This window comes from Candidatus Tisiphia endosymbiont of Temnostethus pusillus, assembly GCF_964264675.1.
In the GTDB taxonomy this organism is placed as follows: Bacteria; Pseudomonadota; Alphaproteobacteria; order Rickettsiales; family Rickettsiaceae; genus Tisiphia.
This window is the reverse complement of record NZ_OZ183472.1, coordinates 1,094,866-1,325,551: the sequence shown is the minus strand read 5'-3', so window position 1 is coordinate 1,325,551 and position 230,686 is coordinate 1,094,866. Positions and strand designations below refer to the sequence as shown.

Sequence of the window (230,686 nt, the reverse complement as noted above, 5' to 3'; positions counted from 1 at the left end):
ATAACAAAATTGATGATTTCATTAATGAGCTTAGTTCTATACTATCAAGAGCCATAGATGAAGGGAAAATGTAATGGCTATACAATTACCAAATTCAAACAATCAAAGATCTAGACGTAATTTAGTCAGCGAGATCAACGTTACACCACTAGTTGATGTCATGTTAGTGCTATTGATCATCTTTATGATAACCTCTCCAATGCTAGTATCCGGTATTAATGTTGATTTACCAGAAACAACTTCTACCCCCCTGTCAGGGCAAGATGAACCGTTAGTGATTAGTATTAACAATAAAGGAGAATTATATTTATTGGAATCTAAAATAGAGAGACAAAATTTAGCTACTAAGCTAACTAATATTACAAAAGAAAAAAAAGATATTAGAATTTTTGTAAGAGGCGACAAAAATGTGCCATATGGCGAGGTAGTTAGCGTTGTATCTGAAATCCATGCAGCAGGCTTTTCTAAGGTAGCACTAGTTTCAAATATTAAATATAATGAAAAATAATAATATTTTTTCTATTTCTTTTATTTGCTCCGTAGTACTTCATTTACTAATAATATATTTTTTCTTATTTGGTCTTCCATCATTGTTTAAAAAATCTCCTGAAGAACAAGTAATAGTTTTTGAAATGTTACCAATTAATACTAAATCTAATATACCCAATAAAACCAAACAACCTGAAAAAGCTATAGAAAATCAAGATGCAAAAAAAGTAGAACAAAGCAAACCTGATGATACAGAAGAGAAGAGACCCTTAGAGAAGCCTCTAGAGAAACTTCTAGAAGAAAAGAAACCTGTAGATACAAAGCCTATAGAAGAAAAGAAACCTATTGAAGACAAGCTTCCTATCGAGGAAAAGAAGATTATAGATAAAAAACCTATAGAAGAGAAGAAGCCTATAGAAACAAAGCCTATAGAAAAGAAGAAGCCTGCAGAAGAAAAAAAACCTGTAGAAACAAAGAAGCCACTCGAGAAAAAAAAGAAAATTCCTAATAAAAGTGACTTAGATTCTTTGCTTAAAAATTTAGAACAATCATCTGAAGGGTCGAGTGCAAAATCAAATAAACAAGCTAGGTCCAAAGAAAATAAAGAAACCCAAGAATCAAAAGGTCCTTACGATGATACATTGCCTCTTTCCATCAGTGAAATATCTTTAATTAAACAACAAATAGAGAGAGTATGGAGTAAACCTATTGGGATACAAAACCTTGAGCAGCTACGGGTAACTTTGTATATAGCTTTAAATCAAGATGGCAGTGTCAAAGAAGTAAAAGTCAAAGAAACAATATGCCCAAATATAACAAAAATAGCTTGTGACGCTCTATCTGACAGTGCAATGAGAGCAGTATGGCAAGCAAGTCCTATTAATAATCTAGACCCTCAGCGTTACAATAGCTGGAAAGAATTTAATTTTCTTTTTGATCCAAGTATGTAAAATATTTGCATAATTATTATATTTTTCAAGATTTATACTTAGTGCTAGTCAAATTTCCTCTATATTAGTATTAATTTTTAGATTTGGGATTAGGATAAAACCAAATAAAGAGTACGGCAAATAATAAAGATAGGTTTAGTAGTAAATTCCATTCTGTCATAGATATATCAAATAATTTAACTGCCGGTTTTGTGCAAGTCGCAATAGGTTGGCTATAAAATATTTCTTTAATATCTTGAATGGATAAGTGCTTTGGAATATGGATTAAAGTTGAACAAAGACTACTTGGTTCAAATATCCCTCTTTCCACTCCACTATGATAGCCTGCTAATATGCAAGCACCTAATAAATTTAGAACGATAAAAAATAAAGTATATTTGCTGATTTTCTTGATAAGAATCGCTACAACTGAAATCTTGATTATAAATAAATATGGGAATCTTTGATAAATACACAAAGGGCAAGGTGAAAAATGTAATATATATTCGACAAAATAAGCCAAAGATAAGGCAAAGATGCATGTGCAAATTAGGGCTATATGTAAAACTCTAAAGCTATCTTTGCGAATAAAATGGACAATAGAAAGAATAGTCATAAGTAAATACTAATTTTTAAGCGCTATTGTCTAAGAATATTAGAAAAAACTCAAGAGATAAATTTATAAATTTACAGAAACCACGTATATTATATTCAATATGCGAAATCAAACTATATGGAAATGGATATATAGATGTCAGAATTAGAAATTTTAGAAAATGTTTTAGAAAATGCCGTTAAATCAAACGCTTGGCCTTTTTTAGAAGCAAAAAAAATATTAGATCAACTGGGTAGCAAAATTCCAGCTAAAGGTTATGTATTATTTGAAACTGGTTATGGACCCTCAGGGATACCACATATAGGTACATTTGCAGAAGTTGCTAGATCTATAATGGTGCAAGAAGCATTTAAACAACTATCCAATATCCCAACTAAGATTATCTGTTTTTCTGATGATATGGATGGTTTGCGTAAAGTCCCAAATAATATCCCAAACCTTGATATGGTGGCATCACATATTGGCAAACCTTTAACATCTATTCCCGACCCTTTTGGCGAATGTGAAAGTTATGGACATTATATGAACGCTAAGCTTCGTTCATTTTTAGATAGATTTGGCTTCAAATATGAATTTTTTAGTAGTACAGAATGTTATAAATCCGGTTTATTTGATCAGATGATGCTGAAAGTCATAGACAAATATGATGAAATAATGGCTCTAATGTTACCAACTTTTCGAGAAGAACGACAGGCAACTTATTCACCTTTTATGCCAATTTGTCCAAAAACCGGTATTGTATTACAAGTACCTATTGCAAAGATCGATCGCTTAGCCGCTACTATTACCTATAAAGACAATGAAGGGAAATTTGTGGAAGTTCCTGTGACAAAGGGACATTGTAAGCTGCAATGGAAACCTGATTTGGGTATGCGGTGGGCTGCCCTGCAAGTGGATTATGAAATGTATGGTAAGGAGCATATGCCTAATGCTAGGTTATATTCTGAGATTTGTCGAATTTTAGAGGGGATTCCACCAGTACAATTTTTTTATGAATTATTTCTTAATGAAAGCGGAGAGAAAATCTCTAAATCTACAGGTAATGGCATTACTGTTGATCAATGGCTGCAATATGCACCGATGGAAAGTATGTCGTTATTTATGTACCAAAATCCAACAAGAGCCAAACGTTTACATTTTGATGTGATACCTAAAAATGTTGATGAATATATTACCTTCAATAAAAAATATCATTTAGAACTAGATCAAGTAAAGCGTTTTGCCAATCCAGTACACCATATTCATCATGGGAATGTGCCTATTATTGAAACTTTTGGTATTAGTTTTAGCTTATTGCTAAACCTTGCATCGGTTTGCAATCCTGAAGATAAATCGGTACTTTGGGGATTTATCAGTAAGTACGCCCCGAGTGCAACGAAACAAAATGCCCCGTACCTTGATCATTTGACAGATTTTGCCACTCGTTATTATAATGACTTTATTAAAACTAATAAGTGCTATTTAGTTCCTAATGATCAGCAAAAAATTATCTTACAAGAAATTATCGCTATGTTAAATGTTTTGCCGGGAGATATTACTTCCGAGCAAATCCAAGAAAAAATTTATGATATTGGTAATAAGCATGGTTATAATAATTTAAGAGATTATTTTAAAGAATTATATCAAATATTACTTGGGCAAACTGAAGGACCAAGGCTTGGGTCTTTTATTAAGCTTTTTGGTATTAACGACTCTATAAATTTAATTCAACAGAAACTAGTTTAATCTTAAGTGTCGATGTAAGACTCGATAATCAAGTTTTTTAGAATTATTAAAAGATACGTCTATTAGCGAGGAGTCCCGAAAAGCGGCGTCGTAGCAATCTTTTGAAGTAATACTTGTCCCTACTTCACAACAAAATTGCCGCGTTGGCGATTCCATCGCCTCTCCTCGCTAATAGACGTATAAAGAAGCTGTATTTACTAACTTTCAACAGTTGTGGGATGATATTGTTTTGACGATAGTACTGCAACTGTAGTAGTATAAAAGATAAATTTTATAAATTGATATCAATTTGCAACTTAATTTTGTTTTTATAATCTTTCTCAAAACATTTTGCCATAAAATATGCTAATATTGCAAAGAACATAAGATATATGATTGGCAATAATTGAAAATTTAGGTATCTCATTAATATTAAACAAACAGAATTAGCACTGCCAGACATCAACATTGACCCAATATTATGACCAAGACTTACTGCACGATAACGATCATTGACAGCAAAAGCTTTTGTCATTATACCATGCGAAAGAGCATTGAAAGGAGCAACAAAACATGCTAGCATTAAACAAGAACCCAAAGTTAAATTAACCATCTGATAGTTAACGGATATAATAAATAATAGACTAGATACAATAGTACCAAATAAGCTAAACTTAAATACTAACATTTGACTAAGCCGATCTGCTAACAAGCCAGCAATAGGCATAGGAATGGCAAAACATATGGTTATTAAAACTGAAAATGTACTAATAATGAAACTAGTTTGCGGTAGGATCATAGGCAAATATTGTTTCATAAACATAACGGATATTTGATAAGTCGCACCAAATCCACCAGCAAGAAACACTGCCATCAAAATAACTCGCCACTGCTTCTTAATTAAAATAGCTAAGCTTTGCGTCTTCGTTTTACTGTCTTGATTCTTTTTAAATTCCGGTGTTTCATCAAATGTTCGGCGAAAATATAAAACGATTAAAGCTAAAGGTAAACTAAAGAAAAAAGGAATACGCCAACTCCAATCTGGAAAAATATGGGCATTAAAAAAATTGGTTGCCCCATTCCCTAGTAATAAACCTACAACCCCAGTACAACGAGTTATTGCTGAAGCTGTATATCGGTATTTCTCCCCTAAATGTTCGATAACATAAATAGCCGCTCCATCATATTCTCCACCTATAAAAAAACCTTGCATAAAGCGACACAAAGCCAAAATTATTGCACCCCACACACCAATAGATGAGTATTCTGGCAGGAAGCCTATAACCATAGTAGGTATTCCAATACCTATGATGGTTATACTTAATGCAGTTTTACGCCCATACAAGTCTCCGATACGGCCAAAAATCAGTGATCCCATAGGTTTTGATAAATATGCTATCGCATAAATAGCAAAAACATTTATTAGATTAGTTAGATAATCAGTATTTGGAAAGAATTTTGCTGCCATAATACCAGCAGAGAAACCATACAAACCATAATCATAATATTCAACTATTGTACCTAGAAATGCTCCGATAATTTTATTTCTTGTTTTTTTTTTCACTATATACTGCTCTTTAGTACTCTGTTTAAGAGCCTTCAGTTAACAATTTATTTCTAACTGAAGGTGCTAAGTTAATATTAAGCTCTTTTAAAGCTTTTTCATCAATATAATCAGGAGCATTCATCAATAAATCTTCCGCTTGCTGATTTAGTGGGAAAGCTATTACCTCTCTAACATTAGTTGAATCAGTTAATAACATAACCATCCTATCTATTCCAGGGGCTATCCCGCCATGTGGAGGGGCTCCAAATTTAAAAGCCCTGATCATACCACCAAACTTTTTATCAACAACTTCCGGGGAGTATCCGGCAATCTCAAAAGCTTTATACATTATTTCCGGTTTATGATTCCTAATTGCACCACTAGATAACTCGATACCATTACAAACAATATCATATTGATAAGCTTTGATGGCTAGTAAATCATCTACTGTTTTGGCTGATTCTAGCACTTCCATGCCACCTTGTGGCATAGAAAATGGGTTATGGCTAAAATCTATTTTTTTGGTTTGCTCATTTAATTCATAAAATGGGAAATCTGTTATCCAACAAAACTCAAAACAATCTTTTTTAAGTAGGTCTAATTCTTCCCCTAATTTAGTTCGTAGCTTGCCAGCAAGTTTAGATGCTTTATCAGCTTTATCACTAGAGAAGAAGACAGCATCACCATTTTGTAGATTCGCTAAAGACTTTAAATTCAATAATTGCTCATCTGTTAGAAATTTAACAATAGGTCCTTTAGCTTGTCCATTTTCTAGAAACTGGATATAACCAAGCCCGCTTGCTCCCTCGGAAGTTGCAAATTCTGCCATTTTGTCAAAGAAGCTTCTAGGTAAAGCAGAAGCTTTAGGAGCTGGCACAGCTCTAACAACAGAGCCATTTTTTATATTTTCTTTAAAAATAGCAAAGTTAGAATTTCTAAATAATTCTGTAACATCTGCAATGATCAGTGGATTTCTAAGATCCGGCTTATCAGAACCATATTTTAACATTGCTTGTTCATATGGAATTTGTACAAAAGGTGTATTTGATACTTCTTTATCAGAAAATTTGCTGAATATCTCATACATTACCGGCTCAATGGTATTAAATACCTCTTCCTGCGTAACAAAAGACATCTCTACATCCAATTGGTAGAATTCGCCTGGTGACCTATCAGCCCTAGCATCTTCATCTCTAAAACAAGGTGCTATCTGAAAATAGCGATCAAATCCTGATACCATCAGTAATTGTTTAAATTGCTGAGGAGCTTGTGGTAATGCATAAAATTTACCAGGATGTAATCTGCTTGGAACTAAGAAGTCCCTAGCTCCTTCTGGTGAACTAGCTGTTAGAATCGGTGTTTGAAACTCCGTAAACCCTTTTTGTGTCATCAGATGCCGTACGTGAGCAATAACTTGCGATCTTAACATAATGTTATTATGTAATTTCTCGCGTCTAAGATCTAGGAAACGGTATTTTAACCTAGTTTCTTCGGGAGAAATTTGTTCAGAATTGACTAACAATGGTAAATTTTCAGCATTAGACTCAACTATAAACTCACTTGCCAATATTTCAATTTTACCAGTCATTAACGAGTCGTTTATTGTTTCATCACTCCTTGCTATCACTTTACCTACAACAGTTATAACTGATTCATACCTTAACCGACTAGCATCATCCATTAAACTTGGATTTTGATCAGTAAATACCAACTGGCTTATACCAAAATGATCTCTAAGATCAATAAAGACTAAATTACCGTGATCCCTTCTTCTATGTACCCAGCCGGATAATTTTACCCTTTGCCCAGCATCCTTTAATCGCAATTCATTACAATTATGCGTCCTGTATTTATGCATTCTATATCTCTTAAAATGAAAGGATTATATAAAAATATCTCCATTAAGCAATAAGCTTCTTCATCCTTGCAAGCTAAATTTCTCTTAAAACTTGTAAACAATATATCATAAAATTTGAATACACTAATACCATTTATGAAATAATTTTATAAAGATTAAAAAGAAACTTTGTGTTTTGTACCTAAATAATTAAGTTGTTTGGTTGAAGAAGTTCTAATACAAACATTACCTGGTATTTCTCCAAGAAACCTAGAAGGAGAGGATCTTATTATTTCATAAAACATAAAACGACTTTCTGCATAAGTAATATACAGGTCTTTCTTAGCTCTAGTAATACCCACATAGGCGATTCTTCTCTCTTCTTCTAGACCTTTTTCCCCCTCTCTTAGTGATCGCTGATGTGGAAACACCCCCTCTTCCCAACCTGGTAGAAAAACTAGATCAAATTCAAGACCTTTAGCAGCATGAAGAGTCATAATGCTAACAGAACCACCAAAATTTGATTCTAATTCCTCATTTTCCATTACCAAACTAGAATGTTCTATAAAATCTTGAATATTATCGAATTCCGCGATTGCTCTAAGCATTTCATTAATATTTTCAATTCTGCCAGTTGCTTCATCTGTTTTTTCTTCTTGTAGCATCTCAAGATAACCTGATTCTTCTAGTAAAGACTTAGTGACATTAATAGCTGGGTCATTTCTATATCGTAAACTCCAATTATCGATATTACTAATAAATTTGTTTAGACTATCTTTGACTTTATTTTTAAAAATTTCTGCTTGTAACATCTGACGAATGGCAGCAATAATAGGTATATTATGTTCAACCGCATAATCTTTTATTTGTTTTAATGTGGTATTACCAATTGCTCTCCTTGGAACATTTATTATGCGTTCAAGAGCAAGATTGTCACTATGATTTAAAGTGATACGTATATAGGCAAGTAGGTCACGTATCTCCATTCGTTCATAAAACTTAAGACCACCTATAATTTTGTATGGTAATGCATTACTAATAAACACTTCTTCAAATGCTCTAGTTTGGAAACCTGCTCTAACTAATATCGCAACTAATCCTGCATTATACTTTCCCTCTGTAACTAACTTGCTAATTTCAGATACAACGAATCTTGCTTCTTCTTTATCATTCCAACAAGATATAATTTTAATTTTTTCTCCATCATTTTTATCAGTCCATAATGTTTTACCGTGACGATTCTTATTATGGTTAATTACACTTGATGCAGCTAATAAAATTTTTGAACTAGATCTATAATTTTGTTCTAATTTTATTATTGTAGCATTTGGAAAATCCTTTTCAAAACGTAATATATTACCGACTTCTGCACCCCGCCAACTATATATAGATTGATCATCATCACCAACACAGCAGATATTTTTTGAGCTACTTGCCAGCATCCTTGCCCAAAGATACTGAACAGCGTTAGTGTCTTGATACTCATCAATCAGAATATATTTATATTGTTCCTGATAATACTTTAATATTATAGGGTTTTTTATAAACAATTCATTATTGTAAAGTAGTAAATCCCCGAAATCTACTACATTAGATGCTAGTAAATTTTTCTGATATTCGTCATAGACAAATTGAGCCACTTTATGAATTGGTAGCTTAATATCAGATTCAGAAAGTTTATACGGCAATAATCCCTGATCTTTCCAACACGAAATAATAATATGTAAAAGTTTGGGAACATATTTTTTGGTATCTATATTTTTCTGCTTAACTATATCTTTAACCAATTTAAGTTGATCATCAGGGCTAATAATAGTAAACCTACTATTCAAGCTAAAATTCAAATGTTCTGCTTGCTGACGCAAAATTCTTGCTGCTATAGAATGAAATGTACCTATATTTAGCCCATAACAATCAATCATTTTGTTGATTCGATCTTGCATTTCTCTAGCAGCTTTATTAGTAAAAGTAACTGCTAGAATATTTTGAGGTAGAGTTAACCCTTGCTGGATTATGTTGGCTATTCTAGTCGTTAACACTTTAGTTTTACCAGTCCCTGCTCCAGCAAGCACAAGAATAGGACCATGTACATGGGACACTGCTAGCAGTTGTTGAGGATTTAATGAGTTTAGGAAACTTTGTTGTGTCATGATCTAGTACTACAATTGTAGATTAGTGGAGTTATAGTCAGATAGTTTACCAAGTGTGCGTTTTGTTAACTTAAGCAGCTTCGGTGTTATCCATACAACTGCTAATAGACGTTTAAACCTTACAATAGCACTTCGCTAATAGACGGTTTTTTAACTTTCAACAGTTGTGGGTTCGTTAGCTACAAGAGTTAATTTTTGGATTTCCTCTCTGCTCAAACCAGTAGACTCAGCGATGATATCAATTGATAATCCAGCTTTAAGTAAATTTCTAGCTATAACAATTTTTTCTCTAGCTTCTCCTCTAGCTTCAGCAGCTTGCAATTCATCTCTATCGTTATAAAGCTTTTTTTGGTAATAGGAGTAGTTTGCCCTCTCTTCTTTGGTCATTTTGAGAATGCTCAGCTTGTCTGCTACTTGTCTCATATAAGGCGAATGATAGTTTGGTGGGACTTCATCATATTTCATGACATGTAGCCAGTCATCAATCTCTTTCTCTAAACGATCATTAAATAGAGGTACTGATATATAAAAATATTCTGGTAGGATGTTAGTAGCATCAAAAACCTCAGAAGTCTCCATATTTTTAATATGCACATTTAATCTTTCATTAGTTTCTACCTCATGAATAATAGTTTTACCATGGTAAATAACTCCATTACCATTTCCTATAGGAAAATAGAGTAGCGATATATGAAATATCTTGATTATTTGAGTATAATCTTCTCTTTGGGCAAGAGTATCAACTATAAGTCTTGAGGTATTAAAACATGCCTTATGAATAAAAGAATCCTTAACATTACGCTCGATTTCAATAATGTATTTATGGTGATCTTCGTCTTCTACAATTACATCAGCTAGACTTCTTTTGCTTTTACTATCTTCTTTGTTACTCTCGGTCTCAAGTAAGGCTACTATTTTAACGTCCTTATAACCCTTGGTCTTAAGAAGAGCTGAGATAAAACCTTCTACTATAGAATAATCGCCTTTATCTTTCAGAAGGTATTTAATAGCATAGTCAAAGGAAATTAATGGTTTATCATTATTCATAATCATTATTTATGTTATTAGGCTGTGTGAAGTTATTAAAGCTAATATAGCATAAAATCAATAGTACTACTAGCTTCATTATTAAATTAACCAATGTGGTTGAAGTTAAGCATAGTTAATTCATATGATTATCTTTTATTGCTGTCAGCAAAGAGTTTTTTAAAACAAGAGCTTTTTCATTATATTTTTTAATGAAGTCAGGTAGCTTAGAACAGATTATATCAATATTTTGTTGAACCTTTTCTATGGCATTAAATATAGTTAACGGACAGTCAACACGGTTAACCGTTAACATATCACGTAAAAATTCATCATCATAAACATCCGCTGTAGGACCGACTAAACAAGGTACTCCTAAACCTAGGCTTTCTAAAACTATCATAGGGGAACATTCCGAATTAGTAATGTATAAAGTTAAATTAGTATTTGCCATCAATTTTATTAATTCTTTATGTGGTAAATTTTCAGGAAAAACTTTAAGTTCTACATCTTCCATCATCCAAGAAGCATATTTATTGTTATCTAAAGAGAAATTAGTATAACAACAAACTCGATCTTTGAACATACTTATCGCCGCAAATTGAGGGTAGAGATTCTTGATCCATATGTTTGATGTGCTCCATATACCAATTGTAAATTTACCAGCTTCTCGGGAAATTATCTTTTTTTCTAGCAGCAATGGTATGAAGTTTTGTAATAGATAAGATTGTACACCATTGGCTATAAGAAATTGTTCTAGACCATTTTTCAGAGTGATAATAGATTTAATTTTATGCTGCTTATATAAATTCAACCATCTATAAAAAGTTTGGCAATGACCAATACCTACCCATTGGGCAGGAGAACCATGCCATAAATAGTAGATATTTAAACAATTATCCCCTTTCATTTCATGTAGCTTCTCTACTAATTGAATATGAACATCAAGCCCTCCAGATATAATTAAGTTTTTAATACCTGTTTTTATAAGTAATTTTGCTATTTGAGTAATAATTTTGTCAGGTAAATACGAGTTAATATAACTTATCAAAACGTTGAGTTTTCCCATAGGAAAAGGAATGGTTTTATTAAATAATCCTTTAGTAGAATTAGCAACTCCAGGAAAAATGCTAGGATAAATTACATAAATATCATCCATATCTTTTTGCCCTAGAGGCAGCGGGTCTAGATTTCCGCCGTTGCTGGAATGACATCGATCTTGTTTTTGTCCTTGATATTTGATGATAAAATTTTTAAAATTATCATAGTCATTTTTTGAAAAAAAAGAATAGAACATAGTAATTATTCGTCTAACAGGCAACTTAACCCAAGAATATTTTAGAAGAAATCGGGCTATTTTCTTAAGAAAGGGTAAGGAAAGGAGTCTTGAGAGTAGTCTATACGTTACAGAGGAAGAATCTTTATTATTAACAAGCTCTATATTTCTTAAAATTTGTTGTTTTGTTTGTAATATCTGTTTTTTAGTATGATTATTTACTGAATCTTCTATAAATGAATACCATAAGTTTTGCATTTGAGTTTTATTTGCAAAGATTTCTTGATAAGATAGACAGTTTTGTTGTTTAATCTTTGCTAATAGTTCCCTTTCAACATTTAATTTTTTTATTGCATTTATAAATCCTGTATGATTCCGGTTAATTATAAATTCATGTTGCACCTCAGGTAACACCTCCCTAGCAATACCTACATCCGTAGTAATAATTGCACAACCAAATGCCATAGCTTCAATAATGGTTAGCGGCGTTCCTTCTTGCACAGATGCTATTAGCAAAATGTCTGTTTTTTTTAAAATCTCCCAAATTTCTTGTTTAGAACGTATTCGCTCATTTTTATCCACTATACATCTTTTGATATGAATTCCATCTTTATCCATCTGTTCTAGTGCCGGTATAATTACTGTTTTTAGACCTTTATAATCAGGAGTACTACTATACCAACTTCCCCAAGAACTATTACCAATCCATGTTACAACTAAACTTGCATGATCTTCATCATGACTTGATTCCGCATCATGAATTAGTACATTATCATAAATTACTTGCCAAGGCTTTGGATAATCTATGATATTTACATAAATATCATATAATCTTTTAGAAGTAGTGTAGTAGTTATCAATAAATTGGAAAGTTGGTAAATTTTTTAATATTTCACTTTCACTTTCAATAAATAGATGATCAGGTATGCTAGTGGTAATGGTAGTATTTACTAATATTTCTCCTGTAGCCTTACTATTACTAGAATTATCTGCTATGCTTCTTAGTAATTCTGTCAGATAGCCACGATAGAAAAAATGTATTAATTTAATAGAAGTATATTGGTTTAATTTGATTAAAAAATCCTTATATGTTTTGTAATCACAGCTGTAAATAATATGACAATCATATTGGTTGCTTAGCAAAGATTGAACATATTGAGCGACGTTATCAAAAGCCCATCCCCTAATATCAGATACTAAAATCAGGGTTTCTTTTGAATTCATAAATTTACACTAAATAGCTCTAATAATCCAGCTTCTAACTCATATACTGGCATATAATTTAAAAGCTGCTGAGCCAATTCTGTGCTGCCAACAGAAATATTTATACTCCCGGCCTGAGTTGGTAGATATTTTACCCCTTTGACAATAGCAATCTTATTAATTAGTTGAATAAGTTCATTTATAGAGTAGGTACGTCCTGTACAAACATTTAGTATAGGGGCTGAGGTACTCGCAATAGACAAGGCTCTAACACACATGTTGGTAACATCTGAAACATGTATAAAATCACGACTTTGATTACCCTCACCAAAAACAACCAGCTCCTTACCCTCTTCTACTTTCTGTTTAAATATTGATATTACACCAGAGTAATCAGAACCTCTAAGTTGCCCTTTACCATAAACATTAAAAAGGCGTAAACCACAGGTTTTAAGAGATTTAAGCTCACCAAAAACCTTAGCTTGCAGCTCACAGGCTAATTTATCCGCTGCATAAGGAGAAAGCGGGTTTACCTTACCATTCTCTTGTAAAGGAAAGTCACTTACTGTGCCATAAACGGCAGCAGATGATGCATATACAACGGGTATATTCTGTTTACTTGCCTGAAGAAATATATTAATAGTTCCTGTTAAATTCACTTGATGATTGTGATACCAATTATCAATTGATTCCTGTACATTTGCTATCGCTGCAAGATGGAAGCAACCATCAATATTTCTAAATAGTTTTTCTAAAATATCTTGATCTAAGATATTTCCTTGAACAAATTCAACATTTTTATTAAACGAATTATTGAAATTACCTGTTGAAAGATCATCTAATATTACAACCTGATTGCCTTCTTTTACTAGTAAGTTAACAAGATGTGAGCCGATGAAACCAGCACCTCCAGTAACTAAATAATTTGACATATGCTATTAGTGCAATTAATTTTTATGATATAATTAAGTGGGTATTTGCTCTATAGGTATATTTATAGAATTATTATTAAGAAAAGCAAATGAAAAAAATTATCATTTTCACAAATACAGATTGGCACTTTTATGCCCATCTTCTACCAATTGCTTTAACTGCTAAAATGCAAGGCTATGAAGTAAAAGTGTTAACAAATATTAGTGAATTCAAAGATAAGATAGAACAGCATGGTTTACAAGTAATCCCAATTTCAATAAAGCGTGGAAGTATCAACCCTTTTACTGATTTATTATTATTAATCAAGTTAATTAGCATATTAAATAAAGAGAAACCGGATATATTGCATAATTTTACTATAAAACCAATTTTTTATGGGAGTATAACTGCCTTCTTATGCAGTATATGCTCAAAACAGAAGGGTTTACCGCAAGTTATTAACACTTTTGTTGGTATGGGTTTAATTTTTATAAGTAGCAATTTTTTGCTAAGATTAGTTAGAAGCATTATAGTTAGAATAATATCCATAATAGGATATTATAGAAGTATGTTATTTGTCGTACAAAACGATGATGATTTAGCCTTACTGGTAAAATTAGCTATAGCACCCAAAAATTTAATTGTTAAACAATGCAGCGTTGGTATAGAAACTGAAAAGTTTCCTTTTCTTCTAGAGCCACTAGGTAGTAAAATAGTGGTGGCATTGGTAGCTAGAATGATTATTGATAAAGGTATATATGAATTTATATATGCTGCAAAAATATTAAAACAAAAAGGTATAGATGCTGAGTTTTGGTTAGTTGGCGAACCTGATAAAGATAATAAGCAATCAATAGCACAATCAATATTAGAAGACTATCAAAATCTAGGATATATCAAATATCTTGGTTATCAGAAAAATATAGAAGAAATATGGAAAAAAGCACATATTGCAGTATTACCTTCCTACCGTGAAGGGCTAAGTCGTAGTCTTTTAGAGGCTGGAGCATATGGTAGAGCCATTATTACTACTGATGCCCCAGGTGGTAGAGAATTAATACAAGACCAAATAAACGGATTATTAGTTAAACCGCAAAATACAGAAGATTTAGCAAGAGCTATGGAGCTATTAATCACTATGCCTCTACTTAGAAAACACCTAGGTAAAAAAATTCGACAAGATATTTTAGAAAAATATGATTGCCAATTAATATCTGAGAAGATGGTTAATTTCTACGACTATCCCGAATAAGTATTTATAGTAAAACCTGTAATATTAGGTGACAAGAATATAACAATAATTTCTTAAAGGTTAATGATATTTTTTCTATTTATATCACCTAATTCAATAGGTTTAACTATATACCAAACTTACGTCACTACGAAAAGCCTATTTCTTAGCATTACCCACAAATATTTTGTCAGTAAGAGTACCACCATCATTGCGAGGAGCTGCAATGCAGCAATCAAGAGATTAGACATAGGCAAGCCAATCTATTGCCTTGATCCAAAATTAGTAATGACTATTTAACTTGATTATAAAGCATTTGTGCTCTTGCGTAGTTAATTGGTTTATTTCTTGGAATTTCTAAAAAATATTCTAGTTGCCATGCTTGAGTTTTTTTAGCTTGCTTGTTTATAACAATGTCCCAAGGTGGATATACCCTTATTGCTCTCTTACCACCTTGGTTATTATGCGAGACTATATCATATTTATACAAAACAGATTGTGGAAATATAAATTGACCAAACTTATCTCCTTTACGCGTTGTTACAATAAAAAGATCAATTGAATCTGCAATATCATATGGCTGGATTGATCCATTCCCAATTCTCTTCCATAGTGTTACAAATTGACCAATTTTTGTAGGAGTAATCTTAGCAACACGAAATCTAACATTCATAGAATTTAACTTGAACATGTAGGCTCCATATGCAATACTTTCACTTTCCATTACTGGTTCAGAACATATAAACTGACATGGATTATATATTAGATCTCTCGATGTAATAAGTTCCGAGTGGATTAAATCATTAGTACTCCAAGGTTTGCTGGTAGGATTACAAATAAGATTATTTACCATAGTACCACAGATTTGTTAAAAGTTGAGAATAGCTAAGTAACCAAAAATAGATTGCTTCGTAGTGCTTCGCTACTTCTTCGATAATAGACGTGGTAATTTGCATAATTATTCCCATAATTAATTTCCATATTTATGGTCATCCCCCCTTAGCCTGCCCTACTCCCTTTCCTCCACTACTAATTCGAAATGCCTCACTTTTATTTTTACCTAGAAAATCTTTAAAATCTTCTTTTGTAAACTTAAACTCAGTAATATTCTTTGCTGGACTTTTACTTGTATCAAATCTCTGCTCTTGTTTTTTATCAATAGCTAATAATTCTACAAAATCATTTTTAATTTTACTCGGTGTTGTTGGATTATTTAAGGTCTTAATCAGTGATTCTATAGACTTGGTATCATTTCTAAGTTCATTATTGCGTGCAGTTGCTGCAACTATTACATACTCTTTTAATACAGCCTTGTTATCTTTCCCCTTCCAGCGTTCTTCCGTACAAAAAGATAACAATGTGTCAGCTTTTTCTTGATGATTTCGCATAACATCACGATCTTGCCAAGAGTTCTTTTTTTTAGTTTCTTCCGGTGGGGGTGGGGCTATGTGATTTAATAGCTTATTAAAAAAAGTTTTATTCAAATTTTCATTATCATAAACTTCATAAACATTTAGGAGAAATTTTTGTTGTTCAAATGCTTTATCTACCCCTTTACCAAGTTCAAAATTATCTAAATACTCCAAAGTCTGAAAACGACCTTTAATATGTAAGTAACTTGCATATTTTTCAGCATCATCAAAGCTGAGAGTAGATATACCTTGAGTATTTAATGCAACCGTATTTAATGCATTCTCACGTAAATCATCAAAAGTCTTTTTATTAGTTTCTGTGTGTATAAGATTTCCACCAACTTTAGCTAGCATTTTATATACTACATCAATTAAAAATTTCACTAGGGCATTTGGACCTTCAAAATTCTTAGCACTATATATAGCAATATTTGCTGAATCATCCATACCACTACCGAAGGCAAGAGCTAAAACCCTACCTTGCTTTTTTGCTAGGGTAACATTCTCAAAACCATCCAACTCTTCCGCAACATCGACTTTACTGTCATTTTCGGGGAAATAGTCTATAGGAGTATTGTCTCTATACCCCCCATCGACATACTCGACACCATCAATTTTTACAGGTTGAAAAACTAAAGGAAGAGAAGCGGAAGCATGGCAAGCTCTAGCAATTGGAACATCAGGAGTATTTTCAGCACTAAAAATTTGCAAAGTACTATCATCTCGCCTTACTGCAGTAATTAATAAGTCTTTAAATTGCACTGGATCAAGAAGTCTTAAAAGAGCTAAATCCTTAAAAAGGAGTTCACCACCCTTTTGACATTTGTCTGTTAATTCAATGAATTCTTTCCCGTTAGATTCTATTATAGCTTGAATTTTCTTGGATTGTTTTTTAAAATTTTGTTCCTGAAAATCTAAACCTTGAATATTTTCATTTATATCAGCAATCTGCTGACTATTACTATCATCTTGTTGTTTTAATGTTTCAATCGTATTTAAAAGATCTTGCCTTTTTTTGTCTAACTCTCTCAGTTCTTCTGAAATCCTTTCATATCTCGCTGTAGCAAGTTCCACAAAATTTTTGCCCTTTAAAAAATTATAAGCACCTTTTCTTATAGTCTTATCTACAAGCTCGTATAATGGAGTACCATCTTTGCTAAGCGGCACCGGACCAATTGAAAATCCTTGAGTCCCAAGTAAATCTTTGAAGTTTGTATTTTTTGAAATAGCTTCATATTCTTTAGGTGGTATACCAAATGCTGTCACTGCAGCAGCTATTACCCCTGCCGATGATCCTGCAACTGCTTCTACCCCTTCAATTACTTTAGATTCATTCAAACCCTCATAAACACCAGAATATCCAGCCCCCTTAGCTCCACCACCACTAAAAGCCACATATTTAAAAGGACTTTGCTGCCTTTCTTGCATTTCTTTTTGTAATTTACTCATAATCTTTACTCAATTATTATAAGATTCTTATATAATTTCACCTTTTAGTATAGTCTTTCCGCTTAGTAAATTTAGCAGAAGACAAGAATACGCCAGTTCCTATGCCTAACAATACTGAAACCGTGAAAATACTGGCAATTATAAAATGTCCCAATACAGCCAAAACTACAGTAGTAATACAGACCATTATCATGAATATAATGCTACTTATTCTACCTTTTTTTGTTACGCTTTCATAAACCTCAATACTTTTAATATCCATCTGATGTCTATGTACTTGCTCTTTTTCTGCCATGGCAATTAGCTTTGTCAATGTTCCTGGATAAATATTTTCATATTCTGCCATTAAATCTACAGGTGGCAAAACATGTGCAAACTTCTTACTATAGAAGCTATTATCCGACTCCTTAGGATTACTAACTTTTAAATATCCTTTATTCAACCTATTGTTATTAGCAAAAAAACTTTTACTATCTTTCATATTCTTTTCTTATTTCTTGAAATGTTGAATTAATATCTTTTTCTACTCTAATAAAGTATTCAAGTAAATCTGTCTCTGGCTTTTTTCTTACTGTCGTTTGAGATATTTTAAATACACTAAAAAAGCCTATTAGGAAATGTCTTACAAATTCTTTATTCATTTATTCTCATATTAAATTATAAGATTAGCAAGTATGCAAGTTTAAGTATACTAGGTCATAGCAATTTTACATTTTTTATGTCACTACTGTTAAGAGTCCTTCCGAGCGTCTATTAGCTAGGAGTCACGAAAAAGCAGCAACGCGGCAATCTAGGATACGCGAAGCGTTACTCTAAAAAAACAGCTTCGCTGTTTACCTAGATCGCCACGGCATCTAAAGAGCCTTGCTATGACGATTATAGAAAAATGTAAGATACTATGATACTAGGTTCACAGCACCTAGAGTGATTATAACAAAGCTTTAAGAAAAATGGGAGAAATAATCTTTAGTTTTGATAAAAATTATTTTTTTAACCTCAGTTCAATGTAATAAATTATAGTCAATTCAGGAGGATTTGGTGCTAGGAGCGATGGAGCGACGCCTATATGTAATAAGGCGAGCGACGAGTGACGACGTCACCAACTTCTCATCAATTGACTATATATAGTAGGCTCAAGTAATCATCGCCATTAGGGGGGGATGTCACCAAAGTAACTCCTCGCTAATAGCTCTAGGCTATTTTCCCTATGACTTTTATGTTATACATAAGGTGAATTACTCATTAAATTGCTCTTTAATAATTCGATTTTCAAGGCTATTTTTTTTATCAAATAATAACTTTATCTTCTTGTTTTTTACAGATTTAATTAATACTGACTTAATATTATCAAACTCTTGAAAATCTGCAGCTGCATTTACTGGTCTTTTATTACTTTCTAAGATTTCAAACTTTATAGTAGTAGAAAATGGTAGTAACGCACCATGCCAGCGTCTTGGACGGAAAGGACAAATTGGTGTGAGGCATAATACGTTTGACTCAAGTGGCAAAATAGGACCTCCAGCAGATAAGTTGTATGCACTACTGCCAGCTGGGGTTGCAACCATTGCCCCATCGGCTACTAATTCACTCATACGCTCAACTTGATCAATTTCGATCTTGAATTTAGCAGCTTGGTTGGTTTTACGAAATATTGATACTTCATTAATAGCTAGGGCAGTATAGGTTTTATTGTCTATGCTTTCGGCTTGCATTTTTAAAGGGTATAAATGAGAAATTATAGATTCTTGTAAATTATCCATTAACTTTTCAACAATAACTGGATTCATTAAAAACCCAATGTTACCAGAATTAATTCCATAAAAAGAAACATCAAGATGCATATAACGGTGTATCGCATGTAGTAATTCTCCGTCCCCTCCAACTACAACAATTATTTCTGCTTCTTCTACCTTACAAAACTTATAAACTAGTTCAAGCTGTCTAACTAGCTCTAATGATTTTTTAGCACTATTATAAACAATCGCAATTTTATTTAAATTAATTTTAGTTTTTGCCAACATAAATATAATAGATGATTAATTATTAGTGTAACAACACATGAAGCCAGTACATCACTTAAAAAATGTCCTCCCATTAATATACGACTTAGTCCAACTAATGTACCAAAAATCAATGTGATACTATAAATTCTTGAGAAAAATATCAAAGGAGCAACATAAGCAAAACTAGTTAAGCTATACGCCATAGCTGCATGGCCTGATGAAAATGAGCAATTATGTAAACATTCATTAGAGATTGAGAAGGCTCTAGTAAAATTTTTTGTACCATTAAACTCTTTAATCTGCAGCGGACGAGCCCTACCAAAATTTTCTTTAAATATATAATTTACTAGTAGTCCAGGACCTATTGCTGTAGATAAAATTATATAAAAACCCCCTGAAATAATAAGCTTATTAAAAGTTTTGTACTTAACAATTAAGTAAAGTAGGTATAATAATATTACTATAGTCAGTATAGTAGTTAATATTGGAATAACTTCAAATAATAATTGTACAATATTATTGTTACGATAGATAAATCCATTATTGCTGTCGTAGAATAATTTTGAGAAATCTATATCCAAATTAGGAAATAGTATAGTTAATAATAAAACTATACCAAAGGTGAATATACTAGTATAAACTAAATTAGTATTAATCATAGACTAAAAGCCAAAAATAAGTTATAAAAGTATACTTAAATCCTACATCATATAGAAGTTAATATGTCATTCAACATTAAAAACCATAAAAATGATTTACTATTTTTACCACTTGGTGGTGCAAATGAAATAGGCATAAATGTCAATCTATATCATTATCAAGGAAAATGGTTGATGGTTGACTGCGGTAGCGGTTTTGCCGATGATTATTTACCAGGTGTTGACATGATAATTGCTGATATTAGCTTTATTGAACGCTATAAAAAAGATATAGTAAGTTTAGTTCTAACTCACGCACATGAAGACCATTTGGGAGCAATCCAATATTTGTGGAGTAGCCTAGAATGTCCAATATATGCCACTACCTTTACAGCAAATTTTCTAAAACTTAGATTAGCAGAATATGATTTTGCTAAAACTATAAAAATTCATGAAGTAAAGCCTTCGGCAAAAATAAATCTTGATCCATTCCAACTAGAGATGATACCGCTAACCCACTCAGCTCCAGAAATGCAGGCGATTATGATACGTACACAAGCTGGCAATATTCTCCATACAGGAGACTGGAAATTTGATAATGATCCGGTACTTGGTAAGAAAGCTGATGAAGCTCTACTAAAATCTTATGGTGATGAAGGGGTTCTAGCTTTAGTCTGTGACTCAACTAATGTATTTAATGAAGGAACTTCTGGTTCAGAAGGAGAAGTGCGTAAAAGTTTAGTAGATATTATAGCAGGTTGCTCTCAGATGGTTGTGGTAACAACTTTTGCCTCAAATTTGGCTCGTCTTGAGACTCTAATTCACGCAGGTCAGATGGCAAAAAGAAAAGTTGTCCTATCGGGAAGAAGTTTGCATAGAATTTTGCTTGCAGCACAGGAAAGTGGTTATATGAAAGATATTGCCCCTTTGATCGATGAACGAGATATAGCAAGATTTAAAAGGCAAGAACTTTTAGTTATTGCTACTGGTTGCCAAGGTGAGCCTCTAGCAGCTACTGCAAAAATGGCAAATAATAGTCACCATAGTATAAAGTTAGCTCCTAAAGATACAATTATATTTTCTTCAAAAATTATTCCCGGCAATGAAAAGAAAATTTTCCGTATGTTTAATATTTTTGTGAGGTCAGGAATTGAAGTGGTAACTGAACGAGATCACTTTGTACATGTTTCTGGGCATCCATCAATTGACGAACTCAAACACATGTACTCTCTAATTAGACCTCAGATTTGTGTACCAGTGCATGGTGAGCCGGTACATATACATGAACACGCGAAATTAGCTCGTAAAAACGGTATAAAACATGCTGTTGAAGTCGAAAATGGTAGCTTATTATTACTTGATCCTCATAATCCTCGTATTTTATCCAAGGTAACAACAGGTTATTTAGCTGTAGACGGCAATTATCTTTTACCAGCAGACTCATCGATTTTTAGAACTCGTAGACGTATGCGTGATTCTGGTATAGTAGTGGCAAGTTTGGTAATAAATAAAAATGGTAGCCTTAGTTGCAGACCTATTTTATCTATGCCGGGTCTTCTTGACTCTGACGATGATGCACAGCTAATTAATATGATTAAAGATGATATTGCTGAAACGATAGAAATTCAGAGGAAATCAAAAGGTAACATTCTCAATGAACAGATTGAGAATGCTGTAAGATCGGCTATTCGTAAGACATTGAAACATGAGATAAATAAATCACCCATTATCATAGTCAATGTGGAAAAAGCTTATTGAAAACTAGTTTATTAATCTAGTTTATTGAATGCAAGTTAACTAAGGAGATATTATATTATGAAATCATATAGTTTTACATCTGATGATGCTGCAGAAAATATAGATAAAGACTTACAATATATGGCAGAGTCCTTTGATCCTAAACATGACAAAGATTATCAAAACAATCCTCAATCTCGTGAAAAGCAGGTTAACAATGATATAGACCGCGGTTTCTATCTTGAATCTCAAGACGGTAAACTAGTAGACTTAATAGATCAGTGTAAGTTAGGTAAAGATCAGGACTATAAGGTAACTTATCAAGATCTGCATGATATATTAACAAAAGATTATCATTTATCACAAAAACAAACTAAATATATTTTAGCTGCAAATCACCAAGGGGGTATAGCTGGTGGTATAGGTGGATTGACTCCACTAAGATTTAAAGCATTTAATAACTATGGATGCGATCCTACGAATGAATGGCTAAGAGATGGTAGTATGTCCAAGATCACTATAGATAAAGATCGTAACGTATCATATATTGGCGGACAGAATTTCATGTTTGATTGTAGTATGGGTGCTTTCTTGCCACAGAGTAACCTTAGGAAGATGATGGGTACGGAATTTAATAGTCAAGATTATATGGCTGTAAATATTACCGCTACGTTAGGAACAGTAGGCGATATTGAACCAAAAACGCAGGTAGTAATTGATGTGGCTGGTACTGGTAAGATTGCTGATCGATTTATTGGCGATATACAAGCAATAAAAACAAGTTGTGAGCAAAAATCCCCTCAAGCAATTATTGATAGCAATAAGGCTTTATCGAAAGAATTATTAACTGCTCCTCTTAATGAAAATCAATATAAAACAGATATGAAAGAAAGAGTTGCAGAAATCATATCAGATGAAAGAGTGAAGCCGGAAACAATAAGCGCATTTAAAAAAGCAAATGGTGCTACAGAGGCTTTAGCTGACGTATTGATAGAACAAATTGGTCAAGCAATTGCAACTCAAAAAGATACAAAGACAGGGAAATTAAGTTCACAATCCGTTAATGACATTGCTAAAAAAGCTGCGGAACAGTTAAATAAGTTTATCGATAATCCAAATAAATATACAGTAAAGAAATTTACTAAGCAATTAGTAAATGATCAAGCTGCATCATCGAATACGATAATACCAAGGAAGAATTTTATTAAAAGAATTTGTGAATATTTAAAAGACAAATGGCATGGATATTCTGATGACAAGAGCAAACTACCATTGGCTGAACAATTGAAGAATGAGGCAAAATTTGTCGGACAAAAAGCAAAATCACATATGTCATCTAAAGCACCAACGTCACCACCTCCACATAATGAAAAAACAGAAGGTAAAGGAAGAGGTTAGGAAAATTTTTAATAGACTTCTTGCAGCAGTAGAATTATGTAAGAAGTCTAATCTTCGCATCAGCTGGTCTAATATATAACGGTTCTATGGAGTTAGAGAAATTGTGCTTCCTTATTAGACCTCTTGCGAAATTCGCTTCTGCTAGGGAATTTGCAGGAGACACTTCACCTTGAACCGCAGCGTACTCAAATGTACGTGAGGATTCGAGTGCCGGATCGACGCACAAATTACCAGCAGAAGTAGAGTTACGCAAGAGGTCTATTTTATCGGCTATATATTTACATATATGCAGTGCCTTAACTCTAGTAAAACGAGGTAAGATTGTTAAATTTTTTATATCCCTAATCTTGTCGTATATCATCTCTACCCCACTACCTGCACAGACATTAATAGCAGCATTTTCTGTATTTAATAATTCCACAGCTTGGTCATAATTTATCAGTGACGGAATAGAAGCTTGTTCATTTTGGTCAAAAACTTGGCTATATAATTGCCCTCTATATGCATTGAGAAAAATAAAAATTTTATCATAATTTTTTACTTGCCTGCTGGCTCTCCACCAGGAAAACTCAAAATTAGATATAGTAGTGCCTATTATATCTGTACTTAGCAAAATGCCTTTTGCCACTGATAAGCCTATTCTAATGCCTGTAAAACTACCTGGGCCGTTTGTAACGGCTAAATAATCTAGGTCATGATAAGAAAGCTTTGCTATTTTCAATGCTTCTTCAATCATTGGCACGATAGTTTCAGCCTGCATAGAAGACCTTAATTCCTCAATATAGGCTAGAATAACCTGATCTTCAGAGATTGCAACAGATGCACTATTATTTGCCGTATCCAATGCTAAAATTTTCATTTATAATATATACTGCTATGATTTCAAGTTTTGTAAGTATACTCAATTATAATGACAATGGAAATAAATAGAACAATTTTTAGACTGTACGACATTCGTGGCAGCAGTCTAATAGATATTAATCCAACTATTGCTTATAAAATTGGCTTTTGTTTTACCAAAATGCATATATCAAAGCAAGGGAATGAAATATTTATAGGATGTGATGGTAGATTAAGCTCCCCTGCCCTTTACCATGCTTTGGTTAATGGTATTATTTCAGCTAAGGGGAAGGTTACCTCAATAGGTATTGTACCCTCCCCTGTTTTATATTTTGCTGATAAAATATTTAAGCCACAAGCTAGCATAATGATAACAGGATCCCATAACCACAAAGATGATAATGGCTTTAAGTTGTTATCACAAGGAGAGTCTTTTTTCGACCAACAAATACAAGATTTACTGAATAATATTCTAAGTCAAGATTGGTCCACCAATCTTATTATACCAAAAAATTTTCTAGCACTAAGTAATATACGCAATTTAAATGTTACCGATAAATATCTAGATAGGATTTTGCAAGGAATAACTATAGAACCTCAAATAAAAGTCGCATGGGATCCTGCCAATGGTGCGGCTGGAAATATTATTGACTTATTATCATTAAGATTACCCAACAAAAATATCGTTATAAATTCAGAAATTGATGGTAATTTTCCTAATCACCACCCAGATCCAACTATTCCCAAGAATCTAGAACAACTAATAGAGATAGTTAAGACTCAGGATTGCGATATTGGTATTGCATTCGATGGGGATGGAGATCGTATAGGCATTATAAGTAAGAAAGGACGAATAATTTTAGGTGACCAAATCCTTGGTATATTGGCAAAAGATGTAATTGAGCAAAATCCAAATGCAACTATTATAATGGATATCAAATCAAGTAGCAGCATATTTAATCAAATTAAGTCCTATGGTGGAAATGTGATAATGTGGAAAACAGGTCATTCCTTTATCAAAGATAAGATGCAAAAAACTAAGGCGTTACTTGGCGGTGAAACTAGTGGTCATATATTTTTTGCTGATAAATATTATGGATATGATGATGCAATTTATGCTGCCCTACGGTTTGTTGATTTACTATCAAGGTCAAAAAAAACTTTGGACGATATGATAGATGAGTTACCTAAATGTTATAGTACCCCTGAAATTAAGATTTCTGTATCAGATAACCTTAAATTTGATATTATTCAGCAAATAAAAGAGGATTTAAACAGTAGAAATATCACTTTTAACGATATTGATGGTATAAGGGTTGACTCACATAATATGCCCAATGAATCTCAAGGGTATGCATGGTGGTTACTAAGAGCTTCAAATACTGAAGCTAAAATTATTGCTAAATATGAATCAGATAGTTTGGAAAAACTAAATAGTCTAAAACTAGAGCTTTCATCTTTACTAGCCAAACATGGTTTGAAGCTATAGCTAACCCGAAAATATTTTAGCTACTCAATAACACTATGCACTTCATACTTTACGCAAGTTGTCTTGATAAATACGATAAAGGTTTATAATTGTTTGCTCATAATCAATAAGTTCTTGTATAGTCCAATTAAAATTGGTAAAGATGTCGTACGCTTTATTTAGCCCAGTATTAATAGCAGCCACATTCAACATGCCACTAGGCAGTAACTCTCTTATCTTTGCTGCCTGTATCTTTTTATATTCATGGTGATTTGCTGTACCAAATTCTGCTATATCATGCATCTCATTGGTTCGTACCTGCATTTCCACATCACGTCTAGGGTTGCCGACACTCGTAACAATATGCAAGGAACGATAACCATTATCTTTAGGATAATCAATATAATTCTTTTTCTCTGTTGTTTTAACAGAATAGATGCCACAGATAATATCTAACACTTTATAACAATATTCTAGCTTATCAACTATAAATCTAAAAGCAACTAGATCCGTTAATTCGTTAGTCTTTAGTATCATCTTATTTAAGGCAGAACAAGGGTCTTTTAATCTATAATATGTTGTTGCTGCTATATCATGTTCACTTAGCTTAGTACTAATAATATCGGCTATTTTATGTAAATCGTTAGTATCTTGAAATTGCATATTTGATATTCTAGTTAAGTTGTCGTGAATTTGTTTTTAAAATAATGTTATGGAGTCTTTGATGCTAACAAATAAAAATAAGCTTGTCAATTGATAGAAAGTTATTTATTGAATAAGTATATAGGCAATTATACCTACTAAGAACAGACTTCTTTCGAAACTCTACTTCTGCTGGTGATTTGGACAATGATGCGGTACTCGAATCCGTAACGGAATTAGAGTATACTCGGTGAACTTCAAGAATTGGCGTTGTCGTGTCTAAAGATCGAAGCTGCTCATGTACTAATGTACGCTACGCTGCTCGACTTTGCTACTGCCTAGCTCTTCTTGAAGTTATACTATCGTCTACCAACTCTTCATTTACGAGCAGTATACGCTGTGGTTCGAGGTGAAGCGTCTCCTTCAAATCCCTCAGCAGAAGTAGAGTTTCGAAGGAGGTCTATTTTAAAAAACAAACTTTTCTATCATTAGTTACAACTTTTAAATGACCCTAATTATGGGACTTGTTTAATCCCATAAAATTCTTTAGCATTTTTTAGTATAACACCAAATTCCTCGTCATTAGGTGTTTCAGGTGTTGCGTCTTCAATAAAAGTACCACCAATGACTCCTACATCATTCACACCAGTATTTGGCATATGTTTTGGGAAAATATAAAAATCACGCTCTATTTTTTGTCCAGACTTAGTTTTACCTTCATCCCAACGAGTCAAAATCATATATTGTATATCTTTAGGATTTTGATCTTTAAGCATAATCAAGTGACCTTGGACTGACACCAATTTTTCATCATTATTAAGCTTACTAGCACCAAGTCCAGTACAATTGAAGATAAATTTTCCATCAAGTTCAGCAAATGAGTTAACTTTTTTCTGTACAAACTTAATATTTTTACTTCTTAAATATTCGTTAAGTTCTGCCATAAGTATGCCTGTATCCATAAAAATACCGTCATCATATACAATCATCTTCCTTGTCGTACCATTATCAAAGTCAACTGTCACCTCTTTTGCTGGTTTCATGACCTTACCAACATAAGGCTCTAAACCAGATTCTTCCCGAGTTCTAAAATAAGTTGGAACAATGATAGCTCCTTCCTTAAAGTGTGGATGCTGTTTCTTAGCGATTGATGCATAAAATTTATAAGCATCAATTTCTATTTTCTGAAGAACTGTCTGTATTTCTTGATCATTATCCATAGATACTGGAGCAAGTAAGCCACCCGCATTATTAGAAGCCAGTCCATCAAATTTTTCTGCAACAATCGTAATATTCTTAAAACCTTTTTGTTCTAAATCATAAGCTGTAAACAATCCCAAGACGCCTGCTCCAATAATGGTAATTGGCGTATCTTTTGTAAGATCAGTTGCATATTTTGAGTTTATAAGTAAGTTATTAACGTACTCAGCAGAACCAGGTCCAAGAGTCCAGCCACTACCACCATGCCCATAGTTATTAGCGATTATTTTACTATCTTTTTCCTCTACACTCATTTTAGGAGAACCATGTCTCATTGGACGATAACAAAGTATTTTTTGTCCCAAATATGCAGTGTCTAATTTTGGTGGAGTAATTTTTCTAACCTCACCACTAATTGCCATTGTTAAAGTTGGTGTTATAACCATCAGAGTAGCCATGCAAAGTACCTTAATTTTCTTGAGCACAATTGTAACCTTTAAAAAAATTTAATTTAGAGTTAATATAGATATTGGTGCATTTTAGTAAAGAATAATTGTATTATTCTACATACAAGAAAAGTAGAATTTTTGTATTAATGTCACAATATTAATTATATGGTGAAACCGTGGTGGATGATGATGTAATACAACAAGCTTTACCATATATAAATAATTTTATAAGTTGAATTCTAGGTAGACTTATTTATTTTAATATAGTTTTCACCCAAAATATTCTTAATTTATGATTCCAAAAACATGACCATAGATGAAAAAATTTATATTACTATATGCGTATTATTTGCAATTCTCATTGTAACAGGTAATTTAATATATCAAAAGTTTGTTTTCTTACCAATATTACCTTTTTATACTTTTGAACTTTCTGTAGGTGCAATAACATACCCATTAACATTTTTACTTACTGATTTAATTGCTGAATTTTATGGGAAAACCAAAGCTAATTTCTGTGTTAAACTTGCACTAGCTATGAATATAATTGTTGTATTAATTATAGCAATAATGGATAGGTTAAATGCCACAGAATGGTCTAAAATCGATAATATAACTTTTCATAAGGTTTTTGGGTTATATAGTATTGCTTTCATAGGTTCAATTATTGCCTGTTACACTGCTCAACTCATTGATATTACAATTTATTTATGGATACGTAAAGTTACTCATGCTAGATGGCTATGGCTTAGGAACAATGGCAGTACAGCAATTTCGCTATTTGTAGATACTTGTATTGTTATTAGCTTCATGAGTATATTTGGAGTTCTACCAATAGATCGTATGTGGTCACTTATAGTGAACAGCTATTTATTTAAACTTTTCTTCACAATATGTAGTACTCCTTTATTTTACATAGGAGTTAGCATAATAAAATATGTTATTAAATATAAAAGTTAATTTTATATTTTTATTCCCCTATAAATTGTTCTCGTATCTTACACAAGTTATTTTGCAAACTATGCCAAAGAATTTCAATTTCCTGCTCTTAAGCCATTAGTTCAAGCATAGTCCAATTAAAATCATTAAGATATTCGTGTAACATAAAAGGCATATCATTATTAGACTTCTTTCGAAACTAGACAATGATGTAGAATGGTGTTATAAATATCTGATTTGAAGTAATAATGAAATTCGAACATATTAAAGAGTTAGAGGATGAAAAATTTCGTCGATTAACAGGAGTAAAGAAGGGAACATTCTCAAAGATGGTGGATATTTTGAGGCAAGCTGATGGTCTTAAGAAATCAAAAGGAGGGCGTAAAAATAAGCTCAATTTGGAGGAACAGTTGCTGATGGCCTTAGAATAGACTTCTTTCGCAACTCTACTTCTGCTGGTGATTTGAACAATGATGCGGTACTCGAATCCGTAACGGAATTAGAGTACGCTGCGGTTCGAGGTGAAGCGTCTCCTTCACACCCTTGCGCACAAGCGATTTTCGAAAGAGGTCTAGTATAAGATTTTCATCAACTTCACTTCTTTTTTGAAAAGGAAAGTTTTTGGGCTTACTACTAATATCACACAAACCATTTTTACCTAATACTTCATAGCGTTTGTACCACTTGCGTAATGTAAAGCGTGAAATACCATAATGTTCGCATACCTTTCCTGCATGCTCTAATTGTTTATATAACTTAATACAACTCAAACGCAACTTAATCTTAGCATCCATTACAAATGACCTTGTAAGTCCCTAACTTAATTCCTATTATAACAAGCTGTAGTAATCAAGTTTTTTAATAATTAGATACTATTTTATCTTACATTTCTGTTGTAACAAGGTCTATAAATCACACATATATGAACATTTTTATTACTAATATTTGTCCAATATTATCAGCACAGGCACTTGATAATAAACGAGTCCTAAAAATGATAGTTGAGTCTGCTCAATTACTTAGTACTGCTATTTTCTGCAATAGTCAAATTGTATATCCTGATATTTATAAACCTACCCATTTGAAACACCCTTGTACTATTTGGGCATCTTCAAATAGAAATAACTGGTTTTGGCTTTCTGAACATCTTATAGCTCTTTGTCATGAATATACACATCGTTATCATAAGAAACATAAAACTCAACAATTAATCAGCAACTTACTTAAATATTCTTCGCATTTAATCGATGATAATAATATGACACCATTCGTCAATTGCACTAAATCAGACTATTTACAAATTGATTTTTCTAATCACTCTAATATTTTTAAAGCATATCAGCAATACTTAACTGTAAAATGGAATAACGATATAATAAAACCAAAATGGACAAATCGTTCTATTCCAAAGTGGTATACTCAGAAATAAATTATTAACTGATGTTACGCAGCTAACCATGCCTTTACACTGCCTAATTTTATAAAAATACTTAGTTGTTGTAAATCTTGTGTCTGTTTATCGCTTTCTCTTATTCCATATCTTGTTTTTCAAGCACTATTACTAATTAGACTTACTGCATAAGTCAATCTAGTTGGTGATTTTGTCGTCGAAACTCGCCTCCGCTCCTCACGTACGTCTGTGTACGCGAAGGTAGCCGGCTTCGTTTCTCCTAAAAATCCCTCAACTATCTTTGATTTATGCAGCAAGTCTATTATAAATTTATGATGTTTCAACTTCTTTAGTAATTAAAGATCGTATCAATGCATTAACCGCTTGCTGCTGCTCTGAACTGCGAATTTTCATAAAATTCCTTGAAACCTCTATGTACATATGCTGATTTTCAAAAAATACTGGTTGTATAGTATCAGCATCTTCTAAATCTTTATAAAAATACTCTATATTTTTATCTAGTGCTTTAGCAACAAGAACTAATCTACTTATTGATATTCTATTAATGCCCCTTTCGTATTTTTATAACTGCTGCCCTGTTACTTCTACTATATCCGCTAGTTGTTGTCGTGACACCCCTTTAGCAAGTCTTAGAGAATAAATCTTTTCTCCAATAAGTTGATCGATCTTCTGTAAACAATCATTTTTTCTTGATATCATTTTTTTAACATTTATTATATCATATCTTAAAAGCCTTCATTATACTCTTCAAGTTTTCTAGATTATGCTACGACAAGTTACTTAGCGTGTCAATAATTTAATTTATTATTATAAAAAGTAACCTTATTTTTTTCTTTGATATATAACTAATTTGTTGTTTGTCATAATTCCTCCAAATTTATAATCGTAATTGTGGTAAGGCTAAAAATAGCAACCCATCTTTAGTAAGTTATTTAAAATCTAATCCTTAGTCCTATATAAATCACACAGCTTAGATATCCTTAATGATTTTTGCTCCACAAATCCATGTCATATTGTTTGCAATATTCAAACATATCAACTGTATTAGGGTGGTGTATACCAAACTCATTAATTTGTGGCTTGCCAAAAAATTTATAATTATATAAATCTTTGCTTTTACAAGCTGCTTTTGCTCCTTTCTTGTATAACGTACTTACTTGAGCAATATTTTTACTTCTATCCCCATATAAATAATGATATATAACAAACGCTTTTTTATAAGATTCTATGGCTTGTTCAAGCCTATCTTGAGCAAACAAAATATCACCTTGTACTATATAACCAGCTGCTAAGCTTGGATTTTTAGAATAATTTGTTTTCTCAGGGGTTATGTTTTCCAGTGCTAACAACATGTGGATAGGTTTATTGATGTATTCAGAAGCTTTATCTACTTTATCTAAACCTAATGCACTTCTTGCCATTTCTATGTAAATATATGCAAATACTTCATTATCCTTATGCTTGAGAGGTTTATACATATCATATATCTGTTGGGCTTGAGTATAAGCTTCTTGATATCTACCAAGAAAACTCAATATCTCTGTTCTATACACATAAACTGTAACAGCATATGGGTCATTAATATGCAATCCATTTTTTATAAACATTTCAATAACTTTATCTATACACTTTAAAGCTTCTTGATATTGACCTTGCCTTCCAAATAATATACCTTTTACAATATATATTGTATATATTTCATCTTCTTGTATTACTCCTCCTAATTTTACTAGTTTTTCTATCTTTTTAATAAATTCTTCAGCTAATTTAATTTCACCTAAAACTATATAAGCCATAGATATATTATAGAGAACATTCAATTTAATATAATAATTCACTTCTTCACCAAGTTTATCTAAAACCTTTAATGATTTAGTATAATAAATAATAGAGGTTTCAAAATTTTTTAATATTCTATGATAATATGCTCCTATCATTCCTAAATACCTAGCATAACACAATTTTTGGGATTCAGACATTTGCCACAATTTAAATTCTTTATCTTTTTGATTAAACCAATCAAGCATTTGTTCGGCTTTGCTAATATTACAAATATTTACATATAGAGAAAATAATTCACTTCTTAAACTAAGCATCTCATATATGTTAATATTATATTTCTCGACATTTTTGAGAAGAATTTCTAAATTTTCTAGTATAGTCTGTGAGGTTTTCCATAAATATCCTGAATAAGACCCTTTAAATTTAGGTAATTTGCTAATAATATTTTCTAAATATATTTTATTATTATCACCATTTAGTTCCATTATTTTATTACTGACTATATCATGCATTTCAAAAATAGGATTATCCTCGTTAGGATTAATATTACTGATTAGCATAAATTTAGATAATTGATATATATCATCATCAAGAGTATCTTTATTATCAGTAATAATGGTAAGCAGCTGTTTCGAGAAGCTTTGGTTATTTAGTAAAGCTATTTTATTAAGTAATTTTACTGCACTAGGATTTAATTGTTGAATAGCCATGCTAATATTTGTTGCTATTTTATCAGTCAATTGATAAATTTTCTTTTTATATTCCTCTTTATCTAAACCTTTAATTTTGTTAAGTAATTGAGTTCCTTGGACTATCAATATTGGATAACCACTAAAAGATTGCGTTAAAAATTCGATACTGTTTTTATCTTTATTATCCAATAAGTTATTAGCTAAAGCTATAGTAGTAGACTCATCAAGTATGGGCATTGCTATAATATTAGGTAACTTTTCATTATCTTGCGAACAAAACACGACATGACCATTATGTTCCCATTCAACTAAATCTTGCACTTGCTTATTTTCATTAATTTTTAAATTATCAAACACTAATAACCATTTATCAGTAGGGGTTAAATATGATATTACTGCTTTTTTTGCCAAAGCAACTTTTTCAGATATATTAGTTTGTTTAACCATATTAAGTTGCTTGGCTAATTTTACAAATTGTTCATTAAGGTCTAAGTTACAATCAAAAAACCAAATTATATCGTAATTATTTTTATTCCCATAACCATACATCCTAATCAGTTGAGTTTTGCCTATACCGCTAGTACCAACTATACTTGCTTGTCTATATCTACTTAAATGTTCATCAAGAATTTTAAGTTGTTGCTCATGATTGACAAAATAACTAACTGGGGTGATTAAATTAGATACTTGTTCTTGAGCAAAAGTATTACTATAAATAATTAGTAATATGAATAATGTTAAAAATTTTTTCATACACTGAGCTTCTGCATAATTATTCCGTAATTATTCTTTAATAATTGTAAATGCTTAGTATACTATATTTTAATAGAACCACTAATAGATATACTATAATTTTATAGCAAAAATTCTACTATTCTTCGCATAAATTAAGATATTTTTTATTCACATGGTTAAAACAACAGGAAATAGAGGACTCTTTAATACATCCATATTCAGGAAATGAAAGTAGGTGATTTTTAGAAATATATCTAATTTAACGCGAGTTGCCAATTAATTATACAGGTAAGCCCTTATTTAAAGCGGTTTACAAGTAGGAGTCGTAGTTAAAATGTTTATTATAATTAGCTATATTTCAAAATATAGCTAATTTTGAACATTTTAATGCTATAAGTTAGCTTCAAAGGTTTGATGAAATTCAGGTTTGTGCTTAGCAATTAATTGGCAACTTGCGTTAATTTAAGAATTTTGTCAGTTATAATATGAATTGAATACAGATATATTTATATTGCATTTTAATAGCAGCAATTTTGTTTATAATTTTTAATGGATAGACTTAACTAAGTGTTTAGTTTTAGGATATGAGGGTTAGGTGGATGATTCATTAGACTTCTTTTGAAACTAGACAATGATGTAGAATGCTGTTATAAATATCTGATTTGGAGTAGTAATGAAATTCGATCAGATTAAAGAGTTAGAAGATGATGGTGCTAGGCAAAGTGGGTAAATTACAGTTGGTGGGAATCCAATCTACGCAAAGTTTAGCCAACAGTTTATACTACTTCACTATGCCTTTTACATCTCATTTCCCTCTCTCTTTAAAAAGTTATAGGACGCTATGAGTAAAAAATAAAACTATTGAAATAGCCAAAAAAATGTTAGCTAGTGGGTCAGACTTGCCTTTATCTCTACTATTACAGGCATTGACAAGGATTTTATTATTTTTTCAAAATAATTCTTGATCTTAAGTAAGAAATATAAATTAAACAATGTAGGATTACTATGAGTAATAATTTTTTAAATGAAATAAAACACATTATAGTTTTAATGATGGAAAATCGTTCTTTTGATCATATGTTAGGTTTTCTCTATACTGATCAAGGAAATAAATCTCCTAGTGGTCAAGCATTTGAAGGATTAACTGGTAATGAGTTTAACTATGATACAAAAGGTAATAAAGTAAATGTATTTAAAATTACTCCTGACCGTAATCAATGGCATACTATGCCTGGATCTGATCCGGGAGAAGGATATTGGCATACAAATGTACAATTATTTGGTAAATCTTCTACTAAGAATATAAATATCAACAATAGTGGCTTTGTTAAGGATTTTGGTGTTGCTATCTTAGAATCTGCAGTAGATGGCTATTCGCATATAGCTGGAACAGTTGAAGCAAATATTATGGGCATGTTTACCCCTGAAACTCTACCAGTTATCTCTACTCTTGCAACAAAATATGTAGTTTTTGATCATTGGTTTGCTTCTGCTCCATCTCAGACCTTTCCTAATAGGAACTTTGCTTGTGCTGGTACTACTAACGGTTATTTAGATAATACCAAGTTTATACTTAATGCTCCTACTATTTTTGGATTATTATCAAAGAATAACATTAGTTGGAGTATATACGGGTATGATTCTGATTATCCACTTGCAAGATCCATGTATCCTGATACTAAAAGTGCTTCACCAGATCATTTTGGAGTTTTTGAAGATTTTCAACAAGCTGTTAATAATGGGACTTTAGCATCTTATGTATGGTTGGAACCAGATCTAGGTTTTGGAAAATCAGCTAATGATCAGCATCCTGGTACTTTTGATGTATCTCGAGGAGAAAAATTAATGTATGATGTTTATTATACGCTACGTAATAGCCCAATTTGGAATGATACTTTATTAATCATCACATATGATGAACATGGCGGGTGTTATGATCATGTAGCTCCACCAAATAATGCTACTCCTCCAGATCATTATATAGGTTATAATGCGGAATTTAATTTTTATTTTAACAGATTTGGAGTGCGAGTACCAACTATTGCCATTTCTCCTAGAATTCAACCTGGTACAGTATGTCGAGCTAAAGGAAATATACCATTTGATCATACTAGCATTTTAAAAACTATTCAAAAAAGATGGAACTTACCGTCGTTAACAAAGCGTGATGCTGATGCAGAAGATATTGGTGATATACTGTCTTTAGAGATTCCACGTACAGATGATGCTCTTGCTGGTATTACTCCACTTGTTTCTCAGGACTATTCTGATAATTTACCTGATGTACCTTACGATCTGCAAGTTACACTAGCTCAATCTTTACATTCTGAGTTAATATCTAATCAAGATTTGAAGCTTAATGGTTACTCTAAATTAGGATTAAAAACTAAAGATGATTATAAGCAATATATACAAAAATGTCTTAAGTTGTTAGTAGAACAAGAAAAATCTAAAATATCAAATTAAAAATAAAACGGTTCACATCAGTTGTAAATGTTAGAAAAATTAGGTATAGTCAAAAAAGATATAGCTATGTCATAGTTAGCGTTAATTTCTTTGCAAGCATGAGCAAAGGTTTTTGACTTAAAATGTCCATAAAACAACTAGACTATTAGGATTTACTATTTAAAGAATCTAAGCGATTTAAAGTATCATACAAAGTAGAACCTCTAATGCCAGATTTTCTACAGATAGAAGTTTGGTTTTGCCAACTTTTAAAGTTTATGTTATTACAAATGCACAGCAGTTTGTTTGGTGCTTATAACTTCAATTTTCACGAATCAAATAATATCAAGTCTGAGCATGCTCCTAAGTTACTTACATCACTTGTACAAACAGCCTTTGTATCCTTAATTATATCAGTTAATTTTAAATATCTACAAACCTTAACTAGTACATCCGTAGGCATCTCGAATCCTTCTTCAAAAACACATTTTGTCTGTACTACGTTAGTAATCTGAAAATAAGAATCACTAATACGATTATTTAGTTTTACCAATAAATTATTAATATCACTTGTATTATCAATTTCACTAGCTTTTAGTCCTTGTTTTATATAATGTATAAATAATAAATTTTCTCTCACCTCTTGATATTGTTGCAAAATATTTCTATGTGAAGTATTTAATGACAGTGTTTCATCAACTATAATAGGAATAACACATGCAGATAGTTCGTCAAGTGCTTGTCTATAATCAACAAAATTTTGATTGTTACTACTATTAACTAAATCTAGAACAGATATATTATTATTGTTTTTTATATCAATATTAGCTCCTTTGTTTAGCAAAATCTTAAATATCTCAATATTATCTCTCATTACTGCAATGTGTGCCGCAGTATTGCCATTTTCGTCTACTAAATCAATATTAACTCCTTTATTTAATAGATGTTGTACTAAATTTCCATAGTACACAGCTATATGTATCAGAGAAGAGGAATAATTAAATGGACCACCTTTATATTTGCATAAAGAATTAACCTCTTGGTGCTGTTTCTCCAATAAAATATCTAATAATTCAGGACAGTCATTATGTATTGCCTTAGATAATAAGAGATCAGAAAAGTCAACCGCATAAAAATATCCATCCATCTTATCCTTATGTTCTAACAAGTACTCCAGTATTTGATATTGTTCTTCTCTTATTGCAACATCTATTGGATATTCATTATGATATGCAACATTAACATTATCATCATGTTTTATTAGCATCTTTACAATATCAATCTTACCCTTTGTTATCATAACATGTAATAAGGGCGTTGCGTTGCACTCTGCATTTCTTGGGTTAGCATTTTTTTCTTCTAACAAAAATTTTACAATCTCATTGTGATCATTCACTACTGCTGTAACTAATAAATGTGTGAGGTCATCATGAGCTTTGTAATCAAACAACAACTTCACTATATTTAAATGACCATGATATATTGCTGATTCCAACGGTGTTTTTTGCCTATTATCTTTAGTATTAGGGTTAGCTTGGTGTTGTAACAGAAACTTAACCATGTTAATATTACCATCAGATGATGCTATGTGTAATTCAGTTCGTCCACTATAATTTATAGCATTAATATCAATATTAGTAATCTTGGGTAATAACAATTGTACTATTTGAGTATTATCATTTTTTACTGCTTTAAATAATTCTTCTTTAGTTACTGTTTGCAATTTTGTTAATAATAATTCTACTATCTCAGTAGAATTATTAGATATTGCTGTATACAAGGGAGAATTGTGTAAGAACGCAATATTAACATCAGCACCACCATTTAATAATAACTCTACTATTTCATTACTATTTGATTTTACTGCTATATGTAATGAAGTCTCCCCAGAAGTTCTTTTAGCGTTAACATCAGCACCAATATTTAATAATAACTTTACTATTGATTTTTGGTTATTCTGTGTTGCTACATGTAATAAAGTGTTACCTGAAGAATTTCTAGCATTAACATCAATGTAGTACCCTAATAATAATTCTACTATTTCTACATTACCTTGCTTTATTGCTGTATCTAATATACTCCTTACAATATTATGATCAATATTACGTCCTAAACATACATTTAGTGCATGAGTATCATTCTTTTGTATAAGTTTATACAATATCATAGAATCTATAAAGTCATGATTTAAAGATGGTTCTTGCACAGAAGATGCTCTAGAGCTTATACTTACCAGCTCTGACAGTGATGTATCTACAATAGGAATACTAGAAGGTACACTTTTTTGGGTAACAACTTTCTTTGGTACAACAGATACTCCAGAAGGGGTGCTTATCTGTCTTGAAAATGTTGATGGTATATGCTCTACAGATAATCTATCTACAAATGATTGTTTGAAATCAGAAAATATGTGACTCTCTTGATTTTGGTTGTCAGTTAGATTCTTAAGTAAAGCTAGTTGACATTTTGACAAATCTAAATTTTCTAGATTTTGTTCGTTGTTACTAACAATTTCTATACATTGTGTTTTATCTTCTGCCTGAATTGCATTTAACAACTGTTCTCTTAGAGATGGTTTTTTTTCTCCACTAATAAGACGCTTCAATTTTTTATACATATCTTTCTATATCCTCATTCCTTACAGACCATTTAAAAGCAGGGGCAAAACTAAATTTGAATTAGAAAACTACGCCAAATCATTGGCGTTATATCTTTAAGATGTACTTTAAATTGCTAAATCTTAGTATTGTCAGACATATAAAAGCAATTTATCAGTTACATCAAATACGATAAAATATGTTTCAGGTGTTATAGATTCATTTTGTAATATATTTTTATAAAAAGCTAGGCATATTTTTAGCAAAATTTAGCTTTGCCCCTGATTTTGAATGGTCTCCTAAAAAATGGTCGTTTTTAAGAGGTGCTAAGAATATAGTTTATGACATAATCTATAAATTTATTGCGTAATTTATCTAAATGACATATAGTAATAAATGATAAAGTGACCTAAACAAGTATTTGGTATAGAATATGGAAAAATTAATAACAAATATGGATCAACATGGCAGAGTATTGATTCCATCAGAAATAAGAGAAAGGCTTAATATACAACCGGGTGATAAAGTTAATCTAGAAGTTTATGAAAATGAGGTGAAGATAATTAATGCTAACCAAATAATAGATGAGATGCATGCAATCTTTACAAAAAACCAAAATAATAGAAAAGATTCAGTGCTAGATGATTTTATAAACAGAAAGCATGAAGAATACCAAATAGAAGAAAATAGAAGTGTAAAAAATGGCTAAAAAAATAGTGTTTGATTCTTCTGCTCTTATAATGCTATTTGCAAAAGAACTTGGATATGAATCCATAAGGCAGCATATGAAATATGCAATAATCTCAAGTGTAAATATTGCGGAAGTATACAAGTACTGTATTGAAGTACAAAATTTAACAGAAGACGACTGTAGAAACCTGATAAAGCTTTCCGGTATCAAAATTATAGATTTTTGCGAAGAACAAGCATTAATAACAGCAAAAATAATCAAAAAGACAAAACAGTATGGTCTATCCTTAGGAGATAGGGGGTGTATTGCTTTAGCAATGTTTAAAAATTACCCTATACTTACTTGTGATAAGATATGGCAAAAAGTTGACCTTGATATTGAATTCATAATGGCAAGGTAATGACTGATATTTTGGGATATGCACGTGTATCAACGCAACAACAAGACTTAGATTCTCAGAGACACCGTCTTAAAAAAGCGGGAGCTATTAAAATATTTGAAGATGTTATCAGTGGTAGAATATTTGAACGTCCGGGATTGGAGGAATTAATTGCTTATGCTAGACCCAATGATTTACTTTGTATAGTACGACTCGATCGTTTGGGATGCAGTTTAAAAGAATTGCTTGAAACAGTAGAGTATCTTAAGAAAAATAAGATTGGTTTGATGTCTCTTGAAGAAAAGATTGATACCTCTTCTGCTGCTGGAGAACTTGTATTCCATGTATTCGGTGCTATTGCCCATTTTGAGACGACTAATTTCAGAACGCACTAAGGAAGGAATCAATGCTGCACGTTTAAAAGGTAAAACTCCCGGGCGTCCTAACTTAGATAAAGAAAAACTTGATGCAGCATTAAGATTAATTAAAACCGGAATATCCCCTACTAACGCTGCAAAACAATTACAAATGGGGCGGTCTACAATATATCGTGAATTAAAATATACTCAATAGGGCTATCGGTAATGGTTGGATAGATTTTGTGGAAACTCGTTCTCTTTTCATTCTTGTAGTTGTCACTTTATCGTTTTGATGCTATTATATTTCCTATAATAGTTCTAACTTTTACTATTTTTTGACAGCAAAAGTTCCGCCTCCAATCATTATGAGAACTAAATACTAGGACGCACAGTGATAGATACAAATCAAATTATAAAAAACAATACTATACTAGAAAGCAAGTTGTCAAAGAAACTCCTTGATAATATTATAGCTCATATTGAATCAGCTAAATCTCATGTGGCAAGTTATACCAATTCGGCATTGGTACTCCTTTAAACTTGAGTTTAACAAAAAATGAGTATTTTGTAAACGATACTATGCTGCTTACAGACCGAAAATTTTGTTAAAATTAGGCGTTTTTCAGTTAATTTGACGGTGTCGTTAAAACTTATATTATATTTTTATATGTTTCTTTGTAAAAAAATATTATAAAAATAGCTAAAATAGCTAGGAAGGTTAAATAATAAGACATCGCTAATCTATCTCCTGTAACCTGATATATCCAAGCACCAATCATAGGGACTGTCCCTCCAAATATTGCTGCACTTATGTTGCATGATAGTGCTACTCCTGTAAAACGAACACTAGTTGGAAATAGTTCTACTAGAATCGTTGGTATTGCACCCATATGAAATGCTACTATTACAGCAAATAAAATTTGTGCTGTAGTTGCAAGATAATAAGATTTAGTATTTATCATGAGAAAAATTGGGTAGGTGAGTATTATAAGTGCTAGGCAACTGAAAAGAATTACAGGTTTGCGTCCTATCTTATCTGAGATGTAGGCAGTAATAGGAAAAGTAATGATCATGGTAACTAAAGTTAAGCTTCCTAATGTTGAGCATTCAGCTTGGCTATATCCAAGGGTTAACATGTAGTTTGGAATGAAAATAGTTGCAGCATAGAAAGGTGCTGTAACATTAATATAAAGACCTATTGCTAACCAAAGTTTTTTCTTATAGTTTAATAGTAGTTCTCGCAAAGGGTATTGTAAGACTAGTCCACAATCTCTTACCTTGGCATATATTGGGGTTTCTGATATGCTATTTCTTATGTACATTCCTATCATACCAACAAAAAAACTACTAATAAAAGGTAATCGCCACCCAAAAGACCATAAATCTTCTTTTGATAACAAGGAACTGAGTAAATAAGCAATTATTATCCCTAACAACATCCCTAAGCATTGACTAATATATACAATACTTCCAATTATACCCCTGTTATTTGCTGGTGCATGTTCTGTAAGGTAAATAACGCAACCACTAAATTCCCCACCTAATGAAAATCCCTGAACTAATCGTACTAGAGTTAAAATTATTGGAGCAACTAAACCAATTGAATTATAACTGGGTAGTAATCCTATTATGGTAGTAGGAACTACCATTGTCAAAATACCTATAACCAAGGAAATACGTCTCCCAAATTTGTCACCAATATTACCAAAAATAATTCCTCCAAGAGGTCTTACCACAAACCCAGCTGCAAATATTGCAAAAGTCAGTATTTCACTAATAGAGCTATCTGGCAAAAATTTTTGTTTAAGTATATAAGCAAACTGAGCATATAAAATAAAATCATACCATTCCAATGCATTGCCAATCATACAGGTCAAAACAATTTTTTTCATAAAAACCTATTTTGTAGACACAGGAATAATACTATTTGGAATGTAATGTAGGAAACCACTATTAATTGCTTTTTCTATAAGTTGAGATTTATTACTGCACCCTAACTTTAATTTGATTATCGCAAAGTATGATTCCACAGTACGTACTGACAGGTTTAATATAGTGGCGATTTCTTTCATGGATTTACCACGTAACAATAAAAATACACATTCTTGTTGTTTTTTGCTTAAAGGAAGAGGAGAATGCTCCTGATTTAAAATATAAATTATAGGTTTATCCTGCGAATTTATAAATTTTTTATCAAATTGATTTAATGCTAGATACCAATTAAACATATTAGTGTTAGATATGTCCATAACTTGACCAAATATTCCAGTGATTTTCCCATCTTCTTGTTGTATGGGGATCTTATGACTCATTAAGGTTTTCCAGCCAGATGAATAATTGCAAATATATAAGCTTAATATCGCCTTAGTAGTATCGATAACTTTCTGATCAAGGGTTATAAATTGCTCAGCTGCTTTTACGGCTTCACAAGGTATGTCAAAATCTGTTAAATCAACGCAGTGGTCTGGACTCTTCCAACCCAGTAGTAGAGCATAATCTTTACTAATAACGGAATACTTAGAATTGATGTCTTTAGCGATAACAAAGCCAGGTACATTTACTATAGAAGCAAATTCAGATTTTAAATCGTTTTGTTTAGTACAAATGATTGATGTATTTTGTACTGAGCTTTTATCTTGGACAGGCTTCAACATAATTTGTTACACGAATATTTTGTTGTTATAATTAGCTGGATACTTAGTTGGACACCTCTACACTATAAACTATTTTTTCAATATTACCATTATATCCTAGTTCTCCTATAATAATCTTGGAGGCTTTACATACCATATTTTCTTTGAAAGAAACTGCTACTCTCTTTGCAGTATCCTGTAATTCAAGCCTTGGTGGGGTATTGGTAAAACAACGTCATATGAGGATTATATAACTCCAAAACTCCACTAACACCATAATTATCGACTTGTTCACGTTGAACATTTGACATATCTTTATAAACATCTTTAGAGCGAGCTAACGGATGTTTGTGGAAAGGGCTAGCTAAATGAACGATTGATGCGTGTAATTCTTGAAGATATTTATTTTTTTCTGCCCCTAAGTCTACCCACCTATCTGCAGTAGAGTAAATTTTACTAAAGTTTAAGGTAAAAGGTTGGAGTTTTAGTCCTTTAATTTTGTTATATATTTGTTGTATATCTTTTGTTTCATATGCTCCGTGATATTAAGGTAACATGCCAATAATTTTTAACATTAGTTAAATGACTTAATATTTTTGCAATATCCTGATTTAGTTTTTCAGCTACTCTTACACATTTTTCTTCTAGTAATATAACAATCCCGTATTCTTTTATATTATTATTCTTTCCTGCTGCTAATGTCCCACTACTATAAGCAAATACAAACCAAACTATAACAAAAAAGAAGAATGACTTTTTAATTACACTCCTAACAGTTGCATGTGACATAGAGCATTTTCCTAATAAATCCTGTATTTGAAATTCCATAATTTATATCTCAAAACCATTTTTTTTATTATCGGATAAATAACTTTATACATAAATAATATGTAAAGAATCAACTTATATCAATACCGTAAAAAATACCGTGGTAATTAACACGTTAGTAAGTTATAATAATATTTTTTTGAATATTAAGTAAAGTAATAAATAGGATTTACTAAATGATTAAAATAAATATTTATAGCAGCAATCAATCAGCCGACCTTATCTAGGCTTACAACAGGCTATGCAGACAAACATAACATTAGCAAATAAAGGAAGTAGAACATGAATTACCAAATATTAGCCTTGGTCATTGGAGTATTTAGCCTAATCATTGGACAGATATTATTAATACTACTCTCGGTCAAATGGCTTAATCAAATCAGATCAACCTGTAGTGACATCAAGGTTATTTGCAATAATTTTTCTAACGTCTACATCAAAGCACAAGATGAAATAGTAGCTCTATATCAAAAGAGCACAGATCTAGCTAATAGTACAGTTAAGAAAGAACATCATATATTACATGCTACCTTTCAGTTAGAAGACATAAATGTCAATCTTAAAACACTACTTGACGAGTGTAAAGCATTTGCTAGCTCTAGCAATACTACGCCACAGACCAAGGAACAAAAATAATTCTTCTTGGAATGAAAATTTATGTTAAGTTATTATTTTTTTATTGACTTCCATTACGGATGCTGAGGTTATTATTAGCTCCAGTAATTTATCTTTTTTGAATCATACGAATATTTTCTATATCAGTGATAGTAACCACAGCAGAACGAAAAATTTTAAACCAAGCATTGGCTTAGCTCGTTTCTTGATAAAGCGGTGCTCTTGTTCAGCTATATTATTCAGATATACTCTTCTGCTCCTACGAACTGAATTACCAAAGAAAAAAAGCAAGAAAAATCCTTTAACTAAAAATGATAAAAAGAATAATCGTAGGTTAGCAGGAGAAAGAGTTGTGAATGAAAACGTTATTGGTATGCTAAAACGGTTCAAAATTATTGCTGACAAATATCGAAATAGACGTAAAAGATTCGGTCTTAGATTTAATTTGCTCTCTGACATTTATAATTTTGAACTACGTTAACCAGTTTTAAAAGAGGTCTATTATATATTCTCCATTTATTTTGGGTTTACTTGCAGTATACTCCTATTATTAATAATAGGAGTATAGATTGATAATAATGGATTAATCTTCATTTAAAAATTACCCGCTAGATGGGTCATTTTTCAACGCACATTAATCCATTTACCGGGTCATTATTGCACACTTTTTAACAATCGTGACCTGACAACTTTTGATTGTAGCATTTAAGCTCTTTATTCTATACAAAAATAATATTGGTTTCATTTAATCTTGTATAGTTTCTCAGTTATTAATTGTGACTTTTAAATTACCATGGTTCTGTGGGGAAAAAACTTTCTTCGCCTGATAAAGGTAACACCAGGTTATTGTCAGAAGAGTCCTCATGATTAATATCAGAACGCTGCTCTATAATAGCTTTTTCCTCTAGTTCTGGTATAAAAGTAGAGGTAAGCCATGTAAAGAAATCTAGCTCTGCTTTTCTAAAAAATAATTCTGTTAATACTGATATTTGACTAGTAAACTGTTTTTGAGTATCAAGAGACGATCGTTCTAATAATGATCGCAACTTGCAAAAATCTATTGGATCAATGTACGGTTCTGCTAACAATTTTGGGCATTTAATTAAAATCTCTTCAGGTCCTAACCCGCTGTTTTTTAATGCTTGAAATTGGTTTTTATTGTACTTGCTATTTACCTCTCTTAACAAACTGATTCCAATGACTGCTCTATTTTAACCACACTAAACCCTAGTCGTGTTGCCTGTTTTTGCAGATTTTTTACCATTGTTTCTTGGTATTGTTTTTCGTACGTTTCAATTCCCTGTTCGACGTAGTCTTGACCATATTTTAATAATCGATAAAACATACATGCCAACTTCCTTGCTGTTGCTGTAATAGCTTTTGGTGTACCAGCTCTACTTTTTATCCTTCTGTAAAATCCTGCTAGTGCTGATTTACCTCTACCTAGATTAAGAGCTGCCATCCTGAATGCCATACTTGCTTTATTTTCTACCTTTTTTGTTCTCGTATCAAATACTTTACCACCGGTAATTTTATTAGCAGGACTTAAGCCAAGCCAAGATGTAAAATGTTTCTCTGTACTCCATTTGTCCATATCTAACCCCACTTCCGATACTATCGTTTGTACACTTAGCTCACTTAGCCCTGGAATTGCAGTAAAATCTGCTCCTGCTGCGTTATATAGTGATTGTTGTAAATCAAACTTTGGAGAATTTTTGTTCTTGCGTTGCTTATTTGTTACATCACCATCACCACATTTATCAAACTCTTTGTAACAGCTTTCTATTGCTTCGTCACACTCCTTGATTTGTTTTAGGTAAAATTCATAAATATCTAATTCTTGCTTTAATACTACAAGATGCTCTTTGCGATAATCTCCCTCCAAAGCTTTGATAATAGTCTTTTTATCACTTTTTATACGACTATCCCTAAATGTGACTAATTTATTTGCATCCCTTTCACCAGCAATAATTGCTTTTATTATACTCATTCCTGTAACACCTGTTATATCACTAATCACATGATGTAATTGGATATTCATTTCATTCAGTGCTTTCTGCATACGGTTTACATGGGTTGCAGCATTCTTTGTTAATCTGTCTCTTTGTCTAGTAAGAGTTCTTAATTCACATATCTGATCTTTTGGACGAAATGAACCACTTAACAATCCATAGCTATGAAGTTGTTGTAACCACTGACAATCAGCTACATCTGTTTTACGTCCAGGTACGTTTTTCACATGCCTAGCATTCACCAATATAACTTCAAAGCCAGTAGTCTCTAAAATCTGAAATACAGGTATCCAATATATCCCTGTTGATTCCATAGCTATCGTCTTAACTCCACATTTTTTTAACCAATCTGCCATTTCTCTTAAATCACTGGTAAAAGCAGCAAATTTTCGTACATTCTTTTCATCCCTATCAGCTGGTACACAAACATAATGTTCTCTAGAACCAATATCAATACCTGCCGCATCAGGATTAATTACAGATAGTTTCTGTTTATCATTCTTTTTATTTGTCATATCATCTCCTACACTAAGAATTAGACCGAGCTAATTTTAAGTTGGAGTATTGAATGAAAAAATTAATCTCTTAAACGAGGTCTCTTACGTATCATAAACACATAATGCCATCAATGATATTACCAACAACTCCAAAACCATGCTATCTTACGGGCTGCCTTAAAGCTGCACCATTGTGGTGGTCGGTTATAGCTCTTTACCAACTCGGCTAACTGTAACTTTAACACACAATAATCGCAAACACTATACCTTGTTGTTGATGGCTTACCACCAAAGTTTGTTTATGTTTTTACAAATGTGCAGCAGTTTGTTTGGTGCTATCTCTTAACAAACTGATTCCAATGACTGCTCTATTTTAACCACACTAAACCCTAGTCGTGTTGCCTGTTTTTGCAGATTTTTTACCATTGTTTCTTGGTATTGTTTTTCGTACGTTTCAATTCCCTGTTCGACGTAGTCTTGACCATATTTTAATAATCGATAAAACATACATGCCAACTTCCTTGCTGTTGCTGTAATAGCTTTTGGTGTACCAGCTCTACTTTTTATCCTTCTGTAAAATCCTGCTAGTGCTGATTTACCTCTACCTAGATTAAGAGCTGCCATCCTGAATGCCATACTTGCTTTATTTTCTACCTTTTTTGTTCTCGTATCAAATACTTTACCACCGGTAATTTTATTAGCAGGACTTAAGCCAAGCCAAGATGTAAAATGTTTCTCTGTACTCCATTTGTCCATATCTAACCCCACTTCCGATACTATCGTTTGTACACTTAGCTCACTTAGCCCTGGAATTGCAGTAAAATCTGCTCCTGCTGCGTTATATAGTGATTGTTGTAAATCAAACTTTGGAGAATTTTTGTTCTTGCGTTGCTTATTTGTTACATCACCATCACCACATTTATCAAACTCTTTGTAACAGCTTTCTATTGCTTCGTCACACTCCTTGATTTGTTTTAGGTAAAATTCATAAATATCTAATTCTTGCTTTAATACTACAAGATGCTCTTTGCGATAATCTCCCTCCAAAGCTTTGATAATAGTCTTTTTATCACTTTTTATACGACTATCCCTAAATGTGACTAATTTATTTGCATCCCTTTCACCAGCAATAATTGCTTTTATTATACTCATTCCTGTAACACCTGTTATATCACTAATCACATGATGTAATTGGATATTCATTTCATTCAGTGCTTTCTGCATACGGTTTACATGGGTTGCAGCATTCTTTGTTAATCTGTCTCTTTGTCTAGTAAGAGTTCTTAATTCACATATCTGATCTTTTGGACGAAATGAACCACTTAACAATCCATAGCTATGAAGTTGTTGTAACCACTGACAATCAGCTACATCTGTTTTACGTCCAGGTACGTTTTTCACATGCCTAGCATTCACCAATATAACTTCAAAGCCAGTAGTCTCTAAAATCTGAAATACAGGTATCCAATATATCCCTGTTGATTCCATAGCTATCGTCTTAACTCCACATTTTTTTAACCAATCTGCCATTTCTCTTAAATCACTGGTAAAAGCAGCAAATTTTCGTACATTCTTTTCATCCCTATCAGCTGGTACACAAACATAATGTTCTCTAGAACCAATATCAATACCTGCCGCATCAGGATTAATTACAGATAGTTTCTGTTTATCATTCTTTTTATTTGTCATATCATCTCCTACACTAAGAATTAGACCGAGCTAATTTTAAGTTGGAGTATTGAATGAAAAAATTAATCTCTTAAACGAGGTCTCTTACGTATCATAAACACATAATGCCATCAATGATATTACCAACAACTCCAAAACCATGCTATCTTACGGGCTGCCTTAAAGCTGCACCATTGTGGTGGTCGGTTATAGCTCTTTACCAACTCGGCTAACTGTAACTTTAACACACAATAATCGCAAACACTATACCTTGTTGTTGATGGCTTACCACCAAAGTTTGTTTATGTTTTTACAAATGTGCAGCAGTTTGTTTGGTGCTATCTTGAAACATGGATTTATATTTTCATTATTATCCAGGTATCTTTTTACTGTACTTAATTCTACCGAATTATTGTCTAGTTCTTGCAAAATCAAGTCGCGTAAGTTATAGCTTTCTAAATCTTTCGGATATAGTCTGATATAATCCAACAAACCATTTTCTTTTTGCGATAAATAACTTATATATATTTCATGGAACTCTTTAAGCTCGCATTCGCGTGATAAAACCTTATTGGACTTAAATACTTCCGCACATTTAGGAATATCTTCCAGGTTATTCTTTAAATGTTCAATTAAAATATTACGAAAATAATGACTCTGTATGGAATATGGATGATCAATAGCATACTTTACCAAATCATCTATATTGTGTTCTTGGGTTTTAAATAGTAGAGTTTGAAGATGATCCGCAAGCTGCTCATCATTATTTATTTGAGGTATTTGGCATAATAATAACAAATCTTCAAGATTATTTGTTTCTTCAGAATTATTTGTTATATAGTTTTTTAAATCTTTTTTAACAGTAGCACTGAGTATTGAATTTGGACGTTTTGTAATATATTCTACTAATTGATCAGACGGAACTTCAGACATATTATATATATATTCTTCACTCCAATCTTTAACAATATTATTGTTGATTAAAATTTCTTTAATTGCTTGTTGTATTATTGGTGAAAATTCTCTTGGAGTCCATTCTATAAGATCTCGTAACAGGATTGTGAGATCGTCGTCTAGTAGTTTAGAATTGTGAGTTAAGTAATTTATTAGGCCTAACCCTTGTTCTTCAAGCCAATAGGCTAATTCTGATTTGTAAATATTACACCATAGGTTTTTTATATATTTCTTTTGGAATTCTTTTATCTTACTATCTTCTTGAGCTTTAATGCTTTCTAAATTTTGTAGTGAGGTGAGCTCCTTTAAATAATGTATTAATATACTTTTTTCATTATGTTTTGTAACGCCTCCATTACGTCCTTCACAAGAACGTTCTAATATACCAGTGATTATTTTTTTAACATAATTTACTTCATTCTGATCTTGTAATAATACTTCAAACTCAGATGATTCATTGTCTGATTTTGGGTACTGTAGTATTTTTATTTTTGAAAGTACATCTAGACTGAATGCACTAAACAAGGCTGTTTCATCCCAACGGTTCTTGTAAGCATTCATCCCTGTTATAGTAAATTTTAATGTAGTAGCTTTAGTATCGATATTGTATACCGCTGATACTGAGGCAGAATGATTATCTAAGACAATATTGTAATTTTTTGTATATTTTTCTTTAGCTATATAAGAACTAGATACTTTAGTAGTATAGCCAAAGTTACTTATAGACAATAGTTCTTCATGTATATGTTTCAGTAGATTTGGAGAATCTATATTATCATGCCATTTTGTTGCTTTACTGCTTAAGTCTATTAATACTTGATGAAGTAAGGTAAAAACATCTACTAAGGTTGTGCATAACTTTAATACATTTTGTAGCTCTGACCCACTACTAATCATAGCTATATTAACATTAAATTTATTTGATGGAGAGAGATCTGATGAGTTGTATTCTTTTGAACCGTGCAACATTTTTCTTATATGCATCATAATCAATTTCAAATCATCTGAATTAGTATTGACGATCCATTTGTAACTTTTTGCCACCTCAAACATGTCCTGTAGCATTTGCTTAAAATTAGATACTTGTTGGTTCTTGTCCTGATATATTGAGGATGTTGACATAGATTTTATGCTCAGGTCTAAAACATTCACAAAATCATTCATTTGTTTTGCAAGTATAAGATTCATTATAGAATCCTTAGAATCCTCATGTCTTGGCAATAGCTCTTCAATCTTTTCTCTTGTAGACTTAAAGTATTCATATATAGTGTCAAATTTACTTGGATCGCGGAAATCAACGACTTTTTCTTTCATTTCTTGGATCAAACTATTAATTTTTTCTATACTGTTAGTATTGTTTTCAACAATATGAGCTAACTTTGACCATAGATTTTTTAAAAGCTTTCTAGAATTTGTCTCTACCTTATAACTATCAACAAATTCAGTATTACACCATGCTCCAGGAATATCTAGGATTGTTATTTCTTTTACCAGTGTTCCAAGAGCTTGTAAAAAAATTTCTTTATCTTTAGCCAAGTCTATACAAAATTTTAGCCAATGTTCCTTATCATTATCGGTTATAAAAAATTTTGCTAATTTAGTTACTTCGTTAAAATAAGCTTTTTGATTAGTAGATAAATTTAATCCCAAACCTTCTAGAATTTTTGCAGTTTCTCGTTGATGGTGAGTTGTGGTTAAGTCTTGTAGCAAAGAACTAGATAATACATCATTATCACCTAATGTTGTGATAATTAGCCCTTGGAATTTTTGATGAATGTTTAAATAGTTTGTTATAAGATATTGTTGTTCTGCATTTGATGTTTTTGCATTCTTGGTGCTATTAATAGACATAATTAATTCAGCACTGGATAGTGATATCTGTATAAACAATTCTTGAGAGATCAATCCTTTGTTCTTCAATTTATAAGCAGTATTAAATATTTCTTGAACCTCGTTAATATTTGCTGATGTTGGGTTACTTAAACAGTCTAGCTTTTCAAGAATTTCTGCGTATGTACCAGCACTTTTTGTAGTGTTGTTTTTAAAAATTAATGTCTTCAATAATTGAAATAAGTTAGTTGAAGCTTGTTGTGCAAGGCTCTCATCCGGGCTGTTTGACATTACCACTAGATCACCTAGTTTATCATTATCAGTGTTAATAACATCATCATTAGTAGTGTCAACATGCTTAAGCTTATACGAATATGGGCTTACATGAGGTGATAAAGTAGAAGAAAAGATACCAGGTACTATAAACCCGTCCTTTTGTAGATTCTTGTATGTAAGTGTTTCATATGCTCTTGGTAATTGAACAATATATTTATGCTGTGGATCTACAACTAGTGGCTTCCCTACATTCAACTCTTGTACTAGCTCCTTAACCTTATCGAGATCCTTAATTCTAATTACTGGTATTCCCTTGAAAGCAAATTCTCCTGCTTCATGAGAATTAGGTGAAGCGTCATTTCGTATAATAACAGCCTTAACCTCATTAGCTGAAGAAAGATATGCACCTAAAGCCTCATTTATATTGTTGAAAACTAAAATTTCTTTAGCTTCTTTAATTAATTGACAATTATTGATATCCTGTGTGATTGTGCTACCCTTTAGTATTTTACCACCATCTTCAGCAATTTCTATTAGAAATTCTGGACTTAATGCTGAGGGCTGTTGTAGGGTGCGATCTCCATCAGGTTTTGATCGTACTTGCACTATAGATATTTTGTTATCTTTAGGATCATAAACAAATTCTACATCCACTTCCATACCACTATATTTTTCTTTGACAAACTGTGCAAATTTGTGCAAATATAATGAAACTGGCGCAGGTAAACTATCAGCATATTTTGTATTATTAGTATTAGTTATTGTGTCTAAAGACAGTTTTCCATTGTTAATTTTAGCTTGTAATCGATAATCTTGAGGACTCTTTGTTGGATAGACCATATTGTTTTCAGTAATATAAAAACTGTGTGAAGGACCTTTGCTATTTACAACATATTCTCCATGACCAAAAGCTGCATTAATCGTAGTAGTACCACGACCACTATACGCTACTCCCGAAACAACAATAGATTCATCTTCTTCATGAATCATCAATTGGGCTAATAAAGGTACAAATGGCAATTTTGTAATATCATCACCAGCTTTTAACCGCTGTGATAGAGATTTTTCATCAAAATAACCTGCTATTACATCAGCAATAGGTTGATTTATTTCACTAAAAACAGAGCTAGATATAGAGCTTATGTTTCCACCTGGGTTTGCAAATTCCTCTGAATCTTCGCGCCCTGTACTTCTGAACATTACATAAGAGTTTGGTCCTAAATCTGATATAAAACTATTTAATCCATCCAAATTTATAGTGTTTTCAGAGAAACATTGTTTAATACTGTCCTTAATATCCTGTAGAGTTTGTTTAGCGTTATCGTCTATAGTCTCCTTGTTAGACTGTTTGTTAAAAAATTCAACAAACTTTGACCAGTTTTGTTCAATATCTACGTTATGAGATTTCAAATAATTAAATATTGTATCATGTGAAAATTTCAGAAATTCTGGTATTTGAATTTTTATACCAAAACTGTCATTATTATCAGCTTGTATTAAGAATTCTGGAAGTAATTTCTCTTTTAAATACATTAAGTTAGCAGCTTTGTTTCCATACATAATAGCTGCTTTCTTCACTTCATTAGGATATTGAGGGATTGTTTTACTTAAAGAAACTCCACTATTTTGGATATCTTTCAATGTTGTTTTAGTCATAAATCACGCCTGTTTCATAAATTTATTACGTTGTTCTTATAAAAATCTTATTAACTAATTATTTGCCATAGACAACCTTATAGATTTTATTTATAAAATAAATAACCGTTTGCAACGGTTGTTTTGCTTCTAGCCAGGATTATACTAACTTAAATTTGGATTGCAAGTATTATTTTCTACGATGTCGATAACATTCTAAAATCTGAAGTTTTGACAAAATCCTATAACTAGTTAGAAGAAATGGCAATTATCAGAGGTGCTAAAATCAATTACTTAACCTGAGTTCGCTATAAGTGTAGAAGGATTATATAAAGATATAAGGGTTGAGGTGTGTCAATAAGCGTTGAAAAATGACCCACCTAAGAAGTGGGAAAAGTAGTACGTCATTAATCCATTTAACGGGTCATTATTGCACGCTTTTTAACAGCCTTGAATTATTGCAACAAGGCAAAACAACAAGCAGAAAAACTACATCTTGAACAAGAACTAAATCACATTCATCATAAGGAGAAAACTATTAAATTTTGTTATAGAAAAGTTAATTAAGTTTTACTATAGCTATTTAGCCCCGAACTATAACAATAATAGACTTCTTTCGAAACTCGCTTGTGCGCAAGGGTGTGAAGGAGACGCTTCACCTCGAACCGCAGCGGACTCTAATTCCGTTACGGATTCGAGTGCCGCATCATTGTTCAAATCACCAGCAGAAGTAGAGTTTCGAAGGAGGTCTATTGAATTAGGTGATACAAACTTTGTGTCATACCTGCGAAAGCAGGTATTTGGATTCCCGCTGCGGCTAGGAATAATGACAACTTACAATCGTTATGTTCTTTATCACCCAATCCTATGGGCTCAACTATATTTCCTCAAGGTTATTTAGCTAGCCAGTCATTACTAGAGGAAATAGGGATAGCTTCATAATTATTAGCAGTTACTTCTTTGCTTATCGACTTACTCTTCTTTTGACTTTTCTATTTCTTTTTTTAACTGTTTTATTTTTTCAATGGTTAGTTTTGTATATTTAACTATTTTTTCTATTGGCTCATTATCAATTAACATTTCTTTTGCTGTATCTATTTTTTCTTCAATTTTACCTCTAGCTTCACCTCTAGCCTCAGCATCTACAATTTTCTGCTGTTCTACCGCTAAATTATCAAGACGAGCTTTGGTCATTTGCTCATAGGTGTTAAGTTCTGCCTCTGACCAGCTAGCTTGGTCTACTGCCTCAAAGGCTCTTCTAATAATTTCATCCTTACCTATTAAATGCTCTATTTCTGTTAATGTTAATTTACTATCTCCTGCATGCTTTAAAAAATACATCCACTTTTCTTCAATAGTCTTTAGCTCATCTATAGTTTTCTTAAATTTTTCAAGCTCTAAAAAAACAAAGTAAAAATCTTTTAAATCATGGGCATAGCTCTCTGTATCTAAAAGACGATGTTCTGATTTCCAATGTTTTTTATCTTCAAACATCACAAAATCAGCTATAGCTAAAAATATTACTCCTTTTAATTTAGCGTATACTGCCAGTTTCTTGTGTTTCTCATCTTCCTCAATTCTTTGCTGAGAATATGCTTTAGCTGCATAATATTGGGCTCTTTTTTCAAATCCTGGATGCTTACTTACCTGCATCTCTACTATGAATTGATTACCGTGTTGATCTTTACATAACACATCAACAATAGACTTTCTGTAAATAGCAATATCAGGGTCTTGGATAGTTGGTAAAAACGTCACCTCAATTATTTGCTCATTTTCTTTACACTTAAGAACATCGTTTAAAAAATGTACAAGTATATCTTTGTTCTTTTCCGTACCAAAGATTTTACGAAAACAAAAATCATTTTTAGGATCAAGAAACTTTGATAAAAACATATAACATAACCTCTTAATTGTTACTAAATATCGTTATTACTTATCTAATTCATTAGTATTTTTAGCACCATCGATATTATTAACTCCATCATCTTCTGAAACCTGCGAGCATATATATAGGAACAATGCCCGATGTCCTTCCAAAAAGGCAGTGTACTCACTTTCTTGCCGAACAAAATTGCTGCGATATATGCCACTCATTTGAGCTAAATCCTCTAATATTATTTTACCATCTTCTTCACTAAAAAGCTTGCAATAAATTGATTTTAATTGCTCTTTTGTTAGAAAGGAGTATACAGCAAATTGAATCTTTTATAGTATCAATCATATTATAAATTAATAGATACCCTTGGGACTAGATAGAGTGTCAGAAAATGAACAACCAGCCACCTACTTTACTTTAAATTGGGAATTTCTTAATTACATTTTCATATTCTTTATGAGCGTCGGATATTGATAATTTTAGATATATTTCTAAAAACCACCTACTTTCATTCCCTGAATATAGATGTATTAAGACACCCTCTATCTCCTGTTGCTTTAACCATGTGAATAAAAAATATCTTAATTTATGCAGAAAATAGTAAAATTTTTGCTATAAAATTATACTATATCTATTAGTGGCTCTATAAAATAGAGTATACTACAAGGAAATTAATAAAATAGATTACACAGAGGCTTAGTGGATGAAAAAATTTTTAACATTATTCGTATTACTAATTATTTATAGTAATATTTTTGCTCAAGAACAAGTGAGTAATTTGATTACTCCTGTTAGTTATTTCGTAAATCATGTGCAACAACTTAAGACTCTTAAGGAAAATTTAAGTAAATATAAGCAAACAAGTATAGTAGGTATCAGTGGAATAGGTAAAACTCAGCTAGTTAGGATGTATAGTTATGAAAATAAAAATAATTACGACCTTATTTGGTTTTTTGATTGCAACCTTGATCTTAACGAACAATTTGTTAAGTTAGCTAAGCAGCTAAATAGTACTAGGCAGACTCATATATCCGAGAATGCTGATTCAGCTAAGAAGGAGGTATTATCATATTTAACTTCTATTAATAATTGGTTATTAATATTTGATAATCTAAAAGTGAATGAAAATGCAAAAGTGCAAGATTTTGTTGATTGGGAACATAATGGAAATGTGATATTCTGCTCTCAAGATATAGAACTTTTACCTTATGCGATAGAGATGACTTTATTTGATAAGAGGACTATTATAGCTTTAGCTAGTAATTTATTGGATAATAAAGATGACTATACCATGGAATTTTTAATCAAATCTTTTGAAGGGTATCCAATACTTATTGTGCAAGGAGTCCAATTACTTAATAAAATCAAAGGATTAGATAAAGAGGAGTATAAAAAGAAAATTTACCAATCAACTGACAAAATAACAACCAATATTAACATGGTCATTAAGGAGCTAAAACCTAGTACAGTCCAGTTACTTAACAAAATAGCCTTACTGAACAATCAAAGTTTCTCAAAACAATTACTTACTGCTATCACTGATAATCCTGATACTCTCAATGATGATATATATCAATTATCCAAATTCATGTTAATTAGCAATATTGACTCTAACGAAGATAACCCTGTTTTTGAGATGCATGATATAATTAGTAATAAAATAATGGAGTTAAATGGTGATAAACGTAATAAAATATATTTAGAAAATATTATTATTAAACTTCCCAAATCAAACAATATACATTTCCAATATTCTTGGATGACGGCAAATACTATAGTCGAGAATTTAACTATTCTTTTAAATAATTCTAGAAAATACCATATAGATTTATATTCAATGCTTGATTTGAGAACTAAATTATCTTCTATATATGTAAATTCTCATAATTTCTATAAAGCAAAACAAATGGTCGATTGGTTTGAGCATAAAGATCAAAAGAAAGAATTTAAGCTACATAAAATGTCTGAATACCAAAAAGAGCGTTATGCTAGGTACTTGCATATCATATCAGTATATAATGCTTTACTGACAAATTATGAAGAAACTATTTCATATAGTACTAGAGCATTAAAAGTTTTAGATCAAATTAATGATGACAACAGTTTCACAAAACTTAGTCTTATTTCAAATATAGCAGGATCTCATGCATCTTTAGGCAATACTGAAATTACTGGACAATATATAAAGCAAATGGATCAACTAGGAGTGAATGAATCGAATATATCGGTTATGTATAATTTAAAAGGCTATTTATCTTTTTTGCACGGCAAATACGATGAAGCTTTAGATTATTATAATAAAATTATTAAACTTGGCATAAAAAATGGCACATCTCCTAATAGTGCATATTTTACTAGTAGTTATTTAAGTAAAGCAGTAATACTAAATTGTCTTGGTAGATATCAAGAAGCTTATGATCAAATTAGACAATTATATGACATTCAAAAATCTATACAAAAAGGGAGCTATGTGTTTAGCCGTATTTATACACAAATGGCAAAAAGTGAGCTAGGCTTAGGTAAAGTAGATAAAGCATTTAAACACATTAATAAAGCTATGGCAATATTTTCAACAAATGAATATAAAAAAACTCAGACAGCATATTATTTGCAAGATTTAAATTTAGCAAAAAGTTATGTAGTACAAGGAGATATTTTGTTTGCTCAAAATAATATTAAACAAGCAATAGAATCTTACAAGCAAGCTTTTACCATATATCATTACTTATATAAAGACAAAAGCAAGAATATTGCCCAAGTAAGTGATTTGTATAATCATGGATCAAAGGCCGCTTGTAAAAGCAAAGATTTATATAATTATAAATTTTTTGGCAAGCCACAAATTAAGGAGTTTGGCATACACCATCCTAACACAGTTGATATGTTTGAATATTGCACACAATATAACATGGATTTGTGGAGCAAGAACAATTAAACATTAAGGTTCTTACATCTTAAAAACATGTTATAAGTAGTTATAAGAGGGTAACTTGATAGGTGAAAGAGTCTAGACAAAATTAAGTACCCTCTTATAACATGTTTATTTTTCTTATCTTGAAAATATCGAATCGCTACTCTCAGAATAAAATTATTTTTTGTCATAAATTATTATGTCGTTTTTTCATCAATTCAGGCTAATTAAGTATTTTATATTCTTGTAATAATTTATAACAAGTAATTAACGTAATAATTATAGTAATGCCCATGACAATTGCTAATGGTAGAAAAGTGCCATGATAAAAATAACTAATCAATTGTACACATATTGCAGTAACAATAAATCTTCCTGACATTGCTACAGCAGTAATCCTACCCTTAGCATTTGGTATAATTTCTAACATTAAAGGCCATAAAATATTACAAGGGAATATTATTCCAATAGCAATTAATTGGATCACTATAGTTATTATTAATGGATCATTAATCTTGTACGTCACTAAAATTATAGCAGAAATAATAAATGCACTAAGCATTAAAACACCAAAAAATAAACATTTTTTTTGTCCAAATCTTTTCAAAAAATAACTACTAGAAAAATTGCCAATGCAACATACTGCCGCCATAACTCCTTGATAAAAACCAAATTGTTGAATAGGTACTCCTAGGTCTCGCAAATATTATTAAACCTATAATAATAATTGCTTTTCTACCAAATCTATCTCCTAAATTTCCAACAATCAAGGAAGTAATACAATGTCCTATAAAGTTTATTCCAAGTAATAACTCTACTTCAAAAGTAGAAATATTAAAGATAGTTTGTATTTCTGGAAAACTAGGAACAAATAAATCTATCTCAGCTCCCACTAAAATTTCCATAATTAAAATAGTAATAAATGCATAAAAATAATCTTTGTAAAATTCAGAAACAACTTGTTAATTAGGAGTACTAATTTTCACGCTTGCAGTTATTATTACAAAAAAATTACTTTTAATAAAGTAATTTGTAATACGTTTAACTTACTACCAGTTCAATAAAATTATAGCTACTTTTTCTTAAATTTATACAGTTCGTTTATTTTACAATCAATTAATATTTTCCACCTATAGCTATTTTTTAGATAAACCATTTTCTTTTTTTACCTCTCTTTTCTTCACCTCCCTACCCTACCTAAACAACCCACTTAAGGAGCATTCTGCTGCCTATATAAAGCTTGCCAATAAAATAAACTATGTAGTTACAAGTTAGGTTTTAGCATTTGCTTTTAGAATCCCTCTACCCGCACTTGGGCAAACTAGGTAAACCTAGTTTGCCTACGCTCAAAGATTCAGTTTTTTTATTGGTGATTACTATTACCCAAAAACTTACAGCTTATAGCGGTAATAGCAATGGCAATATAGCTAATCCTATATAAAAGGGTTATGGGAAAAAGTCTTTAAAGAGCTGATCTATATTACACTGGTATTTTCTACGAATAGATTTTTTTGTAGGTCAAATTTCAGGAAATTTGTCTGAGAAGTTACATATGAAATTTTTAGTAAAGTAAGAAAATCCTGAAACCCTGATAGGGATTGGCGGGGCGTAGTGGACAATTTCAGAACCACGATAGACATAAAATTATTAGTTATTCAAACGCTTACAGTCTATTACTAAAGCTCTGTAACTTGGTATTGTAACTCCATATTCTTACCGCAAAAAGCTATAGAAAGTTTAATGATTCTTTTGACATGAAAATGTTCTTTAACTTTTACATCATATTGTTTATCTATAATTTGCTTTAATCCCATTTGGGCTACCAAGGCTAAATCTTCTGTATTTTTGGCAATCTTGTACTCAATAATAATTGCATTATCTTCTTTACCAACCTTGGGGATCATGATAATATCAGCTCGTCCACTGCCTGACTCTTGTTCACTGCTTATGATGTAGGCAGAAGATAACATGTTAACAAGTCCTAGCATAAAACCACTATAAAATAACTCAGCTTTTTTATTTCCTGTTTGGTGAAAACTAGTAGCGTTTAATAACAATTCCTGAAGCCGTTCTTGAAATGCTTCTATTTTACCTACTGGTAACAAGCTAACAAACGAATAATATCTAGAACTATCAATTTTTAACTGATCAGTTACCCATTGTAGCACCCGTACCTTATATATGTGCCTTACTTCCCGATTTGGTGCTGACAATTCATATATATTTTCTTCTGAATTTTGAACTGTAGGGTTTAAATATCCACTAAATAATAACAAACTAAATAGTCCTATTGGCTTATTGATGTCAGCAAAACTAATTTGTTTAGTAATAGGTGAGATAATACTTTTTCCAGCAGCTAAGTTCTGTAAATCTTCCTGCATTTCATCGGATAGCAGTATTTTATCTATTAAAGCTGTTCCGCCACTATCTAGCCAATAGTGATCGAGCTTACCTTTGTGTGCTAAACATTGCATGATTGACCATGGATTATAAATTACCTCTCCACCAAAGGTGTAACCATTATACCAATCTTTAATCTTCTCTGGATCAGTATTAGTTGACACCTTGGTTAATAATTCATCCACTTCTGCTTGGGTAAAGCCATAAGACTTAGAGAAATCATCATCAAGTAAAGTATATTCAGTAACATTATTCAAGTCTGAGAACAAGTTAGCTTTAGCAACCCGTAATATGCCAGTAATTACTCCTTTCTCTAAGTAGGGATTCGTTTTTAAGCTGCTCCCAAATATTCCTCTAAATAACTTAAGAATCTGCTCAAATTCTTTTGTTTTATGACCAAATTCTAAATACGCATTATTAATTGGTGTATCATATTCATCTATTAATATGTATACTTTTTGTTTAAAATGTTTATACAATATTTGACTTAAAAACTTCAGGCTATTTTTTAAATAGCTTATATTAATATCACCACTTAGATAATTTTTTAACTTTACTTTTTGCGGAATACTGAAAAATTTATTATCTTCTTGAATATATTGTTCTAAATAATTAAATCTTTCGTATAATTCTATTATTTGATCTATAATGCTACTAACAATTTCCTTATAATTACTCCCCTTCACTTCTTTAAAATTTATATATATTACTGGAAATTGGCCTTGACGCTTTATTATATTTTTATGAATGGATATTTTTAAAGGCTGTAGCTCTTTGGTTTCATCAAAGCCCAAATCTACTATGCCTCCAGTAAAGAGTTTATAATTTACTCTCTTTTCTTGAGCTAAAGGCTTACCTCTCTCACCTACTTCGATTTCTAAGAATCTCCTCATCATATCCATATTAAGACTTTTACCCCAACGTCTTGGTCGAGTGATTAGGATAACCTTACCGCTATCTTCTAATAATTCTTTGATCATTAGACTTTTATCAACAAATACATCACTATTAACTACTAAGTCATAGAATTCATCCGTACCTACTAGCATTTTAGGCAGCTTATTACTCTCCTTAACAATGTCAGTTCCCTTGAGATGTGTGTTAGTGTTTGAAAGTTCAATTATCATATTATTCAATTATATTTATATTCTTATACCAAAGTTTTTAGTTAAATTTTAATAAATTATTTTACCGATTAAGTTTTAATAAAATGTGGTAATATGCTGTTTTAATAAAAATATGATATAGTATAGATAAGTTTGATTCAATATAGAATTACATCTCGTGACAACATCGCCTAATTATCATAATTGTGTTCATTGAAAAAAATATTGGATAACTAATTAAGGTCTTTTTCTAAACTAGGGTTTTAACAGATATTAATTAAAAAACCCAACGGACTTGGTAAAACGTATATTTGCAGCAAAACTGCTTTGCAATCTTTTAGCATTACAAATCACATTCTGAACCTGAGTCGCCAAGTAAATTGTTGGTAAATTCTTCATTTACCAGCTCATAATTATAAAAATCATGCTCATCTGCTCTAGTGATAAAATCCTGCCCCTGAGCAGCAACATTAGCCATAATATTACCAATTTTCTTAAGAGCTGCAGCCTTAAAATTTTCATCATGACTTAGGCTGAATGCGTCGTGATAATATGTTTTAGCTTTCTCAAATAAACCTATAGACTCAAAATACTCAGCCTGCTTTAGCATTATATCAGGATTTCTTTTATCTTGTTCTAACCATGCTTTAAAACATGTTTTTATCTCAAATTCATTATTAACTACTTTATAGCAGTCAATCGCTTTAGCATATTCACCTTTGTTAAAAAATAGCTGACCAAGTTTCTCATATATCTTTGGTAAATGGCTATTCGCCTCTATAGCTTTTACATAGTAAGCCAATGCCCCATTTTCACCATTCTGCTCAACTATATTAGCTAAGCAACTATAGGCTATAGCCTTAAGATTCTTACAGGCAGGAGAGTCCTGATAATCCTCTAGATACTTTATAGCTTTGTGATAATAAACTTGATCAAGTTTGTCTTCATCAATAGGCAAACTGCTAACTTGGCACTCAAGATTTTCTGCTACCTTAGTATAGCAAGCCGTTATTAACTCTGCAATCTTGGCATGATCAGGTAATTCAGCTTTACAGACTGTAAATTGTAATGTGTTTTTGACCCTCTATTGTAATTATAAGTGACCCTCTTATCATAACAGTAAAACCCCTGAAGATATAGCTTTTATACAACTTATCAATGGGGTCAAAATTTGTTACAATAGTGGGTCAATAGTTCATTACAATTTACAAAATAGATACCCTGTTAATTTCTTAGTCCATATTTTGGCTTGTATTACAGGTTATGCTATTTCAAAATTTAACTTGAAAGGACTAAATTCTTTCCATCATGCTTTGACCTTATCCTAAGCTGGCGTTCATATTTCTTCCTAATTTTCTATCTTTTATTTTATTTTTAATTAAGAAACAACTCACTCTATTTTTTTGTTCAGTTTCTTCAGATCGTTATAAAATAAAATTATTATATTTTTGTCTTGATTTTTCATGTCCACTATATCATTATACTTAAAATATTAGTTTTGTTATACTTAAAATTAATTAAATCTAAAAGCTGATATTAAGTCAAAGAGGTAGAAATGAAAAATAACTATGTAGATTTATCCGATGCAAGTATTTACACAGCATTTAAAGAATCAGAAAAGATTATTAATGCAAGTGTAAGAAACATAAATGATAAAATGTTATGTAGATTACACAGTAAAAGTAAAGAAGCGGTAGATAAGTATTTTGATAAAGATAATTACCCTTTTAAAGAATCAGAATTTTTACGTCATCTACCAAAATTAGATATAGGTGGCTTTGACCACGGTAACATGAGCCAATTATATAATAAATTCCAAACTGATGTAAGGTATAAAAATACTAGGCTAAAAGGTTGGAAACAACTATTTTCTTTAATACCAAGAAACTTACTTACCAATGAAAATCTGTTAATTTTAGATTTTTTAGCGGGTAGCGGTACATTAGCAAGAAAAGCTAAGCAGCTTTGGAAGAATCGCTCACCTAATGTTATAGGAATTGACGTTTCGTATAAAATGTGTGAAGCCGCTTTCCATAACAACGAAATAGTTTTTTGTGGTAGTCATGATAATAATTATTTTAAAAAGGGAATAGCAGATATAGTAATAGTGGCTTATGGATTACACCATTTACAAGTTACGGAAAGAGTCCAATTTGTACAATCATGTAAAAGGACTCTTAAAGGTGGCGGATTGTGCATTCTCCATGATTTTGAATCATCTTTCACTACAGCTAAATGGTATACTCAATTAACCTGAAGAGTTGGCAAAATGATTAAAAGTTATAGTCTGAAATTGGTCAGTTATAAGAGTAAGCAAATTACCTTTGTATTTATCAATATTAGCAAAAAATCTATCTATAGCTTCTGAGAATTGAGCAAAATTATGGTAAAATTTATTATTTGTTACAATTCTATGCATAAATTTCCATAATCGTTCAATCGGATTAAGATTAGGGCTATAGGGAGGTAAAAATACTAATTCTATTTTGCTATTTACTAGATACTCCTTTACTTTCTTTGACTTATGATACCCAGCATTATCACAAATCAAATATATCTTCTCTTTATTAGGATTTTCTGCTTCTAATTTTTGTAGAAAATTGATTATATAATCACCGTTTACTTTAGGATTATCTGTGCTAACTAATTGCAAATCAGATAAATTAATTGCTCCTATTAAATGCTTCCTTTTCCAGCCACTAAATGTTGGTAAAGTTTTATTTTGATTCTTTCTGATCCAACCATAACGGGCTTTTGTTTGATACTGAGGATGAACGCTATCCATAAAATATATAGCTTCTTTAGCCTTGAGAGTACCTTTTAACAAACTATATTCTAGCTTAAATAGTTCTTGCTTATCTATATCAAGCTTGCCGGGTACGATCTTTGGCTTCTTATATACAAAGCCTAATCTGATTAATAGTTTTGTTACTCCTGCTATTGTATAGGTAACACCGTATTTTTCTTCTATGTAATTGCTGATATCTTTGGCATAAACATAATTACATATTTCTAAATGCTCTATTAACTCTTTCTCTTCTAGCTCACTTAGCTTACTTGCACTAACACCGGTAGCTGTCTCTAATTTATTAAATTTTTGATAATCTCTTACATGCTTTCTTATAGCTTCTTCACTTAACAGCAATGCTTCTGCTATTTCTCCATAGCTCCAACCTTTATCATACAGCAAAACTGCCTTAATTCGGTCACATACTCTCCTATCTCGTTCATTACCATGACCTGACTTCAGTACCGTTCTTTGTTCAGATGTTAAAATATTTCCCATTATCATATTCTAGCTTCTTTCTTCTCTTCCTTCAACTCTTCATTTACGAGCAGTATATTCAGAAATAATACATAAGTATAGGTCTCATGGTCATCCATTTATCCATTTTACTAAAGAAACAATGACAGAGTTGCTAAATTCTCAATTTGAGAATGTTGACACAAAATTGATATACGATCCATTTTATCTTGAAGCACTTGAGGGGCAATCTAAGGAAAATTTAATAAAGGAATTTTATGCTTATTTGATATCGCTTTTTAACTTAAATCGGCTTTTGCCAGCTAATATATCCTTTAATGAATTATTCAATTATGAAGAAAGTTCATATTGGGAGAATATTAATTCACTTTTTATATCCTACTTTTGTCTTGCCCCTGAAGAACTTGAGAGAATAACAGAAACACAGGATATACTGACTCTAAGTCAAGTAAATGTCCCTATTGTAGATAAACTTTCTTTTGTAAAGACAAAAGATGACAAAGTAGCGATAGTAGCACCCCGTTCAGCATTAATAGGATTAGGAAGATAAATGGGAAATGAAAATATGTATTATAAAAATAAATTAATTAGCGATGGTTATATAGTAATACCAAAGTTTCTTTCACAAATAGAACTAGAAGTAGCTCGTAAGAAAGCTGAAAGTTTATTAAAAACTCTAGGGGTAAATACTTTACCACCTACTAATTTCTTGAAAAAGAAAGAACTTGCTAAATTCATCTTTTCAAATAAATTTTCTAATGTTTTACAAGAGCTATCTCATCGTTATAAATTTTCGATCCCAAATTTTACGATTAGAAAGGATATATGTATAGGTTGGCATTTTGATGACGAATTTGTCACTAGTAACGAAGAAAAATTACCAGAAATTTTACAGTGTAATATATATTTACAAGATAACTGCATTAGCTATGGTGGAGGCATAGATGTTTGTAAAGGCTCGCATAACTTAAGCAAAGAATTAAAAAGATCTAAAATTTCTAGTAACGTAGTAGATGGTGAAACTATATATACAAAAGCAGGAGATTTATTAATATTTGATTATAGAGTTATACATCGTAGCACTAATCCTTCTGTTGCACCAAGGGATCTATCACGAATTGCTATACAATGGACTATAGGAAAAACTTTGCGTAGTGCTAAAGAGTTCCTTGCATACTTACTAAGAAGACAGAGTGAAAAATTACACTTATCTGATTTTACTAACAAACGTGCATTAGAATATTTCAATGGAATAAGTACTATTTCAGAGCAAGAAATACGTACCCTTTCGAAGGATTATGCCAAAATTCATTATGAATACGTTACTAATCAATTTCAAATTGAGGAAACTAATAATAATGCTCAGTATATATTAAAAAGTCTTGAGAAAGAAGGAATAGAATATTTTTTTATGGTGCCAGGTAAACTTATAAACCCTTTTATGTCATGTTTTCCTAAAGGTAATCCTTATTGTTTCAGGATTCAACCAATAGTAGCTACTCATGAAGCAGGAGCTACTGCTATGGCTGATGGTTATTATAGAGCTTCAGGGAAAACTGGCGTTGTAATTTGTATTGATGGTCCAGGAACAGTTAATGCTACATCATTTCTAGCAGCAGCACAAGCTGATGGCTCTTCAGTACTTTTGTTATCAGGTCAAATACCTAGCAATTATCATATGGTAGGAGCTATACAAGATACTACTCAAGCAGGCATTGATACTACGGCTATGTTAAAGCATGTGTGTTCTATTAGCTATCATCTTTATAACTCTATTAGTTTGCCAAAATATTTTCACTTTGTAATGAAAAATATTAATGGCTTTAAAAAAGCTACAGCCAATATAAGTATATCAAAAGATGTCTTATTACAAAAAGCAACCAAAAAACCAGAAAAAATATTAAAAAAATATTATCAAGAAATATCTTTCATTGACGAAAATGCAGTAAAATACCTTATCAATAAATACCTAAAAAAAGTAGAAAATATTTGTATTATAGTAGGTCCTCGTACAAATAATGAAAGCTTTTATAATGAATTAAAAATTTTTTCAGAAAAATATTTTATACCAGTTGCAACTACTATAAGCTCTAAAAGCTTATATGATGAAACAAGTAGTCTAAGTCTTGGAATATTTGGTTACTCTGGAAATAAAAGAGCAATAGAAACAATATTATCGGAAAAAATAGATTTAATTTTCTTAATAGGTTTTGACGTAACACAATGGACAACTTTAGCATGGCATCCAAATTTCATTAAAAATAAAACTATAATTCAGATAGATAAAGATGCAGGCAATATATCTGATAAAATTGAAATAGAATATGGAATTGTATCAGAGGAATCAGCTTTTATTAAAAGTTTATCAATTTTTGGTGCTAATACTTTGATAACTAGCTTAGAAGCTCGAAAAAATTGGATAGAAAAGTACGTGATGAGTATACCAAAATATTATTTGATGCAAGAAGAAATTGATCAAAGTACAAAATTGCATCCTGCATTAATAATACAACTTGCTAGAAAAATTTTTCCAAAAAACAGTATAGCTGTTGTTGACGCTGGAGTGCATCGTTCTTTTGCTGCCCATTATTGGAAAACTAACTCACGTAATCAATTTTTTGCAGCTACTACATTTGCACCAATGGGGTGGGCTATACCTGCTAGTATTGGAATAAGTGTAGCACAGAAGGATAAACCTATAGTTGTTTTTACAGGCGATGGTTGTATGCTTATGACGGGATTGGAAATCCAAACAGCAGCTAAATTAGGTCTTGATATTACTTTTATAGTTTTTAACAATGGATCATATGGAGCTAGCTATTTTAATAACATTGATAACGAGGAATATCTAACAAACATAGGTCATTTAAATTGGGACACTGTTGCCCAAGGTCTTGGGCTAAAAGCGTTTAAGGCTGTAAATAAAGAAGAGTTAACATCCGTGCTTCATGAGGCAACGTTAGTTCGAGGAGCTAAATTAATTAATGTTATATGTGATCATAAACAAAAAGCACCAGCAAAAATTTACGTTGAACAATTAAACACTCATGAATATATGTAATCTAGAAGAAGATTATGAGAACATACTTTAATCTATTTATATCTTTAACATTAAATTTAGTGATATTTAATATTCCTGCATATGCTTCGTCTCATTGGGATGCGGAATTATACAAGAAGAACTCCGTTAAGCTTCAACAATTTACAGCGTTAGAAGTAATTTCTAAGGTAAAATTCAAAGGAACTGAACATATATTAGATATTGGCTGCGGTGATGGTAAAATTACTAAAATTTTAGCCGAAAGAGTTCCTTATGGCAAAGTACTAGGAATAGATATATCTGAATCTATGATTAAGCTTGCACACCAGTTGCAGACTGAAAACCTACATTTCAGTATCTCTAACTCTGAAAGACTCCTTACGAAGGAAAAATTTGACCTTATTTTTAGTTTTTTTTGCATACAGTGGGTAGAAAATAAACAACAAGCATTTTATGAAATATCTAATCACCTTGGCGAAAGGGGGAAAGTATATCTAATTATGACTAATCGCAATCCTCATCTACTTGCGGGAAGAAAAAATATATTTAATTCAATAAAATGGAATGTTTTTTATAAGGATTATAAAGATACTACAGATGTAATTGATAACGATGATTACTTAACTTACGCTACACAAGCAGGATTAAAAAACGTTAAATTTAAAAAATTTGTTAGACGTATAGATTTTGATTCTTATGAAGAATTAAAAACTTTTATTACAATGGTAACTCCTTCTATAAATATATTACCTAATGAACAACTAAAACAAGAATTTATCAAAGAATTAGTAGCATATTATCTAAATGATATAAATCCTATAAATGCCTCTACAAATTATATAGAATATGAAATTTACCAAGTACATACTTCAAATAACGAAACTTTAGGATTGGAAACTTTTGATTGTCCAATTTTGGGATCCGAAGCATAACAACAGCACTTTGGAGATCTAAGCATAAATCCTTGCCGATAAACCGATAATTTTCAAATCTTTCTATGATGCGGGTTTCAAAGTGTTTTTTTTGTTATTAATTAAGCCATCTAAAAGCTCACTGTAAATTGTAAGCAGTGTTTGGTGTGCCACGAAGTGTAAACGAGCTAGCTGATGAAAGATCGGCCATAGAAGTGTTGACCTAACACACTATGTATCGAGTCTTGAGCTAACTTTGGTAACAAATGTAAAAATTGTAAGCAGATTTTGACCCACTATTGTAATCACATCTGACCCACCCTTTGCAACAGTAGAACCCTGATGAGATATGGATTGTGGAGATTAAATTATGAACTTAGGTGGGTCAATAGTTCATTACAATAGTGGGTCAAAATCTGCTTACAATTTACAGTCTGCGATCTCAAAATAGTCTTTAACGAGGCTCAATTGCTTCAACCTTACGGCTTACGGTCTATAATATTTCTGTCTACGCTTAACTGACTTTGTTACCAAAATCAGCTCAAGACTCGATACATAGTGTGCTAGGTCAACACTTCTATGGCTGTTCTTTCAATAGCTAGCTTATTTACACTTCGTGACGCACCTATGATTAGACTTAAAAATTTTGAAAATCCATAAGGTTTTGAACAAAATAAGGTAAAAATCTTATGGATTTTAATGTAATTTCTGACCACGAACATGTATTATCTCTTATGTCTATAGCCTTTTTGACGGAGCGATTCTATAATATCTCTCCTATCTTTGCAACACTTCATTTATGAGTAGTATACCTCATCGCTCCTATTTTCTATTCCCCCTAAAATTTGTGTTGAGAGAAATAAGTCAGATTGGGTGCGCTGTTGATGATCTAAATTAAATATATATTCTTTATATTTAGCATCTGAAAAATACCCTGGTACTTTAGCGATGTTTATCCCAAAAATATTAAGAGTTACTAAAATATCTCTCGCTTGGTCTACCAATTCTTTAGTTGACTTACTATTATCTAATGTAAAGCCCTCACGTATTAGAGCATCTGCCATAATAAATTCACTGAAATTTATCTCGTGCTTTACAGGCCTCTCTTTGTCCATGGATTTTATCCATAATATATACTCAGCCCCTGAGGAGCTACCGTCAGCATAGACTTTTCTTTCGTGTAGCGAAATAAATCCTCTTAATGGATCCTCTATTAATTTATCAAAACTATCAACCCATGAAACATTTTCTCCACCTAAGGATTTATAATATACTAGATTATTGGTAACCATATATTTAATTGCTTCCTCAAACTTATAATGTGACAAATCAAGCTTTTCTATTATTGGCATAGTTTTTCCACCAAGCCTCTTATTAGCAATAAGATCATGATGTCCATCTAAAGCGATATATTTTATAAAACCACTATTATCTGTTACCACAATTACTGGAATTGCTTTTTCAAGAGGTAGAGTGCTAGTATTATTATTAAAAGCCAATTCGAATTGATTTTTAGTTATTTCTTTTGCCCAATTTTTAACAGTAAAATCTAATATTTTCTTTTCTACCCCTTCTGCCCAATATCTAGTTTGACCGGGTAATATTGATTCTATGGTTGTATATTTACTCATAATTAATACCTTTATTCATTATTTCTTAATGTCACAATTTACAGGAATCTCTAGTATTTCATTTGGATATCATCCCTAATAACTCTATTAGAGCATCTCCATATACTGGTGTAATAACTGGATCTGAAGCCTCAAGCATAGAACGAAATTCTTGTATAGACACCAAGCGTAGTGCTGATACTTCTGAAGGATCATAATTAATATCTTGTAACTTAAAATCTGCTTTTCCTACATAAACATCATTAAATTGTTTATCAATGTAACCACTATCAAGCTCAGCATCTCTACGATAAGAAAACATAAAATCATACTTTATTTCTTTAGCATTCAGCCCAAGTTCTTCTCGAAGTTCTCGTTTTAATGCCATACTGCTACTTTCCCCAGAATCTACATGCCCTGTAAGAGAAATACTATACATATTTGGATAATGATCTAGATCATGAGCTCTTTTCTGTAACAACAATTGATTATGACTATTAAACAAGTATAAATGTACGGCCTTATGTAATTTACCGACAGAATGTATTTCTTGCCTTGTCATTATTTCTCCTGTTCTCAAGCCCAAAGAATTTAGTACATCTATATTAAATGTACTAGGGTGATCTGATAAAAACCACAATAAATCTGTTAATGATTCATTACACACAGATGGAACAACCTGGTTTTTAGTCTTAAGCATAGTACTAAATTGTTGCGTAGAAACTAACTTTAGTTCTGATACTTTTGAAGTATTGTAATTAATATCTTGTAACTTAAAATCTGCTTTGCCTACGTAAACATCATTAAACTGTTTATCAATGTAACCACTGTCAAGCTCAATATCTCTTCGATAAGAAAACACAAAATCATATTTTAGTTCTTTAGCATACATACCAAAATTTTCTTGGAGTTTTCGTTTTAGTGCTAGACTGCTACTCTCTCCAGAATGTACATGACCTGTCAGAGAGGCACTATACATATTTGGATAATCATCAAGATTAGGATATCTTTTCTGTAATAATAATTGACCATGATTATTGAACAAATAAAAATGTACGGCTTTATGTAATTTGCCAACAGAATGTATTTCTTGGCTTGTCATTATTTCTCCTGTTCTCAAGCCCAAATAATTTAGTACATCTATCCATATTGTACTTGGAATATTGTATGTCTTTTTAAACATCATATAGCCTATTTTTCTGTTACTAAGTAAATTTTAAAAAAAACGATAAATTCTATGTATTTTTGACTTAGCTTTAGCATCACCTACTATGCCAAGGACTAACTTCACAACTGTCGAAAGTTTATGAATATGACATATTGCTCCTACTATATGACTTTATTACTATAGTATATTTTATAGATTGCTAATGAGATAAATATAGTTTTCGCATTCCTCGCAATCATTGGACTTCTAATTGCTTTTTAGAGTTAAACACTTTGCACCACCACCAGCCTTTATAAACTCACTTAAATTTATAAAGTACGCTTTAAATCCTAATTTTTCAACTATAGAAGTTATTTTATTACATCCTTGTTGTAGGATTAATTTATTTTTATAACTTACAATGTTACAACCAAACTTTAGTGCTTCACTTTGAGGTATAGCTAAACAATTAAAATTATTCTCAATTTTTTCTTTAGATTTTTTAGAAAAAGCATTTGGATAGAATAATATTGTGTCTTCATTCAAAACAGAAAAGCATGTGTCAAGATGGAAAAAATTATTGTCTATTAATTCAAGTATTATAGGTTTAAGATCTAAAATCTCGCTGATTTTATACGCAGCTTTTTTGCTGGTTCTGAAACCATAACCGCATACAAAAGAATTTTTTACTATAAAACTATCCCCACTTCCTTCAAAGTTTCCATATTCAGATACATCAACAATTTCATATTCTTTCTCAAAATATTCTTTCCAATATTTTATCTCTCTTTTTCTCTCAGGAAACTTAAAATTTGATAAAATGAAGCTATTGTTATATATAATTCCAGCATCTGCAACAAAAACAAAATCGGGATATACGACTCCATTTATAACTTCTACTTTTACGTCCCAACTTTTTAATATTTGCAGTAAATTATTCCATTGTTCTCGAGCCAAATTGGTATTTGGTTTATTTTGTACAGACATCCATGGATTTATAGTATAATTCACATCAAAGTTCTTCGGTGTACTCATGTAAAATTTGTTAGGCATCAATAATACTATCTAAAATTGTAAATGATTATGTTTATATTTAAAACAGAGTTCTATAATATTAAATTCAAGAGTGAGTAAACGTAAGGGATAACTCTTACGTTTACTCACTCTCGCTATTCAACAACAGGAGTATATCTCCCAAAGTGGAAGCCAAGTTCTTGAAATCCTTGCTTGAGATAAAAGTTTTTTAAATGTTTTTCACAAGCAAGTTCTATTTTGTATACGTTGCTATGTTCTGCAAATTTTAAAGCATGATTTAATAAGGATTTGCCTAAACCAATATTCCTATATTTTGGTTGTATAACTAAATCATGAATATAACATGTTTTCTTTTTTTGCACACCACGCATTCGATTCCAAAAATGCAATGCTATCATACCAACGTTATTTTTATAAAAAGTATCTTCTATTAAAAAAATTACAACATCCTTAGGAATAGTTTTAATTTTTTTAACTCCTTTGGTATTTTGAGTTAAAAAACATAAAAGTTTAGATATATCTTGTATATCTTTGTCACTAGCCTTGTGTATGTTGTATCTACCAATGCTTATACCAAGACTTTTGATAGGTATATAAGAAGATAGTATACTATGGTTACCGACCAAAATATTAGCTTTATAATTTGCGAGTAAGTCATCTAATTTTTTTAACGCTGACAATGGGCTATCTGATTCTAACGTAATTTCTCCTATATTAACATGCCCATTAATTGCTATGTCTCTAGAATAATCATCTTTTATCCATTTTGATGCAGAAAAGATATTTTTATTGGAAACAATCTCATCAAAATTTTCCCATGTTATTTTACTAATAGTATTAGTATTTAATTCTTTGGTACTATTAGATGTAATACATATCTGAGCTAAAGCAAATTTGGGCAAAGAATTTGAAAGAAATGGTTTTGGATTAATCCCAGCAGCTATAGCTAATGTGGATTTTATAAGATCTGCATTATATATTTTTTTATGCCACATAGGTATATACATACCTCCTACTCTTGCATTAACCTCTATTAATTCTATCTCTAAACTTGGTTTAACTATCATTTCTATATGGAAAACACCAGATTTATAACCACATTTAGTTGCTGCAGTATACCCCTTGTTTATGATTTTTTTTTGTAAAGATTGTTTAAGTAAGGAAGGCATTAAATGCCCTGTTTCTAAGGCATATGGTTTATATGTAGGAAAATTATCACTAACTTTAGCATATAAGAGACATCCCTCATATATTACAATATCTACATCTATTTCATGCCCATGAACAATATCCTCTATCAAAAATAATTCATCTACTGAATGTATTTCAATATCTTGAATATATTTTTTTAGATCCATATCAGTATATATGAACCTAGCCCATTCTGAACGCATTCCATTATTAGGTTTGATAAAAAAAGGAGGAGGATATTTCTTTAATTCTTGCAGAGTGCTTAATTTTATTTCTCTACTAACCAAATCACTTTTTTTTAGAAGTGACAGCATCTGATACTTATTCCTAGTGTTCTCTATAGCTATTAAATCATTTCCTGGTAAATTATATTTTTTACTTAGTATAGAGCAAAGTTCTAACCATTCATCTCTATAAGTAACTATAGCAGAAGGCTTTAAATTACGGTCTTTTATATACTTTATAATAGATGTTTGTGCTTGATCATAAGAACTAACTTTGATGATATCATCAACTAACTTAGTTTTTGCTAAATTATCAGATAAAGGATTATCATACAATTCACAAAGATATAAATTTTTTATTAGAGGTCTTATTTCTTCAAATATATTAATTTTATATTTGGCTCCAAAATCTGATCCAGCACCTAGTATTATTACTGTATCAAGCTTAAAGTCTTTGCTTGCTTGCACAGAACAAATACTAAATATTAGATATAATAATAAACTTAAAATTCTATTCATACAATATTAATTATTAAACTTTGAAAAAAGTGACATAAAACCTTTTCCATTGGAGGAAAATATCCTTACCTGATGATTAGCATAAATCATAAGAATTTTGGGTGGTATATAAATAAAGCTATAATAATCTTTGTTTTGTATAGGTAAGAACCATTTTTCATGACTTAAAGCAAAACCTCTGTACGGATCTATTATCAGTGTATGTTTTTTGTTTTCAATTCTTCTTTTTATATTAGTATCTAATTCTGTAGAACAAGGACTAGTTTGTAATATAATATCTTGATGTTGATCTATATCCTTTAATTTTAAAGGACCTATATTATAATTGCCCCAGTTGAAATTAGTAGAATATAATATTACCTCATCAAGTTTTCTTGTTTTTAAGAACTCTCTACCTAATGGCTTCGGCCTTAACTGCAATAGAGATACTTGATCTTTATCTGAATAATAAAAACCTTCTATTGACCAAGCAACTTCTCCATAAAATGTTGTTAATAGTTTGTTAATTTTATCAATTGTGTAACTAAGCTTAATTATAGTTGATTTTGTTTCTGATGAAACTCCCAAGCCAGGAATACTTTCATATTCAGTTAACTCACCATTAAAAAATTTTGCGAACGCTCTTGCTGTAGAATTTTCCCACAATATATCTATTTCCATAGTATCTTTCTTGAATTCTGTATGAAATAAATACCCACCTGTTTGATTTATTAATTCTTGTAAAACCAAATACTTGCATGTTTGAGGTGCAATACTAATGTATTGTTGTATTTTATCTACTATCCCCTTTATATTTAATTCTTGAAAATTAATTTTTCTTGAACGCGAACTATTCACACCACGCATATTTTTATAAGAAAAAGATTTTTCATCATACAAGCTATATTTAATAACATACTGCTTTTTAGGTAGAGATTTTATTGTTTTAGCAATGTCACTTGGCAAGATCTCTTTGCTAAAAACAAATTGATAAGGTATATTTATATTAGGTATAGACGGTATCAATTTTTCTTTGACAATATCCTGTCCGTATAACCACTCTCCCTTGGTACTAATTTGTTCATTAGAAAAATTATGCTTGATAAAAAATTCTTCTCTATTATCAGCAAATGCTTGGTAGGAGATGATAATTATTAAAATAATTAAGTAGTATTTCAGCCGAGTAAAAATCATAGCAATTACACTCCTTTAATTGATAAAGTTTCATTACTATGATAGCCCTCACATCGTGCTTGTGGTTTTCCCACACACAGCTTTTCAATATAGCTATTCTGTTTCAACCTATCTTTCTTAGCTTTATTAGGTATAAGTTTATTTTCCATTCTACTCTCTAACCTCAGTGTATTAGTGAATTAAGCGTACTTACAATAACGCTATATTGTTGTTCTCTTCCCCATGTACATACCTTCCCTATACTCAAAGTAGTATGAGTCAGTCCGACTTCCATTGTATCATCCTTTAATTCTTGCTCTTAACAACTTGTTTTAAAGTACTCACTTTCATAAGAATACAATGGATATCCTAGGTTCAGATAAATTCCATCTTGTATCGTGTCGTGACCTGTGACCCACAACTGTCGAAAGTTCGAAGGTATAGCTGGTTTTAGAGGTTTTTCATAAGTAAAAAAGTAGATATAATCAAGTATTAGTTAAAAGATACACCGATTAATATAATTTACCTTGCTCATTGATAAGGAATTTATTAAAGATATTATTTTTTATTCATGAAATCTTTCTAAAACCCGCTATACCTTCGAGCTTTTGACAGTTGTGGTCTGTGACCCCGGTAGAGCATTAGTTGCTTGCCTTATCGCAACTACATATTCTGTTCTCCATGCCATAAAACATATCAACCTCTACGATATAATTCATTTCGGGACTTATACCCTTCACTTACGTTACAACCCGATACACCCCTCCTCTCAGCTTCATATAGTTCGTTACCTCCCTATATGTGAAATTTGGTTCTACACTGCTGGCTACATTTTGTGTAGGTTGGATTTTCACCAACTGTAATTTATCCACTTTGCCTAGAACCATCATAGTACCATTTCATTTATCTTATTTTTTGCAAAGCTACTGTATTTAGCACTTTCTGCAATTTGTTCAAAGCAAATTTACTTAAGATGGTACTTATTACCATGAAAATATATATTGAATATAACATAGAAACTTCTTAAGTTAATTAATAATTATTAAAGATAAATATTATAATTTGCAATAAATTATAACACTATAAAACAAATACTATACGAATAAAGAATAAAAACAAGTATAAATTTTTTTATTTATAAATAACCTGAGTTTGACACTCGATAATCTAGTTTTTACAAGGAAGGAGACAAAGCCCTCGTAATATGGTATAATATCGGTGTTAAAAGAACATTACACAGAGGGTTTTGTCATGACTGTAAATTGTAATGAACTATTGACCCATTTAGAGCAAGAATTATAATAAGAATTGACCCACCTAAAAAAAATATTAGCTCCTACATAAATTAATAATTTGTTAATAATATGTAGGAGTGTTTAGGGAGTGTTTATCGTGGAAACAATAGCAAAGATACATAAAATGTATCATGTTTGATGGCAAGGCAATTAGAGCAATTGCCAAAGAGCTTAATATATCAAAAAATACTGTTAAAAAAGTTATACGCAGTGATGCGACTAAGTTTGAATTAGTAAAATATACTAAAGCTAAGCCAGTTTTGGGTGAATATCTTGTGATATTGCATCAGCTATTAGCAGAGAATACACATATTGCTATTCATCGCTTAGTGCAAACAGTGTTACGTCACCAACTTCAGCAAACCATAGATAGTAAAAATAATATTTGTTCTACATTAAATTTAAGATGGTTTGAATCATTATTGCAGTTTTTTATAGATAATGAACATGAATTTAAACTTACTAATTCCTTTCAACAACTTATTGAAACTAACCAACAATTTAAAAGTAAATTTAAGGATAATTATAATGAAAATCTTGTGGCAATGGATTTAATGACTTCTTCTGTCTATTTTCATCAAGAAAAATATCAAGAATTTCTAACGATTCTTGATGAGGTCAATAGATATTTGCAGAAAACTGACGGTTTAGAAATATTAAAATGTAAAATTCTATATTTATATTCAGCATATTTTTGTAAAATGGGTAACTATAAAAAGGCTGAAGAAAAAATAAATACAGCAATTAACATATATAATAATATAAAAGTAAGTAAGTCAATAAAGGATAATGATCTAAAAAATTTAAAGGCAAACTTATTGTTCAATAAGGCTATTCTTGGTTTAGTCAAAAATAACACAACAACTACGGTTAATAGAAATAAACTAGAAATAGAGATTGCTATTAAATCAATTCAAGAAGCAATAGCTCTGTTTAATGAAACTCATAATACTAAAGGCTTTTTGCGATCAATAATAGTATATGGGAATCTACTTATTTTAACAAACCAAGCTGATAAAGTAATAGTAGAGTTTAATAAATATACTAGTTTAATTGAGAAAATAGCTGATGATAGCACAAAAATATTTTTTTATTTAACTTATTCTGATGCTTATTTTAGCAGTGGAGATTACAATAAAGCCTTGAATTATTGCAATAAGGCAAAACAACAAGCAGAAAAACTACATCTTGAACAAGAACTAAATCACATTCACCATAAGGAAAACACTATTAAAGCTTTATTACAGAAAAGTTAGCCAAATTTTACTATAACTATTTATTCCCTGACTATAACAATAAATTTACCCACTGTCTCCGTTTTACCGCTGTTCTATCGAATTTCAAAAAAAATACTCTAGGTGCTAAAACTTCTCTGGACTCTACTAGTGATTAGGGTAGTATATTAGTAGTGACCCACGTGGTGTGGTGTTCAAGCACCGAGGTTAGAAGCAAAGAAACGGAAATTTTTTAGTTCTAACCTCAGTGTCTACTTTTCGAAACCCAAAAAATAGGAGTTAATTCTATGTTGAGTGATACTGAAAATCAACAAAATAATAATAAACAAGATAAATTAACAAGTGATATTTCTTTTGAACTAGAACAAGCTGTGTTAAAACTGATTAATAATTTAGACAAAATAAACCTTGCACATATCAATCTACTTAACATAGCTTTGGAAAATGCTTTAGAAAATAATAAAACGCTAACTCACATAAATCTTCGTAATAGTAACATTGACGATGAAGGAGCAAAGATAGTTGCGAAGTTTTTGCAAAACAACAATATAGTAACCAAAATAGATTTAAGCAACAACAATATTAGCTGTGAAGGAGTAAGTCACCTTGTCCCAGTGTTAAAGAGTAATAATACTTTGGACGAAATGAACCTTGCAGATAATTATATTAACGATCTAGGAGCAGACATACTAGCCAAATTTTTAGCAAATAATAGGACTCTCAAGCGAATACATCTCGATAATAATCATATTGGTCCTAGTGGGAGTTTTAAACTTTGTAAAGCTTTAGAACTTAATAGTACTCTAACCGAAATAACACTTGGTCACAATATTTTTAGTCGTAAAGTAGCAGAGAAACTTGTAAAAATTCTAAGTAATAAAAATATTGTCAGCAAAATAATGGTGAGTTTTGGCGACAATGAAAATTATGATGTTAATCTTAATAATATTGATCCTAAACTAGAGTTATTAATTGAAAATCTAGAGAACAACTATATAGAAACTGATGGTATAACTATAAACTAGAAAAAACCCCACTACTTTTTCAGTTAGTCTTGATATTGTTATTTTCTTAAAGACTAACTGAAATGCAAATTTATTGACGTCATTGCCAATTCTACTTACCTTAGCAAATTTCAGATAAAAAATCTAAAATAACCAACTCAAAAGGAGTCTTGTACAAGTTCAATCTACCTTGTCAAGCAGTTTATATTATTACAAAAACATTAAATATTTCCAATATATCTGTAATTTTTGCCTTTTTAAATAAAGAAGTATTTTTATTAAATTTCCTAACCCATTTTCACGCTTGCAGTTATTATTACAAATTACTTTTAATAAAGTAATTTGTAATATTTTTAACTTACTACCAGTTCAATAAAATTATAGCTACTTTTCCTTAAATTTATATAGTTCGTTTATTTTACAATCAATTAATATTTTCCACCTATAACTATTTTTTAGATAAACCATTTTCTTTTTTTACCTCTCTTTTCTTCACCCACCTACCTTACCTAAATAACCCACTTAAGGAGCATTCTGCTGCCTATATAAAGCTTGCCAATAAAATAAACTATGTAGTTACAAGTTAGGTTTTAGCATTTGCTTTTGAAATCCCTCTACCCGCACTTGGGCAAACTAGGTAAACCTAGTTTGCCTGCGCTTAAAGATTCAGTTTTTGTCATTGCTATTACCCAAAACTTACAGCTTATAGCGGTAATAGCAATGGCAATATATCACTGTAATAAATCAGAAGTACGAAGAAGCAAAGGACAAAATGCAGTTGCAGCAAGTAGCTATATTTCAAGAAGTAAATTGCAGTTTTTTACAACTGACCGTAAAACAGGAGAAAAACGCACTATTACCTATAATTTTAACAGCAAGAAAGGACTTATTCATAGCGTAATTCTAGCTCTAGAGGGTTCTCCTAGTTGGGTGTATGATAGACAAGAATTATGGAATAGAGCAGAAAGTAGCGAAACAAGAAAAAATGCTGAAACCGCTAGAAAGCTGACCATAGCCTTACCAAAGGAATTAACTCAACAACAGAATACTGAACTGACCGAACACTTTGCTTCTGAGTGCCTAGTTAGCCATGGCATGATAGCAGATATAAACATTCATTATGACAATCCAAATAATCCTCATGTCCACATTCAGATGACTACTAGAAAACTACTACGTTTAGAAAATGGTGAAGTAATTTTTGGTGAAAAAGGACGTGATTGGGGAAGAAGAAATTTTTTATATTATTATCGAGAAAATGTAGCCTATTTCATCAACCAATATTTAGAAAAATATGGTCATTTAGCTAAGGTATCACATTTATCGCATAAAGCAAGAGGAATTGATTTAATACCGACTATCCATGAAGGAACAGCACATTATATACAAGACTCAAAATTAAGGTTAATAAATGAACAAATACTAAAAGAAAATGCTACCAAGATTAGAGAAGATATAGAATTAGTTTTTCAGAAATTATCAATTAACAAGCCAGTTTTTACTAAGGAAGAAATTGCTATAGCATTAGCCGATACGTTAGCTGTAGATATTGAGTCATGGCAAGCGGATAAACAAGGATTTCAGCAACGTTTAAGAGAGATAAGTAAACAATTAGTAGCAGAAGATTTAGCAACAGAAAATATTAAGGAAAGTCCTGTCCAAAATTTAACTATTTTAGCAGTTAGAAAATGTTATAATTTCAGTGTCGCTCGCAGTTATTATGTGCAACTCTGCTCTATCTACCTGACTCGGTATAAAGACCTTATCGCCCAAATGAAATTTAGCGATATCCGGTAAATGATCACTATTACTTGTGTGAACATTTTTCATGATTTTTCTAAGATTCTCGATATCTTTTGACTTATAAAATCTGACTGCAATTTTTCGCATATAATCCCCTGTAGTATCTGTATTGTAGGGGAGTTATTATATCATAAAAAATCACAATTTGCACCATATTTGTGATATTTTTACCTCATATTTTTATTAATATAATTTAAGTTGTTTTACAACAGGAAATCTCTTAGACAAGACACTAATAGTCAAAAAAGTGCTGCTAAAAAAATCACAACTCTTACTAAAAAAATAGTGACAAGTAGTTATTTAGTTGTTTGACAAATTATTATTATTTAATCTTAAATGGATTGATATGGCTATTACTAAAAATAATTAACGGGACTTTGTTGATAACTTAAGTACTATTCACTTTTGACCTAAATAATAAAGAGAGAAAAAAAATGCCTTTAACCGAAACAATTATACAACAAATAATAAATAACTCTATTACTAATCTTAACCTTTCTTCTAACCAGATAGGAGATGCAGGAGCGAAATCGCTAGCAGAATGCTTAAAGGATAATAAATCTATTACTACTCTTAAGCTTAATAATAACCAGATAGGAGATGCAGGAGCGAAATCGCTAGCAGAATGCTTAAAGGATAATAAATCTATTACTACTCTTAAGCTTAATAATAACCAGATAGGAGATGCAGGAGCGAAATCGCTAGCAGAATGCTTAAAGGATAATAAATCTATTACTAATCTTTACCTTTCTTCTAACCAGATAGGAGATGTTATAGCAAAAGAGATAGCAACAGAATTACAGATTAATAAAGACCCTATTAAAAAAGCTGCTAAGATACTAAAACAGCAACAACAAGCAGAAGCAGATGAAAAAACCAGACAAGAAGCTGAGAAACTTGAGCAAGAGACAAAGCTTAGAGAGCAAGAGGAAGCTAAATTAAAAGCCATAGAGGAAGCGAAAATGAAAGAATATATACTAGAAATACCGGTTGTAAAATTATTTGAGGTAGCAGATGGGGATAATCAGTTTGACAAGGATAATCAGGCTACTATCAAGCAAGTATCGGATTTAATCCGAGATGGTAACGACCGTCTGCAGGAACATGGCAAAAAGGGAATATTGCTACTTGGTAATACCGGGGCTGGCAAGAGTACACTCGCTCATTTGTTTAGTGGCAGAGAACTACAGGCGATTTTTGATAATGAAACTGATGAACTGGTTATTGATGCGATGCAGCCACTTGCCAATATTGTCATTGGTCATAAACTGGCTTCCGAGACTAAAATCCCTAATAAATGTTTTGCTAAAGATATAATCATTTGGGACTGCCCTGGCTTTAACGATACTGAGCCTGTTCAGGAAATTGCTAACAGCTTCTATATTAAAAGACTCTTTGAGACTACAGATCAGTTGAAATTTGTGTTGATAATAGCTGAATCAGATTTAAGGAGTAAAAGAGGCAATGATTTCCTTGAAACGCTATCTAACTTTATGAAAAGTTTTAAGGATGTTGGTTCTATAGGGGGTAGCATATCTTTAGTAATTACCCAGGTATCAAAAGACAAGGATACTCAGCATATCAGAAAATCTATAGAGAGAATATTAACAGATAATCAAAGGGCAAAGGATGAACACAAGGAACTAGTTAATAAGCTCAAAGATTGTTCAATACATCTATTCCATAGACCAAATGAAGAAGGTGAGTTAGTTGCACCCGATTTACTGGCAGCAATAGACACATCATCCAAATATTCTGACGTTAACGGTGAGATGGTCAACGTAACTATTTCAAAGGAAGCTAAGGAGTGTTCATCTCATTTGTTAAATACTGCCAGTAACAATTTTAATCAACTATTAGAAGTGATAGTTAAAGCTATTGGTAATGCAACTAAGTGCTTGAATGTCAATCCACTCAATGCATTTTCCGAGAATTATCATCTTGTCAAAGATTGGATACCCTCATCAATTAATTACAATCCACTGAAACAACATAGTGAAGGTGAATATTTTCTAGAGCTGGAATTATTATCAAGATTACAACAAGTATTTAATAAGTCGATAGATAGCATATCAAATGCCCTAATCAACTTTCAGATAGCAGTGGAGATTTTTGCTGAATATGCTGAATTTGGTAATGTTCAACTTCAGCATCAGATACAAGATTATGGTTATTGCTTACAGCAGCAATATGAATATGTGAAATTTTTTGCCAGTGTCTGTAAAGCTGAATTACCTGATCATGCAAAGATTGCAGAGTTAATAACAGCTTGCCATACTAAGGTAGCAGAAAATCTTGAGTACCAAGTTAGTAGCTTGCCTATTGACAAAAACCAATCTGACTCAGCTTATTATCATGAGGCTCTGAAATACCTGAAAAATTACCAAGATTCTCCTGCCTGCAAGAATCTCAAGGCTATAGCCTATAGTTGCTTAGCTACTATTGCTGAGAAGGATGATGCCAATGAAGCTGCATCGGTTTACTATACAAAAGCTGTCAAAGCCAATAGCCATTTACCGGAGATATATGAAAAACTGGGACAGTTATTTTTTAACAAGGGTGAATATGCTAAGGCGATTGATTGTTATAAAGTAGTTAATGATGAATTTGAGATAAAGGCATGTTTTAAGGCATGGTTAGGACAAGATAAAAGAAATCCAGATATAATGCTAAAGCGGGCTGAGTATTTTGAGTCTATAGGTTTATTTGAGAAAGCTAAAACATATTATCACGACGCATTCAGCCTCAGTCATGATGAAAATTTTAAGGCTACGGCTTTAGAGAAAATTGGGAATATTATGGCTAATACTGCTCCTCAGAGTCAGAATTTTATCACCAGAGCAAAGGAACATGATTTTTACAATTATGAGCTGGTAACTGAAGAATTTACCAACAATTTACTTGGAGATGCAGTCTTAAAATTTGATTTGTACTGCTAAGAGATTGCGAAACAGTTTGCTGTAAGTATACTCAATTAACCTGAAGAGTTGGCAAAATGATTAAAAGTTATAGTCTGAAATTGGTCAGTTATAAGAGTAAGCAAATTACCTTTGTATTTATCAATATTAGCAAAAAATCTATCTATAGCTTCTGAGAATTGAGCGAAATTATGGTAAAATTTATTATTTGTTACAATTCTATGCATAAATTTCCATAATCGTTCAATCGGATTAAGATTAGGGCTATAGGGAGGTAAAAATACTAATTCTATTTTGCTATTTACTAGATACTCCTTTACTTTCTTTGACTTATGATACCCAGCATTATCACAAATCAAATATATCTTCTCTTTATTAGGATTTTCTGCTTCTAATTTTTGTAGAAAATTGATTATATAATCACCGTTTACTTTAGGATTATCTGTGCTAACTAATTGCAAATCAGATAAATTAATTGCTCCTATTAAATGCTTCCTTTTCCAGCCACTAAATGTTGGTAAAGTTTTATTTTGATTCTTTCTGATCCAACCATAACGGGCTTTTGTTTGATACTGAGGATGAACGCTATCCATAAAATATATAGCTTCTTTAGCCTTGAGATTACCTTTTAACAAACTATATTCTAGCTTAAATAGTTCTTGCTTATCTATATCAAGCTTGCCGGGTACGATCTTTGGCTTCTTATATACAAAGCCTAATCTGATTAATAGTTTTGTTACTCCTGCTATTGTATAGGTAACACCGTATTTTTCTTCTATGTAATTGCTGATATCTTTGGCATAAACATAATTACATATTTCTAAATGCTCTATTAACTCTTTCTCTTCTAGCTCACTTAGCTTACTTGCACTAACACCGGTAGCTGTCTCTAATTTATTAAATTTTTGATAATCTCTTACATGCTTTCTTATAGCTTCTTCACTTAACAGCAATGCTTCTGCTATTTCTCCATAGCTCCAACCTTTATCATACAGCAAAACTGCCTTAATTCGGTCACATACTCTCCTATCTCGTTCATTACCATGACTTGACTTCAGTACCGTTCTTTGTTCAGATGTTAAAATATTTCCCATTATCATATTCTAGCTTCTTTCTTCTCTTCCTTCAACTCTTCATTTACGAGCAGTATATTACTTAGTGCTTTATAATTTCTGTGCTATACTAGCTTTATAATTGACAACTACTAATAGCAACATATATGGATAAAATAACTCCTCGAGTTGATTTGGCATTTAAGAAAATCTTTGGTGTAGAAGAGAATAAGGACTTGCTGATATCCTTGATTAATTCTATCGTTGGACAAGAGGATCAAGTGGCAGAGGTAACGCTGCTTAATCCATATAATCCAAAGAACTTTAAGAATGATAAACTCTCAATATTAGATGTTAAAGCCAAATCCGTTGATGGCAAAAGGTTCAATATTGAAATTCAAATTAGCGATGAAGCTGATTATGATAAGCAAGCTTTATATTATTGGGCTAAATTATATACTGAGCAATTAAAGGTAGCCCAGGACTATTCTACCCTAAGCAAAGCCATTGGTATTCATATTCTAAACTTTACTTCTATTACGAATGTAACTAAGTATCACAATGTTTTTCATATAGTAGAAAAAGATAGTGGCTTGTTATATTTCAAAGACCTCGAATTACATACTATTGAGCTTAATAAGTTTACTGATAATTCTTATGAGGAATTACCTGATATACTGAAAAAAGTAAAAAACTCTCTAGACATGTGGACAGCTTTTCTAACAAGACATGACCTACTTAACAAAGATAATTTACCTAAAGAATTAGACAATGTTGCCTTAAAAAAAGCTCTAACAGTGCTAGATGTTATGAACTTTACTGACGAAGAAAGAGAAGCCTATGAAGACCATCTTAAATGGTTACGTATCGAAGCTAATACTCTAAAGAAACAACTGGAAAAAGGTATAGCGAAAGGTAGAGAGGAAGGTAGATATGAAGAAAGAATAACTATAGCTAGAAAATTACTTAAAGAAAATATGACATCTGAGCATATAGCTAATATTACTGGTTTAATTATTGAAGAAATCAACAAACTACTAAAATAATTGATGGGACTTTATGATATATTTGCAATTGTTAAATACTTTGTTGTTTAGTGATAACAAAAAGAACTTAGAAAAAGCTGTTAACTTGCTTAATAATCCTAATGATCCTAGGCAAGGAAACTTAACGAAAGAGCAAGTTAGCGAAATTTTATCTTACGCTGTAGAATGTAATCCAAATCTTACTGCATGGTTTATTAATGATGCATTTAGAGAGCAAGCCAATAAAAACACCCAACATTCTAAGCTTAATCCTACATTATTAACAGATGTTACAATTAATCCTCAGGTAAATATACCTACAGAAGAGATGATTAATAATAACTATCCCAAATGCTAAGCCACCGCTTTCAGCGGTGGAATCATAGTGTTTGACATATACTAAAGATATCCCTAAATGATTTTGCCGTTCAAAGCAAAATCAGGAAGGATAAAGTATATGCCAAACTATAATAGTTTAAACCACTGTACATGGGAATGTAAGTACCATGTTGTTTTTACACCTAAATATCGCAAGAAAACGATATTTGGATTAATTAGGAAAGAGTTAAAAGAAGTGTTTCATCGTTTAGCGGGTCAAAAGGAATGTAAGATAGAGGAAGGATATTTAATGCAGGATCATGAAGTTATGATTAGTTGTGGTATGATGAAAAAGATATGCATAAGAATGACAAGCGAATATAAAAGTAAAAATTTAGATCATTGAGATTTAATAAGTGCCAAATGACTAGAATATTAAAACTGCTATAAAAAGGCTACAAATATGAAATTAGAATTAATACATAACTTATTATTCAATACAAATGCAGATGTTCTAACAAAATCTATAGAGGAACTTAATAAGCTGCAAGAAGGGGAGCACCCCTTACAACAACAGCAACTTAGTAACATTTTGAGTTATTGTCTACAATATAATCCCAATCTGACAAAAGAATTAGTTATAAACGTTATTGGACAGGAAGCAAGTTCAAGGCAAATAATCACTAAAAGTGATGCAGATATTACAACAGAATTTTATAAACAAGAAGCCAAGTATAATTTTTTTGGTTTTACCAGTTCAGAAGAATTTGAGCAACAGTTAAACACTGTTAATCTATCGCAAAAAGAGAATATGCTGAGAAAGTCTTTGGAGTACCATGAAAAGATTATAGCAAATAAACAACAAATTGCCAACCTTAAGATAGATGATAAAGAATTTACGAAATTTCAGCAAGACAATGTATCTTTGAATGACCAAGATATTACTCAAAGGATAAAGAAAATTACACAAGAGTCAAAGCCTAAAAGACCATCTTCACAAGAGAAGAAAGATTTAGAGCAACAACAGAACATTATTCAAGAGCAAATAGATTTTTGTGAAAAAGATGCAGGACAGCAAAAGGAAGCAATTGAAAAGATAAATGAACAGATTAAAAATCTAAAACAAAAAATAGTAAACTCTGATGCAAAACGTCTAGAACATTTAGTTAATCAAGAAAAGATTTTAGAGAATAAAAAAGATAGTTTAGAGCAAATTGCAGGACGACTAAAATTACAAAATACTGAACAAAGTAACATATTAGTAGAGCTTAATAATAAATTAAACGAAGTAAAAGACAAGCTTGCTGCTAGTAGTATCAAGCCATCTAGTCAAACTAATAGTGAATTATCTTGTTTAAAAAAGATGAAGTTTGAGAGAGAGACTACCTCATTAGAACAAAAATTACAAACCCTAGAAATGCAACAAGTAGTACGATTATCTAGACACGAAGTTGCTAGGAAACAATTTATAGAAGCCTTCAAGTTTAGTAAGTTAGTGGCTGATCATGTAGAACAAAATAATACATTCAATAATAATTTAGTCAATAAACATGCCTACGATATGGTGGTTTGTTTTGGAGGCAATGTTGAAAAGCAAAATAACGCTATTATTCCACAGGATATAGTAACAGTTTTTAACAACTTCTTACATGACAAAGGTTTAGACAAAGTAAGAAAACCAGTACATGATAGTTTTTCTACTTTTCATTTACCTCAAGATGGGAAAAACATCACTTTAGATGCATGGCAAAGTTTGATTAAAGTAAGCGGCAAGAAGGCAATGAATCTCTTTGCATCAGCCGATAAAATTGAATTAAAGAAGGCTGAGTTAATGAATAGAGAGGGGCATATTCCTCCTATAACTATTGATGATGCGATAGAAATAAGATCACAGATTACCTATAAACGTGCGACTGAATATAAAGAATTAGCAGCACTTTGTGATCAATATAGGTTGTCAGAAGATACTTTTAATAAATGTCTGCAGGTTGCACCAAAACGTAAAACCAAAGATAATTTGCCAAATATAGTCATTAGTGGTGATAAGATTCAGCAGACAGATAATAGCACTCAGGTTAATACTAAAGGATATCATTTAGTTAAATTACCCATTGATGATCCAAGAGCTTATATTTTGGGTAACATCACTAATTGTTGTCAATCAATAGGCGGAAATTCTGAGAAGTGTGTAATTGATGGTATTACAAAGGAGAATAATGGTTTTTATGTATTATTGAAAGATAAAAATACAAAAATTTCAGGTAAGCCTATTAATGCAAAGGGAAAAATAGATTATAATCACTATGATATAGTAGGACAAGGTTATGCTTGGCTGAGCAAAGAAGGTAATTTTACATTTGATTCATGGGAGAATCTACGTAATAAAGAATCCGGAAATTTAAGAGACGATGCGGTTGTTGTACCTATGTTACAAGAATTTGCTAAACAAGTGACTCAAGACAACAAGGTTTCAAGAGTAACTATCGGAACAGGTGGGAAAACCCCTGAATATTTCAAAACAGCAAATACTACGTCTAGAGAATTCATGCTGGAAGGATATGATTATGGTGATGCAGATTGTCAGTCAGTAGTAGGACAAAGCATACAATTAACTGAACTACAGGAAGAATTAAAGGTATATTTAGCAGAACAAACCAATCAAATTATATCTATAAATCAAGGTAAAGAAACTAAGAGAATAATTAGTATTCTTAAAGAAGGAAAGACAATTTTAACAACGGAAAAGAACCAAGTTCTTACTTCAAATAATGCTATGACCGCATATAAGGAACAATATATTGCATTTGATGAGTTAAAGGATTTAGAAGTAGAGAAAATCAAGGCTCTTACTTCACAGGCTGCCATGACTGCATATAAGGAAAAATATATCACATTTGATGAGTTAAAGGATTTAGAAGCAAAGAAAATTGAATATCTAACATCATATGATGCACATGAAGTATATAAGGGATATGTTACATTTGATCAACTGAAAGGTCTAGAAGCAGAAAAAATCAAAGCCCTTATTTCATATGATGCACATGAAGTATATAAGCGATATGTTACATTTGATCAACTGAAAAGTCTAGAAGTAGAAAAAATCAAAGCCCTTACTTCATCTGATGCACATGAAGTATATAAGCGATATGTTACATTTGATCAACTGAAAGGTCTAGAAGTAGAAAAAATCAAAGCCCTTACTTCATCTGATACACATGAAGTATATAAGCGATATGTTACATTTGATCAACTGAAAGGTCTAGAAGTAGAAAAAATCAAAGCCCTTACTTCATCTGATGCACATGAAGTATATAAGGAATATGTTACATTTGATCAACTGAAAGGTCTAGAAGTAGAAAAAATCAAAGCTCTTACTTCATCTGATGCACAATTTATGTATGGTAAAAAGTATGTCAAAAAGACATGGTCTGGACAACAGTTTTACTATGGCAATACATATGCCACATTTGACTAGATGAAAGGTCTAGAGACAGAAAAAATTAAAGCCCTGATATCACCTGCGGCACAGTTTATGTATGACAAAGAATATACCGCATTTGACCAACTGATGAATTTTGAAGTGGAGAAAATAGAAGCTCTAACATCTAAAAATGTACTCTCTGTATGTAACAGTAAAAATGCTACATTTTCTGATATGCAAAATCTTAGCATAGAAAAAATCATTGATTTAACGTCACAGAATGCTATAATACTTTATGATAAAGGAGTTACCTTTACTTTTTTAAAATATTATGGTCTAGAAGAAGGTCAGCAATTACAAGCACTTTATAATACCAATCCTGTCGAAGCTGATAAACGGCAAATAGAGGAATGCGTCAAAGCTATAGCAAAAAAATATCCTGATAATAATCCAAAGTTTGATAAAGCAATTAATGAATTTGTTGACAAATTAGCCATTTCTCGAGAAATCACTAATAAAGGGGCAAACAATGATCCTGAAGAAACAAAAAAATATCTAATAACTACTTTAGAACAATTAGCTAAAGATAATCCTGCATTAAGCCCACCACTGAATCGTATTAAATTATCAAGTGTAGCACAAGATTCTAAGCTCCAAGCAGCAACTGAAGCATTAGCTAGCTACGTGGTGGTAGGAGATCAGAATAATAATATGCCTATAAATAGTTTTGTTAAAACATTAAAGCCACCTAACACGATTTCGAGAAGATAAAATGTAAGTATGAGGAAGACAAATTGTGAATCCCACGGGTCTATCAGAAAGATTGTGTAAGTATGATGTCAGAGTTAGTCCATCTTTGATCGACATTTGCCCATTTTTGGTCATCAGTACCACAAAGTATGGCAAATTGATTCAAGGCAACTGACCAATCTTTAATTGGCATTGTCCACTTCTTTTGAGCGTTTGTCAATGCCAAAAATATTATTTTCTGAATTGATTTATCATCTGGAAATACCCCTTTATTTTTAATAATTTTCCTGATTTGCCGATTGGCTGATTCAATAGTATTAGTAGTATATATTGCCTTTCTAATCCCTTCAGGGAAGCTAAAAAGCGGGGCTATACCTGACCAAAGACGTTGCCACATGTCAGAAATTACTGGATATTTTTCGTCCCATTTTTTACTAAAGTTTTGTAGCTCTCTAATCCCTTCCGCCTCGTTTATTGCTGTATAAATTTTCTTTAAATCAGCTGTTACCGATTTTAAATCTTTATATGACACGTACTTGGTAGAATTCCTAACCATATGCACGATACATAATTGTACAATAGTTTTAGGAAAAACACTATTTATAGCTTCAGGAAAGCCTTTTAGACCATCTACACAAGCAACATATATCTTTTCAATTCCCCTATTCTTTAGCTCAGTTACCACTTGCATCCAAAATTTAGAACCTTCATTCTTGCCAACCCAAATACCAAGTAACTCTTTCTTACCTTCCATATTAACACCTATAGCTATATAAACTGCTTTATTTATTATAGTGTGGTTGTCTCTTCCTTTAACATCTATGCAGTCAAGATATATTATCGGATATATACTATCAAGGGGACGATTCTGCCAATTTATAATATCCTCCAAAACTCCGTCAGTTACTTTAGATATTAATTCTGCAGATACTTTGGTAGAATAGATTTCCTCTAAATGTCCTTGTATCTCCCTTGTAGTCATACCTCTTGCATACAGAGATATTACCTTCTCATCAAACACTTTAAATTGTCGAACTCCCTTAGGAATTAATAGGGGTTCAAATTCTCCTTCTCTATCTCTTGGAACATCTACTGTTATATTCCGACCATCTTCATCTATTATAGTCTTTTCATAACTACCATTGCGTCTGTTTTCAGATTCTTTCTCATCCTTGGAATGCTTCTCATATCCAATATAAGATTCCATCTCTTTTTCTAGAATCTTATTAACTAGTTGTTTTTTTAACTCTTGCAATATCCCATCTTTGCCAAAAATTTCTGATGGATTGCTTTGTGACAAGAGTTCTGATACTACTTTTTCTACAGATTGATTTATTGTTTTTGTTTTCTTCTTCATATTAACCTCATGTAAGTGTTTTTTCGTAATCTTATTTTTACTACTTTTTTCAACTTACACAATCTTTATGATAGACCCGTAAATTATTACATATTGTCTTTGGAGTAATTAAAAATAATTCTATCTTTAATCCTATTTTAATCCTTGACTCTTAAGACAGTATTAGAACCCTAGTATACACTATGTGCATCAACTATTGATTGTGACTTTTAAATTACCCTATTGAACTTATATAAAATAATTATAGAAATATAAACGATTCAATGCTATAAGTGACTCATAATATAATCATGTTATGATTTGGAGAGGTGGCCGAGAGGCTGAAGGCGACGGTTTGCTAAACCGTTATACGGGTTAACCGTATCGAGGGTTCGAATCCCTCTCTCTCCGCCATTCGGTACAAGTTGTCGTTTTTTCAAAAATATCGAACGGGAAACGTAGAGAGGTCTCAAGTTTTTTGCCCCTCAGTTTGAGGTTCTGAAATACGAAATTTATCATTTTGCGTTTTTGGGGCATTTCAGAACCTTTAAAAGTTTCATAGGCTTCAGATGCTAGAGTTATTAGCGTTGTAGCGGTATCAGTAAATTTATCGTCTGCTTCCTCATAAACTTTAATTAAACGAGCAATTTCATATTGGCGATCTTTTAATTGTTGTTTTTTTCTTTGAAATTCTTCTGTGCTAAGTTCTCCATTGAGTCGCAAATCTATTAATGAATTTAATCTATTCTCATTTTCGGTGTGTTCTTTCTTTAAAGCAGCTGTTGCTTGCCCATGCTCATCTTTCTTTAGCTCATTTGTGTTTTTTAAATAGGCTAGAGTCTCTTTTAGCATTTCTGGGTCTCTTATACCTATTCTTTTAAAAACCTCTTCTACCTGCTTTAAAACCTCATCTTCTCTTACATAAATCTTTTTGTTTGGATTCTTTGGATCCCATGTACCTAAATAAGTCCATTCGTCCACTTTGCCATCTGAATATGTTTTGCTGTGAGTTTCAGCTGTTACAACTTTACCAGTTACTGCACAGGTGATTAATCCTCTAAAAAGAAAATCCTTACCACCATATTTAAAAGGCTTCTTCTTCGACCCTAAACGTACATCTTTACATGCCATAAAAGTCTTTTTTGTTATAATTGCTTGGTAACCATGTGACCACATCTCTCCTTTTACTCTCATTTCACCATAATAGAAAGGTTGTTGGATCATTCGATGCACTACTGTTTTATTGACGTAGCAATTGTTTTTGCTTCTAAGACCAAGCTCCTTAGCTTTTTCAGTCAAATAATTAAGAGTATACATTCCTGTTGCATATTCTTCAAAGAGTTTTTTTATGATAGAACCTCTTACAGGATCGAGAATTACTATACTGTTTCCTCTTTCATCTCGACTATTTAGGTAACCAAGAGGGGCTGGTCCTATCCACTCTCCTTTACGCAATTTATGATCTAGGCTTCTTTTAACGTTATCACTTAAACTATCAACGTAAGATTGTGCCATCAATACGTTCATCCCCCACATTAGCTTTGCATGAGACTGAGAATCTTTATCTATTATGTAACCTTCTGTTCTAAAATGTAATTCTATCTTACCAGCTTTTATTGGTTCTTCTAGTAATGAAATTTCTGAGATTCTTCTTTGTACTCGATCTACTTTATCAGCAACTATAGCAATTGTTTCTCTATGGCTTTTAGCAAATTTGATCATCTCTTTAAATTGTTTGCGATCACCTCTGCTGGAAGATTCGATAATTTCAAAAGTTTCGATAACTTCAAGATTTTTACGTTGGCAATATTCTACTAATCTATATTTTTGAGCTTCAATTGAATACCCTTCTTCTTGCTCCCTTGTTGAAACACGAACTAAAATTATTGATTTTGTTGCTTTATCTGTCATATTTTCTCCTTAGATAATAAATTTTGCTTTAATTAGAAAGTAGTATGTACTCAAAGAGCAGAGATATATCAAGCACCGCACAAGTCAAGTTGAATTATTATTAAATTACCCCATCTCCTTCAGTATTAGAGCCAAGTGTAACATTTTTTTAGTATTAATAATTTTTGGTTATTGTAAATAAATTGTTCTGACACGTAGTAGTGTGCTACATCAGTTGGTTTGTTATTAAACTATTATTTTAGCTCTTTTAAGGCTATTACACGGCTTTTTAGTGTTCTTATGGTAGGAAATCAGTTTTTTAAATTATTACGCTCTAAGTCTAAATATGGGCTTTTTTTAAATCATATTTCATCTTACTTTGCTCATCCCTTTGCTTTTTTATCTTATAATCGGTAATCTCCTGACAAAAACCTATTAGGTTTCTAGCTGCTGTGTGAAGTTCTTGGTCTGTAAGTTTACCTTTAGACATAATTGTTAGTTTGCTAACAATTGCTGTGTAAATTTCTTCAGACGAACGTTTATCTCTGTCTATTTCTTTTATCATCTGCTGTATATAAGCATTTTGCATAATATTCCCCTGTTGTTAAGCTTTTAGTCCTACTGTTTTTATATTACTGTTAACTATTTTTTTTTGATTTACAATAGCCATTTCATAACGTGAAATGATCTATAACTGATAAATTCCTGTCTTATTTGGTTTTATATATAAAAAAATTTCATGATTTGAAAAATTTTCTTAAATTCTTTGTATTTAGACAACTAATAGTGTTTTGTTAGTAAGGATTAAATATTAATGCTAATCGTTATGAAATTACTCACATGGTTAGAACTGTCTAAAGTGTCCGTACGAGAATTTGCTAAAATGATAGGTAAGAATCAAAGTTTAGTACATAAATATGTCTACGAAGAAACAATACCTGGACCTAAAGCTATGATCAAAATTTACACGGTTACTAAGGGAGCAGTTGATGCCAACATTTTTTTTAAGCTTTCTGACCAAATATTTGAAGAAGAATTAAAAAATAAAAAGAACCCTCCCAAACCTGAAATAGATTTTAGCTATTAATACTATCAGTTCGTTATAAATCTCTATTTTTATCGACCAATTACTTAAGCTAGTTAAGTGGTAGAGAATAATCTTATATTTACTAGCTTATCTATAACATTGTACTTCTAGGTTGTTATTTTTATTACATATAATCATTTAAGTTGATTATATGTTTTATAGCTAAGCGAAATAGCAAGGTTATTATTAGTTGTAAATATCAATAAAATCTTCTTAATTATAGGTATTAAGTAATAAAAGTTATCCACAAAATCCGTGCATTAATTTGTGGATGAATATGTGTATAATATGTGGATATCACGTGGATAAGTTTTTTTACCCTGTGGATAAGAGGTGAAATTTGGATTTTTTTATAACTTTTTTGGGATTTTTTTTGCATTTTTTTAGGTTTTTTTTTGATCTATACGCTCGTATAGTTTTTTTTTGCCATTTTTTGAGAGTTTCTTTATGAGTTTTTACAGCTAAATTATCTAAAATTATAGGAGATTATTATGTTAAAATCTAAGAGCAAACCCTTTTCTCTATCATCTTTTCTTCATGGCACTAATTTACTTAGACATGATGAATTAGGAATTTACATTAGACTACTTGAACATATGTGGATAAGTGGTGGAAAATTGCCAAATAATGACCAAAAATTAGCACATTTTCTAAATATTTCGCTAAAAAAATGGCAAAATTATAAAAAAATTTTGCAAAAATTTTTCATTTTTTCTGATAAAACCTTTACACATTTGGGGTTGAAAAACGAATGCCAAAAACTTATAAAAGTATCACAACAAAATTCCTTGAATATAGCAAAGAGATGGGAGAAATATCGTAGTCAACTGATCGAATCTGCAGGGGAAAAAGATACCCCCTCTAATGATACGACCGTATATACGAACGTATATACGACCGTAATACGATCGTATTACCTACGCGCACGCGCGTCTAAAGATAATTATATTGATATAAGATTAGAGGATGATGATAGGCTTGTGGATAAGTCACCAGTGATTGCCAAATTAGCAAAAACCGAAATAGCAGAACTAACTCAAAAGCTACAAGGGTTGTTCAATAAGCACGATATGGTTTTACCAGTAGATGCGTCGTTGCTTATAGAATGGCTAGAAAGTGGTATTAGCAAAGATTTTATTTACCAAAAAATCGAGCAAGTAGTAGCTCGCATTTGCCTGCATCAACTTCAACACCCAAGATCATTTGCTTATTTCACCCCAGAGATAAAACGTTACTGTTAGGCAGGGTAGTAGTAAGTGGAAGTTAAAGGTGCATTTGATAAAATAAATTTCACAATATGAAATAATTTAAATTATTTTTTTGTTTTAGTCTTTCTTTTTTATACAAAAGACCATTTCATGCAATGAAAAGCCTATTGTTTTATAAAAAAACCTTGTCATACTGTGATTAATAAAGGCAATTATAGTAAAAATTATGAACAAAACTACCTTAGAAAAATCTCAACCTCAGCTTGCTTCAATGAAGCCAGTTAATGGACTTCTTGCAGAATTTGCTTCTGTGCAAGGATTTGACGGAGACTCAGAACCTCAATCCGCAGCGTACTCAAATTCTGTTACGGATTTGAGTCTAGACTCATTGTCTAAATCACCAGCAGAAGTAGTATTATGCGAGAAGTCTAATGAAATTTACAAAAATAGTGAGAGTAAGCATGAACAAAATGGTAAAAAAATGATTAAATATCCAATGAGTGAGCGGCTAATGAACCAGTGTTTAATCAATGAAGTTGTGTTTACTGGTTTAGTAAAAAATGTACTACAAGCAAAACTGATTGACCAATTAACTGGTACGTTTAACTTACAGATTCAAGAATTTGGCTATCGTCAATTTTTAAGCAATGGCACAACTATGGGCTTCTGTACCCGGAATTTTTGCACCAAAAATATTGACAATAGCCAAAACAAAAATCTTAGCTACCAATCTCTAATACAATTCTACAGTCAGCAAGCATGTAACAGTTTTGTCATTTACCAAAGAACCAAAGATAAAATTGAAGGGTTTTATTTTTTGCCATCAACTAATAGTCCGGAAATTATTAGCTATTACCTTAGGCACTTTGAATCTTTTGAACAGTTTATTAGTCTTGTAAGTCTTTATGTTAGCCTAGTTCTAGGTAGTATAAGATGCAGTAATTCATACTGCCAAAACTTACACAACAATAACTTATACGTAAAAATTTTTAGCCCCAATAGCTTGGCAGAATTATTTCCTGAAAGGGTTTTAAGCAACTAACTAAAATAACCATATTATGCAAACAACTAAAATTAACGTAAAATATTTAGGCAAGTCTTTCATTCTTACTCAAAGAGCTATGGAATGTCTTACACTTGCAGCTCTTGGCTTTCCTAAAAAGCACATAGCAGCTAGACTAGGCATATCGTACAGAACTGCAGAAAAACATATAACAAATGCTAAAAATAAAATTGGCATCTATCACCACCGACAATTATTAGATTTTTTATTTTCTTACCAACTGTTATAAGTAGCCTACTACCTATTACTGATAATACAAATCAATAGACTTCTTTCGAAACTCTACTTCTACTGGTGATTTGTACGTCGATGCGGTACTCGAATCCTCACGTACATTAGAGTACGCTGCGGTTCTGCGTTCCGCGTCTCCTTCAAATCCCTCAGCACAAGCGAGTTTCGAAAGAGCAATTATCTTTTATCTAAATTTCATAAAGTATTCTGTAGTCACCGTATCTATATCGATAAAGACCTTTGTATTTACCAATTAACGGCTTTCCTAATTTTTGTGGCATCGATATTAAATAGTTTTCCACTTTATTATATATTTTTAACTTGTTTTAGTCATTATTCTATCATTAATGACTAAAATTACGCCATTCAATTAGGTAACTTACAGTCAAATAACAAAAATTTATTGATTTAAGGTATTAAAAATTCTAGATTTCGACTATTATTAAGTTTTTAGTGAGAGTAATCACACTAGATTATAATCTCAAGGAGGTTTCCATGCACAAAATAGAACTAATTGAGTATATAGCAAATAGAGAAGGTTGTACTAAAAGTGAAGCTGAAAAGGTTATTAATATCTTTACTAAATCAGTGACTTCTATACTTGCCGAAGGTAAAGAAATAATGCTAGTAGGTTTTGGTAAGTTTTACTCTAGTAAAGTTGCAGCTAGAGCTGGAAAAAACCCAAGAACTGGTGAAACAATTAATATTGCAGCTTATGTGCAACCTAAATTCTCTGCTGGAGAAAAACTAAAATCTGCTTGTAATAGCCATAAAATCTCAAAACCAACAAGCATAAAGAAATAATGAATAATGAAATTGTTTGATTTGCATTATATTGGGATTTAAGATATCATCATTAAGATGCCGATACCAAAAGAAGTAAATTATAATAAAATATACTTCTAATCAATAGATTTGCTTTTTAGAGAATTGCCTGCAAAAGCTAAGTGTATCGGCTTGCAATAATAAACACGAATTCCAGCAATCAAGGACAATTTGTGACTAAGATTAAATGATTATATAAATCAGCTTGGCTAACTTTATTTGCAACTATTAAAGTTGTTATGTAAATTTATTTCTATTGCCTAAATTGAGCCAAATTATTTTGTCTTATTCTAAGTCCTGTTAATCACTCATCTTCAAATTGTTCTATTTGAAATTTAAAATTTTGGTAGAAATGAATTGCGTTAAATGTAATGTGCTACTTACTTCTATCAATTATTAAATTGTCTGCAATACTTTCAAACGAGAGATTCATGCTATCAAGTTGATGAAAAAATGTAATCATTTCTTTTAGTGATTTATCTAAACATAAAAGTTTGCAAACTATTATAGTATCTTCTCTTTGCCTAATAAAATGGTTGATGGTTTGCATAATATCAGCTTTCCAAGTACACATCTTGATACAAAAATCTTTTTACAAGCTACATTATCTAGTAAGAAAACACTTACCTTAAAACAACTAAATGAAATTAGTAAGGATTACGTTACATTAATATAATGCTTGCAGAATATGTTGGTGAATTAGTGGTTATACGTTATCTCCCCTCTGATATTACTTCAATACGTATTTACTATAAAGGTAAATTCTGATAAATAGCATAAAAATCATTTACAAAAATGTTGCTCAATAACCAGCGGTATTTCTGTATTAATCCTATTTTGTAAGTCAGTAAAATATTCTAATTTAGAAACATTATCTTTATAAAATATACAGCTATCACTATTTCTATCTTTACAACGCTCACTCTCAGTTCCAATCCAGTTTTTATGAAACTCTGAAGTTTTATGTAATATATAATCATAATGATTTAGTAGTGTATTTATCCTATTATACTCTTTCTCATCAGCAGTTTGTTTTAATCCAACCCATTTATAATTTAAAGAATTAGATTCAAATATATGGATACTACTGATATTTCTAAAAACGATATATATCAAGGTTTCTTCATTTGGAACAAGAGTATTTTTTGTAATTTCTATTTTATCATATTTCCCAAATAACTTCTCAAAGAAAGAAGGAGTAAGGTTACATGTTTTATCTGTTAAGTTTTTTATTTTTAAAGTCGCACCAACATAACGTCCTAGGTTATAAGGGGTATCTTTATTCTCTGTACTGATCAATTTATTTACTTGATCTATTTGTAAGATTTTTGTAATGGTGGAAAAAAGTATAGAATAGCTCTTAGTTTCATTATTAGATTTTTCTAATTCTTTAATAAGTTGATTGGTAATTGACCTATCTTCAAAAAATACATAAATAGGGGATATTGTGAATATTAAACAAAAGCTCATAGCTATTGAAGCAAGGAATTGCTCTAGAATAAACTTCAATTTCAACCATTCAAATGTAAATCTTATTATTAGGAAATATATAAATCCTATTGCTAGGAAAGCAATAAAATAAACAATCGTTATAATATTATACTTTTTTTTAATTAATTACATTACGCGAAAATGGAGTATGCCCATCCAAAACTGGGGCGAAGCCATGACCCATTTTCTGATAAAATTTGAGGACCGAATTTAGTGCCTATTTTTAAATTTACACAGTTAAAAATCTAGAGCCTTTTATAATAAAAAATCTATGCGAATACATCTGTAATTAAATTATTTAAGTTTTTGTCTAATTCAGATCGTTTATAAATTATTGGCTTCTCGTATGGTATCATTTCATTTCCTGCTTCTGCATTTTTACGTTCTACATACGTTCCATACTCATGAAAGTCCATGTTATTAAACTTTTCATAACACTCTTCGTAAAAATTATACTTTTTATTATTCTTACCCATCATATCATATATATTTTTAGACCATCTCCATACTTTTGACCATTGAGGATGGTTAATATAAGCATAATCTGGTTGCAAATCTCCTATTTCCTCAGTTAAATTATCAAGAAAACAAGCAAAATTATAAACCTCATTTACTTCTTCTCGAGTGTATAATATACGAATTAAGCTCTGCCTTGCTCCCATAGGGATTTCCAACCCCTCATCATATAAATCGTTAAATATATAATAGCATAAATTATCCCAATATCCATGTACTGCTCCTCCTATCCACTCTTTCAATTGCCTCTCCTTATTAGATAATTCTTCAAAGGTACTAAATATATTATGTCTTAAATATGGCGAAGTGATCCAAATCATTTTTTCCCTAACATAATGTTCTTGTACTGTGTTGATAGTATATACCAAATATAAGAATTAAAGTGTACAAAACTTACGCTATGTGAGGTTCTAAATAGCGTAAGTTTTGATACTTTTTACCATTGTAAACTACTAATTTTAGCATAGTCTAGTATAGAAACACTTTAATTATGCTAACTCTGCTTGCCAGTTATAAAGGGTTTGTCTAGAAATTTTTGCCATTTTTGCTATATATGATACTGGATAATTGCCAGTTTTCATCATTTTTACATATTCCTTTCTTACGGATTTATCTGATGAATGAACTCGACCTTTATACTTTCCTAGTTCTTTTGCTCTTTTCACCCCTTCATAAATTCTTCTATTTATTAAGCTTCTTTCAAAATCAGCTATAGAACCCATCATATTGAACATCAACATTCCTGCGTCTGTTCCAGTATCCATTTGTTCCTTTAGACTCTGAAAATTTATAGAATGACTTTTTAAGTGGCTAATTATATCTATCAAATCTTTTAAACTTCTACCTAACCTATCAATGGAAGCAATAACTAAAGTATTACCAACTTGAATGCTATCTAATAGTTTTGTTAGCTCAGGTCTTTTAGAATTCGTACCGCTAATAATTTCAAAATAGACTTCTTTACATCCCATATTTTTTAATAACTCATGTATGGAACTACCCAAAAATGCAAGAAAAAAATAATACTTGACAGAAAAAAAGCAAATGCAGTCATGTATTCGACTTAAGGCTCAATAAAGTGCCATAGCCCTGATGGAATTCGCTAACTTATGAACTTTAACATTATCACCTTAACGACTTCATTTGAGCCTGTAAGTTAAACAGTTTTTTCATAAGCTAAGGTTTGTCTTATTCATCATCAATATTATCATCTCTCGCATATTCCTTGGTTGTAGTTCCAACATGGCAGCCTGATTTGCTCGTAAAATTAATTTATACTTAAGTGCAAAATGATTCATACAAGTTTTTAATTGGAGTATCTCAAGTTTACAAAAAGCTATAATTGAAGCAAAAATATGATTCGATTGTGATATAACCTTTTTTGTTGGTGATTTCGCTAAACTAGCATTTTGCTTTATTGATTTATGATAAACCTCTATTTGCCACCGTTTTTGGTAGATTTCGTATAGATGATCAGCATCATGGTTAAGATCATTTGAAACTAAATAGAGAATACCAGTTGAGTTATCTTCGTTTATGAAGACTTTTTTAATGAGCATTACGGGAAATTCTAGCCCCTTAAGCCACACCTTAATCGACTGACCATCTTTCAGATTTAATGATGTCACTTGTTGAAATTGACCTTTTATTTTATCTTCTAGCGACAAAGCAAGAGTACGATTTGACTTTATACCGATTATAAAATACTTATTCAAATTATGTATATATTCCAAATTATCTTTTGCTCCAAACCAGTTATCGGCTAGCACATATTCAAACAACACTTTGTTTGCCATACTTTGTTTTATCAAATTACGAAAATGTTCGTTTTTAGTTAGGCTAGCTTTCTTCTTGATTTTTTTACTGGCTATATCAGAAAAAACTACATCCTTATGGACAATCTCATATCCTACTGCTAAAGTAACGTTTCCATAACGAACAAGGCATGATAGTATATTTACACCTTTAACATGCCTAGATTTAGCATGCGAATAATGCCAACACATAATCTCGTTCTCATCAGTATATGGCTTCTCTTCAATTGAATCATCTAATATTAAAACACCGCCTGCTTTCTTCTCATTTCTCCTGACTTCGGCTTTGATGTAAGTCCAAAGTTCTACTGATCCTAAAGCCTTACCATTTAAAAATCTAGTAAACTTATCATAACTTATCTCGCCGCATAATAAATCAGCTAATCCAGTAGCTGTTGCTTTGTTATTTTGGCAAATTAAATAATCACTATAGATATCTAAGGTTTCATACATTTTTATTAATCTTTATTTGATACAACTAACTATATTTTAACCATTATTTTTATCCAGCTTTTCTTTACTCTGCGTAAGATGAGATATTAAGTGTTTTAATGTTACAAATTAACCTCAAACGTTAAAATCTAGCTCTGCTCTTATAAATTAATTGGCAACTCGGGTTAAACAACAAAATAAATGGGTAAAAATGTCAACTATTCGTTTTTAGTTAATCTCTTATGCTTTTCTAGAGAATAATTGAAGGATAAATTTAAATGACCCAGCAGCAAATTACTAGAAATGAAAGCATCAACACGGCTACTAAAATAACTGCTATTCGTACTACAGTTAATCCCATTATTAGTCCATTTTTTCAATGGGTAGGAGGGAAAAGAAAATTTATTGATAAATTGCTTGAACGCATTCCATTAGATTTAAATGATTATTATGAACCTTTTCTTGGTGGTGGAGCACTGTTTTTCCAAGTAAAAGATAAATTCAACAAGTGTTTTTTATCTGATATTAATCTTGAACTTACAACAAGCTACAATGCTGTCAAAAAGAATCCAACAAAAATTATTGCATTATGTGAATTATATAAGCTAAAACATAGTAAAGAGTATTATTATCAAGTCAGAGATAATAATATTAATAGTAATGATCCTCTAGAGATTACTGCAAGATTTTTATATTTAAATCGATATTCTTTTAGAGGGGTATATCGAGTAAATAAATATAACCAAGTACAAATGTCTTATTCTACAAGGAAATATTGTCAATCTAATAATTTTGCTACCATACTTAACCAATGCAGCAATCTTTTACAAAATACTCTAATTTACACAAGTGATTTCTCTTTTATTGAACCTAAGACCAATGATTTTGTTTATTTTGATCCACCTTATCATAAATCAGGTGAAACTTTTTATACTAGGTTACCATTTGGTGAAAATGACCAAGTAAGACTTAGTAATTTTGCCAAAGAATTAAGTAATAAAGGTGTAAAACTTATGCTCTCTAACAGTGATACAAGCTTTATTAGAGATTTATATAAAGGTTTTAATATTAGCACTATTACCGTTAAATATTCTATGTCAAATTATAGAAAAATATCTAATGAATTATTAATAACAAATTATTGAACCAAAAATCATTATATAAATATTTCTAAATAATAATTTTAGTTAGAGTAGACGTAAAGGATACCTTTTCCGTCTACTCTACTAAACCCTACTTTGTTATCTTGATATCACAGATTAAAAAAATAAAGATAAGTAATTTTACTAAAATTTACCAGCTAAAGCATCGATAATCACTTTATTATTAATAATTATGGCATCTAAATATTTTATGACTTGCTGTAAATACCATATAATGGTTGTAGAGCTATCACCGGAGTATTCGTATATTTTTTTCATTAACTTATCATTAGAACAAGCTGTTTTTAAAAACCTTTCTAAGAGTAGTCGTGCTTCCACTAATTGTGGTTGAAGTTCGTACAAATTAGTAATTTCTTTAACTTCTTGTTGATTTTCATCATTATTGGACATATGATTTTCCTACTGTTTTTTGAGGTTATGAAAAACGGTGTATCACAAGGTTAGATGAGTAAAATTGGTGTTTTAATTCTAACCTTGTGGTACTTACTTTGATGTTACTTGCAACTACAACGCAACAACAGATACACATTTATCTGATATAATCCTAAGAGTACAGTGAGATCGTGGAATAAATATGATTATTTCTTGAAAATATGAAGAACAGCTGCAAAGATGAGACATCAGTAAATAATCGCTATAATTAAATCAAATTTCACTTATTACAGTTATTATTATAGTTATGGTTAAATAGCTAGATAAGTAATTAGCCATTGTGGCTAATTGCAACATTATTGACATTTTTTGGAGTATTTATTATTGATGTAACTGTTTAAAATTTAAAAATTTTAAACAGTTGTTAAATGTTATTCAGTTAGTCCTTATAAAAGTAAAAATATAAGATTAACTAAAAAGGAGGAGGAGTGGTGGAAACCCTATATCTCAGTTATAGTTATCCACCAGTTTTTTATTATTTTCCTCTAGCACTTTAATTAATAGCTCTAACACTTCATAACTAATATCATTGTTTTCAAGATCTATATAATCCATTATTATTTCGCTACTAATTTTATTAGTATTTAAACTTTTTACCAATTCCATTACCCCCTTATCACTAATATTATTATAACTAAGCTTTACTTGCCTTATAGTCCTATTAATTTCTAAGACCTTGAAAAGTTGTACAAACCCCTCATCATTAATATTATTGACATTGAGATTTATTCGCTTGATGGTTTTATTATTTGTTAGGAATTGTGCCAGTATGATTGCTCCTTGATCTCCAATATTGTTGTATTCAAGGTCTATATCAGTTAAAGTAATATTATTCTCTAATGCTTTAACAAGATGCTTTATCCCCTGATAACCTATATTAGTTTCGGTAAGATTTATATAGGTGATAATTTTATTATTTTCAAGAAACTTGGCAACTAACTCAGCTCCTTCTGCTCCAAGTCTAATTTGTTCAAGATTTAGCTCCGTTCTATTGTTGCTTTGGAAGATCTTGCAAAACAGTCGTATAGAGACTTCACTGAGATTATTTATTTCTTCATTTGTTAAGTAGTTTTGTTGTTGATCTTTAATATCGCTCACCATATAATTAACCCCTATTTTTGTCTATAAAAATGGACACTGAGGTTAGATTTAAAAATCATCCTATTTCTTGTCTAACCTCGGTATTTGACACCACCCTGCGTAGTATCCACACCACATTTAATCCCACTAATTGACAGAGTCTAGAGAAAGTTTTTGCCTAGGGTATTTTTTTGCGAAATTTAATAGATCAGCGGTAGAATAGAGACACTAGGAAAATATTATCTTAAAAAATACGACAATATCAAACACCAATGCTTGGTAGTTGAAGAGTATTGTTTTCTAACTGACGAGTGACGACGTCACCAAATTCTCATCAATTGACTATAACAGATCAAATAATAGAATTATTTGAAATAATCTATTATTTGGAATAATATCTTCAAGAAAATAATAAATTTCTTAGTATCCCACAAAAAGTAAAGTTAAGAAATTATCTAAATGGTAATATTAATCTAAGCTATTTAAAAATCACAAATCAAATATATCTTCTCTTTATTAGGATTTTCTGCTTCTAATTTTTGTAGAAAATTGATTACATAATCCCCGTTTATTTTAGGATTATCTGTGCTAACTAATTGCAAATCAGATAAATTAATTGCTCCTATTAAATGCTTCCTTTTCCAGCCACTAAATATTGGTAATTTCTTCCTTTTTAAGTAAGGTAGCTTGCTCAATAATATCAAAGTCAACCCCTGCTTGCAGTAATTTTTGTGCTATATTTAATCTATCGTCCTTTTGTTCCTGTAAAAATATCTCTGTAATCTTTTCAAAGTTCTCAATCCTTATATCAGGCAAATCCATTACTTTAGGTCGAATCTCCTTAATATTAGCAGGAATAGTGATATTATAATTTATACCTTTATCTTGGTTATTATCGACCTTAAAATTCCCATAGTGAGCATCTATAATATTAGAACACTCAAAAAAAGTTAGTTCATTAGTTTCCCTAAAAGTTGGAGTGAAAATTAATTTAAGTTGTTGTTCAGTAAGGTGATCTCCTTGATTTTTTATTGTTAGTCTTACTGCTTCAATTGATTTTTTACTTTTAGTAGTTTCCGAGATATTTACCTTAAAATCTAGAACTTCATCCTCTAGAAAAATACTCACTAGATTACTATCAACATTATTGTTGATAGCATGAATCAACAGGCTTTTTATTACTGCCTTCAGTTTTTTTGGATCGCATGTTATATTATGATATTTTATTGCATATTGGTTAACAAACCGTAATGGTTGATCAGATAATTTTTCACATTCTACTACTACTTCATTTACTAAATCCATAATGTTAATTTTAGTAGGCTTAATATGCACTTGACGTCTTACTCTGTGAGTAATAGTCGAAAGATATAAAGCCCAAGCCTCTATTCGTTTTGCTACTTCATATAATTCTTCAGTAATCCGAGAAATTTGGTCTTTATTATCTGTTTTTTGTAGTTTTGTACATAATGCTTTAAATTGGAGTTGCAAGCTATGAAGTTGCTGTTGTTCTTGAGCTTCTATTCTATTAAAAAACTCTTCTTCATGTTGTGCTATTTTTATCAAATCATGTGTTAGTTTTCTTGATTTTGTTTCCCATACACTCTTCATGGTCTCAGACAATTCTTCATATTTTTGTTTTGGTTTCAGAAATGCTATTAGTACACTACTAAATAGTAATAAAAGGTAAATTATTTGGAATTGTATATTACCAAAATTACTAGTTAAATAATATTTACCCATACAACATTTAAAAAATTGTAATGATGTGAATGTGCCAAAAATTGTGATAAATAAAGCTATCTGCCACCTAAGCAATATTCCCGTAACTAACAAGTTAATAATAAATATCATTAATTGTAGTTGATGAAATTCGCTAATCATAACCAACATACTTCCAACACAAATCAACAGATATAAAATACCTAAATTCCAAGCTAATGCGATAAATATCTCGTTTTTAAATCTAGGAGGCCATATCGAATAAGTTACAAATCCGGTAGCTATTATTAATACTGAATGGTGAATGAAGTGATAAATATTAGCATATTTTGTGCTATAATATTCTGGGATAGTAAATAATGATGAATAAGTGGAAACTATTACAAAGAAGCCAAATAGAAAATAAGTAATTTCATTTTTTGGTAGATTACCTTTACAAAAATTTATCAGATTAAATTGTTTGATTGCACTAATAATTTTCCTAAATTTTCTTTTACGTTCAAGTCTAAGAGCGATGATGGGGCTTGGGTCTTTCACACCAATCCAACCACCAGCTTGTTTAAAAAAGTAATGGTTAAACATCAAAGTTAACAAATTAGCTACCATAGCTGGTACTATAGGTTCCATTTTTACATTTAGGACTTTAAAACTAACTGCTGTAATAAATCCGGCAAACATTCCCATTAATACTGCTTTATTACTACTACGAAAACCTAGAATTGCTAAGAGGAAAGGTACTGAAACTACAGGCATATAGAAATCTAATGCTATTAACAGTAAAGCAAGTATACTCTTTGCTTTAAAAGCTAGGAAAATAGCAGAAATACCAACAAAGACAGCAAGAATACGTAATATAATGAGATCACTAAGATTATTACGTATCTTTCTTATAACCTTAGAATCTAATAATTTAAAAATATCATTAGTGAATAATATAGCTGCAGAATTAATGTATGAGTCTGCCGTAGACATGATTATCGCTATAATACCTATAGCAGTAAGTCCTCTTAATCCTGAATAGCTGTAATTCTCTATAATATGGGCTAACAAGTTATTAGGGTTAAGATTAGGATTGTCTGCCAGTAATAATATTCCAACCCACATTATTATTACTAATATTACAAGACATATTAAACCTGCTGTTATAAAAGACTCTCTAACTTGTGTGATATTCTTAGCCATCGCCAATCTTTGAAAAAAAACCGGTTGAAAACCTGGGATTAGAAAAAATCAAAACTTACGCTATGTAAGGTTCTAAATAGCGTAAAGAGGGTGAACGCAGCTGCTGTTGCATATAATGATCTAAAAGCCCTAACTTTATTTGATAAACCGTCTTACCTATTTTGTGTGCAGTTCTTTTTAGAAAAGCCCACACTAAAAATGCACAACTAATGTGATTACGCTGGATGCGTTGTTTTCTGCATTGGCATCGTTCTATACCGGTAAGTTGCTTGATTTCTCTATGCATGCTCTCAATTACCCAACGAAAGCCACACTCATCTTGTACGGCTTTAGAAGATTTTTGAGTTTTGTTATTGGTAACAATATAATCAACTCTGTTGGTAGAAACAGTAAGTTTAAACAAATTAACATGCTTATCTTTTGCAAAGCCCTTTATATGAATCTCTACTCCGCTCTTAATTTCTTCATCTGAAAACGTTAACTTGCTAACAGCTTTATAAGGCTTAGAAGAGGAAGTTTTAGTAACGTTTCTATTTGCTTTAATAGGAGCATAATAATATTTACCCAAAGAATCAACATGTTGCATAATTTTATGCGTAGCATACCATGTGTCAAAAAGCACAGTTTGAAAAGGAATCTTTTTGCTATACACAGCATTATTTAACATATTTAATAGGTGTTCTAGTTTTGTCGCTCCATCATGTTCAGGCGAAAAAATTCGATAATCTATTACCCAAAACTTATTAATATCCGGATTATAATATACCAAACTTACTACTCCTATACCAGTAGTAATACCACCTGTAGCCCCACTGTACTGCGATCTAGCAATCTCTATTTTCTTGGTATTTCTTTTATTTAACACCGTATCATCAAATATTGTATATCCGTTAGGCGATAAAATAACATCATCCTTAATATGTTCCCATAACAAAGAAGGTGTATATTTTTCATTTTTTAAAAATCTATTAATAACATCATGGCTACATTTTTTGGCATGTTCAGCATAGTAGGTCAAACTGTAATTCTTTTGACTCACTATTAGAAATTGACAATAATCTGTCCTATTAATTGGTATTGCTTGCAATTTTATCCTCTTGGCATTTGTAAATTATACTCAACATAATTTACCATTTTTTTTTCTCATAGCGTAAGTTTTGAAATAATAACAGCAAAAAGGAGCTTATAGACTTAGAGTTAAAATTAAATAGCTGCCTATAATCAAATAAAGGATTCTCATTAATTGTTACAAAAACTTTATGAGGATCATGGAGAGTTCCCCAAATCATTAAAGTAATTACAGGAATGATAGTGCCAAAAGTAAAGAATTGTATTATATCTGTAAAAGTAACAGCTTTTATACCACCAAAAGCCGAATATAATATTACTATAACAGCACTTGCCAAAACAGCATAAAAACTAGAAAGATTAAAGAAAAGTTGCAGCATGGTAGCTGAAACCTTAAATTGCAAGGCAACTATTCCGGTGCAAAGGAAAATACCTACTATAGCTGTAATCAATTGAACTTTTTTACCATATAGAGTACCCATAGCTTCAGCTATGGAAAGATTACCTAAAAACTCTGCCATACGTGGAGCTAATAAGTAACCAACAATTATGAGAGCCAAAGGTTCACCAATTGCTGGAATGATAAAATATAAACCTTGTTTATACGATTCACTAACTGCCTCAGAAAAGAAACCGCCCCCTATACAAGTGGCAATAATTGTAGCAGTTATAGTACTGGTGGAGAAATTGCGGTTTCCTATAGCATATTCGTTAATATTTTTTATACCACGACTATAAAATAGACCTACTGCTAAGTTAAAAATTAGAAAAATAGAAAAAATGATTGTATCCCAATCCCAACTTAAATGCATATAATCTTCCCCTGAATGTCAATAAACTGTAAGTTTTTGACCACCAAATACAAGATTTTTAGAGAAAGTGAATCTAGATTGGTGATCGGGGAGTTCAAAACACTGTAAGCAGACAGCTATGGTAACCGTCGGGCTTAAATGTAAACACTTAAGCCGAACATACGATTACCATCCCCCCGACCATAAAAACCGAGAAGCACCATTTTACGGTAAATGCACACCGCTGCTTAAAGGAGGTTTTGAAACTCCAGAATTACTTTGCAGTAATTCCGCCTTAAATTTTAAATATATACTTGTATAAAGTCAATATAATGTTATTGATATTTTTACTTAATTATGGTTGATAAACATATTTAATTGAACTAATATTAAGCTTAGTAAAAAGTAAATTAAACTTTATGTATCTAGTAAACATTACTTCTGCCAAATCTCACTTATCATCTCTACTAAAAGAAGTAGAAGACAAAAATGAAGAAGTGATTATTGAAAAAGTGGGGAAACCAATTGCTAAAATCGTTAAATACAATCCTGTGAAATCTATTAATAGGCTTGGGATATTTAAAGATAAAATTAAAGTAACTAAAGATTTTGACAAATGGTCTGAAGAAATGGCAACAAGGTTAGGGATAAAGGAGTAGTTGTGAGATTATTACTTGACACTCATACTTTAATATGGGCATTGTCTGAACCAAAAAAATTACCCATTGTTACAATGTATACCTAATTACTTCACATCGATTATGCATAGAAATAACTTATTTTTAAATAAAATATTATTTGCTAAAATAGACTAGTTTTAAATTATCAAGTTCATTTGGAAAATGATTATATGAAAAAATGGCAAATTCAAGAAGTGAAAACAAAGCTAAGTGAGATAATACAAAAAGCAGTTAATGATGGTCCTCAAGAAATTAGTGTTAAAGGTAAAACTATGGCTGTTATAATATCAATCAACCAATATGTTGACTTAATCTCTCCAAAATCCTCTTTTGTTCAATTTCTACAAAATTCTCCGCTAAGAGGGTTGAAAATTGATCTTGAAAGGGACAAAAGTTCTTGTCGAGAAATTGAGTTGTAATTTAAATGAGTTACTTAATTGATACAAATGTAATTTCTGAACTTATCAAAGTAAAACAAAATACACGGGTAGTAGAGTGGTTTAATGCTGTACAAAATCGAGACTTATATTTAAGTGTTTTAACCATAGGAGAAATACGCAAGGGTATTGGTAAGATTACAGATATAAAAAGAAGAGAAAAGGTCTGTATATGGTTGGATCAAGATTTAACATCGTGGTTTGCCGGTCGTATTTTACCTATTGATCAGCAAGTAGCTAATAAATGGGGAGTAATACAAGCTCAGTTAGGTAGAACGTTACCAGCTGTTGATAGTTTAATTGCTGCTACAGCTTTACATTTTGATCTTATTTTAGTAACACGGAATGTTAAAGACTTCAGTTATTTAGGTCTTGAAATAATTAACCCATTTTAACCTTGATAATTCATATAATATATTTATAACACTCTAACTGTTGGAGTTTTATTGAGAAGGTTCATTATTATCAGAGGTAGTAGGCTTAATTCTGCCAACCATTTCATCTAGTGATACTTGAAAATAATCCGCTAATGCTACTGCAACTGTACTAGTAAGTGTCTTCTTAGGATTATTTTCTTTTAAAAATTTGGGAATAACATTTTGACTAAAACCAATAATTATACCTAATTGATATGGATTAATATTTTTCTCTTTAAGTTTTTTATTAAGAAAATGTCTTAAATTAATACTTATATCTTCTGAATTAATTATTTGAAAGTTATAATCTTTTTGATTTATAGAAACATATTCATTTCTACCAATTACTTCGTTCATAGAACATCTAAAATAATTAGCAATTTTCAATATAGTTTCCAATTCCGGATTAGCTCCTATAGAATTGATGATATTACATACGGTTCTATATAAAATATTACTCTCTTGTGCAAAAGCTTTACGTTTTAAATTATTATCTTTTAATTTATGTGTTAAAAATATTTGTATTTGATGAACAAGAGCCATACTTTAAATAATTTAATATCTCTAATAAAATGAATTACGGTAATTCATTTTTTCTTGACACCTCAAAATAATTATACTAGACTCCCAAAAATAGAATGAGAGTATAAAAAAAAGACCAATGATTATTGATTAATTTTTTAAAGCAAAGAATATACTTTGCTATATCTCAAACTAAAAAAGCCCAGTGTAACATTCAAGCGTTTAACTTATTAATAAAGTTAAAACTTGAATGTTACATTTAGGTTATAAACTAGTAAGTACTCTAAAGTTTACAAGGCTACAAGTACTTACTAGTGAAATTAATCCAATAGCTATTGCTATTAAATTACAACCATTATTGAGGTGTAACTATGATCATACACAAATCTCTCCCTCTAGTCAAATTCTATTATTTTTGCAGTTCTATAACATAAGTATCAGCAATACCATAGTATAGCTAGCCCAATACTAACGTCATTGTAAGAAGGAGTAAGGCGACGAAGCAATTGTTTTATGTCATACCTGCGAAAGCAGGTATCTTAAAAAATAGTCAAGAACACTATTTAGACTTTTCTAGACCCCTGTTTTCGCAGGGGTGACATCAAACTTGTTTCATCAAACTCAGCTTAAAGTAGCTCCTCGCAATGACAAGTTATAAACACATACGTCATTAATAAAGTAGTATTATGAAAGATAACCCACAACTCAGTAATATTCTTGAAGAGAATATTACTGAAGTTATAGAACCAACAGAAGAAGCACAAGACTTAGTTACTTTAACTAATTCAGTCAGTAGTAGCAGATTCTTTGGTATAGAAGAAGAATTAGACCCTATTACTCAAGCCATTAGACAAGAAATCCTGCAAAAACAGCGGAATATCTTAAAAGATTATATCGCTGCGAATCTTGATGTAACAGTAAATTACCATGACGATCAGGAATTTGCTGAATATCTTAAAAATGTCAATAACAGGGCAATAATTAACCAAGCATTTCTAGATAGCAAAGTTAAAGCTGAATTAGAAAGAACAGAGATAGCAGGCTATAAGAAAATTCACCATAATTTTGCTGATCGATTTCATACAATAAGTTGGCAAGATGATGATAGGCAAGACAATATCAGAAGCCAAATAGTAAGAAATGATTCAGGTGATGAGTTAGCTACTATCAAGGAAACAACTCATAAAATTAATACTCTAGTCTCTTTGTCAGATGGCACTTTTAAACAAATCAATAACTATCGAACCATAGATTTACCAACAGAATTGGTAAATAAAAGCGGTCCTATGCATTTGTCATTAGCTGTAAAAGATGAAAATGGTCGAAATATTTCCTTAGACCGAGCAGTATATTTTACTGCTCATTATAATAGTCAAGGTAAATTGTCAGAGATCAGTAGTCCAAAGCCAGTAAGGTTTAATGGTGAAGGAGATGAGGCAATAGGCTATATAGAACATCTAGGACATGTCTATAGTTTGCCAGTGACCCAAGGTAAATATCGAGAAATGATGTTAGCTTTGGAGAAGAATAAAGGTCAAGAAATCGACCTATCTCAACAAAATATTACTACTGCTCAGGATATGATAGTTACTGTTAATACAGTCAATAGTGATTTGTTAGTGCAAGAAGAAAAAAAGCAATATCATCATGATAAACAAAAATTAACCGAAGAAACATTACAGAAAACAGCTGAGCATCATGAGTTAGCAAAACGACAAGCAGAATCAATATCACAGGGAATGCAGTTAACAGAAAAGAGTGATAATGTTGCTAATCGACAATTATTTGAAAAAATGTCAAAAGATTCTCAGTATATCCATGACATGTCTCCTGAACAGGCAATCTTAAATGAATTACAACCATTAACTAGCTCACGAGAAAAAGAAAGAAAAGCATTATATGAGTTTGCTGAATTATATCCTGATCTAACAGGTAAGTTAGTAGCAAGACATTATGATACTCATGCAGTGGTATATCACAAAGAAAAAACAGCAGATGCAAGTAGTACGGCATTAGAAGAGTTAGAGAACCTTGTAAAAATATGTGGTGGTCATAAGAAATTAGGCTTAACTTCGGTAGAGAAACAATTACCTGAACTTGATAAAATACGACGACAAGGAGAGAAAGATGTAGACAAAGTAATGACCAAGATAGAAGAAGCTGATAAATCTTTTTATGAAAAACTGAAGAAAATACAACTATCGGCTGATAAATTACCAGAATCTAATCCTGATAAAGAAAAATTGAATATTTTTGTAAAACTAAAGCTGGAAGCACAAGAGTCAATTAATACCAGTAAACCGCCACTAGAAAGCAAAAAAATAGATGAGTCTTTAAAAATGGAAACTGAGACAACTAAAAAAGTAGATCGTATGATAGGAAGATTTATGAGTAAATATTCTCCATCTAATACACCACCACCATTAAATAGATCAAAACTACAATTAAATAACACTAAAGGGAGGTAACTATGCCAGGCAAGCAATTTTTATATAGTAGAGTACGGATGTCTAATACATCAAGGCAGGAGCAAGGGAAAATAGACACTTATTTAGATAATCAGTATCAAATTGATTTGACCAAAGTTTTAAAAAATTATGACTCAGACATGTCTATGTTGGAGACAGTTAAAAATATTGAACTTTCAGAATGCCAAGAAATATTTAATAATAGCCAAAAAAATACCGCTTGGGATTTATATTTACATTTAGTGGCAGGGAAACAAGAGGTTGCTTCATATTTGTCAGAATATTTAAGAAAAGGTTATGGTACTGTTAAAGATGAGTTCCTTGCTGATTTAACTCTGAGCATAGGAGTCGAGTTGGGAGATCAGGACTCAATTAAACTAATGGAAAAAATATCAATATCATCTCAAATACGAAATGTAGCCAAAGAATGTTTACTAGAAATCATCCAACATAAATTAGGGGTAGAAGGTAGAGAAATATTATGTGATGAGATGATGTCTAGAGGTAAAGCATTTGCTTATTTTGTTGAGGAATTATCAGGTCATTCCTATTATCAAACTATCCAAGACTCTGGAACAGCCGGAATAAAATACTGGAGTAATTTTGTTAAGCCAGCCTATTATTGTTTATCTGAAATTACAGATGAAGTGCCAATAGCAGGGGCATTACATGATCAAGAATGATATCGTCATTGCGAGAAGTACGTAAGCACTACGAAGCAATTGTAAGTTAAAAGTATGATATAATAGATGTTGAAGTCAATATAAATAATGATTTATACTGACTTATAAGGGGGTATTACAGCGATAGTCATTAATAATACTAAATGACTATCGCTGTGCAGGCGTGAGCGACCGTGAAGCAATTGGTCTTAAGATCGTATGGATCTTGGTACTCTAGCCCAAATCCCCGAGACGTTTGAATAGTTGATTGGGATGCCTTTGCACTCCCGCTTACAATCGTAAACATTAAAAGTCTTCGAGGTATTATGCCATTATATAATAATTTTATTGGTCTTGATATAGGAAAATTCAATTTTGTTGTTGCTATTCATGGAAAAAAAGAAACTAAAGAATATAATAACAACTCTAATGGAATAGCTGATTTTATCAAGGATTACAAAAAAGAGATTAGTTCTGCATTGTGTGTTTTAGAAACCACAGGTGGATATGAAATGGAACTATTACTAACGCTTTGCAATCAGGGTTTTGCTGTACATAGAGCCAATACTCGCAAAGTTAAAAACTTTATTAGGTCTTTTGGGAATGCAGCTAAAACTGATAGTCTTGATGCTAAAGCTCTAGCACTTTATGGTTTTGAACGGTCAGAAAGATTAGAACTATTTAAAGTACAATCTAAGCAAGCTTTAAACTTGTATGAATTAGTCGGACGTAGGAACGACCTCAAACAAATGTTGATTGCAGAAAAAAATAGGTTTCAGTCCCCGAGAGCTGATTTAATCAAGTCTAGTTGTGTTAAAATAATCGAAGTACTAGAAGAACAAATTGCATCTATTACTAAAAAAATAGATGACTTAATAGCAAAAGATAAACTCTTGCAGGCTAAGAAAGAGACACTGCAAACTATTAGTGGTATAGGCACAGTAGTATCTAATGAGCTTATAGCTTTGTTACCTGAACTTGGTACATTGAACCGCAAACAAATAGCATCATTAGTAGGTGTTGCACCAATATCTAATGATAGCGGTAGATATAGCGGATATAGACATACAGGTCATGGTAGAAGTTTTGTTAGACCTATGTTGTTTGTAGCTGCTATGGCTGCTAGAAATTCTAACTCTGAACTGAAGGTATTTTATGAAAAATTGATCAATAGAGGAAAAAAGAAAATGGTGGCGATGGTAGCATTAATGCGGAAAATCATTGTGATTGCAAACGCTAAGTTACGTGATTTAACTAGCTCTGCAGAAGCAATAAAAATTTAAACCAAATTTATTTAAATTTTTATTGCGAACATAGTTGATCCAAATCTAATAATTTTTCTAGATTGCTTCGTTGCTACTAAAAGTAGCTCCTTGCTAATAGACTAAGCAAGTTTTAAAGTAAACATTCAATAGGGAGTCGTTTATGACCGGTAAAAAAGTCATTATCCTGCTACATTCGTTACATGAGTCTCATAGTCAGCAACTACAAGAATTTTTGAGAAAGGAGTTCTTAGATAAAATTAAAGCATGTAGTAAAAGGCACAGTACCATAATAGATGTTCCTGTTGTAAAACTGGCATTAAAATACGTTATCAAACACCAAGCAGATCAGAAACGACACTCTGGTGAGCCATTTTACCATCATCCAATACAGGTTGCATTAATAGCAGCTGGGATTTCCTGTAAAACTGAAATAATAGCAGCATCCTTATTGCATGATATTGTAGAGGATACAGCACTTACTATTAGTCAGATATGGTTTTCATTTGGCACAAAAATAGCAGAATTAGTTAACAAACTGACGAAGCTTGATGATATTACAATAAAAAAAATAAAAATTGAAGGAGAACATGCCTTGCAGAAATTACGTGAGTCAGAAGATATAGATGCATGGTATATCAAGCTTGCTGATAGGCTACATAATATGCAAACTCTTCATTACATTAAGTCAAAAGAAAAACAGAAAAGAATCGCTTTGGATACTTTAAAGAACTTTATCCCGTTGGCAAAACTAGCTCGAGTAGAATGGATAGAACAAGAATTATACACATTAGCTATCAAAACATTAGAGGAGAATTAATACATTTTTTATTTTTTATTAATAGTTTAGTCAAATTGTCTCTTTGCCTCAAAATATCCACCATCCTTGAGAATGTCACCTTCTTTACTCCTGTTAATCGACGAAACTGTTCATCCTCCAACTCTTTAACCTGATCGAATTTCATTATTACTCCAAATCAGATACTTATAACACCTCTCTTCCTTAAAGTCTAGTTTTGAAAGAGGTCTATTATCTCAGAGCAGTTTAAAAATACGACAACATCAAACACCAATACTTGGCAATTGAAGGGTATTGTTTTCTAAGTATGTAGTCTTCAAAAATAATGGGGAAAAATGCCCCCTATTTATTTTTAAAAGGATCACATAATTTATTACTTAATGTTTAGTTACACCGTTTACTACAGAGAAAGTAACAAAAAATAACAAAAGAGGAGAATTATGGTCGATTCAAAGAAAATACTAGGCACAAGTCAGAAAATAACTAGCAAACAAAATTGTCTAGATGACAACTGGAATAAGAGTTTCTTATATCTTAGTTATGGAATAATTGGCATTTTACTTACCCTTATTACATCAGAAAGTTTAGCAGTAGATTTAGGTAAATTTGGTAAAGGTGTAACTGAACCACTGGTAAAATTTGCCGCGGATTACTGGGTTTATGGTGCTGGTATTGGTGGTATTACCACAGCCATTATGTCTGAAGGTGATGGTCGCGTTCGGGTATTTCGTGGCGGTACAGTTTTTATAGGTAGCAGTGCTGTTTGTATGGGCATACTTGCTGCTATGGCTTAAATCAAGTGTAAATTGTAACAATATTGGTTTTTTACTTGTGAGATTCAATTATGGAAAGAGTACGATTTAATAATTGCTTAAACAAACACGTTAGATTTTGGAACATATCTATTGGTTCAATAGTAGGGGGCATTAGCTTTGGGTTAATCATTTTATGTTTTAAGGGCGTGCTATGGTCTTTTGCTGGTGGTGCTATTGGTTTTGCTATAGGTGGTTGGTTTATGCATCTATCAAGAATCTATAGTGTCATATGATATGGCTATTAAATATAAACCAAATTTTGAGCAGTATATAATAATAAAGGAGGCTCTTTAAACATATTAGGAAAATATCGAGAAGCGATAGAAAATTTTGATATTGCTCTTAAATACAACTATAAATACCTAGAAGCCTATTATAACAAAGGTATATCTTTAATGTATTTATGGCAACACCAAGAAGCAATAAAAAACTATGATCTTGCCATTAAATACAAACCTAATTATGCTGAGAGCTACAACAATAAAGGGATATCCTTATTACGTCGATTCGGGATAAGGGATAAGAAAGAATAGTGTAATTATCGTTATCGGAAGCCCAAAAAATATATGAAGAAAATATAAAAAATTTCCCTGTTTAAACTCCTTAACTTTGCCGTTCCTTGCATGATCTTTAGTATTGGGTCATATATGGTAAAACACATAGAAATAGTTTCAAAGAGTCAATAATTGTATAAGCTCTTTAACCATTAACTCGGCTAACTGCAACTTTAATACAATATAGCCGTAAATACTATACAATGAGGTTGATAGATCACCAACAACAGTTTTTTTATGTTATTACATAATGCACTGCATTTTGTTTGGTGCTTTTAATGAAGTGGTTAATTTTAAAACGGCATAATGCTTATTATACGATTAGATATACCAAAATATAAATGCGTAAAACATGATCATCCTGCAGGGATAAGGCATTTGAGTAAGATAAATTATTGCAGGATATTTTTCTATAACAGAGAAGAAATTAACAGCAATTCCGACTCCTAGTTCGCTTTTGCCCCGTTTCTGTAATTTAACCCATAATTATAATTTATCTCTTGAAATTATCGCAGATTTTATGTAATATTCTTTATGTTTCAAGCAATTAAGTATACCACAAATTATAGAAGCTGTTGGAAACAATCTTAGAATACTAACCTTTGGGGTTTGTCGTACCTACTTGAAATGGGTATTTTAAACAACTAGTAATATACTATATATTCATGGTGACACATAATATGGATATCAAGATTTAGTGAATTCTTAGGAAAATTATGCTCATCGAGCTGTCAAAATCTGTAACCTTCCTAGCATTTAAAGCTAGGTCCAACAATCTCACAGTTTTTTGAATTGTGAAATTAATTAAGATTATTAATGTAGGATTTATGATAAGAATTATTAATATAGAATTAATATTATCTATAATAAAGATGGCAATCGCAATATTATTGTGTTTAATCTTTATTTTTAGTGTGTGCTTTTTGGCGTCTATACCAAAAGGAGAAGTAGGGGAGGTTTTAAGATACAAAATAAATGATATACTCTCAACAAGAGCGGAAAAAGCTGAACAAAAGACCAAACAAATCAAGCAAATTATTACTACTTTAGAAAATACAAATAGCTTAATTCCTGCGTCAGGTTTATTTTCCGCTACAACAAAAACTTTTCAACTTACCCAATTAAATAAAATTTCTATATTTTCTCAGGATTACATGGGGGCTACTCTAAAAGTAAAAAACTTAACAAACAAAAAATGCAACTTAACTACTTCTATGTTTGAGAAGATATTTAAAAAATATGATTTAATTAAATTTACAGAAACTATTCTTGACCCATCAGAAGAGGCTTTAGTATATCTTGTTTTTAAAAAGGTGAGTTTTAGTTTCGATGCAGACGAAAATGTTGAGTATGTTAAGATTAATTTCTTACTAAGAGAAGATTTCAACTACATAACAAGAAAAACTGACCTGAAATATAGGGAATTTGCTGACCAGCTATTTCAGGAAAATAAGTGTTCTGAAACATATTCATCAACTGCTTTTTTCTCACCAAACATTTGTGATACACTTTATACAGAGTTACGAGAATATCGCTGTTTTAAGAAACTGTTAGTTGGCTTTGAGACTGATCTGCTTCAAGCTAATAACACTTTTTGCCAAGAATAATAGGGCGTGTCCATAATTACCAACATACTTTTGTTTAAAAAAGATGTTGGTAATAGTAACCATTTTTCAACTAACCTTAATATTGGTAATTTCCTCCTTTTTAATTAAGGTAGCTTGCTCAATAATATCAAAGTCGACTCCTGCTTGCAGTAATTTTTGTGCTATGTTTAATCTGTCATCCTTTTGTTCCTGTAAAAATATTTCTGTAATCTTTTCAAAGTTCTCAATCCTTATAGGACCAGTTTGTTTCTTTAATCTAATCCATACATAGAGCATTGACCGACTAATTTTAAAGGTCTCGCATGTAAATGCTATTTTTTTATGTTTTTCATAATGTTCTATAACTCTAGAACGTAAATCATAACTGTATGGTGACGGCATATTTCTATTATATAATTTTTTTATTATCTATTATTATAACTAATATCTAACTATATGTTAACTGCTATAACGCTAGGTTTGACTTGAGTTATATTTGTCTTTAATCTTAATATTGGTCTATTATACATAATATATCTTATCATTGATAAGCGATATAGATTGAATTATCTAGAAGATTTTAGTTTTTGGATTTCCTCAATAGTTCAACATCTAGTTGCTTATTAGATTTATAATTAAACTAATCATTAATTCTTTTTGCATTGGATCACTTTCTGCAATAAGCAAGGCAAGCGATGTCATGCTATTTGTTCCCATAGTGTTAAGCCCAATTTTTGCTTTACTCAAATAAAGCAAAAATAATAAACTACCTATTCTCTTATTACCGTCACTAAATGGATGATCCTTGATAATGAAATATAATAGATGTGCTGCCTTGGCTTGCGATGATTGATATAATTGCTCTCCGCCAAATGTTTGATCTATATTACCTAAAATAGCACTCACGGCATCATCCCTTTCAACTCCAAATAAATTGCCGGCTTCTGCTCCTTGTTGTTGTAATTCTTGTCTTAATACTAGTATTGCCTGTATTGATTCTTGGTAATTTAGTAAACCACTACTTGCCTCCTGCAAGTTCGTTGGCATATTTAAATTATCTTCGTCATACTTAATCAGCATATCCCATGTTTTACTATAGGCTTTAATTAGACTAACTAGCAAAACTTACGCTATGTTATGTCTTAGAAATGATTAGAACCCTGATTTTAAGCCGTTGAATCCTAGTAGAAGATTTTAAGAATATGCTACCACTAAGGCATTGGTTCTAAACATAGCGTAAGTTTTGTTAAATTATCTTACGCATAATTGCCACTAAACCTAATAATCTTTACTAATTTTTTATAAAAATACTTTACATATTAAAATACACTTTGTACTATACAAAGTATATGGTTTTGGAAATAAAGAAGCTTTCGAGCAAGTTAATAAAATCTCATTAAGCTATCAACCTTAGGATAGTGGTTAAAATAGAACATTCATTAGAACTGGGTTACATAATGTACCCAGTATTAATTTAACTAATAAATTATATGGAGTAATTATTTATGAAGAAAAAAGCAACCATTTTAGATGATAAAAAACAAGAAGAAGGTCAACAACTAAGTGTAGCATTGGATGTATTTGAGGAAGCTAGGAGTTTTATAACAGCAGGTATTGCAGATGTAGACAAAACAATTGAAGGGGAGAATACACTAGTTATCGGTAATACTAGAGGTGGGAAAAGTACGATAATTAATTATCTTTTATCTAATCCTTTGAAAGTTGCAAAACTTGACCCAAATGCTAAAGGCAAGGATGGTAAGGTATTAAAGATATTTGCTGTAGATCCAACAGCAGGACCTGAGATAGGAGCTACTGGTGGATCTATGACCACCGTTCCTAAAAAATGGTATAATTCGGATGGAGCATATAAAAAAACTATATGGGATTGTCCAGGGTTTGGCGATAATAGAGGACCTGCGGTAGATATATCTAACGCATACCTTTTGTCTAAGTTACTTAGTAATGCTAAAAATATAAAGATAGTTTTGGTGTCTGATATTAAAGATATTACCAACGATAATCCTGCAGGTTTTGTGGGACTAATAAAACAAGTAAATTATCTCTTCGGTGACTTAGATAAAATTAAGGATTGTAGCATATTGCTTGTCACTAAAGTAAAGAATTACGATGTTCATGACATAACTGTTGATATCAAAAAAATTGCTAAGAATGTACAAGACCCAGAACTAGATAAGGCATTTATTCAACATCTAGCCAATAATGAAAAAATAACTATTTTTACAAAAGCCAAGAAGGAAGGTCTGCTTGATAGCAAAGATGCTGAGATGATAGCAAAAGATATTAACCAAATTAACAGCGAACAACAATTAGCTGTGAAGGTAGGGATTTCTCCAGACACCAAGGTCTTTATCTATAAAAATAGCTCTTTATTTTCAAATTTTATTAAGGAGGATTTAGATATAATTTTAGCAAGAGTTAAAGCATTAGTAGATGTAGACAAAATAGAAAAATCGGAAGATGCACATAAAGCAATTGAACATTTAAAAGAAATATCCGCTGAATTTAATACAAATGATCATAATGAAAGTATGAAAGAATTTCTTGAAAGAATACATAATATACTAATCAGAGAGGGACAGACTGCTTTAGAGAATTCCGGATTAAATAGTAAATTAGATCTTCTTGCCTTTATAAAAAGTATTATCGATATAAGAACATTAGATATTGAGTGTTTTAAAAATGATTTAAAAAATACAGGCTGTGAATTAATTGAAAAAATTACAATGCGTAAGCTAATGTTAGAAAATCAGGAAAATAAAATAACTAAAGAACAGATGGAAAAACAAATAGCAGAAACGCAAACTATAGTAAAGATGACACAAGACAATTTACAAAAACAGAACGAGGAAATGCGGAAATTACAAGATAAGCATAATGAGGACATGGCAAAACTTGCTAAAGATAATGCAGCTTTGCTTAAGGCACAAAACGATGCCTTTCAAAATCAATTATATAAAGTTGTACAAGAACAAAACGAGCAGATGCGGAAAATACAAAACGAGTATAATGCACAAAGGGCTAAAGAAAGAGCTGAGGAAAAAGCGGAAATGGCTAGGAAAGAAGCTGAATATAGAGAGGAGGTGGCTAAACGAGAAGCTGATAATGCAGCCTATAAAAAGGAAATGGCTAGGAAAGAAGCTGAACATAAAGCGGAAGTGGCTAAACGAGAAGCTGATGCAGCTCGGCTTAAGACACAGAAAGATGCTGAATATAAAGCGGAAGTGGCTAAACGAGAAGCTGATATTGTAGCCTTTAAAAATGAAATGGCTAGAAAAGATGCCGAACATAAAGCGGAAATGGCTAGAAAAGATGCTTTGAAAAATCAAACAAAGGTTATTCATCACTATCATGATAGTGATGATGACAGTTTCTGTAATATTATGTATGCGACTAAGGAAGAATATGACAATCCGTTGCTTAACAAGCCTAGAGTTATTGAAGAATATATAAGTAAGTTTGGTAAGAAGTCTTTTGATGATTTACTAACTCTCACCTCTCAATTAGAGAAAACTGAGGTTAAAGAAGTACTGGAACAACAAAACCCTGTAGATTCCTTGGCTATGTTAATGGGGTTAGATAGCGAAGTCTATAATTAAGAGACTTCCCTTTAACCAGGGTGATTTAAAAGTCGCAACTAATGATAGAAAGCACTAAATTGCAGAAACGAATGATTGTCATCGCGAGCCACGAAGTGGCGTGGCGATCCAAATAAACAGCTGGCTAGTTTTATTTTTTGCCGCTGCAACTTTTGGATTGCCACGTCACAGCTTTGCTGCTCCTCGCAATGACGTTTATGCATTTTCTAAAATAAATTTCTCTATCATTAGTTGTGACTTTTAAACTGCCCTGCCCTTTAACTGCTTTGCTCAGATTTGAGTTAAGTAAAGAAAATAAATATAATAGAAACTGGAGAACTAACAATGTATAAAAACAACCAAGCCCATGCATTAAATGCTCAGGGGATAGCATTAGAGACTGAAGGATATAATGCTACTGACCCAACAACAAAAATAGCAAAATATGAGCTTGCAAGACTGCGATATAAGGAGGCTGAAGAGCTAACAACAAATGCTAGCAACAAGACCATATATAAAAAAAACCAAGCCCTAATGTTAAATAAACAAGGGATAGCATTAGAGACTGAAGGAGATAATGCTACTAATACAATAACAAAAATAGCAAAATATGAGCTTGCAAGACTGCGATATAAGGAGGCTGAAGAGCTAACAACAGATGCTAGCCATAAGACCATGTATAAAAACAACCAAGCCCATGCATTAAATGCTCAGGGGATAGCATTAGAGACTGAAGGATATAATGCTACTGACCCAACAACAAAAATAGCAAAATATGAGCTTGCAAGACTGCGATATAAGGAGGCTGAAGAGCTAACAACAGATGCTAGCCATAAGACCATGTATAAAAACAACCAAGCCCATGCATTAGATGCTCAGGGGATAGCATTAGATACTGAAGGTAATAATTCTACTAATACAATAACAAAAGTAGCAAAATATGAGGCTGCAAGATTGCGATTTAAAGAGGCTGAAGAGCTAACAACAAATGCTAGCAATAAGACCATATATAAAAACAACCAAGCTTTACTATTAGATAGACAAGGGCAGCTATTAGTGGCAACTGATCCTTCAGGAGCTATAGCTAAATATAACGAGGCTTTATGTAAAGCTAATGACTGGTATACTATTGCTTCAATTAAAAACAACCAAGCTGCTGCATTAAATGCTCAGGGAAGGGCATTAGAGACTGAAGGAGATAATGCTACTAATACAATAACAAAAATAGCAAAATATGAGGCTGCAAGATTGCGATTTAAAGAGGCTGAAGAGCTAACATTAGATGCTAGCAATAAGAGCCTATATAAAGACAACCAAGCTCTAATGTTAAATAAACAAGGGCATCTATTAGTTGCGACTGATCCTGCTGGAGCTATAGCTACAAAACTTACGCTATGAGAAAAAAAAATGGTAAATTATGTTGAGTATAATTTACAAATGCCAAGAGGATAAAATTGCAAGCAATACCAATTAATAGGACAGATTATTGTCAATTTCTAATAGTGAGTCAAAAGAATTACAGTTTGACCTACTATGCTGAACATGCCAAAAAATGTAGCCATGATGTTATTAATAGATTTTTAAAAAATGAAAAATATACACCTTCTTTGTTATGGGAACATATTAAGGATGATGTTATTTTATCGCCTAACGGATATACAATATTTGATGATACGGTGTTAAATAAAAGAAATACCAAGAAAATAGAGATTGCTAGATCGCAGTACAGTGGGGCTACAGGTGGTATTACTACTGGTATAGGAGTAGTAAGTTTGGTATATTATAATCCGGATATTAATAAGTTTTGGGTAATAGATTATCGAATTTTTTCGCCTGAACATGATGGAGCGACAAAACTAGAACACCTATTAAATATGTTAAATAATGCTGTGTATAGCAAAAAGATTCCTTTTCAAACTGTGCTTTTTGACACATGGTATGCTACGCATAAAATTATGCAACATGTTGATTCTTTGGGTAAATATTATTATGCTCCTATTAAAGCAAATAGAAACGTTACTAAAACTTCCTCTTCTAAGCCTTATAAAGCTGTTAGCAAGTTAACGTTTTCAGATGAAGAAATTAAGAGCGGAGTAGAGATTCATATAAAGGGCTTTGCAAAAGATAAGCATGTTAATTTGTTTAAACTTACTGTTTCTACCAACAGAGTTGATTATATTGTTACCAATAACAAAACTCAAAAATCTTCTAAAGCCGTACAAGATGAGTGTGGCTTTCGTTGGGTAATTGAGAGCATGCATAGAGAAATCAAGCAACTTACCGGTATAGAACGATGCCAATGCAGAAAACAACGCATCCAGCGTAATCACATTAGTTGTGCATTTTTAGTGTGGGCTTTTCTAAAAAGAACTGCACACAAAATAGGTAAGACGGTTTATCAAATAAAGTTAGGGCTTTTAGATCATTATATGCAACAGCAGCTGCGTTCACCCTCTTTACGCTATTTAGAACCTTACATAGCGTAAGTTTTGGCTAAATATAATGAGGCTCTGTGCAAAGCTAATAGGCAGGATACTATTGATTCAATTAAAAACAACCAAGCTGCTGCATTAAATGCTCAGGGAAGGGCATTAGATACTGAAGGTAATAATTCTACTAATACAATAACAAAAATAGCAAAATATGAGGCTGCAAGACTGCGATTTAAAGAGGCTGAAGAGCTAACAACAAAGACCATATATGAAAACAACCAAGCCCTAATGTTAAATAAACAAGGGCAGCTATTAGTTGCGACTGATCCTGCTGGAGCTATAGCTAAATATAACGAAGCTTTGTGCAAAGCTAATAGGCAGAATACTATTGATTCAATTAAAAACAACCAAGCTGCTGCATTAAATGCTCAAGGGCAAGCATTAGAGACTGAAGGAAATAATGCTACTGACCCAACAACAAGAATGGAAAAATACGAAGCAGCATACAATAAATATCAAGAAGCTTGGGATCAATGCTCTACTAATAGAGCTATAGATTTAGATGTTTATAACAACAACAAAGCTAACATATTGCACAGCATAGGATTAGAGTTTTATAATAAAGGTGATTATTTAAAGGCTGAAAACTATTTTAATCAAGCCTATTATGGGTGTACAGGCGGATTTAAGCACGAGCAAGTTTTCAAAGATATGAGTGATAAAGCGAAGGCTAACTACACTGCAGAACAACAACATAACGATATGCCTAGGGATAGTTTTATACAAGCCCAAGATTTAATAACAAAGGGAATGTCAAACGTAGAAAGTCTAGAGGAAAAGGAGAACACCATAATTATTGGGAATACTAGGGGAGGGAAAAGTACGGTAATTAATTATCTTCTATCTAATCCTTTAAAAGTTACAAAACTTGACCCGAATGCTAAAGGCAAGGATGGTAAGGTATTAAAGATATTTGCTGTAGACCCAACAGCAGGACCTGAGATAGGAGCTACTGGTGGATCTATGACCACAGTTCCTAAAAAATGGTATAATCCGGATGGAGCATATAAAAAAGCTATATGGGATTGTCCAGGGTTTGGTGATAATAGAGGACCTGCCGTAGAGATATCTAACGCATATCTTTTATCTAAGTTACTTAGCAATGCTAGAAATATAAAGATAGTTTTGGTTTCTGATATTGACGATATTACCAGCGATAATCCTGCAGGTTTTGTGAGACTAATAAAACAAGTAAATTATCTCTTTGGTGACTTAGATAAAATTAAGAATTGTAGTGTATTGCTTGTTACTAAAGTAAAGAATTACGATGTTAATGACATAGTGGCTGACATCACAAAAATTGCTAAAGATGTACAAGATCCAGAGCTAGATAAGGCATTTGTTCAACATCTAGCCGATAATAAACAAATAACTATTTTTGCAAAAGCTCGGGAGGAAGGTCTGCTTGATAGCAAAGATGCTGAGATGATAGCGAAAGATATTAACCAAATTGATAGCGAACGGCAATTGCCTGTAAAGGTAGGGATTTCTCCAGACACCAAGGTCTTTATCTATAAAAATAGCTCTGTACTTTTAGATGATATTATGGAATGCTTCAAAATATTGTCACTTAAACTCAGCTCATCAATTGATGTTACGCGAATAAAAACAACAGATGAAGCGGAAACAGCTCGTATTCAATTAATAGAAATGGTAAAGAAACTTAATTTTAATGATTATGAAGTAAATATAAAGGATTTGATTAAAAGAATACCTAGTATATTTGAAGAACAAAAGCAATGGATCAATTATAAGAATCGTGTAACGGACAAGGAAATTGCAGTGTTGAGTGCTAAATTAGATCTAGTGTTTTTTATAAAAAGCATTAATAGTGGTTTAGAAACGTTGGAGATTGATGACTTTAGAACTGATTTAATAAGTGCAGGTCATAAGTTAAGTGAAGCAATTACGACACATCTTCTAATATTGCAACAGCAGGAAAATAAAATAACTCAGGAACAGATGCAAGAACAAATAGCAAAAGTCCAAAAGCAAGCAGAAGAGACTCGAAAAAAGTTACAAGAAGAAAGCGAGCAAATGAGGAAATTACAAAATGACTATAACGCAGAAACGGCAAAACAAAAAGCTGATAATGCAGAGTTGCTTAAGAAGCAAGTTATGTATGTGACTAGGGAAGAATATGACAATCCGTTGCTTAACAAGCCTAGAGTTATTGAAGAATATATAAGTAAGTTTGGCAAGAAGTCTTTTGATGATTTACTAACTTTAACCTCTAAATTAGAGAAAATTGAGGTTAAAGAAGTACTGGAACAACAAAACCCCATAGATTCCTTGGCTATGTTAATGGGATTAGATAGCGAAGTTTATAATGTAAATTAATGAGCAACATTATCATGCCAAGCTTATCTAGAGAAAGGTCATAGCGAACAAGCACAACACTAGACAACAAAGGAAGTAACATATGAATTACCAAATATTAGTTTGGGTCATTGGAGCATTTAGCCTAATTAACCCTAGTTGCCAATTAATTGGGTCTATCAGAAAGATTGTATAAGTATGATGTCAGAGTTAGTCCATCTTTGATCGACATTTGCGGGTCTATCAGAAAGATTGTGTAAGTATGATGTCAGAGTTAGTCCATCTTTGATCGACATTTGCCCATTTATTTATAGACCTTGTTACAAGCTAATTGTCAGATAAAATTACGACTTATCTTTTAGTACTTAATATATTTTTTTGTTTAATAGCAGATATAAGTTTAAGTTTACTTTCCATCCTACTCTCTAACCTCTGTGTATTAGTGAATTAAGCGTACTTATACTAACGCTATACTGCTGACCCCTTCCCCATGTACATGGCTTTCCCATGCTCAGAGTACTATGAGTCAGTCCGACTTCCATTGTATCATCCTTTAATCCTTGCTCTTGACAGCTTGTTTTAAAGTACTCACTTGCGTAAGAATACAATGGATATCCTAGGTTCAGGTAAATTCCATCTTGTAGCGTGTCGTGGTCTGGGACTCCGGTAGAGCAATAGTTGCTTGCCTTGTCGCAACTACACATTCTGTTTTCCATGAGATGAAGCATGTCAATCTCTACGATGTTGTAGATTTCGAAGCTTATATCCTTCACTTGCGTTACAACCCACTACATCCCTCCTCTCAGCTTCACATAATTCGTTACCTCCCTATGTGTGAAATTTGGTTCTACGCTGTTGGCTAAACTTTGCGTAGGTTGGATTCCCACCAACTGTATTTTATCTGCTTTGCCTAGCACCACCATCTTTCTACACTTCCTTGCAGAAGTCGGGGGAAAGCCAATGGATGAAATCATTGAATTTACCGGGTTAACTATTCGGTTATTTTTCCACAACCTTTAAACTGCCATGATTATCTTTAAAGCCTCTTCCTCTTCTAACTTTCGACAGTTATGATTTCTTCCCCCAAGCAATCTACTTCATGATATATGTTAAGATCATATACTTGAGCAACATTGTACTTTAAAGTATAATCTTCTTCCTGTGGATGATGTTCTGTAGCACCAAAAACTTTTATAACATTAATCTTATTCTTAAGTGCCTTTCTTATACCAGCATGATTAGTTTTGTGATTAAAGTCTATTAAAACAGCACCATTATCGTTTTTATAAATTGTGCTTGGCCATAACCTAGCATCTCCATCTATTTTAAGTTCAAAAGATTTGCCTACCCTTTTAACCCCATTATAATTTTTTACTATACCTTTCTCTAAAGCAGTGCTAAACGCCTTTTGCTCAGACTTCTCTAATGAATTGAACAGATCAGGGGCAATAATAGCATAAATATTATGGTGTTCCTTACCAATATTGACAATATTTTCATTCTTTGTTGTATATGATACATCATTAGAAATGTGCCAAACTTGATGATTTTCTTGAGGATGATCAGAAGTCTTATCATGAGAAAATCGAGTACTTTTTTTAAGATTTTGATAATATTGATGTATAATTGCCCAGTGGTTTAAACATTTTGTAACAAAATTTTCTTTGTATAAGGAATCTTCTTGAGACTTACCTTCAGAGCTATATTTTTCTAAATCACGATTAGAGCTATCAATATGACTGTTCGCAGGAATCAATATCTGTTGTTCTTCACTAATAGTTTGATTTATAATTTCTAAAGAAAAAGTAACTTCATCATCTTCAGCGATTTTATTAATAACGTTTTTAATTTCATCTTCTGAGTTTGAGGTTGAAGTTGTTGCAGGATCTTTTGATAACAGATGATAGTGACATATATCAATTATGGTTTGATAAGCACTTAAAAACTTTTCCTTTATGGCATTACACGTATTGTATATTTGTTTAATATAACTCAAATTTTCTTTTAGAAATTCTTTATTATTATCTGAAAATGCATTTAACACTAAGCCTAATTTAACCTCATTAAGGTAAATTTTAGGTTCTATTTCATATTGAAATGATTTATGAAATTTTAACAAATTTTCTGCCAAATCTAAATAATGTTTAGTTTGCACTAAGTCTTCAATAGTTAAATATAAGTCTGCTACTTTTATAACAGTTATAAGATCTCTCCCTAAACAATCCTTGTTTAGGAGCTTATCTAAAACTTTTTGATAATTTATTTGTTCTATCTCATTTTTAGACCAATATTTTAAACAACTTAGAATCCTCAAGGTACTTTCAGCTGTGTCACTTTCAAAGCTCGGGTCATCAACTATCTCCTTTATAGTGCTAACACTACACTCCCCTGTTTGCATGATGAATGCATATGAAAATTTTACAATAGTTGTATAGATTTCTTGGCTTTGTGTTGAAAAAGCTTGCTTAATTATTTCTAGCTCTTCCTGTATCTTTTTAACAAATGCTCGATCAAAATTATGATATGAAAACAAATCTATGAATATTCTTTGAGCTTCACCAGATAAATTAAATTTACTAACTAAATGAGCAAGAATACCATTTTTAAATGAACCACTTTCTATATTATATAAAGCTATTAATAAACCATAAAAATCTTGCTCTATCTCACTACCATTAGCATATTTCATCAATTCTAATGATACTTCAATTATTTCTTTTAAATTTGTCTTATGCTTGCAGTAATAAAGACGTAGTCTATAAGCATGGTGTTTACTACTATCGGTTACACCATTATTATCAACGGTTAATTTAACTAATTCGCGAGTATAATCATCTAGTAATTTTTCATCTATTTTTGTTAATGACCCTATTTTTGTAACATATCGCTCTATTAACTCCTCATAGTAAGCCATCTTTAATGAATTTAATGGCACATCTTTTATAATAGAACTTATTATTTTTATATAATTATCAATATCTATATTTTTATAACATTCCCTTAAAAGTTTACCCACAACACAAACCTGAACTATATAATAAGATTCATTATTATTCTGTGTCCGGAAAAACAACTTCATGTGTCGAGCAATCTCATCTGTTTTGTTATTTAATATAACATTGAAACATTGTAAAAGCTCTGCTGACGTTCCTAAACTTTCTGCTGACCACGGCTCTTTCTTGGATACAAGTAAACATCCTCCTAATTTTTGAGTGGATGTAATCGAATATCCTTCTAATTCTTTCTTTAATTTCTCTACATTTTGATCATAATCTTCTTTATTAAAATCTTGTTTTAGTATTTCTGAAGCGTTTTTAGCCCCTTTTTTCTCTTTTAACCATTGAATTAATTTTTTGTTTTGCCGTATGTCTGATTGAATGCTTAATATATTCTGTAAAGATTCTACCAAATCTAATAATGTTAAGTTATCCTTGTCTAACATATTAGGATCAAATAAATTACTCAAAACTTCACTATTCAACAAATATTTGAGAACATCTTCCTCATCTTTCTTTATCTTTAAATGCTCACGAATGAATATAAGGTTAAATAATATTGTCCTAAATTGTGAGCTTTCTATTACAGTATCATCTATTTTCTGAACAAAATTTAACAAGAATTTCTCTATAAGTTTTATATATTTTATTTTTTGTCCATTAGTTATATCAGTTGCACTGACGGAAGATAAAATACGTTTGAGTATAAAATCTCCCATAGTAGATTTATTATCATCCTCTAAAGGTGTAAGTAAAACTCTTTCCAATTGCTCAGAGTGTTTTTGCTCAATGCTAGTATTATTTACTGAGCTGCTAACTGGTACGCTATTAGTTGAAGATTTTTTTGGAGAGTGTTTATGTTTTTTTTTCATATAAATTGTTTATGTTTTTTTCATATAAATAACAAGACCATCCAAAACGGTTCTGTCTTTTTAAGTGTGTAAATTCTAAAATAGGCACTTAAATCCTCTCCTCAAATTTTATCAAAAAATGAGCCATAACAGCATTCCAATTTGGAATAGGCATAGTCCATTTTTGGTCATTAGTACCGCAAAGTATGGCAAATTTGTATTTTTGTGCAATTCTTCCAAACCCCTTATATTACAAGGATTCATAGGTAAATCTTGGTACATTCATACAATATCCGGGTTAGGCAATTCTTTTTGTTGTAGAGACAATAACATTTTCTTTTACTTCACTGCTCTTTAGTCATTGAGTGTATCAATGCATTAATAGCTTGTTGGTCTGCTGGGTTACGAATTTTCATAAAATTCCTCGACACTTCTATACACATACGTTGATGCTGAGTTTGGACAGGCTCAATATTTTTCTCTAATGCTTTAGCAGTAAGAATTAATCTACCTATCGGAATTCTATTGAAACCAATCTCATATTTTTGTAATTGTTGATGTGTTACCTCTATTAATTTTGCAAGTTGCTGAGTAGTCTTTTGCTATTTCCTATATGCTCAATTAGTCAATTGTGATATAACTACTTAATACTATTTCAATTTACTAATTTGTATTTTAGTTAAGCCAGTAAATTCAATAATTTCATCTAACGGTTTATTTTTAATTAGCATAGTTTTTGCTACCGCTTTCATCGCTTCAGCCTTACCTTCAGCTTTACCAATTTGAATCCCGTACTGTGTACCCTCTTCTATATATTTTTGTGCAACAGTTCTCATAATGCTACCTTTTTCTTCTTCAGATTAATACTGAGATGTTTCAGGAATTTCAAAGAAATCAATATAAACAATCCTTCAATAAGGACAAGTGATATCGTAATTATTTGGTACAACATATTAACTCCCCCTATAATCTTTGTTAAAATAAAACACAAAGCAAAAGTATAAGAGGTTTCTATAGAGAATGAAGTTGATTTGACGGGTAAGTTTATTTATCATATTGTTTAACCTTGTTAACTATGGTTGTAACTGATTAACACATTTAGTATTAATCAGTTTGTACTAAATCTTCAAGTATTTTTCGGTGGTCAAACTTTGAAATCTGAAGATTTAGTACAGGATATTAGCACTCTAAGCAAAGATAAACTTAATTACGCTCAATCGACCTATCTACTGCAATAGCATATCTATAAATTGTTTGTAGACTTGGAAAATGCTTGCCACTTTCTAAACGAGCAATTACAGACTGAGTAGTATTCATTTTTTCTGCTACCTCGCTTTGAGTCATATTAGCCTTTACTCTTGCTGATATCAAAGCATAAGCTACTTCATACTCCAAAGCAGATGTTTTATATTCCTTCTGTACTTCAGGATTTGAGAGTAATTTTTTTCTTAAAGATTCATATTTTATCATAATCTATATCTTTCATTTTTTGTCTTGCTACTTGCAGTGCTTTCCTAGATGTTATGTTGTTATTAGTAATTATCAGTTATAAAGCTAGTATAGTACAGAAACACTTTAGTTATGCTAACTCTGCTTGCCAATTATAAAGGGTTTGTCTAGAAACTTTTGCCATTTTTGCTATATATGATACTGGATAATCACCAGTTTTCATCATTTTTACATATTCTTTTCTTACAGATTCATCTGCCGAATGGACTCGACCTTTATATTTTCCTAGTTCTTTTGCTCTTTTCACCCCTTCATAAATTCTTCTATTTATTAATCTTCTTTCAAAATCAGCTATAGAACCCATTATATTGAACATCAACATTCCTGCGTCTGTTCCAGTATCCATTTGTTCCTTTAGACTTTGAAAATTTATAGAATGCTCTTTTAAGTGGCTAATTATATCTATCAAATCTTTTAAACTTCTGCCTAATCTATCAATGGAAGCAATAACTAAAGTATCACTAGCTTGAATTCTATCTAATAGTTTTGTTAGCTCAGGTCTTTTATAATTCGTACCGCTAATAATTTCAAAATAGACTTCTTTACATCCCACAGTTTTTAATAAAGCTATTTGTTGGTCTAAAGATTCGCGTTGATGTTTAGTAGAGACTCTAGCGTAACCAATTTTCATACTTTATACCTTATTTATTAGCACTGAGAGTTATTATATAACCTCAGCATTCGTATCTTAATTATTTGTGGTTAGGCGATTTAAAGTATCATACAAAGTAGAACGTTTAATGCCAAAGTTTCTACAGATAGAAGCTTTGGTTTTGCCAACTCTTAAAGCTTCTTGGATTTCTTCCATACCTCTATCAGTTTGCAAACGTTGTATAGGAAAAGGCATACGTTCTATAACCTGTTCCAAAAAAGTTACAGTATTTGTAGCAGTACGCCGATTAATGGCGTTTTAAATTCAACGGAATGAGATACCATATAAACGCTTTAATTCACTATGAATGCGTCGTGATCCTAGATTCCTTTCTTTCCTTAACTTAAGTATAAGATTTTCATCAACTTCACTTCTTTTTTGAAAAAGAAAGTTTTTGGGCTTACTACTAATATCACACAAACCATTTTTACCTAATACTTCATAGCGTTTGTACCACTTGCGTAATGTAAAGCGTGAAATACCACAATGTTCGCATACCTTTCCTGCATGCTCTCACTGTTTATATAACTTAATCCAATTCAAACGCAACTTAATCTTAGCATCCATTACAAATGACCTTGTAAGTCCCTAACTTAATTCCTATTATAACAAGCTGTAGTAATCAAGTTTTTTAATAATTAGATACTATTTTTCTTACATTTCTGTTGTAACAAGGTCTATAAATCACACAGCTAATTGGTAAAAAATACTGATTGATCCACTGATCAGCAATTTTGCAAAAATCATCGACAAAACAAAATAATGCGGTAATATCTTTCTTCTTGGGGAAACTCTTGTTTTTTTTTGCTAAAAACTTATATAGAGTATCTTCTATTCCTTGTAAATACTTACATTCCTACCTTCCTTAATCTAGAATTCGGGTGATTAGGTTTAGGGTCAATTCTTATTACAATTTTTACTCCAAAAGGGTCAAAAGCTCATTACAATTTACAACTAAACTCTGATCATGGGTGTCAGTAGAATGCCTCTCTACCTTTGCATTAGTGGCATGATGAATAATTCCAGCTAATAAGGAATATTTGGTACTTCTAAAGACAATTCAGAAGTACTTGGCGGTAAGGTACCAAACATTGTTTCTTCAGGGGTTATAATATTATCTATATATTGATATAGTTCTGTTATAGTATTGTCCGTCTCATAATAAGGAATCCTGAAGACTGCCTCATAACCTAGGAGGTGGTTCAACAAGAGGGTATTAAGTTTTGTTGCAGCATTAAGCTCCTGACTATTGACAATAAAATGAGGAGGTCCATCTACCTGAACTATGATTTTTTCATCATCTTTATTAAGCATGATACATATATCTACGCTAGTAGCTAGTTCTGGTATCCAGTATTCTGAATATATTTTTATTGCTGTGTTTTTATATTTATTAGTAATAGCATTAAATATAGTTTTTTGTAAAGTTGATGTCCGAGGCTCTAATTTATTTGAATCTATTATTTTGCCAATAGATTCATAATTCTTTTCCTCTAATAATCGATCCTCAAATAACCGTTGCAACATATTTGCTCCTACCCATATTTGCATTACTCCTTCTATAGATACCTTACTAAAGTCAAGTTTGTTTATTGCCTCTCGTAAAGCTTTTTCCGTTGACAGATAATTATTGTGTGTCAACATAGAGAGAACCATAAGAGCATAAATACTGTTAGTCAGTTCTTGTGTATTAAATTCATTAATTTTACTTATAGTCGCCGCCTGCCAAACTTCCAAGAATTCTTTTGAAGGTTGTATTTCTAATTTACTAAAAGCATAGATAATATTAGCCAAATTCTGACTGTTAAAGGTCTGTTTCACAGCCTCTACCTGCCAAGCGTTCAAGAATTCTTCTGAAGGTTGTACCTCTAATCGACCAAAAGCATAGATAATATTAGCCAAATTTTGGCTGCTAAAGGTCTGTATCTGCTTTACGCCTTCTGACAACCAAGCTTCCAAGAACTTTTTTAAAGGTTGTATCTCTAATTTACCAAAAGCATAGATAATATTAGCCAATCCTTGTCCACTAAATTTGTCAATTTTATCTTTAGTGACTTCGTTAATTCTATCTATAGTAACTTTCTCCCAAGCGTTTAAAAGCTCATCTGAAGGTCGTACATTTAATTGACCAAAGGCATAGATAATATTAGCCAGCCCTTGTCCACTAAATTTGTCAATTTTATCTATAGTAACTTTCTCCCAAACGTTTAAAAGATCATCTGAAGGTCGTACACCCAACTGAGCTAATTGACCAAAGGCATAGATAATATTAGCCAATCCTTGTCCACTAAATTCGTTAATTCTATTTTTAGCGACTTTCTCCCAAGCGTTTAAAAGCTCATCTGAAGGTCGTACATTTAATTGACCAAAGGCATAGATAATACTAGCCAATCCTTGTCCATTAAATTTGTCAATTTTATCTTTAGTGACTTCGTTAATTCTATCTATAGTAACTTTCTCCCAAACGTTTAAAAGCTCATCTGAAGGTCGTACATTTAATTGACCAAAGGCATAGATAATACTAGCCAATCCTTGTCCACTAAATTTGTCAATTTTATCTATAGTAACTTTCTCCCAAACGTTTAAAAGACCATCTGAAGGTCGTACACTCAACTGAGCTAATTGACCAAAGGCATAGATAATATTAGCCAATCCTTGTCCACTAAATTTGTCAATTTTATCTATAGTAACTTTCTCCCAAATCATTAAAAGCTTATCTGAAGGCCGTATACTCAACTGAGCTAATTGACCAAAAGCATAGATAATATTAGCCAGCCCTTGTTCACTAAATTCGTTAATTTTATCTTTAGTGACTTCGTTAATTCTATCTATAGTAACTTTCTCCCAAATCATTAAAAGCTTATCTGAAGGTCGTACACTCAACTGAGGCAATTGACCAAAAGCATAGATAATATTAGCCAGTCCTTGTCCACTAAATTTGTCAATTTTATTTATAGTAACTTTCTCCCAAACGTTTAAAAGATCATCTGAAGGTCGTATATTTAATTGGGCCAATTGACCAAAAGCATAGATAATATTAGCCAGCCCTTGTGCATTAAATTCATTAATTTTATCTATAGCAACTATCTGCCAAATTTCCCAAAACTCTTTTAAAGGTTGTATGTTTAATTTGGCAAAAGCATAAATAATGCTAGCCAATTCTGAACCTTTAAAGTGTTCTATATCCTTCTTCTTTGAAGAATTGTCTCCCGAAGTATTTTCGTACTCATGTACTATCTGCATGATCCGATCGCTCAGCCCTTTTTTATTGCCTCCATTCTTCAAATCATTTGAGTATATCTTCGTTATAGTCTCTATCTGCCAAGCTTTTAAGAACTCTTCTGAAGGTTGCCGCCCTAATTGACTAAAAGCATAGATACTATTAGCCAATCCTTGTGGGATAAATTCTCTAATTTTATTTATAGCTGCCTTTTCCCAACTTTTTAGGAATGCTTCTAAAAACTCTATACTTGAATAATCTGAATAATTGATTTCACAAGACTTTGGAGTACTAGTTTGTTCACGTACTAAATGTACGCTGCACTTACTCAGTTCTTGTTTTTCGTTCCAATTATTCGGATCGTTCAAATATAAATATAATTTACAGACCCCATAAATACCATTAACCAGTTCTTGTGCTTTAAATTCGTCGATTTTATTTATGCTCGTTATTTTCCAACATTCCAAGAACTTTCTTAAAAGAGATATATCCTTATGCTTTAAAGAATTGGCTTCATAAAATTTCGAGGCACTCTCACTTAATGGTTCATGTACTAAATTAACACTCTGCTCACTTACCCCTTGTTTATTATCCACATTATTCAAATCATTCGAACATGACTTTAATTGACTTAAAGCATAAATACTGTTAGCCAAATTTTGGCTAGTAAAGTTTTCTATTTGCTTTATAGTCTCTATCAGCCAAACTTCTAAGAACTCTTCTGAAGGTTGTACATTTAATTTGGCAAAGGCATAAATACTATTAGCCAACTCTTGAGGATTAAATTCTAGTATGTACTTGGTAGCAGTATACTCCCAGTCTGCCAAAAACTTTATAGATGGTTTGAAAGGGTTCTGCATTTTGAGAGATATTTTCATAAACAAAGTAATTATTGTACTAAGCCCACGAGCATTAAAACCATGCTTATATCCCTTTTCTTGAATCCACATAATTTCACTTGCTCTATTCTGGATTAAATCCAAATCATTAACAATTAAATCCGAATTACCAGCAATTATAATATTTTGCAATGCCTGACATAAATTGATTGATCCCATGTTAGCATATGGATTAAAAGATGTATTAAAGCTCTGATGGCGACTAGTTGCAGGGGAATACTTATTAAATTTGCTCATTGTGATAGTTTATTGAGTTAAATTACAGAAACGGGGCAAAAGCGAACTAGCAGCATGCATTTTGCTCAAAATAACTTCTTTTTATAATTCGCATATTAATCCTCCATCCAATTTATGTTTTTAGTTTTAGTTGTAAATAGCTCCATTTAACCCGATATAACAAGTTATTCCAAATTAGGTTATATCTGTAAATATAACAGATTTTTATACTCCACTAATAGCAATTTTCATTATTTTTGCAGGATTGCTTATTTTTTTCTTTCCCCAATACATTACTCTTTCACACATCTTTTTAAAGACTTATCCTTATTCCAAATTGAGCCAAATTACTTAATCACCATAATTCTAATTTATTCTGTGATAGTGCAAAATAATTATGCAAAAAAAATACTCTGCAACTCGCATCATAAAAAGGTTTTAAGAGTATATAGGTTTATCGGCGGGGATTTATGCTTATCAATGGCATTCGGTTAAGCATTTGCTCCTCCTAAATTGCGATAAGTTGACCATTTATTCCTAGGCTTATGTGAGATACGAGGATAATGCCTTCCAGGTCGTAACTTTTGTCTAACACGCACGATTGACCTCATTATTTTAGGTAACCAATTTATTAATAACTCACAACTAGCTAGAATTAAATTTTCTAAATACCTACCCATCACCAATAAACAATTTTTAAAGTTTATATTTAGTATCATAACAGGACTAAAAATATTGTTAGAATCCTCTGCTCTGTGTTGTCAATATCAGTTCCACCTTTTATAGGTGATGGTAATAGATGCTTCGCTTCAAATTCAACAAATCTAGATAAATTAATTAATAACAAATGGGCGTATAATTCCTGCTTAACTCCACGTGCTGTCTTGGCATGAAAATCTTCTATTCCAATAAATTGTTTTGATATTTTATAAAGTTCTTCAATTCCCCAGCGTCCATGATATATTTCAGCAAAACACTCTTTAGGATAAGCTTCGCTTATTAAAGTGGTAGCATACACATATATTTCATTATTAATCTTATGTTTAATTAACCGTACCGACAAAGGCTTTATATCTAAATCAAACCCTTTCTTCTTCAAATCACGTATTACAGTTATTGAAGGCATATATTCAATAACTGTGTCATCTTGTTGGCTGTTCCAAAAATCTAATACTTTGCTATTAGTACCGCTCTCTTGTACTTGTAAACGGAAAATCCCTTGTATTCCTTGTTCCACTACCTTGTACAAGAGTAAATAGCTAAAATATCCTCTATCAAAGACTATGATATCTTTTTCAGTTAATTGCTTCATATGCTCAAGTGCACATAACCTTTCATTCATGTGCGTTACAAAACTAAAATCAGATATAACTTTTTCTTGCAAATTATAAAGACAGCTCATTAAACCTTGTGGATAGTAACGTCCTCGCTCTTCAGCATACAATTTATAACCATCATTAATTAATTCTCTAGGCACATTTACACGCGATCCATCTACAGCGAATATCCGATGATTATTCCAAGTGGGAAGATCTTGATTCTTTTGCCAATGATTTATTAGCTCTTGGTTCAATTCTTTAAAAATATCTTCAGATAATTTTTGTCTTGCTTCACAAAGTGATGAAGCAGCTATAGAGTTTACTTGAGGCAGTTCTATATTTTTTTCTGTGCAAACTTCCCAAAATTGTATTAAGTTAATACTGTAACCTTGTCGACTTTTACTCTGCACTAACTTAAGTATAATAGCCACTAATAATTGTGTACTCAATATACGTTTTCTTTTTTGCCATTCGGCATCAAACTTATCACTTATTTTTTTAAATATATTTTTTACTTCAGTCCAAAAATTTAAAGATTTTTTGCTAACCATAATATAACTCCAGTTTTTTTATAACTTATGAAATTTATTATACCACGCTTTATCTCCTTAACCGAATGCCATTGCATTGTAATTACCCCCTATTTTTTATCTATAAAAATGGACACTGAGGTTAGTTTTAGAAAGTAGTAGACTGTTTGACACCACCTTGCATAGTATCCACACCACATTTAATTCCACTAATTGACAGAGTCTAGAGAAAGTTTTTGCCTAGGGTATTTTTTTGCGAAATTTAATAGATCAGCGGTAGAATAGAGACACTAGGAAAAATATTATCTTAAAAAATACGACAACATCAAACACCAATGCTTGGCAGTTGAAGAGTATTGTTTTCTAACTGTGTAGTCTTCAAAAATATGGGTGATAATGACACCTATTTATTTTAAAGAGAATCACGTAATTTATCCTCTTAAGTTTAGTTATGCCTCTACAACGGGGAAAGTACCAAGAAAAAAAACACTAGTAGATAGTTAACAAAAGAGGAAGATTATGGTGGATTCAAAGAAAATACCAGCCACAAGTAAGGAAATAACTAGCAAACAGAATTGTCTAGATGATAACTGGAGTAAGAGTTTTTTATATCTTAGTTATGGAATAATTGGCATTTTACTTACCCTTATTACATCAGAAAGTTTAGCAGTAGATTTAGGTAAATTTGGTAAAGGTGTAACTGAACCACTGGTAAAATTTGCCGCGGATTACTGGGTTTATGGTGCTGGTATTGGTGGTATTACCACAGCCATTATGTCTGAAGGTGATGGTCGCGTTCGGGTATTTCGTGGCGGTACAGTTTTTATAGGTAGCAGTGCCGTTTGTATGGGCATACTTTCTGCTATGACTTAAATCAAGTGTAAATTGTAACAATATTGGTTTTTTACTTGTGAGATTCAATTATGGAAAGAGTACGATTTAATAATTGTTTAAACAAACACGTTAGATTTTGGAACATATCTATTGGTTCAATAGTAGGGGGCATTAGCTTTGGGTTAATCATTTTATGTTTTAAAGGCGTGCTATGGTCTTTTGCTGGTGGTGCTATTGGTTTTGCTATAGGTGGTTGGTTTATGCATCAATGGTGGCTTGGAATAATCCAGCGTTGGTTCTATTGGCATCTACCACTAACTAGGCTGATTATATCAGCTAATTTACCAAAGTCTCATGTAAGGCTGCTTATGTAGTAATACTAACTTAAATGTAAATAGATATGAATGAGCAGAGATAAAAATGGAGAAGATAATAGCAATAGGTAACATCGAACAAGTAGCAAGACAGCGAAACTTGTTTTTAATACTGACGTTGCTGCTTTGCCTGACTGTTTTAGGACTATCAGTTAAATTATTGACAAACAATGAGAAAGTAATATTGATGCCAAGTCTTAGCCAAGAAGTATGGATTAGTAATAATGGAGTCTCCAAAGGATATTTGGAAGAAACAAGTTTAATGTACCTACCATTGTTACTAGATTTAAATTCAGAAATAATAGACTACAAAGCAGGTATCATATTTAAATATATTTCGCAAAGTGATGCTACCTATATGAAAAATATTCAAAATTATTTTGCAGATAGCAAAGAGAAGTACAAAAAATTTGCTTTATCAACCTATTTTTCTATCAAAAGCTTGGAAGTTGATAGTAAGAATTTGCAGGTAATAGCTGCTGGCATGCTAACCTCAAGGTTTGGCGATAAGGGCTTTGAGGTTAGTCCTGCTTCTTATCAATTATCTTATGAATGGGCAGGTAGACAGCTAAGACTTAAAGAATTTGTAAGAATCAAAGAAGGTCAAGAAACGGCACAATATAACAAAGAAAATGATAAAGATAAAAAATAAAGGATAAGAAAAATAAGAGAATAAATAATGATCAAAATAATACTAATAATTGCCATGATACTAATGAGTAATGCAGCACTTGCAGCACAAGAATTTGAATATATAGCTGGCAATAAAATCAAGGCTAAAATAAGTGCAAGTAACGTTAATAGAATAGCATTTGGCAAAATAGGCATAGCACAAATTATTGGTGATGAAAGCAAGTATAAAATAATAGCGGATAGCAAGGCACAAAACATATTTTTACTACCAAAAGTTCCAGCTGCTCAGACTTTGGAGCTAGCCTTAGTCAACTTTTCGGGGAATGTTGCTGATTTAATACTTGAAGTGGAAGATATGGAAGGGCAAATTATTAAAATTTCCATGGATAATTTTTATAATAAGTCATCCAATGGTTTCCTAAATAATTCAGCTGTTAACAATAAATGGTCAGTAACCATCCAAGAGCAAGAAATTGCTGGAATGATAAGGAACATGATTGCTGACAAGGAAGGTAAATATTACGTTACTCATGTAAAAAGAAAAATTGACCGCTTACGTAATATAGGACTTTCCATAGAGCAAGATAGGATTTACCGTTTTGGTAAGCTTATTGGAGCAAGACTAGTAGTAATCAACAGGAAAGCTCAAGGCTTAGTTCATCTTAAAGAAGTAGATTTTAGTAATCTATTTGATTTTTGTTTAGCTACCACTATCGACAAAACCATACTTCTTCCTAAAGATAAAGGATTTGTTTGGATAGTAGCAAAGGAGCAAGATAGGGACTGACATGACAATATTTGCAAAGCTTAAAGAAAGACTCTTTTTTTTATTAGGAAAGAGTATACAGCTTAAAGTTTCAAATGAAGCTCCAGTGGATAGTTCATTTATAGCTGACAGTCAAAAACAGTCGTTAGATGCAACTAATAATAAGGAGATTAGACGTAAACAGTATAATTTCTTGTTACTGCTTTTGGGTGGTAGCATCATTACAGTACTTGTTCTAATCAACATAATGCAAGGAAAAATTAAGCACAAAGCAGTTATTAATGATAATACTAAGCCTAAATTAGAAGTAGCAAGTGAAGCGTTAGACCCGGAGAAAATGTGGCACAACCACTTTGAAGATTTATTAAACGACAATAGGCGTAAATTTGATGAACGCTTACAGTTAGCAGAAACAAACTTTAGAGAAAAAGAACAAAAGCTACAAGAAGAGATAAAATTAGAATTAACTAAAATGCAGATTCAACTAAATTTTGCTAAAAATGAGCTGATCAGTAGCACAGAAGAATTAAAAAGAATGCGTCAAATTCACCAAGAAGCAGAGCAAAATACAAAAGGTAAGGATTTTGGCAGTGATGTAAATATTGGTGTTATAGACTTAAATGGTGAAATAGAATTTGATAAACCAAAAGATACTAAGATTTATATCCCTGAAACTTCTTATGTTAGTGGCTATTTACTTGGTGGTCTTGCAGTATCTACTGCATTAAATAGCCCAGATGAACATGCTGCTCCAATAGTAATTAGACTAACAGAAAGAGGCAACTTACCCAAGAACTTTAATCTTGATATTACTACCTGCCGTATTTTAGGTAGTAGTTATGGTGACTTATCCAGCGAAAGAGTAATTATCCGCTTGGAGAAAATGGTTTGTATTGATCCAATCACAGAGTTAGTAACTACCAGTAACATAGCTGGAATAGTGCATGGCCCAGATGGTATGAATGGCATTAAGGGGAAAGTAGTAGCTACGAGCAGTAAGCATATAAAAAATGCCTTAATAGGTGGAGTTATTAGCGGGCTTAGCCAAAGTAGTAAAGGTCTAGATAGTATGACTATCACTAGCCTTGGAACAATTGCTAGCCAAAAGAAAGGTTTTAAGGATATGGTAACAGATGGTATTTTATCAGGAACATCGAATGCTGCTGAGAAAATAGCTGACTATTACTTAAGAATGGCAGAGAACATGTCGCCTGTTCTTACTATACCTAGTGGAGTAAAGGTAGATGTTGTCTTCATGAAAGGCTTTTTTGTCGGAGAATTAACCACCCATAAAAAGATAGCCAAGGAAAGAACCAAAAAACCAACAAATAAACAATACGGAGAACAGTAATGCAAGGAATATCAAAGATTTTACTGATTATTACATTATTTAGTTTATCTGCCTGTGGTGGATATGGTTCATCGTTTAGTTGTAAAGACGCAAGTGGTTTTAATTGTGTGCCTTTGAGCATAGTTGATCAAAAAATTAATAGCGGAGAAATTGTCGAAGTAGAACTAAAGGAAAGGGCAAAGTGTCAAGGAAGAAATTGCTATGCTAGACACTTGGACAAACCTGACATTAAAGCTAATAAGGTTCATAAAATAAAGTTGCAACAAGAAACTAATCAGAAAGTACTTAAAGATGGCAGCTTGTTATATATCAAATAAGACAATGAGATGATCATATGAACATAGCTAATTTCTTACAAAATATAGGTAATATTTGTGGTTTGGCTAGTACTGCCGAAGTAAATTACGGCAGTACACAATTGTTGCAAGAACATATCGAACAAAATACTAAAGGAGCAAAATCTTTAGCAGGATATCTAAGTTATCGATATTTTGATCCTAAATGTAATATCTTCTTTAATGAAAATAATGTAATAGGCTTCATGCTAGAAATAGCTCCGATAGTTGGAACAGATGTTAATTTGGAAAAAAACTTAAGCTTATTTTTTAATAATGAATTACCAGTAAATTGCTATTTACAATTTTTACTGATTGCCAGTCATAATATAGAGCAAAAACTAAAATTATGGAGTAATGCTAGAAGTAATCCTAATCAGATGTTACAGCAATTAACAGAATTCCGTAGAGAATTTATTAGTAAATGTGCTAAAGATTTTACAAGTTCAGATGGAAGGATGGCTAAAGATTTTCGGATATATGTTTCTTTTAGCAAAAAAAGTGAAGGTAATAATAGTATAAAATCTATTGAAGAAGTAGTAGCATTCCAAAGCAAATTAGTAAAAAAGCTGCAAGCAATAAAATTATCTCCCCGTATATGTGATGCACAAAATTTAATGTTTGTAGCAGGCGATATGGCACAAATGCAAATGCAAGAAAGATCAAGTCGTAAATATGATCCAATAAATCCTTTAGCTAATCAAATCTTGACGCCACTTTCAAGAACCATTGTTAAAGAAGACTGCCTAATTCATCTAGATAGTATTTATAACGATAATGGATTAAAACCAAACAAATTAACATCTAATAAACTAGCCTCTAACCTAGATTCTAACAAGTTGGTCTCTAAATGTTTTTACCCAAGTATGCTACCAGAGCAATGGTCATTACTGGAGATGATTAATTTACTTGGTTCAGCCAGTGATCATAGTTTACCAGCAAGGCTAATAATTAGTTACACAGTGGCAAATAATATAAGTAAAACACAAAGCTCAAAAATTCTAGCAAGAGGACATAGAAGCATACATGCTGCTGAACAATGGTATGCAAGGCATGATACTAACTTGAAGAAAGAAGCTTTAGAGTGGCGGGAGATAATTGCTAAAGCTAAAAATGGTGAGCAGTTTTTGACAGAATCACTGCAAATAATGATTACTGCACCTCAGTCAGAAATAGAAATAGCGGAGGAATTTTTAATTAGCCTATATAATGCACACGACTTCCAATTACAAGTTAACAAGCATCTCCAATTACCAGCAATGTTATCTCAGTTACCAATGCATCAGGCACTTAGCTGGAAGTTTTTACAGCATTTCCAGCTAGTTAAAATTGCTCAGGCTAAAGAAGTGATAGCCAAGTTGCCGATCCATGGTGAGTGGAAAGGAGTAAATCAAAGTGGAGTTCTATTAACAGGACGCAGAGGTGAGTTATTTAATTGGAATCCATTTGTAAGAATCAATAGCGGTAATTACAATGTAGCTGTTATGGCCCCATCTGGTTCAGGTAAGTCAGTATTTTTGCAAGAACTAGCTACTTCAATGCTAGCACAAAACGCTTCAGTATTTATCTTAGATATAGGTGGTAGTTATCAAAATATCTGTGAGTTAATCGGTGGGGAAACAATTAGATTTAATCAGCATAGTAATATTTCTTTAAATCCTTTTGCTCAAATAGCAGGTAGTGGAACAAAGCACGCTAAGGCTCTTTCTATGCTTGCTAGAAATTGTAATTTAGTGGAAATAGGATCAGTTACTGGTTTGTCCTTAGAACAAATTGAGATGCTTACTGCTAAGGATCAAGACCAAAACCTAGATCTAGATCAAAGAATAGAGATATTACAGATAGGCAATCATTTTGTTACTAAAGATAGTATCATATACGCCAAAAGCATTATTGGTGCTATGTGTGGTATTAGCAAGGATGCTCATAAGGAAGCTATCATTGAACGAGCAATAAATGAGGGTATAGAAAAACATGGTACTACGCTAGATATTACCAAACTTACTAAAGTATTAGAAGAATTAGAGGGAGCAACTACAGCAAAAGCTCTTGCTGAAACTTTATACCCTTATAGTGAAAAAGGAGTACATGGTAAATTTTTTGAGCAAGGTAAAGCTGCATCATTTAAAGAAATACTAACCATTTTTGAGTTTGAGGAGGTCAAGAATGATCCAATATTACTGGCGGTAATATTACAGGTAGTATTGATGCAAGTAACTATGCAGTTCTTATGTGGTGATAGGTCGAAGCAATTTTTACTTATTGTTGATGAAGCTTGGATGATTTTAGATTATTCAGCCAAGTTCTTAGAAAGCTTTGGTAGAACTGTTAGAAAATATGGGGGTTCATTAGTGATTTGTGTACAAAATTTTACTGATTTTCAAAAAAGTGATGAGCGTAGGAGCATTTTAGAAAATAGTGCTTGGACGGTAATATTAAAGCAAGATGAGAAAGGACTAAACTCATTTAGTACTTCAGAAGCCTTTAAAGATATTGTGCCGTTAATTGAGTCTATTAGTTTGATACCAAGTAAATATGCTGAGATGCTGCTGATATCTACTGGCTTAAAAGTTGTTGGACGTCTTAGTCTAGATCCATACTCGCAAGTATTATACTCAACAGAAGCAGCTGATTTTCAATATTTACTAGAAGCAAGACGCAGTGGTCTTAGTAAAGATGAAGCAGTAAAAGCCTTGGCAAAAAAATATGGTGAGCTAGCTACTCTGCCAACTATAGAAAAAATGGATAAGTAATAATACGAAAAAGAAAATAAAAAATATAAGTAAGTGTATGGAGATGAATAGGAACATAAATATAAGTAGTGATAACGAATTTAGCGAGAAACAAATTGTTGTTTTACTTGTGTCTATCCTACTTGGAGTTGGAATTGGTTGGCTTGGGTTTTTGTTACTTGGTGATATTGGTAGTCAATGCAAGATTATGTATGTATCACAAAAAGAAATATTAAAGTTAGAAAAAGAAAGGGTAAGTAAAGAATTAGAAGAAGCAAAAATAAACCAACAACCAAAAGAAAACGATTTATTTTTTGGTCACATTAATCAGGCAATAGAACTAATAAACGAGGAAGCTCAAAAATATAAAGATAAAAGAACTAAAGTAATATTTGCAACTGATGAATTTATTACAGGAGAAGGAGTGATATCAATAAGCAGGCAAGTACATCAGAATGTAATAGAGAATTTAGCAAAACTAATCAGTAACCTAAAGTGGGATGATTTAGGGGATGATTCAAAAGGAACAAATATTAAGAAACAGCAAAAACTATCAAATAACAACCAATTAAACAATAACCAATAAATTAGAGAGATTAAATGTACGAAAAAATTCAGTATCCATTTTATAACAAAGCAAACAGAGACAATATGAATACATATAATAATTACAGGTATAGTATGAATAATCAAAGGACTAATTATTTAGAACGCAAACAAGATGCTAGAAAAAAGATTATGCTGGGTGGACTGATAATAAAAGCAGGATTAGATTACTTGCATCCACAAGATGACCAAGCTCTGTATGGTATGTTGCTAGTCAGTAAAATGCTACTCGTTAGCAAACCAGAGATGCTTGAGCAATGGAGAGAAATAGGGAAAGATTTAAAGAAAATATAAATGAAACTAATACTAACAATGATTTTAGTAATTCTACTACCACAAATAACTATTGCTAAGGATTTTGGCATATATGGAACAATTTTTGAGGTTAAAGAAGAAGGATTTTTAGCAATGATCGAAAGAAAACTAAAATTAGTTGATATAGAACAGGAGAAAAGCAAGATGTTAGAAATCGCTAAAACTCGAATAGAGCAACCGGTAGCAGTTAGCAATATCAAACGTACTCAAAAAGCACAAGATTTTACTTATGATCCAAGCTACATAATAAAAGAGGATATTATTTTGCCAGATGGCAAGCTACTTCACAAGATAGGTACAAAAGTTAATCCACTAGATTATATAAACTTGGACAAGAAGTTGATATTTATTGATAGCAGAGATAAAGAGCAGGTTGAGTGGTTTAAGCAGCAAAAAAGCAGCTCCGTAATAAAGGCAGAAGACAAGTTGATATTAGTAGCTGGTAGACCACTTGATTTACAGAAAGAACTTGATAGAGAAGTATATTTTGATCAAGCAGGAGTTTTAACAACAAAATTTAAAATTAAGCAAGTACCAGCAATAATTCAGCAGGAAGGAAAAGTTTTAAGAATAAAAGAAGTAGAAATTGATTAGTGGTCGTAAGAAAACAGTTATAATATATAAATAAACAAAATTAGAGGTATTTTATGCAAAAATGGCAATTACAAGAGGCAAAGGAGCATTTTGAAGAAATTATTGAACTCGCTGAAAACGGGCAACCTCAATTAATAAATGATAAGAAGAGACATAAAGCAGTCTATATTATCTCAGTGGAAGATTATATGGGTGATAAAATAAAACCCCCTATGTCATTTAAAGAATTTTTATTATCTATACCAAAAGTTGATAATGATGATGAAGAGGATTTATTTGAAAGAAAACCAAGTAAAGCTAGGGAAGATATTGATATATGAGATATTTACTTGATACTAATATATTGTCAGAGTTTCGTAAGAAAAGTCCAAATAGCCAAGTAATATCTTGGTTATATCAAATACCTATAGAATCATTATATATAAGTTACTTAACAATTGGTGAAATTCAAAAAGGGATTGCTAAAAAGAGACAAACAGATTTAATAGCCTCATTAAGTTTAGAAAGGTGGCAAGATATTTTAATTAAAAAATATACCGCTAGAACCATTGGTATAGATAATAATGTATGTAAATGTTGGGGAGAATTACTTGCTATTGATGCTACAAATCAGGTAGATAGCCTAATTGCTGCCCAAGCAATAGTTTATGATATGGTTTTAGTTACTCGTAATACCAAACATTTTACTAAATTTGCAGTAAAATTACTAAATCTTTTTGAGGAATGTGAATAATGTAAGAGGTAAAAACGTTGACAAATATCAATAATACGGCCTTGAGCAAAAAGTTTGGCGACCCAGCTCAAGGCACAAAGACACGGTTAAGTATCCTACTGTTAGTGGCTATTTTTATGCCATTTTCAGTATCTGCAAGTATTACATGTCAGGGGCATTTTGTCAATCCAATTACTGATATTTGTTGGAGTTGCATATTGCCAATAAGCATAGGCAACTTAATTAATATTGGTAGTGGTGTAACGCCTAAAAAAAGAGATACCAAAAATCCCTCATCACCAGTTTGTCTATGTATTAAAGCAAACATTCCTGTACCAGGGATAGCAATAGGATTTTGGGAACCAGTAAGACTTATTGATGTTACAAGAACCCCTTATTGTATGACTAACCTTGGTGGTATCTCTCTTGGTTCTGATAGCAAAAGGACTAGTAGTTTTAATAGAAGCTATGATGGCAGGCATGTTCACGATAGTTTCTATCACGTTCATTATTATATTTATCCACTAATTTATTGGCTTGAACTTATTACTGATTTTATTTGTTTAGAGCAGAGTAGCTTTGACGTGGCTTATATGAGTGAGTTTGACGTTACTTGGAATGATGAAAAATTGCAGAACCTGTTAAATCCTGAAGCTTTTTTATTTGCCAACCCTGTAGCTCAAGCAGCTTGTGGTTTGGATTGTGCAAGTAGCACAGCTAGGATGCCACTAGATAGTATGTTTTGGTGTGCTGGTTGCTTAGGTAATATGTACCCATTTAGTGGAGCAAATGCTGATCATGTTGGTGGAGTGCAATCAAGTAGTTTATTAGCTATTCGAATAATTGCCAAGATGCACCGAATAGGGCTTGCGGAGGAGACCTCAACTGATGAAAACACTCGGTTGGCAGGTGGAGGTAAATTGTGCCGTAAGTCTAAGGCATTAAAGATTAAGAAGAGCCAGTATAAACTACAAATGGTAAATCCAAAGTCAACATCAGATAGCATTGGTTGTTGGCCATTAGGTTTAAGTGACATAATGTATTCAACATTTAAAGAATATCCGTATGACGGACAAGATTGGGGGTATTTAGTATGGCGAAAGGCGAATTGCTGTGCTTTTTAGTTACATTACTATTTAACAGTAGTCACTTAACTATAGCACAAAACATCAGCAACACTAATAGTGAATTGTTAAATAACATAAAAAATATTGAGGCAACTGATCAGCAGCAAGATTGGGCTAAAAAATTGGGACATGTAGGACAAATACTAACAAGAGAAGCTATTTTACAAAAGCTGTGTGAGTTAGATAAGCAGCATTGTTTAAAGCAAGGACAAAATTGCAGTGATAAAGAATTAATAGACAAAGAACTTATTAATCCAGCAGTGCTTAAGATATTTGTAAGTAGTGGGATGCCAAGTAATTTACTGAAGACCTATCATCAGCAAGCAGTAAAATATGGTGGAACATTGGTATTTAAGGGATTACCTAATAGTAGTTTTAAAGAACTTAGCAAACTAGTTATGTCAATATCAGAAAATGGTGAAGTAGGCAGTATGCAAATAGATGACGAAGCTTTTGATCAGTTTGGTATTAATGTTGTGCCAGCTATTTTGTTGGTTAAACAAGAAGGTTACTTAGATGGGTGTTTTGGTAAATCTTGCAAAGTTACTTACGATAAGATTACTGGCAGTATAGGTATAAAAGCAGCTTTGGAGAAATTTGCGATTAATGGTGATTTATCACAAGAAGCACAAGAGTTGTTACAAAGATAAGAAGCAGGCGTAAGGATATAAAGATGAGAAGGATGAGGCAGATAGTTCTAATAGTTTTAGTGGTAACTATTACTTGTGCAGAAGCCCAATATTTAGACCCAATCAATAAGACCAATATTAATGAGGTAGATCCATTGTTTGAAAAGAATATAGACAATTATCAAAGTTGGAGTAGACAAATAGAAGATAGTAAAGCAGGCTTTGCTAGAGGAGTAGAGAATAGTCAAGGGTTAGGTGATTTAGTAGGTCATGATAAGCTACAATCGGAAACAGATCGGTTAAGTAGTATAGAAGCAGAAGATTTAAGTAACAAAGGATGGGAGGAGTCAGCTAAAGACCCGTTCTATAACGAGATGTTTGTTGATTATAGCAGACCTGGCATGATGGCTCATAAACAAGATGCAGAAATGATAGCAAATGCATCTGGCAAGATGATGGATAATTTACTAGGACAACTGAGAGATATAGGAGTGGATTGTAAGACGGTTAAAGGCAATAAGGAAATAGAGCCGCAATATTTCATGGAGCTAAGTCGCAGAGATGAAAGAGCCAAGGGAGATACCATATATGACCAGTATTTCTGTGAACGCTTACGTAATAGATACGCTTGTGTTGATGGACTTACACTACAATGTTTGCAATTTTCTGAAAAGCCAGCTGAATTAACAATTAGTCAATCGAGTATGAAATACACCCCAAATATAGCAGGTTTAGTTAAACGTATTAGTTTTGTAGAACAATATGGTCCGAAACCCTGCAGTCTTTTTATGAGGCTTTTTGGTGGTGGTGGTGAGTCAAGTAGTTATGGAGGCGGTACAGTACACGGTTTTATTAATAAAGCGAGTGGGACAACTTACCATGCTCAGGAAGCAACTTGGCAGATAAGTTTTAATATATCCGCTAAAGTGGCAATGCTTACTAAAGTACAGTTAACTGCTGCTAGTTATGGTACGTTTATTATGTTTAAGCTAAATGGTCAGGTGATATTTGTTGGTCCTGTTAATGGCAACAATTTGTTTCTTAATGGTTATAGGTCAGTTGAAACTAAAGGTGAGAGGAAATATGGTGGTTTGGTTGGTAAGAGAATGACAGTTACCACTAATTATCCAATAGTTAGTACTGGCTTTGGTGAATATGCTCTAGGTTTAGACTCTATAGCTGATAGGTCTAGAGCTGAAGTAATCAACTTGTTGCCTCATATCAGGCAAGGAGACAATATACTGGAGATCAAGGCAATTGGTCGTGGAAATAACGAGGTAAGTTTTAATTTAGATGTAAGTGAGCGTATTTGTACATATTGGCAAGAGTATTGGCGTGAGCAATGTAGGTTAGAGTGATCATAGTCATGAAGTTAATAAAAATAATAAGAATTTTATTATTGAAGGTAATTGTAATGTTCAGCATAGCAACTGAAACAACAGCATTGGCTGCTGGTAGATCAAACTTTGTTTCCAATTATCCTTGCCAAGAAGGACAAAAGAAGTGTTTAGCTAGTGGCGTAAGGGTAATAGATGGTTTTCAGGTACATAGAGACTGCTGGGAATGGGGGTATAGTAAAATTTGTAATTATCCGAGTAAAAATAACTGTGATCAATATGCACATTGCTATTTTGTTGCACTTTTAGAGTGTTTGCTTACCGATAGCTTAGGTAATTGTGTTAATAGGAAAGAGGAATATTCTTGTAAGAGATGGATACCATCCCCCATAGAGAGTCAGAAAGTGCGGGTAGGATTTAAGGAAAAAGAAGGACCGGAAGGTCTTGTATGTAAAGGTATACCTTGTATTGATGGTAACTGCGTTGATAAAAGCTATATGACCAATGGTGAGATGATGGATTCAATCTCCAAGCTCTATGCAGTAAGTCAGTTGAAGTCAGGTAATGGCATGAATGTTAAGTTGTTTGAAGGGCTTAGCATGCATTGTAGTAAGAAGGCAATCGGTTACAGTAATTGCTGCTCAGTAGATCAGAAAGGTTGGGGTAAAAATTTTGGAGCAGGCTGCAGTAAGGATGAGCAGTTGCTGATCGATAAGCGTAAAAAGAATCTATGTGTTTATGTTGGCAAAGAGGGAAAGCAGAATCTAGGAGTAACAAAGATAGTCAAGCATTATTATTGTTGTTTTGGTCAAATGCTGGACAAGGTGGTGCAGGTTGAAGGTCGGAAGCAGCTTGGTATGAGTTTTGGCAGTGGCGGCAATCCTAATTGTCGTGGTTTAACATTAGATGAAATATTAAGAATAGATTTCAATCGCATCGATTTCACTGAGTTTATCGAGGAGTTTAAGGTAAAGTTTTTTGGCAAATATAAAGCACCAAATAACGGAGATATGAGCATGAGGGTTAAGGGTAGTCTGCAAAATATCAGGCAATATGATGACAACCCGAATAATCAGGCAAATAATCAAGCTGGTTGGAATATAGGAGTAGAAGAAGAACGTAAAGCAGAGGCTATAAGACAAGCAGAATAGAAGAAACAAGATTAAGCAAAAACTTCACAAAGGAAAGTGAAAGAACAAGAATTAGCTGAGCTGAAGAGGCAGTTAAATACTGGACATAGTTTTTGTCAGAATTGTCCTACTAAAGATCAGTTATTACAAAGGATAAAAATTCTAGAACAAGATTTAATTAATGGGAACTACTTAGTGGTGATTAAAAAGTTTAGTAGAATAATAATTTAGCAAAGAGTTAACAGTAAATCAGGAAAAAATATGACTAATATAGGACAAGAAAGCCAAATTAAGACGAAGCAAGAGAATAAAATAGCTATTTATCAAAGCAAAGATGGAAAAGTGACCGTAAATGTTCAGATATACGATGAAACTGTTTGGTTATCTTTAAATCAAATAGCTGAGGTTTTCCAGCGAGATAAATCAGTAATCTCAAGACATCTTAAAAACATATTTAAAGAAGGTGAATTAGAAGAATTAGCAGTTGTTGCAAAAAATGCAACAACTGCTGCTGATGGTAAGATATATCAAGTTGAATATTATAATTTAGATGCAATCTTATCAGTAGGTTACCGAGTTAATTCCAAATTTGGGGGGCAGTTTAGAAAATGGGCATCTAGTGTGTTAAAGGAGTACCTAATTAATGGCTATAGTATCAATCAACAACAAATTATTGGTGAAAAACTGGAACAGTTAAAACAAACAATAGAATTATTATCAACTACTTTAGTAAACCAAAATCTTGTGACTGATGAAGGACGAGAATTATTAAACCTAATTACTACATACTCTAAGACTTGGGATATTCTTATTAAGTATGATGAAGAAAATTTAGGTGTTCCTAAAAATCTACATAATTCAGACACGGTAATAATTTCATACCAAGAAGCACTAGTGGCTGTAGAGTCTTTAAGACAAGAATTAATAAAGCAAGGTTTAACAAGTCAGTTATTTGGTTTTGAGAAAGAGAATGGACTTCAAAGTATTTTAGCTAATTTAGAACAAAGCTTTGATGGAGCTAGTTTATATGGTTCTTTAGAAGAGAAAGCAGCTCATTTGATTTATTTTATTATTAAGGATCATCCATTTAGTGACGGTAATAAGAGGATTGGTAGTTTGTTATTTCTATTATATTTAAAAAAATCTAACTGTGATCTAAGAAAGATTAACCCAAGTAGTTTAACTGCTTTAGCACTACTTGTTGCTGAAAGTGATCCTAAACAAAAAGAGTTAATGATTAAGTTAGTAATTAACTTAATTAGCAATGATTAAATGGGTCTAGCAAGTTATGAGATTAATATTGTTTCTATCATTAATAGCTTATTTCTCTACTAGCTATGCCAAAGATTTCTTTGAACAGAGATATCGTGGTTGGTTATGGTTTGAGGAGAAGGAGTTGGCAAAAGAATTAGAGAAGCAACAAGAGATATTAGTCATAGAGCAACAAAGAGAGCAAGAATACGCCAAAGCAAGGCAGGAAGTGGAACAATTTAGCAAAGAGCTAGAGGAGCTAAAGTTTATGATGATTAGATACCCAGAAAATATCGAACATGTAAGAAGATATAAAGAAAAGGAAACCTTGATGTTAGATAATAGTTTAAAACTTGCTCATAGCTTTAGGATGGTAAATTTCCTGTACCCTGAGACTATCAATTTAATTGAGAATCCAATTAATCTGTATGGCAGAAGAATAAAAGAAGAGACGGATCAACAAAAGCTAGCTGGCAAACTTAAGATACTTGCTACTCAGATAGAACTCTTTGTATTTTTTTCGTCAAATTGTCCTTATTGCATAGCTCTAGAGCCAGTACTAAATGACTTTGCTAAGAAATATGGATTTAAAGTAGAAGCAGTCAGTCTAGATGGTAGCAAAAGCAAATTTTTTAAGACTTACCAAAATCAGGAAATTGCTGAAAAGCTAAATTTGCAAAAAGCTCCAACAATTGTAGCTGTTACAAATGATAGTAAGATTCATTTCGAACTTATCAGAGGTACAGCATCGATGTCAGAGCTTGAGGAAGCTGGGTTATTGGCAAGTGAGTATTTAAATAAGATGGAAGGAACGGAGGGAATATAGCTAACCCGAATAGGTTATTGATATTATTATAAGTTCCTAAACGTCATTGCGAGGAGGTGCGAAGCCCGAACGAAGCAATCCATTTTTGGTTACTTTTATGGATTGCTTCGTCGCTACTAAAGTAGCTCCTCGCAATGACAGAAAAACTATCTAGAACATTAACGGGTTAACTATAACTGAAGAAAAAACTAAGGTAGCAGAAAATGATGATTAGAAAGTTAATACGGAGATTATCTATTCATTGCTTATTAGCAATATGCTTACTAGTGAGCAACAATAGTTATGCAGGCATAGAGAAGTTAATTAAAAGCGTTATGCCAAGTGGTACTATGAGTAATGTAACTAGATCAGCGATCGTACAAGATCAATTAGCAGGTCATATAATTGGCGGATCAGTGCTAATTAAGTCGCCACCTATAGAAGATTTACAGCTTTTTAATTTTCAATCTCCTAGTTGTAAGCTTGGAGGATTGCCTTGTGGAGCACAGTTAGATCTTAGAGGTGGAGCATTATCATTTTTGAAAAGTGCTGCTATGGAACGATTTCTTAAAGAAATGGTACAAAATGTTGGCGGCTATGCAGCAATTATGGCAATTAAAACCATCTGTCCGCAATGTGAGAATATTATGACTTACTTAGAGCAAATGCAAAGAAATATCAACCAATTCAATATTAATTCTTGTGACATGGCTACTCAGATCAGTAATGGTCTAGCAAGTAAAATGGATAAAGGAGCAGAACTTACCCGCCAAAGTGACTTGGTAATGACAGGCAGAGGAAGTGATATGGCAGATATTAGAGACAAGGCAAAACATGATACTGGTGATCCAACCAAAAGCAATAAAGAACTTGAGAGTTTACTTGGTGATAATTTTAATTTGGTATGGAAGGCTCTTGATAAGAAAATAAGTAGCTCAGGAGATGCTACTACTTTTAAAGAATTACTCATGAGCATATCAGGAACTATTATTGGCAAAAAAGATGCTGAAGGACGTCGTTCAATAACTCATAAAAAATCATTGGTTAATAAGGAATTAATAGGGGAGTTTATTGGAGTTCGTAGTGGTAATGTAGATGTAGAGCTGTATAAGTGTGGTGAAACAAACTTATGCTTACTCCCCCAAAAAGCCAAAACTAAGTTATCAGATAAAGATACACTATATGGTAGCATTGATCAAATGCTATTTTCTATGGTTAAGAAAATAAAGAATAATAACGGTAATTTTACTGAGGATGAAGAAAATCTAATTGCTTTATCATCCATTCCACTAACTAACAAGATTCAGAGAGAACTTGCTACTAATACTGATAATGCTTACTTAACAGTACGGATAGCTGAATTTGTTGAAAGCTTATGCTATGACGTAGTAACTAACTACCTTACTAAATTATTACAACAAACTTCTGAAGCAGTATCAGAGCTTTCTTACTTACAGCTTGCAGATATAGGGGTATTTACCAGCTTTGAGCAGGAAGTCAATAACACTATTAGCTTTTTGATAAGCAACAGAGAAAATGCCTTTAGGCGTTATAATATTATTGAGCAAACCAAGATGAGAATGTTGCAAGAAGAAAAATACTTTGAGATGAAGTTTCAGGAGTTTATGTCCACTAATCAAATGGATGGATAAAAGCTGGGTAGGAAAAGGATAGTAAGGTAAATAGGTAAAGAAATATGGAACTAAATTTAACAATCCATACTTACGGTTATTACGATGCTTTGTACTATGTATTAAATGGTTTAGCAATGTTACGTAATAGTGAATTTTATACAGATTTAGTAAATAGTCTATGCATAATTACTGGATGTTATTATGCAGTAAAAATGTCGTATAGTAATAATTCTATGGTGTGGCGGGCATATGTGCTTAAAGTACTTGGTATGATTGTATTAATCAATGCATTATTACTGCCTAAAACAGAAATGATTATTAAAGATCATGTAAGTAAAATAATAGGTAAGGTTGATAATATTCCTATAGCTTTTGCCCTGCCAGTTGGCATATTAGAAGAATTTGGTCATTTGGTCACTATTGGTTTTGAACAAGTATATGCACCGATAGAAGCTCTTGTTAGTACGTCACCTATATTTTCTTATTATAATTATGGTATGTTATTTGGTGCAAGACTAAAAAAGGAATTACGTCAGGTTCGTATTAAAGACCCAGAGTTTGTAGAAAATATGCGTTCTTTTATCAAGCAATGTGTTGTACTACCAGCAATGATAGGCTATCAGTTTACTCCTAAACAATTAATAGATACTCCTGATATTTGGAAATTAGTGAGTAGCAAGGCTGGCACATTGACCCGTCTTTACATTAGAGACGGTAAGAATCTGCGTAATGTTACTTGCCAAGATGCAGCAAATCTCTTTGAGAATTATTTTGATGGAGAGATCAAAAGGGTAGTATCAAAAAATGCCAATACAGAATTTGCTAAAGCAAGAGGTGGATCAGATTATGTCCCTTCAGCTAGGTCATCAAGCAGTTCATCAAGTATCCTATCAAATATTCTCGAGAAAAATATTAGTAGTCTTTATGGAGGTGGTCAAAAAGCAGGTGACATACTAAGGCAGCAAATGATGATTAACAGTATATCTGATTATACCGCAAGTAACTATGCAGTAGCTCGTTCTCGAACCAGCCAAGAAAGTGGTTGGTTATTATCAAGTGATATGGCTAGCTTGTATTTACCAATGTTACTAGTCGTAATAAAATGCATAGTCTATGCCTCGTTTATGTTTTTAGTGCCAATGTTAATCTTTAGTGGTGGCATAGCAAAATATACTTCTTATCTGACTTTAGTTGCCTCACTACAATTATGGCCGTCATTAAATGCTATTATTAATATGATCATGGGTACTTATAGTAATTTAAAAACTGGCTCAAATTTAATGTTAAGTTTCAGTAGTAGCAGCACAATCCTAAATCACGTTGATACAATAGTAACAGTAGCAGCAGGTTTGCAAATGGTAATACCATTTTTGGCATTTGCTATTATGCAATCGGGTGTTAACAGTCTTGGTCATTTAGCTGGCTCAATTATTGGTGGACTGCAAGCAACATCGGGCAGTATAGGAGCAGAGGTAGCAAGTGGCAATAGAAGCATTGATAATGTTTCAGAAGGAAATAATCAGCGATATATGAAGTCAGGATATAAGACGGACTATAATATGCAACATGTGGAAGGTGGCAATAGCTGGCAACAAGCTGATGGTAGTATAGCTCGCAATAATCCTGATGGTAGCGTAATTTACAGTGGCGGTCAAGGTATTAACACTTCTGTTGGTATCACCAAATTTAATCTAGAACAAACAGCCCAGAATCATGTGACTCAAGGCATACACACGTCTGAAAGTTTATTGAAGTCAGATCAAAGGGCATTATCAGATGCAAAGAGTAACACCTTGAGCAAAACAGCTGATTTTGTTTCCAACTTAGCACAGCGTGAACATAGTGGGGAAAGCTTTAATTATGATACAATGGGAGAGCAAGGCAAGTCACTTCAGCGGGCAGTAAACAACGTCAGAACTCTTAAAGAACAATATGGATATAGTTGGCAACAAGCAACAGATGCAGCGTTAAAAGCATCTATGACTGCGGCTACTCCACTAAAAAGACTTACTGGTATTGGTATCTCTGGTAGTGTAGAAGGTTCACTCACTGCTAGAAATGTAAGTGATCAGTCTTTTATGGAGGATAGTGATACATCAACACAAAATAATACTCATGAAGATTACAACAATATAGTCAAAGCAGCATCAAGTGAAGTATGGGGAAAAGATAATAGTGCTGAGAAACATTATAGTGATGCAGTAAGGAACAGTTATGAAGAGCAACAAAGATTAGAGGCACAAGTATCAATGCGTCAAGAAACAGTAGATAATTGGTACAAAACAAAAAGCAGACTTGAATCAGAATCAGCAACAGTTAACAAGGATATGTATCAAGAAGTGTTAGACCGCTGCGTAATAGAGTTTGGTATGGATGCAAACTCTGTGAGGAAGCTAGTAGACAAGCAGCATCCTGACGTGATGAAAGTATGGAATAAAATAGCCTCTGAAGAATTACAAAATTTAATACCTGAAATAAATAGTGGTAAGCACCAAGTATCGGGTCAGCATGCAGAAAAAGCATTAAATGATTTTAGCAATGAACATGATAAGCGAATTAATAGAAATCCTGAATCACAAGTTAAAGAAATAGCAACAAAAAGCGGTATTAATAATGAAGAATTTATGGCAAATATTAAAGGCAAAGAGGGAAAACTTAAAAATAAGTTTGAAGAAGTAACAGGTAAAAATACTGAACAATATAATAATATCAAGCAAGTAAATATACTTGAGCATGGAGACTTACAAACACAAATTAATAAATATGAAGAAGATAGAATTGGGCAGGGGAAAACTGCAAAAGGAGCTGCATGGCTATTAAATAAAGTCAACGCTGGTGAAACAATAGGTGGTCCAACTAAAGGATCGCAAAGGACAACTCGAATTAACAAAGGAGCATATCAAAATGCACATCAGGTTAAAGCAAAAACTGATAAGTGAAAGATTATTTTCTATGATAATACATATTACTAGGAAAATTACGATATTCAATACCTGTGTAATAGATATTGTTAGAACTAAAGGTAGATGTAGAGTAATTAGCATTATACGCTCCTGCTCTCATACCGATAATTCTTTCTTGCCAAGCATTTTTGTTAAATAAAATAGAAATAGGACAATTTTTATATATGAAATATAAAGTAGGAACAAAAAGGAATATAGAAAATAATAGTGGAAAGGCTATAAAATCATTTACTTCTTTCCAATGTGCATCAAGTATTGAACCAGTTAATGCAACAACTGCAATCATAGCAATAATAATCCAAAATAATTGTTTAGGTAGCCTATTCATTAAATTTTGTCCTTGGCTATTTAAAAACATTTTATCTTCTGTATATTTTACCTTGTTATATTTGGCTACCAAATATGGAACTAATAGTATGGTTATCCAAAATAAGGCATTACTAACATATTTATACTCATCTAAAAATACACTTAAAAACAAACCAAAACTCATACCCCACCAAAACATTAAATTCCAAAAATTATCTTTATTTAGCCGTGACTTGATCCAGTTCATAAGATACCTTAGATTTAAGCTGTATAAAATGATAATATCATGGTTTGATATTTTAAGTAAAGAAATAATCAAGATTTTGGTTATTATAATAGTTGCTTTTTCACAAAATATGGTGTTTGCACAAGATTTAGCGGGATTAATTAGCACAGTTGAAAAAGAACATAATATTCCAAGTGGTTTATTGAAAGCTATTGCTGAAGTAGAGTCTGAAATGAAAGTTTATGCAGTAAATTTAGGTGGTAAAGCGTTCATTGCCAAGTCTAAGGCGGAAGCATCTAAAAATATACTTTCTTATCTGAGAAAAGGACATACAAATATTGATATTGGCGTAATGCAAATCAATTGGTACTGGCATAAAAGACATTTTTCTAGTCTTGATGAAATGCTTACTCCTAAAACTAACGTTGAATATGCAGCCAAACTACTAACTGATTTATATCTGCAACATGGTGATTGGCAAAAGGCCGTAAGACTTTATCATTCTGCCAAGCCATATTATCATAAGCAATATTCAAGAAAGGTACTATTGTCTTGGCTTGGGAGCTAATTGGTATAAGACGGTACTACAAATTTACATTAGTTTATTTGTAGTACTGAATCCATATAAAAACAATATGTATATTGTTTTTATATGATGTTATAGTAATATATAAGTTTACTTATGAGTTTATAATTATGAATTGGTCTTTAAGAAAATTAACCTGCAAACAGCTAATGAATCAATTAAGCCCATTACAAAATATGATAATACCAAGTAACGGGTGGTTAAAAACCATAAGAACTGCAATCGGTATGACAAGTCAGCAGCTAGCTCGTCGGTGTGGGGTTAGCAAACAAAGAATCTTACGTATAGAAAATGATGAGGTATTGATGAAGACAACCCTTGCAACTTTAGAAAAAGTCGCAAGTCAACTAGGTTGCAAGTTAGTTTATGCTATAGTTCCAGAAAAAAACTTACTAAATATTATAGAAGAGCAAGCAGAAAGAACGGCTATAGATAGGCTAAAGGAAATATCACATTCGATGATATTGGAAGAACAAAAAGTAATTGATAAAAAACAGCAAGAGCAAATTGAAATTCTAAAAGAAGAATTAATGAAAAATAATATAAAAACTATTTGGCAATGAGATTTATTTACGCTGAAGGTGCTACTCCTTTAAATCAAGATGAAATCAATAATTTATTACCAAAACATTTAACCACTCAAAGTGAGCTAAATGAATGGGAACAATATAATATTCTAAAAGCAGAGGAATGGGTGTTACAGAGAAAAAGGCGAGATATTTTATCAATAAGTTTTGCACAAAAATTACATAATAAAATGTTTGATAATACTTGGAGTTGGGCAGGTAAGTTTAGAAAAACTCAAACCAATATAGGAGTAAATAGTATTTATATAGGGCAGGAACTCAAATTATTATTTGATGATACTATTTACCAGTTAACACATAAAATTTACCCTTTACGAGAAACTGCAATAAGATTTCATCATAGGCTGGTATTTATCCACCCATTCCCAAACGGTAATGGAAGGTTTTCTAGGCTCTTCGCTGACTTTATATTAGTAAGTCATAATGAGCGTAGATTTAGTTGGGGTAGAAGCAATTTAATTTGTGATAATGCTACTAGAAAACAATATTTAGAAGCTCTAAGAGCTGCTGATAATAATGATTATAGTAAATTAATAATATTTGCTGATAGTTAAAAATATTCAAGAAAAGTAGCATCATGGACTTAGTGGTTAATCGAAAATGTATTATAATAGATAATAAATTAAGAGAATATACATACCAATGGTTGGTCTTTAAAATAAGATATATTTTATAAACTTATTACTTTAAATTTAGTCAAATTGTATGCTAAATAATTTTATAGGTGGTGGTCAGATATTCTTGCATAAGATCAGGATGTTTTTGCAGGTATTTAATCGCTCTATTGTTATTTCGTGCATTGTAAGTGTGATAATTACCATAGTTCTAGCTTACCCCAAGCTAGAACTATATGATTTATCTGCTGCTGTAACTTATCAAAAAGCCTTACTAGCTAGTAACTTTGATAATAGTGTGCGTCCTATTAAGGTAATGATCAATCCTAAAGGCAAAAAATATGTTACCCTAATTAATGCCTATAATCATGTTGGTTTATATAGGAGTAATATTGATCCACAACTGATCTTGACTTCCTCTAAATTCAGTAAGAATTATTATCAGCTAGTTAGTTTTATCAAAGCTAAGTTACTACTCTGCCTTGGTTTGATGTTTGCTATTTTTGTTAGCATCTTTCTGCTGTGGACAAAATTTGGTAAGTCGGTATCACTAGAAAAACAAATTAGCGGGAGTACTATTAAGTCAGCAAAAGAAATAACTAACTATTTAAATAAAGCTAATAAAGCAAGTAAATTCATTGTAGGTAGCATGCGACTTGTTAAAGATAGCGAAACTAGGCATATTATAGCTATCGGCACTACCGGTTCTGGTAAGACTAATTTGTTTAATAATTTAATTCCGCAAATCAGGAACTTTCAACAACCAGCATTGGTCGTTGATCAAACAGGGGAAATGATAGAAAGATATTATAACCCGGATAGAGGAGATATTATCTTTAATCCATTAGATGCTAGATCTCATAGTTGGGATTTTTGGACTGATACTAGTTCTAATAATAGTAATGATCATGAACAAGCAGAATATATTGATCCAAAGTTAGATAAATTTGCTAAAGTACTGTTTAAGTTTAACAAGAAGACTAGTAGCGGCTTTGATCCATTTTGGAATAATAGTAGTGCAACTATTTTTTGTGCTTGTGTTCAATCCTTAATAAAAGAAGGCAATAAATCAATTACTGAACTGCAGAAAATGTTACAGCTATCTTCTAGGCAATCACTTGAGAAAAAGTTAGCTAATACAGTAGCCGCTAGATATTTAACAGCCAGTAATAAGACTACTGCTAGTTCTATTTTATCAGTGCTGGCGACTAGTACTGCTCCTCTAAATCTCTTATTTGACTCTGAAAAAAAATTTTCCCTGACCAAATATTTTACTGAAGTAGCCCAAGGCAGTCCCGCTTGGTTATTCTTGAGTAACAGACCAGATATGCGAAACGTTACAATGCCGCTAACTAGCTGTTTATTTGAACTAGCAATTTCATGTCTAATTGGCATAGGGATCAATGAAAAAAGGCGTATGTGGTTTATCATCGATGAACTAGCTTCTTTAGGTAATTTGCCTAGCTTTCCTACTTTAATATCAGAATCACGAAAATATGGAGGGTGCGTTCTTTGTGCTACTCAATCAATTAATCAAATATTCGATAATTTTGGTATGTTGCAAGGTAGCAGTATCTTTGGTCAATTTGCTACTAAGTTTCTCTTTAGAAGTGATGAGCCAGCTACAGCTAAAATTATTACTGAGATATTTGGACAACTGGAATATGCTACTAGCCAAAAAAATACTTCTTATGGAGCTCATGAGTTTCGAGATGGTATTAGCTATAGTGAAAATACTAAACATAAAGCTTTAATCACTACCGATGATCTTGCTACTTTAGCAGATTTAGAGTGTTTTGTTGGACTACCTGAGCCAAAAGCTAGAATAGCTAGAATTAAAGTGCCTTTAGCGGCGGATGTTCCTAAAAAACACCCATATTTTGTTGCTGCAAGTAAGCTTCCTGAACATTATAATAATTCCATTAATAATCATAATGTTCAGGAAGCTAGTGTTTCTGATATTTCAAATGACCAAGCAAGTATAACAGATGTTGAGCAAGTAGTATCACAAGAACCACGTAAGGATCAACCTTGGTGGCAAGAAGCTAGGCAAGAATATGGTAAAAAATGATTGCTATAACTAACGAGTATAATACATTAACGAATATTCATGGTAAAAAATGAGTAAAAAAATAACGACTGACTTTACTACAGTTTATGACAAAGTAGACAAGCACTTTACTACATGTATAGAACTTGTTAAAGAACTACCATATATTAAACGGGAGGTTCAAGATATTTTAGCATCTTTTAGTGATTCCACTAAGCAATATAGTAATAATATTAATATTCAGTTGGAAGGTTTTAAAAAAAATCTTTCTAAGCTTAGTGAGGAGTGCTATATCTTAAGCAAAATACCAGAAAAGTTAGATAAAAGCATAATAGCTATAGCCCCTGAAGTTGCTGAGGAAATTCAAAGTCACAACCAACTTAAAATAGATGAAATGACTATAGCAATTAATAGCTGTAGTCAAAATCTCAACAAAATTAAAGATGATATTGAGTCTCTTAGGATTAATCGTAGCAAAAATTTCCTTCCTGTAGTAGCGATTAGTCTTAGCTTATCAACTATTACTACAACCGCTGTCCTTTATTTTGTGTTACAATGGTTTCCACCACAGCAAAAATATCTAGTTGATAAAGCTCACGATATTCATACAGAAGGAGTAGTACAAATATTTGATATGCAAGGTAAATTCTGTAATAAAGCAAAAATAATCAAGGATTGAAGAACCTTTTAATATACCAAATTAATTGGCAACTGGGGTTAGTTAATGTTAATTATTTTTGTTTCTTGGTCTGTAGTGTAGTATTAGACCTAGCAAATATTTTAAACTCATCAAGTAGTATTTTAAGATGCAGATTTGTATCTTCTAACTGAAAGGTAGCATGTAATAGGTGATGTTCTTTCTGAACTGTACTATTAGCTAGCTCTGTTGTTTTTTTATACAAACCTGTTATTTCATCTTGTGCTTTAATGTATATGCTAGAGAAGTTCTCGCAAATAACCTTAATGTTGCTACAGGTTGATCTGATTTGATTAAGCCATTTGACCGAGAGTAGTATTAATAATATTTGTCCGATGATTAGGCTAAATACTCCAATGGTCAAGGCTAATATTTGGTAATTCATGTTCTACTTTATTATGATTAGCTTTTAATAAAAAACATCCCTTTTGATGTTGTTCAATTATGTCCTGCCTTTAAATTCTATATATAGAATTATATGTATAATACTTTTATTGCTAATGTCAATAATTATGCATATAAAATTTGACAAAAAAACATTTATGTGAGAATTAATACATAGTGGAACATAAATGTAACTAAAAAATAATTGAATTACTTAAAACATAATGTCATATACAACATTACAAAAAAATTTAGATAAAATTATTAAAGACCGTAATTACCAAGTTACTGAACTTGAAAGAAAAGCTGGTTTAAAGAAAAATAATATATACAATATTCTAAAGGGAATATCTAAAAAACCTTCAGCAGAGTTGTTACAAACAGTGGCCGATGTACTAGGTGTAACTGTTAAAGATTTATATAATCCCTTTATTGAAACAAAAAATTATTTAAATAATGATGATTTTGAATTGATGGAAAAAGTACTTAAGACTGTAATAGAAGAGGTAAAAAATCTTAAGCTAGAAGTTACTGAAGTGGATATAGTCAATATTATGTTAGAAGTGTTTAATTACTCGAAACCCGAACCCAAAAAAGAATTAGAGAAAAGATTTATTAATTGGATATTACAACAACGCATACAAAAAAAGTAAATTTGGGGCAAAAATGAAGAGTCTGTCATAAAGATTGTGTAAGTTGAAAAAAGTAGTAAAAATAAGATTACGAAAAAACACTTACATGAGGTTAATATGAAGAAGAAAACAAAAACAATAAATCAATCTGTAGAAAAAGTAGTATCAGAACTTTTGTCACAAAGTAATCCATCAGAAATTTTTGGCAAAGATGGGATATTGCAAGAGTTAAAAAAACAACTAGTTAATAAGATTCTAGAAAAAGAGATGGAATCTTATATTGGATATGAGAAACATTCCAAGGATGAGAAAGAATCTGAAAACAGACGCAATGGTAGTTATGAAAAGACTATAATAGATGAAGATGGTAGGAATATAACAGTAGATGTTCCAAGAGATAGAGAAGGAGAATTTGAACCCCTATTAATTCCTAAGGGAGTTCGACAATTTAAAGGGTTTGATGAGAAGGTAATATCTCTGTATGCAAGAGGTATGACTACAAGGGAGATACAAGGACATTTAGAGGAAATCTATTCTACCAAAGTATCTGCAGAATTAATATCTAAAGTAACTGACGGAGTTTTGGAGGATATTATAAATTGGCAGAATCGTCCCCTTGATAGTATATATCCGATAATATATCTTGACTGCATATATGTCAAAGGAAGAGACAATCACACTATAATAAATAAAGCAGTTTATATAGCTATAGGTGTTAATATGGAAGGTAAGAAAGAGCTACTTGGTATTTGGGTTGGCAAGAATGAAGGTTCTAAATTTTGGATGCAAGTGGTAACTGAGCTAAAGAATAGGGGAATTGAAAAGATATATGTTGCTTGTGTAGATGGTCTAAAAGGCTTTCCTGAAGCTATAAATAGTGTTTTTCCTAAAACTATTGTACAATTATGTATCGTGCATATGGTTAGGAATTCTACCAAGTACGTGTCATATAAAGATTTAAAATCGGTAACAGCTGATTTAAAGAAAATTTATACAGCAATAAACGAGGCGGAAGGGATTAGAGAGCTACAAAACTTTAGTAAAAAATGGGACGAAAAATATCCAGTAATTTCTGACATGTGGCAACGTCTTTGGTCAGGTATAGCCCCGCTTTTTAGTTTTCCTGAAGGGATTAGAAAGGCAATATATACTACTAATACTATTGAATCAGCCAATCGGCAAATCAGGAAAATTATAAAAAATAAAGGGGTATTTCCAGATGATAAATCAATTCAGAAAATAATATTTTTGGCATTGACAAACGCTCAAAAGAAGTGGACAATGCCAATTAAAGATTGGTCAGTTGCCTTGAATCAATTTGCCATACTTTGTGGTACTGATGACCAAAAATGGGCAAATGTCGATCAAAGATGGACTAACTCTGACATCATACTTACACAATCTTTCTGATAGACCCAAAATGAATATTTTATCAAATTTTATTAGTTTTTACACTTACTCAAAAGATCTATACTTCTAAAGTGGTTTTCACCAAATTTTTCTATGAGTTGGGTGCTAAATTTTATATACCAAAATTTATTTGGTATATTGCAAGTTGCTTTTGCTGCAGCCCAATACAGGTAGCTTACTTCATCGATATTTTTCATATTATCCCGATAATTGTTATAATATAATACTTCTGCTGAAGCATAGGACTCAGCTGCCTTTTCATTCTGACCAAGAGCCGCTAACGCATCTCCTTCAACAACAAAAGCTTTCGCCAAACGTAGGTCTTGTAATTCCGTAAGATTAACATTTTTTTTAGTTGGATCATTAATGAATATATTTTTAGCTTTTTGAGCATATTCTAAAGCTTTCCTAATATTTCCTAATCCCAATTCTGCTCTTGACATCTCAGTAAAGATTTGACCAAATACTTCATGATCCTTTTTCTTTACTAGCTTGTGCATATCATATAATTGTTCTGCTTGAACGTATGCTTCTTTATACTTGCCTAGGATGCTTAATACTTCTGATTTAATTAAATAAGCATGTGTTAGCAATAAATCATTACTATCCATTCCATTTTGGATACAGGTGACTAAAAGTTTACCAATTTGTTCCAACGTTTCAGTATATTTTCCTTGAATAAACAATAATTTTGATTTTAAAAAATAAATTATAAATATATTGACTTCTTGAACCTCTTGTGTAAATGATTCCTCTATTTTTTCTATGATTTCTTCAGCAATTTTTGTATTGCCCAAAGATGCTTGAGATCCAGCTATATGTGCGTTGAGATTTAATCTTTGTGCGTCAAGATTAAATTTAATAGGCGAGTCTATTTTAAGATTATCTAGAATTTCTAATGCTCTAGTAGCATAAGAAATAGTTACTTCAAAATTTCCTAATGATATTCTATTATAAATTCCTATTAACCCTAAATATCGACCATAACAATATTTTTGGTATGCGGACATTAGCCAAAACTTAAATTCACCTCTCTTATCTTTTTGTTCAAACCAATCCATCATTTGTTGAGCCTTATAGCCGTTTTGAGTATTAACATATATAGTGAACAATTCGGCTCTTAAATCAAGTATCGAATATACGTTAATATTATATTTTTCAGAATTTTTCAAAAGAACTTCTAGATTTTCGGGTATCGTTTTCGAAATCCTCCATAAATGTCCGGTCTTTAAATCTTTATATTTAGGTATTTTTTGAATTATATCTTCTAAAAAATCTCTATTATTCTTATTGCCATTTATCTCCATTATCTTATTAGCAATAACATCATGCATTTCAAAAACAGGATTGGTTTCATTTGGATCGGTATTAGAAATTAAAGCAAATTTAGACAGTTGATAAATATCATCATCAATAGTATTCTTGTCATCAGTAATAATTTTTAGAAGTTCTTTCGAAAAACCTTGGGTGTTAATTAAGGCTATCTTATTCAGTAATCTTTTAGCATTTGGCTTTAATTCCTTAATTGCTAAATTAATGTTTAATTTAATTTTATCAGTAGAATCTCGTATCCTCTTTTTATATTCTTCTTGATTTAAACCAGGTACTTGGTTCAATAACTGTGTGCCTTGTACTATCAATATAGGATAACCACTAAATTCTTGAACTAAAAACTCTGCTAGTTTAGGATCATCTTTTTCTAAAATATTATTAGCAAGAGTAGTAGCATCATTTTTTTCAAATGCCGTCATTTTGACTGTATTAGGTAATAGTTCACTATCTTGGGAAGCAAAAATAACATGACCATTATGTTCCCAATTAACAAATTCTTGCACCTTATGATTTTCTTTGATCTTTAAATTATCAAATACTAACAACCATTTATTCTTACTAGATAAGTAAGATAACACTTCTTTTTTTGCTGTTCTTACATCTTCTGATATTAAATTAGTCTTAGCTTTTTCATTAATTGATTTTGCTAGTTTTAGAAACCCTTCATTAATATCTAAACTGCAATCAATGAACCAAATAAGCTCATAATTATTTTTATTCTCATAGGCGTACATTCTCGCAAGCTGAGTCTTGCCCATACCACTAATGCCAACGAGACTTGTTTGTCTATATTTGATCGAATTATTCTTAACTAAAGTTAATTGTTTAACATGATCTACAAAATAGCTTACTGGTATAACAAGATTGGATATTTCCACTTGAGCAACTGATGTATAAGGCATTATTAATACCATTATTATTAATATATATTTCTTCATTTTTTCTTTCTAATAATATTATTCATATATTTAGCAAAATATAATATTTATCCTTGTGTTTACTTCGAATTATTTATTATTGTAGTACAAATAACTTCTACATCAAATTGTTATTAGTTTTTACACTTACTCAAAATATCTATACTTCTAAAGTGGTTTTCACCAAATTTTTCTATGAGTTGGGTGCTAAATTTTATATACCAAAATTTATTTGGTAAATTGCAAGTTGCTTTTGCTGCAGCCCAATACAGGTAGCTTACTTCATCGACATTTTTCATATTGTCCCGATAATTATTATAATATAATACTTCTGCTGAAGCATAGGATTCAGCTGCTTTCTCATTTTGACCAAGAGCCGCTAACGCATCTCCTTCAACAACAAAAGCTTTCGCCAAACGTAGGTCTTGTAATTCCGTAAGATTAGCATTTTTTTTAGTTGGATCATTAATGAATATATTTTTAGCTTTTTGAGCATATTCTAAAGCTTTCCTAATATTTCCTAATCCCAATTCTGCTCTTGACATCTCAGTAAAGATTCGACCAAATACTTCATGGTCTTCCTTTTTAGATGGCTTATGCATATCATATAACTTGTCAACTTGAGCATAGGCCTCTTTATATTGTCCAAGGATGTTTAACACCTCAGCTTTAAATAAATAAAGATGTGTAAGCAATAGATCATCTTGGTTTAATCCATTTTTTATACATGCCTCCATAGTTTTATTAGCTTGTTCTAATGACTCAAGATATTTTCCCTGTATAAAAAATAATCTAGCTTTAACAAAATACAGCATTGGTATATCTATTTTGTCAACAGAACCTTCATTAAACATCCGATCGATAATTTGAGTATTTTTCTCTACCTCTTGAATATCCCCTAATACAATATTAGACATTGCTAAATTGAAAAATACATTAAATTTTAAAGTGTTATATCCTTGTACGTTATCTAATACTTTTTTTGCTCTTACTAAATATTCAATCGCTGTCTTATTATCGGAACTTCTATAATATCCATATTGTCCATACTGTCCTATTATATGTAAATACGCTGCGTATACCCGCTTTTCATTATTGTTCATTAACCATAACTTGAATTTTCCATCCTGATCATTTTTATTAAACCAATTAATTAGTTCTGTTGCCTTATAGAAATCAAAAGAATTAATATATTTTATTATTAATTGTAAATTTAACTCCATAAGTTTATAAACATAAATATTGTATTTTTGTTCATTTTTTTTGATTATTTCAAGATTTTCAGACACTGTTTTTGCATTCCTAAAAATATGGGCTTTTACCACGCTACTTGGTATAGAGTTCATTAATTTAGTAACAATGTCTTCTAAAAAAGCTTTATTATTCTTATTTCCATTTATCTCCATTATCTTATTAGCAATAACATCATGCATTTCAAAAACAGGATTGGTTTCATTTGGATCGGTATTAGAAATTAAAGCAAATTTAGACAGTTGATAAATATCATCATCAATAGTATTCTTGTCATCAGTAATAATTCTTAGTAGATCCTTAGAAAAACCTTGGTTATTGATTAGTGCTATTTTATTTAGTAATTTTTTAGCATTTGGCTTTAATTCCTTAATTGCTAGAGTAATGTTTAATTTAATTTTATCAGCAGAATCTCGTATCCTCTTTTTATATTCTTCTTGGTTTAAACCCGGTACTTGGTTCAATAATTGTACCCCTTGTACTATAAGGATAGGGTAACCAACAAATTCTTGTGCTAGAAATTCTGCTGATTTTGGATTATTATTTTCTAAAATATTATTGGCAAGAGTAATAGCATCTTGCTTATCAAATGCTGTCATCTTAATTATACTGTGTAATCCCTCGCTATCTTGGGAAGCAAAAATAACATGACCATTATGTTCCCAATTAACAAATTCTTGTACCTTATGATTTTCTTTTATCTTTAAATTATCAAATATTAACAACCATTTATCCTTACTGGATAAATAAGCCATTAGTTCTTTTTTTACTAAGGTTATATCTTCTGATATTAGATTAGATTTAAAAGTGCTATTAATAGTTTTTGCTAGCTTCAACAATTCTTCATTAATATCTAAGTTACAGTCAATAAACCAAATAATATCATAATTCTGTTTGTTCTCATAAGAATACATTCTCGCAAGCTGAGTCTTCCCCATTCCACTAACACCTACTACACTGGCTTGTTCATATTTAGTTAAATTATTCTTGAGTAGAGTTAGTTGTTTGATGTGATTAATAAAATAAGTGACCGGTACAACAGAATTGGATACTTGGTCTTGAGCAAGTGAAATACTGGACATAACTAATATTATTATTAATATATATTTCTTCATTTTTTCTTTCTGATACTATTCGCATATTTAGTAAAATCTAACACTTGTTTTTGTACTGATTCATCTATTATTATAGGATAAGTAATTTCAACTATATTAGATTCGTCATCAGAAGATATACTGTACTTAAACTTATGCTCCTTTAGAGATTTGAATATTTTACGACAACTAAGTAGAAATACATCCATATATTCTAACACTATAGTTTCAGACAAATCCACCATTCTTTTTTCGTTTAAAGGAAAACTGTCATATTTAATAATAACTTTTTTGTTAGTAAAACTTATTTCCATTATTTTAGGAATTTCACTCTGCCTATCCATAAATTCCATTAAATTAAAAATAAGGCTAAAAATTAACTGATAAAAAACTTCGGTCGTACAATTAATATTAATTGTGTCTATATTAGTTTGTACCTTTAAGGCTATTGTAATGAAATAAGGAGAAAAATATTCTTCTAAATACTTAGTTAAATTTACTATATCTATTTTTTCAGGAGATGTATCGTATAAGCACATTGGAAATAAATAGTTACTTGGGGATATATTCTGAATTATTTTCTTATCACTTATACCCATTTCTTGCTTGATATACATCTCGGTTGCTTTTTTTATAAAGAGCTTCTTTAGTTTTTGATTAATTTTTTTGTTGCTCAACAATGTACTATTAATCTTTTTTTCTTCGTATAAATCATGCTCTAATATATAAAGTCTCTCTACCCTTCTTTTTTTTATTCTGAGGTAAACATACAAAAATAATGAGCAAATTAAAAAAGTCAAAACTACAGTTATAAAAGTATATTGGTACACTTTATTGTTGTTTAAAAGATAAAATTTAGAATTTTTGTTAATTCCTACTTTTATGGTCAAAACTGTGTTTAAATCAATTTGATAATCTTTTTTTACATTTAAATTTTTTTTATAGTCTAGACCAAATGCAACACTATAATCATTGATTATGATTGCATAACCTATGTAATGGGGAAATATTTTATTTAAATTATCCCTTAGTTCTTGTAAATCAAATATAAACTGCTCTGCTGAATTTTTAATAGAAATTGTATATGGTGTGGTTTTTATTGTATTTTCGCTTATAACATTATTTGTTCTTGAAAAATTTTTAAATAAAAAAAAGGTTTTATTATAGCTAGATTTGTTGAAGACTGTTGTCAAATCATGAGATAATAAACTACCAACACTATCTAAATAACCAGCAAGCATTAATTTTTCCTTTTCTTTTTGTAGATGTAAAAGGTAAATATAAAAACCAATATTAAAAAATAAAAAAACAATAATAGCAATAATGAACGATTTGAATTGCTGTATTAATTGTTGCATGATATTAGTTTGAACCAAACTTGTACTCAATATATCTATTGCTCTTCAAACTCAAACCTCATATAGATGGCAATAACATGTATTCATAATCTAGGCATATTTCCGTCTATATGCATTTAAAAATCATATCCGACTTAATTTTAACAAGATATACTAGTTGTTGTAAATCTTGTGTCTATTTATCGCTTTCTCTTATTCCATATCTTGTTTTTCAAGCACTATTATTAATTATAAGTTTATGATGTCTCAACTTCTTTAGTAATCAAAGATCGTATCAATGCATTAACAGCTTGCTGCTGCTCTGAACTACGAATTTTCATAAAATTCTTTGAAACCTCTATGTGCATATGCTGATTTTCAACAAATACTGGCTGTACAGTATCAGCATCTTCTAAGTCTTTATAAAAATACTCTATATTTTTATCTAGTGCTTTAGCAATAAGAACTAATCTACCTATTGATATTCTATTAATGCCTCTTTCGTATTTTTGTAACTGCTGTCCTGTTACTTCTAGTATATACGCCAGTTGTTGTCGTGACATCCCTTTAGCAAGTCTTAGAGAATAAATATTTTCTCCAATAAGTTGATCGATCTTACGTAAATAGTCATTTCTTCTTGCTATCATTTTTTTTACATTGATTATATCATATCTTAAAAGCCTTCATTATACTCTTCAAGTTTTCTAGATTATGCTACGATAAGTTACTTAACGTGTCAATAATTTAATTTATTATTATAAAAAGTAACCTTATTTTTTTCTTTGATATATAACTAATTTGTGGTTTGTCACAATTCTTCCAAATTTACAATCGTAATTGTGGTAAGGCTAAAAATAGCAACCCATCTTTAGTAAGTTGTTTAAAACCAAGTTTTCTATAATACTTATTTAGTGTTTCTCTTGCTTTTTTTTTATCTTGTTCAAGATCACCAAGTCTCATTTCTTCTTCCCATTTATTTTGGAGTGACTTATGCCAAAACTGTAATGGCATAGCATCTACTATTACTAAATCATTTCTTCTACTTATCGTATACAGACTGTTAGATATCAATGACTCACCGAATCTTCTACCTCTATATTCTGCTAATACTTCAACACGGTTAATTAAAATAATATTAGGCGTAATTTCTGGTAAATCTAGATCAAGTATGTTCTGCCATTTTTTAAAATATTTAGGCTTTATGTAAGAGGCATCTTCAAATAAACACATTAACCTTGCTACATTATCATCTATCATGTCAAGTATGTCTAAAGGTAATAGAGCATCTACCTTGTCTTCGTCATAATCCCGGTAACAATCGTAAAGAGAAAAACGGTAACCATGTAATTTACCAATTACTTTTTCCTCGCCCTCACTATCCTCATCCTCATATATTAAGTATAATAATTTACATTCAAATTCTTCAACATATTCTTTAAACTCACTAAAGCCTATGGGTGGAAAGCGGATAGTACATTCAAAGCTAGCATCTTCATCACAAATATTAATTCGTTGTGTATCCATAGTTTTCTACCTTCATACATTATTAATTTCTTAAGTCTTCCTATGTAACAATTGTGAAATTATTTAATCAATTTATTACTAAATATTCAAGAATAAAATGTAGTGCCGGATTTGATATCCACCAAAAGTTATATAGTGGTAACAATACTTGAAGAATTAGAAAGTGGAGAGAGCGGTAATGGCGTAAGGAATTCCTACTTATCCTGACGACTTAAAACAGCTTGCCAATACCCTACTAATTTACATCTTCATTACATTATCTTTTTCCCGTGTTAACTCTGATTGTTTTTGCTGCTCTAGCTGTTGTTTCTGTCTATATATCTTGGTTAGTCTTTTTTCTATTTCTGTATTCTTCAAATACGGACCAATTAGCTTATCATTCATCCTATATTCTAAATAAGATTTTACATCGTAAGTATTATTGTTAATTTTTATCATCCCATGTTCTTTAAGCTCTTGTATTTCAGGACTCAATTCTTTTAGTACATGTGCTTGACATTCTTTATATAATTGCCTTGTTAGCACAGCTACTTTCTTTGTATCTTTTATTCCTTCCACTAGCATTATTTCAAAATCAGTTCCGCTTATATAAGGTTGCATTTCCTTATTATTCATTAAGTCATTTAGATAATCTTGCACGGTCTTAAATTGTTTATTTTCTTTAATTAAGATCCCTTGTTTTTCTATTACCTTTAGATTTTGTTCAATTTGCTTCTTACAATGTTGCTGACTGAATTTAAACATTAATGGTGCTACTCTATCCTTTAGCTCCGAAGTATCTCGCTTTAATTCCTTAATTAATAATTCTTTTTCCCATAAATTGTGTTTTGCTATATATAAACTATCTCTTTTAATATTTTCTAATAAATCAGGTTGACAGTCATATACTCTCCTTTTATCATTGATACTCTCTCCTTCCATCTTTTCTGATACACGATAAGTTAAGTTCTGATATTCCTTACCTATCTTTAAACTTAAATCCCTCTCTTGCTCAAGTACATTAAGTAATCCATTAACTTCTTGTGATTCTTGCCGCTCCTTCTCTATTTTATTAAATTGCGGAATTACCCAACCTCTAAAACTATCGATCCGTATTTTATCTATCGCCTTTACCATATCGTCATATTTTAATGATTTTATTTGATGTTTTAGATCTTCTACATTTAACTTATCATTAAATTTCTGTATTTCATCTACCCTATCTTTATATACTTCAAGTACTATTTTTAATTCTCTATTTTTATCATCATTAATGCTAACAGTTTCTTTAAATGCTTGCTCTAAGCCTTTCTCCTCCCCTATCTTAATAATATCACTTAAACTACCTGCACTATATGTTTTTAGTTCTTCTAACTCTAAAGTCCATTTATTTACTAATTCATTATTTATCAATTCAGGGTTTTGTTCTTTATACTTTTCTACTATCTCCTCTATTCTTCTCTCATAACTATTATTCTTAGCCAGTGTTGTTTGAACTTTTTGCTGTAGTTTTTGTACGTAGGTTAGATCTTTTACTACTAAACTTTGCCACCATTTACTACTACAAAGACTATCATATATTTTACTAGATATTTTTACTTTATCATCATAGTCTAGTTTATTGCTTGCTTGACTTCTCGCCGGTCTTACTTGATAAGTTTTAATTTGCTCATATATTTTTTGCCTAGTGGCTTTTTGCTGAGCTTTAATTGTTCTACCTCCTATAGCACTTAATTGTTCTTGATGTAATAAGTTTACGTCCCTGACCATAATATGATATAGTTCTACCCTATCAGTACCATAAGATTCTAAACTTGTAATGTAAGATTGATAATGATCATCATCACCAAAACTACGACCACTACTGTCATAACTTAAAGCTCTTTGTTTTTGCTCGTACTCATGTTGCAGTTCTGCTATTAATTTTGGTAATTCTAGCCATTCCTTATCTTTGATTTTGCTATTTGCGGCTATAGCAACTAGTGTATCTCGGTATAGGCTATCTTGTACTCCTAAAAATTCATGTTTACTCCCATCTTTTTTGGTAGTTTCAGCATATTTCATGTAATAGTTAGCTTCTGATGAGGTAAGCTTCTCTTGCCAGCTGACTTCTTTTGCAGCTTCTTGTCTTATGTATTCTATGGCAAGGATAATACCGCTACTTCTAGCTTGCCACAATATTCTTTCTCCTATCGCTAGTTCTTTCTGTGGTAGTAATTGTTGTAGTCTTGCAGTCATAGACTGACTATAAGATAAGGAACTATTTTGCTGCTGACAATTTATGATAGCTTCCCTGATATTATCTATATTGCAACCTACTGGTAATTGGTCAGCCAAGTCCCATTTCTCTAGTAAGATGTCGGTATGGATAGTACCATTAAACTCTAGTTGACTTGGGTCAATGATAGTTACATTGCCAATATGACCATTAGCCTTATTAATCATGTGGCATATTGTTCTAGCCGCTTTGATGCCGGCTTGATCATGATCAGGCCAAATAACTACTCTTCTACCTCGCAATTGCTGCCAATTTGCTTTATCTGCCGAATTACTACCACCCAACCAAGATACTACAATATATTCGGGCAGTAATTCTTGGGCTTTATCACAGGTCTTCTCACCTTCCACTATTAATATAGTAGTATTTAATTTACTCTTTTGCTCATCTGTTATTTTCTCTATATGATAGATCGGTTTATAACCATTATCACTAAAACCCTTTAACCGCCAAGCTTCTTTATTTAATGATTCATTTTGGCAATAGCTCACTGGTAGTACTTGCTTCGTTCCATCTTGGTTACTTATCAGTCTAACCGTTAAACCTATTAGCTGGCTCTTATCATTTCTGTAATAATAGATGCCTGCAATAGTATTACTTTTCAGCATACCAGCCAAGTGAATATTAGGATCGAATTTAGGTGCAGATTCAGAGACGTAAGGCTGTGCATACCATTCATTGATTAAGTGTGTCACTATCTTTTCATGTCCATCACTTTCTTGTAGTTGCTTATTGCTGCTGTAGTTATCATTATGATAATTATTTGCTCTAGCCCTAATACCAGATATCAAGGCTACTTGCTCTAATGCTTCTAATTTGCTGCAGTTAAGAGCCTTCTGAACAAAAGAAAATATATTGCCTCCCTCTCCAGTACTATGACGAATCCATAATCCTTTCCTTAAATTCATACTCAAACTGCCAAGGCTAATCTCAGCACCACTCCTTTTAAAATTTTTGCCATCACTATTAATCCTTCTAGCATAGCTTTCAAAAATATTACGATAATTATATTCACTCAAACTTTGGATAACTTCATTAAAGTCTAATCTCTCATTCCTAGCTGCATTAATGCTATCATATTTGTTAGTTTCTAGTCTAACTTTACCTTCTCTTGCTTCCTCTATTTTGTTGCTAGTTATTTCTTTCTGATCTTCACCTTGAATATCAGCTGAGATGGATATGGCTAATTTAGCTAGTTCTGCATCATTAATATAGTTATAATATTCATAAATAAGCCCTTGTAGATCATCTTCTTTTGCTAGTGCCGCCAAATTTTCTATAGTTAGTTTTCCCTCTTTTTGTAAAAGGTAAAGCTGATCCAAAAAGCTCTGTTCATATTTATTAGGCAAACTATCAGTTAACGACATTATTTCTGCTGATAAGCTCTCAAGTAACTTCGGATAGTTTCCTGCTGTTAGTTTATTTTGTAGTTCTTGTACTTTAATTGCACCTTGCTCATAATTTCTGAACCTTTTAGCTATGACCTCAAAATTGTTAATAGCATCTTTCCGACGCTGGCTAATACCCAAAATGTTACCAAAGCCAATACCTCTAAAATTACCCAGTAATTTAGGATTTTTCTTTACTTTAGAAATGGTATCTGCTAATTGCTCATACCGGCATTCTACTAACAAATCTTGCCATTTCTGCAGTATTTTTGATACAGGAGTTTTATATATACGACTTAAGAATTCAGGGAATAATTTTTCCCGATAAGTAATTATTTCTGCTAGTTCTTTTTTTATCTCTTGATGCTCTATACTAGTCTTTTCTAATAGTTCAGTTCTCTCTTTTAGTAACAGCTTGGTTTCAGTAATAAATTCATTGAGATTAGCCAAATTAGTGGTAAAGATATTTATCAAGTTTGTATTATTTAAGGAGTCGGTACTATCATTTTGGGTGGAATGCAAACCATGATAAATCTCCATCATTTGTCCCCAATGATTATTTGTAATTAATGTTGCTCCTTGATTGATGTTGTTCAAGAAGTATTTATAAGTTGAATAGCCGGCATGTTTTTGGATTGTCTGATAATTTAAATTAAGCTGGATAAGTCTATCACCCATCCTTACTTGATCCTTAACATCGCTACCTCCTGCGTCTTTAATACTGACACTACCATGATAATTATCACAAATAATTTTAGCATGTTTTTGCAACTTCGCCTTTGCTTCTTGTAGTTCCTTATAGATAGTTTCTAGTTCCTCCCTATCATACTCTGACAGATATTGCCAAATAAGCTGATTACGCTTCTCTTTTGATAATGTTGCCCATAATATTTTTTTACTATTGGTGTCTTTACTATCAATCTTTTCATCAACCTCTCTATTAAATATTAAATCATACGGGTCTATAATAATTTCTCTAACATTCTGTATCTCGACATTAGCACTTTGCTTAAATAGCATACATAGTCCAACTAGTTTAATAGGCATTTCTCGACGCTCTCGCCATTCTTGCATCTTACCACGTAAATCAAATACTTCTCGTCTAGAGTCTAAATAATTCTTAATTACTTGTTGATTAGGGGTTAAATTATCAAGCTTACGGTAATCAATTGCTAAATTATTATCTACTCTTCTACTGATCCCTAACATTAAACCAATATACCAAGTAGGTATTTCTTCCCTAACTAACTTTGAATCTTTTCCACCTGATACCTTATAGGTATATGATTCTATACTAAACCGTTCCCGTCCTTTTGCCGCATCTTCTTCCACTCTTCTATAAACTATATCTTCTAATACATCTCTAGCTCCATACAGTTTTACCTCATATCTAAACCTACTCATCAACACGTTAAATGCTTCATAACCCATAATAGCTTCATGGTATATTTTCATATAGTCCACTGTCTCACCTTCTAGCTTATATCCAGTAACTGCATAACCATATTGAAATTGAACAGGATATAGTGGGTCAGATGTATCAATCTTGACTATCTTCTTACTGCCATCTGCTTTATGTACTAGCAATTGCACGCAGCCATGACCAAAATTATCAGGCCTATTAAAATCTATAACTGTTGCTACCTCGCCATTTAGTACTCCATTAAACCCCTTATATTCTGCCTTGTTACTGGTAAAAACTATTTGCTCACCTCGCAGCAATTCTATCATCTCATGACCAGATTTAAAATTACCACTCAGTCCCTTTAAAATACCAGCATGTTTTAACTTCTCTCTAACTTGTATGTTAAAATAATTCACAGCCACATTAGTATAAGCACCTATTACTATCGACCTAATCGACACTAAATCATCTCTAGCTAAATTCTTGGCTTGCTCTAAATACTCATTAATATAATCTGTTACTAACGCTTCTTTAGTTACTTGTACATTGTCATAAATATTCAATACTCCAAGCCCTTGATAAATCTCTAATGCTTTTTCTATCTTATAAAGACCCATTAGCTTGGTAGCTTCCCTTTGTAGTCTCATAGTCCAGTCGTCTTGGTGTTTATGACGCATCACTTCAGTTAATGTACTTACCTTTGCAACAGTACAAATCTTCTTAAAAGCCCCAGCCATACCAACTGCAGCAAACTGATTATTATCACCCACTATTATCGCTTTTGACCCTGACTTTAATACTGTACTTAGTAAATAGTCCATATTTGCCAACTCGACCATATTAGCTTCATCTATGATTAATATGGTCTTATCATCTAACTCTCCACTAATATTTTTATACAAACTCAAACTAGTCTCTATTCTGCCTTGATGTTGATATTCTATTTCCTTATAATAATCAGAACGCAGCATTAACTCAAACGTTTGTTCCTTAGCTTCTTGCCATTCTTTACGCAGTAGTGCTGTATTCTTTGATTCAATACCCGTACTACTTGCTAGAACTTGTGCAGCGGTACTACTTGGGGCTGTTCCTATTACCCTGTAACCCGCCTTGTTATATTGACATACTATCTCCCGCATGACAAAAGTCTTACCAGTTCCAGGATATCCTTCTAATACGCTGATATCTTTACCATTGACAATTTCTCTTACTGCCTTACGTTGCTCATTTGTTAAAGGCTTGCATTGTTTATCAATTAACTCTATCTTTAGCCCTGTTTTGTTGTTTACTATTTCCTGCACAGCAATACCAACTTGTCGAATAGTGGCAATTAATTTCTTCCCTATAGAAATCTTATCTATTGCTCTATCATCAATAGACAGATTATGTTTCTCACTATGCTGTAACTCCTCTACTATCCCAATAAATCTTTGCTCTAACTCTACCCTTTTGGTTAATGCGTATAAGGTACGACCTTTTAAATCACTAGGATTTATTAAACTAATCTTATCAGACGCCAGCAATTTACTATAGAGCAACATAAATTCAGTAGAATATTCTTGATTCAATAGTTCTATATCTGATAATACTGGACTATTATTATCAGTAACACTATTATCACTGCTATTGTCAACGCTACTAATAGTAGCAATATTAATAGTATCTTCCGTACTAGGTACGCCGCTATCTTGCTTACTACTAGGCTCTGTTACAATAGTTGTATCTATAGCAATATCTTCCTGAATATTCTCTTGTACTAATTGCTTGCTTAGCTCTCTTAAATTTTGTTGAAATTTTTGCTTATCAATACTACCATTTGCACTATTTCCCATTTGTTTTTCTGCTTGACCTAGCTCCAAATCTATAGCTAACGTATCGGCTAATGCTATAGCAATTTCTTCCTTAGTAAAAACTGGCTTGTTAATTGATAATTTCTGAAAAACTAATTCTATATCTTCTCTAATCTTGGTAGCATTTTCTTTTAGTATTTGTTCATTTATTAACCTTAATTTTGAGTCTTGTATATAATGTGCTGTTCCTTCATGGATAGTCGGTATTAAATCAATTCCTCTTGCTTTATGCGATAAATGTGATACCTTAGCTAAATGACCATATTTTTCTAAATATTGGTTGATGAAATAGGCTACATTTTCTCGATAATAATATAAAAAATTTCTTCTTCCCCAATCACGTCCTTTTTCACCAAAAATTACTTCACCATTTTCTAAACGTAGTAGTTTTCTAGTAGTCATCTGAATGTGGACATGAGGATTATTTGGATTGTCATAATGAATGTTTATATCTGCTATCATGCCATGGCTAACTAGGCACTCAGAAGCAAAGTGTTCGGTCAGTTCAGTATTCTGTTGTTGAGTTAATTCTTTTGGTAAGGCTATGGTTAGCTTTCTAGCGGTTTCAGCATTTTTTCTTGTTTCGCTACTTTCTGCTCTATTCCATAATTCTTGTCTATCATACACCCAACTAGGAGAACCCTCTGGGGCTAGAATTACGCTATGAACAAGTCCTTTCTTGCTGCTAAAATTATAGGTAACAGTACGTTTTTCTCCTGTTTTACGGTCAGTTGTAAAAAACTGCAATTTACTTCTTGAAATATAGCTACTTGCTGCAACTGCATTTTGTCCTTTGCTTCTTCGTACTTCTGATTTATTACAGTGACATATTGCCATTGCTATTACCGCTATAAGCTGTAAGTTTTGGGTAATAGCAATGACAAGAACCGAATCTTTGAGCGCAGGCAAACTAGGTTTACCTAGTTTGCCCAAGTGCGGGTAGAGGGATTTCAAAAGCAAATGCTAAAACCTAACTTGTAACTACATAGTTTATTTTATTGGCAAGCTTTATATAGGCAGCAGAATGCTCCTTAAGTGGGTTATTTAGGTAAGGTAGGTGGGTGAAGAAAAGAGAGGTAAAAAAAGAAAATGGTTTATCTAAAAAATAGCTATAGGTGGAAAATATTAATTGATTGTAAAATAAACGAACTATATAAATTTAAGGAAAAGTAGCTATAATTTTATTGAACTGGTAGTAAGTTAAAAATATTACAAATTACTTTATTAAAAGTAATTTGTAATAATAACTGCAAGCGTGAAAATGGGTTAGGAAATTTAATAAAAATACTTCTTTATTTAAAAAGGCAAAAATTACAGATATATTGGAAATATTTAATGTTTTTGTAATAATATAAACTGCTTGACAAGGTAGATTGAACTTGTACAAGACTCCTTTTGAGTTGGTTATTTTAGATTTTTTATCTGAAATTTGCTAAGGTAAGTAAGATCGGTAATAAAACCAATAAATTTAGATTTCAGTTAGTCTTCAGGAAAATAACAATACAAGACTAACTGAAAAAGTAGTGGAATCTATATCTAGTTTATATTTATTCTATGTAGTTATTATAAGTCTCAGTTAATAACTCTAATAGTTTATGATAATTAGAATTCATATCATATTTTTCGTGGTCATAAAAACTTAACATTATTTTGCTGACAATCTTTTTATTCTTTAAACTTTTTACAAGCTCCTCTGCCTCATTATGATACAACAAAGTGCCATTAAGCGTTATTTCGGTTAGAGTACTATTAAGTTCTAAAGCTTTACAAAGTTTAAAACTCCCACTAGGACCAATATGATTATTATCGAGATGTATTCGCTTGAGAGTCCTATTATTTGCTAAAAATTTGGCTAGTATGTCTGCTCCTAGATCGTTAATATAATTATCTGCAAGGTTCATTTCGTCCAAAGTATTATTACTCTTTAACACTGGGACAAGGTGACTTACTCCTTCACAGCTAATATTGTTGTTGCTTAAATCTATTGTGGTTACTATATTGTTGTTTTGCAAAAACTTCGCAACTATCTTTGCTCCTTCATCGTCAATGTTACTATTACGAAGATTTATGTGAGTTAGCGTTTTATTATTTTCTAAAGCATTTTCCAAAGCTATGTTAAGTAGATTGATATGTGCAAGGTTTATTTTGTCTAAATTATTAATCAGTTTTAACACAGCTTGTTCTAGTTCAAAAGAAATATCACTTGTTAATTTATCTTGTTTATTATTTTGTTGTTGATTTTCAATATCACTCGACATAGAATTAACTCCTGTTTTTTGACTATAAACAATAGACACTGAGGTTAGATTTAAAAATTTTGCGATTCTTTGCTTCTAACCTCGGTGCTTGAACACCACACCACGTGGGTCACTACTAATATACTACCCTAATCACTAGTAGAGTCCAGAGAAGTTTTAGCACCTAGAGTATTTTTTTTGAAATTCGATAGAACAGCGGTAAAACGGAGACAGTGGGTAAATTTATTGTTATAGTTAGGGGCTAATTATTTTAGATTTTTTATCTGAACTTTGTTAAGTAAGTAGAATTGGCAATGACGTTAATAATACCAAGAAATCAAATTTTCAGTTAGTCTTTAAGAAAATAACAATATCAAGACTAACTGAAAAAGTAGAGAAATCTATATCTAGTTTATATTTATTCTATGTAGTTATCTCTTAAAGCCTCGATTAATAACTCTGATAGTTTAGGATAATTAGAATTAATATCATATTTTTCGTGGTCATAAAAACTTAACATTATTTTGCTGACAATCTTTTTATTCTTTAAACTTTTTACAAGCTCCTCTGCCTCATTATGATACAACAAAGTGCCATTAAGCGTTATTTCGGTTAGAGTACTATTAAGTTCTAAAGCTTTACAAAGTTTAAAACTCCCACTAGGACCAATATAATTATTATTGAATGCCAATTAAGAGCTCAATCTGAGTTTTAACAAAAAGAAAGCAACCGATAATTTCCCAAATACATGAATCATCAAACCATTTTTTACTTACATCTAGACCTATTATTTTACTCATGATATAATCTATTTCGTATTATTGTGCAAGGCTGCTGCTTCCAGCACCTTCTGCAATTTGTTCAAAGCAAACTTAACGATAAGAGGGTACTTATTCTATGCTCGATTCTCTCAATCTAGATCTAAAGATATAAGTTATTAAGCTCTATATTAGCACATAAAATAGCTAGGGATGAAATAAATAAGATACTAGGTAGAAACATCAAATATGAAAGTGACGTTGAATTTAATATGAGTGCAAATGCTGTCACAGTACCAATAAGCTCAACAAGTTTATTGGTTAATTTAGCAGAGAATACAGAAGATATAGAAGTACTACCGAAATTAATGGGAGCAGCTCATTCTAATATTGAGTGATAAATATAGAGATAAAGAAGCTATGGGCATTTGAGCTTATTTTACTAAAGTTCTAGAGAATTATTTGCATACAGGTTAAATATGGACTCTCAAAGTTCAAATGCCCCTATTGATGAGCCTATTATATTTTTAACTAAATAAGCTAGGTGTAAAATGTCAAAAAATTCTAGAATAAACTCTGAATATCTTTACAGTGAAGGAGATATTGATAGCTACGTTAATAATGTCATCAGATACGGTCTTGGGGGATTCAAAAATGAACATAAATTTCTTCTTAACAACAAATTCGGGACAGAAAACAATCCTTGTTACGTTCTATATTCGGGAGCTATAGATAGTGTCGGCAAGCTTCCATTAGATTTTTTCTTTGATAAATCAAAACAACCTGCTCCTGAGCCTAAGAAGAGAGATGATCGGAAGGATGTCTTTGATGAATTAATGCCAGTAATGTTATTAGAAGAAAATTGTAAAGCCAAAATATTATTTCCTTATAACATAACTAATATCCACTGGCTTACTGGAGAAATTATTATTGATAAGAAATGCGATAATGTCTCAGTGGTAATATACACTCACAATCCTTACGGTGGTGGCAAGTTATCACAGGAAAATTTTGCTGTACTCAATACCGCTTTACAAAAGAGAATAGAAGAAAGTGGTTTGCAGGTAATATCAATAACCACCCAACCAAGTCCTTTTTCCAATGCAAGACAAACTATGTCAGATGATACATCTTGCGGCATAATTGTTGCTGATGAACTCATAAAAAGGATAACCGATAGCAGCCTTAACATATCATCACCTTATCCGCAAGGTGCAGAACAGTTACGTTTGTCACAGCTTACTTTTCTACAGGAGAAACTTGGAGAAGAAGATCGGGTTTATCAGCTCTTTAAAGAACGAGTGACACTTAGAAAGACTGACATTGACTTAGAGGACACATCTACACTCCCTATACAAGAGATTCCAGTACTAACAATAGAGCAAACAAGAGAGAAAGTACAACAGATAGTAAGTGCGAAAGATACAAGTGACATAGATAAAATTGCCCAATTAAAACAAATAGAGGTAGGACATTATAAACCATTTATTCGACAACTAGCTTATAAGAAAACTCAAGAAGAGCTAAAGGATTTAGTAATAGTCCTGACAGATTTAGGGTATTTAACCACCAAACTAGGAGAGTTAAGTGGTGAGCTGAAATATTACAACGAGGCTGCAGTATTCTGCCAATATGTTATTACTATACTAGATGAAAAGCTAAGTGCTGAGAGTAAAAATGCATTTATCAAACAAGAACTGGTAGACCCATATCAACAATTAGCCGACATACAACAGCTAATATTCTCAGCAATTGGTGGAGACAAAGAGAAAATGCCTGTTGTTATGGAAGAAGCAGTGAGTAATAAACTTCTATTATACAAATTGCGACTCAGAGCTGATCTAAATATGGAAATGATAGAAAAAAATTATCAACAAAAGGCAAATGCTGATAACCAAGAAGAAAAACAAAAGTATCAGGAATTATATATAAAAACTGCAAGAGAATTGTTTGAAGACACTGCTAATATAATGCAAAAGTTTTTGGCTAAATTATACAGTGATAGTGAAAAGACACTAACTATACCACCACCTTGTAAATATGCAGTCATAGGACTTGGTTCGATGGCATTGCAGCAAATGACGCCATATTCAGATTTAGAATTTGCTATTCTTACCGATAATGAGGATTACCAACAAAGTGATGATCCTAAGGTTAGGGAGTATTTCAAAAACCTAAGCCACTTGGTAAATTTTAAGGTAATCAATTTAGGAGAAAGCATAATTCCAACTAATAGATATGGTTTAGATATGAGCCACTTAGTACATAGGGCAGTAAACTTGGATTTAGGAGGGAAAACCCCACTTGGCAGAATAGATCAGGATAAAGAATATGATTTAGTACAAACAGTAGATGGGATGATGACTTATGTACGTAATGAGCAACATTGGGCAAGCCATATAGATAAAAATCTGCCGCATATATTAGAAAAAGTTTGCTATGTGTATGGTGATAAACAAATAGTACAAAATTATCAAAACAACGTAACGGAGTTTTTAAACAAAAATGTAGACGACTCACAAGATAAATTAAATTGTCAGATAAGAGCCTTGAAGTTACTAGAGGAAGGTACGGTAGAAATTGACTATCTTTCACAAACATCTAGTTTTAAATCTAAAGAAAGTGTATTTAAAGGTGATTTAGATAAATTCAAACCTAACTTAGATGATGCAAAAGGCAGATTATTTGATGTTAAACAGGAAATTTATAGGTTGCCTGATCGGATGGTGTACAATCTTGGTTTATATTATGGTATAATAGAGGACAGTAGCTGGGATACGGTAGATAAATTAGCAAGTACAGGAGTGATCAGTGTAGAAGCAGCAAGCAATCTAAAGAACGCGATAACTTTTGCTACTACTTTAAGACTAAAGACCTATCTGCACCATCAAGCTCAAATAGAAGATATGTCGATATTTGCTAAACCTGCTGAAAATGAATCGGCAATTAAAGAGCAAGCAAAACAAATATTCCATTTACCTGAAGACGATCTACAAGAAGACGGTGGATTGTTTCAATATTTTTATACTGCCCTACCATTGCATAGCAGACTACAGGATTTCTGTGACCAATATGAAGAATTAGATGAAACAAGCAAACAACAATTCTTTCAGCAAGATAATTTTTATGAAAATAATCTAGGCAATCAAGGGCTTGTCCATTACAGATTGTTGCAATATAAAGCAGCACAAAGCAAATTAGAAGAGGCATTAAAAACACCATTAAGTCAAAATAATTTACAAAGGCATTTAAGTTTAATGGATATGTTAGGAACTGCTTATGATGTTATGGGGCAATATGATCAGGCGATTGGGAAGTATCAGGAAAGCCTAAAGATCAAGAAACTCATCTATAAAGATGAACCCCACCCAGATATTGCGGATTCTTTAAATAATTTAGGAGCTGTTTATTATGCTAAGGGGCAATATGATCAGGCGATTGAGAAGTATCAGGAAAGTCTAGAAATGATGAAACTCATCTATAAAGATGAACCCCACCCAGCTATTGCTATGTCTTTAAATAACCTAGGAAATGCTTATGCGGCTGAAGAGCAATATGATCAGGCGATTGAGAAGTATCAGGAAAGTTTAGAAATGAGGAAACTCATCTATAAAGATGAACCCCACCCAAATATTGCGAATTCTTTAAATAACCTAGGAGTTGCTTATTATAATAAGGGGCAATATGATCAGGCGATTGAGAAGTATCAGGAAAGTCTAGAAATGAGGAAACTCATCTATAAAGATGAACCCCACCCAGATATTGCGGATTCTTTAAATAATTTAGGAGCTGTTTATTATGCTAAGGGGCAATATGATCAGGCGATTGAGAAGTATCAGGAAAGCCTAAAGATAAATAAACTCATCTATAAAGATGAACCCCACCCAGCTATTGCGGCTTCTTTAAATAATTTAGGAGAAGCTTATAGAAATAAAGGGCAATATGATCAGGCGATTGAGAAGTATCAGGAAAGCCTAAAGATAAATAAACTCATCTATAAAGATGAACCCCACCTAGATATTGCGGATTCTTTAAATAACCTAGGGTTAGCTTATCAAGCTAAGGGGCAATATGATCAGGCGATTGAGAAGTATCAGGAAAGCCTAAAGATAAAGAAACTCATCTATAAAGATGAACCCCACCCAGATATTGCGGATTCTTTAAATAACCTAGGAATTGCTTATGCGGCTGAAGAGCAATATGATCAGGCGATTGAGAAGTATCAGGAAAGTCTAGAAATGATGAAACTCATCTATAAAGATGAACCCCACCCAGATATTGCGGGTTCTTTAAATAACCTAGGATTAGCTTATGACTCTAAGGGGCAATATGATCAGGCGATCGAGAAGTATCAGGAAAGTCTAGAAATGAGGAAACTCATCTATAAAGATGAACCCCACCCAGCTATTGCGGCTTCTTTAAATAACCTAGGAAATGCTTATGACTCTAAGGGGCAATATGATCAGGCGATTGAGAAGTATCAGGAAAGTCTAAAGATAAAGAAACTCATCTATAAAGATGAACCCCACCTAGATATTGCGGGTTCTTTAAATAACCTAGGAAATGCTTATGACTCTAAGGGGCAATATGATCAGGCGATTGAGAAGTATCAGGAAAGTTTAGAAATGAGGAAACTCATCTATAAAGATGAACCCCACCTAGATATTGCGGATTCTTTAAATAACCTAGGAGTTGCTTATTATAATAAGGGGCAATATGATCAGGCGATTGAGTATCATCAGAAAAGTCTAGAAATGAGGAAACTCATCTATAAAGATGAACCCCACCCAGATATTACTATGTCTTTATATAACCTAGGAATTGCTTATGCGGATAAGGGGCAATATGATCAGGCGATTGAGAAGTATCAGGAAAGCCTAAAAGATGAACCCCACCCTAGGAATACTTCGATGCATATGGCACATTACACAGGTAACAAAGAAGATATTAAGTTATTATTGCAGTATGGAGCTGAGATTAATGCCAAAAATGATGAAGGCAAGACACCTGTACACTGTTTATTAGATAGAAAAAATATTACCTCAGAAACTAAGCTGGAAATAATAAAAGAATTTCGTCAACTATATGATATGACAATTAAGGATAAAGCTAACAAAACAGTGATAGATTATGCTACAGAACATTGTCCTGAACTATTGTCATTACTTTCTAATAGTGTTGAGGTAACTGTTGATTCATCCGCAACTAACCCCAGTACTAGCACTAATGATAATATTGACATAGATGTGAACTTGCTTGCTGATATTGATTTATCTAAAACAAATCAGGATTTACCTAGTCCTTGAATAATTATTGAAAATCCTAAATTTTATAGAATGAAAATGTTTGGAATAATATAATTAATAAAGAAAACGAATTAATATCTAAAAATATAATAATACCTAAAATGAGAGTCCACCTCTATTAGGTGCAGAAGGACATACAAATTAATTAATTTTGACTAGAGTGCAAAAGTTAAGGCTTGATTTTCAATATTGAGAAAAAATAGTATGATTAGCAAAAATTTTGCTAATTGCTATTAGTGTACAATAAAAAAGGTGTATAATGGTATTATAGTTAGTAGAGAACAGTAAAAACAATGACAGAAAAAAAGAATAAAAATAATATTAATTATCAACCAAAGATGTTTGTTGGCACTGATGACTTTAAAACGTTATTATTAAACAGCGATGTATTTGTTGACAAAAGCCTAATGATCAAAGAATTGCTAGAGGATAATGGAGCGGTGACTCTAATTACTCGACCAAGACGTTGGGGAAAGAGCTTGAACATGGATATGATTAGGAGATTCTTTGAAATAGAAATAGATGAGCATGGCAATCCCTTATCATTAGAGCATCAGAACAATATCAAATTATTTACAGGTGGAGAAATAGATTTAGGACTTGCAACTGGTAGAAAAAAATTACTTCAAAAGCTCAAAATAGCTGAGTATCCATATATTATTTTGGAATATCAAGGTCAATTCCCCGTAATATTCATCACCTTTAAAAGCGTGGAAGGTTCAAGCTATCACGATATTGAACAAGGTGTAAAAAGCCAGTTACGGAAATTATTTCAGTCACATAGATATTTAGCTAATAGTGATAAGCTTGCAGCAGATGAACGTGCAGATTTCAATCGCTATTTATTTGAGGAAGTAACTCTAGACAATATCAAAAATAGTTTGGCTATTTTAAGCCACTTGCTATACAAACATTACAATAAAAAGCCTTGGGTATTGATTGATGAATATGATACGCCCATTAATAGTGCTTACCGGTGGTTTGGTACTAATGAGGCAGAATTTCAGAAAGTGTTAGAAATTTTTCGTGGCATCATGAAATCTACCTTTAAAAAGGAAACTGGCGATCAAGAATTACCAATTGAACGGGGAGTTATTACAGGAATTTTACGGATTGCTAAAGCTGAGTTGTTTTCCGGGCTAAATAATGTTAGTGAATATAGTTTATTAGATAAGAAATTTGCGATGAGTTATGGATTTACCCAGACAGAAATGGATGAGTTGTTAACTAAAGTGCCACTTACTACTAGTCCAGAAAAAATTAAGAGTTGGTATAATGGTTATAAATTTGGTGGTGAGATTATCTATAATCCTTGGTCAATCATGCGGTGTTTAGCGAGTGAAGGTGAGCTTGATTATTATTGGATTGACAGTGGAGGAACTGGCTGGATTGATAATGTCTTGTTGTCGGATGAGATGCAACAGGATATTCAGCTATTAGCTGCTGGCAGGGCTATTATTGCTCCTATTATGAAACAGATAAGTTTTGCTGATATTAGTTCGCGTTCAGGTTTGTTTAGCTTATTATTATTTAGTGGTTATTTGAATCCTACTGCTGTTGAACCGACAAGAAATATTTTTGAATTAGCGGCTCCAAATGAAGAAGTAAAATTTATTTATGAAACTCGATTACTACAATGGCTTGGCAAACAATTACAAATGGATAGCTCATTATATTATCCGCTAATGAGCTTACTGCCAGCTGGTAAAATAGAGGAGTTTAAACAAAGAATGCAGGAGTTGCTGCACAGTAGCACTAGTTTTCATCAGGTAGGGGAGAAAAAGGCAGAGTTATTTTATAGTGGCTTTATGCTAGGGATTGTTAATATGCTAGCACCGAGCTATATAATATCAAGTGAGCAAGAATCAGGTGATGGACGCCCTGATGTAATCATGATCCCCAAGGTTGGTAAAGGGGATAAGGCAATTATTATTGAGTATAAAATAGCTAAAAATGCAGAAGATTTAGCCTCAGTAGCTAAAATGGGCTTAAAGCAGATTATAGATAAACAATATGATATAAAAATAAGACAGTATCAATATGTTAAGCAAATACTCAAAATCTCTATGGCTTTCTGCGGTAAGAATATGGAACTACAATACCAAGTTAATGAACCCTAATAATAGAGTGTAATGGCTTGAATAACCAGTAATTTTATGTCTGTTGTGGTTCTGAAATTGTCCACTACGCCCCGCCATTCGGTACAAGTTGTCGTTTTTTCAAAAATATCGAACGGGAAACGTAGAGAGGTCTCAAGTTTTTTGCCCCTTAGTTTGAGGTTCTGAAATACGAAATTTATCATTTTGCGTTTTTGGGGCATTTCAGAACCTTTAAAAGTTTCATAGGCTTCAGATGCTAGAGTTATTAGCGTTGTAGCGGTATCAGTAAATTTATCGTCTGCTTCCTCATAAACTTTAATTAAACGAGCAATTTCATATTGGCGATCTTTTAATTGTTGTTTTTTTCTTTGAAATTCTTCTGTGCTAAGTTCTCCATTGAGTCGCAAATCTATTAATGAATTTAATCTATTCTCATTTTCGGTATGTTCTTTCTTTAAAGCAGCTGTTGCTTGCCCATGCTCATCTTTCTTTAGCTCATTTGTGTTTTTTAAATAGGCTAGAGTCTCTTTTAGCATTTCTGGGTCTCTTATACCTATTCTTTTAAAAACCTCTTCTACCTGCTTTAAAACCTCATCTTCTCTTACATAAATCTTTTTGTTTGGATTCTTTGAATCCCATGTACCTAAATAAGTCCATTCGTCCACTTTGCCATCTGAATATGTTTTGCTGTGAGTTTCAGCTGTTACAACTTTACCAGTTACTGCACAGGTGATTAATCCTCTAAAAAGAAAATCCTTACCACCATATTTAAAAGGCTTCTTCTTCCACCCTAAACGTACATCTTTACATGCCATAAAAGTCTCTTTTGTTATAATTGCTTGGTAACCATGTGACCACATCTCTCCTTTTACTCTCATTTCACCGTAATAAAATGGTTGTTGGATCATTCGATGCACTACTGTTTTATTGACGTAGCAATTGTTTTTGCTTCTAAGACCAAGCTCCTTAGCTTTTTCAGTCAAATAATTAAGAGTATACATTCCTGTTGCATATTCTTCAAAGAGTTTTTTTATGATAGAACCTCTTACAGGATCGAGAATTACTATACTGTTTCCTCTTTCATCTCGACTATTTAGGTAACCAAGAGGGGCTGGTCCTATCCACTCTCCTTTACGCAATTTATGATCTAGGCTTCTTTTAACGTTATCACTTAAACTATCAACGTAAGATTGTGCCATCAATACGTTCATCCCCCACATTAGCTTTGCATGAGACTGAGAATCTTTATCTATTATGTAACCTTCTGTTCTAAAATGTAATTCTATCTTACCAGCTTTTATTGGTTCTTCTAGTAATGAAATTTCTGAGATTCTTCTTTGTACTCGATCTACTTTATCAGCAACTATAGCAATTGTTTCTCTATGGCTTTTAGCAAATTTGATCATCTTTTTAAATTGTTTGCGATCACCTCTGCTTGAAGATTCGATAATTTCAAAAGTTTCGATAACTTCAAGATTTTTACGTTGGCAATATTCTACTAATCTATATTTTTGAGCTTCAATTGAATACCCTTCTTCTTGCTCCCTTGTTGAAACACGAACTAAAATTATTGATTTTGTTGCTTTGTCTGGCATATTTTTCCCTTTGATAAAAGTATTATGCATTCAGAGATAGATTAAATACTGGACGAGTCAAGTTGAGTTTGCATTAAATTATCCAAGTAACCTCAGTATTAGAGCCAAGTGTAACATTTCTTTTTCAGCATTAATAATTTTTGCTTATTGTAAAAATAATTGTTTTAACTCGTAGCAAGAGTAACTTTATCAAGTGGTTTATCATAGATACCCCTATTTATCTATTTTAAGGCTATTACACGGCTTTTTAGTGTTCTTATGGTAGGGAAAAATCAGTTTTTTAAATTATTACGCTCTAAGTCTAAATATGGGCTTTTTTATTTATATGGGTTTGCTTTAAAATAGATAAGTTAAAAACTTAACTGAATGCCACTATTTACATCGATCCCTTTTATTGATATTCTGTATCAGATATGATACAATTGAGTCATAACAAATAAATTGTAGTGATCTTATGGCAGCTAAACGATTATTAGTGTCTTTAGACGAGAAAATATTTGATGAAATTGCAGGTCTTGCTAAAATCAACAATGAATCCCTATCTAAAGTAGCAAAAGACCTTATTATAACTAGTCTAGAACTTCAAGAGGACAAAATATTAGCTAAATTAGCAGATGAAAGGATAGGTAATACTAAGGAATGGATTCGTCATACGGATGTTTGGAAATAAATGTATAATCTTCTCTATTCAGATCAAGTTATACATAAAGATATCCCTAAGCTTTCTACACCAGTTAAATATTTAATAAAGATAACCATTGAAAAAAAGCTATTATCTGATCCAATAAAATTTGGTAAACCTTTAAAACATAGCTTCAAAGGTTGCCGCTCCCTCAGAATTGGTGATTATAGAGTGATTTATCAAATAGTAGATACAACAATTAATATACTAGTAATTCAACACCGCAAAGATTGTTATAATAATTCATAACAACAAAACTACTATACCCTAATACCCTCAAACTTATAGGTCATTGCGTTTATAGACTTACTTTGTCTATATTAAGGAGCTTAAATTACCTCTTTATTAATCCTTTCCAAGCAAATTTTTTCTGTCACTGTTTTTAATTTTTTAACTCTATCAATAAGGTAAAGTAGCTGTTCTTTAGTTATTTTATAATCTTTGTTATAGCGAGCTTCAATATAAGCCTGTTCAAGTAATCTAAAACATTGCCTTTGCTCAATACTAGAATGAGGAAATATTTGCCATAGTTCTTCATTGTAATTTCCAGCTATACTACCTAGTTTTCGTATATCGTGCAGTTTCGGTTTATAACCGGAAAAAACTAACAGGATAGCATTATAAAAACTTTCGGTAGCTTGATGAAGTAAAAAGGCTGAAAATGGATAATTACCTCTTTCTAAAGGATATCCACATTCTAAAAAAAACTCTGCTCCTTTTGTAAACCAGTACTCATAATCTTTTTCAGCTATTTGTCTTCTTTCTGTCCAAGGTAAATTTTTAGCTTCTGCCAGCTGAAACTCGCCACTATCATATAAGAGTATTCCTTCTTTCTTAATATCAGAAAAGAAATAATGCCCCTTCTCTAACTGGCTATTTACCGTCTTGATTGATTCTAGTACCAAAGTTACCCATAACTCAAAAGGATTTCTTAATGATTTTTTTTCCAACCTTTTTTCTATTTTATCTTCTATTGCTAACCCTGCAAGACCGGCATGTTTGCCTTTCTTCATGACTAACATAATATCGAGATCACTTTGATAGCTATAGGTAATATGACCTTTTTTATACTCATCTTGTACCCAATCTCCTCTAGCGTAAGAGCCAAATAAAATAATCATCGCAATCTTGTGCTTTGATACAGCGAGAATTTCTTTGACGATATTATCAAGTCTTTCTTGAATTATCACGGAGCGTTCGGGTAAAACAGTTTTCATATATTTGTAATGCAGCTATCTATAATACAGATTACTACAATTGGCATAGATATTGCAAAAAGAATTTTGCAAATTCACCTATGTACAAAAATCTCCCCTATAACATTTAGGCTTTTATTTGAGTACCGTGATATTGTTGCAAGCAAAACATGATCTTTTTTGGTGTAATAGATACCTTTTTAACCACATCAATATATTCACTATTAAAAAAAGATAAATATTTTTAAAATTATACCTCCAGTTTTTTGTTGTGACTTTCTAGAGTCTCAATTAACAGCTCTTGTACTTGATAACTAATATTTGCATTTTCAAAATCTGTGAAATCTATTATTATTTTGCTTGTAATTTTATTATTAGACTCTAGAAGTCCCACCAGTGTTATTGCTCCATTGTCAGTAATATTATTATAGCTAAGGTTTATTTGGCTGATGGTTCTATTAGTTTCCAAAGCTTTAACAAGCTGGACAATCCCAACATCACCAATATCATTATTATTAAGAGATATTTTCTTTATAGTGTTATTATTTTTTAGAAGTCTTGCTAATATGATTGCTCCTTTATCAGTAATATTATTGCTACCAATATCCACTTGCTTTATAATTTCATTATTTGTTAGAACTCCTGCCAGTATATCCGCTCCCTCATCACCAATATCATTGCCTCTAAGACTTATTTGCTTTATGGTTTTATCATTTTCTAGAAATTCATCTAGTATGATTAGCCCTTGAACCCCAATGTTGTTATATTCAATATCTATATTAATCAAACTATGATTATTCTCTAACAGTTTGATAAGCAAACTTAGTCCCTCAAGGTCAATATCGTTGTCGCAAAGACGTATTGCGGTTATAAGCTTATTATGTTCTAAAATTTTGCCAAGTATTTCAATTCCTTCTAAACCTATACGAACATCGATAAGTTCTATATAAGTTATATTATTGCTCTGCAAAACTTCTCTAAGTATTTGTGCAGCAATGTTAGTGATATTATTTATTTTTTCATTTGTTGAATCATTTTGTTGTTGATTTTTGACATTGCTCGTCATACAATTAATCCCTGTTTTTTGTGTTTGGAAAATAGACACTGAGGTTAGATTTAAAAATTTGCTGATTGTTGCTTCTAACCTCGGTGCTTAACACCACACCACGTAGTATTATCTTCACACATATCTTTATTAATCCTAGAAGTACACCTTTTTGCTCACAATTAGTGATTTTTTATAAAATTTATTATTAGTAGTGTTGAACTGGAGACAGTGGCCAAAATTATTAAATAAGCACATAATTTAGCTAATTAAGATTTAATGTGTGGCGACATTAATCAGAAATATCAAGTCGCTACACATTCAAATTTTTTATTTCATTACCTCAAATAGCTACAATCTTAAAAAAGCAAGGGTAAATAATTTTATTAAAATTTACCACTTAAAGCATCAAGTATCACTTTATTATTGGCAACAATGGCATCTAGGTATTTTATGACTTGTTGTAAATATAAAGAGAAGATATATTTGATTTGTGATAATGCTAGGTATCATAAGTCAAAGAAAGTAAAGGAGTATCTAGTAAATAGCAAAATAGAATTAGTATTTTTACCACCCTATAGCCCTAATCTTAATCCGATTGAACGATTATGGAAATTTATGCATAGAATTGTAACAAATAATAAATTTTACCATAATTTTGCTCAATTCTCAGAAGCTATAGATAGATTTTTTGCTAATATTGATAAATACAAAGGTAATTTGCTTACTCTTATAACTGACCAATTTCAGACTATAACTTTTAATCATTTTGCCAACTCTTCAGGTTAATTGAGTATACTTACAGCAAACTGTTTCGCAATCTCTTAGCAGTACAAATCACATTTTAAAACTATATCGCCAAGTAAATTGTTGGTAAATTCTTCATTTACCAGCTCATAGTTGTACAAATTATGTTCCTTTGCTCTGGTGATAAAATTCTGACCTTGGGTAGCAGTATTAACCATAATATTACCAATTTTCTCTAAAGCTGCAACCTTAAAATTTTCATCATGACTGAGGCTGAATGCGTCGTGATAATATGTTTTAGCTTTCTCAAATAAACCTATAGACTCAAAATACTCAGCCCGCTTTAGCATTATATCTGGATTTCTTTTATCTTGTCCTAACCATGCCTTAAAACATGCCTTTATCTCAAATTCATCATTAACTACTTTATAACAATCAATCGCCTTAGCATATTCACCCTTGTTAAAAAAGAGCTGCCCCAGTTTTTCATAGATCTCTGGTAAATGGCTATTGGCTTCGATAGCTTTTGCATAGTAAACAGATGCCGCTTCATTGCCACCATCCTTCTCTGCGATACTAGCTAAGCAACTATAGGCTATAGCCTTAAGATTCTTGCAGGCAGGAGAATCTTGATAATTTTTCAGGTATTTTAGAGCTTCATGATAATAAGCTGAGTCAGATTGGTTGTTATCAATAGGCAAATTATTAACTTGATACTCAAGATTTTCTGTCACTTTAGTATGGCAAGCCGTTATTAACTCTGCAATCTTTGCATGATCAGGCAATTCAGCTTTACAGACATCAGAAAAGAATTGCACATAGTCATATTGCTGCTGTAAACAATAACCATACTCTTGTATCTGATGCTTAAGCTGAGAATTATCAGATTCAGCATATTCAGCAAAAATCTCCACTGCTATCTGCAAGTTGATTAGGGCAGTTGATATGCTATCTATTGGCTTATTAAATACTTTTTGCAATCTTGATAATAATTCCAGCTCTAGAAAATATTCACCTTCACTATGTTGTTTTAGTTCATGGTAATTAATTGATGAGGGTATCCAATCTTTGACAAGATGATAATTCTCGGAAAATGCATTGAGTGGATTGACATTCAAGCACTTAGTTGCATTACCAATAGCTTTAACTATCACTTCTAATAGTTGATTAAAATTGTTACTGGCAGTATTTAACAAATGAGATGAACACTCCTTAGCTTCCTTTGAAATAGTTACGTTGACCATCTCACCGTTAACGTCAGAATATTTGGATGATGTGTCTATTGCTGCCAGTAAATCGGGTGCAACTAACTCACCTTCTTCATTTGGTCTATGGAATAGATGTATTGAACAATCTTTGAGCTTATTAACTAGTTCCTTGTGTTCATCCTTTGCCCTTTGATTATCTGTTAATATTCTCTCTATAGATTTTCTGATATGCTGAGTATCCTTGTCTTTTGATACCTGGGTAATTACTAAAGATATGCTACCCCCTATAGAACCAACATCCTTAAAACTTTTCATAAAGTTAGATAGCGTTTCAAGGAAATCATTGCCTCTTTTACTCCTTAAATCTGATTCAGCTATTATCAACACAAATTTCAACTGATCTGTAGTCTCAAAGAGTCTTTTAATATAGAAGCTGTTAGCAATTTCCTGAACAGGCTCAGTATCGTTAAAGCCAGGGCAGTCCCAAATGATTATATCTTTAGCAAAACATTTATTAGGGATTTTAGTCTCGGAAGCCAGTTTATGACCAATGACAATATTGGCAAGTGGCTGCATCGCATCAATAACCAGTTCATCAGTTTCATTATCAAAAATCGCCTGTAGTTCTCTGCCACTAAACAAATGAGCGAGTGTACTCTTGCCAGCCCCGGTATTACCAAGTAGCAATATTCCCTTTTTGCCATGTTCCTGCAGACGGTCGTTACCATCTCGGATTAAATCCGATACTTGCTTGATAGTAGCCTGATTATCCTTGTCAAACTGATTATCCCCATCTGCTACCTCAAATAATTTTACAACCGGTATTTCTAGTATATATTCTTTCATTTTCGCTTCCTCTATGGCTTTTAATTTAGCTTCCTCTTGCTCTCTAAGCTTTGTCTCTTGCTCAAGTTTCTCAGCTTCTTGTCTGGTTTTTTCATCTGCTTCTGCTTGTTGTTGCTGTTTTAGTATCTTAGCAGCTTTTTTAATAGGGTCTTTATTAATCTGTAATTCTGTTGCTATCTCTTTTGCTATAACATCTCCTATCTGGTTATTATTAAGGTAAAGAGTAGTAATAGATTTATTATCCTTTAAGCATTCTGCTAGCGATTTCGCTCCTGCATCTCCTATCTGGTTATTATCAAGCCGAAGAGTAGTAATAGATTTATTATCCTTTAAGCATTCTGCTAGCGATTTCGCTCCTGCATCTCCTATCTGGTCAGAAGAAAGGTTAAGATTAGTAATAGAGTTATTTATTATTTGTTGTATAATTGTTTCGGTTAATGGCATTTTTCCCTCTCTTTTATTTTGGTTAAAAGTGAATAGTACTTGTAATTATCAATAAAGTACTGTTAATTATTTTTAATAATAGCCATATCAATTCATCTAAGATTAAATAATAATAATTTGTCAAACAACTAAATAACTACTTGTTGCTATTTTCTAGTAATTAGTTGTGATTTTTTTAGCATCATTATTGCCAAACAACTTAAATTATATTAGTGAAAATATGAGGTAAAAATAGCACAAAATATGATGCAAATTGTGATTTTTTATGATATAATAACTCCCCTACGATACAGATACTATAGGGGATTACATGAGAAAAATTGCAGTCAGATTTAACAAGCCACAAGATATCAAAAATCTTAGAAAAATCATGAAAAATGTTTACACAAGTAATAGTGATCATTTACCGGATGTCGCTAAATTTCATTTGGGCGATAAGGTCTTTATACCGAGTCAGGTAGATAGAGCAGAGTTGCACATAATAACTGCGAGCGACACTGAAATTATAACATTTTCTAACTGCTAAAATAGTTAAATTTTGGACAGGACTTTCCTTAATATTTTCTGTTGCTAAATCTTCTGCTACTAATTGTTTACTTATCTCTCTTAAACGTTGCTGAAATCCTTGTTTATCCGCTTGCCATGACTCAATATCTACAGCTAACGTATCGGCCTAATGCTATAGCAATTTCTTCCTTAGTAAAAACTGGCTTGTTAATTGATAATTTCTGAAAAACTAATTCTATATCTTCTCTAATCTTGGTAGCATTTTCTTTTAGTATTTGTTCATTTATTAACCTTAATTTTGAGTCTTGTATATAATGTGCTGTTCCTTCATGGATAGTCGGTATTAAATCAATTCCTCTTGCTTTATGCGATAAATGTGATACCTTAGCTAAATGACCATATTTTTCTAAATATTGGTTGATGAAATAGGCTACATTTTCTCGATAATAATATAAAAAATTTCTTCTTCCCCAATCACGTCCTTTTTCACCAAAAATTACTTCACCATTTTCTAAACGTAGTAGTTTTCTAGTAGTCATCTGAATGTGGGCATGAGGATTATTTGGATTGTCATAATGAATGTTTATATCTGCTATCATACCATGGCTAACTAGGCACTCAGAAGCAAAGTGTTCGGTAAGTTCAGTATTCTGTTGTTGAGTTAATTCCTTTGGTAAGGCTATGGTCAGCTTTCTAGCGGTTTCAGCATTTTTTCTTGTTTCGCTACTTTCTGCTCTATTCCATAATTCTTGTCTATCATACACCCAACTAGGAGAACCCTCTAGAGCTAGAATTACGCTATGAATAAGTCCTTTCTTGCTGTTAAAATTATAGGTAATAGTGCGTTTTTCTCCTGTTTTACGGTCAGTTGTAAAAAACTGCAATTTACTTCTTGAAATATAGCTACTTGCTGCAACTGCATTTTGTCCTTTGCTTCTTCGTACTTCTGATTTATTACAGTGATATATTGCCATTGCTATTACCGCTATAAGCTGTAAGTTTTGGGTAATAGCAATGACAAAAACTGAATCTTTGAGCACAGGCAAACTAGGTTTACCTAGTTTGCCCAAGTGCGGGTAGAGGGATTTCAAAAGCAAATGCTAAAACCTAACTTGTAACTACATAGTTTATTTTATTGGCAAGCTTTATATAGGCAGCAGAATGCTCCTTAAGTGGGTTATTTAGGTAAGGTAGGTGGGTGAAGAAAAGAGAGGTAAAAAAAGAAAATGGTTTATCTAAAAAATAGCTATAGGTGGAAAATATTAATTGATTGTAAAATAAACGAACTATATAAATTTAAGGAAAAGTAGCTATAATTTTATTGAACTGGTAGTAAGTTAAAAATATTACAAATTACTTTATTAAAAGTAAGCTTTTTGTAATAATAACTCAAACGTGAAAATTGGTTAGAAAATTTAATAAAAATACTTCTTTGTTTAAAAAGGCAAAAAATTACAGATATATTGGAAATATTTAATATTTTTGTAATAATATAAAACTGCTTGACAAGGTAGATTGAACTCGTACAAGACTCCTTTTGGGTTGGTTATTTTAGATTTTTTATCTGAAATTTGCTAAGGTAAGTAGAATTGGCAATGACGTCAATAAATTTGCATTTCAGTTAGTCTTTAAGAAAATAACAATATCAAGACTAACTGAAAAAGTAGTGGGGTTTTTTCTAGTTTATAGTTATACCATCAGTTTCTATATAGTTGTTCTCTAGATTTTCAATTAATAACTCTAGTTTAGGATCAATATTATTAAGATTAACATCATAATTTTCATTGTCGCCAAAACTCACCATTATTTTGCTGACAATATTTTTATTACTTAGAATTTTTACAAGTTTCTCTGCTACTTTACGACTAAAAATATTGTGACCAAGTGTTATTTCGGTTAGAGTCCTATTAATTTCTAAAGCCTTGAAAAGTTGTAAAGCCCCCTCATTACCAATATTGTTACCATTAATATGTAATCGCTTAAGGGTTCTATTATTTGCTAAAAATTCAGCCAATATTATTGCTCCTTGTTCACCAATATCATTATGTTCAAGGTCTATTTCGTCCACAGTATTATTATACTCTAACGCTTTAACAAGGTACTTTACTCCTTTATAGCCAATATTGCTTTCACCAAGATTTATGTTGGTTACAGTCTCATTATACTCTAAATCTTTACTAAGTATCTCAGCTCCTTTTGGCCAAATATAGTTTCCAGCAAGATTAATATGGGTTATAGTATCGTTATACCGTAACATACTACTTAACGACTCTATTCCACAATCCCCTATATCAATATCTCTAAGATCTAGGTATTTTACAGAGTTATTACGTTTTAAAACCCTAGCAAGTTCCCTAGCTCCCCAATTTCCAATATGATTTTCACTAAGGTTTATTGCTGTTATATTATTATTGTTCTCCAAACTTTCCGCAAGCCTAAATCCTCCATTTTGAGCAATATGATTTGCTGCTAGCTGTATTTGACATAAATTTTTATTTATTTTTAGAACTTTGGCAAATCTAATAGCCCCCCTACTAGTAATCTTGTTGTGGCACATATCTATGTGACTTACAGCATTATTGTTTTCTAGGGCTTCAGCAAACCTATGCATACCTATATCACCAATTTTGTTGTTGCTTAAATCCACTCGGGTTACTGTGTTGTTGTTTTGCAAAAACTTCGCAACTATATTGACTCCCTCATCGTCAATATTACTATTACGAAGATTTATGTGGGTTAGTGTTTTATTCTTTTCTAATGCTTTGCTAAGTAGCTTGATACCACCACTACTACCAATATTATGTTTGCTAAGATTTAAGTAAGTTAATTTTTCATCAGCTTGTTTTAGTGCAAAAGAAATATCACTTGTTAATTTAATTTGTTTATTATTTTGTGGTTGATTTTTAATATTGGTCACCATACAATTAGCTCCTGTTTTTTTCTTTTAGAAAATAGTGGCACGGGGGTTAGATTTTAAAAATTTTCTGATTCTTTGCTTCTAACCTCGGTGCTTGAACACCACACCACGTGGGTCACTACTAATATATTACCCTCATCACTAACAGAGTCCAGAGAAGTTTTAGCACCTATGGTGTTTTTTTATAAAATTCGATAAGTCTGCGGTAAAACGGAGACAGTGGGTAAAATTATTGTTATAGTTAGGGGCTAATTATTTTAGATTTTTTATCTGAGATTGGTCAAGGTAAGTAAGCTCGGTAATGACGTCAATAAAACCAATAAATTTGGATTTCAGTTAGTCTTCAGGAAAATAACAATACAAGACTAACTGAAAAAGTAGTGGAATCTATATCTAGTTTATATTTATACCATCAGTTTATCTGTAGTTATCTCTTAAATTCTCGATTAATAACTCTGATAGTGTAGAATAATTATAATTAGAATTAATATAATCGTAATTAATATCATAATTTTCGTGACCGAAAAAACTTATCATTATTTTGCTGACAATCTTTTTATTCTGTAGACTTTTTACAAGCTCCTCTGCCTCATGATGATAAAAAAAAGCGTAACCAAGCGTTATTTCGGTTAGAGTCCTATTAAATTCTAAAGCCATGCAAAGTTGAAAAGCCCCATTAGCACCAATATTATTATCATTGAGATGTATTCGCTTGAGAGTCCCATTATTTGCTAAAAATTCAGCTAGTATGTCTGCTCCTTGATCGCCAATATCATTATGTGCAAGGTTTATTTCGTCCAAAGTATTATTAATATTTAACGCTTTAACAAGATGTTTTATCCCTTCATAACTAATATTGTTGTTGCTTAGATTTATTTTGGTTACTATGTTGTTGTCTTGCAAAAACTTTGCAACTATCTTTGCTCCCTTATCGTCAATATTACTATTATGAAGATTTAAGTAGGTTACCGTTTCACTATTCTTTAAAGCTTCGTTAAGCAGTTTGATACTACTACCAATATCATGGTTGCTAAGATTTAGATAGGTCAATTTTTCATCAGCTTGTAGTTTTTGCTTAGCTTGTTCTAGTTCAAAAGAAATATCACTTGTTAATTTATCTTGTTTATTATTATTTTGTTGATTTTTAATATTGGTAAACATAGAATTAACTCCTATTTTTTGCTCTTTTAGAAAATAGTGGCACTGGGGTTAGATTTTAAAAATTTTCTGATTCTTTGTTTCTAACCTCGGTGCTTGAACACCACACCACGTGGGTCACTACTAATATATTACCCTCATCACTAACAGAGTCCAGAGAAGTTTTAGCACCTAGGGTATTTTTTTTGAAATTCGATAGATCAGCGGTAAAACGGAGACAGTGGGTAAATTTATTGTTATAGTCAGGGAATAAATAGTTATAGTAAAATTTAGCTAACTTTTCTGTAATAAAATTTTAATAGTTTTTTCTTTGTTATAAATATTATTTAGTTCTTGTTCAAGATGTAGTTTTTCTGCTTGTTGTTTTGCCTTGTTACAATAATTCAAGGCTTTATTGAAATCTCCATTGCTGAGATAAGCATCGGAATAAGTTAAATAAAAAAACATTTTTGTCCCATCATCAGCTATTTCCTCAATTAGGTTATTATATTTATTAAACTCTATTATCACTTTATTAGCTTGGTTTGTTAACATAAGTAATTTTCCATACAATGCTATTGATCGCAAATAACCTCTAGTGTTATGAGTCTTGTTAAATAGTGTTATTGCTTCTTGAATTGATTTAATGGAAATCTCTATTTCTAGTTTATTTCTATTAATCTTAGTTGTTGTTTTATTTTTGACTAAACCAAAAGTAGCCTTATTAAACAATAAGTTTGCCTTTAAATTTTTTAGATCATTATCCTTTATTGACTTACTTACTTTTATATCATTATATCTGTTAATTGCTGCATTTATTTTTTCTTCTGCCTTTTGATAATTACCCATTTTACAAAAATATGCTGAGTATAAATATAAGATTTTACATTTTAACATTTCTAAACCGTCAGTTTTCTGCAAATATCTATTGACCTCATCAAGAATCTTTAGAAATTCTTGATATTTTTCTTGATGAAAATAGACAGAAGAAGTCATTAAATCCATTGCCGCAAGATTTTTATTATAGTTATCCTTAAATTTACTTTTAAATTGTTGGTTAGTTTCAATAAGTTGTTGAAAGGAATTAGTAAGCTTAAACTCATGTTCATTATCTATAAAAAACTGCAATAATGATTCAAACCATCTTAAATTTAATGTAGAACAAATATTATTTTTACTGTCTAGGGTTTGCTGGAGTTGGTGACGTAACACTGCCTGCACTAAGCGATGAATAGCAATATGATCATTACCATTATAATTGATCATGGAATATTGCCACAATAGAGCAATGTGCTTGTTTAACGTTAATTGTGGCGATGATAAATTAGGATAAGTTGATTGAAGCCATGCGAGTAATAGTTTACGAGAGATTTTATCGGGTGCTAGGTAAGCACAAACTGTTAAAAGTTCAATAGCTATTGGTGGTTCATTATTAATCTTAGTCTCTCTAACAATTGCTTCTAAACTAATATTCCATGTTATGGCAACGGATTGGTTATTTGTTCCTTCAGGTAAAATATTGCTTGCTAGTAACTCTGCTTCATGACTCTTGTAAAGATATAAATATTCTAGTATAGTTATATGGTTTTGCCTAATATAAGCACCAGCTTGTACTAGTGCTAATGGTAAGTATCCTAAAATTTCTACTAATTTTTTTATTTCATTTTGTTCTTCGGCTGTATCTTGCTGTATTAAGGACCTTATTGTTTTTACAGCCTCCTGTTCTGTCATAACATCAATAGGCAGTATTGAAAAATTTGTTGGCCAATAACGTTGACGAGTTGTTAAAATAACATATCCGCCAGCTTTTGGTAAAAATGCTTCAATTTCACGATAGTTGTTGACATTGTCATAAACTAAAAGCCATCCAGGATTGTCAACTAGCCATTGTTTAACATAAGCAATAATGCTTTCTTTGGTATAATTGACTTCTGCGTATCCTAATAATTTGGCAAACTCAACATACTTGTTATATAAATGATCAACATTTTCAGCAGGAAACCAAACTTTAAGCGTATAAGGATATTTTGTATGAGTGATATATTGCAAGGCTAATTGTGTTTTACCGATTCCCCCAAGCCCAGCACAGGCACTAATTGCTAAACTACTGATTGTTGGGGGTGTATGATGGTGATGTAATTTATTATATAAATCATCCAATAAATTTTTTCTGCCGATAAAAATATAATCTTGTCTAGGTACATTCCAAGTTGTCAGGTTTTTTGTAGATATTATTGGTTTCTGTGCTGTAAGTGATAGTGATTCTTCTCCTTGACTACTAATAGTTTTACTAACATTTACTTTATGTTCAAGTGTAAAAAAGCAAATACCACACATTATCAAAACAATTATGCTAATTACGCAAAATACTAATATATAAATATTTTTTGTGTCACTTTGCATATCTCTATTTACCGAAGGAGATATAGGGTAAATTGAACTAGAATTTTCTATTATACTACTATATCTTTCCTTAAACTTACGGATAATATTCTCGATATTTGTATTAGGGAAAAGTCTTGTGATGATTTCAAGAAACAGAAAATGATATAGTTTGTATTGTGAGGGATTAATATATTCAAAATTAGTTTGACTCGTTTGTTGAGATAATATTTTTATACATTGTTCTTCTTTTTCTAAAAGGAAGAACACTTTAGATATCTCTTTATCATCATCTACAATGATAGAACAATGTTCCTCTTGGTCGGGTATATTAGCTTCATTTATAGCTAGAACATAGATTGTGCATTGTTTTAATTGTATGCCTGTAGAACTGATCTCCTTATGCTTTAAGCATACTACTATAGGAGTAGTATTAGGATTCTCTTGAAACTCTATAGAAACTGTTATGCCTATAAGTCGTAAATCAATACATAGTTTATTGACCAGCAAGTTTAAGTTATCCTTTCCTAACCTTGGTAAAACAATTAGAAAGGACAACTTATCAGATTTTGTTAATATTAAAATTTCCTGTAGAATTTTATTAAATTCTTGTTGGATTAATAAGCTCAAATAATAACGGTGTATTAGTTTGTATTTATCAGATTTCTCTATAAAACTTATAATTCCTTCTCGGGAATTTGCTGCTATTTTTCGTTTAATATTAAGAATATGACTTTCGATAGTCTTGGTTTTAAGCGATTTATCTTTAGTTGATAGAAAATTAGCTATTCCTTTTGCATTTTTCCCATGCATAATGCATGCTATTATATCTATTTCCCTTGGTGTGAATCTTATACCGTTAATAATCATCAGATGTTTTTCATAAATCTCTTGTGGACACAGTATCTCTTTGTCTTCCATAAAATCTAATTTATTTTAACTATTATTATCCTACAAGGTTAAAAATTTCTAATTTAAGATTATAGGTATCTGTTTTAAATGCAAAGATAAATAGAAAGATTTTTAAAATTATTTCTAAGTATTTTTTACTTACGTACAGTACCTACTGATTTTCTGAGCATTGATAATAATAATTTTCTAATTTAATGTTTTGAAATACTGCACTATTAAGAAGGTTGGCTATATCTCTTACTAACTCGGCTAACTTAAACACAGGATAGTTGTAAACACTATAACTTTGATAGTTCAGCACCAACAGTTTGTTTATGTTATTACATAAATGCTTTTAACACTTTGTTTGGTGCTTTGTAGTGATTGAGCATGCTCCTATTGTCATAAGAATACAATAAGATTAAAAAATATTTATTTTTTAAGATTTTAATTGACCCTATAAACTAGGATTTAAAAATATTGTTGGATTTTTATTGATGAGCCAAGAGGAGCGTGTAAGAAATAATTGATAAGAATAATAACATAGAACCAAAATTTATATAGAAGTAATGACTATTGAAAAACTTAAATGAGATCCAATAAAATGAGCAATTACAATGAAAAGGTCTATACTGAGTCTCTTAAAATAAATGAGGTTCATATTTGGAGTACTTATCTACTAGAAAATCCAAAAAATTTAAATTTACAATATTCTTGCCTGTCAACAGAAGAGAGAGAACGGGCAGAAAGATTTTATTTTGCAAGAGATAAAATAAAGTTTATTCAGGGACGATATTTATTGAGATACATAATAGCTGGTTATACCGGAATATCAGCGAACGAGGTACAATTTAAATATAATGAATATGGCAAGCCTAAGTTAAAAAACGACATAATAGGATTATCATTTAATGTTTCGCATTCTCATGATTTTATAGTTCTAGCATTTACTAGGCATAATGAAGTGGGTATCGACATAGAATTAACTAAAGAAGAAGATGTTAGCTGGCTGATAAATGCAGATATATTTACCAATAATGAAATTAATTTATTTAAGGATTTGGTTAGTTCCAATACAAGAGAAATTTTTTATAAATTATGGTCAGGTAAAGAAGCCTATCTAAAAGCTTTAGGGATAGGACTTTCTATACCTCTAAATAGTATAGAAATAGCCTTTACTGAGGATAAAAAGATAAAGTTGGTAAATAATCGACATACATCTTATGAGCCTTATTATTTGATAGACCTACAACATATTCCTGAACAATATATTGGGACTTTAGCACTACTAGAACAATCTAGTCACATAAAATACTTTAATAACTCAATGATAGGTAAGCCACTAGTTTGACTAGTGAGACCATCAAGGCTTGACCTTTAGATTTAGTATAAAATAAGAAGTTATCATATATAACTTCTTTGGCTTGACGGTCAAAGGAGAAAATATATGACAACATACGAAAGTTTAAATTATTCTAAATGGGATTGCAAATATCATATTGTGTTTATTCCAAAGTGTCGAAAAAGAGAATTGTACGGGAAGGTTAGAAAATATCTTGGAAACGTATTCCATGAGTTAACTTTTCAACGAGGGAGTAAGATAATAGAAGGTCATATGGTACAAGATCATGTCCATATGCTCATCAAAATTCCTCCTAAATATTCTGTAGCCGAAGTAATAGGTTATATCAAGGGGAAAAGTGCTATAGCTGTTGCTAGGCAGTTTGGTGGACGAAAGCGTAATTTTAATGGAGAGAAGTTGTGGGCTAGAGGTTATGCGGTCTCAACTGTGGGATTTGAAGAGAATCAGATCAAACACTACATTAAGAACCAAGAGCAACTTGATAGTCTAGGTTCTGACGAAACAGGAGAATTTTAATTAACAATGGCAGCCCTTTGGGCTGCTCAATACCGTCAAGCCCCTCGCTTAGCGAGGGCGTTCTGACTGAACCAAATAACAAATGTAAAGAGATATATTATGTACCGAGTTCTACTTTCTCCTTATACTAGAATATTTTACACTGAATGGAAATTAGATCAAAATAGGAGCGATTACAATATAGTATTTGATCAAAATCTTAATGGTAATATAGATATACTAAGATTAAATAATGCAATAAAGAGATTTATATCAGATTATGTAATACTAAATAGCCATATAGAGGATAAAAATGAAGAATTATATTGGGTAAAAAATAACAAGATATATGGAGTAGAGTTTTTTGAAAAGAAACTATCCAGTAAAGATATTTTTGCGTATATACAAAAACCATTTAATTTGGAAGAAGGACCATTATATAGATGTAGCTTGATAAAATATCACTCTAATAAATATAGATTAATAATTGTTTTACATCATATTATCATAGATGGATCTTCATTTGATTACTTTGTTAATGAACTATCAAAGTATTATAATGATCCATATTACAAAAATAGTATTACAATAAAAACTCAACTATTACGTATAACAAAGTTATCAAAAGAACTATCAAAATATGTAGAGTTAAATAAAGAAAGGAGCAAATTCTTTTGGAAAGAAAGATTATCAGATATTGAATTTTTAGATATAAATTTTTTAAAGGTTAGTACAAGACGAAATAATTTAGAAAAAACGAAATTATCGGTACAAACATTAAGTGATGTAACTGAAATAAGGTTTAAGTTTAACAAAGAAGTATTGTTTAAATTAAATCAATTGAAAAAAAAGTATAACATAACACCATATTTATATGGTCAAAATATATTTGCAGTTTTACTTAATAGATATACAGAACAAAACAGATTTTGTATAAATTATCCAATAGCAGTAACAGAAGGAAAAGATTTTATATATGGTGCTCACATTAATACAAATGTTATTGCTTATAATTTAAACAAAACAAATAATATTATAGATGTAGTAAATCAATCACGACAGTTTCTTAAGTCATTAAAGTGTATTGATGTAAATCATAGCTATTTACCTATATCTGATATAGTATCAGTATCAAATAAAGGTATTCTCAATTGCTCGTTTATTCAAACAAATTTAAAATATAAAGTTTTCGAATTTGGAAATATAAAAGTTAAGGTTAATAAGGATACAAATATTGATTTAACAAATGAATTATTATTTGAGCAAGAAATCCGAAATGAAGAAATTAACTATAGGGTAAGATATAAATTAAGTAAGATTAATATCGATTTATTAACTAATTTTATAGATTACTATAAGCTATTATTTATAGGGGTGCTAAATGAGTTAGTAGAACTGGAAGATACAAAGCAATTACACCATATCAAAAATTATAATCTATTATCACACAAGCAATACCAACAAATTATTAATAATTGGAATGATACAGATAAGGATTATCCAAGTGATAAGACGATACAAGCTTTATTTGAAGAACAAGTAGCAAGGACACCAAACAACATAGCAATAGTATATGAAGAAACTAAGCTAACATACAGGCAACTTAATGAAAGAGCAAATCAGTTAGCCAATTACTTAAGAGAGACATATCAGATTAGCCCCGATACGTTGATAGCCTTATGTTTAGACAGGAGTGAACATATGCTAATAGCGATACTTGGTGTATTAAAAGCAGGAGGAGCATATGTACCAATGGATTCAAGTTATCCTGATGAAAGGATAAGCTATATATTAGAAGATACAAGTAGTAAGTTAGTACTAACTAATGAAGTACACAAACAGAGATTAGATAGCTTAGCTATTACCACAACCAGTCAAGTAACGATCTTGGCAATTGATGATCAGCAAGTACAAGTTCTACTAGCATCCCATCTAGCATCTAATCCTACAACTTCTACCACCAGCAATAACCTTGCTTATGTTATATATACTTCAGGTACTACAGGTAATCCTAAGGGGGTAATGATTGAACATAGAGGAGTGGTGAATACTGTATTATCTTTAAATGGAGTATATGACTTTAGCAAAGGGAATAAGGTAACTGCATTTACATCCTATGTATTTGATGTATCAGTATCAGAATTTTTTACCGTATTATTTAGATCTGGAGTACTTTATCTATTAGGTGAGAAAGTAAGGACGGATGCATTGCTGATTAGCAAATATATTATAGATAATGGCATTAATTATCTATATTTACCTCCAGTATTATTATCGATTTTACCAAGAATAAAATATGAAACATTGCATGGAATAATATATGCAGGAGAACCATGTGATATTGATACAGGTACATATTGGTCAAGTAATTATAAACTATATAATTATTATGGACCAACAGAAATAACTATATATGCATCTAGTAAACAAATAATAGATGGTGATACTAATTTAATAGGATCTGCAATTTCTAACGCCAAGTGCTATGTATTAGATACTAACTTAACTCCGTTACCAATAGGAGCGATAGGAGAATTATATATAGGAGGAGCAGGATTAGCTAGAGGGTATTTAAATCGCCCTGACTTAACAGCAGAGAAGTTCATAGTTAACCCATTTCAAAGTACAGCAGAAAAGAAGTTAGAGAAGAATGCAAGATTATACAAAACTGGAGACTTGGTAAGGTGGTTAGCAGATGGTAATTTAGAATATATAGGACGTAATGATTTTCAGGTTAAGATCAGAGGCTATAGGATAGAGCTAGAAGAAATAGAGAGTGTTTTATCAAGCTACGAAGGAATAACACAAAGTGTAGTGCTAGCTAAAGAACAACAAGGAGTAGGAGAATTAGGAAGTAAGTATTTAGCGGGTTATTATGTATCAGAATCTAAGTTAAATGAAGAGGCTATATTAAATTACCTACAGGCAAGATTACCGGAATATATGATACCTGCTATATTAGTGCATTTGGAGAGATTGCCATTAACCATTAATGGTAAGTTGGATAGAAAATCATTGCCCGATCCTGAGTTTACTAATATTGAAACATATGTAACCCCTAGGAATGAATTAGAGAATCAAGTTTGTAGGGTTTTGGCAGAAGTGTTAGGATTGCCTGAAGATAAAGTAAGTATCCATGATGATTTCTTTAGACTAGGAGGGGATAGTATAATAAGTATCCAGTTGGTAAGTAGGTTAAGACAAAGGCTAGGGTTAAATGTTACTGTTAAGGATATCTTTGGTTATAAAACTATTGAAAGACTCTATGATAATGTTTTAAGCAAAGGACAAGGCAGTACTCAAGGAGATTTAAGAAGTGAACAAGGTATATTAAGTGGAGAAGTACCATTATTACCAGTGCAACAGTGGTTCTTTAAGCATAATTTTATAATTCCTAATCATTGGAATCAGTCATTTCTGTTAAGAACCGAGACCTTAGATATAAATAGGCTACAGCTAAGCATAACTAAATTAGTTCAACATCATGATAGTTTTAGACTAAGATACAGGAAAGCTACAGATTTGGTACAGAGTTATTGCCAATATTATAATAATGATGCCAAGGTAGAAGAATTAAAGATATTAGACATAAACAAATTGGATGTTAAAAAAGGTAGTAAAGAATTTGAGTTTAAACTACAGGAGATATTAACTAGCTGGCAGAGTGATTTTGACTTAGAGTATGGACCAACCTATAGTATAGGTTATATTTTTGGTTATGAAGATGGAAGTAGCAGGATATATTGTGCATTGCATCATTTAATAGTAGACGCGGTAAGTTGGCGGATAATTGCTGAAGATTTAAGAAGTCTTTACCATGGTAAAGATATAGGTAGTAAAGGGAGTAGTTATAGACAATGGGTAAATGTAGTAAGAGAATATGCAACTACTCATAAGAGTGAAACAACTTACTGGTCAAATATCCTATCTGATTATGATAGTAATCAACTAAATAAGTTAATAGTAAGCGAAGATGCTTATAGCTATGCTAGCCTACAATTAAGCAAAGAACAGACTGGTCAGTTATTACGAGACAGTAATAGAGCTTATAATACCCAAGTGAATGATATTTTGCTTACTGCCCTTGGTTATAGTTTAGCTGAAATAACAGGCAATAAAATTAACCATATAGTATTAGAGGGTCACGGTAGAGAGGAAATAGATAATAACATTGATATAACAAGAACAGTTGGTTGGTTTACTACTATCTATCCAATACGATTAGAGATAAGTGAGGAGTTAGGTAATAGTCTTAAGACTGTCAAAGAGAATTTAAGACAAGTACCAAATAAAGGAATAGGTTACGGGATAGTAATAGGATATCAGAGTGATTTACCAAGAATAAGCTTTAACTATCTAGGACAGTTTGACAAGCAAGGTGCGACAACAGATAAAGATTTATGGAATATTATTAGTGAGAATAGCGGTATATCAATGCATCCCGCTAACCAAGACAACAATATAGTTAATATCAATGGTTTAGTTGTAGATGGTAAACTTAAATTTAGTATAGCAAGTAAGTTAGGTGCAAATATAACCAATAAACTAGCTGATTTATTTCAACAGAAGTTAGAAGATATAATCAGCTATACAGTCAAGCAGACTAGAAGCTACTTAACAGTGAGTGATATAGATAATGTAATAAGTCAGGAATATCTAGATAGGTTACAAGAACATCGAGAGATAGAAGGAGTATATTTAGCAAATAGCTTACAACAAGGTTTTATTTATCATACTTTAAATCAAGGTGATATTGATGATGCATACAGAGTACAAATTATTTGGCAATATAATAATCAGTTAGCACTTAATAAATTAAAAGAAGCTTGGGGTTATGCTCAAGCAAGATTCAGTAGCCTAAGGCTGAGGTTAAACTGGGAGGAAGAATTAATCCAAGTAATAGATAAAGAAGGTAATTTAGATTGGAGATATATTGACTTAAGTAAAGAACAAGATTTTACAATTCAAGAATTCGAGATTAAACAAATTCAAGAAGAAGATCGGCTGGAAATATATGACTTACAACAAGGTAACTTATTTAGAGTATATTTAATTAAACAGAGGGAAGATTTATATACATGTATTTTTAGTAATCACCATGCAATATTAGATGGTTGGAGTAATCCAATATTATTAGAATATATTCATGATACTTACTTAAAATTGCAAGATAAAGAAATAATATTGTTAAAGGAAGATCAAAGTTATAAAGAATCACAGAAATATATACAAAAGCATCAAGAAGATAACAAGGAATATTGGAATAAATATATATCTCAAATAGAAGAGCGAAGTGACTTCAGTGGCTTGTTATTAAGTAACAATAAACAGAAACAGTTAAGAATAAGTGAACATAAACATATAACAAATCCAGCAGAACAAGTATTAACAATTACAGGCAACTTATATGACAATTTAAAAAAGTTCAGTCAAGAAGAAGGTGTAACATTAAATGCAATATTACAATATGTATGGCACAAAGTATTAAGTATTTATGGTAATAGTAATCAAACGGTAGTAGGAACTACCGTATCAGGTAGGAATCTTCCAATAGATGACATAGAGAGTTCAGTAGGGTTGTATATAAATACTTTACCATTGATAGTAGAGCATCAAAATAAAACAATAACAAGTGTAATAGAGTCAATAAAGGCTATTCAAAGTGATATTAATGAGATCAATAGTAGAAGTGATATCAGCTTAGTTAAATTACAAAAAGGAGGTGAGCGGTTATTTGATAGTTTATTTGTTTATGAGAACTATCCTAATCCAGCCAATGAAGAACAGCAAAGTAGAATTAAGATAAGGTTTACAGGATCAGTAGAGAAACTAGATTATCCATTAGCAGTAATAGCATATGAAGTAAATAATCAATTAACATTTATGATCAAATATGCTGGGGAGTTATTCAGTAATGATAGTATAGAGCAATTATTATTGATAGCTAAAAGCTTACTTGAACAAATAGTAAGCAATCCTTACCAGGAAGTACAGAATTTAAGCTATTTAGATCAAAAACAATACCAACAAATCATTAATAATTGGAATGATACAGATAAAACTTATCCAAGCGATAAGACAATACAAGCTTTATTCGAAGAACAAGCAGCAAGGACACCAAATAACATAGCAATAGTCTATGAGGAAACTAAGCTAACATACAGGCAACTTAATGAGAGAGCCAATCAGTTAGCCAATTACTTAAGAGAGACATATCAGATTAGCCCCGATACGTTGATAGCCTTATGTTTAGACAGGAGTGAACATATGCTAATAGCGATCCTTGCTGTATTAAAAGTAGGAGGAGCATATGTACCAATGGATTCAAGTTATCCTGATGAAAGAATAAGCTACATATTAGAAGATACAAATAGTAACTTAGTATTGACTAATGAAGTACATAAACAAAGATTAGATAGCTTAGCTATTAGCACAATTAGTCAAGCAACGATCTTAGCAATTGATGATCAGCAAGTACAAACTTTACTAGCATCCCATCTAACATCTAACCCTGCAACTTCTACTACCAGCAATAACCTTGCTTGTGTTATATATACTTCAGGTACTACAGGTAATCCTAAGGGGGTAATGATGGAGCATAGAGGGATAGTGAATGCCGTATTATCTTTAAATGATGTATATGATTTAAGTAAAGGAAATAAGGTAGCTGTATTTACATCCTATGTATTTGATGTATCAGTATCAGAAATTTTTACCGTATTATTTAGATTTGGAGTACTTTATCTATTAGGTGAGAAAGTAAGGACGGATGCATTGCTGATTAGCAAATACATTATAGATAATGGCATTAATTATGTATATTTACCTCCCGTATTATTATCGATTTTACCAAGAATAGAATATGAAACATTGTATGGAATAATATATGCAGGAGAACCATGCGATATTGGTACAGGTACATATTGGTCAAGTAATTATAAACTATATAATTATTATGGACCAACGGAAACTATATACGCATCTAGTAAACAAATAATAGATGGAGATATTAATTTAATAGGATCTGCAATTTCTAATGCAAGGTGCTATGTATTAGATATAAACTTAACCCCGTTACCAATAGGAGCGATAGGAGAATTATATATAGGGGGAGCAGGATTAGCTAGAGGTTATTTAAATCGCCCTGACTTAACGGCAGAGAAGTTTATAGTTAATCCATTTCAAAGTATAAAGGAAAAGAAATTAGCAAAGAATGCAAGGTTATATAAGACTGGAGACTTGGTAAGATGGTTAGCAAGTGGTAACTTAGAATATATAGGACGTAATGACTTTCAAGTTAAGATCAGAGGCTACAGAATAGAGTTAGAAGAGATAGAGAGTGTTTTATCAAGTTATGAAGGAATAACACAAAGTGTAGTACTAGCTAAAGAACAACAAGAAGCAGGAGAATTAGGCAGTAAGTATTTAGCAGGTTATTATGTATCGGAATCTAAGTTAGATGAAGAAGGCATATTAAATTATCTACAGGCAAGATTACCGGAATATATGATACCTGCTGTATTAATGCATTTGGAAAGATTGCCATTAACGATTAATGGTAAGTTGGATAGAAAATCATTGCCTGATCCTGAGTTTACTAATATTGAAACATATGTAGCCCCTAGAAATGAATTGGAGAGTCAAGTTTGTAAGATTTGGGCAGAAGTGTTAGGATTACCTGAAGAAAAAGTAAGTATCCATGATGATTTTTTTAGATTGGGAGGTAATAGCATTTTAGCAATAAGGTTGGTAAGTAAATTAAGTAAAGAATTAAATAATGCAATTAGTATACCAGCTATCTTTAAGCACAATACAGTAAAAAGGTTGGTTCAATATATAGAACATAATAACGAAAATAACATAGTAATAGATAAAGCTGCCTTTACTAAAGTAGAAGAACAATCGTTATCTTTTGCTCAAGAGAGGTTATGGTTTATTGAGAAATATGAAGAAGGAACTAATGCTTATAATATACCGATGGTATTTAGTATATCTAGTAATGCTAGTATAGATATATTAGAAAGTAGTATAAAAAGTATAGTAGCTAGACACGAGATACTACGGACCTTAATCAAAGAAGATAATAGAGGTAACGGTTATCAATTAATACTAGATGATAAAGAGTTTCCCTTAGAGATTATAAAGATAAACATCATTGATCAATTACAATTAGAGGAGGAACTAGAAAAGTCAGTACATCATATTTATGATTTAGGTAATGAATATCCGATAAGAGTTTGCTTGTATGAATTAATTAGTAGCAATGCAAAAGATACTCCAAAATACTACCTAAGCATAGTAATTCATCACATAGCCTTTGATGGTTGGTCTACCGATATATTTTTGAAAGAACTACAAGCATATTATAGTTATTATCTAAAACAATCACAAGGTTTAGTAAGTAAACTAAACTTACCAAAATTAACTATTCAATATAAAGATTTTGCATTATGGCAAAGAAACTATTTAAGTGGGGAAAGATTAGATAAACAATTAAATTACTGGAAGAATAAACTAAGTGGTTATGAGACATTAAACTTAATAACCGATAAACCAAGAGCAAGTCAGATAGATTATGAAGGTAGCAATATCTATTTTGAGTTAGATAAAGATACCTCAAGATCTTTAAGGGAATTAGCTAAGAAATTAAAGGTAAGCTTATACAGCGTATTACTTAGTGGTTATTATTTAATGTTGAGAAGTTATAGTAATCAAGATGATATAGTGGTAGGAACTCCAATAGCTAATAGGCAATATAATCAGATAGAAAATTTAATTGGTTTCTTTGTCAATTCGTTAGCCCTGAGAATGCAAATAGATGCAAAAGTTTCAATTAAAGAATTTATTAAGCAAGTAGGAGATGAAATAGTACAAGCACAACTACATCAGGATTTACCATTTGAAAAATTAGTAGAGGAACTAAATGTAATCAAAGATACTAGTAGGCATGCAATATTCCAAGTAATGTTTGCAGTGCAGAGTTTTGGGAATGAGCTATATAGTCAAGAGGACGAACAACAAGAAACTTATTTAGCTAATATATTACAAACACATACAACAGGAGCTAGTTTATATAATGTAGCTAAGTTTGATATTAGTACTTTTATAGATGATAGTGAAGTTTATTTAAAAGGAAGTTTTAATTATGCAACAAGTTTATATAGCGAAGAAACAATTAATGGTTTTATAAAAACATATACTGAGATATTAAAACAATTAGCGACATTGCTTAATAATAGCCAAAAACAAGCACATAGTAAAATAGCTGATTTAAACTATTTAGATCAACAACAATACCAACAAATTATTAATAACTGGAATGATACAGATAAAACTTATCCAAGCGATAAGACAATACAAGCTTTATTCGAAGAACAAGCAGCAAGGACACCAAATAACATAGCAATAGTATATGAAGAAACTAAGCTAACATACAGGCAACTTAATGAGAGAGCCAATCAGTTAGCCAATTACTTAAGAGAGACATATCAGATTAGCCCCGATACGTTGATAGCCTTATGTTTAGACAGGAGTGAACATATGCTAATAGCGAACCTTGCTGTATTAAAAGCAGGAGGAGCATATGTACCAATCGATTCAAATTATCCTGATGAAAGAATAAGTTATATATTAGAAGATACAAATAGTAAGTTAGTACTGACTAATGAAGGACATAAACAAAGATTAGATAGTTTAGCTATTAGCACAATTAGTCAAGCAACGATCTTAGTAATTGATGATCAGCAAATACAAACTTTACTAGCATCCTACCTGACATCTAATCCTACAATTTCTACCACCAGCAATAACCTTGCTTATGTTATATATACTTCAGGTACTACAGGTAATCCTAAGGGGGTAATGATTGAACATCGAGGAATTATAAATTTAGCAATAGTACAAGAAAAAGAGTTTGAATTACCTAAAGAAAAAAATATCAAAAATTGCTTATGGTATGCTAATTATGTATTTGATGCACATGTATGGGAAGCTTATACAACTATCTTAAATGGTCATACTATATATATCATAGATAATGATATAAGGCAAGATATAAGGCAACTAAGTATTTACATACAAAAAAACAATATAGATATAGCGTTACTACCACCTACATTATTAAATAATGAATATATACTTAGATTAAATATCTTAGTGCTAGGGGGGGATAAAGCTAACAAAGAAGTATTAGATTACTATCAAAATAGTAACGTAAAAGTGATAAATGCATATGGACCAAGTGAGGTGACTGTATATGCAAGCTTAAATCACTATAATAATAATGGTGCTACAAATATAGGTTCTGCAATTTCTAACGTAAGGTGTTATGTATTAGACACTAACTTAACTCCGCTACCAATAGGAGCGATAGGAGAATTATATATAGGGGGAGCAGGATTAGCTAGAGGTTATTTAAATCGCCCTGACTTAACAGCAGAGAAGTTTATAGTTAATCCATTTCAAAGTATAAAGGAAAAGAAATTAGCAAAGAATGCAAGGTTATATAAGACTGGAGACTTGGTAAGATGGTTAGCAAATGGTAACTTAGAATATATAGGACGTAATGACTTTCAAGTTAAGATCAGAGGCTACAGAATAGAGTTAGAAGAGATAGAGAGTGTTTTATCAAGTTATGAAGGAATAACACAAAGTGTAGTACTAGCTAAAGAACAACAAGGACTAGGAGAATCAGGTAGTAAATATTTAGCAGGTTATTATGTATCAGAATGTAAGTTAGATGAAGAGGCTATATTAAATTACCTACGGGCAAGATTAGCGGAATATATGATACCTGCTATATTAGTGCATTTGGAGAGATTGCCATTAACCATTAATGGTAAGTTGGATAGAAAATCATTACCTGATCCTGAGTTTACTAATATTGAAACATATGTAGCCCCTAGGAATGAATTAGAGAGTCAAGTTTGTAAGATTTGGGCAGAAGTGTTAGGATTACCTGAAGAAAAAGTAAGTATCCATGATGATTTTTTTAGATTGGGAGGTAATAGCATTTTAGCAATAAGGTTGGTAAGTAAATTAAGTAAAGAATTAAATAATGCAATTAGTATACCAGCTATCTTTAAGCACAATACAGTAAAAAGGTTGGTTCAATATATAGAACATAATAACGAAAATAACATAGTAATAGATAAAGCTGCCTTTACTAAAGTAGAAGAACAATCGTTATCTTTTGCTCAAGAGAGGTTATGGTTTATTGAGAAATATGAAGAAGGAACTAATGCTTATAATATACCGATGGTATTTAGTATATCTAGTAATGCTAGTATAGATATATTAGAAAGTAGTATAAAAAGTATAGTAGCTAGACACGAGATACTACGGACCTTAATCAAAGAAGATAATAGAGGTAACGGTTATCAATTAATACTAGATGATAAAGAGTTTCCCTTAGAGATTATAAAGATAAACATCATTGATCAATTACAATTAGAGGAGGAACTAGAAAAGTCAGTACATCATATTTATGATTTAGGTAATGAATATCCGATAAGAGTTTGCTTGTATGAATTAATTAGTAGCAATGCAAAAGATATTCCAAAATATTACCTAAGCATAGTAATTCATCACATAGCCTTTGATGGTTGGTCTACCGATATATTTTTGAAAGAACTACAAGCATATTATAGTTACTATCTAAAACAATCACAAGGTTTAGTAAGTAAACTAAACTTACCAAAATTAACTATTCAATATAAAGATTTTGCATTATGGCAAAGAAACTATTTAAGTGGGGAAAGATTAGATAAACAATTAAATTACTGGAAGAATAAACTAAGTGGTTATGAGACATTAAACTTAATAACCGATAAACCAAGAGCAAGTCAGATAGATTATGAAGGTAGCAATATCTATTTTGAGTTAGATAAAGATACCTCAAGATCTTTAAGGGAATTAGCTAAGAAATTAAAGGTAAGCTTATACAGCGTATTACTTAGTGGTTATTATTTAATGTTGAGAAGTTATAGTAATCAAGATGATATAGTGGTAGGAACTCCAATAGCTAATAGGCAATATGATCAGATAGAAAATTTAATTGGTTTCTTTGTCAATTCGTTAGCCCTGAGAATGCAAATAGATGCAAAAGTTTCAATTAAAGAATTTATCAAGCAAGTAGGAGATGAAATAGTACAAGCACAACTACATCAGGATTTACCATTTGAAAAATTAGTAGAGGAACTAAATGTAATCAAAGATACTAGTAGGCATGCAATATTCCAAGTAATGTTTGCAGTGCAGAGTTTTGGGAATGAGCTATATAGTCAAGAGGACGAACAACAAGAAACTTATTTAGCTAATATATTACAAACACATACAACAGGAGCTAGTTTATATAATGTAGCTAAGTTTGATATTAGTACTTTTATAGATGATAGTGAAGTTTGTTTAAAAGGAAGTTTTAATTATGCAACAAGTTTATATAGCGAAGAAACAATTAATGGTTTTATAAAAACATATACTGAGATATTAAAACAATTGGCGACATTGCTTAATAATAGCCAAAAACAAGCACATAGTAAAATAGCTGATTTAAACTATTTAGATCAACAACAATACCAACAAATTATTAATAACTGGAATGATACAGATAAAACTTATCCAAGCGATAAGACAATACAAGCTTTATTCGAAGAACAAGCAGCAAGGACACCAAATAACATAGCAATAGTATATGAAGAAACTAAGCTAACATACAGGCAACTTAATGAGAGAGCCAATCAGTTAGCCAATTACTTAAGAGAGACATATCAGATTAGCCCCGATACGTTGATAGCCTTATGTTTAGACAGGAGTGAACATATGCTAATAGCGATCCTTGCTGTATTAAAGGCAGGAGGAGCATATGTACCAATCGATTCAAATTATCCTGATGAAAGAATAAGTTATATATTAGAAGATACAAATAGTAAGTTAGTACTGACTAATGAAGGACATAAACAAAGATTAGATAGCTTAGCTATTAGCATAATTAGTCAAGTAACGATCTTAGCAATTGATGATCAGCAACTACAAACTTTACTAGCATCCTACCCGACATCTAATCCTGCAACTTCTACCACCAGCAATAACCTTGCTTATGTTATATATACCTCAGGTACTACAGGTAATCCTAAGGGGGTAATGATTGAACATCGAGGAATTATAAATTTAGCAATAGTACAAGAAAAAGAGTTTGAATTACCTAAAGAAAAAAATATCAAAAATTGCTTATGGTATGCTAATTATGTATTTGATGCACATGTATGGGAAGCTTATACAACTATCTTAAATGGTCATACTATATATATCATAGATAATGATATAAGGCAAGATATAAGGCAACTAAGTATTTACATACAAAAAAACAATATAGATATAGCGTTACTACCACCTACATTATTAAATAATGAATATATACTTAGATTAAATATCTTAGTGCTAGGGGGGGATAAAGCTAACAAAGAAGTATTAGATTACTATCAAAATAGTAACGTAAAAGTGATAAATGCATATGGACCAAGTGAGGTGAGTGTATATGCAAGCTTAAATCACTATAATAATAATGGTGCTACAAATATAGGTTCTGCAATTTCTAACGTAAGGTGTTATGTATTAGACACTAACTTAACTCCGCTACCAATAGGAGCGATAGGAGAATTATATATAGGGGGAGCAGGATTAGCTAGAGGTTATTTAAATCGCCCTGACTTAACAGCAGAGAAGTTTATAGTTAATCCATTTCAAAGTATAAAGGAAAAGAAATTAGCAAAGAATGCAAGGTTATATAAGACTGGAGACTTGGTAAGATGGTTAGCAAATGGTAACTTAGAATATATAGGACGTAATGACTTTCAAGTTAAGATCAGAGGCTACAGAATAGAGTTAGAAGAGATAGAGAGTGTTTTATCAAGTTATGAAGGAATAACACAAAGTGTAGTACTAGCTAAAGAACAACAAGAAGCAGGAGAATTAGGTAGTAAATATTTAGCAGGTTATTATGTATCAGAATCTAAGTTAGATGAAGAGGCTATATTAAATTATCTACGGGCAAGATTACCGGAATATATGATACCTGCATTAGTGCATTTGGAGAGATTGCCATTAACCATTAATGGTAAGTTGGATAGAAAATCATTACCTGATCCTGAGTTTACTAATATTGAAACCTATGTCGCTCCTAGAAATGAATTGGAAAGTCAAGTTTGTAAGATTTGGGCAGAAGTGTTAGGATTACCTGAAGAAAAAGTAAGTATCCATGATGATTTTTTTAGATTGGGAGGTAATAGCATTTTAGCAATAAGGTTGGTAAGTAAATTAAGTAAAGAATTAAATAATGCAATTAGTATACCAGCTATCTTTAAGCACAATACAGTAAAAAGGTTGGTTCAATATATAGAACATAATAACGAAAATAACATAGTAATAGATAAAGCTGCCTTTACTAAAGTAGAAGAACAATCGTTATCTTTTGCTCAAGAGAGGTTATGGTTTATTGAGAAATATGAAGAAGGAACTAATGCTTATAATATACCGATGGTATTTAGTATATCTAGTAATGCTAGTATAGATATATTAGAAAGTAGTATAAAAAGTATAGTAGCTAGACACGAGATACTACGGACCTTAATCAAAGAAGATAATAGAGGTAACGGTTATCAATTAATACTAGATGATAAAGAGTTTCCCTTAGAGATTATAAAGATAAACATCATTGATCAATTACAATTAGAGGAGGAACTAGAAAAGTCAGTAAATCATATTTATGATTTAGGTAATGAATATCCGATAAGAATTTGCTTGTATGAATTAATTAGTAGCAATGCAAAAGATACTCCAAAATATTACCTAAGCATAGTAATTCATCACATAGCCTTTGATGGTTGGTCTACTGATATATTGTTGAGAGAACTACAAGCATATTATAGTTACTATCTAAAACAATCACAAGGTTTAGTAAGTAAACTAAACTTACCAAAATTAACTATTCAATATAAAGATTTTGCATTATGGCAAAGAAACTATTTAAGTGGGGAAAGATTAGATAAACAATTAAATTACTGGAAAAATAAACTAAGTGGTTATGAGACATTAAACTTAATAACCGATAAACCAAGAGCAAGTCAGATAGATTATGAAGGTAGCAATATCTATTTTGAGTTAGATAAAGATACCTCAAGATCTTTAAGGGAATTAGCTAAGAAATTAAAGGTAAGCTTATACAGCGTATTACTTAGTGGTTATTATTTAATGTTGAGAAGTTATAGTAATCAAGATGATATAGTGGTAGGAACTCCAATAGCTAATAGGCAATATGATCAGATAGAAAATTTAATTGGTTTCTTTGTCAATTCGTTAGCCCTGAGAATGCAAATAGATGCAAAAGTTTCAATTAAAGAATTTATTAAGCAAGTAGGAGATGAAATAGTACAAGCACAACTACATCAGGATTTACCATTTGAAAAATTAGTAGAGGAACTAAATGTAATCAAAGATACTAGTAGGCATGCAATATTCCAAGTAATGTTTGCAGTGCAGAGTTTTGGGAATGAGCTATATAGTCAAGAGGACGAACAACAAGAAACTTATTTAGCTAATATATTACAAACACATACAACAGGAGCTAGTTTATATAATGTAGCTAAGTTTGATATTAGTACTTTTATAGATGATAGTGAAGTTTGTTTAAAAGGAAGTTTTAATTATGCAACAAGTTTATATAGCGAAGAAACAATTAATGGTTTTATAAAAACATATACTGAGATATTAAAACAATTGGCGACATTGCTTAATAATAGCCAAAAACAAGCACATAGTAAAATAGCTGATTTAAACTATTTAGATCAACAACAATACCAACAAATTATTAATAACTGGAATGATACAGATAAAACTTATCCAAGCGATAAGACAATACAAGCTTTATTCGAAGAACAAGCAGCAAGGACACCAAATAACATAGCAATAGTATATGAAGAAACTAAGCTAACATACAGGCAACTTAATGAGAGAGCCAATCAGTTAGCCAATTACTTAAGAGAGACATATCAGATTAGCCCCGATACGTTGATAGCCTTATGTTTAGACAGGAGTGAACATATGCTAATAGCGATACTTGGTGTATTAAAAGCAGGAGGAGCATATGTACCAATGGATTCAAGTTATCCTGATGAAAGGATAAGCTATATATTAGAAGATACAAGTAGTAAGTTAGTACTAACTAATGAAGTACACAAACAGAGATTAGATAGCTTAGCTATTACCACAACCAGTCAAGTAACGATCTTGGCAATTGATGATCAGCAAGTACAAGTTCTACTAGCATCCCATCTAGCATCTAATCCTACAACTTCTACCACCAGCAATAACCTTGCTTATGTTATATATACTTCAGGTACTACAGGTAATCCTAAGGGGGTAATGATTGAACATAGAGGAGTGGTGAATACTGTATTATCTTTAAATGGAGTATATGACTTTAGCAAAGGGAATAAGGTAACTGCATTTACATCCTATGTATTTGATGTATCAGTATCAGAATTTTTTACCGTATTATTTAGATCTGGAGTACTTTATCTATTAGGTGAGAAAGTAAGGACGGATGCATTGCTGATTAGCAAATATATTATAGATAATGGCATTAATTATCTATATTTACCTCCAGTATTATTATCGATTTTACCAAGAATAAAATATGAAACATTGCATGGAATAATATATGCAGGAGAACCATGTGATATTGATACAGGTACATATTGGTCAAGTAATTATAAACTATATAATTATTATGGACCAACAGAAATAACTATATATGCATCTAGTAAACAAATAATAGATGGTGATACTAATTTAATAGGATCTGCAATTTCTAACGCCAAGTGCTATGTATTAGATACTAACTTAACTCCGTTACCAATAGGAGCGATAGGAGAATTATATATAGGAGGAGCAGGATTAGCTAGAGGGTATTTAAATCGCCCTGACTTAACAGCAGAGAAGTTCATAGTTAACCCATTTCAAAGTACAGCAGAAAAGAAGTTAGAGAAGAATGCAAGATTATACAAAACTGGAGACTTGGTAAGGTGGTTAGCAGATGGTAATTTAGAATATATAGGACGTAATGATTTTCAGGTTAAGATCAGAGGCTATAGGATAGAGCTAGAAGAAATAGAGAGTGTTTTATCAAGCTACGAAGGAATAACACAAAGTGTAGTGCTAGCTAAAGAACAACAAGGAGTAGGAGAATTAGGAAGTAAGTATTTAGCGGGTTATTATGTATCAGAATCTAAGTTAAATGAAGAGGCTATATTAAATTACCTACAGGCAAGATTACCGGAATATATGATACCTGCTATATTAGTGCATTTGGAGAGATTGCCATTAACCATTAATGGTAAGTTGGATAGAAAATCATTGCCCGATCCTGAGTTTACTAATATTGAAACATATGTAACCCCTAGGAATGAATTAGAGAATCAAGTTTGTAGGGTTTTGGCAGAAGTGTTAGGATTGCCTGAAGATAAAGTAAGTATCCATGATGATTTCTTTAGACTAGGAGGGGATAGTATAATAAGTATCCAGTTGGTAAGTAGGTTAAGACAAAGGCTAGGGTTAAATGTTACTGTTAAGGATATCTTTGGTTATAAAACTATTGAAAGACTCTATGATAATGTTTTAAGCAAAGGACAAGGCAGTACTCAAGGAGATTTAAGAAGTGAACAAGGTATATTAAGTGGAGAAGTACCATTATTACCAGTGCAACAGTGGTTCTTTAAGCATAATTTTATAATTCCTAATCATTGGAATCAGTCATTTCTGTTAAGAACCGAGACCTTAGATATAAATAGGCTACAGCTAAGCATAACTAAATTAGTTCAACATCATGATAGTTTTAGACTAAGATACAGGAAAGCTACAGATTTGGTACAGAGTTATTGCCAATATTATAATAATGATGCCAAGGTAGAAGAATTAAAGATATTAGACATAAACAAATTGGATGTTAAAAAAGGTAGTAAAGAATTTGAGTTTAAACTACAGGAGATATTAACTAGTTGGCAGAGTAATTTTGATTTAGAGCATGGACCAACCTATAGTATTGGCTATATTTTTGGTTATGAAGATGGGAGTAGTAGGATCTATTTTGCTCTGCATCATTTAATAGTAGATGCGGTAAGTTGGAGGATAATTGCTGAAGATTTAAGAAATCTTTACCATGCTAAAGATTTAGGTAGTAAAGGAGGTAGTTACAGACAATGGGTAAATGCAGTAAGAGAATATGCAACTACTCATGAGAGTGAAAAAACTTACTGGTCAAATATCTTATCTGACTATGATAGTAATAATAATCATCTAAATAAGTTAATAGCAAGTGAAGATACTTATAGTTATGCTAGCTTACAATTAAACAAAGAACAGACTGGTAAGTTATTACAAGACAGTAATAGAGCTTATAATACGCAAGTGAATGATATCTTGCTTACTGCTCTTGGTTATAGTTTAGCTGAGATAACAGACAATAAAATTAACTATATAGTATTAGAAGGTCACGGTAGAGAGGAGATAGATAGTAATATTGATATAACAAGAACAGTTGGTTGGTTTACTACTATCTATCCAATACGATTAGAGATAAGTGAGGAGTTAGGTAATAGTCTTAAGACTGTCAAAGAGAATTTAAGACAAGTACCAAATAAAGGAATAGGTTACGGGACAGTAATAGGATATCAGAGTGATTTACCAAGAATAAGCTTTAACTATCTAGGACAGTTTGACAAGCAAGGTGCGACAACAGATAAAGATTTATGGAATATTATTAGTGAGAATAGCGGTATATCAATGCATCCCGCTAACCAAGACAACAATATAGTTAATATCAATGGTTTAGTTGTAGATGGTAAACTTAAATTTAGTATAGCAAGTAAGTTAGGTGCAAATATAACCAATAAACTAGCTGATTTATTTCAACAGAAGTTAGAAGATATAATCAGCTATACAGTCAAGCAGACTAGAAGCTACTTAACAGTGAGTGATATAGATAATGTAATAAGTCAGGAATATCTAGATAGGTTACAAGAACATCGAGAGATAGAAGGAGTATATTTAGCAAATAGCTTACAACAAGGTTTTATTTATCATACTTTAAATCAAGGTGATATTGATGATGCATACAGAGTACAAATTATTTGGCAATATAATAATCAGTTAGCACTTAATAAATTAAAAGAAGCTTGGGGTTATGCTCAAGCAAGATTCAGTAGCCTAAGGCTGAGGTTAAACTGGGAGGAAGAATTAATCCAAGTAATAGATAAAGAAGGTAATTTAGATTGGAGATATATTGACTTAAGTAAAGAACAAGATTTTACAATTCAAGAATTCGAGATTAAACAAATTCAAGAAGAAGATCGGCTGGAAATATATGACTTACAACAAGGTAACTTATTTAGAGTATATTTAATTAAACAGAGGGAAGATTTATATACATGTATTTTTAGTAATCACCATGCAATATTAGATGGTTGGAGTAATCCAATATTATTAGAATATATTCATGATACTTACTTAAAATTGCAAGATAAAGAAATAATATTGTTAAAGGAAGATCAAAGTTATAAAGAATCACAGAAATATATACAAAAGCATCAAGAAGATAACAAGGAATATTGGAATAAATATATATCTCAAATAGAAGAGCGAAGTGACTTCAGTGGCTTGTTATTAAGTAACAATAAACAGAAACAGTTAAGAATAAGTGAACATAAACATATAACAAATCCAGCAGAACAAGTATTAACAATTACAGGCAACTTATATGACAATTTAAAAAAGTTCAGTCAAGAAGAAGGTGTAACATTAAATGCAATATTACAATATGTATGGCACAAAGTATTAAGTATTTATGGTAATAGTAATCAAACGGTAGTAGGAACTACCGTATCAGGTAGGAATCTTCCAATAGATGACATAGAGAGTTCAGTAGGGTTGTATATAAATACTTTACCATTGATAGTAGAGCATCAAAATAAAACAATAACAAGTGTAATAGAGTCAATAAAGGCTATTCAAAGTGATATTAATGAGATCAATAGTAGAAGTGATATCAGCTTAGTTAAATTACAAAAAGGAGGTGAGCGGTTATTTGATAGTTTATTTGTTTATGAGAACTATCCTAATCCAGCCAATGAAGAACAGCAAAGTAGAATTAAGATAAGGTTTACAGGATCAGTAGAGAAACTAGATTATCCATTAGCAGTAATAGCATATGAAGTAAATAATCAATTAACATTTATGATCAAATATGCTGGGGAGTTATTCAGTAATGATAGTATAGAGCAATTATTATTGATAGCTAAAAGCTTACTTGAACAAATAGTAAGCAA

At 31.6% G+C, this 230,686-nt stretch carries 170 protein-coding genes, 1 tRNA gene and 9 pseudogenes (2 of these 180 running past the window's edge); 95 read left to right on the top strand and 85 right to left on the bottom strand.

Annotation, left to right across the window (positions count from 1 at the left end):
• The 3 genes in view from tolQ to ACFEL2_RS05970 are tightly spaced (each overlapping or abutting the next) and all read left to right on the top strand, a layout consistent with a single transcriptional unit that may run on beyond the window.
• A protein-coding gene (tolQ, locus tag ACFEL2_RS05980) for a protein TolQ (protein ID WP_341751899.1) crosses the window boundary here: on the top strand, positions 1–74 show its 3' portion. Its footprint begins 652 nt before the window's first position; the window shows 74 of its 726 coding nt (coding positions 653–726); the start codon falls outside the window, past its left edge; its stop codon occupies positions 72–74.
• Positions 74–508 carry a protein TolR gene (gene tolR / locus ACFEL2_RS05975; RefSeq protein WP_341751900.1) on the top strand — a complete coding sequence of 145 codons (435 nt, stop codon included), beginning with the start codon at positions 74–76 and terminating at the stop codon, positions 506–508. The genes tolQ and tolR overlap by 1 nt, the downstream gene beginning before the upstream one ends.
• Positions 498–1,439 (top strand): cell envelope integrity protein TolA, encoded by a 942-nt coding sequence (locus ACFEL2_RS05970; protein WP_375331761.1) that lies wholly within the window; start codon positions 498–500, stop codon positions 1,437–1,439. Before tolR ends, ACFEL2_RS05970 begins: the two co-directional genes overlap by 11 nt.
• Before the next feature lie 70 nt (positions 1,440–1,509).
• Here ACFEL2_RS05970 and ACFEL2_RS05965 read toward each other — a convergent pair whose 3' ends face one another.
• Positions 1,510–2,034, bottom strand: coding sequence for a disulfide bond formation protein B (locus ACFEL2_RS05965; RefSeq protein ID WP_341751902.1), 525 nt, complete (start codon positions 2,032–2,034; stop codon positions 1,510–1,512).
• 135 nt (positions 2,035–2,169) lie between these two features.
• Here ACFEL2_RS05965 and ACFEL2_RS05960 point away from each other — a divergent pair, with 135 nt between their 5' ends.
• The gene (locus ACFEL2_RS05960) at positions 2,170–3,759 is read left to right on the top strand and encodes a lysine--tRNA ligase (RefSeq protein WP_341752278.1); all 1,590 of its coding nucleotides are present in this window, start codon (positions 2,170–2,172) and stop codon (positions 3,757–3,759) included.
• Between the two features lie 271 nt (positions 3,760–4,030).
• Here the strand turns inward: ACFEL2_RS05960 and ACFEL2_RS05955 are convergent, their stop codons facing one another.
• The 6 genes from ACFEL2_RS05955 to ACFEL2_RS05930 form a co-directional block, all read right to left on the bottom strand.
• Positions 4,031–5,305 carry an MFS transporter gene (locus tag ACFEL2_RS05955; RefSeq protein ID WP_375332394.1) on the bottom strand — a complete coding sequence of 425 codons (1,275 nt, stop codon included), beginning with the start codon at positions 5,303–5,305 and terminating at the stop codon, positions 4,031–4,033.
• 22 nt (positions 5,306–5,327) lie between these two features.
• On the bottom strand, positions 5,328–7,142 hold the full coding sequence (aspS, locus tag ACFEL2_RS05950) for an aspartate--tRNA ligase (RefSeq protein WP_341751903.1): 1,815 nt from the start codon (positions 7,140–7,142) through the stop codon (positions 5,328–5,330).
• A gap of 155 nt (positions 7,143–7,297) precedes the next feature.
• The gene (locus tag ACFEL2_RS05945) at positions 7,298–9,271 is read right to left on the bottom strand and encodes a UvrD-helicase domain-containing protein (RefSeq protein WP_375331760.1); all 1,974 of its coding nucleotides are present in this window, start codon (positions 9,269–9,271) and stop codon (positions 7,298–7,300) included.
• Between the two features lie 150 nt (positions 9,272–9,421).
• Complete coding sequence (locus ACFEL2_RS05940) at positions 9,422–10,318, bottom strand: Rpn family recombination-promoting nuclease/putative transposase (RefSeq protein WP_341751905.1); 897 nt, start codon at positions 10,316–10,318, stop codon at positions 9,422–9,424.
• A gap of 115 nt (positions 10,319–10,433) precedes the next feature.
• Complete coding sequence (locus tag ACFEL2_RS05935) at positions 10,434–12,797, bottom strand: glycosyltransferase (protein ID WP_375331759.1); 2,364 nt, start codon at positions 12,795–12,797, stop codon at positions 10,434–10,436.
• Complete coding sequence (locus ACFEL2_RS05930; RefSeq protein WP_375331758.1) at positions 12,794–13,708, bottom strand: NAD-dependent epimerase/dehydratase family protein; 915 nt, start codon at positions 13,706–13,708, stop codon at positions 12,794–12,796. Before ACFEL2_RS05930 ends, ACFEL2_RS05935 begins: the two co-directional genes overlap by 4 nt.
• An 89-nt stretch (positions 13,709–13,797) precedes the next feature.
• Between ACFEL2_RS05930 and ACFEL2_RS05925 the strand changes: the two genes are divergently transcribed.
• A complete protein-coding gene (locus ACFEL2_RS05925) occupies positions 13,798–14,940 on the top strand; it encodes a glycosyltransferase family 4 protein (protein WP_375331757.1) in 1,143 nt (380 codons plus the stop codon).
• A 271-nt stretch (positions 14,941–15,211) separates the two neighbouring features.
• On the opposite strand, the gene ACFEL2_RS05920 is transcribed toward ACFEL2_RS05925, so the two are convergent.
• The 6 genes from ACFEL2_RS05920 to ACFEL2_RS05895 all read right to left on the bottom strand — a co-directional run bounded on the left by ACFEL2_RS05920 (position 15,212) and on the right by ACFEL2_RS05895 (position 20,442).
• Positions 15,212–15,772 (bottom strand): MepB family protein, encoded by a 561-nt coding sequence (locus tag ACFEL2_RS05920; RefSeq protein ID WP_375331756.1) that lies wholly within the window; start codon positions 15,770–15,772, stop codon positions 15,212–15,214.
• A 136-nt stretch (positions 15,773–15,908) separates the two neighbouring features.
• Entirely contained in the window at positions 15,909–17,780 is a 1,872-nt protein-coding gene (locus tag ACFEL2_RS05915; RefSeq protein WP_375331755.1) for a patatin-like phospholipase family protein, read from the bottom strand.
• 37 nt (positions 17,781–17,817) lie between these two features.
• Complete coding sequence (locus ACFEL2_RS05910; protein WP_375331754.1) at positions 17,818–18,261, bottom strand: DUF2335 domain-containing protein; 444 nt, start codon at positions 18,259–18,261, stop codon at positions 17,818–17,820.
• Positions 18,251–18,421: a hypothetical protein gene (locus ACFEL2_RS05905; RefSeq protein ID WP_341747583.1), complete on the bottom strand. Its 171-nt coding sequence runs from the start codon at positions 18,419–18,421 to the stop codon at positions 18,251–18,253. Before ACFEL2_RS05905 ends, ACFEL2_RS05910 begins: the two co-directional genes overlap by 11 nt.
• Positions 18,422–19,015: 594 nt before the next feature.
• Positions 19,016–19,783: an NAD kinase gene (locus ACFEL2_RS05900; RefSeq protein ID WP_341752280.1), complete on the bottom strand. Its 768-nt coding sequence runs from the start codon at positions 19,781–19,783 to the stop codon at positions 19,016–19,018.
• Complete coding sequence (locus ACFEL2_RS05895; protein ID WP_375331753.1) at positions 19,774–20,442, bottom strand: phosphatase PAP2 family protein; 669 nt, start codon at positions 20,440–20,442, stop codon at positions 19,774–19,776. The genes ACFEL2_RS05900 and ACFEL2_RS05895 overlap by 10 nt, the downstream gene beginning before the upstream one ends.
• 63 nt (positions 20,443–20,505) lie before the next feature.
• On the opposite strand from ACFEL2_RS05895, the gene ACFEL2_RS05890 reads away from it, so the two are divergent.
• Positions 20,506–22,179 (top strand): ribonuclease J, encoded by a 1,674-nt coding sequence (locus ACFEL2_RS05890; protein WP_341751913.1) that lies wholly within the window; start codon positions 20,506–20,508, stop codon positions 22,177–22,179.
• Between the two features lie 57 nt (positions 22,180–22,236).
• The gene (locus ACFEL2_RS05885; RefSeq protein WP_375331752.1) at positions 22,237–23,556 is read left to right on the top strand and encodes a hypothetical protein; all 1,320 of its coding nucleotides are present in this window, start codon (positions 22,237–22,239) and stop codon (positions 23,554–23,556) included.
• 34 nt (positions 23,557–23,590) lie between these two features.
• On the opposite strand, the gene tsaB is transcribed toward ACFEL2_RS05885, so the two are convergent.
• On the bottom strand, positions 23,591–24,415 hold the full coding sequence (gene tsaB, locus ACFEL2_RS05880; protein ID WP_375331751.1) for a tRNA (adenosine(37)-N6)-threonylcarbamoyltransferase complex dimerization subunit type 1 TsaB: 825 nt from the start codon (positions 24,413–24,415) through the stop codon (positions 23,591–23,593).
• A gap of 57 nt (positions 24,416–24,472) precedes the next feature.
• Between tsaB and ACFEL2_RS05875 the strand changes: the two genes are divergently transcribed.
• Positions 24,473–25,885: a phosphomannomutase/phosphoglucomutase gene (locus ACFEL2_RS05875; RefSeq protein WP_375331750.1), complete on the top strand. Its 1,413-nt coding sequence runs from the start codon at positions 24,473–24,475 to the stop codon at positions 25,883–25,885.
• Between the two features lie 42 nt (positions 25,886–25,927).
• On the opposite strand, the gene ACFEL2_RS05870 is transcribed toward ACFEL2_RS05875, so the two are convergent.
• Together ACFEL2_RS05870 and ACFEL2_RS05865 are read right to left on the bottom strand one after the other, a co-directional pair.
• Positions 25,928–26,527, bottom strand: a complete 600-nt coding sequence (locus ACFEL2_RS05870; protein WP_375331749.1) for a bifunctional (p)ppGpp synthetase/guanosine-3',5'-bis(diphosphate) 3'-pyrophosphohydrolase — start codon at positions 26,525–26,527, stop codon at positions 25,928–25,930.
• Between the two features lie 494 nt (positions 26,528–27,021).
• Positions 27,022–28,191, bottom strand: coding sequence for an FAD-dependent oxidoreductase (locus ACFEL2_RS05865; protein WP_375331748.1), 1,170 nt, complete (start codon positions 28,189–28,191; stop codon positions 27,022–27,024).
• A 270-nt stretch (positions 28,192–28,461) separates the two neighbouring features.
• Here ACFEL2_RS05865 and ACFEL2_RS05860 point away from each other — a divergent pair, with 270 nt between their 5' ends.
• Together ACFEL2_RS05860 and ACFEL2_RS05855 are read left to right on the top strand one after the other, a co-directional pair.
• Positions 28,462–29,115, top strand: coding sequence for a queuosine precursor transporter (locus ACFEL2_RS05860; RefSeq protein WP_341751918.1), 654 nt, complete (start codon positions 28,462–28,464; stop codon positions 29,113–29,115).
• A 227-nt stretch (positions 29,116–29,342) separates the two neighbouring features.
• Positions 29,343–29,522 (top strand): annotated as a pseudogene (locus tag ACFEL2_RS05855) (IS5/IS1182 family transposase); the annotation flags it as partial.
• 18 nt (positions 29,523–29,540) lie between these two features.
• On the opposite strand, the gene ACFEL2_RS05850 reads toward ACFEL2_RS05855, so the two are convergent.
• Entirely contained in the window at positions 29,541–29,888 is a 348-nt protein-coding gene (locus ACFEL2_RS05850) for a helix-turn-helix domain-containing protein (protein ID WP_341751919.1), read from the bottom strand.
• Positions 29,889–30,016: 128 nt separating this feature from the next.
• Here ACFEL2_RS05850 and ACFEL2_RS05845 point away from each other — a divergent pair, with 128 nt between their 5' ends.
• Positions 30,017–30,523, top strand: coding sequence for a pyrimidine dimer DNA glycosylase/endonuclease V (locus ACFEL2_RS05845; protein WP_341755673.1), 507 nt, complete (start codon positions 30,017–30,019; stop codon positions 30,521–30,523).
• Between the two features lie 291 nt (positions 30,524–30,814).
• Here ACFEL2_RS05845 and ACFEL2_RS05840 read toward each other — a convergent pair.
• Together ACFEL2_RS05840 and ACFEL2_RS05835 are read right to left on the bottom strand one after the other, a co-directional pair.
• Positions 30,815–31,201: pseudogene (locus ACFEL2_RS05840) on the bottom strand (helix-turn-helix domain-containing protein).
• 284 nt (positions 31,202–31,485) lie between these two features.
• Positions 31,486–33,732, bottom strand: coding sequence for a tetratricopeptide repeat protein (locus tag ACFEL2_RS05835; RefSeq protein WP_375331747.1), 2,247 nt, complete (start codon positions 33,730–33,732; stop codon positions 31,486–31,488).
• A 987-nt stretch (positions 33,733–34,719) separates the two neighbouring features.
• Between ACFEL2_RS05835 and ACFEL2_RS05830 the strand changes: the two genes are divergently transcribed.
• Entirely contained in the window at positions 34,720–36,180 is a 1,461-nt protein-coding gene (locus ACFEL2_RS05830) for an alkaline phosphatase family protein (RefSeq protein ID WP_375331746.1), read from the top strand.
• Between the two features lie 307 nt (positions 36,181–36,487).
• On the opposite strand, the gene ACFEL2_RS05825 is transcribed toward ACFEL2_RS05830, so the two are convergent.
• Positions 36,488–38,776, bottom strand: coding sequence for an ankyrin repeat domain-containing protein (locus ACFEL2_RS05825; RefSeq protein ID WP_375331745.1), 2,289 nt, complete (start codon positions 38,774–38,776; stop codon positions 36,488–36,490).
• A gap of 413 nt (positions 38,777–39,189) precedes the next feature.
• Here ACFEL2_RS05825 and ACFEL2_RS05820 point away from each other — a divergent pair, with 413 nt between their 5' ends.
• From ACFEL2_RS05820 to ACFEL2_RS05800, 5 genes are all read left to right on the top strand, one after another.
• Positions 39,190–39,465, top strand: a complete 276-nt coding sequence (locus tag ACFEL2_RS05820; RefSeq protein WP_341747762.1) for an AbrB/MazE/SpoVT family DNA-binding domain-containing protein — start codon at positions 39,190–39,192, stop codon at positions 39,463–39,465.
• Complete coding sequence (locus ACFEL2_RS05815) at positions 39,458–39,847, top strand: type II toxin-antitoxin system VapC family toxin (protein WP_341747761.1); 390 nt, start codon at positions 39,458–39,460, stop codon at positions 39,845–39,847. The genes ACFEL2_RS05820 and ACFEL2_RS05815 overlap by 8 nt, the downstream gene beginning before the upstream one ends.
• Positions 39,847–40,221: a recombinase family protein gene (locus ACFEL2_RS05810; RefSeq protein WP_341751924.1), complete on the top strand. Its 375-nt coding sequence runs from the start codon at positions 39,847–39,849 to the stop codon at positions 40,219–40,221. The genes ACFEL2_RS05815 and ACFEL2_RS05810 overlap by 1 nt, the downstream gene beginning before the upstream one ends.
• The gene (locus ACFEL2_RS05805; RefSeq protein WP_375331744.1) at positions 40,193–40,399 is read left to right on the top strand and encodes a helix-turn-helix domain-containing protein; all 207 of its coding nucleotides are present in this window, start codon (positions 40,193–40,195) and stop codon (positions 40,397–40,399) included. Before ACFEL2_RS05810 ends, ACFEL2_RS05805 begins: the two co-directional genes overlap by 29 nt.
• Before the next feature lie 177 nt (positions 40,400–40,576).
• Positions 40,577–40,723, top strand: a complete 147-nt coding sequence (locus ACFEL2_RS05800; protein ID WP_341747759.1) for a hypothetical protein — start codon at positions 40,577–40,579, stop codon at positions 40,721–40,723.
• Between the two features lie 112 nt (positions 40,724–40,835).
• Here the strand turns inward: ACFEL2_RS05800 and ACFEL2_RS05795 are convergent, their stop codons facing one another.
• The 3 genes from ACFEL2_RS05795 to ACFEL2_RS05785 form a co-directional block, all read right to left on the bottom strand.
• Positions 40,836–42,077 (bottom strand): MFS transporter, encoded by a 1,242-nt coding sequence (locus ACFEL2_RS05795; protein WP_341755694.1) that lies wholly within the window; start codon positions 42,075–42,077, stop codon positions 40,836–40,838.
• Positions 42,078–42,083: 6 nt separating this feature from the next.
• Entirely contained in the window at positions 42,084–42,839 is a 756-nt protein-coding gene (locus ACFEL2_RS05790) for a LuxR C-terminal-related transcriptional regulator (protein WP_341755693.1), read from the bottom strand.
• Positions 42,840–43,346: 507 nt separating this feature from the next.
• Positions 43,347–43,646 carry a hypothetical protein gene (locus ACFEL2_RS05785; RefSeq protein WP_375331743.1) on the bottom strand — a complete coding sequence of 100 codons (300 nt, stop codon included), beginning with the start codon at positions 43,644–43,646 and terminating at the stop codon, positions 43,347–43,349.
• A gap of 282 nt (positions 43,647–43,928) precedes the next feature.
• Here ACFEL2_RS05785 and ACFEL2_RS05780 point away from each other — a divergent pair, with 282 nt between their 5' ends.
• Positions 43,929–44,282, top strand: a complete 354-nt coding sequence (locus ACFEL2_RS05780; RefSeq protein ID WP_375331742.1) for a hypothetical protein — start codon at positions 43,929–43,931, stop codon at positions 44,280–44,282.
• Positions 44,283–44,376: 94 nt separating this feature from the next.
• Here ACFEL2_RS05780 and ACFEL2_RS05775 read toward each other — a convergent pair.
• Positions 44,377–44,507 (bottom strand): annotated as a pseudogene (locus ACFEL2_RS05775) (DDE-type integrase/transposase/recombinase); the annotation flags it as partial.
• Positions 44,508–44,532: 25 nt separating this feature from the next.
• Here ACFEL2_RS05775 and ACFEL2_RS05770 point away from each other — a divergent pair.
• Positions 44,533–44,742 (top strand): annotated as a pseudogene (locus ACFEL2_RS05770) (transposase family protein); the annotation flags it as partial.
• 307 nt (positions 44,743–45,049) lie between these two features.
• Here ACFEL2_RS05770 and ACFEL2_RS05765 read toward each other — a convergent pair.
• The 6 genes from ACFEL2_RS05765 to ACFEL2_RS05740 all read right to left on the bottom strand — a co-directional run bounded on the left by ACFEL2_RS05765 (position 45,050) and on the right by ACFEL2_RS05740 (position 55,230).
• Complete coding sequence (locus ACFEL2_RS05765; protein WP_375331741.1) at positions 45,050–45,448, bottom strand: hypothetical protein; 399 nt, start codon at positions 45,446–45,448, stop codon at positions 45,050–45,052.
• Entirely contained in the window at positions 45,442–46,788 is a 1,347-nt protein-coding gene (locus tag ACFEL2_RS05760) for an IS110 family transposase (protein ID WP_375331740.1), read from the bottom strand. Before ACFEL2_RS05760 ends, ACFEL2_RS05765 begins: the two co-directional genes overlap by 7 nt.
• A 324-nt stretch (positions 46,789–47,112) precedes the next feature.
• A complete protein-coding gene (locus tag ACFEL2_RS05755) occupies positions 47,113–48,459 on the bottom strand; it encodes an IS110 family transposase (RefSeq protein WP_375331740.1) in 1,347 nt (448 codons plus the stop codon).
• 264 nt (positions 48,460–48,723) lie between these two features.
• Positions 48,724–53,154 carry a PEP/pyruvate-binding domain-containing protein gene (locus tag ACFEL2_RS05750; protein WP_375331739.1) on the bottom strand — a complete coding sequence of 1,477 codons (4,431 nt, stop codon included), beginning with the start codon at positions 53,152–53,154 and terminating at the stop codon, positions 48,724–48,726.
• Positions 53,155–54,105: 951 nt separating this feature from the next.
• Positions 54,106–55,029: an Rpn family recombination-promoting nuclease/putative transposase gene (locus ACFEL2_RS05745; RefSeq protein ID WP_341751932.1), complete on the bottom strand. Its 924-nt coding sequence runs from the start codon at positions 55,027–55,029 to the stop codon at positions 54,106–54,108.
• 36 nt (positions 55,030–55,065) lie between these two features.
• Positions 55,066–55,230 carry a hypothetical protein gene (locus ACFEL2_RS05740; protein ID WP_375331738.1) on the bottom strand — a complete coding sequence of 55 codons (165 nt, stop codon included), beginning with the start codon at positions 55,228–55,230 and terminating at the stop codon, positions 55,066–55,068.
• Positions 55,231–55,715: 485 nt separating this feature from the next.
• On the opposite strand from ACFEL2_RS05740, the gene ACFEL2_RS05735 reads away from it, so the two are divergent.
• A complete protein-coding gene (locus ACFEL2_RS05735) occupies positions 55,716–57,947 on the top strand; it encodes a tetratricopeptide repeat protein (RefSeq protein WP_375331737.1) in 2,232 nt (743 codons plus the stop codon).
• Positions 57,948–58,146: 199 nt separating this feature from the next.
• Here the strand turns inward: ACFEL2_RS05735 and ACFEL2_RS05730 are convergent.
• The 3 genes and pseudogenes from ACFEL2_RS05730 to ACFEL2_RS05720 all read right to left on the bottom strand — a co-directional run bounded on the left by ACFEL2_RS05730 (position 58,147) and on the right by ACFEL2_RS05720 (position 62,387).
• Positions 58,147–58,828, bottom strand: a pseudogene (locus tag ACFEL2_RS05730) (MFS transporter).
• A 771-nt stretch (positions 58,829–59,599) separates the two neighbouring features.
• Positions 59,600–61,450 (bottom strand): AAA family ATPase, encoded by a 1,851-nt coding sequence (locus ACFEL2_RS05725; RefSeq protein ID WP_375331736.1) that lies wholly within the window; start codon positions 61,448–61,450, stop codon positions 59,600–59,602.
• A 322-nt stretch (positions 61,451–61,772) separates the two neighbouring features.
• Entirely contained in the window at positions 61,773–62,387 is a 615-nt protein-coding gene (locus ACFEL2_RS05720) for a tetratricopeptide repeat protein (RefSeq protein WP_341751935.1), read from the bottom strand.
• Positions 62,388–62,984: 597 nt separating this feature from the next.
• Between ACFEL2_RS05720 and ACFEL2_RS05715 the strand changes: the two genes are divergently transcribed.
• Complete coding sequence (locus tag ACFEL2_RS05715; RefSeq protein WP_375331735.1) at positions 62,985–63,686, top strand: class I SAM-dependent methyltransferase; 702 nt, start codon at positions 62,985–62,987, stop codon at positions 63,684–63,686.
• On the opposite strand, the gene ACFEL2_RS05710 is transcribed toward ACFEL2_RS05715, so the two are convergent.
• Positions 63,678–64,715, bottom strand: a complete 1,038-nt coding sequence (locus tag ACFEL2_RS05710; RefSeq protein WP_375331611.1) for an IS630 family transposase — start codon at positions 64,713–64,715, stop codon at positions 63,678–63,680. The two genes, ACFEL2_RS05715 and ACFEL2_RS05710, sit on opposite strands and share 9 nt — an antisense overlap.
• 121 nt (positions 64,716–64,836) lie before the next feature.
• Between ACFEL2_RS05710 and ACFEL2_RS05705 the strand changes: the two genes are divergently transcribed.
• From ACFEL2_RS05705 to ACFEL2_RS05695, 3 genes are read left to right on the top strand one after another with little or no spacing between them, the layout of a single operon-like run.
• Complete coding sequence (locus tag ACFEL2_RS05705; protein WP_375331734.1) at positions 64,837–65,244, top strand: hypothetical protein; 408 nt, start codon at positions 64,837–64,839, stop codon at positions 65,242–65,244.
• Positions 65,245–67,755 carry a thiamine pyrophosphate-dependent enzyme gene (locus tag ACFEL2_RS05700; RefSeq protein WP_375331733.1) on the top strand — a complete coding sequence of 837 codons (2,511 nt, stop codon included), beginning with the start codon at positions 65,245–65,247 and terminating at the stop codon, positions 67,753–67,755. It begins immediately after the preceding gene.
• A 14-nt stretch (positions 67,756–67,769) separates the two neighbouring features.
• Complete coding sequence (locus ACFEL2_RS05695) at positions 67,770–68,666, top strand: class I SAM-dependent methyltransferase (RefSeq protein ID WP_375331732.1); 897 nt, start codon at positions 67,770–67,772, stop codon at positions 68,664–68,666.
• 776 nt (positions 68,667–69,442) lie between these two features.
• On the opposite strand, the gene ACFEL2_RS05690 is transcribed toward ACFEL2_RS05695, so the two are convergent.
• The 6 genes from ACFEL2_RS05690 to ACFEL2_RS05665 all read right to left on the bottom strand — a co-directional run bounded on the left by ACFEL2_RS05690 (position 69,443) and on the right by ACFEL2_RS05665 (position 75,693).
• Complete coding sequence (locus ACFEL2_RS05690; protein WP_375331731.1) at positions 69,443–70,276, bottom strand: hypothetical protein; 834 nt, start codon at positions 70,274–70,276, stop codon at positions 69,443–69,445.
• A gap of 58 nt (positions 70,277–70,334) precedes the next feature.
• Positions 70,335–71,441 carry an NUDIX hydrolase gene (locus ACFEL2_RS05685; RefSeq protein ID WP_375331730.1) on the bottom strand — a complete coding sequence of 369 codons (1,107 nt, stop codon included), beginning with the start codon at positions 71,439–71,441 and terminating at the stop codon, positions 70,335–70,337.
• Positions 71,442–71,669: 228 nt separating this feature from the next.
• Positions 71,670–72,437 carry a dimethylarginine dimethylaminohydrolase family protein gene (locus tag ACFEL2_RS05680; protein ID WP_375331729.1) on the bottom strand — a complete coding sequence of 256 codons (768 nt, stop codon included), beginning with the start codon at positions 72,435–72,437 and terminating at the stop codon, positions 71,670–71,672.
• 134 nt (positions 72,438–72,571) lie between these two features.
• Positions 72,572–74,371, bottom strand: a complete 1,800-nt coding sequence (locus ACFEL2_RS05675) for a GNAT family N-acetyltransferase (RefSeq protein ID WP_375331728.1) — start codon at positions 74,369–74,371, stop codon at positions 72,572–72,574.
• Positions 74,372–74,377: 6 nt separating this feature from the next.
• Positions 74,378–75,544, bottom strand: a complete 1,167-nt coding sequence (locus ACFEL2_RS05670; protein ID WP_375331727.1) for a hypothetical protein — start codon at positions 75,542–75,544, stop codon at positions 74,378–74,380.
• A 5-nt stretch (positions 75,545–75,549) separates the two neighbouring features.
• The gene (locus tag ACFEL2_RS05665) at positions 75,550–75,693 is read right to left on the bottom strand and encodes a hypothetical protein (RefSeq protein ID WP_375331726.1); all 144 of its coding nucleotides are present in this window, start codon (positions 75,691–75,693) and stop codon (positions 75,550–75,552) included.
• A gap of 1,256 nt (positions 75,694–76,949) precedes the next feature.
• On the opposite strand from ACFEL2_RS05665, the gene ACFEL2_RS05660 reads away from it, so the two are divergent.
• The 4 genes from ACFEL2_RS05660 (at position 76,950) to ACFEL2_RS05645 (ending at position 83,799) form a co-directional block, all read left to right on the top strand.
• Entirely contained in the window at positions 76,950–78,074 is a 1,125-nt protein-coding gene (locus ACFEL2_RS05660) for a hypothetical protein (protein WP_375331725.1), read from the top strand.
• Between the two features lie 266 nt (positions 78,075–78,340).
• Positions 78,341–79,078 carry a hypothetical protein gene (locus ACFEL2_RS05655; protein WP_375331724.1) on the top strand — a complete coding sequence of 246 codons (738 nt, stop codon included), beginning with the start codon at positions 78,341–78,343 and terminating at the stop codon, positions 79,076–79,078.
• Positions 79,079–79,705: 627 nt separating this feature from the next.
• Entirely contained in the window at positions 79,706–80,854 is a 1,149-nt protein-coding gene (locus ACFEL2_RS05650) for a MobA/MobL family protein (protein WP_375331723.1), read from the top strand.
• A gap of 440 nt (positions 80,855–81,294) precedes the next feature.
• Positions 81,295–83,799 carry a hypothetical protein gene (locus tag ACFEL2_RS05645; RefSeq protein WP_375331722.1) on the top strand — a complete coding sequence of 835 codons (2,505 nt, stop codon included), beginning with the start codon at positions 81,295–81,297 and terminating at the stop codon, positions 83,797–83,799.
• A gap of 35 nt (positions 83,800–83,834) precedes the next feature.
• Here the strand turns inward: ACFEL2_RS05645 and ACFEL2_RS05640 are convergent, their stop codons facing one another.
• Complete coding sequence (locus ACFEL2_RS05640) at positions 83,835–84,872, bottom strand: IS630 family transposase (protein ID WP_375331721.1); 1,038 nt, start codon at positions 84,870–84,872, stop codon at positions 83,835–83,837.
• A 125-nt stretch (positions 84,873–84,997) separates the two neighbouring features.
• Between ACFEL2_RS05640 and ACFEL2_RS05635 the strand changes: the two genes are divergently transcribed.
• The 5 genes from ACFEL2_RS05635 (at position 84,998) to ACFEL2_RS05615 (ending at position 90,365) form a co-directional block, all read left to right on the top strand.
• On the top strand, positions 84,998–85,876 hold the full coding sequence (locus tag ACFEL2_RS05635; RefSeq protein ID WP_341751938.1) for an Rpn family recombination-promoting nuclease/putative transposase: 879 nt from the start codon (positions 84,998–85,000) through the stop codon (positions 85,874–85,876).
• 13 nt (positions 85,877–85,889) lie between these two features.
• Positions 85,890–86,213, top strand: a complete 324-nt coding sequence (locus ACFEL2_RS05630; RefSeq protein WP_341751939.1) for a hypothetical protein — start codon at positions 85,890–85,892, stop codon at positions 86,211–86,213.
• 99 nt (positions 86,214–86,312) lie between these two features.
• Entirely contained in the window at positions 86,313–86,579 is a 267-nt protein-coding gene (tnpA, locus tag ACFEL2_RS05625) for an IS200/IS605 family transposase (RefSeq protein ID WP_375331720.1), read from the top strand.
• Positions 86,580–86,636: 57 nt separating this feature from the next.
• The gene (locus ACFEL2_RS05620; protein ID WP_375331719.1) at positions 86,637–89,648 is read left to right on the top strand and encodes a hypothetical protein; all 3,012 of its coding nucleotides are present in this window, start codon (positions 86,637–86,639) and stop codon (positions 89,646–89,648) included.
• The gene (locus ACFEL2_RS05615) at positions 89,649–90,365 is read left to right on the top strand and encodes a hypothetical protein (protein WP_375331718.1); all 717 of its coding nucleotides are present in this window, start codon (positions 89,649–89,651) and stop codon (positions 90,363–90,365) included. It abuts the gene before it with no gap.
• 43 nt (positions 90,366–90,408) lie between these two features.
• Here the strand turns inward: ACFEL2_RS05615 and ACFEL2_RS05610 are convergent, their stop codons facing one another.
• Positions 90,409–91,701, bottom strand: a complete 1,293-nt coding sequence (locus ACFEL2_RS05610) for an IS256 family transposase (protein WP_375331717.1) — start codon at positions 91,699–91,701, stop codon at positions 90,409–90,411.
• A gap of 302 nt (positions 91,702–92,003) precedes the next feature.
• Between ACFEL2_RS05610 and ACFEL2_RS05605 the strand changes: the two genes are divergently transcribed.
• Positions 92,004–92,094, top strand: a tRNA-Ser gene (locus tag ACFEL2_RS05605).
• Here ACFEL2_RS05605 and ACFEL2_RS05600 read toward each other — a convergent pair.
• Both ACFEL2_RS05600 and ACFEL2_RS05595 read right to left on the bottom strand, forming a co-directional pair.
• Entirely contained in the window at positions 92,056–93,591 is a 1,536-nt protein-coding gene (locus tag ACFEL2_RS05600; protein ID WP_375331716.1) for a recombinase family protein, read from the bottom strand. The two genes, ACFEL2_RS05605 and ACFEL2_RS05600, sit on opposite strands and share 39 nt — an antisense overlap.
• Positions 93,592–93,910: 319 nt before the next feature.
• The gene (locus ACFEL2_RS05595; protein ID WP_375331715.1) at positions 93,911–94,159 is read right to left on the bottom strand and encodes a hypothetical protein; all 249 of its coding nucleotides are present in this window, start codon (positions 94,157–94,159) and stop codon (positions 93,911–93,913) included.
• A gap of 237 nt (positions 94,160–94,396) precedes the next feature.
• On the opposite strand from ACFEL2_RS05595, the gene ACFEL2_RS05590 reads away from it, so the two are divergent.
• The 7 genes from ACFEL2_RS05590 to ACFEL2_RS05555 all read left to right on the top strand — a co-directional run bounded on the left by ACFEL2_RS05590 (position 94,397) and on the right by ACFEL2_RS05555 (position 98,752).
• Positions 94,397–94,657 carry a hypothetical protein gene (locus ACFEL2_RS05590; protein WP_341751286.1) on the top strand — a complete coding sequence of 87 codons (261 nt, stop codon included), beginning with the start codon at positions 94,397–94,399 and terminating at the stop codon, positions 94,655–94,657.
• Between the two features lie 491 nt (positions 94,658–95,148).
• The gene (locus tag ACFEL2_RS05585) at positions 95,149–95,898 is read left to right on the top strand and encodes a DUF1376 domain-containing protein (protein WP_341751285.1); all 750 of its coding nucleotides are present in this window, start codon (positions 95,149–95,151) and stop codon (positions 95,896–95,898) included.
• 193 nt (positions 95,899–96,091) lie between these two features.
• Positions 96,092–96,907: a hypothetical protein gene (locus tag ACFEL2_RS05580; RefSeq protein ID WP_341751284.1), complete on the top strand. Its 816-nt coding sequence runs from the start codon at positions 96,092–96,094 to the stop codon at positions 96,905–96,907.
• A 16-nt stretch (positions 96,908–96,923) separates the two neighbouring features.
• Entirely contained in the window at positions 96,924–97,157 is a 234-nt protein-coding gene (locus ACFEL2_RS05575; RefSeq protein WP_341751283.1) for a helix-turn-helix transcriptional regulator, read from the top strand.
• Between the two features lie 497 nt (positions 97,158–97,654).
• Positions 97,655–97,963 carry an HU family DNA-binding protein gene (locus tag ACFEL2_RS05565; RefSeq protein WP_341751282.1) on the top strand — a complete coding sequence of 103 codons (309 nt, stop codon included), beginning with the start codon at positions 97,655–97,657 and terminating at the stop codon, positions 97,961–97,963.
• Positions 97,964–98,516: 553 nt separating this feature from the next.
• Positions 98,517–98,660, top strand: a complete 144-nt coding sequence (locus ACFEL2_RS05560) for a hypothetical protein (protein WP_375331616.1) — start codon at positions 98,517–98,519, stop codon at positions 98,658–98,660.
• Positions 98,660–98,752 carry a Mu transposase C-terminal domain-containing protein gene (locus tag ACFEL2_RS05555; RefSeq protein WP_375331615.1) on the top strand — a complete coding sequence of 31 codons (93 nt, stop codon included), beginning with the start codon at positions 98,660–98,662 and terminating at the stop codon, positions 98,750–98,752. Before ACFEL2_RS05560 ends, ACFEL2_RS05555 begins: the two co-directional genes overlap by 1 nt.
• A gap of 15 nt (positions 98,753–98,767) precedes the next feature.
• Here ACFEL2_RS05555 and ACFEL2_RS05550 read toward each other — a convergent pair whose 3' ends face one another.
• From ACFEL2_RS05550 to ACFEL2_RS05535, 4 genes are all read right to left on the bottom strand, one after another.
• Positions 98,768–99,454: a hypothetical protein gene (locus tag ACFEL2_RS05550; RefSeq protein ID WP_341751280.1), complete on the bottom strand. Its 687-nt coding sequence runs from the start codon at positions 99,452–99,454 to the stop codon at positions 98,768–98,770.
• 290 nt (positions 99,455–99,744) lie between these two features.
• Positions 99,745–100,311: an SCO4402 family protein gene (locus ACFEL2_RS05545; RefSeq protein ID WP_341751279.1), complete on the bottom strand. Its 567-nt coding sequence runs from the start codon at positions 100,309–100,311 to the stop codon at positions 99,745–99,747.
• A 168-nt stretch (positions 100,312–100,479) separates the two neighbouring features.
• A complete protein-coding gene (locus ACFEL2_RS05540) occupies positions 100,480–100,962 on the bottom strand; it encodes a recombinase family protein (protein WP_341751278.1) in 483 nt (160 codons plus the stop codon).
• 198 nt (positions 100,963–101,160) lie between these two features.
• On the bottom strand, positions 101,161–102,258 hold the full coding sequence (locus ACFEL2_RS05535) for a transposase (RefSeq protein WP_341751277.1): 1,098 nt from the start codon (positions 102,256–102,258) through the stop codon (positions 101,161–101,163).
• Positions 102,259–102,515: 257 nt separating this feature from the next.
• On the opposite strand from ACFEL2_RS05535, the gene ACFEL2_RS05530 reads away from it, so the two are divergent.
• Positions 102,516–103,382, top strand: a complete 867-nt coding sequence (locus ACFEL2_RS05530) for a Dam family site-specific DNA-(adenine-N6)-methyltransferase (protein ID WP_341751276.1) — start codon at positions 102,516–102,518, stop codon at positions 103,380–103,382.
• Positions 103,383–103,523: 141 nt separating this feature from the next.
• Here the strand turns inward: ACFEL2_RS05530 and ACFEL2_RS05525 are convergent, their stop codons facing one another.
• The 6 genes from ACFEL2_RS05525 to ACFEL2_RS05500 all read right to left on the bottom strand — a co-directional run bounded on the left by ACFEL2_RS05525 (position 103,524) and on the right by ACFEL2_RS05500 (position 109,696).
• The gene (locus ACFEL2_RS05525; RefSeq protein WP_341751275.1) at positions 103,524–103,790 is read right to left on the bottom strand and encodes a hypothetical protein; all 267 of its coding nucleotides are present in this window, start codon (positions 103,788–103,790) and stop codon (positions 103,524–103,526) included.
• 489 nt (positions 103,791–104,279) lie between these two features.
• A complete protein-coding gene (locus ACFEL2_RS05520) occupies positions 104,280–104,933 on the bottom strand; it encodes a hypothetical protein (RefSeq protein ID WP_375331714.1) in 654 nt (217 codons plus the stop codon).
• Between the two features lie 461 nt (positions 104,934–105,394).
• On the bottom strand, positions 105,395–105,607 hold the full coding sequence (locus ACFEL2_RS05515; RefSeq protein ID WP_341751273.1) for a hypothetical protein: 213 nt from the start codon (positions 105,605–105,607) through the stop codon (positions 105,395–105,397).
• Positions 105,561–107,816, bottom strand: coding sequence for a hypothetical protein (locus ACFEL2_RS05510; RefSeq protein WP_375331713.1), 2,256 nt, complete (start codon positions 107,814–107,816; stop codon positions 105,561–105,563). The genes ACFEL2_RS05515 and ACFEL2_RS05510 overlap by 47 nt, the downstream gene beginning before the upstream one ends.
• Before the next feature lie 55 nt (positions 107,817–107,871).
• The gene (locus tag ACFEL2_RS05505; protein WP_375332393.1) at positions 107,872–108,894 is read right to left on the bottom strand and encodes a transposase; all 1,023 of its coding nucleotides are present in this window, start codon (positions 108,892–108,894) and stop codon (positions 107,872–107,874) included.
• A gap of 49 nt (positions 108,895–108,943) precedes the next feature.
• The gene (locus ACFEL2_RS05500) at positions 108,944–109,696 is read right to left on the bottom strand and encodes a sodium:solute symporter (RefSeq protein WP_375331712.1); all 753 of its coding nucleotides are present in this window, start codon (positions 109,694–109,696) and stop codon (positions 108,944–108,946) included.
• 398 nt (positions 109,697–110,094) lie between these two features.
• Here ACFEL2_RS05500 and ACFEL2_RS05495 point away from each other — a divergent pair, with 398 nt between their 5' ends.
• From ACFEL2_RS05495 to ACFEL2_RS05485, 3 genes are all read left to right on the top strand, one after another.
• Positions 110,095–110,334, top strand: a complete 240-nt coding sequence (locus tag ACFEL2_RS05495; protein WP_375331711.1) for a type II toxin-antitoxin system Phd/YefM family antitoxin — start codon at positions 110,095–110,097, stop codon at positions 110,332–110,334.
• 191 nt (positions 110,335–110,525) lie between these two features.
• On the top strand, positions 110,526–110,774 hold the full coding sequence (locus ACFEL2_RS05490) for a type II toxin-antitoxin system Phd/YefM family antitoxin (RefSeq protein WP_341751270.1): 249 nt from the start codon (positions 110,526–110,528) through the stop codon (positions 110,772–110,774).
• A gap of 5 nt (positions 110,775–110,779) precedes the next feature.
• A complete protein-coding gene (locus tag ACFEL2_RS05485; RefSeq protein WP_341751269.1) occupies positions 110,780–111,187 on the top strand; it encodes a type II toxin-antitoxin system VapC family toxin in 408 nt (135 codons plus the stop codon).
• Positions 111,188–111,235: 48 nt separating this feature from the next.
• On the opposite strand, the gene ACFEL2_RS05480 is transcribed toward ACFEL2_RS05485, so the two are convergent.
• Positions 111,236–111,751, bottom strand: coding sequence for a helix-turn-helix domain-containing protein (locus ACFEL2_RS05480; RefSeq protein WP_341751268.1), 516 nt, complete (start codon positions 111,749–111,751; stop codon positions 111,236–111,238).
• 665 nt (positions 111,752–112,416) lie between these two features.
• On the opposite strand from ACFEL2_RS05480, the gene ACFEL2_RS05475 reads away from it, so the two are divergent.
• The 4 genes from ACFEL2_RS05475 to ACFEL2_RS05460 all read left to right on the top strand — a co-directional run bounded on the left by ACFEL2_RS05475 (position 112,417) and on the right by ACFEL2_RS05460 (position 116,942).
• Complete coding sequence (locus ACFEL2_RS05475; protein WP_341751267.1) at positions 112,417–114,198, top strand: Sca4 family protein; 1,782 nt, start codon at positions 112,417–112,419, stop codon at positions 114,196–114,198.
• A 2-nt stretch (positions 114,199–114,200) separates the two neighbouring features.
• Positions 114,201–114,881, top strand: coding sequence for a hypothetical protein (locus ACFEL2_RS05470; RefSeq protein WP_341751266.1), 681 nt, complete (start codon positions 114,201–114,203; stop codon positions 114,879–114,881).
• Positions 114,882–115,186: 305 nt separating this feature from the next.
• Complete coding sequence (locus tag ACFEL2_RS05465) at positions 115,187–116,143, top strand: IS110 family transposase (RefSeq protein WP_341751265.1); 957 nt, start codon at positions 115,187–115,189, stop codon at positions 116,141–116,143.
• Between the two features lie 142 nt (positions 116,144–116,285).
• The gene (locus ACFEL2_RS05460) at positions 116,286–116,942 is read left to right on the top strand and encodes an HD domain-containing protein (protein ID WP_341751264.1); all 657 of its coding nucleotides are present in this window, start codon (positions 116,286–116,288) and stop codon (positions 116,940–116,942) included.
• 25 nt (positions 116,943–116,967) lie between these two features.
• Here the strand turns inward: ACFEL2_RS05460 and ACFEL2_RS05455 are convergent.
• Positions 116,968–117,087, bottom strand: a pseudogene (locus ACFEL2_RS05455) (IS5/IS1182 family transposase); the annotation flags it as partial.
• Between the two features lie 274 nt (positions 117,088–117,361).
• Here ACFEL2_RS05455 and ACFEL2_RS05450 point away from each other — a divergent pair.
• The 4 genes and pseudogenes from ACFEL2_RS05450 (at position 117,362) to ACFEL2_RS05435 (ending at position 119,897) form a co-directional block, all read left to right on the top strand.
• Positions 117,362–117,715, top strand: coding sequence for a hypothetical protein (locus ACFEL2_RS05450; RefSeq protein ID WP_341751263.1), 354 nt, complete (start codon positions 117,362–117,364; stop codon positions 117,713–117,715).
• Between the two features lie 50 nt (positions 117,716–117,765).
• Entirely contained in the window at positions 117,766–117,969 is a 204-nt protein-coding gene (locus ACFEL2_RS05445; protein ID WP_341751262.1) for a hypothetical protein, read from the top strand.
• Positions 117,944–118,236: pseudogene (locus ACFEL2_RS05440) on the top strand (tetratricopeptide repeat protein); the annotation flags it as partial. The gene ACFEL2_RS05445 and the pseudogene ACFEL2_RS05440, both read left to right, overlap by 26 nt.
• An 881-nt stretch (positions 118,237–119,117) precedes the next feature.
• Positions 119,118–119,897, top strand: a complete 780-nt coding sequence (locus ACFEL2_RS05435) for a hypothetical protein (RefSeq protein ID WP_341751260.1) — start codon at positions 119,118–119,120, stop codon at positions 119,895–119,897.
• Positions 119,898–119,963: 66 nt separating this feature from the next.
• Here the strand turns inward: ACFEL2_RS05435 and ACFEL2_RS05430 are convergent, their stop codons facing one another.
• Together ACFEL2_RS05430 and ACFEL2_RS05425 are read right to left on the bottom strand one after the other, a co-directional pair.
• Positions 119,964–120,278 (bottom strand): helix-turn-helix domain-containing protein, encoded by a 315-nt coding sequence (locus tag ACFEL2_RS05430; RefSeq protein WP_341751259.1) that lies wholly within the window; start codon positions 120,276–120,278, stop codon positions 119,964–119,966.
• Between the two features lie 210 nt (positions 120,279–120,488).
• Entirely contained in the window at positions 120,489–120,998 is a 510-nt protein-coding gene (locus ACFEL2_RS05425; protein ID WP_341751258.1) for a type II toxin-antitoxin system death-on-curing family toxin, read from the bottom strand.
• 383 nt (positions 120,999–121,381) lie between these two features.
• On the opposite strand from ACFEL2_RS05425, the gene ACFEL2_RS05420 reads away from it, so the two are divergent.
• From ACFEL2_RS05420 to ACFEL2_RS05405, 4 genes are all read left to right on the top strand, one after another.
• Positions 121,382–123,496 carry a hypothetical protein gene (locus tag ACFEL2_RS05420; protein WP_375331710.1) on the top strand — a complete coding sequence of 705 codons (2,115 nt, stop codon included), beginning with the start codon at positions 121,382–121,384 and terminating at the stop codon, positions 123,494–123,496.
• A 324-nt stretch (positions 123,497–123,820) separates the two neighbouring features.
• The gene (locus ACFEL2_RS05415) at positions 123,821–124,873 is read left to right on the top strand and encodes a hypothetical protein (protein ID WP_375331709.1); all 1,053 of its coding nucleotides are present in this window, start codon (positions 123,821–123,823) and stop codon (positions 124,871–124,873) included.
• Positions 124,874–124,938: 65 nt separating this feature from the next.
• A complete protein-coding gene (locus ACFEL2_RS05410) occupies positions 124,939–125,961 on the top strand; it encodes a transposase (protein ID WP_375332393.1) in 1,023 nt (340 codons plus the stop codon).
• Between the two features lie 3 nt (positions 125,962–125,964).
• The gene (locus tag ACFEL2_RS05405) at positions 125,965–128,307 is read left to right on the top strand and encodes a tetratricopeptide repeat protein (protein ID WP_375331708.1); all 2,343 of its coding nucleotides are present in this window, start codon (positions 125,965–125,967) and stop codon (positions 128,305–128,307) included.
• 1,033 nt (positions 128,308–129,340) lie between these two features.
• Here ACFEL2_RS05405 and ACFEL2_RS05400 read toward each other — a convergent pair.
• The 9 genes and pseudogenes from ACFEL2_RS05400 to ACFEL2_RS05360 form a co-directional block, all read right to left on the bottom strand.
• The gene (locus ACFEL2_RS05400; RefSeq protein ID WP_375331707.1) at positions 129,341–132,154 is read right to left on the bottom strand and encodes a hypothetical protein; all 2,814 of its coding nucleotides are present in this window, start codon (positions 132,152–132,154) and stop codon (positions 129,341–129,343) included.
• A gap of 323 nt (positions 132,155–132,477) precedes the next feature.
• Positions 132,478–132,723, bottom strand: a pseudogene (locus ACFEL2_RS05395) (helix-turn-helix domain-containing protein); the annotation flags it as partial.
• A 60-nt stretch (positions 132,724–132,783) separates the two neighbouring features.
• Entirely contained in the window at positions 132,784–132,969 is a 186-nt protein-coding gene (locus tag ACFEL2_RS05390; protein ID WP_375331706.1) for a hypothetical protein, read from the bottom strand.
• A gap of 367 nt (positions 132,970–133,336) precedes the next feature.
• Complete coding sequence (locus ACFEL2_RS05385) at positions 133,337–133,603, bottom strand: helix-turn-helix transcriptional regulator (protein ID WP_375331705.1); 267 nt, start codon at positions 133,601–133,603, stop codon at positions 133,337–133,339.
• A 109-nt stretch (positions 133,604–133,712) separates the two neighbouring features.
• Positions 133,713–134,273, bottom strand: coding sequence for a recombinase family protein (locus tag ACFEL2_RS05380; RefSeq protein WP_375331704.1), 561 nt, complete (start codon positions 134,271–134,273; stop codon positions 133,713–133,715).
• A 57-nt stretch (positions 134,274–134,330) separates the two neighbouring features.
• Positions 134,331–134,489 (bottom strand): hypothetical protein, encoded by a 159-nt coding sequence (locus tag ACFEL2_RS05375; RefSeq protein WP_375331703.1) that lies wholly within the window; start codon positions 134,487–134,489, stop codon positions 134,331–134,333.
• 69 nt (positions 134,490–134,558) lie between these two features.
• A pseudogene (locus ACFEL2_RS05370) lies at positions 134,559–134,786 on the bottom strand (IS481 family transposase); the annotation flags it as partial.
• A gap of 534 nt (positions 134,787–135,320) precedes the next feature.
• A complete protein-coding gene (locus ACFEL2_RS05365; RefSeq protein WP_375331702.1) occupies positions 135,321–138,650 on the bottom strand; it encodes a hypothetical protein in 3,330 nt (1,109 codons plus the stop codon).
• Positions 138,651–139,344: 694 nt separating this feature from the next.
• On the bottom strand, positions 139,345–140,499 hold the full coding sequence (locus ACFEL2_RS05360; RefSeq protein ID WP_375331701.1) for an IS4 family transposase: 1,155 nt from the start codon (positions 140,497–140,499) through the stop codon (positions 139,345–139,347).
• Between the two features lie 498 nt (positions 140,500–140,997).
• Here ACFEL2_RS05360 and ACFEL2_RS05355 point away from each other — a divergent pair, with 498 nt between their 5' ends.
• From ACFEL2_RS05355 to ACFEL2_RS05255, 21 genes are all read left to right on the top strand, one after another.
• Positions 140,998–141,351, top strand: a complete 354-nt coding sequence (locus ACFEL2_RS05355) for a hypothetical protein (RefSeq protein ID WP_375331700.1) — start codon at positions 140,998–141,000, stop codon at positions 141,349–141,351.
• 50 nt (positions 141,352–141,401) lie between these two features.
• Complete coding sequence (locus ACFEL2_RS05350; protein ID WP_341751222.1) at positions 141,402–141,686, top strand: hypothetical protein; 285 nt, start codon at positions 141,402–141,404, stop codon at positions 141,684–141,686.
• 46 nt (positions 141,687–141,732) lie between these two features.
• The gene (locus tag ACFEL2_RS05345; RefSeq protein ID WP_341751221.1) at positions 141,733–142,338 is read left to right on the top strand and encodes a TraE/TraK family type IV conjugative transfer system protein; all 606 of its coding nucleotides are present in this window, start codon (positions 141,733–141,735) and stop codon (positions 142,336–142,338) included.
• A gap of 27 nt (positions 142,339–142,365) precedes the next feature.
• Positions 142,366–143,106 (top strand): type-F conjugative transfer system secretin TraK, encoded by a 741-nt coding sequence (locus tag ACFEL2_RS05340; RefSeq protein WP_341751220.1) that lies wholly within the window; start codon positions 142,366–142,368, stop codon positions 143,104–143,106.
• Between the two features lies 1 nt (position 143,107).
• Positions 143,108–144,436 carry a TraB/VirB10 family protein gene (locus ACFEL2_RS05335; RefSeq protein WP_341751219.1) on the top strand — a complete coding sequence of 443 codons (1,329 nt, stop codon included), beginning with the start codon at positions 143,108–143,110 and terminating at the stop codon, positions 144,434–144,436.
• A complete protein-coding gene (locus ACFEL2_RS05330) occupies positions 144,436–144,753 on the top strand; it encodes a hypothetical protein (RefSeq protein ID WP_341751218.1) in 318 nt (105 codons plus the stop codon). Before ACFEL2_RS05335 ends, ACFEL2_RS05330 begins: the two co-directional genes overlap by 1 nt.
• Before the next feature lie 17 nt (positions 144,754–144,770).
• Positions 144,771–147,524: a TraC family protein gene (locus tag ACFEL2_RS05325; RefSeq protein ID WP_375331699.1), complete on the top strand. Its 2,754-nt coding sequence runs from the start codon at positions 144,771–144,773 to the stop codon at positions 147,522–147,524.
• 37 nt (positions 147,525–147,561) lie between these two features.
• On the top strand, positions 147,562–148,089 hold the full coding sequence (locus ACFEL2_RS05320) for a hypothetical protein (RefSeq protein WP_375331698.1): 528 nt from the start codon (positions 147,562–147,564) through the stop codon (positions 148,087–148,089).
• 95 nt (positions 148,090–148,184) lie between these two features.
• Entirely contained in the window at positions 148,185–148,403 is a 219-nt protein-coding gene (locus tag ACFEL2_RS05315; protein ID WP_375331697.1) for a conjugal transfer protein TraD, read from the top strand.
• Positions 148,404–149,018, top strand: a complete 615-nt coding sequence (traW, locus tag ACFEL2_RS05310; RefSeq protein WP_341751214.1) for a type-F conjugative transfer system protein TraW — start codon at positions 148,404–148,406, stop codon at positions 149,016–149,018.
• A 53-nt stretch (positions 149,019–149,071) separates the two neighbouring features.
• Positions 149,072–149,338, top strand: coding sequence for a type II toxin-antitoxin system prevent-host-death family antitoxin (locus ACFEL2_RS05305; RefSeq protein ID WP_341751213.1), 267 nt, complete (start codon positions 149,072–149,074; stop codon positions 149,336–149,338).
• On the top strand, positions 149,335–149,751 hold the full coding sequence (locus tag ACFEL2_RS05300; protein WP_341751212.1) for a type II toxin-antitoxin system VapC family toxin: 417 nt from the start codon (positions 149,335–149,337) through the stop codon (positions 149,749–149,751). Before ACFEL2_RS05305 ends, ACFEL2_RS05300 begins: the two co-directional genes overlap by 4 nt.
• A gap of 17 nt (positions 149,752–149,768) precedes the next feature.
• Complete coding sequence (traU, locus tag ACFEL2_RS05295) at positions 149,769–150,854, top strand: conjugal transfer pilus assembly protein TraU (protein ID WP_375331696.1); 1,086 nt, start codon at positions 149,769–149,771, stop codon at positions 150,852–150,854.
• Complete coding sequence (trbC, locus tag ACFEL2_RS05290) at positions 150,824–151,507, top strand: type-F conjugative transfer system pilin assembly protein TrbC (RefSeq protein WP_341751210.1); 684 nt, start codon at positions 150,824–150,826, stop codon at positions 151,505–151,507. Before traU ends, trbC begins: the two co-directional genes overlap by 31 nt.
• Before the next feature lie 23 nt (positions 151,508–151,530).
• The gene (locus tag ACFEL2_RS05285) at positions 151,531–152,844 is read left to right on the top strand and encodes a hypothetical protein (RefSeq protein ID WP_375331695.1); all 1,314 of its coding nucleotides are present in this window, start codon (positions 151,531–151,533) and stop codon (positions 152,842–152,844) included.
• Between the two features lie 56 nt (positions 152,845–152,900).
• Positions 152,901–153,974 (top strand): conjugal transfer protein TraN, encoded by a 1,074-nt coding sequence (traN, locus tag ACFEL2_RS05280; protein ID WP_375331694.1) that lies wholly within the window; start codon positions 152,901–152,903, stop codon positions 153,972–153,974.
• Between the two features lie 36 nt (positions 153,975–154,010).
• A complete protein-coding gene (locus ACFEL2_RS05275; protein WP_375331693.1) occupies positions 154,011–154,184 on the top strand; it encodes a hypothetical protein in 174 nt (57 codons plus the stop codon).
• A 30-nt stretch (positions 154,185–154,214) separates the two neighbouring features.
• Positions 154,215–155,225 (top strand): virulence protein RhuM/Fic/DOC family protein, encoded by a 1,011-nt coding sequence (locus ACFEL2_RS05270; protein ID WP_341751206.1) that lies wholly within the window; start codon positions 154,215–154,217, stop codon positions 155,223–155,225.
• Positions 155,226–155,241: 16 nt separating this feature from the next.
• Positions 155,242–156,030, top strand: a complete 789-nt coding sequence (traF, locus tag ACFEL2_RS05265) for a conjugal transfer protein TraF (protein WP_375331692.1) — start codon at positions 155,242–155,244, stop codon at positions 156,028–156,030.
• 203 nt (positions 156,031–156,233) lie between these two features.
• Positions 156,234–157,661: a conjugal transfer protein TraH gene (locus ACFEL2_RS05260; protein WP_341751204.1), complete on the top strand. Its 1,428-nt coding sequence runs from the start codon at positions 156,234–156,236 to the stop codon at positions 157,659–157,661.
• A 44-nt stretch (positions 157,662–157,705) separates the two neighbouring features.
• Positions 157,706–160,582, top strand: coding sequence for a conjugal transfer protein TraG N-terminal domain-containing protein (locus ACFEL2_RS05255; RefSeq protein WP_375331691.1), 2,877 nt, complete (start codon positions 157,706–157,708; stop codon positions 160,580–160,582).
• Between the two features lie 4 nt (positions 160,583–160,586).
• On the opposite strand, the gene ACFEL2_RS05250 is transcribed toward ACFEL2_RS05255, so the two are convergent.
• Positions 160,587–161,162, bottom strand: coding sequence for a hypothetical protein (locus ACFEL2_RS05250; protein WP_375331690.1), 576 nt, complete (start codon positions 161,160–161,162; stop codon positions 160,587–160,589).
• A 28-nt stretch (positions 161,163–161,190) separates the two neighbouring features.
• Between ACFEL2_RS05250 and ACFEL2_RS05245 the strand changes: the two genes are divergently transcribed.
• The 5 genes from ACFEL2_RS05245 (at position 161,191) to ACFEL2_RS05225 (ending at position 165,657) form a co-directional block, all read left to right on the top strand.
• A complete protein-coding gene (locus tag ACFEL2_RS05245; RefSeq protein ID WP_375331689.1) occupies positions 161,191–161,709 on the top strand; it encodes a lytic transglycosylase domain-containing protein in 519 nt (172 codons plus the stop codon).
• A gap of 128 nt (positions 161,710–161,837) precedes the next feature.
• Positions 161,838–162,290, top strand: coding sequence for a mobile mystery protein A (locus tag ACFEL2_RS05240; protein WP_375331688.1), 453 nt, complete (start codon positions 161,838–161,840; stop codon positions 162,288–162,290).
• Entirely contained in the window at positions 162,287–162,868 is a 582-nt protein-coding gene (locus ACFEL2_RS05235) for a mobile mystery protein B (RefSeq protein WP_341751199.1), read from the top strand. Before ACFEL2_RS05240 ends, ACFEL2_RS05235 begins: the two co-directional genes overlap by 4 nt.
• Positions 162,869–163,019: 151 nt before the next feature.
• On the top strand, positions 163,020–164,999 hold the full coding sequence (locus ACFEL2_RS05230; protein WP_375331687.1) for a type IV secretion system DNA-binding domain-containing protein: 1,980 nt from the start codon (positions 163,020–163,022) through the stop codon (positions 164,997–164,999).
• 49 nt (positions 165,000–165,048) lie between these two features.
• Positions 165,049–165,657 carry a hypothetical protein gene (locus ACFEL2_RS05225; RefSeq protein WP_375331686.1) on the top strand — a complete coding sequence of 203 codons (609 nt, stop codon included), beginning with the start codon at positions 165,049–165,051 and terminating at the stop codon, positions 165,655–165,657.
• Positions 165,658–165,709: 52 nt separating this feature from the next.
• On the opposite strand, the gene ACFEL2_RS05220 is transcribed toward ACFEL2_RS05225, so the two are convergent.
• Entirely contained in the window at positions 165,710–166,060 is a 351-nt protein-coding gene (locus ACFEL2_RS05220) for a hypothetical protein (RefSeq protein ID WP_375331685.1), read from the bottom strand.
• 223 nt (positions 166,061–166,283) lie between these two features.
• Between ACFEL2_RS05220 and ACFEL2_RS05215 the strand changes: the two genes are divergently transcribed.
• Together ACFEL2_RS05215 and ACFEL2_RS05210 are read left to right on the top strand one after the other, a co-directional pair.
• Positions 166,284–166,712: a helix-turn-helix domain-containing protein gene (locus ACFEL2_RS05215; protein WP_341751195.1), complete on the top strand. Its 429-nt coding sequence runs from the start codon at positions 166,284–166,286 to the stop codon at positions 166,710–166,712.
• Between the two features lie 96 nt (positions 166,713–166,808).
• The gene (locus ACFEL2_RS05210) at positions 166,809–168,101 is read left to right on the top strand and encodes an IS256 family transposase (RefSeq protein ID WP_375331621.1); all 1,293 of its coding nucleotides are present in this window, start codon (positions 166,809–166,811) and stop codon (positions 168,099–168,101) included.
• A gap of 32 nt (positions 168,102–168,133) precedes the next feature.
• Here ACFEL2_RS05210 and ACFEL2_RS05205 read toward each other — a convergent pair whose 3' ends face one another.
• The 8 genes from ACFEL2_RS05205 to ACFEL2_RS05170 all read right to left on the bottom strand — a co-directional run bounded on the left by ACFEL2_RS05205 (position 168,134) and on the right by ACFEL2_RS05170 (position 185,384).
• Positions 168,134–170,371: a tetratricopeptide repeat protein gene (locus ACFEL2_RS05205; protein ID WP_375331684.1), complete on the bottom strand. Its 2,238-nt coding sequence runs from the start codon at positions 170,369–170,371 to the stop codon at positions 168,134–168,136.
• A gap of 113 nt (positions 170,372–170,484) precedes the next feature.
• Positions 170,485–172,716 carry a tetratricopeptide repeat protein gene (locus tag ACFEL2_RS05200; RefSeq protein WP_375331683.1) on the bottom strand — a complete coding sequence of 744 codons (2,232 nt, stop codon included), beginning with the start codon at positions 172,714–172,716 and terminating at the stop codon, positions 170,485–170,487.
• Entirely contained in the window at positions 172,713–174,083 is a 1,371-nt protein-coding gene (locus ACFEL2_RS05195) for a hypothetical protein (RefSeq protein ID WP_375331682.1), read from the bottom strand. The genes ACFEL2_RS05200 and ACFEL2_RS05195 overlap by 4 nt, the downstream gene beginning before the upstream one ends.
• Positions 174,084–174,289: 206 nt before the next feature.
• Positions 174,290–174,676: a helix-turn-helix domain-containing protein gene (locus ACFEL2_RS05190; protein ID WP_341752314.1), complete on the bottom strand. Its 387-nt coding sequence runs from the start codon at positions 174,674–174,676 to the stop codon at positions 174,290–174,292.
• Positions 174,677–174,857: 181 nt separating this feature from the next.
• Positions 174,858–175,556 (bottom strand): hypothetical protein, encoded by a 699-nt coding sequence (locus ACFEL2_RS05185; protein ID WP_341751190.1) that lies wholly within the window; start codon positions 175,554–175,556, stop codon positions 174,858–174,860.
• 240 nt (positions 175,557–175,796) lie between these two features.
• Positions 175,797–183,365 (bottom strand): MobA/MobL family protein, encoded by a 7,569-nt coding sequence (locus tag ACFEL2_RS05180; RefSeq protein WP_375331681.1) that lies wholly within the window; start codon positions 183,363–183,365, stop codon positions 175,797–175,799.
• 638 nt (positions 183,366–184,003) lie between these two features.
• Entirely contained in the window at positions 184,004–184,714 is a 711-nt protein-coding gene (locus tag ACFEL2_RS05175; RefSeq protein WP_375331680.1) for a hypothetical protein, read from the bottom strand.
• 397 nt (positions 184,715–185,111) lie between these two features.
• Complete coding sequence (locus tag ACFEL2_RS05170) at positions 185,112–185,384, bottom strand: hypothetical protein (RefSeq protein WP_375331679.1); 273 nt, start codon at positions 185,382–185,384, stop codon at positions 185,112–185,114.
• 339 nt (positions 185,385–185,723) lie between these two features.
• On the opposite strand from ACFEL2_RS05170, the gene ACFEL2_RS05165 reads away from it, so the two are divergent.
• From ACFEL2_RS05165 to ACFEL2_RS05155, 3 genes are all read left to right on the top strand, one after another.
• The gene (locus ACFEL2_RS05165; RefSeq protein ID WP_341751187.1) at positions 185,724–185,849 is read left to right on the top strand and encodes a hypothetical protein; all 126 of its coding nucleotides are present in this window, start codon (positions 185,724–185,726) and stop codon (positions 185,847–185,849) included.
• A gap of 153 nt (positions 185,850–186,002) precedes the next feature.
• Positions 186,003–190,757, top strand: coding sequence for a tetratricopeptide repeat protein (locus ACFEL2_RS05160; protein ID WP_375331678.1), 4,755 nt, complete (start codon positions 186,003–186,005; stop codon positions 190,755–190,757).
• Positions 190,758–191,050: 293 nt separating this feature from the next.
• Positions 191,051–192,877 (top strand): AAA family ATPase, encoded by a 1,827-nt coding sequence (locus ACFEL2_RS05155; RefSeq protein WP_341751185.1) that lies wholly within the window; start codon positions 191,051–191,053, stop codon positions 192,875–192,877.
• Here ACFEL2_RS05155 and ACFEL2_RS05150 read toward each other — a convergent pair.
• Positions 192,874–194,451, bottom strand: coding sequence for a recombinase family protein (locus ACFEL2_RS05150; protein ID WP_375331677.1), 1,578 nt, complete (start codon positions 194,449–194,451; stop codon positions 192,874–192,876). The two genes, ACFEL2_RS05155 and ACFEL2_RS05150, sit on opposite strands and share 4 nt — an antisense overlap.
• 454 nt (positions 194,452–194,905) lie before the next feature.
• Here ACFEL2_RS05150 and ACFEL2_RS05145 point away from each other — a divergent pair, with 454 nt between their 5' ends.
• Positions 194,906–195,121: a hypothetical protein gene (locus tag ACFEL2_RS05145; RefSeq protein ID WP_341751182.1), complete on the top strand. Its 216-nt coding sequence runs from the start codon at positions 194,906–194,908 to the stop codon at positions 195,119–195,121.
• Positions 195,122–195,382, top strand: coding sequence for a type II toxin-antitoxin system RelE/ParE family toxin (locus ACFEL2_RS05140; protein WP_341755541.1), 261 nt, complete (start codon positions 195,122–195,124; stop codon positions 195,380–195,382).
• An 80-nt stretch (positions 195,383–195,462) separates the two neighbouring features.
• Here the strand turns inward: ACFEL2_RS05140 and ACFEL2_RS05135 are convergent, their stop codons facing one another.
• Positions 195,463–196,350, bottom strand: a complete 888-nt coding sequence (locus ACFEL2_RS05135) for a HEPN domain-containing protein (RefSeq protein ID WP_375331676.1) — start codon at positions 196,348–196,350, stop codon at positions 195,463–195,465.
• 229 nt (positions 196,351–196,579) lie between these two features.
• Positions 196,580–197,395, bottom strand: a complete 816-nt coding sequence (locus ACFEL2_RS05130) for a hypothetical protein (RefSeq protein WP_375331675.1) — start codon at positions 197,393–197,395, stop codon at positions 196,580–196,582.
• A gap of 432 nt (positions 197,396–197,827) precedes the next feature.
• Here ACFEL2_RS05130 and ACFEL2_RS05125 point away from each other — a divergent pair, with 432 nt between their 5' ends.
• A complete protein-coding gene (locus ACFEL2_RS05125; RefSeq protein WP_341751177.1) occupies positions 197,828–198,163 on the top strand; it encodes a transposase in 336 nt (111 codons plus the stop codon).
• A gap of 35 nt (positions 198,164–198,198) precedes the next feature.
• Here the strand turns inward: ACFEL2_RS05125 and ACFEL2_RS05120 are convergent, their stop codons facing one another.
• Positions 198,199–200,619 (bottom strand): hypothetical protein, encoded by a 2,421-nt coding sequence (locus ACFEL2_RS05120; RefSeq protein ID WP_375331674.1) that lies wholly within the window; start codon positions 200,617–200,619, stop codon positions 198,199–198,201.
• Positions 200,620–200,929: 310 nt separating this feature from the next.
• On the opposite strand from ACFEL2_RS05120, the gene ACFEL2_RS05115 reads away from it, so the two are divergent.
• Entirely contained in the window at positions 200,930–201,145 is a 216-nt protein-coding gene (locus tag ACFEL2_RS05115) for a hypothetical protein (RefSeq protein ID WP_375331673.1), read from the top strand.
• 121 nt (positions 201,146–201,266) lie between these two features.
• Here ACFEL2_RS05115 and ACFEL2_RS05110 read toward each other — a convergent pair whose 3' ends face one another.
• The 4 genes from ACFEL2_RS05110 to ACFEL2_RS05095 form a co-directional block, all read right to left on the bottom strand.
• Entirely contained in the window at positions 201,267–202,166 is a 900-nt protein-coding gene (locus ACFEL2_RS05110) for a MobA/MobL family protein (RefSeq protein WP_375332392.1), read from the bottom strand.
• A 638-nt stretch (positions 202,167–202,804) separates the two neighbouring features.
• On the bottom strand, positions 202,805–204,046 hold the full coding sequence (locus tag ACFEL2_RS05105) for a hypothetical protein (RefSeq protein WP_341758074.1): 1,242 nt from the start codon (positions 204,044–204,046) through the stop codon (positions 202,805–202,807).
• A gap of 414 nt (positions 204,047–204,460) precedes the next feature.
• Entirely contained in the window at positions 204,461–205,204 is a 744-nt protein-coding gene (locus tag ACFEL2_RS05100) for a hypothetical protein (protein WP_375331672.1), read from the bottom strand.
• A 270-nt stretch (positions 205,205–205,474) separates the two neighbouring features.
• Positions 205,475–208,483, bottom strand: a complete 3,009-nt coding sequence (locus ACFEL2_RS05095; RefSeq protein WP_375331671.1) for a LuxR C-terminal-related transcriptional regulator — start codon at positions 208,481–208,483, stop codon at positions 205,475–205,477.
• 574 nt (positions 208,484–209,057) lie between these two features.
• On the opposite strand from ACFEL2_RS05095, the gene ACFEL2_RS05090 reads away from it, so the two are divergent.
• From ACFEL2_RS05090 to ACFEL2_RS05080, 3 genes are all read left to right on the top strand, one after another.
• Complete coding sequence (locus ACFEL2_RS05090; RefSeq protein ID WP_341758079.1) at positions 209,058–209,804, top strand: 4'-phosphopantetheinyl transferase family protein; 747 nt, start codon at positions 209,058–209,060, stop codon at positions 209,802–209,804.
• Between the two features lie 96 nt (positions 209,805–209,900).
• On the top strand, positions 209,901–210,332 hold the full coding sequence (gene tnpA / locus ACFEL2_RS05085) for an IS200/IS605 family transposase (RefSeq protein WP_341758080.1): 432 nt from the start codon (positions 209,901–209,903) through the stop codon (positions 210,330–210,332).
• A 99-nt stretch (positions 210,333–210,431) separates the two neighbouring features.
• Positions 210,432–230,686 carry the 5' portion of a non-ribosomal peptide synthase/polyketide synthase gene (locus tag ACFEL2_RS05080; RefSeq protein ID WP_375331670.1) on the top strand. It continues 19,741 nt past the right edge of the window, so only the first 20,255 of its 39,996 coding nucleotides appear in the window; its start codon is at positions 210,432–210,434; the stop codon falls past the right edge of the window.

Bases quoted from the DNA above. Each gene is read 5' to 3' on its own strand.
- ACFEL2_RS05895 (WP_375331753.1), bottom strand. From the start codon at position 20,442: ATGATTAATACTAATTTAGTTTATACTAGTATATTCACCTTTGGTATA.
- ACFEL2_RS05875 (WP_375331750.1), top strand. From the start codon at position 24,473: ATGGAAATAAATAGAACAATTTTTAGACTGTACGACATTCGTGGCAGC.
- ACFEL2_RS05530 (WP_341751276.1), top strand. From the start codon at position 102,516: ATGACCCAGCAGCAAATTACTAGAAATGAAAGCATCAACACGGCTACT.
- ACFEL2_RS05235 (WP_341751199.1), top strand. From the start codon at position 162,287: ATGAGATTTATTTACGCTGAAGGTGCTACTCCTTTAAATCAAGATGAA.
- ACFEL2_RS05935 (WP_375331759.1), bottom strand. From the start codon at position 12,797: ATGAATTCAAAAGAAACCCTGATTTTAGTATCTGATATTAGGGGATGG.
- ACFEL2_RS05580 (WP_341751284.1), top strand. From the start codon at position 96,092: ATGAACAAAACTACCTTAGAAAAATCTCAACCTCAGCTTGCTTCAATG.
- ACFEL2_RS05355 (WP_375331700.1), top strand. From the start codon at position 140,998: ATGGTGGATTCAAAGAAAATACCAGCCACAAGTAAGGAAATAACTAGC.
- ACFEL2_RS05185 (WP_341751190.1), bottom strand. From the start codon at position 175,556: ATGGATACACAACGAATTAATATTTGTGATGAAGATGCTAGCTTTGAA.
- ACFEL2_RS05500 (WP_375331712.1), bottom strand. From the start codon at position 109,696: ATGCATTTAAGTTGGGATTGGGATACAATCATTTTTTCTATTTTTCTA.
- ACFEL2_RS05915 (WP_375331755.1), bottom strand. From the start codon at position 17,780: ATGAGTAAATTACAAAAAGAAATGCAAGAAAGGCAGCAAAGTCCTTTT.
- ACFEL2_RS05535 (WP_341751277.1), bottom strand. From the start codon at position 102,258: ATGTATGAAACCTTAGATATCTATAGTGATTATTTAATTTGCCAAAAT.
- ACFEL2_RS05205 (WP_375331684.1), bottom strand. From the start codon at position 170,371: ATGAAGAAATATATATTAATAATAATGGTATTAATAATGCCTTATACA.
- ACFEL2_RS05430 (WP_341751259.1), bottom strand. From the start codon at position 120,278: ATGCCGTCACCATACAGTTATGATTTACGTTCTAGAGTTATAGAACAT.
- ACFEL2_RS05850 (WP_341751919.1), bottom strand. From the start codon at position 29,888: ATGGATGCTAAGATTAAGTTGCGTTTGAGTTGTATTAAGTTATATAAA.
- ACFEL2_RS05365 (WP_375331702.1), bottom strand. From the start codon at position 138,650: ATGAGCAAATTTAATAAGTATTCCCCTGCAACTAGTCGCCATCAGAGC.
- ACFEL2_RS05420 (WP_375331710.1), top strand. From the start codon at position 121,382: ATGAAGAAAAAAGCAACCATTTTAGATGATAAAAAACAAGAAGAAGGT.
- ACFEL2_RS05375 (WP_375331703.1), bottom strand. From the start codon at position 134,489: ATGCCTTTTCCTATACAACGTTTGCAAACTGATAGAGGTATGGAAGAA.
- trbC (WP_341751210.1), top strand. From the start codon at position 150,824: ATGGCGAAAGGCGAATTGCTGTGCTTTTTAGTTACATTACTATTTAAC.
- ACFEL2_RS05790 (WP_341755693.1), bottom strand. From the start codon at position 42,839: ATGTTGAAGCCTGTCCAAGATAAAAGCTCAGTACAAAATACATCAATC.
- traN (WP_375331694.1), top strand. From the start codon at position 152,901: ATGTTCAGCATAGCAACTGAAACAACAGCATTGGCTGCTGGTAGATCA.
- ACFEL2_RS05550 (WP_341751280.1), bottom strand. From the start codon at position 99,454: ATGAGCTTTTGTTTAATATTCACAATATCCCCTATTTATGTATTTTTT.
- ACFEL2_RS05945 (WP_375331760.1), bottom strand. From the start codon at position 9,271: ATGACACAACAAAGTTTCCTAAACTCATTAAATCCTCAACAACTGCTA.
- ACFEL2_RS05150 (WP_375331677.1), bottom strand. From the start codon at position 194,451: ATGCCAGACAAAGCAACAAAATCAATAATTTTAGTTCGTGTTTCAACA.
- tnpA (WP_341758080.1), top strand. From the start codon at position 209,901: ATGACAACATACGAAAGTTTAAATTATTCTAAATGGGATTGCAAATAT.
- ACFEL2_RS05780 (WP_375331742.1), top strand. From the start codon at position 43,929: ATGAATTACCAAATATTAGCCTTGGTCATTGGAGTATTTAGCCTAATC.
- ACFEL2_RS05390 (WP_375331706.1), bottom strand. From the start codon at position 132,969: ATGAGAACTGTTGCACAAAAATATATAGAAGAGGGTACACAGTACGGG.
- ACFEL2_RS05710 (WP_375331611.1), bottom strand. From the start codon at position 64,715: ATGGGAAATATTTTAACATCTGAACAAAGAACGGTACTGAAGTCAGGT.
- ACFEL2_RS05305 (WP_341751213.1), top strand. From the start codon at position 149,072: ATGCAAAAATGGCAATTACAAGAGGCAAAGGAGCATTTTGAAGAAATT.
- ACFEL2_RS05930 (WP_375331758.1), bottom strand. From the start codon at position 13,708: ATGTCAAATTATTTAGTTACTGGAGGTGCTGGTTTCATCGGCTCACAT.
- ACFEL2_RS05090 (WP_341758079.1), top strand. From the start codon at position 209,058: ATGAGCAATTACAATGAAAAGGTCTATACTGAGTCTCTTAAAATAAAT.
- ACFEL2_RS05340 (WP_341751220.1), top strand. From the start codon at position 142,366: ATGATCAAAATAATACTAATAATTGCCATGATACTAATGAGTAATGCA.
- ACFEL2_RS05575 (WP_341751283.1), top strand. From the start codon at position 96,924: ATGCAAACAACTAAAATTAACGTAAAATATTTAGGCAAGTCTTTCATT.
- ACFEL2_RS05685 (WP_375331730.1), bottom strand. From the start codon at position 71,441: ATGATGTTTAAAAAGACATACAATATTCCAAGTACAATATGGATAGAT.
- ACFEL2_RS05465 (WP_341751265.1), top strand. From the start codon at position 115,187: ATGCCATTATATAATAATTTTATTGGTCTTGATATAGGAAAATTCAAT.
- ACFEL2_RS05450 (WP_341751263.1), top strand. From the start codon at position 117,362: ATGGTCGATTCAAAGAAAATACTAGGCACAAGTCAGAAAATAACTAGC.
- ACFEL2_RS05680 (WP_375331729.1), bottom strand. From the start codon at position 72,437: ATGAGTACACCGAAGAACTTTGATGTGAATTATACTATAAATCCATGG.
- aspS (WP_341751903.1), bottom strand. From the start codon at position 7,142: ATGCATAAATACAGGACGCATAATTGTAATGAATTGCGATTAAAGGAT.
- ACFEL2_RS05330 (WP_341751218.1), top strand. From the start codon at position 144,436: ATGCAAGGAATATCAAAGATTTTACTGATTATTACATTATTTAGTTTA.
- ACFEL2_RS05435 (WP_341751260.1), top strand. From the start codon at position 119,118: ATGATAAGAATTATTAATATAGAATTAATATTATCTATAATAAAGATG.
- ACFEL2_RS05705 (WP_375331734.1), top strand. From the start codon at position 64,837: ATGACAGAGTTGCTAAATTCTCAATTTGAGAATGTTGACACAAAATTG.
- ACFEL2_RS05230 (WP_375331687.1), top strand. From the start codon at position 163,020: ATGCTAAATAATTTTATAGGTGGTGGTCAGATATTCTTGCATAAGATC.
- ACFEL2_RS05380 (WP_375331704.1), bottom strand. From the start codon at position 134,273: ATGAAAATTGGTTACGCTAGAGTCTCTACTAAACATCAACGCGAATCT.
- ACFEL2_RS05210 (WP_375331621.1), top strand. From the start codon at position 166,809: ATGAAGAAGAAAACAAAAACAATAAATCAATCTGTAGAAAAAGTAGTA.
- ACFEL2_RS05140 (WP_341755541.1), top strand. From the start codon at position 195,122: ATGTATAATCTTCTCTATTCAGATCAAGTTATACATAAAGATATCCCT.
- ACFEL2_RS05665 (WP_375331726.1), bottom strand. From the start codon at position 75,693: ATGGAAAATAAACTTATACCTAATAAAGCTAAGAAAGATAGGTTGAAA.
- ACFEL2_RS05145 (WP_341751182.1), top strand. From the start codon at position 194,906: ATGGCAGCTAAACGATTATTAGTGTCTTTAGACGAGAAAATATTTGAT.
- ACFEL2_RS05810 (WP_341751924.1), top strand. From the start codon at position 39,847: ATGACTGATATTTTGGGATATGCACGTGTATCAACGCAACAACAAGAC.
- ACFEL2_RS05615 (WP_375331718.1), top strand. From the start codon at position 89,649: ATGAAAGGTCTAGAGACAGAAAAAATTAAAGCCCTGATATCACCTGCG.
- tnpA (WP_375331720.1), top strand. From the start codon at position 86,313: ATGCCAAACTATAATAGTTTAAACCACTGTACATGGGAATGTAAGTAC.
- ACFEL2_RS05270 (WP_341751206.1), top strand. From the start codon at position 154,215: ATGACTAATATAGGACAAGAAAGCCAAATTAAGACGAAGCAAGAGAAT.
- ACFEL2_RS05755 (WP_375331740.1), bottom strand. From the start codon at position 48,459: ATGACAAATAAAAAGAATGATAAACAGAAACTATCTGTAATTAATCCT.
- ACFEL2_RS05825 (WP_375331745.1), bottom strand. From the start codon at position 38,776: ATGTATAAAAAATTGAAGCGTCTTATTAGTGGAGAAAAAAAACCATCT.
- ACFEL2_RS05250 (WP_375331690.1), bottom strand. From the start codon at position 161,162: ATGAACTGGATCAAGTCACGGCTAAATAAAGATAATTTTTGGAATTTA.
- ACFEL2_RS05690 (WP_375331731.1), bottom strand. From the start codon at position 70,276: ATGAGTAAATATACAACCATAGAATCAATATTACCCGGTCAAACTAGA.
- ACFEL2_RS05940 (WP_341751905.1), bottom strand. From the start codon at position 10,318: ATGAATAATGATAAACCATTAATTTCCTTTGACTATGCTATTAAATAC.
- ACFEL2_RS05320 (WP_375331698.1), top strand. From the start codon at position 147,562: ATGGAGATGAATAGGAACATAAATATAAGTAGTGATAACGAATTTAGC.
- ACFEL2_RS05760 (WP_375331740.1), bottom strand. From the start codon at position 46,788: ATGACAAATAAAAAGAATGATAAACAGAAACTATCTGTAATTAATCCT.
- ACFEL2_RS05245 (WP_375331689.1), top strand. From the start codon at position 161,191: ATGATAATATCATGGTTTGATATTTTAAGTAAAGAAATAATCAAGATT.
- ACFEL2_RS05350 (WP_341751222.1), top strand. From the start codon at position 141,402: ATGGAAAGAGTACGATTTAATAATTGTTTAAACAAACACGTTAGATTT.
- ACFEL2_RS05285 (WP_375331695.1), top strand. From the start codon at position 151,531: ATGAGAAGGATGAGGCAGATAGTTCTAATAGTTTTAGTGGTAACTATT.
- ACFEL2_RS05830 (WP_375331746.1), top strand. From the start codon at position 34,720: ATGAGTAATAATTTTTTAAATGAAATAAAACACATTATAGTTTTAATG.
- ACFEL2_RS05490 (WP_341751270.1), top strand. From the start codon at position 110,526: ATGAAAAAATGGCAAATTCAAGAAGTGAAAACAAAGCTAAGTGAGATA.
- ACFEL2_RS05815 (WP_341747761.1), top strand. From the start codon at position 39,458: ATGGCTAAAAAAATAGTGTTTGATTCTTCTGCTCTTATAATGCTATTT.
- ACFEL2_RS05240 (WP_375331688.1), top strand. From the start codon at position 161,838: ATGAATTGGTCTTTAAGAAAATTAACCTGCAAACAGCTAATGAATCAA.
- ACFEL2_RS05670 (WP_375331727.1), bottom strand. From the start codon at position 75,544: ATGATTTTTACTCGGCTGAAATACTACTTAATTATTTTAATAATTATC.
- ACFEL2_RS05220 (WP_375331685.1), bottom strand. From the start codon at position 166,060: ATGAATTACCAAATATTAGCCTTGACCATTGGAGTATTTAGCCTAATC.
- ACFEL2_RS05660 (WP_375331725.1), top strand. From the start codon at position 76,950: ATGTTTGATGGCAAGGCAATTAGAGCAATTGCCAAAGAGCTTAATATA.
- ACFEL2_RS05965 (WP_341751902.1), bottom strand. From the start codon at position 2,034: ATGACTATTCTTTCTATTGTCCATTTTATTCGCAAAGATAGCTTTAGA.
- ACFEL2_RS05735 (WP_375331737.1), top strand. From the start codon at position 55,716: ATGAAAAAATTTTTAACATTATTCGTATTACTAATTATTTATAGTAAT.
- ACFEL2_RS05715 (WP_375331735.1), top strand. From the start codon at position 62,985: ATGAAAAATAACTATGTAGATTTATCCGATGCAAGTATTTACACAGCA.
- ACFEL2_RS05225 (WP_375331686.1), top strand. From the start codon at position 165,049: ATGAGTAAAAAAATAACGACTGACTTTACTACAGTTTATGACAAAGTA.
- ACFEL2_RS05540 (WP_341751278.1), bottom strand. From the start codon at position 100,962: ATGGGATGTAAAGAAGTCTATTTTGAAATTATTAGCGGTACGAATTCT.
- ACFEL2_RS05175 (WP_375331680.1), bottom strand. From the start codon at position 184,714: ATGTCGAGTGATATTGAAAATCAACAACAAAATAATAAACAAGATAAA.
- ACFEL2_RS05115 (WP_375331673.1), top strand. From the start codon at position 200,930: ATGAGAAAAATTGCAGTCAGATTTAACAAGCCACAAGATATCAAAAAT.
- ACFEL2_RS05960 (WP_341752278.1), top strand. From the start codon at position 2,170: ATGTCAGAATTAGAAATTTTAGAAAATGTTTTAGAAAATGCCGTTAAA.
- ACFEL2_RS05565 (WP_341751282.1), top strand. From the start codon at position 97,655: ATGCACAAAATAGAACTAATTGAGTATATAGCAAATAGAGAAGGTTGT.
- ACFEL2_RS05675 (WP_375331728.1), bottom strand. From the start codon at position 74,371: ATGAATAGAATTTTAAGTTTATTATTATATCTAATATTTAGTATTTGT.
- ACFEL2_RS05165 (WP_341751187.1), top strand. From the start codon at position 185,724: ATGAGTGCAAATGCTGTCACAGTACCAATAAGCTCAACAAGTTTATTG.
- ACFEL2_RS05475 (WP_341751267.1), top strand. From the start codon at position 112,417: ATGAAAGATAACCCACAACTCAGTAATATTCTTGAAGAGAATATTACT.
- ACFEL2_RS05360 (WP_375331701.1), bottom strand. From the start codon at position 140,499: ATGGTTAGCAAAAAATCTTTAAATTTTTGGACTGAAGTAAAAAATATA.
- ACFEL2_RS05910 (WP_375331754.1), bottom strand. From the start codon at position 18,261: ATGAAAGATAGTAAAAGTTTTTTTGCTAATAACAATAGGTTGAATAAA.
- ACFEL2_RS05725 (WP_375331736.1), bottom strand. From the start codon at position 61,450: ATGATAATTGAACTTTCAAACACTAACACACATCTCAAGGGAACTGAC.
- ACFEL2_RS05095 (WP_375331671.1), bottom strand. From the start codon at position 208,483: ATGGAAGACAAAGAGATACTGTGTCCACAAGAGATTTATGAAAAACAT.
- ACFEL2_RS05970 (WP_375331761.1), top strand. From the start codon at position 498: ATGAAAAATAATAATATTTTTTCTATTTCTTTTATTTGCTCCGTAGTA.
- ACFEL2_RS05845 (WP_341755673.1), top strand. From the start codon at position 30,017: ATGAACATTTTTATTACTAATATTTGTCCAATATTATCAGCACAGGCA.
- ACFEL2_RS05325 (WP_375331699.1), top strand. From the start codon at position 144,771: ATGAACATAGCTAATTTCTTACAAAATATAGGTAATATTTGTGGTTTG.
- ACFEL2_RS05695 (WP_375331732.1), top strand. From the start codon at position 67,770: ATGAGAACATACTTTAATCTATTTATATCTTTAACATTAAATTTAGTG.
- ACFEL2_RS05415 (WP_375331709.1), top strand. From the start codon at position 123,821: ATGTATAAAAACAACCAAGCCCATGCATTAAATGCTCAGGGGATAGCA.
- tsaB (WP_375331751.1), bottom strand. From the start codon at position 24,415: ATGAAAATTTTAGCATTGGATACGGCAAATAATAGTGCATCTGTTGCA.
- ACFEL2_RS05635 (WP_341751938.1), top strand. From the start codon at position 84,998: ATGGATAAAATAACTCCTCGAGTTGATTTGGCATTTAAGAAAATCTTT.
- ACFEL2_RS05485 (WP_341751269.1), top strand. From the start codon at position 110,780: ATGAGTTACTTAATTGATACAAATGTAATTTCTGAACTTATCAAAGTA.
- ACFEL2_RS05785 (WP_375331743.1), bottom strand. From the start codon at position 43,646: ATGGAATTTCAAATACAGGATTTATTAGGAAAATGCTCTATGTCACAT.
- ACFEL2_RS05835 (WP_375331747.1), bottom strand. From the start codon at position 33,732: ATGAAAAAATTTTTAACATTATTCATATTACTAATTATTTATAGTAAT.
- ACFEL2_RS05820 (WP_341747762.1), top strand. From the start codon at position 39,190: ATGGAAAAATTAATAACAAATATGGATCAACATGGCAGAGTATTGATT.
- traW (WP_341751214.1), top strand. From the start codon at position 148,404: ATGAAACTAATACTAACAATGATTTTAGTAATTCTACTACCACAAATA.
- ACFEL2_RS05795 (WP_341755694.1), bottom strand. From the start codon at position 42,077: ATGAAAAAAATTGTTTTGACCTGTATGATTGGCAATGCATTGGAATGG.
- ACFEL2_RS05545 (WP_341751279.1), bottom strand. From the start codon at position 100,311: ATGATTTGGATCACTTCGCCATATTTAAGACATAATATATTTAGTACC.
- ACFEL2_RS05655 (WP_375331724.1), top strand. From the start codon at position 78,341: ATGTTGAGTGATACTGAAAATCAACAAAATAATAATAAACAAGATAAA.
- ACFEL2_RS05525 (WP_341751275.1), bottom strand. From the start codon at position 103,790: ATGTCCAATAATGATGAAAATCAACAAGAAGTTAAAGAAATTACTAAT.
- ACFEL2_RS05135 (WP_375331676.1), bottom strand. From the start codon at position 196,350: ATGAAAACTGTTTTACCCGAACGCTCCGTGATAATTCAAGAAAGACTT.
- ACFEL2_RS05890 (WP_341751913.1), top strand. From the start codon at position 20,506: ATGTCATTCAACATTAAAAACCATAAAAATGATTTACTATTTTTACCA.
- ACFEL2_RS05745 (WP_341751932.1), bottom strand. From the start codon at position 55,029: ATGTTTTTATCAAAGTTTCTTGATCCTAAAAATGATTTTTGTTTTCGT.
- ACFEL2_RS05645 (WP_375331722.1), top strand. From the start codon at position 81,295: ATGCCTTTAACCGAAACAATTATACAACAAATAATAAATAACTCTATT.
- ACFEL2_RS05620 (WP_375331719.1), top strand. From the start codon at position 86,637: ATGAAATTAGAATTAATACATAACTTATTATTCAATACAAATGCAGAT.
- ACFEL2_RS05315 (WP_375331697.1), top strand. From the start codon at position 148,185: ATGAATAATCAAAGGACTAATTATTTAGAACGCAAACAAGATGCTAGA.
- ACFEL2_RS05255 (WP_375331691.1), top strand. From the start codon at position 157,706: ATGGAACTAAATTTAACAATCCATACTTACGGTTATTACGATGCTTTG.
- ACFEL2_RS05640 (WP_375331721.1), bottom strand. From the start codon at position 84,872: ATGGGAAATATTTTAACATCTGAACAAAGAACGGTACTGAAGTCAAGT.
- ACFEL2_RS05630 (WP_341751939.1), top strand. From the start codon at position 85,890: ATGATATATTTGCAATTGTTAAATACTTTGTTGTTTAGTGATAACAAA.
- ACFEL2_RS05120 (WP_375331674.1), bottom strand. From the start codon at position 200,619: ATGCCATTAACCGAAACAATTATACAACAAATAATAAATAACTCTATT.
- ACFEL2_RS05925 (WP_375331757.1), top strand. From the start codon at position 13,798: ATGAAAAAAATTATCATTTTCACAAATACAGATTGGCACTTTTATGCC.
- ACFEL2_RS05750 (WP_375331739.1), bottom strand. From the start codon at position 53,154: ATGACTAAAACAACATTGAAAGATATCCAAAATAGTGGAGTTTCTTTA.
- ACFEL2_RS05600 (WP_375331716.1), bottom strand. From the start codon at position 93,591: ATGACAGATAAAGCAACAAAATCAATAATTTTAGTTCGTGTTTCAACA.
- ACFEL2_RS05215 (WP_341751195.1), top strand. From the start codon at position 166,284: ATGTCATATACAACATTACAAAAAAATTTAGATAAAATTATTAAAGAC.
- ACFEL2_RS05335 (WP_341751219.1), top strand. From the start codon at position 143,108: ATGACAATATTTGCAAAGCTTAAAGAAAGACTCTTTTTTTTATTAGGA.
- ACFEL2_RS05445 (WP_341751262.1), top strand. From the start codon at position 117,766: ATGGAAAGAGTACGATTTAATAATTGCTTAAACAAACACGTTAGATTT.
- ACFEL2_RS05300 (WP_341751212.1), top strand. From the start codon at position 149,335: ATGAGATATTTACTTGATACTAATATATTGTCAGAGTTTCGTAAGAAA.
- ACFEL2_RS05125 (WP_341751177.1), top strand. From the start codon at position 197,828: ATGACTTGTTGTAAATATAAAGAGAAGATATATTTGATTTGTGATAAT.
- ACFEL2_RS05160 (WP_375331678.1), top strand. From the start codon at position 186,003: ATGTCAAAAAATTCTAGAATAAACTCTGAATATCTTTACAGTGAAGGA.
- ACFEL2_RS05130 (WP_375331675.1), bottom strand. From the start codon at position 197,395: ATGACGAGCAATGTCAAAAATCAACAACAAAATGATTCAACAAATGAA.
- ACFEL2_RS05495 (WP_375331711.1), top strand. From the start codon at position 110,095: ATGTATCTAGTAAACATTACTTCTGCCAAATCTCACTTATCATCTCTA.
- ACFEL2_RS05400 (WP_375331707.1), bottom strand. From the start codon at position 132,154: ATGAAAAAAAAACATAAACACTCTCCAAAAAAATCTTCAACTAATAGC.
- ACFEL2_RS05200 (WP_375331683.1), bottom strand. From the start codon at position 172,716: ATGAAGAAATATATATTAATAATAATATTAGTTATGTCCAGTATTTCA.
- ACFEL2_RS05345 (WP_341751221.1), top strand. From the start codon at position 141,733: ATGGAGAAGATAATAGCAATAGGTAACATCGAACAAGTAGCAAGACAG.
- ACFEL2_RS05155 (WP_341751185.1), top strand. From the start codon at position 191,051: ATGACAGAAAAAAAGAATAAAAATAATATTAATTATCAACCAAAGATG.
- ACFEL2_RS05860 (WP_341751918.1), top strand. From the start codon at position 28,462: ATGACCATAGATGAAAAAATTTATATTACTATATGCGTATTATTTGCA.
- tolR (WP_341751900.1), top strand. From the start codon at position 74: ATGGCTATACAATTACCAAATTCAAACAATCAAAGATCTAGACGTAAT.
- ACFEL2_RS05560 (WP_375331616.1), top strand. From the start codon at position 98,517: ATGGTTGATGGTTTGCATAATATCAGCTTTCCAAGTACACATCTTGAT.
- ACFEL2_RS05585 (WP_341751285.1), top strand. From the start codon at position 95,149: ATGTTAAAATCTAAGAGCAAACCCTTTTCTCTATCATCTTTTCTTCAT.
- ACFEL2_RS05920 (WP_375331756.1), bottom strand. From the start codon at position 15,772: ATGGTAAATAATCTTATTTGTAATCCTACCAGCAAACCTTGGAGTACT.
- ACFEL2_RS05470 (WP_341751266.1), top strand. From the start codon at position 114,201: ATGCCAGGCAAGCAATTTTTATATAGTAGAGTACGGATGTCTAATACA.
- ACFEL2_RS05460 (WP_341751264.1), top strand. From the start codon at position 116,286: ATGACCGGTAAAAAAGTCATTATCCTGCTACATTCGTTACATGAGTCT.
- ACFEL2_RS05510 (WP_375331713.1), bottom strand. From the start codon at position 107,816: ATGGCTAAGAATATCACACAAGTTAGAGAGTCTTTTATAACAGCAGGT.
- ACFEL2_RS05610 (WP_375331717.1), bottom strand. From the start codon at position 91,701: ATGAAGAAGAAAACAAAAACAATAAATCAATCTGTAGAAAAAGTAGTA.
- ACFEL2_RS05480 (WP_341751268.1), bottom strand. From the start codon at position 111,751: ATGGCTCTTGTTCATCAAATACAAATATTTTTAACACATAAATTAAAA.
- ACFEL2_RS05555 (WP_375331615.1), top strand. From the start codon at position 98,660: ATGCTTGCAGAATATGTTGGTGAATTAGTGGTTATACGTTATCTCCCC.
- ACFEL2_RS05105 (WP_341758074.1), bottom strand. From the start codon at position 204,046: ATGGTGACCAATATTAAAAATCAACCACAAAATAATAAACAAATTAAA.
- ACFEL2_RS05590 (WP_341751286.1), top strand. From the start codon at position 94,397: ATGAAATTACTCACATGGTTAGAACTGTCTAAAGTGTCCGTACGAGAA.
- traF (WP_375331692.1), top strand. From the start codon at position 155,242: ATGAGATTAATATTGTTTCTATCATTAATAGCTTATTTCTCTACTAGC.
- ACFEL2_RS05385 (WP_375331705.1), bottom strand. From the start codon at position 133,603: ATGATAAAATATGAATCTTTAAGAAAAAAATTACTCTCAAATCCTGAA.
- ACFEL2_RS05595 (WP_375331715.1), bottom strand. From the start codon at position 94,159: ATGCAAAATGCTTATATACAGCAGATGATAAAAGAAATAGACAGAGAT.
- ACFEL2_RS05885 (WP_375331752.1), top strand. From the start codon at position 22,237: ATGAAATCATATAGTTTTACATCTGATGATGCTGCAGAAAATATAGAT.
- ACFEL2_RS05100 (WP_375331672.1), bottom strand. From the start codon at position 205,204: ATGTTTACCAATATTAAAAATCAACAAAATAATAATAAACAAGATAAA.
- ACFEL2_RS05870 (WP_375331749.1), bottom strand. From the start codon at position 26,527: ATGCAATTTCAAGATACTAACGATTTACATAAAATAGCCGATATTATT.
- ACFEL2_RS05520 (WP_375331714.1), bottom strand. From the start codon at position 104,933: ATGGTGAGCGATATTAAAGATCAACAACAAAACTACTTAACAAATGAA.
- ACFEL2_RS05905 (WP_341747583.1), bottom strand. From the start codon at position 18,421: ATGAATAAAGAATTTGTAAGACATTTCCTAATAGGCTTTTTTAGTGTA.
- ACFEL2_RS05700 (WP_375331733.1), top strand. From the start codon at position 65,245: ATGGGAAATGAAAATATGTATTATAAAAATAAATTAATTAGCGATGGT.
- ACFEL2_RS05260 (WP_341751204.1), top strand. From the start codon at position 156,234: ATGATGATTAGAAAGTTAATACGGAGATTATCTATTCATTGCTTATTA.
- ACFEL2_RS05740 (WP_375331738.1), bottom strand. From the start codon at position 55,230: ATGAGTGGCATATATCGCAGCAATTTTGTTCGGCAAGAAAGTGAGTAC.